At 70.5% G+C, this 229016-nt stretch carries 201 protein-coding genes, 1 tRNA gene and 3 pseudogenes (1 of these 205 running past the window's edge); 97 read left to right on the top strand and 108 right to left on the bottom strand.

What is annotated here, in order from left to right:
- The 6 genes from ACIBH1_RS25965 to ACIBH1_RS25940 form a co-directional block, all read right to left on the bottom strand.
- Positions 1-325, bottom strand: the beginning of a protein-coding gene (locus ACIBH1_RS25965) for a lysophospholipid acyltransferase family protein (RefSeq protein WP_397316513.1). It extends 578 nt beyond the left edge of the window; only the first 325 of its 903 coding nucleotides appear in the window; its start codon is at positions 323-325; its stop codon lies beyond the left edge, outside the window.
- Entirely contained in the window at positions 322-1278 is a 957-nt protein-coding gene (locus ACIBH1_RS25960; RefSeq protein ID WP_397316512.1) for an NAD-dependent epimerase/dehydratase family protein, read from the bottom strand. Before ACIBH1_RS25960 ends, ACIBH1_RS25965 begins: the two co-directional genes overlap by 4 nt.
- A gap of 20 nt (positions 1279-1298) precedes the next feature.
- The gene (locus ACIBH1_RS25955) at positions 1299-1397 is read right to left on the bottom strand and encodes a 30S ribosomal protein bS22 (protein ID WP_018654693.1); all 99 of its coding nucleotides are present in this window, start codon (positions 1395-1397) and stop codon (positions 1299-1301) included.
- A 206-nt stretch (positions 1398-1603) separates the two neighbouring features.
- Positions 1604-1807: a helix-turn-helix domain-containing protein gene (locus ACIBH1_RS25950; RefSeq protein WP_026214222.1), complete on the bottom strand. Its 204-nt coding sequence runs from the start codon at positions 1805-1807 to the stop codon at positions 1604-1606.
- A 312-nt stretch (positions 1808-2119) separates the two neighbouring features.
- Complete coding sequence (locus ACIBH1_RS25945; protein ID WP_397316511.1) at positions 2120-2902, bottom strand: phosphatase; 783 nt, start codon at positions 2900-2902, stop codon at positions 2120-2122.
- A 14-nt stretch (positions 2903-2916) separates the two neighbouring features.
- On the bottom strand, positions 2917-4080 hold the full coding sequence (locus tag ACIBH1_RS25940) for an acetoin utilization protein AcuC (RefSeq protein ID WP_397316510.1): 1164 nt from the start codon (positions 4078-4080) through the stop codon (positions 2917-2919).
- Between the two features lie 75 nt (positions 4081-4155).
- On the opposite strand from ACIBH1_RS25940, the gene ACIBH1_RS25935 reads away from it, so the two are divergent.
- From ACIBH1_RS25935 to ACIBH1_RS25920, 4 genes are all read left to right on the top strand, one after another.
- Entirely contained in the window at positions 4156-5271 is a 1116-nt protein-coding gene (locus tag ACIBH1_RS25935; protein ID WP_397316509.1) for a sensor histidine kinase, read from the top strand.
- On the top strand, positions 5268-5918 hold the full coding sequence (locus tag ACIBH1_RS25930; RefSeq protein ID WP_397316508.1) for a response regulator: 651 nt from the start codon (positions 5268-5270) through the stop codon (positions 5916-5918). Before ACIBH1_RS25935 ends, ACIBH1_RS25930 begins: the two co-directional genes overlap by 4 nt.
- An 80-nt stretch (positions 5919-5998) precedes the next feature.
- Positions 5999-6889 carry an ABC transporter ATP-binding protein gene (locus ACIBH1_RS25925; RefSeq protein WP_397316507.1) on the top strand — a complete coding sequence of 297 codons (891 nt, stop codon included), beginning with the start codon at positions 5999-6001 and terminating at the stop codon, positions 6887-6889.
- Complete coding sequence (locus ACIBH1_RS25920) at positions 6886-7635, top strand: ABC transporter permease (protein WP_397316506.1); 750 nt, start codon at positions 6886-6888, stop codon at positions 7633-7635. The genes ACIBH1_RS25925 and ACIBH1_RS25920 overlap by 4 nt, the downstream gene beginning before the upstream one ends.
- Here the strand turns inward: ACIBH1_RS25920 and ACIBH1_RS25915 are convergent, their stop codons facing one another.
- The 5 genes from ACIBH1_RS25915 to proC form a co-directional block, all read right to left on the bottom strand.
- Positions 7636-8820 carry an ABC transporter permease gene (locus ACIBH1_RS25915; protein WP_397316505.1) on the bottom strand — a complete coding sequence of 395 codons (1185 nt, stop codon included), beginning with the start codon at positions 8818-8820 and terminating at the stop codon, positions 7636-7638.
- Positions 8817-9482 (bottom strand): ABC transporter ATP-binding protein, encoded by a 666-nt coding sequence (locus ACIBH1_RS25910; protein WP_397316504.1) that lies wholly within the window; start codon positions 9480-9482, stop codon positions 8817-8819. Before ACIBH1_RS25910 ends, ACIBH1_RS25915 begins: the two co-directional genes overlap by 4 nt.
- On the bottom strand, positions 9479-10828 hold the full coding sequence (locus ACIBH1_RS25905) for an efflux RND transporter periplasmic adaptor subunit (RefSeq protein WP_397316503.1): 1350 nt from the start codon (positions 10826-10828) through the stop codon (positions 9479-9481). The genes ACIBH1_RS25910 and ACIBH1_RS25905 overlap by 4 nt, the downstream gene beginning before the upstream one ends.
- A gap of 21 nt (positions 10829-10849) precedes the next feature.
- Positions 10850-12028 (bottom strand): MFS transporter, encoded by a 1179-nt coding sequence (locus ACIBH1_RS25900; protein WP_397316502.1) that lies wholly within the window; start codon positions 12026-12028, stop codon positions 10850-10852.
- An 80-nt stretch (positions 12029-12108) separates the two neighbouring features.
- The gene (gene proC / locus ACIBH1_RS25895; protein WP_397316501.1) at positions 12109-12903 is read right to left on the bottom strand and encodes a pyrroline-5-carboxylate reductase; all 795 of its coding nucleotides are present in this window, start codon (positions 12901-12903) and stop codon (positions 12109-12111) included.
- A gap of 81 nt (positions 12904-12984) precedes the next feature.
- Here proC and ACIBH1_RS25890 point away from each other — a divergent pair, with 81 nt between their 5' ends.
- Positions 12985-14919: a WD40 repeat domain-containing protein gene (locus tag ACIBH1_RS25890; protein WP_397316500.1), complete on the top strand. Its 1935-nt coding sequence runs from the start codon at positions 12985-12987 to the stop codon at positions 14917-14919.
- On the opposite strand, the gene ACIBH1_RS25885 is transcribed toward ACIBH1_RS25890, so the two are convergent.
- Complete coding sequence (locus ACIBH1_RS25885; RefSeq protein WP_397316499.1) at positions 14908-15789, bottom strand: proline dehydrogenase family protein; 882 nt, start codon at positions 15787-15789, stop codon at positions 14908-14910. The genes ACIBH1_RS25890 and ACIBH1_RS25885 overlap by 12 nt on opposite strands.
- 94 nt (positions 15790-15883) lie before the next feature.
- On the opposite strand from ACIBH1_RS25885, the gene ACIBH1_RS25880 reads away from it, so the two are divergent.
- Positions 15884-16333 (top strand): hypothetical protein, encoded by a 450-nt coding sequence (locus ACIBH1_RS25880; RefSeq protein ID WP_397316498.1) that lies wholly within the window; start codon positions 15884-15886, stop codon positions 16331-16333.
- Positions 16334-16607: 274 nt separating this feature from the next.
- On the opposite strand, the gene ACIBH1_RS25875 is transcribed toward ACIBH1_RS25880, so the two are convergent.
- From ACIBH1_RS25875 to ACIBH1_RS25850, 6 genes are read right to left on the bottom strand one after another with little or no spacing between them, the layout of a single operon-like run.
- Positions 16608-17072, bottom strand: coding sequence for a hypothetical protein (locus ACIBH1_RS25875; protein WP_397316497.1), 465 nt, complete (start codon positions 17070-17072; stop codon positions 16608-16610).
- On the bottom strand, positions 17069-17743 hold the full coding sequence (locus ACIBH1_RS25870; protein WP_397316496.1) for a winged helix-turn-helix transcriptional regulator: 675 nt from the start codon (positions 17741-17743) through the stop codon (positions 17069-17071). The genes ACIBH1_RS25875 and ACIBH1_RS25870 overlap by 4 nt, the downstream gene beginning before the upstream one ends.
- Before the next feature lie 28 nt (positions 17744-17771).
- Positions 17772-18428, bottom strand: a complete 657-nt coding sequence (locus ACIBH1_RS25865) for an alpha/beta fold hydrolase (protein ID WP_397316495.1) — start codon at positions 18426-18428, stop codon at positions 17772-17774.
- Entirely contained in the window at positions 18425-19369 is a 945-nt protein-coding gene (locus ACIBH1_RS25860) for an LLM class flavin-dependent oxidoreductase (RefSeq protein ID WP_397316494.1), read from the bottom strand. Before ACIBH1_RS25860 ends, ACIBH1_RS25865 begins: the two co-directional genes overlap by 4 nt.
- Positions 19370-19421: 52 nt before the next feature.
- Positions 19422-20315 (bottom strand): pyridoxamine 5'-phosphate oxidase family protein, encoded by an 894-nt coding sequence (locus ACIBH1_RS25855; RefSeq protein ID WP_397316493.1) that lies wholly within the window; start codon positions 20313-20315, stop codon positions 19422-19424.
- 10 nt (positions 20316-20325) lie between these two features.
- Complete coding sequence (locus tag ACIBH1_RS25850; protein WP_397316492.1) at positions 20326-20781, bottom strand: VOC family protein; 456 nt, start codon at positions 20779-20781, stop codon at positions 20326-20328.
- 101 nt (positions 20782-20882) lie between these two features.
- Between ACIBH1_RS25850 and ACIBH1_RS25845 the strand changes: the two genes are divergently transcribed.
- The 6 genes and pseudogenes from ACIBH1_RS25845 to clpB all read left to right on the top strand — a co-directional run bounded on the left by ACIBH1_RS25845 (position 20883) and on the right by clpB (position 28231).
- Complete coding sequence (locus ACIBH1_RS25845) at positions 20883-21482, top strand: CGNR zinc finger domain-containing protein (protein ID WP_397316491.1); 600 nt, start codon at positions 20883-20885, stop codon at positions 21480-21482.
- Between the two features lie 177 nt (positions 21483-21659).
- Entirely contained in the window at positions 21660-23525 is a 1866-nt protein-coding gene (gene dnaK, locus ACIBH1_RS25840) for a molecular chaperone DnaK (protein WP_397316490.1), read from the top strand.
- A 34-nt stretch (positions 23526-23559) separates the two neighbouring features.
- On the top strand, positions 23560-24105 hold the full coding sequence (gene grpE / locus ACIBH1_RS25835; protein WP_397316489.1) for a nucleotide exchange factor GrpE: 546 nt from the start codon (positions 23560-23562) through the stop codon (positions 24103-24105).
- A gap of 4 nt (positions 24106-24109) precedes the next feature.
- Entirely contained in the window at positions 24110-25291 is a 1182-nt protein-coding gene (dnaJ, locus tag ACIBH1_RS25830; RefSeq protein WP_397316487.1) for a molecular chaperone DnaJ, read from the top strand.
- A gap of 38 nt (positions 25292-25329) precedes the next feature.
- Positions 25330-25653, top strand: a pseudogene (locus ACIBH1_RS25825) (heat shock protein transcriptional repressor HspR); the annotation flags it as partial.
- Between the two features lie 31 nt (positions 25654-25684).
- Positions 25685-28231: an ATP-dependent chaperone ClpB gene (gene clpB, locus ACIBH1_RS25820; protein WP_397316486.1), complete on the top strand. Its 2547-nt coding sequence runs from the start codon at positions 25685-25687 to the stop codon at positions 28229-28231.
- Between the two features lie 497 nt (positions 28232-28728).
- Here the strand turns inward: clpB and ACIBH1_RS25815 are convergent, their stop codons facing one another.
- Entirely contained in the window at positions 28729-29229 is a 501-nt protein-coding gene (locus tag ACIBH1_RS25815) for a VOC family protein (protein WP_397316485.1), read from the bottom strand.
- Between the two features lie 46 nt (positions 29230-29275).
- On the bottom strand, positions 29276-29635 hold the full coding sequence (locus tag ACIBH1_RS25810; protein ID WP_397316484.1) for a VOC family protein: 360 nt from the start codon (positions 29633-29635) through the stop codon (positions 29276-29278).
- A gap of 109 nt (positions 29636-29744) precedes the next feature.
- Here ACIBH1_RS25810 and ACIBH1_RS25805 point away from each other — a divergent pair, with 109 nt between their 5' ends.
- Positions 29745-30689 (top strand): acyltransferase domain-containing protein, encoded by a 945-nt coding sequence (locus ACIBH1_RS25805; RefSeq protein ID WP_397316483.1) that lies wholly within the window; start codon positions 29745-29747, stop codon positions 30687-30689.
- A gap of 31 nt (positions 30690-30720) precedes the next feature.
- On the opposite strand, the gene ACIBH1_RS25800 is transcribed toward ACIBH1_RS25805, so the two are convergent.
- On the bottom strand, positions 30721-31665 hold the full coding sequence (locus tag ACIBH1_RS25800) for a LysR family transcriptional regulator (RefSeq protein WP_397316482.1): 945 nt from the start codon (positions 31663-31665) through the stop codon (positions 30721-30723).
- A 226-nt stretch (positions 31666-31891) separates the two neighbouring features.
- On the opposite strand from ACIBH1_RS25800, the gene ACIBH1_RS25795 reads away from it, so the two are divergent.
- A complete protein-coding gene (locus ACIBH1_RS25795; protein WP_397316480.1) occupies positions 31892-32485 on the top strand; it encodes a hypothetical protein in 594 nt (197 codons plus the stop codon).
- Positions 32486-32536: 51 nt separating this feature from the next.
- Here the strand turns inward: ACIBH1_RS25795 and ACIBH1_RS25790 are convergent, their stop codons facing one another.
- A complete protein-coding gene (locus tag ACIBH1_RS25790; protein ID WP_312894381.1) occupies positions 32537-33067 on the bottom strand; it encodes a hypothetical protein in 531 nt (176 codons plus the stop codon).
- A 163-nt stretch (positions 33068-33230) separates the two neighbouring features.
- Between ACIBH1_RS25790 and ACIBH1_RS25785 the strand changes: the two genes are divergently transcribed.
- Positions 33231-33563 carry a hypothetical protein gene (locus ACIBH1_RS25785; RefSeq protein WP_397316479.1) on the top strand — a complete coding sequence of 111 codons (333 nt, stop codon included), beginning with the start codon at positions 33231-33233 and terminating at the stop codon, positions 33561-33563.
- Here ACIBH1_RS25785 and ACIBH1_RS25780 read toward each other — a convergent pair.
- The 5 genes from ACIBH1_RS25780 to ACIBH1_RS25760 all read right to left on the bottom strand — a co-directional run bounded on the left by ACIBH1_RS25780 (position 33517) and on the right by ACIBH1_RS25760 (position 38205).
- Positions 33517-34173 carry a TetR family transcriptional regulator gene (locus tag ACIBH1_RS25780; RefSeq protein WP_397316478.1) on the bottom strand — a complete coding sequence of 219 codons (657 nt, stop codon included), beginning with the start codon at positions 34171-34173 and terminating at the stop codon, positions 33517-33519. The two genes, ACIBH1_RS25785 and ACIBH1_RS25780, sit on opposite strands and share 47 nt — an antisense overlap.
- A 32-nt stretch (positions 34174-34205) precedes the next feature.
- Positions 34206-35888 carry an SDR family oxidoreductase gene (locus ACIBH1_RS25775; RefSeq protein ID WP_397316477.1) on the bottom strand — a complete coding sequence of 561 codons (1683 nt, stop codon included), beginning with the start codon at positions 35886-35888 and terminating at the stop codon, positions 34206-34208.
- A 9-nt stretch (positions 35889-35897) separates the two neighbouring features.
- Positions 35898-36977 carry a CapA family protein gene (locus tag ACIBH1_RS25770; RefSeq protein WP_397316476.1) on the bottom strand — a complete coding sequence of 360 codons (1080 nt, stop codon included), beginning with the start codon at positions 36975-36977 and terminating at the stop codon, positions 35898-35900.
- Positions 36978-37137: 160 nt separating this feature from the next.
- Positions 37138-37335 (bottom strand): DUF397 domain-containing protein, encoded by a 198-nt coding sequence (locus ACIBH1_RS25765; RefSeq protein ID WP_397316475.1) that lies wholly within the window; start codon positions 37333-37335, stop codon positions 37138-37140.
- A 63-nt stretch (positions 37336-37398) separates the two neighbouring features.
- Positions 37399-38205 (bottom strand): helix-turn-helix domain-containing protein, encoded by an 807-nt coding sequence (locus tag ACIBH1_RS25760; RefSeq protein WP_397316474.1) that lies wholly within the window; start codon positions 38203-38205, stop codon positions 37399-37401.
- A gap of 416 nt (positions 38206-38621) precedes the next feature.
- On the opposite strand from ACIBH1_RS25760, the gene ACIBH1_RS25755 reads away from it, so the two are divergent.
- The 8 genes from ACIBH1_RS25755 to ACIBH1_RS25720 all read left to right on the top strand — a co-directional run bounded on the left by ACIBH1_RS25755 (position 38622) and on the right by ACIBH1_RS25720 (position 46438).
- Positions 38622-38846 (top strand): hypothetical protein, encoded by a 225-nt coding sequence (locus ACIBH1_RS25755; RefSeq protein WP_397316473.1) that lies wholly within the window; start codon positions 38622-38624, stop codon positions 38844-38846.
- The gene (locus tag ACIBH1_RS25750) at positions 38846-39451 is read left to right on the top strand and encodes a hypothetical protein (RefSeq protein WP_397316472.1); all 606 of its coding nucleotides are present in this window, start codon (positions 38846-38848) and stop codon (positions 39449-39451) included. The genes ACIBH1_RS25755 and ACIBH1_RS25750 overlap by 1 nt, the downstream gene beginning before the upstream one ends.
- Before the next feature lie 99 nt (positions 39452-39550).
- A complete protein-coding gene (locus tag ACIBH1_RS25745) occupies positions 39551-41611 on the top strand; it encodes a molybdopterin-dependent oxidoreductase (protein WP_397316471.1) in 2061 nt (686 codons plus the stop codon).
- Position 41612: 1 nt separating this feature from the next.
- On the top strand, positions 41613-42224 hold the full coding sequence (locus tag ACIBH1_RS25740; protein ID WP_397316470.1) for an HD family hydrolase: 612 nt from the start codon (positions 41613-41615) through the stop codon (positions 42222-42224).
- Between the two features lie 82 nt (positions 42225-42306).
- Complete coding sequence (locus ACIBH1_RS25735; RefSeq protein ID WP_397316469.1) at positions 42307-43161, top strand: Rieske 2Fe-2S domain-containing protein; 855 nt, start codon at positions 42307-42309, stop codon at positions 43159-43161.
- 18 nt (positions 43162-43179) lie between these two features.
- Entirely contained in the window at positions 43180-43992 is an 813-nt protein-coding gene (locus tag ACIBH1_RS25730; RefSeq protein WP_397316468.1) for an NAD(P)H-binding protein, read from the top strand.
- Positions 43993-44040: 48 nt separating this feature from the next.
- Positions 44041-45486 carry an argininosuccinate synthase gene (argG, locus tag ACIBH1_RS25725; RefSeq protein WP_397316467.1) on the top strand — a complete coding sequence of 482 codons (1446 nt, stop codon included), beginning with the start codon at positions 44041-44043 and terminating at the stop codon, positions 45484-45486.
- A gap of 70 nt (positions 45487-45556) precedes the next feature.
- A complete protein-coding gene (locus ACIBH1_RS25720) occupies positions 45557-46438 on the top strand; it encodes a DMT family transporter (protein WP_397316466.1) in 882 nt (293 codons plus the stop codon).
- 178 nt (positions 46439-46616) lie between these two features.
- On the opposite strand, the gene ACIBH1_RS25715 is transcribed toward ACIBH1_RS25720, so the two are convergent.
- The 3 genes from ACIBH1_RS25715 to ACIBH1_RS25705 form a co-directional block, all read right to left on the bottom strand.
- A complete protein-coding gene (locus tag ACIBH1_RS25715; RefSeq protein ID WP_397316464.1) occupies positions 46617-47366 on the bottom strand; it encodes a sulfite exporter TauE/SafE family protein in 750 nt (249 codons plus the stop codon).
- 32 nt (positions 47367-47398) lie between these two features.
- The gene (locus ACIBH1_RS25710) at positions 47399-48301 is read right to left on the bottom strand and encodes an SPFH domain-containing protein (RefSeq protein ID WP_397316463.1); all 903 of its coding nucleotides are present in this window, start codon (positions 48299-48301) and stop codon (positions 47399-47401) included.
- Positions 48302-48387: 86 nt separating this feature from the next.
- The gene (locus ACIBH1_RS25705) at positions 48388-49176 is read right to left on the bottom strand and encodes an ABC transporter ATP-binding protein (RefSeq protein ID WP_397316462.1); all 789 of its coding nucleotides are present in this window, start codon (positions 49174-49176) and stop codon (positions 48388-48390) included.
- A 202-nt stretch (positions 49177-49378) separates the two neighbouring features.
- Here ACIBH1_RS25705 and ACIBH1_RS25700 point away from each other — a divergent pair, with 202 nt between their 5' ends.
- Positions 49379-49954 carry a hypothetical protein gene (locus tag ACIBH1_RS25700; RefSeq protein ID WP_397316461.1) on the top strand — a complete coding sequence of 192 codons (576 nt, stop codon included), beginning with the start codon at positions 49379-49381 and terminating at the stop codon, positions 49952-49954.
- Here ACIBH1_RS25700 and ACIBH1_RS25695 read toward each other — a convergent pair.
- Complete coding sequence (locus ACIBH1_RS25695) at positions 49951-52434, bottom strand: protein kinase (protein ID WP_397316460.1); 2484 nt, start codon at positions 52432-52434, stop codon at positions 49951-49953. The genes ACIBH1_RS25700 and ACIBH1_RS25695 overlap by 4 nt on opposite strands.
- Positions 52435-52566: 132 nt before the next feature.
- Here ACIBH1_RS25695 and ACIBH1_RS25690 point away from each other — a divergent pair, with 132 nt between their 5' ends.
- Positions 52567-53196: a hypothetical protein gene (locus ACIBH1_RS25690; RefSeq protein WP_397316459.1), complete on the top strand. Its 630-nt coding sequence runs from the start codon at positions 52567-52569 to the stop codon at positions 53194-53196.
- A gap of 68 nt (positions 53197-53264) precedes the next feature.
- Complete coding sequence (locus ACIBH1_RS25685; RefSeq protein ID WP_397316458.1) at positions 53265-53939, top strand: hypothetical protein; 675 nt, start codon at positions 53265-53267, stop codon at positions 53937-53939.
- Positions 53940-53943: 4 nt separating this feature from the next.
- Here ACIBH1_RS25685 and ACIBH1_RS25680 read toward each other — a convergent pair whose 3' ends face one another.
- From ACIBH1_RS25680 to ACIBH1_RS25660, 5 genes and pseudogenes are all read right to left on the bottom strand, one after another.
- Positions 53944-54546, bottom strand: a complete 603-nt coding sequence (locus tag ACIBH1_RS25680; RefSeq protein WP_397316457.1) for a response regulator — start codon at positions 54544-54546, stop codon at positions 53944-53946.
- Complete coding sequence (locus ACIBH1_RS25675; RefSeq protein WP_397316456.1) at positions 54543-55652, bottom strand: GAF domain-containing protein; 1110 nt, start codon at positions 55650-55652, stop codon at positions 54543-54545. The genes ACIBH1_RS25680 and ACIBH1_RS25675 overlap by 4 nt, the downstream gene beginning before the upstream one ends.
- Positions 55636-56286, bottom strand: coding sequence for an LLM class flavin-dependent oxidoreductase (locus ACIBH1_RS25670; protein ID WP_397316455.1), 651 nt, complete (start codon positions 56284-56286; stop codon positions 55636-55638). Before ACIBH1_RS25670 ends, ACIBH1_RS25675 begins: the two co-directional genes overlap by 17 nt.
- Positions 56287-56362: 76 nt before the next feature.
- A pseudogene (locus ACIBH1_RS25665) lies at positions 56363-56716 on the bottom strand (LLM class flavin-dependent oxidoreductase); the annotation flags it as partial.
- Positions 56717-56725: 9 nt separating this feature from the next.
- Positions 56726-57370: an ATP-binding cassette domain-containing protein gene (locus ACIBH1_RS25660; RefSeq protein ID WP_397316454.1), complete on the bottom strand. Its 645-nt coding sequence runs from the start codon at positions 57368-57370 to the stop codon at positions 56726-56728.
- Positions 57371-57511: 141 nt separating this feature from the next.
- On the opposite strand from ACIBH1_RS25660, the gene ACIBH1_RS25655 reads away from it, so the two are divergent.
- The 3 genes from ACIBH1_RS25655 (at position 57512) to ACIBH1_RS25645 (ending at position 59801) form a co-directional block, all read left to right on the top strand.
- The gene (locus tag ACIBH1_RS25655) at positions 57512-58162 is read left to right on the top strand and encodes an SDR family NAD(P)-dependent oxidoreductase (protein ID WP_397316453.1); all 651 of its coding nucleotides are present in this window, start codon (positions 57512-57514) and stop codon (positions 58160-58162) included.
- Positions 58159-59166 carry an S-adenosylmethionine:tRNA ribosyltransferase-isomerase gene (locus ACIBH1_RS25650; RefSeq protein ID WP_397316452.1) on the top strand — a complete coding sequence of 336 codons (1008 nt, stop codon included), beginning with the start codon at positions 58159-58161 and terminating at the stop codon, positions 59164-59166. Before ACIBH1_RS25655 ends, ACIBH1_RS25650 begins: the two co-directional genes overlap by 4 nt.
- Positions 59167-59264: 98 nt before the next feature.
- Complete coding sequence (locus tag ACIBH1_RS25645) at positions 59265-59801, top strand: hypothetical protein (RefSeq protein ID WP_397316451.1); 537 nt, start codon at positions 59265-59267, stop codon at positions 59799-59801.
- Here the strand turns inward: ACIBH1_RS25645 and ACIBH1_RS25640 are convergent.
- Both ACIBH1_RS25640 and ACIBH1_RS25635 read right to left on the bottom strand, forming a co-directional pair.
- Positions 59798-60637 (bottom strand): lysophospholipid acyltransferase family protein, encoded by an 840-nt coding sequence (locus tag ACIBH1_RS25640; RefSeq protein WP_397316450.1) that lies wholly within the window; start codon positions 60635-60637, stop codon positions 59798-59800. The genes ACIBH1_RS25645 and ACIBH1_RS25640 overlap by 4 nt on opposite strands.
- Entirely contained in the window at positions 60634-61311 is a 678-nt protein-coding gene (locus tag ACIBH1_RS25635; RefSeq protein WP_397316449.1) for a GNAT family N-acetyltransferase, read from the bottom strand. Before ACIBH1_RS25635 ends, ACIBH1_RS25640 begins: the two co-directional genes overlap by 4 nt.
- A 104-nt stretch (positions 61312-61415) precedes the next feature.
- On the opposite strand from ACIBH1_RS25635, the gene serB reads away from it, so the two are divergent.
- Positions 61416-62624, top strand: a complete 1209-nt coding sequence (serB, locus tag ACIBH1_RS25630) for a phosphoserine phosphatase SerB (RefSeq protein ID WP_397316448.1) — start codon at positions 61416-61418, stop codon at positions 62622-62624.
- Here the strand turns inward: serB and ACIBH1_RS25625 are convergent.
- The 5 genes from ACIBH1_RS25625 to ACIBH1_RS25605 all read right to left on the bottom strand — a co-directional run bounded on the left by ACIBH1_RS25625 (position 62564) and on the right by ACIBH1_RS25605 (position 69316).
- Positions 62564-64657: an FUSC family protein gene (locus ACIBH1_RS25625; RefSeq protein WP_397316447.1), complete on the bottom strand. Its 2094-nt coding sequence runs from the start codon at positions 64655-64657 to the stop codon at positions 62564-62566. The genes serB and ACIBH1_RS25625 overlap by 61 nt on opposite strands.
- Positions 64658-64672: 15 nt before the next feature.
- The gene (locus ACIBH1_RS25620; RefSeq protein WP_397316446.1) at positions 64673-65134 is read right to left on the bottom strand and encodes a SixA phosphatase family protein; all 462 of its coding nucleotides are present in this window, start codon (positions 65132-65134) and stop codon (positions 64673-64675) included.
- Between the two features lie 364 nt (positions 65135-65498).
- Entirely contained in the window at positions 65499-67808 is a 2310-nt protein-coding gene (locus ACIBH1_RS25615) for a sodium-translocating pyrophosphatase (RefSeq protein WP_397316445.1), read from the bottom strand.
- Positions 67809-68534: 726 nt separating this feature from the next.
- Complete coding sequence (locus tag ACIBH1_RS25610; protein ID WP_397316444.1) at positions 68535-68963, bottom strand: ATP-binding protein; 429 nt, start codon at positions 68961-68963, stop codon at positions 68535-68537.
- A gap of 2 nt (positions 68964-68965) precedes the next feature.
- Positions 68966-69316, bottom strand: coding sequence for an STAS domain-containing protein (locus ACIBH1_RS25605; protein ID WP_181610166.1), 351 nt, complete (start codon positions 69314-69316; stop codon positions 68966-68968).
- Between the two features lie 139 nt (positions 69317-69455).
- Here ACIBH1_RS25605 and ACIBH1_RS25600 point away from each other — a divergent pair, with 139 nt between their 5' ends.
- Positions 69456-72092, top strand: a complete 2637-nt coding sequence (locus ACIBH1_RS25600; RefSeq protein WP_397316443.1) for a DEAD/DEAH box helicase — start codon at positions 69456-69458, stop codon at positions 72090-72092.
- 317 nt (positions 72093-72409) lie between these two features.
- Here ACIBH1_RS25600 and ACIBH1_RS25595 read toward each other — a convergent pair whose 3' ends face one another.
- The 5 genes from ACIBH1_RS25595 to ACIBH1_RS25575 all read right to left on the bottom strand — a co-directional run bounded on the left by ACIBH1_RS25595 (position 72410) and on the right by ACIBH1_RS25575 (position 76914).
- Entirely contained in the window at positions 72410-74230 is a 1821-nt protein-coding gene (locus ACIBH1_RS25595) for a hypothetical protein (protein ID WP_397316442.1), read from the bottom strand.
- Between the two features lie 738 nt (positions 74231-74968).
- A complete protein-coding gene (locus ACIBH1_RS25590; protein WP_397316441.1) occupies positions 74969-75340 on the bottom strand; it encodes an Rv3654c family TadE-like protein in 372 nt (123 codons plus the stop codon).
- A 136-nt stretch (positions 75341-75476) separates the two neighbouring features.
- Entirely contained in the window at positions 75477-75797 is a 321-nt protein-coding gene (locus tag ACIBH1_RS25585) for a TadE family type IV pilus minor pilin (RefSeq protein WP_397316440.1), read from the bottom strand.
- A gap of 82 nt (positions 75798-75879) precedes the next feature.
- The gene (locus ACIBH1_RS25580; RefSeq protein WP_397316439.1) at positions 75880-76140 is read right to left on the bottom strand and encodes a DUF4244 domain-containing protein; all 261 of its coding nucleotides are present in this window, start codon (positions 76138-76140) and stop codon (positions 75880-75882) included.
- Positions 76141-76308: 168 nt separating this feature from the next.
- Complete coding sequence (locus ACIBH1_RS25575) at positions 76309-76914, bottom strand: TetR/AcrR family transcriptional regulator (RefSeq protein WP_397316438.1); 606 nt, start codon at positions 76912-76914, stop codon at positions 76309-76311.
- Between the two features lie 78 nt (positions 76915-76992).
- Between ACIBH1_RS25575 and ACIBH1_RS25570 the strand changes: the two genes are divergently transcribed.
- Positions 76993-77400: a VOC family protein gene (locus tag ACIBH1_RS25570; protein ID WP_397316437.1), complete on the top strand. Its 408-nt coding sequence runs from the start codon at positions 76993-76995 to the stop codon at positions 77398-77400.
- A gap of 151 nt (positions 77401-77551) precedes the next feature.
- Here the strand turns inward: ACIBH1_RS25570 and ACIBH1_RS25565 are convergent, their stop codons facing one another.
- The 5 genes from ACIBH1_RS25565 to ACIBH1_RS25545 form a co-directional block, all read right to left on the bottom strand.
- Entirely contained in the window at positions 77552-78289 is a 738-nt protein-coding gene (locus tag ACIBH1_RS25565) for a type II secretion system F family protein (RefSeq protein WP_397316777.1), read from the bottom strand.
- 5 nt (positions 78290-78294) lie between these two features.
- On the bottom strand, positions 78295-78978 hold the full coding sequence (locus tag ACIBH1_RS25560; RefSeq protein ID WP_397316436.1) for a type II secretion system F family protein: 684 nt from the start codon (positions 78976-78978) through the stop codon (positions 78295-78297).
- Positions 78979-79416: 438 nt separating this feature from the next.
- Positions 79417-80574 (bottom strand): TadA family conjugal transfer-associated ATPase, encoded by a 1158-nt coding sequence (locus tag ACIBH1_RS25555; protein WP_397316435.1) that lies wholly within the window; start codon positions 80572-80574, stop codon positions 79417-79419.
- Between the two features lie 3 nt (positions 80575-80577).
- The gene (gene ssd / locus ACIBH1_RS25550) at positions 80578-81624 is read right to left on the bottom strand and encodes a septum site-determining protein Ssd (RefSeq protein WP_397316434.1); all 1047 of its coding nucleotides are present in this window, start codon (positions 81622-81624) and stop codon (positions 80578-80580) included.
- A gap of 682 nt (positions 81625-82306) precedes the next feature.
- Positions 82307-83032 (bottom strand): oxidoreductase, encoded by a 726-nt coding sequence (locus tag ACIBH1_RS25545; RefSeq protein ID WP_397316433.1) that lies wholly within the window; start codon positions 83030-83032, stop codon positions 82307-82309.
- 230 nt (positions 83033-83262) lie between these two features.
- Here ACIBH1_RS25545 and acs point away from each other — a divergent pair, with 230 nt between their 5' ends.
- The 5 genes from acs to ACIBH1_RS25520 all read left to right on the top strand — a co-directional run bounded on the left by acs (position 83263) and on the right by ACIBH1_RS25520 (position 88759).
- A complete protein-coding gene (acs, locus tag ACIBH1_RS25540) occupies positions 83263-85233 on the top strand; it encodes an acetate--CoA ligase (protein WP_397316432.1) in 1971 nt (656 codons plus the stop codon).
- A 156-nt stretch (positions 85234-85389) separates the two neighbouring features.
- Positions 85390-86574, top strand: a complete 1185-nt coding sequence (nhaA, locus tag ACIBH1_RS25535; protein ID WP_397316431.1) for a Na+/H+ antiporter NhaA — start codon at positions 85390-85392, stop codon at positions 86572-86574.
- A 31-nt stretch (positions 86575-86605) separates the two neighbouring features.
- A complete protein-coding gene (locus tag ACIBH1_RS25530) occupies positions 86606-87424 on the top strand; it encodes a phage holin family protein (RefSeq protein WP_397316430.1) in 819 nt (272 codons plus the stop codon).
- Positions 87417-88322, top strand: a complete 906-nt coding sequence (locus ACIBH1_RS25525) for an alpha/beta fold hydrolase (protein WP_397316429.1) — start codon at positions 87417-87419, stop codon at positions 88320-88322. The genes ACIBH1_RS25530 and ACIBH1_RS25525 overlap by 8 nt, the downstream gene beginning before the upstream one ends.
- Complete coding sequence (locus ACIBH1_RS25520) at positions 88319-88759, top strand: DUF309 domain-containing protein (RefSeq protein WP_397316428.1); 441 nt, start codon at positions 88319-88321, stop codon at positions 88757-88759. Before ACIBH1_RS25525 ends, ACIBH1_RS25520 begins: the two co-directional genes overlap by 4 nt.
- Before the next feature lie 7 nt (positions 88760-88766).
- Here ACIBH1_RS25520 and ACIBH1_RS25515 read toward each other — a convergent pair whose 3' ends face one another.
- Positions 88767-89960, bottom strand: a complete 1194-nt coding sequence (locus ACIBH1_RS25515; protein ID WP_397316427.1) for a MarP family serine protease — start codon at positions 89958-89960, stop codon at positions 88767-88769.
- A gap of 81 nt (positions 89961-90041) precedes the next feature.
- On the opposite strand from ACIBH1_RS25515, the gene ACIBH1_RS25510 reads away from it, so the two are divergent.
- Together ACIBH1_RS25510 and ACIBH1_RS25505 are read left to right on the top strand one after the other, a co-directional pair.
- A complete protein-coding gene (locus ACIBH1_RS25510; protein ID WP_397316426.1) occupies positions 90042-90263 on the top strand; it encodes a hypothetical protein in 222 nt (73 codons plus the stop codon).
- Positions 90264-90295: 32 nt separating this feature from the next.
- Positions 90296-91465 carry a WS/DGAT domain-containing protein gene (locus tag ACIBH1_RS25505; protein ID WP_397316425.1) on the top strand — a complete coding sequence of 390 codons (1170 nt, stop codon included), beginning with the start codon at positions 90296-90298 and terminating at the stop codon, positions 91463-91465.
- A gap of 5 nt (positions 91466-91470) precedes the next feature.
- Here ACIBH1_RS25505 and ACIBH1_RS25500 read toward each other — a convergent pair whose 3' ends face one another.
- From ACIBH1_RS25500 to nth, 3 genes are read right to left on the bottom strand one after another with little or no spacing between them, the layout of a single operon-like run.
- Positions 91471-92229, bottom strand: coding sequence for a PIG-L deacetylase family protein (locus ACIBH1_RS25500; RefSeq protein WP_397316424.1), 759 nt, complete (start codon positions 92227-92229; stop codon positions 91471-91473).
- 18 nt (positions 92230-92247) lie between these two features.
- Positions 92248-92880, bottom strand: a complete 633-nt coding sequence (locus ACIBH1_RS25495) for an NUDIX hydrolase (RefSeq protein WP_397316423.1) — start codon at positions 92878-92880, stop codon at positions 92248-92250.
- Between the two features lie 41 nt (positions 92881-92921).
- A complete protein-coding gene (gene nth / locus ACIBH1_RS25490) occupies positions 92922-93629 on the bottom strand; it encodes an endonuclease III (RefSeq protein WP_397316422.1) in 708 nt (235 codons plus the stop codon).
- A 235-nt stretch (positions 93630-93864) separates the two neighbouring features.
- On the opposite strand from nth, the gene ACIBH1_RS25485 reads away from it, so the two are divergent.
- A complete protein-coding gene (locus tag ACIBH1_RS25485) occupies positions 93865-96129 on the top strand; it encodes a LuxR C-terminal-related transcriptional regulator (RefSeq protein ID WP_397316421.1) in 2265 nt (754 codons plus the stop codon).
- Between the two features lie 46 nt (positions 96130-96175).
- Positions 96176-96856, top strand: a complete 681-nt coding sequence (locus ACIBH1_RS25480) for a Crp/Fnr family transcriptional regulator (RefSeq protein ID WP_181610190.1) — start codon at positions 96176-96178, stop codon at positions 96854-96856.
- Here the strand turns inward: ACIBH1_RS25480 and ACIBH1_RS25475 are convergent.
- Together ACIBH1_RS25475 and ACIBH1_RS25470 are read right to left on the bottom strand one after the other, a co-directional pair.
- Positions 96838-97626 carry an MBL fold metallo-hydrolase gene (locus tag ACIBH1_RS25475; RefSeq protein ID WP_397316420.1) on the bottom strand — a complete coding sequence of 263 codons (789 nt, stop codon included), beginning with the start codon at positions 97624-97626 and terminating at the stop codon, positions 96838-96840. The genes ACIBH1_RS25480 and ACIBH1_RS25475 overlap by 19 nt on opposite strands.
- Entirely contained in the window at positions 97623-98414 is a 792-nt protein-coding gene (locus ACIBH1_RS25470) for an NUDIX hydrolase (protein WP_397316419.1), read from the bottom strand. Before ACIBH1_RS25470 ends, ACIBH1_RS25475 begins: the two co-directional genes overlap by 4 nt.
- Positions 98415-98846: 432 nt before the next feature.
- Between ACIBH1_RS25470 and ACIBH1_RS25465 the strand changes: the two genes are divergently transcribed.
- Positions 98847-99116 (top strand): hypothetical protein, encoded by a 270-nt coding sequence (locus ACIBH1_RS25465; RefSeq protein ID WP_397316418.1) that lies wholly within the window; start codon positions 98847-98849, stop codon positions 99114-99116.
- Between the two features lie 209 nt (positions 99117-99325).
- On the opposite strand, the gene ACIBH1_RS25460 is transcribed toward ACIBH1_RS25465, so the two are convergent.
- The gene (locus ACIBH1_RS25460) at positions 99326-99916 is read right to left on the bottom strand and encodes a C40 family peptidase (protein WP_397316417.1); all 591 of its coding nucleotides are present in this window, start codon (positions 99914-99916) and stop codon (positions 99326-99328) included.
- A gap of 178 nt (positions 99917-100094) precedes the next feature.
- Between ACIBH1_RS25460 and ACIBH1_RS25455 the strand changes: the two genes are divergently transcribed.
- Complete coding sequence (locus ACIBH1_RS25455; RefSeq protein WP_397316415.1) at positions 100095-101078, top strand: hypothetical protein; 984 nt, start codon at positions 100095-100097, stop codon at positions 101076-101078.
- A 252-nt stretch (positions 101079-101330) separates the two neighbouring features.
- Here the strand turns inward: ACIBH1_RS25455 and ACIBH1_RS25450 are convergent, their stop codons facing one another.
- From ACIBH1_RS25450 to ACIBH1_RS25440, 3 genes are all read right to left on the bottom strand, one after another.
- Complete coding sequence (locus ACIBH1_RS25450; protein ID WP_397316414.1) at positions 101331-102494, bottom strand: GEVED domain-containing protein; 1164 nt, start codon at positions 102492-102494, stop codon at positions 101331-101333.
- Positions 102495-102861: 367 nt separating this feature from the next.
- Positions 102862-103782: a hypothetical protein gene (locus ACIBH1_RS25445; RefSeq protein WP_397316413.1), complete on the bottom strand. Its 921-nt coding sequence runs from the start codon at positions 103780-103782 to the stop codon at positions 102862-102864.
- Between the two features lie 512 nt (positions 103783-104294).
- Entirely contained in the window at positions 104295-105149 is an 855-nt protein-coding gene (locus tag ACIBH1_RS25440; protein ID WP_397316412.1) for a hypothetical protein, read from the bottom strand.
- 888 nt (positions 105150-106037) lie between these two features.
- Here ACIBH1_RS25440 and ACIBH1_RS25435 point away from each other — a divergent pair.
- The 8 genes from ACIBH1_RS25435 to ACIBH1_RS25400 are packed head-to-tail and all read left to right on the top strand — an operon-like array spanning position 106038 to position 114972.
- Entirely contained in the window at positions 106038-107339 is a 1302-nt protein-coding gene (locus ACIBH1_RS25435) for a sugar transferase (RefSeq protein ID WP_397316411.1), read from the top strand.
- A gap of 32 nt (positions 107340-107371) precedes the next feature.
- The gene (locus ACIBH1_RS25430) at positions 107372-108670 is read left to right on the top strand and encodes an O-antigen ligase family protein (protein WP_397316410.1); all 1299 of its coding nucleotides are present in this window, start codon (positions 107372-107374) and stop codon (positions 108668-108670) included.
- On the top strand, positions 108667-110205 hold the full coding sequence (locus ACIBH1_RS25425; RefSeq protein ID WP_397316409.1) for a lipid II flippase MurJ: 1539 nt from the start codon (positions 108667-108669) through the stop codon (positions 110203-110205). Before ACIBH1_RS25430 ends, ACIBH1_RS25425 begins: the two co-directional genes overlap by 4 nt.
- Before the next feature lie 2 nt (positions 110206-110207).
- Positions 110208-110915, top strand: coding sequence for a polysaccharide deacetylase family protein (locus tag ACIBH1_RS25420; RefSeq protein WP_397316407.1), 708 nt, complete (start codon positions 110208-110210; stop codon positions 110913-110915).
- Positions 110912-112033 carry a glycosyltransferase gene (locus ACIBH1_RS25415; protein WP_397316406.1) on the top strand — a complete coding sequence of 374 codons (1122 nt, stop codon included), beginning with the start codon at positions 110912-110914 and terminating at the stop codon, positions 112031-112033. The genes ACIBH1_RS25420 and ACIBH1_RS25415 overlap by 4 nt, the downstream gene beginning before the upstream one ends.
- Entirely contained in the window at positions 112030-112674 is a 645-nt protein-coding gene (locus tag ACIBH1_RS25410; RefSeq protein ID WP_397316405.1) for a hypothetical protein, read from the top strand. The genes ACIBH1_RS25415 and ACIBH1_RS25410 overlap by 4 nt, the downstream gene beginning before the upstream one ends.
- Positions 112671-113849, top strand: coding sequence for a GNAT family N-acetyltransferase (locus tag ACIBH1_RS25405; RefSeq protein WP_397316404.1), 1179 nt, complete (start codon positions 112671-112673; stop codon positions 113847-113849). Before ACIBH1_RS25410 ends, ACIBH1_RS25405 begins: the two co-directional genes overlap by 4 nt.
- Positions 113850-113883: 34 nt before the next feature.
- Positions 113884-114972, top strand: coding sequence for a glycosyltransferase (locus tag ACIBH1_RS25400; RefSeq protein ID WP_397316403.1), 1089 nt, complete (start codon positions 113884-113886; stop codon positions 114970-114972).
- A 16-nt stretch (positions 114973-114988) separates the two neighbouring features.
- On the opposite strand, the gene ACIBH1_RS25395 is transcribed toward ACIBH1_RS25400, so the two are convergent.
- Positions 114989-116482 carry a glycosyl hydrolase gene (locus ACIBH1_RS25395; RefSeq protein WP_397316402.1) on the bottom strand — a complete coding sequence of 498 codons (1494 nt, stop codon included), beginning with the start codon at positions 116480-116482 and terminating at the stop codon, positions 114989-114991.
- Between the two features lie 410 nt (positions 116483-116892).
- Here ACIBH1_RS25395 and ACIBH1_RS25390 point away from each other — a divergent pair, with 410 nt between their 5' ends.
- Positions 116893-118110 carry an ATP-grasp domain-containing protein gene (locus ACIBH1_RS25390; protein WP_397316401.1) on the top strand — a complete coding sequence of 406 codons (1218 nt, stop codon included), beginning with the start codon at positions 116893-116895 and terminating at the stop codon, positions 118108-118110.
- 12 nt (positions 118111-118122) lie between these two features.
- Positions 118123-119379: an NAD(P)-binding domain-containing protein gene (locus ACIBH1_RS25385; RefSeq protein ID WP_397316400.1), complete on the top strand. Its 1257-nt coding sequence runs from the start codon at positions 118123-118125 to the stop codon at positions 119377-119379.
- A 58-nt stretch (positions 119380-119437) separates the two neighbouring features.
- Here ACIBH1_RS25385 and ACIBH1_RS25380 read toward each other — a convergent pair whose 3' ends face one another.
- Both ACIBH1_RS25380 and ACIBH1_RS25375 read right to left on the bottom strand, forming a co-directional pair.
- The gene (locus ACIBH1_RS25380) at positions 119438-119899 is read right to left on the bottom strand and encodes a RidA family protein (protein ID WP_397316399.1); all 462 of its coding nucleotides are present in this window, start codon (positions 119897-119899) and stop codon (positions 119438-119440) included.
- Positions 119896-120051 carry a hypothetical protein gene (locus tag ACIBH1_RS25375; protein WP_397316398.1) on the bottom strand — a complete coding sequence of 52 codons (156 nt, stop codon included), beginning with the start codon at positions 120049-120051 and terminating at the stop codon, positions 119896-119898. The genes ACIBH1_RS25380 and ACIBH1_RS25375 overlap by 4 nt, the downstream gene beginning before the upstream one ends.
- 74 nt (positions 120052-120125) lie before the next feature.
- On the opposite strand from ACIBH1_RS25375, the gene ACIBH1_RS25370 reads away from it, so the two are divergent.
- Both ACIBH1_RS25370 and ACIBH1_RS25365 read left to right on the top strand, forming a co-directional pair.
- Positions 120126-121130, top strand: a complete 1005-nt coding sequence (locus ACIBH1_RS25370) for an ArsA-related P-loop ATPase (RefSeq protein WP_397316776.1) — start codon at positions 120126-120128, stop codon at positions 121128-121130.
- A complete protein-coding gene (locus ACIBH1_RS25365) occupies positions 121130-122260 on the top strand; it encodes an ArsA family ATPase (protein WP_397316775.1) in 1131 nt (376 codons plus the stop codon). The genes ACIBH1_RS25370 and ACIBH1_RS25365 overlap by 1 nt, the downstream gene beginning before the upstream one ends.
- Before the next feature lie 69 nt (positions 122261-122329).
- Here ACIBH1_RS25365 and ACIBH1_RS25360 read toward each other — a convergent pair whose 3' ends face one another.
- A complete protein-coding gene (locus ACIBH1_RS25360) occupies positions 122330-122626 on the bottom strand; it encodes a WhiB family transcriptional regulator (protein ID WP_181610211.1) in 297 nt (98 codons plus the stop codon).
- Positions 122627-122910: 284 nt separating this feature from the next.
- On the opposite strand from ACIBH1_RS25360, the gene ACIBH1_RS25355 reads away from it, so the two are divergent.
- Positions 122911-125091, top strand: a complete 2181-nt coding sequence (locus ACIBH1_RS25355) for a transglycosylase domain-containing protein (protein WP_397316397.1) — start codon at positions 122911-122913, stop codon at positions 125089-125091.
- Between the two features lie 350 nt (positions 125092-125441).
- Here ACIBH1_RS25355 and ACIBH1_RS25350 read toward each other — a convergent pair whose 3' ends face one another.
- Positions 125442-125900 carry a GatB/YqeY domain-containing protein gene (locus ACIBH1_RS25350; protein ID WP_181610213.1) on the bottom strand — a complete coding sequence of 153 codons (459 nt, stop codon included), beginning with the start codon at positions 125898-125900 and terminating at the stop codon, positions 125442-125444.
- Between the two features lie 41 nt (positions 125901-125941).
- On the opposite strand from ACIBH1_RS25350, the gene ACIBH1_RS25345 reads away from it, so the two are divergent.
- The 16 genes from ACIBH1_RS25345 to ACIBH1_RS25270 all read left to right on the top strand — a co-directional run bounded on the left by ACIBH1_RS25345 (position 125942) and on the right by ACIBH1_RS25270 (position 144245).
- Complete coding sequence (locus tag ACIBH1_RS25345) at positions 125942-126835, top strand: metallophosphoesterase (RefSeq protein ID WP_397316396.1); 894 nt, start codon at positions 125942-125944, stop codon at positions 126833-126835.
- A gap of 62 nt (positions 126836-126897) precedes the next feature.
- Positions 126898-126971 (top strand) — tRNA-Pro (locus ACIBH1_RS25340).
- A gap of 124 nt (positions 126972-127095) precedes the next feature.
- The gene (locus ACIBH1_RS25335; protein ID WP_397316395.1) at positions 127096-127749 is read left to right on the top strand and encodes an HAD family hydrolase; all 654 of its coding nucleotides are present in this window, start codon (positions 127096-127098) and stop codon (positions 127747-127749) included.
- 83 nt (positions 127750-127832) lie between these two features.
- Positions 127833-128177, top strand: coding sequence for a DUF5713 family protein (locus ACIBH1_RS25330; protein WP_397316394.1), 345 nt, complete (start codon positions 127833-127835; stop codon positions 128175-128177).
- A gap of 34 nt (positions 128178-128211) precedes the next feature.
- Positions 128212-131265 carry a DUF3427 domain-containing protein gene (locus tag ACIBH1_RS25325; RefSeq protein ID WP_397316393.1) on the top strand — a complete coding sequence of 1018 codons (3054 nt, stop codon included), beginning with the start codon at positions 128212-128214 and terminating at the stop codon, positions 131263-131265.
- 70 nt (positions 131266-131335) lie between these two features.
- A complete protein-coding gene (locus ACIBH1_RS25320; protein ID WP_397316392.1) occupies positions 131336-133831 on the top strand; it encodes a DUF262 domain-containing protein in 2496 nt (831 codons plus the stop codon).
- A 53-nt stretch (positions 133832-133884) separates the two neighbouring features.
- On the top strand, positions 133885-134868 hold the full coding sequence (locus tag ACIBH1_RS25315) for a LacI family DNA-binding transcriptional regulator (RefSeq protein WP_397316391.1): 984 nt from the start codon (positions 133885-133887) through the stop codon (positions 134866-134868).
- Entirely contained in the window at positions 134865-136121 is a 1257-nt protein-coding gene (locus ACIBH1_RS25310; protein ID WP_397316389.1) for a sugar ABC transporter substrate-binding protein, read from the top strand. The genes ACIBH1_RS25315 and ACIBH1_RS25310 overlap by 4 nt, the downstream gene beginning before the upstream one ends.
- Positions 136118-136984 (top strand): carbohydrate ABC transporter permease, encoded by an 867-nt coding sequence (locus ACIBH1_RS25305; RefSeq protein ID WP_397316388.1) that lies wholly within the window; start codon positions 136118-136120, stop codon positions 136982-136984. Before ACIBH1_RS25310 ends, ACIBH1_RS25305 begins: the two co-directional genes overlap by 4 nt.
- On the top strand, positions 136981-137796 hold the full coding sequence (locus tag ACIBH1_RS25300; protein WP_397316387.1) for a carbohydrate ABC transporter permease: 816 nt from the start codon (positions 136981-136983) through the stop codon (positions 137794-137796). Before ACIBH1_RS25305 ends, ACIBH1_RS25300 begins: the two co-directional genes overlap by 4 nt.
- 6 nt (positions 137797-137802) lie before the next feature.
- The gene (locus ACIBH1_RS25295) at positions 137803-139272 is read left to right on the top strand and encodes a glucoamylase family protein (RefSeq protein ID WP_397316386.1); all 1470 of its coding nucleotides are present in this window, start codon (positions 137803-137805) and stop codon (positions 139270-139272) included.
- A 9-nt stretch (positions 139273-139281) separates the two neighbouring features.
- Positions 139282-140154, top strand: coding sequence for a LysR family transcriptional regulator (locus tag ACIBH1_RS25290; RefSeq protein WP_397316385.1), 873 nt, complete (start codon positions 139282-139284; stop codon positions 140152-140154).
- Between the two features lie 46 nt (positions 140155-140200).
- Positions 140201-141208 carry an agmatinase gene (gene speB / locus ACIBH1_RS25285; RefSeq protein WP_397316384.1) on the top strand — a complete coding sequence of 336 codons (1008 nt, stop codon included), beginning with the start codon at positions 140201-140203 and terminating at the stop codon, positions 141206-141208.
- A 102-nt stretch (positions 141209-141310) separates the two neighbouring features.
- A complete protein-coding gene (locus ACIBH1_RS25280) occupies positions 141311-142288 on the top strand; it encodes a hypothetical protein (protein WP_397316383.1) in 978 nt (325 codons plus the stop codon).
- Complete coding sequence (locus ACIBH1_RS25275) at positions 142285-143391, top strand: ABC transporter ATP-binding protein (RefSeq protein WP_397316382.1); 1107 nt, start codon at positions 142285-142287, stop codon at positions 143389-143391. Before ACIBH1_RS25280 ends, ACIBH1_RS25275 begins: the two co-directional genes overlap by 4 nt.
- The gene (locus tag ACIBH1_RS25270) at positions 143388-144245 is read left to right on the top strand and encodes an ABC transporter permease subunit (RefSeq protein ID WP_397316381.1); all 858 of its coding nucleotides are present in this window, start codon (positions 143388-143390) and stop codon (positions 144243-144245) included. Before ACIBH1_RS25275 ends, ACIBH1_RS25270 begins: the two co-directional genes overlap by 4 nt.
- 57 nt (positions 144246-144302) lie before the next feature.
- Here ACIBH1_RS25270 and ACIBH1_RS25265 read toward each other — a convergent pair whose 3' ends face one another.
- Positions 144303-146477: a hypothetical protein gene (locus ACIBH1_RS25265; RefSeq protein WP_397316380.1), complete on the bottom strand. Its 2175-nt coding sequence runs from the start codon at positions 146475-146477 to the stop codon at positions 144303-144305.
- 213 nt (positions 146478-146690) lie between these two features.
- Between ACIBH1_RS25265 and ACIBH1_RS25260 the strand changes: the two genes are divergently transcribed.
- Entirely contained in the window at positions 146691-147257 is a 567-nt protein-coding gene (locus ACIBH1_RS25260; protein WP_397316379.1) for a cadmium resistance transporter, read from the top strand.
- A 133-nt stretch (positions 147258-147390) separates the two neighbouring features.
- The gene (locus ACIBH1_RS25255; protein WP_397316378.1) at positions 147391-148656 is read left to right on the top strand and encodes an MFS transporter; all 1266 of its coding nucleotides are present in this window, start codon (positions 147391-147393) and stop codon (positions 148654-148656) included.
- Here ACIBH1_RS25255 and ACIBH1_RS25250 read toward each other — a convergent pair.
- Positions 148640-149446, bottom strand: coding sequence for a PaaX family transcriptional regulator C-terminal domain-containing protein (locus ACIBH1_RS25250; protein ID WP_397316377.1), 807 nt, complete (start codon positions 149444-149446; stop codon positions 148640-148642). The genes ACIBH1_RS25255 and ACIBH1_RS25250 overlap by 17 nt on opposite strands.
- A 101-nt stretch (positions 149447-149547) precedes the next feature.
- Between ACIBH1_RS25250 and ACIBH1_RS25245 the strand changes: the two genes are divergently transcribed.
- Genes ACIBH1_RS25245 through ACIBH1_RS25230 form a run of 4 tightly spaced genes read left to right on the top strand, consistent with a single transcriptional unit; the run spans position 149548 to position 153030 of the window.
- Positions 149548-150855, top strand: a complete 1308-nt coding sequence (locus ACIBH1_RS25245; RefSeq protein WP_397316376.1) for a long-chain fatty acid--CoA ligase — start codon at positions 149548-149550, stop codon at positions 150853-150855.
- Positions 150852-151712: an SDR family oxidoreductase gene (locus tag ACIBH1_RS25240; RefSeq protein ID WP_397316375.1), complete on the top strand. Its 861-nt coding sequence runs from the start codon at positions 150852-150854 to the stop codon at positions 151710-151712. The genes ACIBH1_RS25245 and ACIBH1_RS25240 overlap by 4 nt, the downstream gene beginning before the upstream one ends.
- Positions 151712-152578, top strand: a complete 867-nt coding sequence (locus tag ACIBH1_RS25235; RefSeq protein ID WP_397316374.1) for an amidohydrolase family protein — start codon at positions 151712-151714, stop codon at positions 152576-152578. Before ACIBH1_RS25240 ends, ACIBH1_RS25235 begins: the two co-directional genes overlap by 1 nt.
- Positions 152575-153030, top strand: a complete 456-nt coding sequence (locus ACIBH1_RS25230) for a MaoC family dehydratase (RefSeq protein WP_397316373.1) — start codon at positions 152575-152577, stop codon at positions 153028-153030. Before ACIBH1_RS25235 ends, ACIBH1_RS25230 begins: the two co-directional genes overlap by 4 nt.
- Here ACIBH1_RS25230 and ACIBH1_RS25225 read toward each other — a convergent pair.
- The 7 genes from ACIBH1_RS25225 to ACIBH1_RS25195 all read right to left on the bottom strand — a co-directional run bounded on the left by ACIBH1_RS25225 (position 153021) and on the right by ACIBH1_RS25195 (position 159900).
- Positions 153021-155162, bottom strand: a complete 2142-nt coding sequence (locus tag ACIBH1_RS25225) for a peptidase domain-containing ABC transporter (protein ID WP_397316372.1) — start codon at positions 155160-155162, stop codon at positions 153021-153023. The two genes, ACIBH1_RS25230 and ACIBH1_RS25225, sit on opposite strands and share 10 nt — an antisense overlap.
- Before the next feature lie 12 nt (positions 155163-155174).
- On the bottom strand, positions 155175-155570 hold the full coding sequence (locus tag ACIBH1_RS25220) for a hypothetical protein (RefSeq protein WP_397316371.1): 396 nt from the start codon (positions 155568-155570) through the stop codon (positions 155175-155177).
- A complete protein-coding gene (locus ACIBH1_RS25215) occupies positions 155567-156493 on the bottom strand; it encodes a TIGR04500 family putative peptide maturation system protein (protein ID WP_397316370.1) in 927 nt (308 codons plus the stop codon). Before ACIBH1_RS25215 ends, ACIBH1_RS25220 begins: the two co-directional genes overlap by 4 nt.
- Positions 156490-157413, bottom strand: coding sequence for a hypothetical protein (locus ACIBH1_RS25210; RefSeq protein WP_397316369.1), 924 nt, complete (start codon positions 157411-157413; stop codon positions 156490-156492). Before ACIBH1_RS25210 ends, ACIBH1_RS25215 begins: the two co-directional genes overlap by 4 nt.
- A gap of 203 nt (positions 157414-157616) precedes the next feature.
- On the bottom strand, positions 157617-157772 hold the full coding sequence (locus ACIBH1_RS25205; protein WP_397316368.1) for a hypothetical protein: 156 nt from the start codon (positions 157770-157772) through the stop codon (positions 157617-157619).
- Positions 157773-157853: 81 nt separating this feature from the next.
- Positions 157854-158669: an alpha/beta fold hydrolase gene (locus ACIBH1_RS25200; protein WP_397316367.1), complete on the bottom strand. Its 816-nt coding sequence runs from the start codon at positions 158667-158669 to the stop codon at positions 157854-157856.
- Complete coding sequence (locus ACIBH1_RS25195) at positions 158611-159900, bottom strand: cation:proton antiporter (RefSeq protein WP_397316366.1); 1290 nt, start codon at positions 159898-159900, stop codon at positions 158611-158613. Before ACIBH1_RS25195 ends, ACIBH1_RS25200 begins: the two co-directional genes overlap by 59 nt.
- A 158-nt stretch (positions 159901-160058) precedes the next feature.
- On the opposite strand from ACIBH1_RS25195, the gene ACIBH1_RS25190 reads away from it, so the two are divergent.
- The 6 genes from ACIBH1_RS25190 to ACIBH1_RS25165 are packed head-to-tail and all read left to right on the top strand — an operon-like array spanning position 160059 to position 164056.
- The gene (locus ACIBH1_RS25190) at positions 160059-160799 is read left to right on the top strand and encodes a hypothetical protein (protein ID WP_397316365.1); all 741 of its coding nucleotides are present in this window, start codon (positions 160059-160061) and stop codon (positions 160797-160799) included.
- A gap of 29 nt (positions 160800-160828) precedes the next feature.
- Positions 160829-161821, top strand: a complete 993-nt coding sequence (locus ACIBH1_RS25185) for a class I SAM-dependent methyltransferase (protein ID WP_397316363.1) — start codon at positions 160829-160831, stop codon at positions 161819-161821.
- A gap of 1 nt (position 161822) precedes the next feature.
- Positions 161823-162029: an MbtH family protein gene (locus ACIBH1_RS25180; RefSeq protein WP_397316362.1), complete on the top strand. Its 207-nt coding sequence runs from the start codon at positions 161823-161825 to the stop codon at positions 162027-162029.
- Positions 162026-163042, top strand: a complete 1017-nt coding sequence (gene gntD, locus ACIBH1_RS25175) for a guanitoxin biosynthesis L-enduracididine beta-hydroxylase GntD (RefSeq protein ID WP_397316361.1) — start codon at positions 162026-162028, stop codon at positions 163040-163042. Before ACIBH1_RS25180 ends, gntD begins: the two co-directional genes overlap by 4 nt.
- A gap of 11 nt (positions 163043-163053) precedes the next feature.
- Positions 163054-163860, top strand: a complete 807-nt coding sequence (locus ACIBH1_RS25170) for an SDR family NAD(P)-dependent oxidoreductase (RefSeq protein WP_397316360.1) — start codon at positions 163054-163056, stop codon at positions 163858-163860.
- 28 nt (positions 163861-163888) lie between these two features.
- The gene (locus tag ACIBH1_RS25165; RefSeq protein ID WP_397316359.1) at positions 163889-164056 is read left to right on the top strand and encodes a hypothetical protein; all 168 of its coding nucleotides are present in this window, start codon (positions 163889-163891) and stop codon (positions 164054-164056) included.
- A 4-nt stretch (positions 164057-164060) separates the two neighbouring features.
- Here ACIBH1_RS25165 and ACIBH1_RS25160 read toward each other — a convergent pair whose 3' ends face one another.
- Positions 164061-167078: an AfsR/SARP family transcriptional regulator gene (locus ACIBH1_RS25160; RefSeq protein WP_397316358.1), complete on the bottom strand. Its 3018-nt coding sequence runs from the start codon at positions 167076-167078 to the stop codon at positions 164061-164063.
- A 213-nt stretch (positions 167079-167291) separates the two neighbouring features.
- Here ACIBH1_RS25160 and ACIBH1_RS25155 point away from each other — a divergent pair, with 213 nt between their 5' ends.
- Positions 167292-167924 (top strand): hypothetical protein, encoded by a 633-nt coding sequence (locus ACIBH1_RS25155; RefSeq protein WP_397316357.1) that lies wholly within the window; start codon positions 167292-167294, stop codon positions 167922-167924.
- Here the strand turns inward: ACIBH1_RS25155 and ACIBH1_RS25150 are convergent.
- From ACIBH1_RS25150 to ACIBH1_RS25130, 5 genes are all read right to left on the bottom strand, one after another.
- Positions 167905-168987: an alkaline phosphatase family protein gene (locus tag ACIBH1_RS25150; RefSeq protein WP_397316356.1), complete on the bottom strand. Its 1083-nt coding sequence runs from the start codon at positions 168985-168987 to the stop codon at positions 167905-167907. The genes ACIBH1_RS25155 and ACIBH1_RS25150 overlap by 20 nt on opposite strands.
- A 216-nt stretch (positions 168988-169203) precedes the next feature.
- On the bottom strand, positions 169204-170415 hold the full coding sequence (locus tag ACIBH1_RS25145) for an MFS transporter (protein WP_397316355.1): 1212 nt from the start codon (positions 170413-170415) through the stop codon (positions 169204-169206).
- Positions 170415-172301: a DUF4910 domain-containing protein gene (locus ACIBH1_RS25140; RefSeq protein ID WP_397316354.1), complete on the bottom strand. Its 1887-nt coding sequence runs from the start codon at positions 172299-172301 to the stop codon at positions 170415-170417. The genes ACIBH1_RS25145 and ACIBH1_RS25140 overlap by 1 nt, the downstream gene beginning before the upstream one ends.
- Positions 172298-174007, bottom strand: a complete 1710-nt coding sequence (locus ACIBH1_RS25135) for an aminotransferase class I/II-fold pyridoxal phosphate-dependent enzyme (RefSeq protein ID WP_397316353.1) — start codon at positions 174005-174007, stop codon at positions 172298-172300. The genes ACIBH1_RS25140 and ACIBH1_RS25135 overlap by 4 nt, the downstream gene beginning before the upstream one ends.
- Positions 174004-175209 (bottom strand): hypothetical protein, encoded by a 1206-nt coding sequence (locus ACIBH1_RS25130; protein WP_397316352.1) that lies wholly within the window; start codon positions 175207-175209, stop codon positions 174004-174006. Before ACIBH1_RS25130 ends, ACIBH1_RS25135 begins: the two co-directional genes overlap by 4 nt.
- Before the next feature lie 206 nt (positions 175210-175415).
- Between ACIBH1_RS25130 and ACIBH1_RS25125 the strand changes: the two genes are divergently transcribed.
- Positions 175416-176264 (top strand): GNAT family N-acetyltransferase, encoded by an 849-nt coding sequence (locus tag ACIBH1_RS25125; RefSeq protein WP_397316351.1) that lies wholly within the window; start codon positions 175416-175418, stop codon positions 176262-176264.
- The gene (locus ACIBH1_RS25120) at positions 176264-177295 is read left to right on the top strand and encodes a GNAT family N-acetyltransferase (RefSeq protein ID WP_397316350.1); all 1032 of its coding nucleotides are present in this window, start codon (positions 176264-176266) and stop codon (positions 177293-177295) included. The genes ACIBH1_RS25125 and ACIBH1_RS25120 overlap by 1 nt, the downstream gene beginning before the upstream one ends.
- Here ACIBH1_RS25120 and ACIBH1_RS25115 read toward each other — a convergent pair.
- The 13 genes from ACIBH1_RS25115 to ACIBH1_RS25055 form a co-directional block, all read right to left on the bottom strand.
- On the bottom strand, positions 177287-178129 hold the full coding sequence (locus ACIBH1_RS25115; protein WP_397316349.1) for a nucleoside-diphosphate kinase: 843 nt from the start codon (positions 178127-178129) through the stop codon (positions 177287-177289). The genes ACIBH1_RS25120 and ACIBH1_RS25115 overlap by 9 nt on opposite strands.
- A gap of 210 nt (positions 178130-178339) precedes the next feature.
- Positions 178340-179509: a M16 family metallopeptidase gene (locus ACIBH1_RS25110; RefSeq protein ID WP_397316348.1), complete on the bottom strand. Its 1170-nt coding sequence runs from the start codon at positions 179507-179509 to the stop codon at positions 178340-178342.
- The gene (locus ACIBH1_RS25105; protein WP_397316347.1) at positions 179506-180603 is read right to left on the bottom strand and encodes a hypothetical protein; all 1098 of its coding nucleotides are present in this window, start codon (positions 180601-180603) and stop codon (positions 179506-179508) included. Before ACIBH1_RS25105 ends, ACIBH1_RS25110 begins: the two co-directional genes overlap by 4 nt.
- The gene (locus ACIBH1_RS25100) at positions 180600-181331 is read right to left on the bottom strand and encodes a class I SAM-dependent DNA methyltransferase (RefSeq protein ID WP_397316346.1); all 732 of its coding nucleotides are present in this window, start codon (positions 181329-181331) and stop codon (positions 180600-180602) included. The genes ACIBH1_RS25105 and ACIBH1_RS25100 overlap by 4 nt, the downstream gene beginning before the upstream one ends.
- 73 nt (positions 181332-181404) lie before the next feature.
- Positions 181405-183282 (bottom strand): RiPP maturation radical SAM C-methyltransferase, encoded by a 1878-nt coding sequence (locus tag ACIBH1_RS25095; protein ID WP_397316345.1) that lies wholly within the window; start codon positions 183280-183282, stop codon positions 181405-181407.
- Complete coding sequence (locus tag ACIBH1_RS25090) at positions 183275-183781, bottom strand: flavin reductase family protein (protein WP_397316344.1); 507 nt, start codon at positions 183779-183781, stop codon at positions 183275-183277. The genes ACIBH1_RS25095 and ACIBH1_RS25090 overlap by 8 nt, the downstream gene beginning before the upstream one ends.
- Entirely contained in the window at positions 183778-185313 is a 1536-nt protein-coding gene (locus ACIBH1_RS25085; RefSeq protein WP_397316343.1) for a tryptophan halogenase family protein, read from the bottom strand. The genes ACIBH1_RS25090 and ACIBH1_RS25085 overlap by 4 nt, the downstream gene beginning before the upstream one ends.
- Complete coding sequence (locus ACIBH1_RS25080; RefSeq protein ID WP_181610263.1) at positions 185313-185486, bottom strand: MbtH family NRPS accessory protein; 174 nt, start codon at positions 185484-185486, stop codon at positions 185313-185315. The genes ACIBH1_RS25085 and ACIBH1_RS25080 overlap by 1 nt, the downstream gene beginning before the upstream one ends.
- Positions 185487-185490: 4 nt before the next feature.
- Entirely contained in the window at positions 185491-195405 is a 9915-nt protein-coding gene (locus tag ACIBH1_RS25075) for an amino acid adenylation domain-containing protein (protein WP_397316342.1), read from the bottom strand.
- Positions 195402-201809, bottom strand: a complete 6408-nt coding sequence (locus ACIBH1_RS25070; protein ID WP_397316341.1) for an amino acid adenylation domain-containing protein — start codon at positions 201807-201809, stop codon at positions 195402-195404. The genes ACIBH1_RS25075 and ACIBH1_RS25070 overlap by 4 nt, the downstream gene beginning before the upstream one ends.
- On the bottom strand, positions 201799-205737 hold the full coding sequence (locus ACIBH1_RS25065; protein ID WP_397316340.1) for an amino acid adenylation domain-containing protein: 3939 nt from the start codon (positions 205735-205737) through the stop codon (positions 201799-201801). The genes ACIBH1_RS25070 and ACIBH1_RS25065 overlap by 11 nt, the downstream gene beginning before the upstream one ends.
- A 5-nt stretch (positions 205738-205742) precedes the next feature.
- Positions 205743-207512, bottom strand: a complete 1770-nt coding sequence (locus ACIBH1_RS25060; RefSeq protein ID WP_397316339.1) for a carbamoyltransferase — start codon at positions 207510-207512, stop codon at positions 205743-205745.
- The gene (locus ACIBH1_RS25055) at positions 207509-209389 is read right to left on the bottom strand and encodes an amino acid adenylation domain-containing protein (protein ID WP_397316338.1); all 1881 of its coding nucleotides are present in this window, start codon (positions 209387-209389) and stop codon (positions 207509-207511) included. The genes ACIBH1_RS25060 and ACIBH1_RS25055 overlap by 4 nt, the downstream gene beginning before the upstream one ends.
- 280 nt (positions 209390-209669) lie before the next feature.
- Between ACIBH1_RS25055 and ACIBH1_RS25050 the strand changes: the two genes are divergently transcribed.
- The gene (locus tag ACIBH1_RS25050) at positions 209670-210848 is read left to right on the top strand and encodes an MFS transporter (RefSeq protein ID WP_397316337.1); all 1179 of its coding nucleotides are present in this window, start codon (positions 209670-209672) and stop codon (positions 210846-210848) included.
- On the opposite strand, the gene ACIBH1_RS25045 is transcribed toward ACIBH1_RS25050, so the two are convergent.
- The 4 genes from ACIBH1_RS25045 to ACIBH1_RS25030 all read right to left on the bottom strand — a co-directional run bounded on the left by ACIBH1_RS25045 (position 210817) and on the right by ACIBH1_RS25030 (position 214458).
- Positions 210817-211449, bottom strand: a complete 633-nt coding sequence (locus ACIBH1_RS25045; protein ID WP_397316336.1) for a nucleotidyltransferase domain-containing protein — start codon at positions 211447-211449, stop codon at positions 210817-210819. The two genes, ACIBH1_RS25050 and ACIBH1_RS25045, sit on opposite strands and share 32 nt — an antisense overlap.
- An 87-nt stretch (positions 211450-211536) precedes the next feature.
- Positions 211537-212709: a cytochrome P450 gene (locus ACIBH1_RS25040; protein ID WP_397316335.1), complete on the bottom strand. Its 1173-nt coding sequence runs from the start codon at positions 212707-212709 to the stop codon at positions 211537-211539.
- A 459-nt stretch (positions 212710-213168) separates the two neighbouring features.
- A complete protein-coding gene (locus ACIBH1_RS25035) occupies positions 213169-213468 on the bottom strand; it encodes a chorismate mutase (protein WP_312894399.1) in 300 nt (99 codons plus the stop codon).
- 30 nt (positions 213469-213498) lie between these two features.
- Positions 213499-214458 carry a cation diffusion facilitator family transporter gene (locus tag ACIBH1_RS25030; protein ID WP_397316334.1) on the bottom strand — a complete coding sequence of 320 codons (960 nt, stop codon included), beginning with the start codon at positions 214456-214458 and terminating at the stop codon, positions 213499-213501.
- A 64-nt stretch (positions 214459-214522) separates the two neighbouring features.
- On the opposite strand from ACIBH1_RS25030, the gene ACIBH1_RS25025 reads away from it, so the two are divergent.
- Positions 214523-215359: a sulfotransferase family protein gene (locus ACIBH1_RS25025; RefSeq protein ID WP_397316333.1), complete on the top strand. Its 837-nt coding sequence runs from the start codon at positions 214523-214525 to the stop codon at positions 215357-215359.
- Positions 215356-216507 (top strand): glycosyltransferase family 4 protein, encoded by a 1152-nt coding sequence (locus ACIBH1_RS25020; protein ID WP_397316331.1) that lies wholly within the window; start codon positions 215356-215358, stop codon positions 216505-216507. Before ACIBH1_RS25025 ends, ACIBH1_RS25020 begins: the two co-directional genes overlap by 4 nt.
- Here ACIBH1_RS25020 and ACIBH1_RS25015 read toward each other — a convergent pair.
- From ACIBH1_RS25015 to ACIBH1_RS25005, 3 genes are read right to left on the bottom strand one after another with little or no spacing between them, the layout of a single operon-like run.
- Positions 216479-217267 (bottom strand): ABC transporter permease, encoded by a 789-nt coding sequence (locus tag ACIBH1_RS25015; protein ID WP_397316329.1) that lies wholly within the window; start codon positions 217265-217267, stop codon positions 216479-216481. The two genes, ACIBH1_RS25020 and ACIBH1_RS25015, sit on opposite strands and share 29 nt — an antisense overlap.
- Positions 217260-218015, bottom strand: a complete 756-nt coding sequence (locus ACIBH1_RS25010) for an ABC transporter permease (RefSeq protein WP_397316328.1) — start codon at positions 218013-218015, stop codon at positions 217260-217262. Before ACIBH1_RS25010 ends, ACIBH1_RS25015 begins: the two co-directional genes overlap by 8 nt.
- Positions 218012-218905 carry an ATP-binding cassette domain-containing protein gene (locus ACIBH1_RS25005; RefSeq protein WP_397316327.1) on the bottom strand — a complete coding sequence of 298 codons (894 nt, stop codon included), beginning with the start codon at positions 218903-218905 and terminating at the stop codon, positions 218012-218014. Before ACIBH1_RS25005 ends, ACIBH1_RS25010 begins: the two co-directional genes overlap by 4 nt.
- Before the next feature lie 63 nt (positions 218906-218968).
- Between ACIBH1_RS25005 and ACIBH1_RS25000 the strand changes: the two genes are divergently transcribed.
- From ACIBH1_RS25000 to ACIBH1_RS24980, 5 genes are all read left to right on the top strand, one after another.
- On the top strand, positions 218969-219841 hold the full coding sequence (locus tag ACIBH1_RS25000) for a diacylglycerol/lipid kinase family protein (RefSeq protein WP_397316326.1): 873 nt from the start codon (positions 218969-218971) through the stop codon (positions 219839-219841).
- Between the two features lie 4 nt (positions 219842-219845).
- Positions 219846-221408, top strand: coding sequence for a lysine--tRNA ligase (gene lysS / locus ACIBH1_RS24995; RefSeq protein WP_397316325.1), 1563 nt, complete (start codon positions 219846-219848; stop codon positions 221406-221408).
- Positions 221405-221929 carry an AAA family ATPase gene (locus ACIBH1_RS24990; protein WP_397316324.1) on the top strand — a complete coding sequence of 175 codons (525 nt, stop codon included), beginning with the start codon at positions 221405-221407 and terminating at the stop codon, positions 221927-221929. The genes lysS and ACIBH1_RS24990 overlap by 4 nt, the downstream gene beginning before the upstream one ends.
- 146 nt (positions 221930-222075) lie before the next feature.
- Positions 222076-222801 carry a glycosyltransferase family 2 protein gene (locus ACIBH1_RS24985; protein ID WP_397316323.1) on the top strand — a complete coding sequence of 242 codons (726 nt, stop codon included), beginning with the start codon at positions 222076-222078 and terminating at the stop codon, positions 222799-222801.
- A gap of 10 nt (positions 222802-222811) precedes the next feature.
- The gene (locus tag ACIBH1_RS24980) at positions 222812-223774 is read left to right on the top strand and encodes a ketopantoate reductase family protein (RefSeq protein WP_397316322.1); all 963 of its coding nucleotides are present in this window, start codon (positions 222812-222814) and stop codon (positions 223772-223774) included.
- On the opposite strand, the gene ACIBH1_RS24975 is transcribed toward ACIBH1_RS24980, so the two are convergent.
- The gene (locus tag ACIBH1_RS24975; RefSeq protein ID WP_397316321.1) at positions 223749-224270 is read right to left on the bottom strand and encodes a DUF6886 family protein; all 522 of its coding nucleotides are present in this window, start codon (positions 224268-224270) and stop codon (positions 223749-223751) included. The genes ACIBH1_RS24980 and ACIBH1_RS24975 overlap by 26 nt on opposite strands.
- A gap of 130 nt (positions 224271-224400) precedes the next feature.
- Here ACIBH1_RS24975 and ACIBH1_RS24970 point away from each other — a divergent pair, with 130 nt between their 5' ends.
- Positions 224401-224754 carry a hypothetical protein gene (locus tag ACIBH1_RS24970; RefSeq protein WP_397316320.1) on the top strand — a complete coding sequence of 118 codons (354 nt, stop codon included), beginning with the start codon at positions 224401-224403 and terminating at the stop codon, positions 224752-224754.
- 43 nt (positions 224755-224797) lie between these two features.
- On the opposite strand, the gene ACIBH1_RS24965 is transcribed toward ACIBH1_RS24970, so the two are convergent.
- The 3 genes from ACIBH1_RS24965 to ACIBH1_RS24955 are packed head-to-tail and all read right to left on the bottom strand — an operon-like array spanning position 224798 to position 226925.
- Positions 224798-225169, bottom strand: a complete 372-nt coding sequence (locus tag ACIBH1_RS24965; RefSeq protein ID WP_397316319.1) for a hypothetical protein — start codon at positions 225167-225169, stop codon at positions 224798-224800.
- On the bottom strand, positions 225166-226272 hold the full coding sequence (locus ACIBH1_RS24960; protein WP_397316317.1) for a sensor histidine kinase: 1107 nt from the start codon (positions 226270-226272) through the stop codon (positions 225166-225168). Before ACIBH1_RS24960 ends, ACIBH1_RS24965 begins: the two co-directional genes overlap by 4 nt.
- On the bottom strand, positions 226269-226925 hold the full coding sequence (locus ACIBH1_RS24955) for a response regulator transcription factor (RefSeq protein ID WP_397316316.1): 657 nt from the start codon (positions 226923-226925) through the stop codon (positions 226269-226271). The genes ACIBH1_RS24960 and ACIBH1_RS24955 overlap by 4 nt, the downstream gene beginning before the upstream one ends.
- An 87-nt stretch (positions 226926-227012) precedes the next feature.
- On the opposite strand from ACIBH1_RS24955, the gene ACIBH1_RS24950 reads away from it, so the two are divergent.
- On the top strand, positions 227013-228362 hold the full coding sequence (locus ACIBH1_RS24950; protein ID WP_397316315.1) for a S41 family peptidase: 1350 nt from the start codon (positions 227013-227015) through the stop codon (positions 228360-228362).
- A 129-nt stretch (positions 228363-228491) separates the two neighbouring features.
- On the opposite strand, the pseudogene ACIBH1_RS24945 reads toward ACIBH1_RS24950, so the two are convergent.
- Positions 228492-229016, bottom strand: a pseudogene (locus ACIBH1_RS24945) (integrase core domain-containing protein); the annotation flags it as partial.

Genomic DNA, 229016 nt, shown 5'->3' with positions numbered 1-229016 from the left:
CGTGCAGGGCGACCTGCATCATCAGCGCGTCGATCGGCAGGGTGCCCGAGTGGTTGGCCACCACGAGCGCGCCGCTGTCGGCGGGGATGCGGTCGAGTCCGACGGTCTCGACCCTGAACCAGTGTTTGTACAGCGGGCGCACCAGCTCCATGAGCACGCCGTCGGTCAGTTCGGCGTCGTAGCCGAACTCGTCGATTTCGTACTCGCCGGTCAACCGCCGCCTGATGAAGGACAGCAGCCGGGCGAGCCTTTCCTCCTGGCCGGAGGGCGGCTCGTAGGAGGGCGCCTCGCTGATCGGGATCACCCGCGCTTCTTCGGCCGTCACCGCAGATACCTCAGGAAGTCGTCGAAGGCCGCCGCGGTGGTGTATTTCAGCGGCCAGCCGAGCTCGGCGGCCAGCCGGGAGCTGTCGACCGCGCGGCCATGGCTCATCAGGCGCAGCTGCTCGGGAGAGAAGTCGACCAGCCCCGCCTTCCTGGCGGCCTCGCCGAGCATGCTGAAGGCCGGGGAAGGCAGCGGGAGCGGGACCCTGCCCGCGCGCCGGACGCACTGGGACAGCACAAGCACGCCCGCCCCGGCCACGTTGAACGTGCCGGGGTGATCTTCCGTGGCCATGCGCCGCAGCACCTCGACCGCGTCGTCCTCGTGGACGAACTGCAGCCGCGGGTCGAAGCCGAACACCGTCGGAAGCACGGGCTGGGAGAAGTAGCGCGTCAGCGGCGAGTCGACGCCCGGGCCCATGAAGTTGGCGAAACGCAGCATGGAGACCGTCACGTCGGGCCTGCGGCGGGCGAAGCCGCGCACGTAGCCCTCGACCTCCACGGCGTCCTTCGCGTATCCGTGCGAGGGACCGTCGTGCGGCTCGAACTCCTCGGTGAAGACCGCGGGGTCTCTCGGAGACGAGCCGTAGACGGCCGTGGTGGAGCGCACCACGACCCGGCACACGGTGGCCGAACGCTGGCAGGCGCCGAGCAACTGCATGGTGCCGATGACGTTGTGCTCTTTCATGACGGCCCGGCCGGCCCCCTTCGTGGGGGCGCTCACCAGACTCATGTGCACGACCGTGTCGATGTCGGCAGCCGAAATCACCTGGGCGATGTCGGGACTGCGCAGATCGACACGGACGAACTCGGTCTTGCCGAGGGACAAGCCGCCGTCACGCGGCGGCTCGGTGTCGACCCCGATGACTCGGGTGATGCCGGGATCGGCCGCGAGCACGCTCGCCACCCGCGCGCCGATGTGGCGCGAGACCCCGGTGACGAGCACGGTGTGGGTCATCGGCGCCTCACAGCTGCGTCCTACTTCTTGTTGCGCCGCTGGATGCGCGTCTTCTTGAGCAGCTTGCGGTGCTTCTTCTTGGCCATCCGCTTGCGGCGCTTCTTGATGACAGAGCCCATGGGACCCCCAGGGTTATGGTGATCTACAAGTGAAACCGGTGCGCGAGCGCACACCGGGTCACAGACTACCGGCGATCCGTGGTAGATCGCCCCCTGGGGTCCAGGGTCCCTCCGGTTGTCTTTCCCAACCGGAGGGATCCCCGCCCAGCTACGTATTCACGCCCAGTCTCGGATGGACGCTACCCGAAGGGCTGAGAAGGTCGTCCTCAACCCGCCTCGATGTAGGCCTCCCGTAGATAATCGTGGACCGCCTGCTCGGGCACTCTGAAGGAACGGCCGACCCTGATGGCCGGCAACTCGCCCGAGTGCACCAGTCGGTACACGGTCATCTTGGACACCCTCATGACAGTGGCCACTTCTGCCACGGTCAGGAACTTCACCTCGCTGAGAGGTCTTTCGCCTGCACCCATCGGACGCCTCTTCCGCACGTGTTTCCGGGTTATCCCCACTGGTGCCATTGCTCACGCACGTGTACTGCCGTCAGCGTAAGTCGGGACTCCGAGTGCGCAAACCCCCTAGTTTCCCAGTTATCGGAGCCTCCTGTCAGCGAAACCAGCAAAGTCGCTGGCCAGCAGCCAGTTCGTGCCCCTCGCCTGAAGGTTGGAACTGTCCAACTTCGTACACATAAGAGTCGCCCCACCCCTCCCAAAAGTTGGCAAAGGGACGACGAGCCTCCCGAAATGCAGGCGCGAAAAGACGGTATAGGCAGGACCGAATTCGACTCAACGGACCCTTGAGGCTCGTGTGACGAGCCTGTTCACCAACGGCTCGTAATAACGGGGCAGCACGTTGTCATCGAGCGGCACGACCACATCGATCTTCCCCTCGGCCTCGCCGACGAACAGGGCCGGGTCGTTGCTGTCGGCGAATCCCACGGTAGGCACGCCGGCCTCGCCCGCGGCACCCGCCCAGCCGTGGTCGGCGATGACCAGATCCGGACGCTCGTCGCCCAGGGAGGCGAGCATCGCCTGCATCGGCGCGGCGTCGTGGGTGTGCACGAATCCGCCGCGGTCGTCGAGCATGGCGACGTCGCCCAGATAGCGTATGACCCTTTTACGGCCGAAGGCCTGTCCCCAATAGCTCCATCCTTCGGCGGGCGTCAGCAGCCGCGCCCCGCGCTCGCGCAGGAAGCGCGCCAGCTCCAGGTGGATGGCGAGCAGGCCGGTCGGGTGGCCGGTGGCCAGCATGACCGTGGGAGCGGGCCGCTCGAGGACGGCGGCGATGCGGTCGGCCATCGCGTCGAGCGCGTCGATGGTGAGCTCGGGGTCGATCGTGTCCTGGCCGTAGCGGTGCTTGGGGTCGGCGCTGACGCCCGCGGACTTGGCCATCAGGGCCAGGACGTCGCGGAAGGACCACGGCTGCTCGACCGTCAGGCCGAAGGTGTAGTGCGAGTCACGATGGGCCAGGGAGGCGTAGTGGTCGAGGTTGTTCTCGCGAGGGGTCGCGACGTCGCCCGCGATGCGGGTCCTCACCAGGTGCTCGCGGAGTTCGTCGCGGCTGGACAACGTGAGCTCTCCCTTCAGGGCAGCGGGTCGAGCCCGTGGTACGGGAAGACCGCGTTGCGCGTGGCCATGATCGCCCGGTCGATGGGGTCTGCCGGGTCATAACCAGAAGAAATATCCAGAAATTCCGGCTGTCTGCCGTCGGTCATCGTCAGCGGCGGCACCTCGCGGGTGCGCTCGCGGACCAGCTCCCGCCACGCCTCGCCGGTCGGGGTCGCGGGGTCGATCGGGTGGCCTGCGGCCTCGGCGATCAGGTGTGTCCACACCCTGGGGACGACCTGCACCAGCTCGTAGCCGCCGCCCCCGGTGGCGATCCAGCGCCCTCCCGCGGTCTCGTGGGCGAGCTTGTGCAGCTCGGCATAGGCGGCACGCTGCCCGTCGATGCTGAGCATCAGGTTCGCCAGCGGGTCGAGCGCGTGGCTGTCGCAGCCGTGCTGGGTCACCAGGAACTCCGGCCGGAAGTCGCGCAGCAGGGCGGGCACCACGGCGTGGAAGGCCCGCAACCAGCCGGAGTCGCCGCACCCGGCGGGGAGGGCCACGTTGACCGCCGTGCCCTCCGCTCCCGTCTCGCCCGGCCATCCGGTGCCGGGGAACAGCGTGCGCGGCGACTCGTGCAGGCTGATCGTCAGCACCCGCGGGTCGTCGTAGAACAGCGCCTGCACGCCGTCGCCGTGGTGCACGTCGACGTCGACGTAAGCGATCTTGGACACGCCCTGCGACAGCAGCCAGGCGATGGCCACGGCAGGGTCGTTGTAGACGCAGAAGCCGCTGGCCGTACCGGCCATCGCGTGGTGGAGGCCGCCCGCGACGTTGACCGCGTGCAGGGAGGCGCCCTCGAAGACCGACCGCGCGGCGGCCAGGGTCGCGCCGGCGATCAGCGCCGAGGCCTCGTGCACGCCCGCGAAGGCCGGGTTGTCGCTCGTGCCCAGGCCCACCGACAGGTCGCCCCTGCCGTCGACCGAGACCCGCTTGACCGCCTCGATGTAGTCGCGCTTGTGGACGAGCGCCAGCTCGTCGTCGGTGGCCGGGCCGCAACCGGTGAGCTCCACCTTGTCCAGCACGCCCAGCTCGCGCGCAAGGGCCATGGTCAGCTCTACCCTGACAGGGGCCAGAGGATGCCCAGGGCCGAAGTCGTATGACGTCAGGTCGTCATCCCAGATCACCCGCGCCGGTCCGGACATGGGTCTCCCTCCCTCGCGACTTGGGGCCGACGTTACCGCAGCATAGATTCCAGATATCCACTTAGGGTCGAGGCCATGCGGGTGAACAGGTCCAAGATCTTCGACATCACACTGGTGGCCGTTCTCGCCGTGCCCGCGGTCCTCGGAGCGGCCCTCACGACCGTCTACGCCTCCCGGCCCGAGGTCCTGACCAGCGCAGTCTTCTTCGTGGGCGCGGTGCTCCCGCTCCTCGTCCGGCGCACCCGCCCGGTGCTGGTCGCCATCCTGACCAGCACCATCGAGTTGATCCCCACGGCGTTCAGGATGTCGGGCTCGATGCCGTTCGTCGCCGGCATCGCCCTCTACAGCCTGGGCCGTTACACCCCCGGGCGCGTCGCCTGGCGGGTGGGAGCCGGGCTGGCGGTGGTCTACGCCGGCGTCGCGGTCAGCTTCAACCTGCCGTCGGCCACCACCTGGCTGAGCCTGATCCCGCCGATCATCGGCGGCCTGGCGGGACCGATGTTGTGCGTGGGCGCCGGGCAGTACATCCGCATCCGCGGCGAGCTCAAGGAACGCGACGCCAAGGCACGCGCCGACGCCGCCGTGCAGAACGAGCGCCGCAGGATCGCGCGCGAGTTGCACGACGTCGTCGCTCACCACCTGACCGTCATCAACGCCCTGGTGGGCGGGGCGCGCTCGGTCATGCCGCGCGACCAGGACGCCGCCCGCGAGGCGCTGACCGCGGCCGAGCAGACCTCGCGCGAGGCGCTGACCGAGATGCGCCACCTGCTCGACGTGCTGCGCGCCGACTCGGGCGACGGTCCTGACGCCGCGACCGGGGTGGGCACCGGCGGGCTGCCCGCCCTGGTGGAGCAGGTCATGAAGGCGGGGCTGCCGGTGACCTTCTCGGTGGACGGCGACGCCGTACCCCTGCCCACGCACGTCGACCACGCGGTCTACCGGATCGTGCAGGAGGCCCTCACCAACACCCGCAAGCACGCCGCGGGCGCGCGGGCCACCGTACGGCTGGCCTACCTCGACGACGGCGTCGAGGTGGAGGTGCTCGACGACGGCATGAGCACCGTGGGCGGCAACGGGGCGGGGTTCGGCCTGGGCGGCATGGCGGAGCGGGTGGCGTTGTGCGGTGGGCGACTGGAAACCGGGCCGCGGCCTTCCAAAGGTTTCCGCGTGTTTGCGAAGCTACCCCTGTGATCTCTGTAGTGCTCGTCGACGACCATGCGCTGGTCAGGACCGGTTACCGCCTCATGCTCGACGCCGAGCCCGACATCAGCGTCGTCGGCGAGGCGGGCGACGGCCTGGAGGCGCTGGAGGTCATCCGCGCGCTGGGACCCGACGTCGTGATCATGGATCTGCACATGCCCAGGCTCGACGGCGTGGCGGCGACCGAGCAGATCACCGCCTCGCTGCCCGACACCAGGGTGCTGGCGCTGAGCACCTTCGACCTCGACGAGAACGTCGTGGCCGCCCTCCGCGCCGGAGCCGACGGCTTCCTGCCCAAGGACATCTCCCCCGAGGAGCTCGCCGAGGCCGTGCGCGTCGTGCACCGCGGCGAGGCGGCCGTCGCGCCGCGCCTGCTCACGCGCCTGATCGGCACGTTCGTACGAGGTCCGGTACGGCCACGCGGCGGCGCGGTCACCGGCCTGACCGCGCGCGAGCAGGAGATCCTCACCCTCATCGGCCGCGGCCTGTCGAACACCGAGATCGCCGGCCGCCTGGAGGTCTCCCCCAGCACGGTCAAGAACCACGTGACGAGCCTGTTCGCCAAGCTGGAGGTGCGCGACAGGGCGCAGGCGGTGATCGTGGCCTACGAGGCAGGGCTGGTCAGTCCCGGGGAGTAGGACCCCCGTCCTAGAACCCCGCGCGCGGAACGGTTCTCGCGCAGGAGGCCGATCCGCCCGCTCGTTGACAGCCTTGAGGCATGACAGCGATACGGGCGGAACATCTGACCAAACGCTACGGCCAGACGACGGCCGTGGCGGATCTCTCCTTCGAGGTGAACCCCGGCCAGGTGACCGGCTTCCTCGGACCCAACGGCGCGGGCAAGTCGACCACGATGCGGATGATCCTCGGACTGGACCGGCCCAGCGCGGGCCAGGTGACCGTGGGCGGCGTGCCGTACCAGGATCTCAGGCATCCGCTGCGCAAGATCGGCGCGCTCCTCGACGCCAAGGCGGTGCACGGGGGCAGGAGCGCGCGCAACCACCTGCTGGCGATCGCCCAGAGCAACGCCATCCCGCGCGGACGCGTCGAGGAGGTCCTGGCGGTCGTCGGACTCTCCGAGGTCGCCAGGCGCCGTATCGGCGGCTTCTCGCTGGGCATGTCGCAGCGCCTGGGCATCGCCGCCGCGCTGCTGGGCGACCCGGAGATCCTGCTGTTCGACGAGCCGGTCAACGGGCTGGACCCCGACGGCATCCTGTGGATCCGCACCTTCATGCGCAAGCAGGCCGCCGAGGGGCGCGCGGTGTTCGTCTCCAGCCACCTGATGAGCGAGATGGCGCAGACCGCCGACCACCTCATCGTCATCGGCAAGGGCCGGATGATCGCCGACACGAGCGTGGAGGAGTTCATCGGGCGCAGCTCGCAGGGCTACGTGCGGGTGCGCTCGCCTCGGCTGGCCGAGCTCTCGGCGCTCCTGCCCGCCGCGGAACTGCAGGCCGACCACCTGCGGGTGACCGGGGTCCCGTCGCTGGAGATCGGCCGGCTGGCGGCGCGGCACGCGCTGGAGCTGGAGGAGCTGACCTTCGTCCAGCCGACGCTCGAGGCCGCCTACATGGAGCTCACCAAGGACAGTCTGGAGTTCTCGTCATGATCGACGTTCTCGCCTCCGAGTGGACCAAGATGCGCTCGGTCCGCTCCACGATGTGGACCTACGCCGCCGGATTCCTGCTCATGCTGGGGTTCGCGCTGCTGATCAGCATCTCGGCGGTCAACACCAAGGAACCCATCGACATGTCGGGCTTCGACATCGCGGTGGCGGGCACGCCGTTCGTCTCGATCGCCATGGCCACGCTGGGCGTCCTGGTGATCTCCAGCGAGTATCGCACCGGCATGATCCGCACCACCCTTCAGGCGGTGCCGCAGCGGCTCACGCTGCTGAGCGCCAAGATCCTCGTCTTCACGGTGATCACGGCTCTCTTCAGCGCCGCCACGACCGCGGTCACCTTCTTCGCCGTGCAGTCGATCCTTTCTGGCAAGGGCCTCGACTCGTCACTGGGCGACCCCGAGGTGCTGCGCGCCCTGATCGGGACGGTGCTGTTCCTCACCGCGAGCGGCCTGCTCGGCCTGGCGCTGGGCGCGCTCATCAGGCACACGCCCGGCGCGATCCTCTCGGCCGTCGCCCTCCTCCTGATCGTGCCGCAGCTCTCGCAGCTGCTGCCGGGCGCCTGGGGCGCGGCGGTGAGCAAGCACTTCACCACCAACGCGGGCAGCAAGGTCATGGCGCTGCAGACCGGGGCGGAGAGCCTGACCCCGTGGCAGGGCTTCGCGGTCTACGCCGCCTGGGTCGCGGTGATCATGGTGGCGGCGGCCGTGCTGCTGCGCAGGCGTGACGCCTGATCACTCCGCCCGCAGGGCGATCACCGGGTCCAGCCTCCCCGCGCGGCGGGCGGGCGCGACCCCGAAGAAGACCCCGACGGCGACCGACACCCCGAACGCCAGCGCGATCGACCACCAGGTGATCGCGGCGGGCACAGGGGTGAGCGCCTGGATGAGCAACGATCCCCCGACGCCGAGGGCGATGCCGATCATCCCGCCGATGGTCGTGAGCAGCACCGCCTCGATGAGGAACTGCAGCAGGATGTCACGCTGGCGCGCCCCGAGAGCCTTGCGCAGGCCGATCTCGCGGGTGCGCTCGCGCACGCTCACCAGCATGATGTTGGAGACCCCGACGCCGCCCACCAGCAGCGAGATGCCCGCGATGGCGGCCAGCACGCCGGTGAGCATGCCCAGGATGCTGCCGATGGTGCCCAGCAGCTGGGTCTGCGTGACGGCGGAGAACTGGTCGCCCGGATGGCGTTCCTGCAGCGCCGCGAGCACCCGGCCCTGGAGCGGCTCGATCTCGTCGGGACCGGAAGCCCCCACGGCCATGCCGTTGATGCGTGAGATGCCCAGCAGGCGCTGGGCGGTCGTCACCGGCATGTGCACCTCGGCGTCGCGCGCCACCCCGAAGGTCGCGCCCACGGTGGCGTAGACGCCGACCACGCGGAAGCGGGCGCCGGAGATGGAGACCTGGCGGCCGATCGGGTCGATGTCGCCGAAGAGCTTGTCGGCCACCTCCGCGCCGAGCACGGTCACCCGGCGCCTGGTGTCGACGTCGGTCTCGCTCAGGTACCTGCCGCGCTCCAGGGGGCGCTCGAAGATGTTGGGCAGGTTCTCGTCGGTGCCGACGATGGTGGCGAACTGCTCGGTCCTGCCCACCCGCACGGTCTCGCCGGACTGCAGGGAGACGGTGACCTTGCCGGGATCGCCGACGACCCGCCTGACGTAGGCGACGTCCTGGAGGTTCAGGCGGCTCTGGGTGGGCGCGGCCCCCGTGGTCAGCCTGCCGGGGACCACCAGGATGATGTTGCTGCCCAGGCCCGCGATCTCGCTCTCGACCGCGTTCTTGGCGCCGGTGCCGATCGACACGAGGATCACCACCGACAGCACGCCGATGATCACGCCGAGCATCGTCAGCAGGGAGCGCATGCGGTTGACCCGCAGCGCCTCCAGGGCCATGGAGAAGGCCTCGTAGCGCCTCATGTCGCGGTGTCCAGCTCGATCAGGCCGTCGCGGACGTGGATCTGCCGTACGGCGTGCGCGGCGACCTCCGGCTCGTGGGTGACCACGATCCTGGTGCAGTCGAGCCCGTCCAGGATGCGCATCACCTCGGCTCCGTTGCGGGTGTCGAGATTGCCGGTCGGCTCGTCGGCCAGGAGGACGGCGGGCTCGCCGACCAGGGCGCGGGCGATCGCGACCCGCTGCTGCTCGCCTCCGGACATCTGGGAGGGTCGATGGTCGAGCCGGTGGGCCAGGCCGACGGCCTCCAGCGCGGATTTCGCCCGTTTGATCCGCTCATTTCGCGAGATACCGCGATAGACGAGGGGCAGAGCCACGTTCTCCAGCGCCGACGTGCGCGCGAGCAGATGGAAGGACTGGAAGACGAAACCGATCGTCCGGTTGCGCAGCTCGGCCATCTGGGTGTCGTTCAGCCCCGCCACCTCCACACCGTCGATCTTCAACGATCCCGACGTGGGCCTGTCCAGACAGCCGAGCAGGTGCATCAGCGTCGACTTGCCCGAGCCCGACGGGCCGACGATCGCGGCGAACTCGCCCGGCCCGATGGTCAGGTTCACGCCGCGCAGCGCCTCCACCGAGACGCCTTCGAGCTGGTAGGAGCGCGTGAGATCGACGGCCTCGATCATGACAGCCGCTGGCCCTGCCGTACGGCGTCGGCGCCCTTGACCACGATGCGCTCCCCGGCCCGCAGGCCGCTGAGCACCTCGACGACGGCCTCGCCCTGGGCGCCGAGCTTGACCACGCGGCGCTCTGCCGTACCGTCGCGCACGACCCACACCACGCTCTCGCGCCCGCTGGTCACGATCGCCGAGGCCGGGGCGGACAGGGCGTCGGCCACCTCGCGCACGGTCAGCCGCGCCACCGCGCTCATGCCGGGCTTGGGGGTGGGGGCCTTGCTGCCGTCGTCGAACGTGCCCGCGCCGAGCGTGAGCTTGACCGGGTAGCTCACGCCGCCCGTGCTGGCCTCCATGGGCGTGACGCCGACGCCGGTGACCTTGGCGGCGTATCCGGCGCCGGGCACCGCGTCGAGCTCGACCGTGGCCCTGGTGCCCTCCTTGACCAGCAGCACGTCCGTCTCGTCGATGTCGGCGGAGAGCGTGAGCTCGGAGACGTCGGTCACGGTGACGACCGCGTCGCCCGCCGAGACCGGCACGCCCGTCGCCACCGGCGTGGACGGCCCGTTGCCCGACGAAGGCAACTGCACGGCGCCGGGCACCTGGCTGAGCAGGCCGCCCAGGTCGGGGGTCGAGCCGCCGCCACCCGAGGTCGTGCCCAAGGTGACGACGCCGTCGAAGGGCGCCTTGATCGACAGGCCCTTGACGGTGTCGGAGGCTACGCGCACGGCCGCCTTCGACTGGGCCATGGAGGCGGTGCGCAGCGACGCCATCGAGGAGGTCAGACCCGACAGGCCACCCGTGACCTGGGAGAGCACGCCGTTGATGGACCTGTTGAGATCCGCGGTGATCTTGGCGAGCGCCCGGCTCTGCGCGCGGTGCTGCGCCTGCGCCAGGTCGATCGCGCTGAGCAACTGCCGGCGCGCCTGCGCGTCGTCGAGCTTCTTGGCCGCCGCTCGCGCCTTGGCGAAGTGTCCTGCCACCTGGCGGTCGAACGCCCCGGTGTCGAAGCCCGCCAGCCTGATGCCCGGGGCGCCGATCCTCGGCGCCGGCGGGGCCTTGGCCGCCTTGCGCGCCTGCTTGAGCTGCTCCTCGGCCTGCGGCGAGCTGATCTTGACGAGCAGCTGGCCCTTCTCCACGGAGTCGCCGTCGCGCACGTACAGCTTGGCGACCGTGCCCTGGGCCGGCGATCGTAAGGTGGCCGTGGCGCGGGCCCCGATCGTCGCCGGGGCCTCCACCACCTCGACCACGGGGGCGCGTTTCACTTCCGCGACCTGCACCTCCGGCGCCTCCTCCGCGGAGCAGGCCGTCAGGAGCAGCAGGATCGCGAGCGGGGGGATACCGCGACGGATCGTCACCGATCCATCGTAGGAGCCGGGTCAGGCGGTCACTCGGGCGAGTCGCCGGATCTGGGGTACGGCCAGCAGGGCGACACAACCCGCCAGCGCCACCACGGTGGAGACCGACAGCACACTCGCCGCGCCGAACAGCCCCGCCACCGGACCCGCCAGCGCCTGGCCGATCGGGATGGAGATCGTCGAGCCGCCGATCTCGTAGGCGCTGACCCGGTTGAGCGCCTCCTGCGGCACCTGGGTCTGCACGCTGGTGGCCCACATGACCGACCAGAACGCCCAGCCCGCGCCGCCCAGCACGAACCCCGCCATGATCACCCACAGGTCGGCCTCGAGCGACATCGTCAGCGGCTGGGCGGCGAACAGGAACATCGCCACCGCTCCCGCCGCCAGCGGCCTGGCCGGGCGCAGGCGCATGGCGACCAGGCCGCCGAGGATCGTTCCAGCGCCTCCCGCCGACATCACCAGGCCGTAGGCCGCCTGGCCGTACATCCCGGTGACCAGCGTGGAGCCCAGCGGGATCAGCGGGCCGAACAGGGTGATTCCGAAGATCACCCAGATCAGGATGACGCTCCACATCCAGGTCCTCGAACGGAACTCCCGCCAGCCCTCGCGCAGCCGTACCATCATCGGCTCCTGGGCCGTGGCCGCCACCCGCGCCCTCATGAGCAGCAGGCACGCGGCGCTGGCGGCGAAGCCCACGGCGTCGGCGGCGTACAGCATGCCCACGCCGATGAAGCCCACCAGCAGACCGGCCAGGCCGGGACCGGCCAGCTGCATGATCGCCTCGGAGACGCGCAGGGTGGCGTTGGCGCGCTGCACGTCGGTGGTGATGCGCGGGATCGTTCCCGCCACGCCCGGCGTGTACATCGCGGCGGCGGCGCCGGTGATCGCGGTGAGCACCAGGATCTGCCACAACACCGGGCGCCCGGTCAGGAACAGCACCGCCGTGAGCGCCTGGACCACGGCGCGGGTCACGTCGGCGGCGACCATCATGCGGCGCGGGGTGAAACGGTCGGTGATGACCCCGCCGAACAGGATCAGCCCGGCCATCGGGAGCATCCAGGAGGCCAGGGCCAGGCCCACGCCGGTGGCCCCGTAGCCGGCCTCGTGCATGCCCAGCGCGATCGCCACCGGCATCATCGACGAGCCGAGCATGGAGATCGTGCGCGCGGCGAAGAACAGGCCGAAATCCCGGGTCCACATGGACCGGAATAGTAAACCTTCCTAAGAATTAAACCGCGAGGGGGGTGTCGGCCCCGGCGAGGTCACTCCTGCGGGCCGTGTCAGCCTCCGGCGAGCTCGCGACCGCGGTCCCTGGCCGCCTCGATGGCCGCCAGGAACGCCGCGCGCACGCTGTGGCGCTCCAGCTCCGCGATCGCCGCGATCGTCGTGCCGCCGGGCGAGGTGACCGCCTCACGCAGGATCACCGGGTGCTCGCCCGAATCACGCAGCATGACCGCCGCGCCGACGATCGACTGGGTCACCATGTCGAGCGCGGCCGCCCGCGGCATGCCCAGCAGGATGCCCGCGTCGACCATCGCCTCGACCAGGTAGAAGAAGTACGCCGGGCCGCTGCCCGACAGCGCCGTGGCGGCGTCCTGCTGCGACTCGGGGATGCGCAGCACCTTGCCGACCGGCTTGAGCAGCGCCTCGGTCAGCTGGAGGTGCTCCTCGCCCGCGTGGGCGCCCGCGGAGATCACGCTCATCGCCTCGTCGAACTTGATCGGCGTGTTCGACATGACCCTCACCACCGGCACGTCGGCGTCCAGCCGCTGCTCCACGAAGGAGGTGGTGATGCCGGCCGCCGAGGAGATGACCAGCCGCCCGGCCGGGACGAACGGGCCGATCTCGGCCAGCAGTGCCGCCATGTCCTGGGGCTTGACGGCGAGGATGAGGGTGTCGGCGCTCTTGGCCGCCTCGGTGTTGGAGACGACCTGCACGCCGTACGTCTCCTTGAGCGCCTGCGCCCGCTCGGGGCGGCGGACGGTGGCCATCACATCGCCGGGCTTGAAGCCCGCGCGCAGGAGCCCGGACAGCAGGGCCTCGCCCATCTTGCCGGTGCCGAGAATCGCGATCATGCCTGTGTACCTCACCTGACGGAGCTGGTCTGACAGCTTACCGGGCCACTATCGTCCCGAAGAGTGAGGAGATGGCCCGCCTTGGCGCTGATATGGCTGCTGGTCTCGGCCTGCACCTCGACCCAGGCGGACGCGCCCACGCCGTCGAGCTCGTGGACCTCCGCGAAGCCCTGCCCCAGCCCGTCGGCGGCGACCGCGCTGAAGGCCGAGGGGCCGCGGCTCCTCGACAGCGGCGGCCACGGCGACGTGCTCACCGTCTCCTTCGGCAGCCTCGGCGGCGAGCCCATCGCGATCTCGGCGGGCGCCGAGGGCAAGGTGCGCTTCTGGTCGCTGCCCGGCTTCCAGCCGGTCCTCGAACCCGTGGCGGGCACGAGCGCCCTCTGGCTCGGGCGCGACGTGCTGGTCTCCGGCGACAAGCGGGCCTCCGTCTGGAACCCCGGGACGCGCCGCGTCGTCACCCGTCTGCCCGCCCCCAAGGGCGTCACCCTGCACGACGGCCTGCTGTACGTCAGCGACGGCGAGCGGGTGCGCGTCTGGGACACCCGCGCCCGCACCTGGCGGCGCTCCCTGCCGATCAGGCGGGCCGAGGAGATGGCGGCGGGCACGCTGCGCGGCCAGGACATCCTCGTCACCCACGCCGGGCTGGAGGAGCCCTTCCGCCTCTACGACCGGCACACCGGCCGTCCCGTCGGCAAACCCTTCTACAGCGGCGACGAGTTCGCCGACCCCGACGACCTCGTCGTCATCGGCGACACCCTGCACTACCGCACCTACGAGGGCCTGCACGTGGCCGACCTGACGGCGGCCAAGCCGCGTCCCTCCCTCCTCGTGCCCGCCGGCGAGACCCGCTTCCGCGCCGCGCTCGCCACCTCCGACCTGCTGATCGGCGGCCGCCGGGTGCCGGAAGAACAGGGCGGCGACGGGTCGCTGGCCAGCCCCATCGAGCTGTTCTCGCCGACCGGCAAGCCACTGGGCTCGCTGCAGGGACACGACGCCGGGATCACCTCGCTCGCCCTCGGCACCGTCGACGGCACGCGGGTCCTGCTCAGCGGCAGCGAGGACAACACCGTCCGGCTGTGGGACCCCGCCACCCGCCGCCGGCTCGGCAGCGGCCCCGCCGGGGCGATCGACGGCGTCGACCACCTCGCCCTGGCCGACGACCGGCTCGCCGTCGCCGCCGAGGAGAACGGCGCGCTCCAGGTCTGGGACCTGGCCGAAGGCAAGCCCGTCGGCGCGCGGATGACCGGGCCCGGCAGCCTCACCTCGCTGGCCGTCGCCGGTTCCGTCGCGGTGACCGGCCACTACGACCCGCCCTCCGTCCACCTGTGGGACCTGAACACGCGCAAGCCCCTGGCCGCCCTGCCCGGCGGCGCCGTCGGGCCGCTCCTCGTGACCGGCGGGCGGCTCGTCGGCCTCGCCGACCGCCGGATCCACACCTGGGACCTGACCGCCCGCCGCCCGCTCGGCACCTTCGCCCCGCCGCCCGGCACCACCAGGCTCGGCCTCTTCCACGGCGAACCCGTCGCCGTCACCCTGAAGGACAACACCATCAGCGTGCGCGACGTCACCACCCACGAGCAGGTCTCGACCTTCGCCGTGCCGCCCCTGGTCGGCGAGCGCTCCGACTCGCCGCTCGCCCTCGGTCACGCCGGCATGTACGGCTGCGCGCCCGCGATCGTCGTCACCCGCCTGGAGAGCACCGCGATCCGCGTCCTCGACCCGATGACCGGCCGCGACCTCGCCCCACCCCTGACCGTGCCCAGGCCCGACGAATCCCTGTGGACAGCCGTGCTCGACGGCACGGGCGAGGTCGCCGGGCACCTCGTCGCGCAGGTGACGCTGCAGCTCGACGACATCGTCCAGCACTCGCAACTGTGGGACCTGTCGGCGGGCAGGCCGATCGGCCCATCGCAGCCGACGACCCGCCGCATCACCGCCTTCGCCACCACGCCCACCGGAACCGTGCTCGTCAGCGGGCCCGACGAGAAACTGCAGGCGTGGCGGCTAACGCCCTGACACGAGCGCGCGAGCCACGAAGCGCAGGTTCGCCGGGCGCTCGGCCAGGCGGCGCATCAGATAGGCGTACCAGTCGTCGCCGTACGGGACGTAGACCCTGACCTTCGCCCCGAGCCCCGCCAGGCGAGCCTGCTCGTCGGTGCGCACGCCGTACAACATCTGGTACTCGAACCCGTCGGCGTCACGACCGTGCACGATGGCGAGGGTCGAAGCGATCTCGATCATCCGCGGATCATGCGACGCGACCATCGGATACGCCGAGCCGGACATCAGGATGCGCAGGCACTTCACGAAAGAACGGTCGACGTCCTTGCCCGAATACGCTCCCGGGGCGTCGTAGGCGCCCTTGCACAGCCGCACCCTGGCGCCGTTGAGCGCCGCGCAACGCTCGGCCGCGTCCCTGAGATACGCCTGTACGGCGACGCCCACCAGCGGATGCTCCTTGCGCAACGTCGCGTGCACCGACATCAGCGCGTCGATCGTGTCGTGCTCCTCCGCGTCGAGCGTCACCGTCACGCCCCTGGCGGCGGCCGCCTCGCAGATCGTCGCCGCGTTGTCGAGCGCCAACTGCTCCGACAGACGCAGACCCAGCGCCGTCAGCTTCACCGACACGTCGGCGCCCGGAGCCAGCCTGCCGATCACATCGACGTAGGCCGTCACCTCGCCGTCGGCCTTGACCCGGTCGTCCACGTCCTCGCCCAGATGGTCGACCGTCACGAGCAAACCGCGCCGGGCCAGCTCGGACGTCGCCGCGAACACGTCGTCGGCCACGAAGCGCCTGGCCACGCTCGTGGTCAGCGCAGAGTTCGACAACAACGCCTCGGCCCGCCGGCTGCGAGACACGGCGATCAGAGTCTGACGCAGGAGCACAGGCTCACCATAACCACAGGTTCTGGGAGTTGAACCGGGCGACATCCGAATCCGTCGAAGGAGTATGCGCAGAGCAATCGCTTTGGCCGGATTTATGATTCTGCCCCTGAGTTGCGGCACGGCGACGCCCCCCTCGACCGCCGCGCCCGCTCCCCATACCCCCGTCAGCACCACGCTGGCACCGCCGGTCACCTCGACCAGCGCCACCGCTGGCAGCAGCCAGACACCCACCGGATCCCCCGAACCCGTCAAACCCGTCGGAGACACGGTCAACACCCGCAAGGTGACCTTCACCTCGGCCAAACCCGTCTCCGGAGGCAAGCGGGTGCGGCTCGTATGGTGGTCAGGCGTCGAACCGTGCACCGTGCTCGACCGGGTGACGGTGAAGGAAACCCGGACTCGGGTGACCATCACGCTGTACGAGGGGGCTGCCAGGAAGGCGCAGGATGTCAGCTGCATCATGGTCGCCGTGGAGAAGACGTACACGGTGAAGCTCAAGAAGGCGCTGGGGAAACGCAAGATCGTCGACGGCGCCAAAGGCTGAGCCTCAGCCCCTCCCTGCCGCCGAGCTCGGTCCCTCCCTGGAGGCGGGCGCTTCGCGCCGGGCGCGGTCGGGGCTGTGACACCGGGGCTCCGCCCCAGACCCCGCACGGGGGGCCTACCGGCCCCCCGGCACCCCCCGCCCACCCGTGACGCGCTTCCGGGGTCACCCACCTGGATCCCACCCGGATCAGCGGTCCTCGCGCTCCGCGCTCGGGCGCCCTGACTCGGCCCGGGCTGCGCCCGGGCAACCCATGGTCGAGCGGGTTCAGCTGGTGTCAGCCGTCCATGCGGCCATGCTCACCCAGCCGGCCGTGGGCTGCCGTGCGAACGCGTCGCGTCCTTCCCTCGCTGGCGAGCAGGTGCAACGCGACAGGTGAAGTCAGGACCCACACAGCCATGCGCTGGCACCAGTCGGAGGCGGCCAGGAGATCCTCATGCCTCCGTGGGTCATCGATGGCGACCGCTCTGAGCAGGGCCCAGTCCTCCAGCCGGTGGGCGAGGAACTCCCGCTCTCCGATCGCCGTGGTCATGGTGTGGAGCCAGCCATCGAACTCCGGGTCCACGAGAAGTCCCGCGGCCCGGCGGTCCAGGTGCCTGACGACCGCTGACTGCGCCATCGCCGTATCCGGGTCGTGCAGGACCGAGCGCACGAGCTCGGCTTCGTCCGCCTGCCTCACATCCTCCAGCTGCTCCAGGTAGCGGGCGAACCGTTCATGTTCGTCTCCGGGCGGCCCGGTCACAGTGCAGTCCGAAGCCGCCGTGTCGGGAGCCGGAACAGCCCGTGCAGCCGCCGCAGGGCCTCCCCGTCGCCCGTGGCGGACACGGCGCCGGAGCCGATCGCCTCCTCCAGCGTCGTCCGGCTGGCCGCGAGGTCGCGGAAGGCGTCGCGGCCGGCGGTGATGACCGCGTCGGGGTGCTGCGCCGGCCCGTGCACGGTCTCGATCGTGCCGTCGTCGACCCGTGCGTGGAAGACCTCCTCCTCCACCCGGAACTCGTACAGCGCCCGCAGCCCCGCGGCGGCGTCGGCGTCGAAGCACGCCTTCAGGCCGAGCACCGCCCAGCCCGGGTGGAAGCTCTCCTGCTCGCGGGGCTCGTCCATGGCCCAGGTGAGCCCCCATCGGGCCAGGGCCATCACCACCGGTTCGAGGTCCGCGCCCGCCTGGGTGAGGGCGTAGGCGGGGGTGCGGGCGGGCGGCGGGAGGGTGATCTTGTGGGCCAGTCCTTCGCGCTCGAGGTGCTTCATCCGGGCCGCCAGCAGTCCGGTGCCCAGGCCGCGCAGGCTGTGCTGCAGGTCGCTGAAACGTTTGGGCCCGGTCAGCAGTTCGCGGACGAGCAGCAGCGTCCACCGTTCGCCCACGAGGTCGAGGGTGCGCGCGGTCGCGCAGTACTGGTTGTAGTTCCGCTGTTCCACTTCCTCATTCTAGTTCTGGCGCTTCTTGTTATTGAAGCGAGTCGAACAGCAGTCGGGCCAGTGGCCGCGGGTGGGTGAGCATCACGTTGTGCGGGCCGTCCACAGGGACGGTCCGGTAGCCGAGCTCTTCGGCGAAACGTTCGAAGGGGTAGGTCTGCGGCCTGCAGGAGATGGCGGTGCCGGGGATCCGGTCGACCGCGCCGCTCAGCCGGGTCGGTTCGGTGAAGGTGCGCAGGGGGTGGGGTCGCAGGCGCGCGGCGAGCCAGCGGGTGTCGTCGGGGTCGGTGACGCCGAAGCTCGCCGGGGGCGGGGCGGGGATGTGGAGGCCGTCGGTGGCGGCGCGCACTGTGGTGACGAAGGCCTCGGGCGCCAGGTCGAACAGGCTCGTGCCGTCGCCGCCCGCCCAGCCGTCGATGAGGACGACCTGCTTGACCAGGTCGGGTCGCTGGTCGGCGGCCTGGCGGACGACCAGGCCCGCGTAGCTGTGCCCGACCAGGATCACGTCGTCACCGGCGGCGGCCAGGCTGACGAGAACCTCGTCGACGTGCGTGTCCAGGCCGACGTCGCCGTCGAGGGTGAGGGCCGGGGTCAGGGTGCGCACCCCGGCCTGGTGCAGGAGCGGGGTGAGGCGCTCCCAGGCCCAGGGGCCGTGCCAGGCGCCGTGGACGAGAACGAAGGTGGTCATGGCGTTCCTTTCCGGTGAAGCAGGGGCAGGACGTGCTGGGCGAGGGTCTCCAGGGCCGAGTCGTGGTCGTCGGCGGCCAGGCGGATCACCACGTGACGGGCGCCCGCCTCGGTGTAGGCGCCGAGCCAGTCGGCTGCCGCGCGTGCCGTACCGGCGAACATGGCCTGGACGGTTTCGACGGCCTCCAGCGGCGCGTTGTAGTAGCGCTCGACGCTCGCGCGCAGGCGGCGGCGCGCCCGCTCGGGGTCGGCGTCCAGGCACAACGTCGCGTACAGGGCGGCGGTGACCGGCCGGTCCGTGTCCTGCCGGATGGCCGCCCATTCCCGCGCGTAGGCCTGCGTCCTGGGCGGGTACGGCAGCCAGCCGTCGGCCAGGTGCGCCACGCGTCTCAGCGCGGTTTCGCCGCCTCCGGCCAGCCAGATCGGCGGGCCCGCCGGACGGGTGGGCGTGGGCGCGATCGTCGCGCCGTGGAAGTCGAAGTGCCGGCCGGTGAAGGACACTTCCTGGCCGCTCCACAGCTGACGCATCGCCACGATCGACTCTTCGAGGCGGCTGACGCGGCTCGCGAACGGGACGCCGATCGCGACGAACTGGGCTTCTGTGCCCCGGTTGGGAAATCCGCCGCCCATGCCGACGATCAGGCGCCCCTCGGCGAGCCCGTCCAGGGTGGCGAGCTGGTGCGCCAGCAGGATCGGGTGACGGAGCGCGGGCAGGAGTACGGCCGTGCCGAGCGTGACGCGGCTGGTGGCGGCGGCCACGGCCGACAGCAGGAGCAGGGGGTCGGCGCGGGGCCGCGTGAGGGGGCTGTCGCCCGCCCACACGGAGTCGAATCCCAGCGCTTCGGCACGTCGTGCCTGGTCGACCAGCCGCGTCAGGTCGTGTTCACCGCTTACCGCTTGATCACGCGTCGGCAGCAGGTAGCCGATCTCCAAGGAGGCCATGGTCCTGGATCATAGCCTCGAACTACCTGTTTTTGAAGTTAGCAGTTTTGTTTCAAGAAGTGATGGGCGGGTTGAAGCGCGAATACTCCCCGAACGTCCAGCGCTGGCCCAGCCCGCCGACGGTCTCGACCACGCCGCCGATCTCGAAGTCGATCACCCGCTGAGCTCCGGGAAAGGTCGCGGCCCTGCCCGCATCCCCATCGACCCGAGCGCGCCCGGTCAGTTGCACCACGTCTCCTGTCTCCCAGTCCAGGAACGCCAGCGCGCACCGGGGTTCGAGCTCGAGGTTGCCCAGGGTCATGAACATCGTGTTGCCCACGTAATCGGGCCAGGCCAGGCGCCCTTCGTCGAGGACTCTGACGAATCCGGGGTTCCCGCCGCGATGTGACGCGTCGACGCCGAGCCCTTCGGCGTAGGTGCCGACGAAGAACGTGTCCGCGGCGGCGATCCAGTGCTGCTGGGCGACGGTCAGCGCCGTGGTGACGGGAGCGACTTTCCGCTCTAGCGGCGGCGAATCACGAAAAGTCCGGACCTGGAGGTGCTTGGGGCAGTTGGAGTACACCTGCTCGGTGCGCACCACCAGCCCGCCACCCTCGCGCCGCGCCCGCCCGTTGACCCGCATCCGCCTCCGGGTCGGCGGGTCGATCACGAGCATGCCGACCTCGCGCTCCGCGTCGAAGAGCCCGGCCAGGGGGTCACCGGCGCCGGGAAGGCGATCGACCACGACCGTGCGGGCGTCCGGCGCGGCCAGGAAGCCGGGCGGGCCGGTGACCGGGCCGATCCAGGGCGTGCCCGCGTCGTCGACTGCGGCGATCACCGTCAGGCGACGGCCCGCGAGGAACTCGGCCGCCACGGGAGGGACGTCCGCGCCGACGGCCACCGACCCCCTGCTGCCGTCGGCCAGGCCGGTACGGCGCTGCACGGCGTATTCACCTGGGTGAAGCACGACGCGCCTCCTAGAAGAAGCCGCAGGTCGGAGCGCCCTGGGTGGGAGCGGGGGCGGTGTCGGCGCCGGACAGCGTGTAGATCTCCAACCGGATGCCGTCCGGGTCGAAGAAGAACACGCCACCCGACGACGCGCCCTCACGGTGAGGCACGATCCCGTCGTGCAGCGGCTCCACGCCGAGCCCGCGCAGCGTCGCCTCGGCCCGGCGGACCGCCTCGATGTCGGACACCTTGAACGCCAGGTGGTGCAGTCCGGCCCGGTCGGTGGCGAAGGCGTCGTCGCTCTGCTGCCACAACGTCACCACCAGCTCGCCGTCCCGCCCGAGGAAGGCGAACCTGCGCTCGCCCTCCGTCTGCTCACCGAAGACCTCGAAGTCGAAGACCTGCCGATAGAAGGCGACGGACCTGGCCAGGTCCGTCACGTTGAGGCCGACGTGGCCGGTCTGCAGGGCTGGGATGCCGCTCATACGAACCTCCGGACTGGAATTTCTAACGTTTGATCGCGTTATTAAACATTAGAATGAACGCCACATTCTTACGGTGTCAAGAGCGGGATAGCATTAGGACGATGGACGTTGCACACCTGACCGGGGGCGGTTCCCCCGTTCTCGGCGAGGCCCTGCCGATCGAGTTCGGCAACACCGTCTACGCCAAGCGCGGCCGTCCCAACGACGGACTGCAGACGGTCGAGCACCTGGCGGCATGGCTGCGCGACATGCGCCCCCGCCTCACGATCACCCTCACGGACGCCGACCTCCAGAGCATCGGCGACGACGACCTGCGCCAGGCCAGAGAGCTGCGCGACACGATCAGGACCCTGGCCGCCGCCTCGGTCGAGGGCTCCGCGTTCGACGCGGACGCCGTCGCGGCCCTCAACCGCCACGCCGCGCGCACCCCGCGATGGCGGGAACTGCGGGCGACCCCCGAGCCGCACCTGGTGACGGCCGCGGCGGGGCGCCCGGTCGAAGCGGCGCTCGCCTTGCTGGCGGAAGAGGCCGCGACCCTGTTCGCCGGCTCCGCGGGGCTGGAGGTGTGCGCGTGCCACGGTCCCGGATGCGTGCTGTTCTTCGTGCGTGACAGCCCCCGGCGGGAGTGGTGCTCGGCCGGCTGCGGCAACAGAGCACGTGTGGCGCGCCACTACGCCAGGACCAAGGCGCAGAGCACCTGAGAAGCCTTCGGGGAACCCTGACACGACCCCGAGCGTCGCCCCCGAAGAGCCCCTGATCCTGGGAATGCGCACCCGCGCAGATGGGTTGAGTCGAATAGGCTCAAGACGTTTGACAAAGACCTGAAGCATTCATAGGTTGAGTCCAGCCAACTCAACTTTGACTACAAGGACGAACTCATGGCACGTGCGGTAGGTATCGACCTGGGGACGACCAACTCCGTCGTCTCGATTCTCGAGGGCGGCGAGCCCACTGTCATCGCCAACGCGCAGGGCTCGCGGACGACTCCGTCCGTCGTCGCCTTCGCGAAGAACGGCGAGGTCCTCGTCGGTGAAGTGGCCAAGCGCCAGGCCGTCACCAACGTCGACCGGACGATCCGCTCGGTCAAGCGTGAGATGGGCACCAACTGGTCCCAGGAGATCGACGGCAAGAAGTTCTCCCCCCAGCAGATCAGCGCCTTCGTGCTGCAGAAGCTCAAGCAGGACGCCGAGGCGTACCTGGGCGAGAAGATCGCCGACGCGGTGATCACCGTCCCGGCCTACTTCAACGACGCCCAGCGCCAGGCCACCAAGGAAGCCGGCACGATCGCGGGCCTCAACGTGCTCCGCATCATCAACGAGCCGACCGCCGCGGCCCTGGCCTACGGCCTCGACAAGGACACCGACCAGACGATCCTGGTCTTCGACCTCGGCGGCGGCACCTTCGACGTGTCCCTGCTCGACGTCGGCTCCGAGGACGGCCACGGCTTCGTCGAGGTCAAGGCCACCTCCGGTGACAACCACCTGGGCGGCGACGACTGGGACCAGCGCGTCGTCGACGAGCTGGTCAAGCGCTTCCAGAACGCTCACGGCGTCGACCTGTCCAAGGACAAGATGGCCCTGCAGCGCCTGCGTGAGGCCTCGGAGAAGGCCAAGATCGAGCTGTCCTCGCAGAGCGAGACCTCCATCAACCTTCCCTACATCACCGCCAGCTCCGAGGGCCCGCTCCACCTCGACGAGAAGCTCACCCGCAGCGAGTTCCAGCGCCTGACCGCCGACCTGCTCGAGCGGACCAAGGGCCCGTTCAACCAGGTCATCAAGGACGCCGGCATCAAGGTCTCCGACATCGCCCACGTGGTGCTCGTCGGCGGCTCGACCCGTATGCCCGCCGTCTCCGAGCTGGTCAAGGAGCTCACCGGCGGCAAGGAGCCCAACAAGGGCGTCAACCCCGACGAGGTCGTCGCCATCGGCGCCGCTCTCCAGGCGGGCGTGCTCAAGGGCGAGGTCAAGGATGTCCTGCTGCTCGACGTGACCCCGCTGTCGCTGGGCATCGAGACCAAGGGCGGCATCTTCACCAAGATCATCGAGCGCAACACCACGATCCCGACCAAGCGCTCCGAGGTCTTCACCACGGCCGAGGACAACCAGCCGTCGGTGCAGATCCAGGTCTACCAGGGCGAGCGCGAGATCGCGGCCTACAACAAGAAGCTGGCCACCTTCGAGCTGACCGGCATCGCCCCGGCGCCGCGCGGCATCCCGCAGATCGAGGTCACCTTCGACATCGACGCCAACGGCATCGTCAACGTCTCCGCCAAGGACCTCGGCACCGGCAAGGAGCAGACGATGACCATCACCGGCGGCTCCGCGCTGCCGAAGGACGACATCGAGCGCATGATGCGCGAGGCCGAGTCCTACGCCGACGAGGACCGCAAGCGCCGCGAGGAGGCCGAGACCCGCAACAACGCCGACGGTCTCGTCTACCAGACGGAGAAGTTCGTCCGCGAGAACGACGACAAGATCCCGGACGACATCAAGCAGCAGGTCAACGACGAGCTCGCCGCGGTGAAGAAGGCCCTCGAGGGCACCGACATCGACGCGATCCGCAACTCCGCGGAGAAGCTCGCCACGGTCAGCCAGCAGATGGGCTCGGCGATCTACGCCCAGTCGCAGGGCTCCGCCGCCGGCCAGGAGGCCCCTCCGCAGGACGGCGCCCAGCAGACCAAGGCAGACGACGACGTGGTCGAGGCCGAGATCGTCGACGACGAGCAGCCGAAGAAGGACGCGTGAAGTGAGTAGTGGAAACGGAGCTGAGGAAGCACCCGTGATCCGCGACAACCGCAAGATCGACCCGGAGACGGGCGAGGCACGTCAGAAGGACACGGAGCAGGAGATCGTCGAAGACGACGCCGCCAAGGCTGGAAACCAGATCCTCAGCGGCGCCGAGGCCGACCTTCTCCTGGAGCGCACCGCTGACCTGCAGCGCCTCCAGGCGGAGTACACCAACTACCGCCGCCGGGTGGAGCGTGACCGTGTCGCGGTGAAGGAGCAGGCCGTCGCGGGCGTGCTCACCGAACTGCTTCCCGTGCTCGACGACATCGGCAGGGCCCGCGACCACGGCGAGCTCACCGGCGGTTTCGCGAAGGTGGCCGAATCCCTGGAATCGGCCGCCACCAAGCTGGGGCTCGCCTCGTTCGGCCAGAAGGGCGACGCGTTCGACCCGACCATCCACGAGGCGCTGATGCACAGCTACTCGTCGGAGGTCACCGAGCCGACCTGCATCGAGGTGCTCCAGCCGGGCTACCGGATGGGTGAGCGGATCTTGCGCCCGGCGCGTGTCGCCGTGGCAGAGCCAGAAACCGAGGAATGAGGTTATGAGCACCAAGGACTACCTGGAGAAGGACTACTACAAGGTCCTTGGTGTGCCCAAGTCCGCCTCGGCCGACGAGATCAAGAAGGCCTACCGGAAGCTGGCCAGGGAGAACCACCCCGACGCCAACCAGGGCAGCCCGGAGAAAGAGGCCAAGTTCAAGGAGATCTCCGAGGCCTACGACGTGCTCTCCGATGCCAAGCGGCGCAAGGAGTACGACGAGGCGCGCACGTTGTTCGGGTCGGGCGTGGGTGGCGCCCGGCCGGGCGGCGGCGGAGGATTCCCCTTCGACTTCGGCGACCTGTTCGGCGGCTCCAACCAGCAGGGCAGCACATCCGACCGGATAGGCGACCTGTTCGGCGGCATCTTCAACCGCGGCGGCGGCGGTGGCGCCGGCCGTACGACCGGCAGCGCCACCAGGGCGCGGCGCGGGCAGGACATCGAGTCGGAGGTGACCCTCTCCTTCACCGAGGCGGTCCAGGGCACCACCGTGTCGCTCCGGCTCACCAGCTCGCAGGGATGCGCCGCCTGCTCGGGCACCGGCGCCAAGGCCGGCACCACCCCGCGGGTCTGCCCGACCTGTGAGGGCACCGGAGCGGCCAGCCGCAACCTGGGCAACTTCGCCTTCTCCGAGCCGTGCCGCGACTGCAAGGGCCGCGGGCTCCTGGTCGACGACCCCTGCCCCGTGTGCGAGGGCAGCGGCCGGGCCAAGAGCACCCGCACCATCCAGGCGCGGATCCCGGCCGGCGTCGACGACGGCAAGCGGGTCAAGCTGAAGGCCAAGGGCGCGCCCGGCGAGAACGGCGGGCCCGCCGGAGACCTCTACATCCTCACCCACGTCAAGCCCCACCCCGTGTTCGGGAGGAACGCCGACAACCTCACGATCACCGTGCCCGTCACCTTCACCGAGGCGGCCCTGGGCGCGGAGATCAAGGTGCCGACGCTCAAGGGCATGCCGGTGACCGTGCGAATCGCGCCTGGCACGCGCAACGGCCAGGTGCAGCGCGTCCGCGGACGCGGCGTGGCACGCAAGGACGGCACCAAGGGCGACCTGCTGGTCACCTTCGAGGTCGTCGTGCCCAAGCACCTCGACGACAAGGCTCGCGAGCTCCTGACCGAGTTCCGCGAAGCCACCGCGGGCGACGACCCGCGAGCGGAACTGATCGAGAAGGCCAGAAGCGAGTAGCAGCAGGCATCCGCCTGCCGTACCGAAGGAACCGAGCCATGGACGCCAGATACTTCGATCTCTCCGACGACACACCCGTCTATGTGATCTCGGTGGCGGCCCAGCTCTCCGGTCTGCACCCGCAGACCCTGCGGCAGTACGACCGCCTGGGGCTGGTCAGCCCCGGGCGGACCGCGGGACGCGGGCGGCTGTACTCCACCCGCGACATCCTCCAGCTGCGCGAGGTGCAACGGCTCTCCCAGGAGGAGGGCATCAATCTGGCCGGGATCAAGCGAATCCTGGAGCTGGAGAACGAAGGGCTGCACCTTCGCGAGGAGGTGCACCGGCTACGCGCCGAGATCCAGATGATCAAGGCGCTCATCAGATACGAGCTGCCACCGGGGGCGTGAACATATGGACTACAAGCTGACCCAGAAGAGCCAGGAGGCCTTGTCGGTCGCCATGCGCAGAGCGGCGGCCGAGGGCAACCCCGAGATCGCCCCCGCGCACCTGCTCGCCGCGCTGCTGGGTCAGACAGGCGGTACGGCAGTGCCGCTGCTCGACGCCGTCGGCGCCGACTGGAAGGCCCTGAAGGTCAAGACCGAGCAGCTGCTCGCCGGGCTGCCCAAGGCGCAGGGCTCCACCGTGAGCGCGCCCAGCTCCTCCCGCCAGCTGCTGACCGTCATCAACACCGCGGCCCACCAGGCCAAGCGACTCGAAGACGACTACGTCTCGACCGAACACCTCCTGGTCGGCCTCGCCACCGACGGCGGCCAGGTCGCCGACCTGCTCAAGCAGTCCGGCGCCACCCGAGACGCCCTGCTCGACGCCTTCGAGAAGGTGCGCGGCAACGCCCGCGTCACCAGCGAGACGCCGGAAGACACCTACAAGGCGCTCGAGAAGTACGCCGTCGACCTGACCGAACGGGCGCGCTCCGGCAAGCTCGACCCGGTGATCGGCCGCGACTCCGAGATCCGCCGCGTCGTGCAGGTGCTGTCCCGCCGTACGAAGAACAACCCCGTGCTCATCGGCGAGCCAGGCGTGGGCAAGACCGCCGTCGTCGAAGGCCTCGCCCAGCGCATCGTCGCCGGCGACGTGCCGGAATCCCTGCGCAACAAGCGGCTCATGTCGCTCGACCTGGGCGCCATGGTCGCCGGCGCCAAGTATCGCGGCGAGTTCGAGGAGCGGCTCAAGGCCGTGCTCTCCGAGATCAAGGAGAGCGACGGCCAGGTCGTCACCTTCATCGACGAGCTCCACACCGTCGTCGGCGCCGGCGCCGCCGAAGGCGCCATGGACGCCGGCAACATGCTCAAGCCCATGCTCGCCCGGGGCGAGCTGCGCATGATCGGCGCCACCACCCTCGACGAATACCGCGAGCGCATCGAGAAGGACCCCGCCCTGGAGCGCCGCTTCCAGCAGGTCTACGTCGGCGAGCCGACCGTCGAGGACACCATCGCCATCCTGCGCGGGCTCAAGGGCCGCTACGAGGCCCACCACCAGGTCCAGATCGCCGACAGCGCCCTCGTGGCCGCCGCGGCCCTGTCCGACCGCTACATCACCAACCGCTTCCTGCCCGACAAGGCCATCGACCTCGTCGACGAGGCCGCCTCACGGCTGCGCATGGAGATCGACTCCCGCCCCGTCGAGATCGACCAGCTCCAGCGCGACGTCGACCGCATGAAGATGGAAGAGCTCGCGCTCGCCAAGGAGACCGACGAGGCCTCCCTCGGCCGCCTCGAACGCCTGCGCGCCGAGCTCGCCGACCGCCAGGAAGAGCTCAACGCCCTCGTCGGCCGCTGGGAACACGAGAAGGCCGGACTCAACCGCGTCGGCGACCTCAAGAAGCAGCTCGACGAGGTACGCAGCAACGCCGAACGCTTCCAGCGCGACGGCAACTACGGCGAAGCCTCCCGCCTGCTCTACGACGAGGTCCCCCGCCTGGAACGCGAACTCGAGGCCGCCTCCCAGGAGACGCCCGAACAGCAGATGGTCAAGGAAGAGGTCGGCGCCGACGACATCGCCGAAGTCATCTCCTCCTGGACCGGCATCCCGGCCGGACGGCTGCTCGAAGCCGAGACGGCCAAACTCCTGCGCATGGAAGACGAGCTCGGCCGCAGGCTGATCGGCCAGCGCGACGCCGTGCGCGCCGTCTCCGATGCCGTACGGCGTTCGCGCGCCGGCATCGCCGACCCCGACCGCCCCACCGGCAGCTTCCTCTTCCTCGGCCCCACCGGCGTGGGCAAGACCGAACTGGCCAAGGCGCTGGCGGAGTTCCTCTTCGACGACGAGCGGGCCATGACCCGCATCGACATGAGCGAATACTCCGAAAAGCACAGCGTCGCCCGGCTCGTCGGAGCCCCTCCCGGCTACGTCGGCTATGAGGAGGGCGGCCAGCTCACCGAAGCCGTCCGCCGCCGGCCCTACACCGTCGTCCTGCTCGACGAAGTCGAGAAGGCGCACCCCGAGGTCTTCGACATCCTGCTGCAGGTGCTCGACGACGGCCGCCTCACCGACGGCCAGGGCCGCACCGTCGACTTCCGCAACACCATCCTGATCCTCACCTCCAACCTCGGCTCGGCGCTCCTGCCCGACCGCGACGCGGTCATGGGACTCGTACGGAAAACGTTCAAGCCCGAATTCCTCAACCGGCTCGACGACGTCATCCTCTTCGACGCCCTCGGCACCGAAGAGCTCAGCCGCATCGTCGACCTCCAGGTCGACCGGCTCGCCCACCGCCTGTCCGACCGCAGGCTCACGCTCGACGTGACACCGGCGGCCAGGGAGTGGCTGGTGCTGACCGGCTTCGACCCCCTGTACGGCGCGCGCCCCCTACGGCGGCTGGTGCAGTCGGCCATCGGGGACAAGCTGGCCAAGTCGATCCTGGCGGGAGAGGTCGTCGACGGGGACAAGGTCGTGGTCGACCTCGGGGACGACGAGCTGATGGTGCAGCGCACCTCCTGACGGCTCGGCCCCTCCCCCGGGCGCGGTCCCTCCCAGGGCTGCGGGCGCTTCGCGCCGGGCGTGGTCGGGGCTGTGACACCGGGGCTCCGCCCCAGACCCCGCACGGGGGGCCTACCGGCCCCCCGGCACCCCCCGCCCACCCGTGACGCGCTTCCGGGGTCACCCGCTTGGATCCCACCCGGATCTAAGGGCCTCGCGCTCCGCGCTCGGGCGCCCTGACTCGGCCCGGACTGCGCCCGGGCAACCCATGGTGGGGCGATGTCCAGGCGGGTGACTCACACCAAAAGCACGGCCGCTTATATGGGGTCACCGGGTTCTGGCAAGGGCGTGGTCAACTGGTGCGCGGGCTCCACGACCAGGCTCGGCCGTGGTGTCCCGGGGCGAAATCCACGGGTGGTCCCTCCGCCGGTCGTCGTTCACCCCAGCCTGCCGACGCTACTGGCGCGCCGCCGTCCCGGCTGGAACGGGCGCAAGCGGGCTGACACAAACCCCACGGGTCATCCGCCAGCAGCAGGCTCGGCCAACGTCTCCATCGTCTCGAGCAGCGTCGTGTACACGACGCCGGGTTCGGCAGGCTCCTCCCAGCTCACCTCTCCCCCGGCCTCCGGAAAGAACAGCCACCACACGTTGTGCCAAGGGTCAAGGAACCGAGCGATCCCATATCCCCCATAGAAAGGCGACACCGGTGTAACCACGGTCGCCCCCCGCTCCACCGCCCTCCGCAAGGTCTCCTCGGGGTCGGCCACGTACACCTGCGTCAACGCCGGTGTGAACGGCCAGCCCGCCTTACGGTCGGCCACCATGAGCAACGAATTGCCGATCACCACCTCTGCGTGAATGAGCGTTCCGTCCCCGGCGTAGAAGTCGGGGCTATGAGCCTCCTTCCGCTCGGTCCCGTCGAAGACGGCGACGAGGAAGTCGATGAACGACGCGGCCCCGTCGACGACGACGAATCCGTTGACGGTGTTCTCACCCTGGGGTTCGGGAGTCTTCTCCATGCCGCGACGTTAGGGACGATTGCGGCCAGGTTCCTGCCGCAATCGGCTACCGATCGGTGACGAGCAGCGTGTTCCCGTCGGGGTCCTTGGCGGTGAAGAACCGGCAGACCTCGTACGAGCCCTCCACGTCGCCCGGTTCGCTGCCGTGGCGCTCCAGCTCCGCCCTGGCCTCGTCGAGGTCGGCCACGGCGAGGTTGCAGGTCGCCCAGGCCAGCCCGGGTGCGGCCGCGATGCCGCTGGCGGGGCCCATCAAGGTCAGGGAGGGCGAGCCGCCCTCGCACCGGAGCACCGCGCTCCATTCGTCGACGGAGGCGACCTGGAAGCCGAGAACCGTGCTGTACCAACGAGCGGAGGCCCCCGGATCAGCGACGGGGATGAACGCGTTGGTGATCTTTACGGAGTTCACGCCACGCAGAGTAACGAAGGCCGCCGACAAGTCCACCGTGCCAGAGGCACGACGCCACACGCTTCGCGATCATCATCGCCCGCTCCCCACAGATCGGTAAAATCCCCCCGTGACCCCAGGCGACATCGCTGCCCGGCTCGGGCTGCCCGTCGAGGACGTCGAGCGCGTGGACCGGCTCGCCGGTGACGGCCCGGCGGCTCCGCTACCAGCCAAGGCCGACGTGCCCGCGATCCTCGACCGTCTGGCCGTCCCGCCGGACGACGCGGCCGAGATCATGGCCGCCTGGCCAGACCACGGCTCGCCCCTGTGGACGCCGGAGCTGCGCTGGCTGCTGGACCGTTCGACGGCGCTGGTGCGCGCCGATCTCGGGGGCTACGGCTGGTTGCCGCCCGGTCCTGAGCTGCCGCGCGAGCGCGGTCCCGCCTGGCGGCACCTCTACGTGTACGGCTTCCTGGCCATGGTCGGCGTCGTCATGGACTACCACCGTGACCACGGCATCCCCGAGGCCGTTTCGTGGGCGACGCTCGCCGACCTGGGCCGCAACCTGGCGGTCGACCGGCGGATGAACGGCGAGGGCTGGCCGGTCATGCAGGCCTGGCTGACGTTGCACGCCCGCGGCGGCGTCTACGAGCTGGGGCGCCTCCAGCACCAGCGCGACGACACCGCGATCGGCCTGCACATCCCCGACTCGGGGCCGTTGACGCCTGAAGCCGTAGACGCGTCGCTCGACGAGGCACGCGTGTTCTTCCCGCGCCACTTCCCCGACGAGCGCTACTCGGCCTTCTCGTGCGGCTCGTGGCTGCTCGACCCGCAGCTGCAGGAGTACCTGCCGCAGGACTCCAACATCGTGCGCTTCCAGCAGAGGTTCGAGCTGGAGCCGTACGAGGAGCCGGAGGGGCTGGACGGCGACGTCGAGGTGCTGCGGTTCGCCTTCCGCACGCTGAGCACGCCGCTCGACCAGCTGCCCCGCCGTACCGTGCTCCAGCGCGCGGTCGTCGACCACCTGAAGGCGGGGGGTCACTGGTACTGGCGCCGCGGCCGGTTCGCGATCTGATGAGGAGGTCGCGCGACCGCCCACAGGCCCCCTACCCGGCCTGATGCAGGGCCGTACTCATGGAGAGCGTCGCCTCCAGCGCCCGCATGCGGGCCGCCGCAAGCTCCACCACCGCGCGGGTGGCGGGTGACAGCTCCCCCACCGGCCGGTGCACGATGACGAACTCCTCGACCATCGCGGGCTCCAGCGGAGCCCAGTACAGCCGTCCCGGGACCCGCCCGGCCAGCCGGTGCAGCACCCCGCGCAGGCTCACCGTGTCGGCCAGTCCCGTCGCCGCCACCTGCAACGCCATCTCCGCGTTGTCGACCTCGACCCGCGGGCTCAGCACCTGCCCGGCGTCGGCCAGGCGGCGCGCCAGCAGCTGCCGGGTGGAGTCCTCCTTGCGCCAGCTCACGTCGGGCAGCACCAGCGAGGCGGCGGCCAGCAGCTCGGCGGTGACGGGCCGCCGCACCCGGTCGGGGTCCGCGCTGACGTAGATGAGCTGGTCGTGCATGGTCATGTTGACGACGAGGCCGTCGTATCCGGGAGGCCGGGCGATCAGCGCCGCCTCCAGCTCGCCCCGCCGCAGCCGTTCCAGGGCCGCCGCCGAGTTCTGCCCGAACAGCTCCAGCCGTACGCCCGGATAGCGTTCGAGCACGTCGGACACCAGCTCGACGCCCAGGTAGTAGTGGGCGATGTTGAACATGCCGAACCGCACGGTCCCGGTGAGCACGTCGCGCACCGAGCGGACGGCGCGCACGCCCTCCTCGACGGAGGCCAGCGCCGCCACGGCGTGCTGCCGCAGCGCCGTCGCGGCCTCGGTCGCCACCACCCCGCGTCCGGCCCGCTGGAACAGCGGCGTGCCGAGGTGTTGCTCCAGCAGTCGCACCTGGTCGGCGATCGACGGCTGGGCGTAGCCGAGCGCGGCCGCGGCGGCGGTGAAGGAGCCGTGTTCGAGCGTCGCCAGGAAGCAGCGCAACTGATGGAGGGAAACCACGGGAACTCCTGTGCTGTGCCGGGGATCGTCAAGCCAAGGGGACGGAGCGGGCCCCGACCGCTGGGTCCGGCCCGTGACACGGTAAGGACTACGCCAAGCCGCGCGGCGCCCTCCGAACCCCCCACTAGCTTCTCGTTCGTCAGATCGCCGAACACGATCAGGGGGACGTGCAGTGAAACTTCGTAGCATCCTTGCAGTTGCCGCGTTGACGGCGGGAGTGACCTGGATGGCCGCCGGGACCGCCATGGCGGCCGAGAGCGACTGCAAGAAGAACGGCGGCCTGCTCAGGTCGACCAGCTCCATGGTCTCGGTCTGCGACGACGTCGCCGGCCTGAGCGCCGCGAGTGGGTACGGCTGGCGCATGAGCGTGCCGAAGGACAACGCCGTGCTGGGTACGGCGGAGCAGCTGGCCATGCGGGCGGGCCTGCCCGGCCTGTCGAGGGCGTCGGCGGTGCTGAGCCTGTCGGACGCGGCCGGAGTCGCGGCGGGCGCCGGGGTGCCCGCGGTGCCGGCGAGGGTGCCGGCAGGTCTGCAGAGCGTGTCGCGGATGGCCGAGCTTCCCGACCTGCCCGGCCTGCCTGCCGAGCCGGTCGGCGCGCTGCCGCGGGCGCTCGACGGGAAGCCGGCGCTGCCCGCCCTGCCGGACACCTCGGCGGCCACCTCGATCGAGCCTCCGGCGGAGCTGATCAAGCCGGTCACCGGGGTCAAGAAGCAGGTCGAGGAGACCGTGTCCAAGGCCGTGCCGCGGGTGCCGGTGGCCGAGCCGAAGGGCGTCGAGAGCCTGACCGGCCTGATCGACGGCCTGGACCTGGCCAAGTAGCCGGCACCAGCCGGCAAAGAGAAGGGGGACCCCGACCGGGGTCCCCCTTCTTCATGAGATCAGGGCGTCGAGCTCGTCCTCCGGCAACCCCAGATCGAGCCGGATCCGGTAGCGCGTGCGCAGCATGGCCACGTGCTCCGGATCGTCGTCGTCGCAGGCCAGCACCGCCTGGGTGGCCCACTCGTGTCCGGTGGTCAGGTCGCCGTAGGCGGCGAGGGTCTCGGCGATGCTGTGCGCGGTCACAGCGTTCACCTCGCCCTCCGCCTGGAGCGTCGCGATCACTTCGCGCGCCTCGCCTGGCCGTTCGAGCTCGAACAGCGTGTCGGCGATGCCGGCTCTGGGGTCGATGCCTGCTTCTCCGCCGTCGTCGACGGCCCGCTGGTAGCAGTCGAGAGCTCGCGCCGGCTGTCCGGCCGCCCGCCACTCCTCCGCGGCCAGGACGAGTATCGCCGCCCTGGAGACGTCGCCGGAGTTGTAGGTCAGCGCGAGATCGTCGAGTCTCCTGGCCAGAGAGCCGTGGTCGTCGGCCAGCAGTGCCTGCTCGAGCAGGCGATCAAGGTGCTCACGGGTCACATGCGCCACACCGCCGAGACTACCGAGCGACCCGCGATCCTGACTGGCCATTGGCGATGTACGGCTCTGCCTAGGTTTGGCAACGTTTTGTGCAACGCTGTTCACCCTCCGCGTGTCTTCGCAGGCCACCGGGCATAAAGCCCTCGCATGACCGCGACCGGAGGGAGCAGTGATGGGCAAGCAGCTGACCTTCTCCCTGGCTTGTGCGGCGGTGCTGGCCGCTGCCGTGGTGCCCGGTACGGCCGGCTACTTGTCGGCACGACTGGAATCCGTGGCAGCAGCCGAGCATCAACTGCGCTCGCTGGAGTTGCGCCTGCAGCGTGGTCAGGCCTCGATGACGAGGACGATTTCCTGGCCGCAGCCGTGCGAGATGGCCTCGCCGCTGCCCACGGTGCCGCCCGCTGCGGCGTTCGTGCCCGCCCCGGAGTTCAAGCCGAAGAAGCGGGCACACCAACCGATCATCCCCGAAAGGGGCTCAGCTGCCGGGGCAGAAACCCGCGAATGAGCTGTTTGGCCGCGCCGATGATCTCGGGGTCACCCTCGGGATCGCGGCGGAAGGCCAGTTTCAGTACCGCGTCGCCGGCCTCGACCGACACCAGGACCGCCACGTCGAGTTCGTGGCTGTCGGCCAGGCCGTACTCCTTGAGCAACAGGCCGCGCAGCCGTCCGGCGATCACGGTGTTGTTGTCGGAGTCGCTGTCGAGCAGGTTCAGGTCGACCACGTCGCCGAAGTGCAGGCTCTTGAAGCCGGGCACGGTACGGTGCATGTCGACGTAGACGTCGATGATCGCGTCCACCGCGTCCCACCAGCCGCGGAATTCCTCTTCCAGGAAGCGGGCGCCGACGCGGAAGACGAACTGCTCAACGTTGCGCCTGGTCACCTCCTGGGTGATGGCGCGCTTGTCGGGGAAGAACTGGTAGACCGACCCGATGGCGACGCCCGCGCGCTCGGCGATGCGCGTGGTCGACAGCGCCTCGTAACCGATCTCGTCCAGGAGCGTGGCGCAGGCGTCGAGCATGCGCTCGACCCTGCGGGCGCTACGGCGCTGAGTCGGCTGGCGACGCAGCGGAGTCGGGTCGTCACAGTCGTCATGACCGTTCTGGGGGATGGACACGAGACACATCATCCCCCGATCTGGTCACCAATTCACGGATTTCTCAGTACACGCGCGAGTACGCGCATCGCTCCCGGCGAGATCCGCGACAGCGCATAGCCGATCTTGCCCTCGGCGTTGACGGGCACGACCGCCTCGTTGCGGTGGACCGCGCGCAGGATGTGGGCGGCGACCCGCTCGGGCGGATATGAGCGGCGCTCCAGCGCCTGTACGGCAGGCGTCCGGTCCAGGGCGCCCACGAAGACGGCGTTCCTGGCGATGTTGGTGGAGACGAATCCCGGGCAGATCGCGCTCACCCCGATGCCGTGACCTGCCAGCTCGGCCCGCAGCACGTCGCTGAGCGACTTCACCGCCGCCTTGGAGACCGAGTAGGCGGGCAGCAGCCGCGAGGGCGCGAAGGCGGCCAGCGAGGCGATGTTGACGATGTGCCCGCCCTCGCCGCGCTCGACCATCTGCTGAGCGAACAGGCGGCAGCCGTGGACGACGCCCCACAGGTTGACGTCGATGATGCGGCGCCAGTCGTCCAGGGAGTGCTCCAGGATCGGCCCGGCGACCGCGACGCCCGCGTTGTTGACGACGACGTCGGGCACGCCGTGGTGCTCGCGGACCCAGGCGGCGAAGGCCTCCATCCGGCCCGCGTCGGACACGTCGAGCTCGTACGGCACCGCGGCGACCGGGTAGGCCCGCTCGATGCCCTCGGCCGTCTCGGCGGCGGCCTTGCGGTCGAGGTCGGCGCAGATCACGTCGGCGCCGTGCGCGGCGAAGGCCCGCGCCGTGGCACGCCCGATGCCACTGCCCGCCCCCGTGATCACGACGAGCGTGTCCTTGTACGGCTTGCGCGCGTCGTCGCGCCGCGCCCGCCTGAGCTCGCGGGCAGGCCGCTCCCCCTCGATCGACAGCACGAACTCGCCGATCATGCGCGCGATCACGTCGGGGTGGCTGCGCTGCACCCAGTGCCCGGCGGCCACCTTTCGATGCCAGAACTCCGGCGCCCACCGCTCCAGCGAGGCCAGCAGCCCGGCCGAGACGTAGATGTCGCCGGTCGCCTCGATGAGCTGCACGGGTACGTGCACGCCCGGGTCCTCCGGCCTGCTCAGGCGGCCGAACATGTTCGCGCGGTAGAGCTGCAGCCCGTTGCGCGCGTCGGAGGGCAGAGTCCGCGCGGGAGTGCCCGAGCCCAGGCTCATCGAGCCGTCGAGGAGCCTGCGCGAGAGCACCTTCCAGACGAGCTCGGGCACGACCGGCATCCTGAAGGCGCCGATGTACCAGGAGCGGGCCAGCTGCCCGAGGGCCGCGCGGCGCGTGCCGTACCTCATGAAGTGGGCCGCCTGGTCGAGGCCGGGTCCGCCGATCGTGGTGAACGACGCGACGCGCTCGGCGACGGCGGGGCGGCCGAGCGCCTCCCAGCCCTGGATCGAGCCCCAGTCGTGGCCGACGAGGTGGACCAGGGGCTCGCCGATCGCGTCGAGGACGGCGGTGAGGTCGGCGGCGAGGTGGTCGAAGGTGTAGTGGCGCCGGTCGGCCGGCGCGGTGGACTCGCCCGCGCCGCGCACGTCGTAGCGGACCACGTGGAAGCGGTCGCGCAGGCGCTCCGCCACATCGTCCCAGACCCGGCGCGTGTCGGGGTAGCCGTGGATCAGCAGGATCGTGGGGCGAGCGGGGTCGCCCTCCTCTTGCAGCGCGAGCCGTACGTCACCAGAGGTTATTGGACCCATGGTCCACCATTAAGGTTTGGCGGACAGCCCGGCGCAAGAGCGGAGCGACTTCCAGTCGGCGACCGCCTGCCTGGCGGCGGCGCCCCTGAGCGGCACCGGCAGGCCGGGCGCCTGGATCGTGGCGGGGGTCCAGACGTCCTTCACGACCTTGCGCCCGTCGATCGTCAGCGTCAGCACGCCGGTCTTGCCGGTGACCGGGCCCCAGTTGTAGAAGACGAAGTTGCCCAGGCCGTAGTTGACGTAGGCCTTGCCCAGGTAGCCGCTGCCGAGCAGCTGGTGGGCGTGCCCTCCGACGATCACGTCGGCGCCCGCCCTGGCCAGCTTGGGCGCCAGCGACGACTGCGCGGGGTTCGGGCAGGCCTGCAGCTCGGTGCCCCAGTGCAGGAACACGATCACCGTGTCGGAGTTCCTGCGCGCCTCGCGCACCGCCTGGACCAGGCGCGCCTCATTCTTGGCGCTGGCCAGCCCCGCCTTGTCGGGGCCCGCCGTCCACGACTGGATGAACTCCGCGTCGAGCACCTGGGTGGCACCGATGACGGCCACCTTGTGACCGTTGACGGTGGCGCGGTACGGCTTGTAGGCCTCGTCCTCGTCCTTGCCGACGCCGATGACGGGGAACTTGCTCCTCTTGATCGCGGACAGCGTGTCGCGCAGGCCGCTCTCCATGTAGTCCATGCCGTGGTTGTTGGCCAGCGAGGCCACGTCGACCCCGGCCGCCTTCAGCGCGGTGAGCGCGCTGGCGGGGGCACGGAAGGTGTACTGCTTGCCCGGAGCAGGGGTGCCGCCCGTCGTGATCGCGGTCTCCAGGTTGACGACCGCCAGGTCGGCCCTCGACAGGACCCGGGAGATGGGCCCGAGCGCGGTCTTCGGGTTGTTCAGCCGCCCGCGCAGAGCACCCTCGAAGTGGATGTCGCCGCCGAAGGCGATGGTGAACGGCTTGCGCTCGCTCGCGGCCTTCTGCTCGAGCGGGCCGATGGTGGGAGTGCCGCCGGTGAGGGTGGTCTCCGGCTCGGATTTGGCCGCGGAGCAAGCGGCAAGCGTGAGGGCGACGGCCAGCGTCGTCGTCGCGAACGCGCGGGGGCTTCTCATCGAGGGGGCACTTCCGGGTCGGGGGCCTTAGGACAGCATTGAGCATGCCAGAGTGGGCCACCTATGTCGTTACATGCACCTCATGGCGAAAGTTTGGCAACCTTTTTACCCGTCAAGCGATCTTGTCGGCCCACACGCGAACGGTGTGGGCCGATCTACCTCACACCAGGTCGAACTCCCCGTCGCGCACCCCGGCGACGAAGCTCTCCCACTCCTCCGGCGTGAAAACCAGGACCGGACCGTCCTGCTGCTTGCTGTCGCGCAGCGCAACGTTGCCGTCCGCCAGCTCGGCGAATTCCACACAAGCCGAGTTACCACTGCAACGCTGGCTCTTGCGCCAGTCGGTCTTGAGAGTCACGATCGTTCCCTATCTGGAAAAGGCGTGGCACAGCCCCATTGCCGTGACCATCGCCTCGGGCGTTCAGCGCCACATTTCGAGCCTGAGCTTGATCAGGTTCCGGCTGGCTTCCTCCGACAGGGCGGTCGTCCTGAGGTTCTCGAAGGCGAGCTCGTACACGGCGATCAGCTCTTGATCTTCGACGAAGCGAGCGCCCATGAGCGACTCCAAGTAGACCGCATCGTCAAGATCGGTGAATTTCAGATGGACGAAAGCGCCGGTGTTGACGGGGTGCTTGCCGTCCAGCGGAAGGACCTGCAGGTTCACGTGCGGGAGTTGTGACTGCTCCAGCAGATGTTCGAGCTGATCACGCATCACCTTGTCGGAGCCGAACCGGCGGGTCAGCACGGACTCGTCGAGCACCATCAGCAGCTGCGGTGGTTCAGGTGATCCGAGCAGCTGCTGCTGCCGGTCCATCCTGGCTTCCACCCGGCTCCTGACGCCGCCCTGGGTCAGGCGTGCGATCCCGCGCGTGGCCACGATGGTCTCGCGCGCGTAGTCCTCGGTCTGCAACAGGCCCGGCATCACCTGGGGTTCCCAGCCTCGATGCTCGACGGCCTCCGCTTCGAGCCCCAGGAAGGTGATGAACTCCTGGGGCAGGTTGTCTTCGTAGCCCTCCCACCAGCCTCGCTTGTCGGCGTCGTGGAGCAGGGCGAGCAACTCGTCGAGTTTGTCGTCGTCGAGTTCGAACAGCTCGGCCAGCGCCTCGATGTCGTCGGGGCTCGGCATGGTCTTGGAGGATTCGATCCGGCTCACCTTGCTGGCAGACCAGCGCAGTGCCTTGGCAACCTGCTGGCCGGTCAGCTCCCGCCGCTCGCGGAGCGTGCGCAACTCCTGTCCCAGCAGAAGCCGGCGGACAGTGGGGCTGGGTGGTTTGCGTGGCACCCGGGTAGCCCTTCATGAAGGTGGACCGTGCTCCACATCTTAGCGTGCAAGTTGCACGGCAACAGGAGGAGCAACAAACGAAGAAATGTAAATCTTCTATTGCTCGGCCTATTGCAGCGACAGACCTCCGGAGAGAACATCCAGTCAGAGGCCGCAGAGGCCAGCACATCCGGCAACGGCGCCGTTCCCGATATCCGCGAGATCCTCCGGGAGGCCCATCTGCCGAACACCCGCTCGCAAAAGAGCCGAGCCGCAGATTGATCCCCTGGCGCCGAGACGGGCTGCCACCCACGGCGACCAGGCCATCAATCCACGGCCCGACAAGAAGTCCACCTTAAGTAATGCCGCGAAAGGGGTCTTCTATGTACTCACAAGGTACCAAGGGGCTCAGTCGAATCAAGACCCGAATCCGGGAACTCATCGCATGGGCGGATCGCGAAATTTGTCTGGAAGAGGATGAATTCGCCCACCGGCGTGGCTGGACCGTCACCAAGACCGGTTTCGGTGCCCGCGCCTACCGTGACCCACGCTTCGACCAGCTGAAGGCTCGTCGGAGCGGAGCTCTGGTCGCCGAGGAGGTGTCCTGATGTCCAGGAACCCCCGCAACCAGATCTACCCTGCCTCCGTGGAGGCTCGCACCCACCGCAGCCGCGGTCTGGTGGTGCTGTGGCGCTGGCGCACGGAACTGCTGGCGCTGGCCCTGCTCGTCATGCTGGTCAGGGCTGGCCAGTGGCTGCCGTTCGCCGCGCTCGGCAGCGTGATCTCGATGCCGGTGGCCACCAGGTTCGGCCGTAGCTGGGTGTTCGGCCACTTCTGGTGCGTCTTCTCGCGCCACCGCATCCAGCGCACGTGCATGGAGACGACCAAGCACACCACGCGGGGGCGCATCCCGCTCATCCTGTGGATCACCCCCACGGCCTCGGGCGAGAAGGCGCTCATCATGACCAGGGCTGGCATCTCCGCCGAGGAGTTCCAGGCCTACGGGCCCGAGCTCGCGGCGGCCTGCTGGGCCAGGCAGGTGCAGGTGCACCGGCACCGGCAGTACGCCAACCTGCTGGTCCTGGAGATCGTGCGCCGCGACGAGCGGCCCGGGGCCGTCGCACCGGGCATCGAGCGCATGTACGGCACTGCCTGGATGCCGATGGCATCCGAGGAGCCTCTCGATCTCGACCGGCTGCTCATTCCCGCGTAGGGGAGACCGGAGCCCCGGGATCGCGGGGGCCCGGGGCTTCCTTCCGCGTGCCGTACGAGATTAGATGAGTTCATCCGACGAACTCAGCCAGGAGCAGTCATGACCACCGTGCACCGGACCTGCCCGCTCTGCGAAGCCGTCTGCGGCCTGACGCTGACACTCGACGACGGTGGACATGTCACGAGCGTCCGCGGCGACAAGGACGACCCGTTCAGCAAGGGTTTCATCTGCCCGAAGGGCGCCTCGCTCGGCAAGCTCGACGAGGACCCCGAGCGCCTGACCAAGCCTGTCGTGCGCGAGGGCGACACCTTCCGCGAGGCGAGCTGGGAGGAGGCCTTCGAGCTCGTGCGGCAGGCCTGGTCGCGGGTGGCCGACCGCCAGTCCAGCGCGATCTACCTGGGCAACCCGAGCGCGCACAGCATGGCGGGCGCGCTCTACGCGACGCCGCTGATCAAGTCGCTCGGCACCCGCAACATCTACTCGGCCAGCACCGCCGACCAGATGCCCAAGCACGTCGCCTGCGGGCTCATGTACGGCGACCCGCTGTCCATCCCGGTGCCCGACCTCGACCGCACCGACTACCTGCTGATGCTCGGCGCCAACCCGATGGAGTCGAACGGCTCGCTGTGCACCGCCCCCGACTTCCCCGGCCGCCTCAAGGCGCTGCGCAGACGCGGCGGCAAGGTCGTCGTGGTCGACCCGCGCCGCACGCGGACCGCCGACAAGGCCGACGAGCACGTGTTCGTGCGCCCAGGCACCGACGCGTACCTGCTGTTCGGCCTGGTGCACACGCTGTTCGCCGAGGAACTGCTCGACATCGGCCTGGAGGTCAACGGACTCGACCAGGTCGAGGCACAGGCCAAGCACTTCCCGCCCGACGTGGTCGCCCGGCGTACCGGCGTGCCCGCCGAGACGGTCGTCAGGCTCGCGCGCGAGCTGGCCGCGGCCGAGCGCGCGGTCGTCTACGCCCGCATCGGCACCTGCACCCAGGAGTACGGCACGCTCGCGCAGTGGCTGGTCGACGTGCTGAACGTGCTCACCGGCAACCTCGACAGGCCCGGCGGCGCCATGTTCCCGATGGGCGCCACCGAGTTCCGCCCGCGGCGCAAGCCGTACCGGACGGGCCGCTGGTCCAGCCGGGTGCGTCAGCTGCCCGAGGCCAACGGCGAGCTGCCGGTCGCGACCCTGGCCGACGAGATCGAGACGCCGGGCGAGGGCCAGGTCAGGTTCCTGATCACGGTCGGCGGCAACCCGGTGATGTCGGCGCCCAACGGCGCCCGGCTCGACAAGGCCTTCGAGCAGCTCGACTTCATGGTCAGCGTCGATCCGTGGCTGAACGACACGACCAGGCACGCCAACGTCATCCTCCCGCCGCCGCGGCTGCTGCAGTCGGGCCACTTCGACTTCGCGCTGCAGGGCTTCGCCGTGCGCAACTACACGCGCTACTCGCGGCCGGTGCTGCCGCTCGGCGAGCGGCCGTCGGAGTCGGAGATCCTGGCCAGGCTCACGCAGATCATCACGGGGCTGGACGGCGACCTCGACGAGTTCATCATCGGCCAGACCCCCGGCGCCGCCGAGCTGGAGCTGGAGGGCGAGTCGGGCGCCGAGCGGCGGCTCGACATGATGCTCAAGCTCGGCCCGTACGAGGGCCTGTCGTTGCGCACGCTGCTCGACAACCCGCACGGCATCGATCTGGGGCCGCTGCAGCCGCGCCTGCCGGGCCTGCTCAAGACCGGGTCAGGACGGGTGGAGCTGGCGCCGCCACAGCTGATCGCCGACGTCGAGCGGCTGCTGGCCGGGCTCGACTCCCCCATGCCCGACCTGGTGCTGATCGGACGGCGCCACCTGCGCTCCAACAACAGCTGGATGCACCTGACGGGCGGGAGCAACACCTACGACCTGCACATCCATCCGTCGGACGCGACACGGCTGGGACTCGACGGCAGTGCGGTCGTCAGATCGGCCGCCGGCGAGCTCACCGTGACCGTGCGGACCACCGACGCGATCATGCCGGGGGTGGTCAGCCTGCCGCACGGCTGGCGGGAGATGAACGTCAACGTGCTCACCGACGAAACGGCGATCGACGTGCCTTCCGGGAACGCCGTCTTCAACGGGGTCCCGGTCACCGTTTCCGTACCTGAGGTGATCAACGCCCATTAGGGTGTCGCGCGTGACTATCGTGCCGGAACAGGACCGCCTGAACGCCCAGATCGCCTTCGCCATCGAGATCGACAAGTTGAAGCGGGTCATCCGCCGCAACAACCTGATGGACGACTCCCGCCGAGAGAACGACGCTGAGCATTCGTGGTACGTGGCCCTGCTGGCGATGGTGCTGGGCGAGCACGCCCCGCCCGGCACCGACATCCAGCGTGTGGTCGCCATGCTGCTCGTGCACGACCTGGTGGAGATCGACGCGGGCGACACCTTCATCTACGACCCGGTCGCCGTGGCCGCGCAGGAGGCGGCGGAGAAGGCGGCGGCCGACCGCATCTTCGCCATGCTGCCGGCGCCGCAGGGCGAGGAGCTGCGGGCGTTGTGGGAGGAGTTCGAGGCGCGGTCGACGCCCGAGGCGGTGTTCGCCAAGGCGCTCGACAGGTTCGCTCCGATCCTCGCCAATCACCACAACGAGGGCGGCACGTGGCGGTTGCACGCGGTGACAGCGAGCCAGGTGGTGCAGAAAGTGGAGATCATCGAAGAGGGTTCTCCCTCGTTGGGGGCCTATGCCCGGGAGTTGGTCGAGCTGTCTGTCACGCGAGGGCATCTTGCGCCATAACCCTGGGTAGGGGGAGGTCGTGGAGGAGACAGTTAAGGCACGAAGACGGCATTTGCGGCGTTTTGTCGGGCCGGTCGACCTCGTGGACCGACTCGAGAAGACGAAGGCTCTCGACGGGCCCATCGCCACCCTGGCGAAAGCCGTACGCACCAAACTCGGACCCGGCAGGCTGCGCGACCTGCTGCACGGCGTACCCACCGGCCACCCCTTGCATCCATCGCTGGCGACCGCCAGCCTGGGCTGCCTGGCCTCGGCGACCGTGCTCGACTTCACCGACGTCGATCCGCGCGCCTCGCGCGTTCTGCTGGCCACCGGCGTGGCCACCGCGTTCCCGACGGCCGCGGCCGGGCTGACCGACTGGTCGACGCTCCATCGTGAGCAGCAGCGGGTGGGCTTCGTCCACATGGCCGCCAACCTGACCGCGCTCGGCCTGTTCACCGCCTCCCTGTTCGTCCGGCGGCGCGGAGGCGACGGCCGCCTGCTCTCGCTGGCCGGCCTCGGCACCGCGACGCTCGCCGGCTATCTCGGCGGCCACCTGGCCTACCGCCAGGCCGCCGGGGCCAACCACGCCGAGCAGGTCGCCCACCTGGTGCCGCTGGGATGGCACGACCTGTGCCCGCTGCGCGACCTGCCCGACGGCCGCCCGGTCGCCAGGCGCCTGGGCTACATCCAGCTCTTCGTGCTGCGCCACGGCGACAGCGTCTCCGTGCTCGCCGACCGCTGCTCGCACCTGGCCGGGCCGCTGCACCAGGGCAGGCTCGTGGTCGAGGACGGCGAGTCCTGCGTGACCTGCCCCTGGCACGGCAGCACGTTCAGGCTGGCCGACGGCAGCGTCAAGCACGGACCCGCCACGGCGCCGCAGCCGTGCTTCCAGACCAGGGTGCGCTCCGACGGCGTGATCCAGGTGCGTCCGGGGGTTGACCTCAACAAAGCTTGAGGTCTTAGCGTCGACGACATGATTCTCGTCACCGGAGCAACCGGAAACGTCGGCCGTCATGCTGTCGAACTGCTCGCCGCGGCGGGGGTGCCCGTGCGGGCGCTCACGCGAAGGCCCGCGGAGTTCCCCGCGGGCGTCGAGGTCGTCCACGGCGACCTGACCGACCCCGCGTCCTTGGACGACGCCCTGCGGGGCGTCGACTCCGTCCTGCTGATCTGGCCCGGCTTCGCCGCCTCGACCGCCGCCGAGGTGATCTCGGCCGTCAAACGCCACGCCAGGCGCGTGGTCTACCTGTCGGCGAACCTGCCTCCCGATTCGACCATGTTCCACGCGGACGTCGAGCGGCTCGTGCGCGACTCGGGGCTGGCCTGGACGTTCCTGCGCCCGGGCGGCTTCGCCACCAACACCCTGTCGTGGATCGACGACGTGCGGAACTCGGGCGTCGTGCGCTGGGTGTACGGCGACGCGTCGCGCTCGCTGATCCACGAGGCCGACATCGCCGCTGTCGCCGCCCACGTGCTCACCTCCGCCGGCCACGACGGCCAGGCCTACGTGCTCAGCGGACCCGAGGCCGTCAGCCAGGCCGAGCAGGTGCGCCTGATCGGCGAGGCCCTCGGCGTCCCCGCCCGCTGGGAGGAGGTCGAGCCCGACGTCGTCATCGGGGAACTGGCCTCGCACTGGGGAGACCCCGAGCTGGTACGGCAGGCGGTCGTCGCGTGGGGCAGCTTCGTCCACGAACCCGAGCAGGTCACCGACACCGTGGAACGCCTGACGGGCAGGCCCGCCCGGTCCTACGCGGAGTGGGCGAGAGACCGCGTGACCAAGGTGTGACGCAACGCACGATTGCATGACCATGCGTTCCAGTGCATACTCTTACTCATGTCCAAGGTCCTCACCTCCCTGCCGATCGGCGAGCGCGTCGGCATCGCCTTCTCCGGCGGCCTCGACACGTCCGTAGCCGTCGCCTGGATGCGCGCCAAGGGCGCTGTCCCGTGCACGTACACCGCCGACCTCGGCCAGTACGACGAGCCCGACATCGCCTCGGTGCCCGGCCGGGCGCACAGCTACGGCGCCGAGCTCGCGCGCCTGGTCGACTGCCGTGCGGCGCTGGTGGAGGAGGGCCTGGCCGCGCTGGCGTGCGGCGCGTTCCACATCCGCTCGGGCGGGCGGGCCTACTTCAACACCACCCCGCTCGGCCGGGCGGTGACGGGCACCCTGCTGGTGCGCGCCATGCTCCAGGACAACGTGCAGATCTGGGGCGACGGCTCGACCTTCAAGGGCAACGACATCGAGCGGTTCTACCGCTACGGCCTGCTCGCCAACCCCTCGCTGCGGATCTACAAGCCGTGGCTCGACGCCCAGTTCGTCAGCGAGCTCGGCGGGCGCAAGGAGATGTCGGAGTGGCTGGTCTCCCACGACCTGCCCTACCGCGACAGCGTGGAGAAGGCCTACTCCACCGACGCCAACATCTGGGGCGCCACCCACGAGGCCAAGACGCTGGAGCACCTGGACACCTCCATCGAGATCGTCGACCCGATCATGGGCGTGCGGTTCTGGGACCCGTCGGTCGAGATCGGCGCCGAGGACGTGACGATCGGCTTCGAGCAGGGCCGGCCGGTGACGATCAACGGCAAGGAGTTCGCCTCCGCCGTCGACCTCGTCATGGAGGCCAACGCCATCGGCGGGCGCCACGGACTGGGCATGTCCGACCAGATCGAGAACCGGATCATCGAGGCCAAGAGCCGGGGCATCTACGAGGCGCCCGGCATGGCGCTGCTGCACCACGCCTACGAGCGGCTGGTCAACGCCATCCACAACGAGGACACCCTGGCGACCTACCACGCCGAGGGGCGGCGGCTGGGCCGGCTCATGTACGAAGGCCGCTGGCTCGACCCGCAGTCGCTCATGCTGCGCGAGTCGCTGCAGCGGTGGGTCGGCATGGCCATCACCGGCGAGGTGACGCTGCGGCTGCGGCGCGGCGAGGACTTCTCCATCCTCGACACCACCGGCCCCCACCTCAGCTACCACCCCGACAAGCTGTCGATGGAGCGCACCGAGGACTCCGCGTTCGGCCCGGTGGACCGGATCGGCCAGCTCACCATGCGCAACCTCGACATCGCCGACTCGCGCTCCAAGCTGGAGCACTACGCCGGCCTCGGCATGGTGGGCAGCACCCACCCGGCCCTGCTCGGCGTCACCCAGGCCACGCCCACCGAGCTCATCGGCGAGCTGGAGGAGGGCGGCGCCGAGGCGATCGCCTCGCGCGGCACCGTCCCCGACGACGAGCTGCTCGACCGCGCCGCCATGGAGTTCGGCACCGACTAAGGAATCTCCTGTGGCTGCCCCAGGAAGGCGGCGCTACCTCGGGTGGCGCCGCCTTCCTTAGCGTCGTCGCATGCGAACCCCCTTCGGCGCTGCGCTCTGCCTGATCTCGGCCGTCGGCTTCGGCCTGGCCCCGATCTTCGCCAAGGAGGCCTACGCCGCCGGAGTGAGCCTCCAGACCTTGCTGGTCGTGCGGTTCGGCCTGGCGGCGTTGCTGTTCTGGCTGCTGGCGGCCTGGCGTAGGCCGGGGCTGCCCTCCTGGCGCGTGCTGCTGGTCTGCCTGGCGCTGGGCGCCGTGGGCTACGCGGGCCAGGCAGCCCTGTACTTCGGCGCCCTGACGCTCACCAGCGCCTCGCTGGTCTCCCTGCTGCTGTACGCCTACCCGGCCATCGTCACCGGGATCGCGGTCGCCCTGCGCAGGCAGGGGCTCGACCGGGGCAGGGTCGCCGCGCTCACCTCGTCGGCGCTCGGGCTGCTGCTCCTGCTCGGCACCGGCGACGCGGGCAATCTGGCGGGCGTGATGCTGGCGCTCGGCGCCGCGGTGACCTACGCGCTGTATCTGACGGTCGCCGACGGGCTGCCGCGCGAGCTGGACCTGTTCCTGCTGTCGGCCGTGGTGTGCACGGGCGCCGCGGGCAGCGTCACGGCGTTCGCCGGCGCCCCTTCGGTGCCCGGGGGCGCCTGGCCGTGGCTGGTGCTGCTGGCGGTGTTCTCGACGGTGGTGCCCATCGTGACGATGTTCGCGGGCGTGCGGTCGGTGGGCGCCTCGACCGCGGCCATCCTGTCGTGTGTGGAGCCGGCCGTCACCGTGGGGTCGACCGCGCTGATCTACGGCGAGAGCCTGACGGCGGTGCAACTCCTGGGAGGCGCCGCCGTCGTGGCCGCGATCTTCATGATGGGTCGGCTTCCCCGTCGGCTGGATGCTCCACGAGAGCGAGAATTCGGCTCGACATGAATCTGGCGGTGCGGACCGGGCTGCCGGTCCTGGTGACCTCGCTGACCTCGATGAGCCCGCGCCGGGTGGCCACCTCGACCCGGCGTCCTGCTCTGGTGGCGATGACCTCGTAGGTGCGCGGGGCCCCGTCGCCCGCGTCGATGACGATTTCTACACGGTCGCCCTTCATGTCTGATATTTACCCGTACACCAGTTTGATAATCGCCGCCAGACCCACACAAACGATGATCCCGCGCAGCACCGGAGCCGGGATCCGGCGCCCGATCTTGGCGCCCACGAAGCCGCCGATCATGGAGCCGACCGCGATGGCTCCCACCGCCCACCAGTCGATCTCGGCGATGATCAGGAACAGGACCGCGGCGGTGAAGTTGACCACCAGCGACAGCACGTTCTTGGCCGCGTTGACCCGCTGCAGGCCCTCGTCGAGCATCAGGCCCAGGATGCCGATGAGCAGCACCCCCTGGGCGGCGCCGAAATACCCGCCGTAGATGCCGGCGCCGAGGACGCAGAGCCACAACCACGGGCCGCCGTGCGGGTGGGCGTGGGGCGCGGCCATCCGCTTGCTCAGCCAGGGCTGGATGACGACCAGGACGCAGGCCAGGCCGATGAGGATGGGGACGACGACCTGGAACACCCCCGGGTCGAGGTTGATCAGCAGCAGGCCGCCGAGCGCCGATCCGAGCATCGAGGCCGCGCCGAGCCGTACCAGCCGCGAGCGCTGGCCGGCCAGCTCCTTGCGGTAGCCGTACGCGCCGGTGAAGGAGCCGGGCACCAGGCCGATGTTGTTCGAGACGTTCGCGACCACGGGCGGAACGCCGAAGGCGACCAGCGTGGGGAAGGTGATGAGGGAACCGGACCCGACGACCGCGTTGATCGCGCCGGCTCCGACGCCGGCGGCACAAATGGCCAGGGCCTCCAGGGGTGTCATATGGTGAGCATAGGGGCGTCCACATAGTGGACTCAGGAGGGGTCGTCCTCCTTGAGGAATCCGAGCCCCGCCAGGTCGGGAGGAACGACCCAGACCTTGTTGGAACCACTCTTGGCGATCTCGGGAAGCACCTGGATGTACTGGTAGGCCAGCACGCGGTGGTCGACGTTGCTCTCCTGGATGGCCCTGGCGACCAGGCCGATGGCGTCGGCGTGGCCCTTGGCGCGCATGCCCTCGGCGCGGGCCTCGGCCTCGGCGCGCAGGACGATGGCCTGCGCCTCGCCCTGGGCGCGCAGGATCGCGGCCTCCTTCTCGCCCTCGGCGGCCGCGATCTCGGCCTTGCTCCGGTCGGCCGCCGCCTTGGCCGCCGCCTCGTTGTCGAGCTGGGTCTGCCGCTGCCTGGCGCGCGACTCCTGGATCGCGGCGGGCGGGTCGATCGACTTCAGCTGCACCCGCTTGATCTGCACGCCCCAGGTCTCGGTCGACTCGGCCAGCTCCAGGCGCAGCTGGTTGGCGATCTCCTCGCGGGCGTCGAGCAGCTCGTCGACGTCCTTGCCGCTTGCAACGTTCCTGAGCGCGGAGGCGGTCACCTGCTCCATCGCGCTGAAGTAGTTGGCGATCTCGTAGGTCGCGGCCTTGGGGTTGACGACCTGGTAGGAGACGACCACGTCGACGGAGACGATCTGGTTGTCGGACGACAGCACCGTCTGCGGCGGGAACGGCTGCACCTGCTCGCGCATGTCGAGCGTGTCGCGCATCTTGTCGATGAAGGGCACCACCAGGCTCGTGCCGGGGGTGAGGGTGCGGTGGTAGCTGCCCATCCGCTCCACGATGGCCGCGCTGCCCTGCGGGATGACCCGGATGGAGCGCACCACGATGAACCCCAGCACGCCGAACGCGACGACCAGGACAGCCAGCAACTCCACGTTGATCATGGCGACGCTCCGGGGGAGATGGAGTCCGACCTCGGAAATGATATTTCCCTGAAGCCCCCTATGCCCGCTAACCGCGCAAATACGATCTAGTAGGCCCGCGCGTACCAGCGACCCTCCGGGCTGCGGTCGAGCGTCAGCGGCACCCCGAACGTCTGCGACAGGTTGTCGGCGGTCATCACGTGGTCGAGCGGCCCCTGAGCGACCACGGAGCCGTGACGCAGCAGCAGGCCGTGCGTGAAGCCGGCGGGCACCTCCTCGACGTGGTGGGTGACCAGCACGAGCGTGGGCGAGCGGCGATCCTGGGCCAGGTGCGACAGGCGCCGCACGAGGTCTTCGCGACCGCCCAGGTCGAGGCCCGCCGCGGGCTCGTCGAGCAGCAGCAGCTCGGGGTCGGGCATCAGCGCGCGGGCGATCTGGACCCGCTTGCGCTCACCCTCCGACAACGTGCCGAAACGCCGCCTGATCAGATGCGCGGCGCCCATCATGTCGATCAACTCGACCGCACGGGTCACGTCGTTGGAGTCGTACTCCTCGGAATACCGCCCGATGATCGCATAGGAGGCGGTCAGCACCAGGTCGATGACCTTCTCATCCTGCGGGATGCGCTCGGCCAGGGCCGAGCTGGCCAGCCCGATGCGAGGCCGTAGATCGAACACGTCCGTCTGGCCGATCACTTCGCCCAAAACCTCGACCTGACCCTCACTTGGATACAGCAGCGTGGCCGCGACCTGCAGCAACGTGGTCTTGCCAGCGCCGTTGGGCCCGATCACCACCCATCGCTCGTCCTCGTGGACCGTCCAGTCGATGCCGCGCAGCAGGGCCGCCCCATCTCGCCGCACGGCGACGTCCTGGAGCCGCAGCACCTGACCACCCATCCCCGGATCCTCTCTTCGCCCGTAGGTCTGGGACAAACCTATCGCCGCATATCGTGGATCCGTGCACGCTAAAACGCCCGTATCCGCTGCGCTCGTCGCGTGGGGGAACGCCTGGCTTGCCGGACACGTGGGCCTCGACGAGGCGGTGGACCAGGTCGAGAGGGCCTCGGGACCCGCGGTGACAGGCCAGGAAGCCTCGTCCTTGCGTGGTCGTCTCGCCTCGCTGCGCATCGACGGGCTGAGCGAGTTCCGCCTGGCCCTGCCCGCGCCCGGCGATCCCCTGGGCCTGTCGGGGCCGCCCGCCTTCAACGCCGCGGCGCTCGACGCCGGCCAGGCCGTGATCGCGGTGCTGCCGGGCGGGAACCTCGGGCTGGTGCCGGAGCCCGACCTGCGCGGCTCCTCCTACGCCGGGACCCGCTTCACCATCCACGAGGCGGGCCCCGTGCGCGCCGACCTGCCGAGCCTGGCCGAGGCCGAGCAGCAGCTGGCGGCCGTGATGCGCACCGCCACGCAGGCCTTCGACGGCGTCGACGGCCCGGTGAGCGCCCGCCCCGAACGCCAGGCCGCCGCCGAGCTGGCGCCCGGCTACCCCGCCCGCGCCCACCGCGTGCACGCGCTGGCCGCCCGCCTGGCGGCGGTGCTGGAGGTGGCCTCGCAGCGCGGGCTGTCGGCCACCCAGTTCGCCGCCCGCGACCTGGCCCTGCGCGAGCTGGACCAGGCCGTACGGCGGGCGCTGGTGGCCGCCCATCACGCCATCCTGGAGCCCAACTACGGCTAGGAGCCGGTCGAGGCGTTCACCTTCCAGAACCTGACCTGCTTGTCCTTGCCCGCCGAGACGACGGTCGGCGTGCCGTCGACGTTGACGATCGCCACCGCGTAGACCGGCGACTTGCTGCCGCTGATCGGAGGGCCGATCTTGGTGCGCTTGGCCGGGTCCCAGAGCCGGATGGTGCCGTCCGTGCCGCCCGACAGCAGCACCGTGGTTCCCTCGACGACCCCGAAGGACAGCGAGTAGACGATCTTCTTGTGGCCGGTGAGCGGCTTGCCGATGGCCTTGCCCGACTTGGCGTCCCACAGGCGGATCGAGCCGTCCTCGCCGCCGGAGGCGACCACGGCCTTGCCGTCGACCTGGCCGACCGCCACGGAGTAGACGGCCTTCTTGTGGCCCTTGAGGTACTTGCTCGCGGCCTTGCGCTTGGCCAGGTCCCACACGCGCAGCGTCTTGTCCTCGCTGGCGGTGACGACCACCGTGCGGCCGCCGACGTTGCCGATGCTCAGCCAGTTGATGCCGTCGCGGTGGGCGCGCACGCTGTTGCCGATCTGCTTACGCTTCTTCAGGTCCCAGAAGCGCAGGTAGCCGTTGGCGTCGCCGGTGACGCCGATCCACTTGCCGCCCGCCTTGCCGACCGCGGCGGCGAAGACCGAGTCGCCATGGGTGCCGAGCACCGTGCTCTTGCGCTTGTCGAGGCTCCAGAGCCGGACGTTGCCGTCGAAGCCGCCGGTGATCGCGCTGGGCCGGCCGTCCATCGTGAAGCAGGCGACCGCGTAGACCTCGCCGCGGTGTCCCTTGAGGCGGGTGACCAGGGAGCGCTTGTCCATGTTCCACAGGCGCAGCGTGCCGTCCTGGCCGCCGGACAGCAGCAGCGGCTTGCCGTCGATGGTGATGCCGGAGAACGACTGCACGGGCTTGCTGTGGCCCTTGAGCGCCTTGCCGTCCTGCTTGCCAAGGGCGAGGGTGACCAGCGGCTGCTGCTGCAGCTGCACGGGCGGGGTGGTTGGCGTGGGCGACGGGGTGGGCGTCGGGGACGGGGTGGGGGAGGCCGAGGGAGCGGCGGTGGGCGTGGAGGAGATCTGGCTCGTGGAGCCCGCGGTGGTGGTGCCGTTGGTGCGGTTGAACCAGCTCGGCGCCAGCAGGACCGCGGCGGCGACCAGTAACGCCACCGCCAGCGCGCCGCCGACCAGGGCGGCCCGCTTGCGGCGGCCCGCCGCGTTCTTGTCCTCCTGACCGGTCTCGCGGAAGAAGGCGTCGTTGTCGTTCCTGCCGCGCTGGTTGAAGGGGTACGGCGGAGCCTGGCCGCCGGGCGGCGTCGGGTAGCCGTGGCCGGGCGTGGGATAGGCGCCCTGAGGCTGCTGCGGGTAGCTCCTCTGCGGACCCTGCGGGCCGCTGTTCTGGGGGGCCGCCGGATGGCCGCCCGAGGGCGGCTGGAAGCCTGGCCCTGCCGGTGGCCGGTGGCCGGGGGGCGCGGCGGCGGGAGCCGGGTGCAGGCCCGACGGGTTGGCCCATCCCGCGGCGGGCTGCTGGGGCGCGCCGTACTGCCCGCCGAAGGAGCCGGGCGGGCGGGCGCCGGGGTTGGAGATCTCGGCGAGCCCCTCCTCGGCCGCGACCTGGGAGCCGGTGGTCAGCGCCAGGTCGGAGTCGCCGACCGGCGGCGCGACGTGGTTCTCGGCGCCCTGGTTCTCCAGCAGGGCGAAGAGCGCCTCGGCCGCGGTGGGCCGCTCCTCTGCGCGCTTGCTGAGGCAGGACTGGACGAGCGGGCGCAGGTTGTCGGGCATCGCCGACAGGTCGGCCTCTTCGTTCATCACCCGGTAGATCACCGCGGGCAGGCTGTCCTGCCCGAACGCGGGCCGCCCGGTCGCGGCGAAGGCCATGGTCAGCGCCCAGCTGAACATGTCGCTGGGCGGGCCGACGCGCTCGCCGGAGATCTGCTCGGGCGACATGTACGCGGGCGTGCCGACCACGCCGCTCGTCATGGTGATCGCCGAGTCGAGCGCGCGGGCGATGCCGAAGTCGATGACGCGCGGGCCGTCGGGTCCGAGCAGCACGTTGCTGGGCTTGAGGTCGCGGTGGACGATCCCGGCGCGGTGGATGGCGGCGAGCGCGGTGACGGTGCCGACCGCCAGGCGGTACAGCGCGCCGCCCTTGCGCGGCCCGTCGGTCTGGACGATGCGCTGCAGCGAGACGCCCTCGACCAGCTCGCTCACGATGTAGGGGGTGTCGCCCTCCATGTTGGCGTCCAGCACCTGGGCGGTGCAGAACTGGGCGACGCGGCGGGCGGCGGCGACCTCGCGCATGAAGCGCTCGCCGTCCATGCCCGGCCGGTCCAGCTTGGTGTTGAGCAGCTTGATCGCGACCAGCTCGCCGGTGTGGCTCTGGCCCTTGAAGACGATCCCCTGCGCCCCCTTGCCCAGCCTTCCCAGCAGCCGATAGGGGCCCAGCGTGGTGGGGTCCCCCGGTTGCAAGGGGTGCGTTTCAGGCACCTCGAATCCTCCCCGTCATGCGTCTCCCCCGACGCCTGGCGTGACCACAATAGATCAACGCTCTTTGCGAAATATTTGCCTTAGGTAATAATCACCCACAAAAGCGGGGTTTTCCAGCTACAGCAGGGGGAGATGATCATCGTGCGCACCACGATGGGCGTGCTGCTCGCCGCAGCTCTGGTCGCCAGTGTCACCGTGACCGCACCGGCCAACGCCGAGACCACCGTCGTCCAGAACGACCCGTACTCTCACTTCAAGGTCAAGGTCAGCTACACCAAGGCCGTGAAGCGAGGCGGAAAGATCACTTACCGCATCCGCGCCACCAACACGGGGCCGCACTACGCCGACTACTTCTGGATCGGCGGCAAGCTGCCCGGCGGCATCAAGGACCGCCTTTCCTGGTGGGGCCCGAAGGGCACCGAATGCGAGTGGGACGACTACGGCTTCTGGTGCTGGACGCCCGACATTCTCGAGGTCGGCGACACCGAGTGGCTCGACGTCCAGGTCACGCTGAAGAGCAACAAGAAGGACAGCTACAAGGCCCAGCTCGGCATCCTCTCCTACGACGTGCCCACCGGCGCCGACGACCTGGAGGAGAGCGAGCTCAAGCGCATCGGCATCAAGGGCTGGTACTGGCTGAAGACCGCGAAGACGAAGATCGTCTGGCCGCGCCCGTCGAAGCCGTGGACCCCGCCGAAGGACACCTGGACCCCGCCGCCCGCCGCTCCCAGCAAGGGTCAGAACGACAAGAAGGGCACCTGAGTTTGCCCATATCCCAGCAATCCCTGAAGAATCAGGGCTTTCCGGGATACCCACGGGGAGACGATCACATGCGCAAGTCCATCGCGACATTAATCGGCGCTGCCCTGGTGGCAGCGCCGCTCACCGTCACAGCGCCCGCTCAGGCCCAGGTCGCGGCCCCTGCCGCGGCCCCGGTGACGGCAGCCGTCGCGCGCCCGCCGTACTCCAAGTTCAAGATCTCCTTGACGTACGACAAGAAGACCACGCGCGGCGGGAAGATCACCTACCTGCTCAAGGCCAAGAACCTCGGGCCCCACTACGCCAACTACTACTGGATCGGCGGCAGGGTGCCCAAGGGCGTCGTGAAGAGGCTCCGGTGGTGGACCGGGCCCAAGACGGCCAGCACCCGCTGCGACTGGAAGGGCGAGTGGTTCTGGTGCTGGGGTCCCTGGGCGCTGCCGGTCGGTGAGACCGACGTCCTGCAGTTCCAGCTGACCCTGGACAAGAAGACCAGAGGCCCGGCCGTGGCCAGGCTGGGCGTGCGCTCGTGGGACCTGCCCACCGGCGCGCACAACCTGCCGGAGGACGAGCTCAAGCGGCTCGGCATGACCGCCGACGACCACTACGACCTGGTGAGCGCCAAGACGACCATCATCTGGCCCTCGCCCGGCCGCCCGACCCCGCGCTGGGTGCCGCCGGTGACCAAGAACTGGAAGCCGCCGACACCGACCAAGACGGAAGAGAACAAGAAGAAGGGCACCTGACCCTTCAGCCCAGGCCGTGACGCACGGCGTACAGGGCCGCCTGGGTGCGGTCCTGTACGCCGAGCTTCATCAGCACGTTCGACACGTGCGTCTTGACGGTCTTCTCCGCCACCCGCAGCGCCCCGGCGATCTCCCGGTTGGAGCGGCCCGCCGCGATCAGCTTGAGCACCTCGAGCTCGCGATCGGTCAGCGGCACCGCCGCCGGCGCGCCGATCATCGCCTCCGCGGCCTCCGGCGCCATCAGCACCTGCCCGCCGTGGACCGCCCGCACCGCCTGCACCAGCGCCGGCGGGTCGATGTCCTTGTAGAGGAATCCCGCCGCCCCCGCCCGCATCGCCGGGCCGACGTCGGCACGGTCGCTGACCGAGGTCAGGACCACGACCCTTACGGCGGAGCCCGACAGCCTGCCCAGCGCCCCGAGCCCGTCGAGTCGCGGCATCTTCAGATCGAGCAGCAGCACATCGGGCGCCAGGCTCTCGACCAGCTCGACCGCCCGCAGGCCGTCCTCCGCCTCGCCCACCACGGTGATGTCGTCCTGGAGATCGAGGAACGTGCGCAGCCCCTGCCGCACGATCGGGTGATCGTCCGCGATGAGCACCTTGATCACGCCTGGACCTCCATCACGATGGTCGTCCCCCGCTGGGACGACACGCTAAGCGTGCCACCCACCGACTCGGCCCTGTCACGCATGGAGGCCAGCCCCAGGCCTCGCGAGTCGCCCTGCTCGAAGCCGTTGCCGTCGTCGGCGATCGTCAACGCCAGCACCCCGTCGGCGTGGCCGAGCCGTACGGCCACGCGGGTGGCTCCGGAGTGGCGCAGCGCGTTGTGCAGCGCCTCCTGGGCCACGCGCAGCACCGCGACCTCCACCGCCGGGTCGAGCTCGGGCAGCTCGGCGTCGTCGAACGAGACCTCCATGGGGTGCAGCCGGTCGAGCAGCTGGACGTGCTTGCGCAGCGTGGTGGCCAGCCCGTGCCGGTCGAGCTCGGCCGGGCGCAGCTCGACGATCACCGCGCGCAGCTCGGATAGCGCCTCGCCCGCCAGCTTCTGGACCCGCTCCAGCTCGACCGCCGCCCTGCCGGGGTCGGCCTCCAGCAGCGTGGCGGCCGCCTGGGCGGTCAGGCGCAGCGAGAACAGCTTCTGGGTGACGGCGTCGTGCAGCTCGCGCGCCATGCGGTTGCGCTCCTCGAGCATGGCCAGCTCGCGCCCGCGTTCGTAGAGGCGGGCGTTGGTCAGCGCGATCGCGGCGTGCGCGGCGAACAGGGTGAGCAACTCCTCGTCGGCCTGGTCGAACCCGCCGGGGCTGCGCTTGTTGGCCAGGAAGATGATGCCGAGCACCTGCTCGCCGTCCTTGATGGGCACCCCGATGAAGTCGCGCATCACCGGGTGCGCCTTGGGCCACCACTCGAAGCGGGGGTCCTTGGTCAGGTCGTCGAGCCGGACGGGCGCGCCCTCGCGCAACATCGCGCCGAGCATGCCGTGCTGGCGCGGGAGCGGGCCGATCGCGTCCCACTGCTTGTCGGTGAGGCCCTCCGCGACGAACTCCCCGAAGGAGCCGTCGTCGTCGGGCACGCCCAGCGCGGCGTAGCGGGCGTCGAGCAGCCGCTGGGCCGAGCGCACGATGACCTGCAGCACCTCGCGCACCGACAGGTGGCGGGTGACGGCCAGCACGGCCGAGCTGACCGCCTGCAGGATGGCCTCACGATCGGTTGACACCCTCCAACCCTACGAGCCGGGGAAGGACGAAATCGCCGACCCTCAGCGCCTCCTCCAGGTGGGGCCAGCCGGACAGGATGAACTCCTCGGCACCGGCCGCGGCGTACTGGCGGATCAGCTCGGCGACCTCCGCGTAGGAGCCCACGAGCGCGGTGCCCGCCCCTTCGCGGACCAGGCCCACGCCGGCCCACAGCCCCGGATGGATCTCCAGGTCGCGGGCCTGGCCGCCGCCGTGCAGGTCGACCATGCGCCGCTGGCCGACGGAGTCGAAGCGGGCGAAGCGTTCCTGGGCCTTGGCGATGCGGGCCGGGTCCATGCCGCTCAGCAGCCGGTCGGCCTCCGCCCAGGCCTCCTCGGAGGTGTCGCGGGCGATGACGTGCAGCCGGACCCCGAACCGGAGCGGGCGCTCGGCAGCCAGGTCGCGCAGCCGCTTGACGCGCTCAGCGATGGCCGACGGCGGCTCGCCCCACATGAGCGCCACGTCCACGCGCCTGGCCGCGACCTGCTCGGCGGCGGGAGAGGCCCCGCCGAAGTAGATCTCGGGGGCGATGGGCTCGGCCAGGCCACCGCCTTCGAGCGTGTAGTAGTCGCCCCGGTAGTCGAACGGCTCGCCCTTGAACGCGCGCCTGAGCACGTCGAGGAAACTCGTCGGTGCGGGCGTAGCGGGCGTCGTGGTCGAGGAAGTCGCCGTAGGAGCGCTGTTCCACGGGGTCGCCGCCGGTGACGACGTTGAGCAGCAACCGGTTTCCCGATATTTCCTGAAAGGCCTGGGCCTGCTGGGCCAGCAGGCTCGGCAGCGTGAACCCGGGGCGGAAGGCGACCAGGAACTTCAGCCTGGACGTGTGCTGGGCCAGGGCGCTGCAGACGATCCAGGGGTCGGGGCAGCCCGCGCCCACCGGGGTCAGCGCGGCCTCGAACCCGGCCTGCTCGGCCGCCCTGGCGACCTGGGCCAGGTAGCCCACGGTGGCAGGGCGGCCCGCGGGACGGAAGTTGTCGGTCGTCGTGATGGCGGTGCGGACCTCGTGGCCGTCTCCGGTGGTGGGCAGGAACCAGTGGAAGCGCATGGGTGACTCCTAGGCCGCCGCCTGCCGTACCGCCGTCGAGACGGTCTCGCGCAGGTCGGGCTGGTGGGGAAGGTCGAGGACGATGCGGCCCGGCCGCTTGGACATGACGAGGACGCGGGTGCCGAGAAACACAGCCTCATCCACGGAGTGCGTCACGAAAAGCACCGTCTTGCCGGTCTGCTGCCAGATGCGCCGCAGCTCCTCCTGGAGCCGCTCGCGGGTGAGCGCGTCGAGGGCGGCGAAGGGCTCGTCCATCAGCAGGATCCCGGGGTCGGACGCCAGCGCGCGGGCGATCGCCGCGCGCTGCTGCATGCCGCCCGACAGCTCGTACGGCCGCAGCCTGGCCGCGTCGGCCAGGGGCGGCAGGGTCCTGACGAAGGTGACCAGGGGGCCGAAGACCGCGCGGAAGGCGGGGACCAGGCCGAGGGCCAGGCCCACGACGATGCCCGCCACCATGCCGAGCAGGATGCGGCCCAGGCTCACCAGCAGGTGGTCGGCGAGGGAGCGGCCGCTGTAGCCGGTGACGGAGGTCTTGAGGAACTGGTCCCAGACCGCCGCGGGGGTGGGGACGAAGACCGGCGGCCAGATCTGCGCCGCCGCCACCGCCCACCAGATGCCGACGAGCGCCAGGACTCCGCCCAGTCGCAGTGACACGGCCCTCATTAATCCGCCTTAACCGACTTATATAGTAGGAAAAGAAGGGTATAATGGTGGCCAGACGCGGGCAACCCCCGTCCCAGGTCCTAGGACCAGCGCCCGATGTGCGCGAGCGCCGCCGTTCCTACGTTGGGGAGCATGACGAACACAGCTCTCATCACCGGCTCTTCCCGCGGTCTCGGCCTCGCGCTCGCGCGGTCGCTGGCGGGCGCGGGCTGGAGCCTCGTCCTGACCGCGCGCGACTCCCTGCCGCTGAGGGCCGCGGCCGACGAACTCGGCGCCCTGGCGCTGCCCGGCGACGTCGCCGACCCCGCGCACCGGCGCCGGCTCGCCGACGCCGTACCCGAGCTCGACCTCCTGGTGAACAACGCCAGCGCCCTGGGCGGCATCCGGCCGCTCGACGCCTTCCCCCTGGACGGCTTCCGCGGGCTGCTGGAGACCAACGTGACCGCTCCCCTGGCCCTCATTCAGGAGACGCTGCCCGTGCTGCGCGCCCGGCACGGCGCGATCGTGAACGTCACCTCCGACGCCGCCACCGGCTCCTACGCCGGATGGGGCGGATACGGCAGCACCAAGGCCGCGCTGGAGCAGCTGTCGAACGTGCTGGCCGCCGAGGAGCCCGACGTGGCGGTGTGGTGGGTCGACCCCGGCGAGATGAACACCGCCATGCTGGCCGAGGCCGTCGGGGCGGAGGAGGCCGCGGGGGCCGCCGACCCGGCCAAGGTCGCCGCGACCCTGCACGACCTGCTGCGCAGCCGCCCCGCCAGCGGCCGGGTGAGCCTCCAGTGAGCGCGCTCACCAAGGACCCCTTCGCGGGCATGGCCTTCGAGTCCGTGCCCGAGGCGCACGAGCCGCCGGAGGCGCGCGGGCTGGCCCGCGACGGGGTCCGGCTGCTGCTCTCCCGCGGCGCCGAGGTCTCCCACCACCGCTTCCCCGAACTGCCCCGGCTGCTGGAGCCGGGAGACCTGGTCGTGGTGAACAACTCGGCCACCCTGCCCGCGGCCGTCCGCCTCGACCGGCTGGCCGTGCACTTCTCCACCGCCCGCGAGGACGGCACCTGGCTCGTCGAGCTGCGCCGCCTCGGCCCCAAGGGCACCCAGCCGTACGGCGGGGGCGAACAGGGCGAGTGGCTCCCCCTGCCAGGAGGCGCCACGCTGCGGCTGCTCGACCGCGAGACCCCGCGCCTGTGGAAGTCCGTGCTCGACCGCGATGTCGAGAGCTACCTGCGGAGGTACGGCAAGCCCATCCGCTACTCCTACGTGCCGCAGGAGTGGCCCATCGAGGACTACCAGACGGTCTTCGCGACCGTGCCCGGCAGCGCCGAGATGCCCAGCGCCGGCCGGCCCTTCAGTACCCGGCTGGTGACCGAGCTGGTCTCGCGCGGCGTCACCGTGGCTCCCATCACTCTGCACACCGGCGTCGCCTCACCGGAGAAGGGCGAGCCGCCCTACGCCGAACGCTTCGCCGTACCGGCCTCGACGGCGCGGCTGGTCGAGCACACGCGGGCGGCCGGAGGCCGGGTGATAGCGGTGGGCACGACCGTCGTGCGCGCACTGGAGACCACAGCGTTGTCCGGGCGGCTGTCGGGGTGGACCACTCATCTCGTCACGCCAGAAACCGGGGTGCGATGGGTCGACGGGCTGCTCACGGGATTGCACGAACCGGTGTCCAGCCACGTGCGGCTGCTGACCGCCGTGGCGGGGGCGGAAGCGCTGTTCGCGGCCTACGAAGAAGCCCTGCGAGAGGGGTATCTGTGGCACGAGTTCGGCGATGTGCACCTGATCCTCAAGTAACGGCTTTACTTGCCTTTGACCTCCGTGATAGGAAAAGCCGGTATTTACGGGGGTGTCATTCGCGACGTCCTCCTCCGCTTTCCTCATGGAGACGTTGTATGTCCAAGAAGTCGTGGCTGATCGGCCTTTCTGCCGCCGTGGCCGCATCCGCGCTGTTCGTTTCCACCCCTGCCTCCGCCGCGACCACGGCCGACGACCCGTACTCCGTCATGGACGTGACGGTGAAGGGCCCCAAGACGGTCAAGGCCGGCAAGACCTACAAGTACACGATCGACGCCTACAACGAGGGCCCGCACGTGGCCGACTACTACTACCTCGGCGGCACCCTGCCCAAGGGCACCGATCTGAAGAAGCTGCGCTACAGCGGCCCGAAGGGCACCCAGTGCGCCATGGCCGACTCCAGGAACATCCTCTGCTGGGGCCCGTGGGTGCTGGAGAAGGGTGACGCCGACTGGCTGACCCTTCACATCCAGCTGAAGAAGGGCACCAAGGGCACCGCCACCGCCAAGCTCGGCGCCATCGTCTACGACATCCCCACCGGCATGACCGACCTGCCCAAGGACGAGATCGACCGCCTGGGCGGCTTCAACTCCTGGTTCTACGGCAAGACGGTCAAGTCCAAGATCGTCCGCTAGCCCACGGTCAGACCGGAGGGGTGCAGCACCCTTCCGGTCTGCCGGACCGCCTGGCCCGTGACGCACACGACGGCGGCCTCCGCCGCGCGGGCCAGATGCCGGCGGTCCACCGCCGTCAGCGGCGGCAACACCGTCACCTGGATGGTGAGCCGGCGCACCGACACCATCCTGAACATCGAGGCCAGCAGGCTGTCCTGGCCGATGTAGGCGGCCGCCGTCGAGCCCTGCTGGTTGTCTTCGCGGTAGGCCAGCGCCACCGGCCTCACCGGGACCCCGGCGTCGAGCGCCGCCTGGAAGACCGCGGGACGGAAGGTCCCGCCACCCCGACCGCACCAGGTCGTGCCCTCGGGGAAGGCCGCGATGCTCCGGCCCTCACGCAGCGCCGCGCTCACCCTGGCCACCGCCTGCGGCAGGGCGTGCAGCGAATCCCTGACGATGAACAGCGCGCCCGAGCGCCGCACCAGCCCGCCGATGAGCGGCCACGACGCGACCTCCTGCTTGGCCAGGGGCGTGCCACCCAGCGCCGCCGCCATGACCAGCGGATCCAGCCACGAGATGTGGTTGGCCACGATGAGCGCCGAACCGGCGCCGCCCACCTCCCTCGGCCGGCCCGCTCCGCCGTACACGGCGAAGCCCCGCCGTACCTCGATCCTGATGCCCATGGCCCGCACCAGCGCGCGCGACCAGGCCGGCGAGGTGCCCCTGACCACCAGCGCCGCCGCCACCACGCACACCGCGGCCAGCAACCGCACCACCCTGCGCACCCACGACGCCTGCCGCGACGGCTTCTGGATGCAGGCCTGCGGCGTGCACGGCGAGGTGGGGAACCAGCTCATCGCTCCCCCAGGAAGTGACGCAGGTAGCGGTCGTTCACCCGGGACATGGGCAGCAGCACCAGGAAATCGGCCGTATTGAAAGCCGGGTCCAGCGCCGGCGGCCCGCACACCCACGCGCCCAGGCGCAGATAGCCGCGCAGCAGCGGCGGCAGCCGGAAGTCGCTGCGGCGCTCCTGGCCCAGGTCCGACCAGGGCAGCAGCGGCTTGACCCGATACTCCTCCGGGCCCAGCGGCACCCGGTCGGCCACGTCGCCGGCGTCCTCGACCGGCACCGAGCAGCAGCCCACCAGCCAGCTGTGCCCGCCGTCGACCATGTAGCGGGCGATGCCCGCCCACATCAGGCCGATGACGGTCCCCGTGCGATGGCCGGGGTGCACGCACGACCGGCCGGTCTCGACCATGCTGCGCCTGATCGCCTTCAGCGGGCTCAGGTCGAACTCGGTCTCGGAGTAGAGCAGGTCGCTACGGCCGGGCGGCAGCAGGCGGTAGGTGCCCACCACCTCGCCCTCCGAGCGGACCAGCAGATGATCGCAGTAGGCGTCGAACCGGTCGACGTCGTGCCCGCTCACCGGGGAGTCGAGCCGGGCGCCGAACTCGTCGGCGAAGACCTGATAGCGGAGACGTTGCGCGGCCCTGAGGTCCGCGGCCGATTGCGCGAGCCCGACGGTGTACATGGGTCCAATGAACGCAGGCGATGGTTGCCGCCACCCGAAACCCACCCGTCCACATGGTGAACCTCCTGCACGACCATGATGGCGCGCCCAGTAGCGTGGCTGGTGTGGACCAGCGAACCCTCCTGATCACTCTCACCGGCCCCGACCGGCCGGGGGTCACCTCGCGCCTCTTCTCCGTCCTGTCCGGTTTCCCGGTGACCGTCGCCGACATCGAACAGGTCGTCATCCGCGGGCGGCTGACCCTGGGCGTGCTCGTCGCCTACGCCGGCGGGCCTTCGACGGGCACCGGCACCACCATCGGCGGCCTGTGGACCGCGGTGGAGCACGTGGCCGAGGACCTGGGCATGGAGGTGGAGCTGTCCACCGGCTCGTCGGTCAAGGAACGCCGCCGCCGCGGCCGCCTGTCGGTCAGCGTGCTCGGCCAGCCGCTGCAGCCGGCCGCCATCGCCGGCATCGCCGGGCGCATCGCCGCCGCCGGCGCCAACATCGACCGCATCGAGCGCCTGGCCCAGTGGCCGGTGACCTCCATCGAGCTGTCCGTCTCCGGGGCCGACCCCGAGACGCTGCGCGCCGAGCTCGCCCTCGAAGCCGCCGCTCAGGAAGTCGACGTCGCCGTCCAGCGCATCAGCCTCTCGCGCCGCGCCAAACGCCTCATCTGCATGGACGTCGACTCCACGCTCATCCAGGGCGAGGTCATCGAGCTCCTGGCCGCCCACGCCGGATGCCTCGACGAGGTGGCCCGCGTCACCGAGGAGGCCATGCGCGGCGAACTCGACTTCGCCGAATCCCTGCGCCGCCGCGTCGCCCTGCTCGAAGGGCTGTCGGCCGAGGTCTTCGAGAAGGTGCGCCGCGAGGTCGTGCTCACCCCCGGCGCCCGCACCCTCGTGCGCACGCTCAAGCGCCTCGACTACCGCTTCGCCATCGTCAGCGGCGGCTTCACCCAGATCACCGACGCCCTCGTCGACGACCTCGGCATCGACTACTCCGCCGCCAACACCCTGGAGGTCGCCGACGGCGTGCTCACCGGCCGCGTGACCGGCGAGATCGTCGACCGGCCCGGCAAGGCCCGGGCGCTGGAGCGGTTCGCCCTCGAGGCGGGCATCCCGATGAGCCAGACCGTGGCCATCGGCGACGGCGCCAACGACCTCGACATGATCGCCGCCGCCGGGCTCGGGATCGCGTTCAACGCCAAGCCCGTCGTGCGCCAGGCCGCCGACACCACCGTCAACACCCCCTACCTCGACTCGATCCTCTACCTCCTCGGCATCCCGCGCGACGAGATCGAGGCGGCCGACGCCGAAGACGCCAGCTGAACCACGTCCTCGCACAACGCGCGCAGCGCGGGCCGCGCCGTCAGCTCCCGGCCCGCCGCGTCGAGCTGCTCCAGGCGCGGCGGCTCCTTCCCGTCCTGTACGGCACGCGCCAAGGCCTCCAGCTGGTCGGCGACGGTGTCGAGCACCGCGACCACGTCGCCGTCTGCACCGTCCTGGCCGCTCAGCACCGCTGACAGGAGCATCGAGTCGTCCCTGATCCTCCTCGTGATCGCGACGGCCTCGACCAGCTCCTTCGGCGCCTCGCGCATCGGCGGCTCCTTGGCCAGGCGGGCGAGCGACTCGTCCAGCGCCTCGGCGGCGTCACCCGCCAGCACGATGCGCTCGGGCACCGCCCTGAGATCGCCCTCCGCCAGGGTCCGCACCAGGCGGGCATGCTGCACCAGCAGGTCGACGAAGTAGCCCCTCAGCTTGCCCCCCTCCCCCCTGGGCCACAGCAGCCTAGCCGCCAGCAGCGCCAGCGCCCCGCCCGCCGCGGTCAGCGCCAGCCGCGCCGCCGCCGCGGGCCAGTCGAGCGTGGTCGCGAAGTCCGACAACATCAGGGCCAGCGGGGTGGCAAGGATCGACCAGTAGCCGAAGCTCACCTCCCTCAGGGCGAAACCCGCGGTGCCGAAGACCAGGACGATCACGACGATGGTGAACCTGCCGGGGACGACGGCCAGGATCAGGGCGGCCACCGTGGCGCCGACGACCGTGCCGGCCACCCGGAGGACGACCCGCTCGACGGTGTCGCCGTAGGTGGAGCGCATGGCCATGACGACCATGAAGACGAACCAGCGGCCGTGGTGGGCGTGGAAGCCGATCATCAGGGCCATGGCCAGGGCCGTCGTCAGGCCGACACGGACGGCGTGGCCAGGCTCCCTCAGCTCCGGCCAGGCCAGGCGGGGGCGGCGCTCTGGGGCGTGGACACCCTGGGAGGCCAGCAGGCCGGCGGTCCGGACGGCGGCGACCATCCGGTCCAGGCACCGGCGCACGGCGGCCAGGCGGGCGACCTCGGCGGGGGTCGCCGCGTCGGCGGCGCTTGCCTGGGCGTTAGCGGGCTCGGGCTGCTCGGCGTTCGCGGCGGCCTGGTCGGCGTTCTCAGCGGGTTCGGCTGGCTCGTCGACCTTCGCGGTGGCGTGCTCGGGCGGCTCTTCGGCTTTGGTGGTGGCGTGTTTGACCTTCTCCGCGTAGGCGGCCACCGCCGACAGCGCCACCGGCACTCCCACCGCGCTCCCCGCGGCCGCCTCCCTGAGCGCTCCGGCCAGCGCGCCGACCGCCGCGCGCGGGTCCGGCACCTCCCCCATGCCCACCACCAGCACCCGCAGCGCGACCGTCTCGTGGAAGACGCGCCGCAACACCCCCACGTAGGCGTCCGGCGTCCGATCATGGTCGTCCGAGCTGTGGAACGAGGCCGAAGCGGTGGCCGCCGCCCCGATCGCCCTCGACACCCGCTGCCGCCGCTCGTGCCACTCCTCCTCGTCGAGCTCCAGCCCGTCCAGCAGGTTCGCGGCAGCCGTACAGGCCTGGCTCAACGCCGACGTGAGCGGGTCGAGCCGGTTGAACGGCCACGCCGCCAGCGCCAGCACCGCGTACAGCAGCCCGCCACCGGCCATCAGCAGCGGCGGTGTCCACCCGATCGGCAGCGCGTCGTAGTAGCCCACCACCAGCGCCAGCGTCGGCGTCACCCCGAACGTGTCCCACTGCCCGCCCGCCGCCGCCACCAGCCCCACGGCGACGATCGCCGCCGCCGGATACGGCGACAACAACGCCCCCAGCCAGAACGCCGCCGAGATGAGCGCCACCGTGGCCAGCACCCTGCGCGCCCGCTCGCCGTACGGCTTGCCGTACAGGTCGCCGAACGCCGTGAGGTAGGCCCCGAGCGCGGCGATCGACCCGAAATGCGGATTTCCGCCGGCCAGCCCGGCGACCAGCGGCAACGCCATGGCGACCGCGCACAGCACGCCGTAGCCCCACGGGGGCCTGGCGGGCAGGACGAAGCCGCGTCGCAACGTTCTGGCGGCCGTCGCCCGCATAGGCTGTGTCCCCGGTCAGTTCTCCTTGGGATCCCAGCGCGCGACCAGGCGTCCCTCCCCTGGCCAGAGGTCTACCCACGGACACTCGATCTCGATCACCGCGTAGGCGCCGGGGCGCATGTGGTGGTCGCCGCCGGCGAGCTCCTCGATGGCGGGATTGTGCCCGCACAGCACCACGGTCCGCACCGCGTCGTCGGTCCTGCGCAGGACCTCCAGCAGGTCTTCCGGGTAGGCCTCGTAGATCTCGCGCTCGAAGCTCGTCTCCGTGTCGGGGAAGGCCAGCTCCGCCGTACGCCTGGTGCGGGTCGACGGCGAGCAGAGCACCAGGTCGGGGGCGATGCCGGCGTCGCGGATCGCGTCGCCCGCCCGCTTGGCGTCGCGCTCGCCCCGGTCGGTCAGGGGGCGCTCGCGGTCGGCCAGGCCGAGGACCTGGGCGGCCTTGGCGTGGCGCAGCAGGATGAGGGTGCGGGTCGTCATCGTCGCTCAGCCCCTGCTCGTGGCCCACACGGCCAGCACGGTGATCACGGCCAGGATCACCAGCATCGCCAGGAGGATGATGGCCAGGGTCTTCCCGCCGTTCGGCCGTTGCTCTTCCATGCGTTCAGTCTCCCACGCGTACGGCCCGCACTCCCTCGACCCCTGGCCGCTGCCTCCCCTGGTCCACGCCCTCTCTTCCCCTGGTCCCTGCCCGCTGCCTCCTCTGGCCTGTGCCCGCGCCTCCCCTGGCCCTGCCCTCTGCCTCCCCTGGCCTGTGCCCGCTGCTTCCCTGGCCCCCGCCCTCCCGCCGGAACGCGAAAGGCCCCCCGGAGCACCGGAGGGCCTTACCGCGAACCCATGTCACCTACGAGGCGACGGGCTCCTTCTCACGGTCGTTCGTCGGCGCGATCGACACGTGGCGGCGCTTGGAGGCGATGATCGCCGCCACCACCACGACCACCGCGACCGCGGTGATCCCGATCCGCATCACGGCGTTGTCCGCGTTCAGCACCACGGCCGGCGCGATCAGCAGCGCGACCAGGTTCATGACCTTGATCAGCGGGTTGATGGCCGGACCTGCGGTGTCCTTGAACGGGTCGCCGACGGTGTCGCCGATGACGGTGGCCGCGTGGGCATCGGAGCCCTTGCCGCCGTGGTGCCCGTCCTCGACCAGCTTCTTGGCGTTGTCCCACGCGCCACCGGAGTTGGCCAGGAAGACCGCCATGAGGGTGCCGCATGCGATGGCGCCGGCCAGGAAGGCGCCGAGCGGCGCGTATCCGAGCGCGAAGCCGACCGCGATCGGCGTCATGACGGCCAGCAGACCGGGGGTGGCCAGCTCGCGGAGCGAGTCACGGGTGCAGATGTCGACGACGCGCCCGTACTCCGGAGTCTCGGTGCCCGCCATGATCCCCGGCTTGCTACGGAACTGCTCGCGGACCTCGAAGACCACGCGCATCGCCGCACGGCCCACGGCCATGATCGCCAGGCCGGAGAACAGGAAGACGACCGAGGCGCCGATGATCAGACCGACGAGGACGTTCGGCTGGTCGATGCCGAGGCTGAAGGTCGCGAAGTCGCCCAGCACGGCCTTGACCCCGGCGCTCGCCTCCGCCAGCGCGCCCTCGACCGCTGTTCGGAAGGCTCCGAACAGCGCAGTCGCGGCGAGCACGGCGGTCGCGATCGCGATGCCCTTGGTGATCGCCTTGGTGGTGTTGCCGACGGCGTCGAGGCTGGTGAGCACCTGCGCGCCCTCGCCCTCGACGTCGCCGGACATCTCGGCGATGCCCTGGGCGTTGTCGGAGACCGGGCCGAAGGTGTCCATCGACACGATGACGCCGACGGTGGTCAGCAGGCCGGTGCCGGCCAGCGCGACCGCGAACAGCGCGAGCGTCACGTTCCCGAAGCCGAGCAGGAACGCGCCGTAGACCGCGCCGCCGATGATCAGCGCCGTGTAGACCGCGGACTCCAGACCGACGCTGATGCCGGAGAGGATGACGGTCGCCGGGCCGGTGAGCGAGCTCTCGCCGATCTCCTTGACGGGGCGGCGGTTGGTCTCGGTGAAGTAGCCGGTGAGCAGCTGGATCGCGCTGGCCAGGACCAGACCGACCAGCACCGCGCCGATCGCGACCAGGCGCGGGTCGGCGTCGGACTGCACCTGGGCGCCGCTCAGCTGGGAGAAGCTGCTGGGCAGGTACCAGAAGGCGGCCGCGGCCACGAGCACCGCGGAGATCGCGGCGGAGATGAAGAAGCTGCGGTTGATCGCGGCCATGCCGTTGCGGTCGCGGTCGCGCATGCCGGTGATGAAGATGCCGATGATCGCGGTGAGCACACCGATCATCGGGACGATCAGCGGGAAGATCAGACCCTCTTCACCGAAGGCCACCTTGCCCAGGATCAGGGAGGCGACCAGCATGACCGCGTACGACTCGAAGAGGTCGGCCGCCATGCCGGCGCAGTCGCCGACGTTGTCGCCCACGTTGTCGGCGATGGTCGCCGGGTTGCGGGGGTCGTCCTCGGGGATGCCCTGCTCGACCTTGCCGACCAGGTCCGCGCCGACGTCCGCGGCCTTGGTGAAGATGCCGCCGCCGACTCGCATGAACATGGCCAGCAGCGCGGCGCCGAAGCCGAAGCCCTCGAGCACGCCGGGGGCGTCGCCCTTGTAGAGGAGCACGACCACGGCGGCGCCGAGCAGGCCCAGGCCGACGGTGAACATGCCCGCCACACCACCGGTGCGGAAGGCGATGCGCATGGCCTTCTTCTCACCGCTCGTCCGGGCGGCGGCAGCCACGCGCACGTTTCCGCGTACGGCCAGCCACATGCCCATGAAGCCAGTCAGGGCGGAGAAACCCGCGCCGACCACGAAGAAGATCGAACGGCCGATCTTGACATCCATCGAGCCCGGCAGCAGGAACAGCACGATCGGGATCAGGATGACGAAGACGGCGAGCGTCTTGAACTGCCTGGACAGGTACGCCGCCGCGCCCTCCTGGACAGCCCTGGCGATGTTCTGCATGCGCTCGGTGCCCTGGTCGGCCTTGAGCACCTCGCGCACCAAACCGCCGGCGACGGCTAGTGCGATCAGCGCCACAGCGGCGACCACGACCACTATTGTGAGGTTGTTACCGCTCAGACTGAGCGTGGATTCTGGCGCGGCGGCCAGATAGAGCCTAGACATCGTTCTCCTCGGCAAGACGGGTACGTCCTGCCCGGATGGCGACGTCGCAATCGGCGGGATCTTTTGGAGCGGCGGCCATCCGGGTTATGGGCAGCCGCTTCCGGTTGAGTCCGAAGCTACGTCGGATCACCTTGGCCGGTGCCGGGAGTCTACGCAGGGCTTCAACAGATATGAAGGCTCTTTGGTCGGCCAATTGGCTGCGCGTCCAGTAATCCCCAGGGAGTGGGCCGATTTGCGGTTATTGCGCTTACGTTACGGTCGCAACTGACGGGCTAAACGGCCTAGCCGAAATCTGGAATGGGAACGCTCCAAGCCACGGGACCTGTGAAGGGGGCGTCATGTGATCGAGTCAACGGTGGCTGCACACCCCGTCCCCGAAGCGCCCCCGCTCCCGTGAAACCGTTCGACTGTCCGGTCGTAACGGCGCCCGGCCACGCACACCGGCCGGCCGTGCCCCTGGACAGAGCCCGGCCCCGGACGGCGACTGGGCCTGACCTCGCGGCAGCCGTACAACTCAAACAGTGGCCATACAACTCACGCAGTCGTCGCACAACTCATGCGGGAGTCGCACAACATTTGCGGAGTCGCGCGACTCTTGCAGGGCCGTACTTGCGGTGGCCGCGCTCACCTGGAGAAACGCCCGTAGAGCGCCGCGTGCGCGGGAAACCCCGCGCAAGAAAGCGCCCTACAAACACCCACTCACTACACAAACAACCGTGAAAAGCCTCAGCCCGCGCGCCCGTTGGCGGACGCCGGCCAGCTCATCCGAATCCTCATCCCCTTGGGGCTGGGGAAGACCTCCACGTCGTCGGCCAGGCCCGCGATGACCGCGATGCCGAAACCGCTCACGTAGGAATCGGACAGCATGCCCAGATCGAGTGGTCGATCATGAACATGCTCATCACTGGGCGCTTGGTCACTCACGGTGACCTCGAAGCGCCCCGAATCGTCACTCAGCTCGATGCGGATCGGCTCTCCCGGGCAGTGGGCGCGGTGCGCCTCGACCGCCCGGGAGCATGCTTCACCGACTGCGAGCCTGACCTCGTCCAGCAACGACTCCTCGACGCCTGTACGACGGGCGATCGCCGTCGCCACGAGCCGGGCGGTCCGCACGTGCGCGGGGAGAGCGCTGAACGTCAGCTCGACGGTAGCCATGACTACTTGTCTCGGCCGTGAGCTTCCTTGGCCTCGTCGACCGAAGCGTAGATCCCGAAGACCTTGGTGAGTCCGGTGATCCGGAAGATCTTCAGGATGCGCTCCTGAGTGCAGACCAGCTCCAGCGAGCCGTCGTGCGCTCGAACCCTCTTCAGCCCGCCGACCAGGACACCCAGGCCGGTCGAGTCGAGGAAGTCGACCTTCTCCATGTTGACGAGCAGGTGGAAGTTGCCCTTGTTGACCAGATCGATCAGCAACTCACGCAACCTGGGCGCCGTGTAGACGTCGATCTCACCCTCGACCTCCACGATGGTGAGCCGGTCTTCGTTGTGGTGATCCAACTTCAGATCCACAGATCCTCCAGCGCCTCGCCTGCGAAGTACTCTTTCAGGTCTGACAGCCTTGAGCTGCCCGACCCCGACGCGCGGCATTCAACCACGGGTCTTGCTTACGTCTATACGAAATCACGATTCCCGGCGACTTTGCCCATGGATGCCAGACTGGAAACCAGTGACTTCCTCGACTTCCTCCCCACGCCGAGCCGGTCCACTCCTCCAGCACCTGCTCGGAGTTCCTGCACGTCATGAGCGCGTCACTCATGTGGAGCATGTTCCAGCACGTCAGGCGGGTCAAGTCAGATGGCCGAATTGGGCGCCCGAGCTGCTGGTTACGCGCTTGGCGAACCAGGGGATCCCGGGTCTCTGGCCACATCAGTACGAAGCCGCCGATCTGGCACATCGCGGCCAAAACGTGATCATTGCCACAGGCACCGCGTCGGGCAAGTCGCTCGCGTACCTCACTCCGGCCGCCTCCTCGATCTTCGACGGCGGCACTGTGCTGTATCTCACCCCGACCAAGGCACTCGCCGCCGACCAGCTCCGATCGCTGCGCGAACTCAAGATCACCCAGCTTCGCGCCGCGACCTTCGACGGCGACACCCCCTTCGAGGAACGCACCTGGGTCCGCCAGCACGCCAACTACGTCCTGACAAACCCCGACATGCTCCACCGCAGCATGCTCCCCCGCCACTCGTCCTGGTCGTCCTACTTCCGCCGCCTCCGCATGGTCATCGTCGACGAGTGCCACGGCTACCGCGGCGTCTTCGGCTCCCACGTGGCCCAGATCCTCAGGCGCCTGCGCCGCGTCGCCGCCAGGTACGGCTCGCACCCCGTCTTCTTCCTCGCCTCGGCCACCGCCAGCGACCCGGCGCTGTCAGGGATGCGGCTGACGGGGCTGGAGATGGCCGAGGTGGCCACGGACGCGTCTCCGCGTGGGGCGACCACCTTCGCGCTCTGGGAGCCGCCCCTGACCGATCTGCGGGGCGAGGGCGGCGCCCCCGTCCGCCGCACCGCCACGGCCGAGGCCGCGGACCTGCTCGCCGATCTCGTCCTGTCCGACGTCCGCACCCTCGCGTTCGTCCGCTCCCGCCGCGGCGCCGAAAGCGTCGCCCTGTCGGCCAGGGCCAAGCTGGCCGACGTCGCGGTGTCGTTGTCGAGTACGGCACAGCGTCACGCGATGCCGTTCCCGACCTCGATGGACGACGATCCGTACTCCCTGCCGGACGACGTCTCCTCAGCGAGCTCGGCCGCTACTACCGAACCGTCCGCTGCTACCGAGCCGTCCGCTGGACCATCGCCGTCCGAGGAGCCATCCACCATGGCCCAGCCCTTGCCCTCCCCATCAACCCCCGCCAGGCCCTCCCCCTCGGCCCCCACCGAGGCCCACACCCCCACGGTGCCCGCCCCCCGCTCCCCCAGCACCGAGGACTGGAGCACGCTCCCCGACAAGGTCGCCGCCTACCGCGCCGGCTACCTGCCCGAGGACCGCCGCCTCCTCGAAAAGGCGCTCCGCTCCGGCACCCTCATGGGCCTGGCCTCCACCAACGCCCTCGAACTCGGCGTGGACGTCTCCGGCCTCGACGCCGTCCTGATCACCGGCTGGCCCGGCACCCGTGCCTCCCTCTGGCAACAGGCGGGCCGCGCCGGCCGAGACGGCCAGGACGCGCTGGCCGTACTGATCGCCCGCGACGACCCCCTCGACACCTACCTCGTCCACCACCCCGAGGCCCTGTTCGGGCGCCCCGTCGAGGCGATCGTCCTCGACCCCGACAACCCGTACGTCCTGGCCCCGCACCTGTGCGCCGCCGCCGCCGAGATCCCCCTCACCGACGCCGACCTGGAGATCTTCGGCGACACCACGGAAGCGGTGCTCTCCGACCTGGTCACCGACGGCCTGCTGCGCCGCCGCCCCGCGGGCTGGTACTGGACCCGCCGCGAGCGCGCCACCGACCTGGCCGACATCCGCGGCTCGGGCGCCTCGCCCGTCCAGGTGGTCGAGTCCGCAACGGGCCGTCTCCTCGGCACCGTCGACGAGCCCTCCTCCCACACGACCGTCCACACCGGCGCGGTCTACATCCACCAGGGAGAGACGTTCCTCGTCGAAGAGCTCGACCTGGAGGCCGGCGTCGCCCTGGTGTGCGCAGCCCAGCCCGACTACTCCACCTTCGCCCGCGACATCACCGAGATCAGCATCCTGTCCACCATCCGCTCCCACGCCCTCGGCGCCGCCGACCTGAACTTCGGCGAGGTGGAGGTGACGCGTCAGGTGGTGTCGTACCTCAAGCGCCGCATGCACACCGGCGAAATGCTCGGCGACGAGCCCCTCGACCTGCCCCCGCGCACCCTCCGCACCCGCGCCGTCTGGTGGACGCTCCCCGCCGACATCGTCGCCCCCCTCGCCGAAGCGGGCTTCGACCTCGGCGGCTCCGCCCACGCCGCCGAGCACGCCGCCATCGGCCTGCTCCCCCTGTTCGCCACCTGCGACCGCTGGGACATCGGCGGCGTCTCGACCGAACTCCACGCGGACACCGGCATGCTCACCGTCTTCGTCTACGACGGCCACGAGGGCGGCGCCGGCTTCGCCGAACGCGGCTACTCCCGCGCGTCGGAGTGGCTGACGGCCACGCGAGAGGCCATCGGATCGTGCGAGTGCGAGCGGGGGTGCCCTTCGTGCATCCAGTCGCCCAAGTGCGGCAACGGCAACGAGCCGTTGGACAAGGCGGGGGCGTTGCGCTTGCTCGACACACTGCTCAGCGCCGAGACCCCCACGACGCCGGATCCGGAGCCTTGATTCCGAGTCGGGTCGCACGCCCTAACCCGGACACCGAAGCCCAGGCCCGGCACCCGCTCTCAGAACCCGCGCCTTCATCCTGGGTGCCCGAACCCACGCTCTGAACCTCGACGTCCCGAGTCTCACCCCACCCCGACACCCGATTCCGCACCCTCGTCCTGCCGCTGAGCTCCTGCTTGGCCTGCACGAACGCTGGCCAAGCGCGCCCCGAACCTGAGCGCTCGCGAAGCCGAAAATGCCGACCGGCCCCGTCGTACGGCAGGCGGCCGGGCACTCAACCGAGTGCCCGGCCGCTCGCCCCCACCGGCGGAGGAAGCTCAGCTCTCCTCGTCCCGGCGCCGCCGCCGTTCCGCGAGCTCGTCCTCGTCGGCCGCCCAGAAGTCCCCCGCCCCGGGCTGCGGCCGCTCCCAGAAGCCGCTGTCCTCCATGGAACGGGGGCTGGGCGGCAGGTAGTCGTCCCAGCGTTCCTCGATCTTGATGGCGGGACGCGCCGCACTCCGCTCGCTATCAGGCACGGCGGTCACCGCCGAGCTGGGCAGAGCAAGCCGTACGGGCTCGTGCCGAGGCCCTGCGTCAGCCCTGACGGGGCTGCCTTCGCGCTCGGCCGAAACTCGTACGGCGTCCGCCCGGGCCTCAGGGGCAGCCGCCTGCCGCACAGCGCCTTGACCCGGACCAGAGACGTCAGCGTCGTGCTGGTGCACTGCTCCCGCGAAGGCGCCGTCACGCTGGCCTGACCGAACCGCTTCGGCCTCTCGCTGCCCTGCCTTCAGGTCGTCGGCACTCAGGTACAGCGGCAACGAGACCGGTGAGGCCTCATGGCGCGACTGGTCGGGCACCGCTGGGTGCTCCGGCTGCTTGGCCGTACGGACCTTGGCCACGGCGAGGACCACGGCCGAGCGGCGAGGGGCGGTGGAGGTCGGAGGCAGGCTGTCGTCGGCCAGATGGCTGTGAGCGAAGACAGGGCCGGTCGCTCGCGGCGTGGCGCCGGAGGTCCAGGCCCCGGCAGCGGAGCCCTTCGCCGGTCCTGGACCCGCAGGTGTGGCCATGGCGGCGGCCGCGAGGGCTCGGCGGCGAGCCCAGGCACCACCGTGGGCGGCGAGGAGAAGCAGGATCAAGCCACCCGCCACATACAGGCCGTACTGGCCGATCGTGCCAATCGGCGATTCCGACGACTGGGCCTTGACGCCCGTCTCGACGGTCGGCGTTCCCTTGCCGTCGGTGCTCCCGTCGGATTCCGGTGTCAGCGTGCCCGCGTCGCCCGCCGCCTTCTGCCCGCTCGCCTCCGGTGAAGGCAGGGGGAAGTTGCCCTGTTCGTCAGTTTCGGGAATCTCGGGGAGCTTCTGCTTGACCTTGGGTGTCTGCGCGTTGGTGGTGGTCGCGGGCTTGCTCTTGTCCTTGGCGGGCAGCGTGGGGAACGCCTCGACGCCCTGCTTGTTCTTGTCCTTCGGCGCCGTGGTCGGCTGGGTGGTCTTCTTGGGCTGCGCGGCGGGCGGGGCGGGGATCATGACGATGGCCGGGGCCGAGAACCCCGACGCGATGCTCCCGCCTTCGCCGTCGCTGCGCTGCGCCTTCACGGTGAACCCGACCGGCTGCCCCGCGGCCTTGGGTGGTACGGCGAGCACCGCCTTGCACGACGAACTCGAGCAAGCCTGGCCCACGGGCAACTTTCCGACGACACCGGACTGGGTCGTGGCCACCTCGTAGCTCTGCAGGTCAGGCTCGTCACCCTTGGACCAGGTGACGACGATCTGGTCCTTGCTCTGGAGCCTGGCATCGACTCCTGACGGCGTGGCCGGCGGGATCGCCTGCCTCAGCGTGGCACTCGTTTCGTCCCACCGCGCACCCACGAGCTTGCCCCGCTGGACGAGCCTGAGGGTGTAGCTGCCGTTCTGCCGCTCGGACGGATTCCAGGTGTAACTCACCCGCTGGTCGCCCCTGGCCACCTCGGAGCCGTCGACATAGAGGATCGCGTCGAAAAGCGGGTCCACGGTGCCCGAGATGGTCACCGAGGAGTTGCTCGTCACCTTCGCCGGCGCATTGAGCACCGCCTTGGCCTGGGCCGGCGCCGCCGAGCCGAAGACCAGGGAGGTGGTCACGATCGACGTGACCGCCGATGCGGCTACCAGTCTGCGAACCACCGTCACGACGCTTCCCTCCAACGAAAGCCTCGCGCCGTCACTCCGCCCGCCTTCACGAGCGCTCGTACGGCATCCGGAAGTGCTAGGACATACCCACCTCAAGGTGCCGAGCAGCCTAGCCACTGGATCACGACATGTCCTAGATCTCAGCCCAGACGGCATGGACCCGGAGGTAAGCGCGACCTTATGTGAGCTGCGCCACTTTTGGACACCGCGTCTAAGAAGTCGTGATTCTTTTGCGACATTGCCACTTACGACCCATTCGTCTCAGGGGTGGGGAGGACTCGAGGAGCTGACGTGGGAGGCGCGCGCGCTTGCGCAGACGCCGAGCGCAGACGCTGAGCGCGGCCGCGGAGCGGCCGCGAGCAGCTGGGACTGTGAGCGCGGTTGCCAGGGCGCCGAGCGCCGGGTTGGCGGGCTGCCGCCGTGTCGAGGCGTCGCGACGCCAACAGTGCTGGCCCCGGGGTGGTGGGTGCCGAGTTGACGGGATGCCGGGCTGCCCGGCATGGCGAGGTGCGCGTGCCGAGGGCCGAGGCGCCCCGGCGCCGCCGTGCTGCGGTGCCGCCGTGCCGCCGTGCCGCCGTGCCGCCGTGCCGCCGTGCCGCCGTGCCGCCGTGCCGCCGTGCCGCCGTGCCGCCGTGCCGCGGTGCCGCGGTGCCGCGGTGCCGGAGTACTGCGGTGCCGGAGTCGAAGCGCCGGGGCCGACGCGACTGAGCCGACGTGCATCGGAGGCCGAAGTTAAGGGCGGAGTGGGCCGATGCGGGTGGGGCCGGCTCGGGCGTGGGCGGTGATGGTGCGTTCGCCGATGGCCGGGAGGGTGATGCGCACGGTGGTGTCGACGTCGACCATTTCTGCCGCGAGGGTGCAAGTGGCGAGCTTGGCCTGGTTGGCTTCGGCGATGCGTTTGGCGGCGCGGCAGGCTTCGTCGGGGTTGGCGATGGCGAGTTTGGCGGCGGCCAGGGCGCTCAGGTCGGCGCTCGTTTGGGCGCGGTGACGGGCTACACGGGCTGTGCCGATGGTGGTGATGGCTGTGGCGGCGATCATCAGGAGGGCCATGAGGGCGACGCTCCACAGGGTGGCTGATCCGCGGTCGGCGGTGGTTGGGCTCATCTACGGCGGTCCTCTGATCGGTCTCATTGGCTCATGGTTATCGCTGACTTCTGGCAGCCGCCCCGGCGTAGTCCGCAATGACTCATGGGGCTTCCGGAACTCTCGTGGTCTGACCTCGGGGGCTATGCGCCTCCACCTATGGCTCGGTGGCGGCGGTGGCGGTGGCGTTGACCGTCGCTGGGGGTAGTGGGAGGCCCCAGGCCGGCCGTACGTGGACGGTGATGCGGACGTGGGTCAGATCGGTGGCGCGGTCTACGGCGATCAGGGCGTTGGGGTGGGTGGCTGCGCGGGCGCGGTGTTCGACGTCGGCGAGAGGCTCGCCGCGGGCTGCCGCTCTGGCGGCGGCGCGGGCGGCGTCGACGCATTCGAGTTGGGCGCCCACGACCTGGATGAGCCAGAGGGCGGCCGCGAGAACCGCGACGAGTGCCGGGAGCACCGCCGCGGTCTCTGCGGTCACCGAACCGCGGCTCGCTCCTGAGCAGCCTGGCCGGTGGGTGGGGGGCAGGAGAGGTCACCGCCTTCTGGGAGTGGGCGGGGTGTCAGCCGTTGGTGTTCAAGGCCTGGTCTACGAGGCTGGACAACATCTCCTGGACTTCTGGGCTGCTCACGACCTTGTAGAGCAGGGCCGCGAAGGCGCAGGCGGCGATGGTGCCCACGGCGTATTCGGCTGTGGACATGCCGCGGTCGAGGCGGTCGGCTCTGAGGCGGGCCAGCAGGGCGCGTCGTCGGGTGGCGAGGCGCTGGAGCGGCGGCTTGGGCGAGCTTGCCGCGGTGATCACAACGTTGGGCTCGTCGGGCATCGTGCCTCCTCATCCTGGTGCCGGAGGTGGGCTCCGGCGGGTGAGGTTCAGGGTGCTCGAAGGGGTGGGGGTGGGGCGGGGCCGAACGGGGCTCTGTGGATAACGCGGGCTCTTTGGGGGTGGAGGGGGGCCACGCGGGCGGTGCTGGGCCCGCCCACGAGGACGGCGTTAAGGCCCGCTGGGGGAAGCGTCTGGGGTGGTGCGGAGGGCTTGGAGCATCGTGGTCAAAGCCTTCTTGGTGGCCGCCAAGGCTGTGGGGTCGGGGGTGCTTGCCAGCCAGAGGGCGGCCTCGTTCATGGCGCCGGACAGGAGGCGGGCCAGGGGCTCCACCGGCTGGGGGGCGATCACGCCCACGTCAATGAGGTGGGTGAGGGCCTCGGTGAGGTGACGGGCGGAGGCTGCTTCGTCGAGGGTGCGCCATTCGTTCCAGCCCAGGACGGATGGAGCGTCGATCAGCATGATCTGCTGGACGTCGGGGTCGGCGCTCGCCGCCAGGAAGGCGTGGCAACCGGCGATCAGCTGGTCCCATGGGTCGGGCTCGGCGTCTGCCGATTGGGCGACGCGTATGGCGACTTCCTGCTGGATCTGCGTCAGCACGGCGCGGAACAGGTCTTCCTTGCTCTGGAAGTGGTGGTAGAAGGCGCCCTTGGTGACGCCTACGGCGCTCACGATCTGGGCCAGGCCTACCGAGCCGTAGCCGGCCGACGCGAACTGTTTTCTGGCCTCCTGCAACAGCGTTCGGCGGGTTTGGTCGCGCTGTTCTGCCCTGCTCATCGTCCTCCGCTCGCTTTGACATACCAATGGTATGTCAGCTAGCTTTCACATACCAACGGTATGTGAAGGAGGGGTGTCATGGTCACGAGCTTCTATCCGGTCATCTGCACGTCGAAGATCGATGAGTCGCGTGAGTTCTACACGGAGGTGATGGGATTCGAGACGACCTTCGAGGCGGATTGGTACGTCAGCTTGCGGTTGCCTGGGGCTGTGCCGTACGAGCTGGCGCTCTTGGACTTTCAGCATCCGACCTTGCCCGCCGCCTACCGTGCTCCTGTGCAGGGGTTGCTTCTCAACTTCGAGGTTGAGGATGTGGACGCGGAGTACGAGCGGCTGGTGGTGCGCGGCGGGCTGAAGGCTGAGCTTGAGCTGCGGAGTGAGGACTTCGGGCAGCGTCACTTCATCGTGGCCGATCCGAACGGGGTGCTGATCGATGTGATCACGCCGATCCCGCCATCGGGAGAGTACGCCGAGCAGTACACGTAGGTCACGGCGGTACGGCGGATGTCTTCGTGTGCGGTCTGGCTGTCGAAGGCGTCCGTCTGCTGCAGGATCGCGACGCTGCTCTGTCAGGCTCTGCGCTGCCATCAACGCCTCAGGCTCTCGCCGGTGCGGCGTGTGGCGGAGAAGCAACCAGCTAGGGCAGGACGATCCCCTGGGCCAGGCCGGCGATCACGGGGATGATGCCGAGCAGGACGAATGCCGGGAGGAAGCACAGGCCCAGGGGTGCGACGGCGGTGACGCCGACTCGGCGGGCGCGGGCCACTGCGGCGGCGCGGGACGTCGAGCGGGCTTCGTCGGCGACTCTGGTCAGGACGTCGGCCACGGGGGCGCCGCTGTGGGTGGCGCGGATCATGGCTCTTGCCAATTGGCGGGTGGACGGGTCGCTGCCGAAGTGGGTCCAGGTGGGCTCGGGGTCGGCGCCCAGGCGCAGTTGGGTGCTTACCCAGTTCAGCCGTTCGCCGAGGGGGCCGCCGATGGTGGTGGCGGCGGTGGAGGTGGCTGCGCTGACTGGCTGGCCTGCGCGGAGGCAGGCGACCATCAGGTCGGCGGCGAAGGGCAGGTCTGTGGTGATTCTGCGTCGGGTTTGTTCGGTTTCTGGTGGGTCGCGTCTGCGGAGGATCGCTGCCACGGCGAGTGCGGTGACGAGTCCTACGGGGGCTGCGGGCCAGCCGCCGGTGGCCAGGGCGGCGAGGGCGCCAGCGGCGAGTGCCGTCGGCCAGGACTTGCGGGTTTGGTTCGGGAGTTTTGGCGGGGAGTCGGCTGCGGGTGGCTTTGCGGGGCGTAGGGCGGCGAGGCGGTCGGCCGGGGTATGCGGGGAGAGCCAGAACCAGGCTGCGAGGGCGGCGCTCATGGTGGCGATCAGGAGGGACATCTCCGTCACGACTCCGCTCGTACGGCCATGCGGTGGGTCCACCACAGGCCGGCGGCGTCGAGGGCTAGACCGGCGGTCAGGCACGACAGGCCCGGGAGGCCGCCGAAGAGGAAGCCGAGAGGGTTCATGTCCAGGGCGGCGGCCATGAGGAGGCCGAGAGCTGGGAGGACGGCGAGCATTCTGGCTGTGGCTCTTGGGCCTGCGAGTTGGGCGGCTACGTCCTGGCGGTGGGCTTGGTCGGCGCGCAGGGATTGGGCTACGCGGTCGACGAGGGGTGAGAGGCCGGCGCCGACCGTGGTCGAGACCGTCCAGCAGGCTGCCAGGTGGTGGAAGCCGAAGGTGGACAGGGCTTTGGGGATGTCGCCGCCGTCTCTGGCGGCCGCCGCAAGGAGGCGGGCGGGCTCGGGGGTGGGGAAGTCGACGGTGGCCGCGGCTCTGGTGAGGGCTTCGGCGGGGGTGAGGCCTGCTGAGAGTTCGGCGGACAGGCCTTGGCAGAGGTCGATGGAGGCTGCGCGCCAGGCCGCTTGACGGCGGGCGGGGCGGGGGCGGGTGAGGCGGTGGAGCAGGGGGCGCCAGTTCGGGGGGTGGGTGGGGGCGAGGAGGTGGGACAGGCGGGTGGTGGGGGTGTTCGGGCCGGTCAGTAGCCATACGGCGATGGCGGTGGTCAGGGTGGCGAGGATGGTGGTCATGGATGCCTCGGCTGCTCTTGGTGATGGTGATTGGGGGTTATGGCTGGGGCGCCCAGAGCCGGCGGGTGAGGGTGCCGGGGGTGGGTGCCAGGACCGGTCGGCGCGCGAGGGGCGGGGCACGGGGCGCGAGGGACGGGCGTAGGGAGGCGAGGCGGGGTGGGGCGCGAGGCGCGAGGCAGGGGCGCGCGCAAGGCGCGAGGCAGAGGTGGGTGCAGGACCGGTCGGCGAGCGAGGGGGCGGGGGCAAGGCCGAGGGGCGAGGGGCGAGGCGAGGCGCGAGGCGCGAGGCGAGGCGCGAGGCGCGAGGCGAGGCGCGAGGCGAGGGCGAGTGCAAGGCGGGATGAGGGCGCGAGTCGGGGGTGGGGGCGTGGGGGGCGGTGCCATGGGGCGATGCGGAAGCGGTGCCATGAGGCGGAGCCATGGGGCGGCGGGGAGGTGGTCATGGTGATGGAGCCCGGCTCATCAGCGTCTCGAAGCCCGGCCCCACGCAAACGCCCCCACCCACGTCAAACGTCAACGCCGCCACAGCCGACACGAACCCCGACGCCGACCGCCTGAGCAGGCAGATCTCCGACACCCGGCGCCGGCCGTCCGCCCGGCTGCGCGACAGGTGGATCACCACGTCGAGCGCCGCCGCCAGCTGGCTGTGCACGGCCTCCCGGCTCATCCCGCCGGCGCACGCGAGCGCTTCGAGGCGGGCCGGGACGTCGGCGGCCGCGTTGGCGTGGAGGGTGCCGCACCCGCCCTCGTGGCCGGTGTTGAGCGCGGCCAGCAGGTCGATCACCTCGGCGCCGCGCACCTCCCCCACGACGAGGCGGTCGGGGCGCATGCGCAGTGCCTGCCGTACGAGGTCTCGGAGGGTGACTCCGCCGGCGCCTTCCAGGTTGGCGGGGCGGGTTTCGAGGCGGACCACGTGGGGGTGCAGGGGGCGGAGTTCGGCGGAGTCTTCGACGAGCAGGAGGCGTTCGCCGGGGTCTGCGAGGGAGAGCAGGGCGCTGAGCAGTGTGGTCTTGCCGGTGCCCGTGCCGCCCGTGACGAGGAAGGCCAGGCGGGAGTGCACGATCGCCGACAGCACGGGGACGGCGTCGGGGGCGATGGTGCCGGCCGCCACCAGGTCGGGGAGGGTGAAGGTGCGCCTGGGCGGCAGGCGGAGGGAGACGCAGGTGCCCTCGGAGGCCACGGGCGGGAGGATCGCGTGGAGGCGGACGCCGCCGGGCAGGCGGGCGTCGACGTAGGGCGAGGCGTCGTCGAGGCGGCGGCCGGCCGAGGCGGCCAGGCGCTGGGCGAGGCGGCGGACGGCGGGGTCGTCGGGGAAGGTCACCGTGGTGCGGCGCAGCCCCCGCCCGTCGTCGATCCACACGTCTCTCGGGCCGTTGACCAGGACGTCTGTGATCTCTGGCATGGCCAGGAGCGGCTCGAGGGGTCCGGCGCCGATGAGGTCGGCGCACAGGGCGCGGGCGACGTGGAGGATCTCGGCGTCGCCGTACACGGCCTTCTCCGCGCGCAGGGCCAGCGCCACCTGGGCGGCCGTCGGCTCGACGCCGGATCTGGCCAGGCGGACCCTGACCGCTTCCATCAGGTCGGGTGTGACGGTCATGGGTCAGGCCGGGAGCAGGTCTTGGAGGAGGGTGGAGCACAGGCGGCCGAGGGGCGTGCGGGGGCCGAGGGCGGGCATCTCGCCGCGGTTGAGCGAGGCGTCGAGGCGGGGGTGGTCGGGGATCTGGGCGACGTGGGGCGCGCCGTCGAGGGAGGCGGAGATCGTGTCGGGGGCGATCGCTCCCGGGCGGCTGACCAGGCGGATGTCGGCGGTGTGGTGGCGGATGGATTCCTGCACCTGGGCGGCCGAGAGCACTCCCCTGACGTCGGCGCAGACCACCAGGAGGGTGCCCGCGGCCCGGGTCAGGGCCTCGACGGCGGCCTGGTCGATGTGGCGCGGGAGGTCGGCGATCACCAGGTCGAAGCCGCGCAGGCCGGATTCGAGGACGGAGCGCATGGCCTCCGCGGGGATCGGACGGGGGTCGCCCCGGTGGAAGGAGAGCACGGCCAGGTCGCCGAAGGCGGGAAGGGCGTCTCTGAGGGCGGTGGAGCTGACCCTGCCCTCTCGTGCCACCAGGTCGGGCCAGCGTGCTCCCTGGGCCTCCTCCTGGCCCAGGAGGGCGTCGATGCCGCCGCCCAGGGGGTCGGCGTCGAGGAGGAGGGTGCGGAGGTGGGCGCCCGAGGCGTGGAGGGCGAGGCCTGCGGACAGGACGCTGGCTCCGGCGCCGCCCCGGCCGCCGATGACGCAGACGAGGGTGCCGGATCTCGGCTCGGGTTCGGAGATGTCGGCGAACTCCTCGACGAGGCGGCGTTCGGAGGCGGGCAGGTCGATGACGGTGCGGGCGCCCACGGCCACGCATCTGCGCCAGGTGTCGGGGTCGTCGGCTGCGTGGGTGACCAGCAGGACTCGGTCTCTCGGGGGCGGGGCGGTGGCGGCGAGGGCGTCGGCCAGGTCGGCGCCGACCACGACCATCGGGGCGAGGTTCCAGTGGGGGCGGGCGTGGGCGGGGGCGTGGGCCACGTCGAGCTGGGCGCCGGCGGCTGCGGCTATGCGGACCAGGTCGTCGAGGAGCGCGCGGTCTTCCGTGATGACCAGGGGGCGGCGGTTCATGCGGGCAACGATCGGGGGTCAGACCCTCCACCCGGGCCGCCGAACGGGGTTCTGTGGACGGGGAACCCGAAAGGTCGCCAGAAAAGGGGCGACCCCCGCCGGGGGGGAGAGCGGGGGTCGCCTGACCGGTCCGGCTCCGGGGGGGTAGAGCCGGTCCCGTTTCAGAAGAAAGCTTTCATCACTTGACCAGAGCATGGCAAGAGACTTGCAAAGCAAACCCGTGCACAGTCGCTCCAGTTTCGGGAGATACCACCGTATGCTGCCCGATCCGAACGAGTTTCGTCGAGGAGCAATCTCGCATTTTCGCTAAGTTTTTTCGGGGCCGCCAGCACCCCATCACAGCCAGTGATCAAGGCTGGCGGCCAACCATGGGTAAAGGTCTTGGTCCCAGGGGTTCCCATCAGGCCGAATCCGACGTAGAAAGGTGACACGGACCTCTTGTCCGGTACGTCAACCAGGTACCCACGCGCGACCAGCCGCGGGAGGCGCGTCGAGTTGGGCTTGACCCGCTCCGACGAATTAGAGGTGCACGCTTGGTAGCCTGGCGCGACGTACGGCAGACGGCGTCTCGGTTGCGAGGCGCCGTCAGCTATGTCCTCAGCAGCAGACAGCCGCGCCCAAGCCGACGGCCGTGCCTAATCAGACAGCCGCGTCCAAATCGGACAGCCGTGTCCGTAATCGGTCACCCTCGCTGCATGGCCTCGCAGATGGCCGTGGTCTCCCTGACCCCCACCACGACGGCCTCGGCGCAGTGCTGGACCCAGGCGGCCACCCCCGACGGCGTGCCCGTCACGTAGCTCTCCAGCGCCGTCCCGTAGTCCGCGCCGAGGTGCCCGAGCTCGGCCGGCACCAGCGCCTTGGGGTCGAGGCCGAACTCCACCAGCGTCAGCCGTTCCGCAGCTCGCGCCACCACGCCGTCGGCGGTGCCGAAGGGCTCGAGCACGGCCAGTTCGGCGTGCACGATCGCCGCCAGGACCAGCGCGGGCGCCTTGGAGCCCGAGGTCACGAGCGACATCAGCGCGTCGAGCCGCGGGGACCCGGCGGCGGGCCGTCCGAGCGTGTCGTCGTCGGCGAGGCCGCGGGCGGCCAGGGTGTGGAGCCGGGCAAGCACCTGGCGGGGGGACGCCCGCCACGTCGAGCCGAGACGTCCGAGCTCTGCCGAGGCGCGCAGCGCTCCCTGGACGACCGGGTCGGTGACCGTGCCCGATCGCAGGTCGTCGAGGGTGACGTCGACGCCCGACAGCGCGGCCGAGGCCCTGGCCCCGCGCAGCGCCGACTCCGCCGACACCTCCGGGCTGCGCCGGCGCAGCACCCGGTGACGATAGAGCCGGTCGACGGCCTGGCGGGCCTGCTCGATGGATTCCTGCACGCCGGGGAGTTCGGCGATGACAACCAGCGGATCGCTCACAACGCCCGACCTTACCGGCGAGTAGCCAAACCTCCCACATAAAGGGGGCCCAATTGGCTCGTTCCATATTTAGAAGATGTCAATGTGACAACGGTTTAATTGCAGCAGTCAGCGGCACCTGACAAGCGGGCGGCTCCGACAGATCGGTACATACCTGTCTAGACCTCTTGCCTTCACACCCGCTGAGCTGGTGAAGTTGGATCCGACCTATGCCGCAGAAGGAGTGCAAAGTGGCCGATAACGCCCCAGAGAGTCAGGAGACGCTGTCCAATCTCCTGCAGGAGACCCGCCGGTTCGCACCACCGGCCGAGCTCGCCGCCGCCGCGAACATCACCGCGGACGCCTACGAGCAGGCCGCAGCCGACCGACTGGGCTTCTGGGAGCAGGCGGCCGACAGGTTGACCTGGTCCCGGAAGTGGGACACCACGCTCGAGTGGAACCCCCCGTTCGCGAAGTGGTTCGTGGGCGGTCAGCTGAACGTCGCCTACAACTGCGTCGACCGCCACGTCGAGGCGGGCAACGGCGACAAGGTCGCCTACTACTGGGAAGGCGAGCCCGAGGGCGACAGCAGGACCATCACCTACGCCGACCTCCAGCGCGAGGTCAACCGGGCCGCCAACGCCCTCCAGGAGCTCGGCGTCCGCAAGGGCGACCGCGTGGCCATCTACATGCCGATGATCCCCGAGCTGCCGATCTCGCTGCTGGCCTGCGCCCGCATCGGCGCGATCCACAGCGTGGTCTTCGGCGGGTTCAGCGCCAGCGCGCTGCAGTCGCGCATCGAGGACGCCGACGCCAAGCTGGTGATCACGGCCGACGGCGGTTACCGCCGCGGCAACCCGTCGGCGCTCAAGCCGACCGTCGACGAGGCCGTCGCCAACACGCCGAACGTCGAGAAGGTCCTGGTCGTGCGCCGGACCAACCAGGAGATCGCCGTCAACGACCGCGACGTCTTCTGGGAGGACGTGGTCGCCAAGCAGAGCGACCAGCACGAGGCGCAGCCGCACGACGCCGAGGACCCGCTGTACATCCTGTACACGAGCGGCACGACCGGTAAGCCCAAGGGCATCCTGCACACGACCGGCGGGTACCTGACCCAGACCGCCTGGACGCACCACGCGGTCTTCGACCTCAAGCCCGAGACCGACATCTACTGGTGCACCGCCGACATCGGCTGGGTGACCGGGCACAGCTACATCGTGTACGGCCCGCTCGCCAACGGCGCCACCAGCGTCATCTACGAGGGCACCCCCGACACGCCGCACCGCGGCCGGTTCTGGGAGATCGTCCAGAAGTACAAGGTCACGATCCTCTACACCGCGCCCACCGCGATCCGGACGTTCATGAAGTGGGGCGACGACATCCCCGCGAAGTTCGACATGTCGTCGCTCAGGCTCCTCGGCTCGGTCGGCGAGCCGATCAACCCCGAGGCCTACGTCTGGTACCGCGAGCACATCGGCGCGAGCAAGACGCCGGTCGTGGACACGTGGTGGCAGACCGAGACCGGCGCGATCATGATCAGCCCGCTGCCCGGCATCTCGCACGGCAAGCCGGGCGCCGCCATGCGCCCGCTGCCGGGCATCGACGCCGACGTGGTCGACGACCAGGGCAACAGCGTGCCCAACGGCGGCGGCGGCTTCCTGGTCGTCAGGGAGCCGTGGCCGTCGATGCTCCGCACGATCTGGGGCGACGACCAGCGCTACATCGACACCTACTGGTCACGCTTCGAGAACATGTACTTCCCCGGCGACGGCGCCAAGAAGGACGACGACGGCGACCTGTGGCTGCTCGGCCGCGTCGACGACGTCATGCTCGTCTCCGGCCACAACATCTCGACCACCGAGGTGGAGTCGGCCCTGGTCAGCCACCCGAAGGTCGCCGAGGCGGCGGTCGTGGGCGCGACCGACCCGGTCACCGGCCAGGCCATCGTGTCGTTCGTGATCCTGCGCGGCAACGTGGAGGAGAGCGACGACATCGGCGCCGAGCTGCGTAACCACGTCGCCAAGACGCTGGGCCCGATCGCCAAGCCGCGCCAGATCCTGGTCGTGCCCGAGCTGCCCAAGACCCGCTCCGGCAAGATCATGCGTCGTCTCCTGCGCGACGTGGCGGAGAACCGCAGCATCGGCGACGTCACCACGCTGGCCGACAGCACGGTGATGAACCTGATCTCGGAGAAGCTGCCGAGCGCCAAGTCGGAGGACTGAGCCAGGCCACGACGCCCCCGCCGCGCCGTACGGCAGGCGGGGGCGTTACCTGACAGGGCGCCAGAAAGCACGACATGTAAGCTGATCACCAGGTGAGCCGGGAAGTCTGGTCGGCATTCGGGGGACCGACCCGCGATACCCGTCACCAAGGGGGACATGCTCGTGCGCCGCGCCGCGGAAATGTGGCCCATCCGCCCAACCGTCCGATACGCCCGCACGCTGGCCGAAGCGCTGCGCACGGAGACCATCGGCGGCATCATCATGCTCGTCGCCACCGTCGCCGCCCTGATCTGGGCCAACGTGGCGAACGACAGCTACACCGCACTCCAGCACACCTCGCTGGGCCCGCTGGAGCTCTACCACTGGGCGCAGAGCGGCCTGCTGGCCATCTTCTTCTTCGTCGCCGGCCTGGAGGTCAAGGAGGAGTTCGTCCACGGCGAGCTCTCCAACGTCAGGAAGGCGGCCCTGCCCATCATCGCCGCCGTCGCCGGCATGATCGTCCCCGCGGTCGTCTTCCTCGCCGTCAGCTGGGGCGCGCCAGGAGCGGCAGACGGCTGGGCCATCCCGACCGCCACCGACATCGCCTTCGCCCTGGCCGTGCTGGCCGTCACCGCCAGCGCGATGCCGGCGGCGCTGCGCGCCTTCCTGCTGACCTGCGCGGTCGTCGACGACCTCGGCGCGATCAGCATCATCGCGATCTTCTACACCGAGAACGTCGACCTGATCATGCTGGCGCTGGGCGCGCTGACGATCGCCGTCTACGCCGTCCTGCAGCGCAGGAAGGTCAAGGCGCTGTGGCTCTACCTTCCGCTGGCCGTCATGGCATGGTTGTTCGTCGAGCTCAGCGGCGTGCACGCGACCGTCGCCGGCGTCGCGCTCGGCCTGCTCACCAACCTCGACCACGCCGAGAAGGCCGACCAATACGTCCGCCCGCTGTCGGCCGGCTTCGCCGTACCCGTCTTCGCGTTCCTGTCGGCCGGCGTCGTGCTCGACGACTTCGGCGGGATCTTCACCGATCGTGTGGTGCTCGGCGTGATTGCGGGGCTCGTGATCGGGAAGTTCCTCGGCGTGTTCGGCGGGGCCTGGCTCGCCGTACGGCTCGGCCTTGCCAGGCTGTCGGAGGAGCTGCAATGGCGTGACATGGCCGCGGTGTCGTGCCTGGCCGGCATCGGTTTCACGGTTTCGCTGCTGATCGGGGAGCTGGCCTACGGCGACGATCCGACCCGGTTCAGGGCGGTGACGACGGGGGTCCTCACCGCCAGCCTCATCGCGTCGGTTCTCGCCGCGGTGCTGTTGCATGTCAGGGTGCGCAAGCGCCTGCGGACACAGGATGATGTTTGACACGGCCGGCGTGTCCAGATAGGAGACCCTCATGTCACAAGCTCCCGAAGTCGAGGAGACCCTCGGCTCTCTGGTCGCCAAGGCCACCGACCAGATCTCCACGCTGGTGCGCGCCGAGATCGAGCTGGCCAAGTCCGAGCTGCGCTTCGACGCCAAGCGGGTGGGCACGGGCGTGGGGTTGCTGGCCGGTGCGGCCTTCATCGCGCACCTGTGCCTGATCCTCGCCTCCTTCACCCTCGGCTACCTGCTGTCCGAGGGCATGTGGACGTGGCTGGCGGTCGTCCTGACGGTGCTGGCCTACCTGGCCACCGGCGCGTTCCTGGGCTACCTCGCCCTCCTGGGCGCGCGCACCCTCGGCAACGGACCGTCGCAGCCGGTCGGAGGCGCGCTCGCGGGCGTGCTCTTCCTGGAGGTCACCGGCGCCGTCCTGTTCTTCGGCCTTCCGCACGTGCAGCGGTGGATCGAGTCGTTCGCGATGCCCGCCTGGCTGACCACCCTGCTGCCCATCGTGATCGCGGTGGCCGTGGCGGCGGTCCTGGGCTACCTCGCCTCCCTGCTGGCCCGCCGCTTCGGCAGGGGCCTGGCTCCGGGGGCGGCCATCGTGCTGTTCGGCCTGGCCTACCTGGCCCTGGCCGTGCTCTTCGGCTACCTCGCCTACCTGTTCGTCCCGCATCTGGCGGCCGGCCTGCCGAGCTCGGCGGCGTTCCTCATCGTGACGCTCTTCTACCTGCTGGTCGCGGGGGTGGCCGTCCTCATCGGCACCCGCCGGTTCAAGGGGCTGACCGGGATGAAGCGCACCCGCGACTCCCTGAAGGGCCTGAAGGACGTGGCGGAGCCCGCCGATGGCTGACGAGTCGGTCGTCCAGCTCGACGGCCCCTGGACGCACCGGTCCATCCACGCGGCCGGCGCCCGCTTCCACGCGGTGGAGGCGGGCGAGGGGCCGCTGGTCCTGCTGCTCCACGGGTTCCCGCAGTTCTGGTGGACCTGGCGCAACCAGCTGAAGAGCCTGCCCGAGCGCGGCTACCGCGCCGTCGCCGTCGACCTGCGCGGCTACGGCGGCAGCGACAAGCCGCCGCGCGGCTACGACCTGCCCACGCTGGCCAGTGACGCGACAGGCCTGATCCGCGCGCTCGGCGAGACCAGCGCGATCGTGGTCGGTCACGACTGGGGCGGGCTGCTCGCCTGGACGATGGCGGCGTTGTCGCCCAAGTCGGTGCAGCGCCTGGTCGTCGTCGGCGCGCCGCATCCCCTGCGGCTGCGCAGCTCGCTGCTGACCGACCCGTTCGGCCAGCTGCGCGCCAGCGCCTACTCCCTGGGCTTCCAGCTGCCTTTCCTGCCGGAGAGGCGGCTGCCCAAGCGGGTCAGGCAGATCCTCACCGACTGGGCGGGTCCCGGCTTCCCCGACGACGAGACCGCGAAGGTCTACGAGGAGGCCTTCCGCATCAACGCGGTGCCGCACTCCGCGCTGGAGTACCACCGCTGGTTCGCCCGCTCGCAGCTCCGGCCCGACGGCCTGCGCTACGCGCGCGCGATGCACACCGAGATCGAGGCGCCCACGCTGCAGCTGCACGGCGCGCTCGACAGCTGCACGCTCCCCCGCACCGCCCAGGGTTCGAGCCGTTACGTGGCCGCGCCGTACCGCTGGAAGCTCATCGAGGGCGCCGGGCACTTCCCGCACGAGGAGCAGCCGGAGGCGTTCGACACCGAGCTGGCCGGCTGGCTGGCCGATCCGGAGCCCGACCGGTGAGAGACAGAGACCCGCTGGGCCGCCCGCGCAACGCCCGGCCCAGAGACGAGTACGGCAGGCCGCTGCCGTACGGCTCGGAAGGTGTGGAACGCGTGCCCGACGACTACGCGCCCACCACGGAGCAGGCCCTGGCCGACGCCAGGGAGATGCTCGCGGCGCAGCGCCCCTTCCACGCGCACGAGATCTTCGAGGGCCGCTGGAAGTGCGCCCCCGACGACGAGCGCGAGTTGTGGCAGGGCCTGGCCCAGATCTGCGTCGGTCTCACCCACCTGCAGCGCGGCAACGGCCGCGGCGCGGTGACGCTCTTCAGCCGGGGAGCGGCCAAGGTGCAGGCGTACGGCGGGCCGTACCACCAGGTCGGCCGCATCGCCTCGGGCCTGGCCGACGACAGCGACGCCGGCCGGGCGATCGGCGACATCCTGCGGGCCCTGCCCTGAGACCGGTCTAGTCGCAGGACTGGGTGCTGGCCGGTGTCGTGTCGCTCTGCCCCAGCCTCACGTCCTGGGACACCTCGCCGGCGGTGAGCGCGTAGCCGGTGTCCTTGCGGTCGGTGGCGGCGGCGAAAATGACGCCGAAGACCTGGCCCTGGTCGGTCAGGAGCGGCCCGCCCGAGTTGCCCGGCAGGACCTTGCCGCGGATGGCGTAGACCTCGCGGGTGACGTTCTCGCTGCGGTAGATGTCGGGCCCGGTGGCCTTCTGGGTGCCGCGGATGCGGGCCGCCTCGGGGGTGAAGCCCTTGCCCTTGGGATAGCCGGCGATGATCGCGTTGTCGCCCGACTGGGCGGAGCCGTCGAACGACAGCGCCCGCAGGCTCAGCCCCGGCACGTAGAGGACGGCGATGTCGCGGCTGGGGTTGTAGCGCACGACCACGGCTTCCTTGGTGTCGAAGCGGTAGTCGGTGACCCGCAGGTCGGCGGTGACGCCGGCGACGACGTGGGCGTTGGTCATGACGTGGTCGCGGGCGAAGACGAAGCCGGTGCCCTCGATGCGCTTGCCGCAGCTCTCGGCGGTGCCCTGGACCTTGACGATGCTGTTGCGCGCGCGCTCCAGGCGGGCATTGCCCTTGAGCACGCCGGCGTCGGGCTCGGCGACCTCGATGAGGTTGCTGCCGCCTATGGCGTCGAAGACCGGCGGGAACTCCGAGCGGTCGATGAACTCCTTGAACGGCTTCTGCCAGTCCTTGGCCGCTTCCGGCACCGCCTCGTCGACCGTGCTGAGCAGCAGGGAGTTGCGGATCTGGTCGACGATCGGGGTGAAGGAGCTGGAGACCAGCAGGCTGCCAACGAGCCAGGCGAACACCAGCACGGACAGGCCGCTGGCCAGCGTGCCGCCGAGGGCGTCGACGACCTTGGCGGGCTCCCAGGTGACGTGGCTGCGTACGACGGCGCCGATGGTGGAGGAGGCGAACTGCCCGATGGTGGCGGTCAGGAAGACGATGACGATGGCCAGCAGCGCCTGCTCGATGTCGCCGTCGACGACGGCCTTGGCGATGGGCGGCGCGATGAAGACGCCGAGCACGACCCCGCCGGCGAAGCCGACAAAGCTCATCGCCCCGATGATGAAGCCCTGACGGTAGCCCGAGATGCCGAAGGCGATCACGAGGCCGATCAAAATGAGGTCAAGCAGATCGCCGCGCACGCTTCAAAGGTATCCAGCGCGGAAGTCAATTGTGCACCTCTTCTGTGAGGAGCGATTGACCTGCGGGAATACCGTCGGACTGTGGAAGCTTTCATGCTGGCCCGCCGGATGTGCGCCGGGGAGACGCTCAGCGAGCGGCTGCGCGGGGTGGAGATGATGCGTACGGTGCCCGAGCGGCGCCGGGCACTGCTGGTGCTGCGGTACCTGCGTGCGAGCGAGACGGACGAGACGTTGCTGTGGGCGATCGACGACGTACTCACCGATATCGGAAAAGCCGAGCATTCCGCCGATACTCGCGTTTAGTATTTGGTCCGCTACCTTGCGTGGAGGCGGACATGAACCGTGTCGATCGTCATTTCCTCACCCAGGACCGGCTCCAGGGCGCCGCGACGTTCGGATTCCTGGTGCGCTTCCAGGGAGCCGCGCCGTCGTGCGAGGAGCTCCAGGACCTGGTGGCCGTACGGCTGGCGCCGCTGGCCCGGCTGCGATGCCGCTTCGACGGCCGCCGATGGGTGGTGCGCGAGCGACTCGACCCCACCGAGCACGTCGGCATCCACGCCACCACCTCCGAGTCCGACACCGCCGCGACCCTGCTCGGCGAGCGCCTCGATCCTCCGTGGCGGCTCGACCTGCTCACCGGCTACGCCGACGGTGAGTTCGCCCTGCTGTTCCGCTCGCACCACGCGCTGCTCGACGGCGTGGCCGCCTCTCTCGTCCTGCGACACCTGCTCGGCGAGGGCGAACCGCATCCCGACTGGTCGCGGGAGCCCGCCACGGTCAGCCAGCCCGCGAACCGCACCCATCTCACCGGCCTGCTGACGGCGCTGGCCGAACGCCCGGGGCGCGGGCTGCCCTTCAACGGCCCGCACGGCCCCGGCAGGCACCTGGCCGTGGTCAGGGTGCCCAGGCGGCTCCTCGACACCGCCAGGACCCGTCCTGAGACGCTCAACGACGTCTACCTGGCCGCCGTCGCCGGCGCCGTCCGCCGCATGGGCCGCACGCAGGGCCCCCATTTCGTCATGGTCCCGGTCAATCTGCGTACGGCGGGCACCGCGCACGTGCTCGGCAACCAGCTCGCCATGATCAGGGTGCGCCTGCCGCTCAACGTGTCGTTGCCGAAGGGCCGCCTGGCCACCGTGCACGCCCGCACCGCCAGGGCCAAGCGGCTGTCGCAGGCGCGGGGGCTGGCCCTGCTCACCCAGGCGACGGCCGCGATGGGCGTGGCGGGCCAGGTCGCGCTCATGCGCACCATCTGGATGCCGCTGATGAGCAACATCGTCTGCTCGAACGTCCCCATCCCCACGGAGCCGCTCGCGCTGGCCGGCCGCCCGGTGACCGACATCGTGGGGGCGACGATCCTGCAGCCGCCTCATGGCATCTGCATGATGCTGCACGGCTACGGCGACACGGTGACGATCAGTGTCGTCTCCGACGCGCAGCGGGCCCAGTTCGCCGACAAGTTCGCCAACGAGCTGCAGCAGGAGCTGCACGACCTGGCCCTGTAGCCCCGTCAGTCGTCGGTGTCGTCGGGGAACTCCGGCGGCGCCTGCAGGTCGTGCGCGCGGAACAGGACCGCGTGCTCGACGCCCATGGCCTTGCCGCTCATCGCGGCGAACTTCGGGATGAACTCCGCCGGAACGGGGTGGCCGGGGAGCGCGGCCAGGTAGGCGGCGTGGGCCTCGAGCGAGGCGACGCCCCGGCTCAGCGGCTCGCCCGTGACCTCCACGCCGTGGGTCGCGGAGGCGGCGAAGGCGGGGACGATGTACCAGCGCGCCGAGTGCGGTTCGAGGCCTTCGTCGTCGATCTGCTCGGGGAAGACCCACCGGTTGCCCGCGTCGCGCACGGCGTCGAGCGTCGCGAGCCCGGTCGCCCGGTGGTCGGCCTGGTCGAAGCCGTAGGGCGTCTCGATGTCGTAACCGGTGCCGAGGACGACGTCGGGCTTGAACCGGCGGATCTCCCGGCAGATGTCACGGCGCAGGTCGAGCCCGTAGACGAGCACGCCGTCCGGGTGTTCGAGGACGGTCAGGTGCTTGACGCCGACGGCGGCGCAGGCGGCCTGCTGCTCGGCCACGCGCAGGAGCGCGGTCTCCTCGGGTGGGTTCGGCATGCCGGCCTCGCCGCGCGTGAGCAGGAGGTAGCCGACCTCGATGCCGCGTGCGGTCCAGCGGGCGACGGCCGAGGACGTGCCGTATTCCATGTCGTCAGGGTGTGCGACGACGCACAGCACACGCTGGAAGGACTCTTCGGGCAGGGCAGGCAGAGTCGTCATGCCGGACATTCTCCCGCACTAGCGGGCGGCGAGATTGACCACGTCCGGCGGAAGGTCCTCCACGCGGTGGTGGTCCCAGGGACGCTCGAAGTCGCACCAGCGCAGCATGTTGTCGAGGATGCCCGCCGTGAAGCCCCACACCAGCAGCCCGCGCACCTGGAAGGCGGGGCCCGAGTAGCCGCTCGGGTGGCGCAGCTTGAGCCGGTTGGCCGGGTCGGCCAGCTCGGCGATCGGCACCCGCTCGACCGCCTCGACCTCGTCGGGCGACGCGGGGTGCACGGCGCAGGGGGTGCGCCACCAGCCCACGACGGGGGTCACGCGGTTGTCGCTGCGCCAGACGTACAGCTCGGGCAGGGTGCCGACGATCTCGACGCCCTCGGGGACCAGACCGGTCTCCTCCTGGGCCTCGCGCAGGGCCGCTCCGACGGCTCCGTCGTCGTCGGGGTCGAGGCCGCCGCCGGGGAAGGCCGGCTGGCCCGCGTGGCGCCGCCCGCGCGAGCTGCGCTGGATGAGCAGGACGTCGGGGCCCTCGCCGAACAGCATCAGGACCGCCGCCGGGCGGCCGCTGCCGTCATCCGGCGGTCGCATGCCCGCGGGCACGGGGGATCGTGCTGCCTTCGCCACGAGGGTGTGCAGCCAGTCGGGGGCCATGCGATCTCCAACGCTCGCCCGGCGGGAAATGCTTCCCCGGGTCAGGAAAACGGTCCGGGTCGCACCAGTTTGGAGGCTTCCTTCTCCGCCGTCGGGCCCGTGCCGTACGACGGGCAGAGGGCGGCCAGCGGGCACACGCCGCAGGCCGGGCGGCGGGCGTGGCACATGCGCCTGCCGTGCCAGATGACCCGGTGGGAGAACATCGTCCACTCCTTGCGCGGGAGCAGCTCGGCGACGATGTGCTCGATCTTGACCGGGTCGGTCTCGTCGGTCCAGCCGAAGCGGCGCACCAGCCGCTGGAAGTGGGTGTCGACGGTCAGCCCGGGAACGCCGAAGGCGTTGCCGAGCACGACGTTGGCGGTCTTGCGTCCGACGCCGGGAAGCGTGACCAGGTCCTTCAGCCGGTGCGGCACGACGCCCTTGTAGCGGTCGCACACCGCCTGGGCCATGCCGATGATGCTGTTGGTCTTGGCGCGGAAGAAGCCCGTGGACTTGATGATCTCTTCCATCTCGGCACGGTCGGCCGCGGCGTAGTCCTCGACCGTGGGGTACTTGGCGAACAGCGTCGGCGTCACCATGTTGACGCGCTTGTCGGTGCACTGGGCCGACAGGATGGTGGCGACCAGCAGCTCGAGCGGGTTGGTGAAGTCGAGCTCGCAGTGGGCGTCGGGGTAGGTCTCCGTCAGGATGCGATTGATCTTGCGGGCGCGACGAACCAGCGCGAGTGCGGGACGCTCATCCATGGCCATGCGGCCAGGGTAGATGCTCGGCGCGCGTGCGGCCGCGCCACCCTCGATGTCCCCTCCGACACGGTGACGCGGCCGGACCTCCAGGGTGGCCCCCGCCCTGCCGTACCGGCATCGGGACACATACGTATTCGAGGCCACGGGGCCTTCTAGGTATGTGATTGGGCCGTCACCGTCCGCCATGCCGGACTAGGGTGAATTGCTGACTCAGCGTCATATGTCGAACACAGGAGGCGCCATGTCCCCCGCCGCCCACGTCGTCGACCTCCCCGCCGCCGTCACCAGCTTCGTCGGACGTCAGCTGGAGGTCTCAGGACTGATGGATGCGCTCGACTCCCATCGCCTGGTGACCGTGGTGGGTCCCGGAGGGGTGGGCAAGACACGCCTGACCCTGCAGGCGGTCGCGGCGATCTCCCATCGTTACGACGGCGGGGTCCGCATGATCGAGCTGTCCGGCCTGCGCGATCCCGACCTGCTGCCCGGCGCCCTGGCGGCCCGGCTGGGCCTGCCCGACCAGCGCGCCCCGATGGACGCGATCATCGACTTCCTGCGCGACACCCGCGCTCTGATCATCCTGGACACCTGCGAGCACCTCATCGGCGCCTGCGGCGCGCTGGCCGACGAGGTGCTGAGCCGTACGGGATGGGCGTGCGTGCTGGCCACCAGCCGCCAGCCGCTCAACACGCCCGGCGAGCACATCTTCGTCCTCGAACCGCTGCCGATCGCGGCGGGCGGCGGCGACGCCCTGGAGCTCTTCGAGCAGCGGGCCTCGGCGGCCGTGCCCGGCTTCACCGTCGAGGCGGCCAACCGGCAGCAGGTCGTCGACATCTGCAGCTGCCTCGACGGCATCCCCCTGGCCATCGAGCTGGCAGCCGTACGCCTGCGCACCGTGCCGCTCGACCGGCTCGCCGCCAACCTGGGCAAACGCCTGAAGGTGCTCACCGGCAGCCGCCACTCGCGCGTCGAGCGCCACCGCACGCTCCGCATGGCCATCGAGTGGAGCCACGAGCTGTGCACCGAGCAGGAACGGCTGCTGTGGCGGCGGCTGTCGGTCTTCGCGGGCGGCTTCGACCTCGATTCGGCCGAGGAGGTGTGCAGGAGCGAGGAGCTCACCGGCGACGACGTGCTGGAGTCGCTGGCCGGGCTGGTCGAGCGGTGCATCGTGCGGCGGGTGGGCGACGACCGCTACCGGATGCTCGACACGATCCGCGAGTTCGGCGCCGAGCAGCTGGAGGCCGCCGGCGACCTGGTCAGGATGCGCGACCTGCACCTGGCGCGCTTCACCGCCCTGGCGGTGGAGTACGGCGAGCACACCTTCGCCGCCGACCAGCTCCCGCGCACCAGGCGGCTGCGCGTCGACCACGAGAACCTCCAGGTCGCCCTGGAGCACGCGGTCACCAAACCGGACCGGGCGCGGGCCACGGCGCTCAGCGGCGGCCTGTGGTGCTACTGGCACCTGGTCGGCCGGCCCGCCGAGGGCTGCACCTGGCAGACCCGCGTGCTCGACCTGCTGCCGCCCGAGCCGTCCAAGGAACGGTCGTGGACACTCAACATCCGCGCCCACCTGTCGATGTTCTGCGGCCACTCGCGCGAGGGCGTGCGTGACGCCCGCGAGGCCGCCGAGATCGGCCGCGTGCTGGGCGATCCGTGGCTGGAGGGCAGGGGCCAGCTGTACATCCTGATGGGCTCCGACTTCCTCGGCGACTTCGAGACCGCGATCAGGGCGTCGGAGATCACCACGCGGCTGCTGGAGGCCCACGACAACTACGCAGGGCTGGGCCTGTTCTACGGCGTGCGCGGCAACCTCATGCTCCACATCGGCAAGCTCGACGAGGCCATCGCCGACTGCCGCCGCACGCGCGAGCAGCTCGACCCGGCCGAGCGGTGGATGAACAGCTACGCCTACCTCATCAGCGGCATGGCGCAGTTCCTGCAGGGCCGCATGGAGGAGGCCACGGAGTCGGCGCGCCTGGCCATGCGCATGAAACACGACCTGGAGGACCCCGTGGGCACCGCCTACGGGCTGGAGGTGCTGGCCTGGATCAGCGCGGCCCAGGACCGGTTCGAGCGCGCCTCGTGGCTGCTGGGGGCCGCCGACATGTTGTGGCGGCGGGCCAGCGAACGGCTCAGCGGCCAGGTGGTGCTGGAGAGCCTGCACCAGCGGGCGATGAAGGCCATCCAGGCGGGTATGGACGAGGGGCGGCACCAGGAGGCCTGGCGCGCGGGCGCGGCGCATCCGCTGGAGCTGACGATCGCCTCGGCCGAGCACGACAGCGACCGGCTGCTCCGCAAGGTGTCGGCCCCGGCGATCTCCGCGCTGACCCAGCGGGAGTACGAGGTGGCCGTGCTGGCCGCGCAGGGGCTCTCCAACCGGGAGATCTCCGAGAAGCTCGTCATCTCCAAACGCACCGTGGACGCCCACATGGACCATATCCTCACCAAGCTGGATGTGTCGCGACGCGCCTATATTCGTGACGTGCTGGAGCTGGCACGCCCCGATTAGCCACCCGGTGCGTGCCGTGCGTCACAATGAGAACAGAGGAGGCAGAGTGAACACCGAAGACGTGCTGGGCAAGGCCCCCCTGTTCGCAGCGCTCGATCGCGAGAGCGCCGCGGCGCTGCGCACGAGCATCACCGAGGTCCAGCTGTCCAAGGGACAGACGCTCTTCAACGAGGGCGAGACCGGCGACCGGTTGTACGTCGTGCTCGACGGCAAGATCAAGTTGTCGCGCACCTCGTCGGACGGGCGCGAGAACCTCCTCAGCGTGCTCGGGCCGAGCGAGATGTTCGGCGAGCTGTCGTTGTTCGACCCCCGCCCGCGTACGGCGACCGCCACGGCGCTCACCGACGTGCGGCTGGCCGGGCTCGGCCACGACGACCTGCGGCCCTGGCTGACCGGCCGCCCCGAGGTCGCGCTCCACCTGCTGCGCGCCCTGGCCCAGCGGCTGCGCCGCACCAACGACGTCCTGGCCGACCTCGTCTTCACCGACGTGCCTGGCCGCGTCGCCAAGCAGCTGCTCGACCTGGCCGAGCGTTTCGGCACCAAGACCGACGACGGCGTGCGGGTGCACCACGACCTCACCCAGGAGGAGCTCGCCCAGCTCGTCGGCGCCTCACGCGAGACGGTCAACAAGGCCCTGGCCGACTTCGCCCAGCGCGGATGGCTGCGCATCGAGGCCAAGGCGGTCACCATCCTCGACCTCGACCGGCTCTACAACCGCTCCAGGTAGTCCAGCTGCGCGCGGACCGAGACCTCTGCCACCGGCCAGAGGGCCCGGTCCACGTCCGCGTAGACGATCGCCACGACCTCGCTCGCCGTCCTGGCGCCCGCGGCCTGCGCCTTCCTGATCTGGTCGAGGCGCTCGCGCCGGTGGGCGATGTAGCCGTCCAGGGCCTTCAGGGGGTCGGGCAGCACCGGGCCGTGCCCCGGCAGCAGGGCCAGCGCCTCCAGCTCCTCCGCCGCCGCCCTCAGCCTGTCGAGGCTGCGCAGATAGTCGCCCAGGCCGCCGTCCTGCGCGATGACCGTCGTGCCGCGCCCCAGCACCGTGTCGCCGGTCAGCATCGCCCGGTCCTGCGCAAGCCAGAAGCACAGCGAGTCGAACGAGTGGCCGGGCGTGCCGTACACATGCAGCTCCACGCCCGCGACGGTGACGACGTCGCCGTCCTGCAGGCCCTCCTCGCCCAGGCGGTGCGCGGGGTCGAGCGCCCTCACCGGGGCCCCCACCAGCTCGGCGAACCTGCGTGCGCCGCCACTGTGGTCGACGTGCCCGTGGGTCAGGAGAATCTGGGTGACATTCCGGTCGCCGAGGTGATCACGCACTCTCAGCAGGTGCGCCTCGTCGTCAGGGCCGGGATCGACCACGACGCACTGCTCGCCGCCGATGACCCAGGTGTTGGTGCCGTCGAGCGTCATCATTCCGGGATTGGGCGCCAGGAGGTTCTCGGCATGCTCGGTGCGGGAACCGTCCGGCGTGTCGATGGGGATGTACAGGCCGCTCATAGGATCAGCTTGACCTCTCCGTCGACCTCGATCACCCGCGGCTGGATCGGCGTGATCTCCCGCTCCGCCGCGAAGACCTCCGTGGCCTGCGCGTATTCCGTCAGCTCCTGGAGGGTCACGTACGTCGGCGGCATGAGGAAGATCTTGCCGTCGTCGGCCAGCCGGAGCGCCTCCTGGGGGCGCTGCCACACGACCTTGTCCGCCTCGCCGCCCACGTCGCGGGTCCGCTGGCCGTACGGCAGAGCGGCCACGAAGAAGCGGGTGTCGAAGCGCCTGGTCTCCACGTCGGGCGTGATCCAATGGGCCCACGCCTTCAGCAGGTCGGTGCGCAGCACCAGGCCGCGCTTGGCCAGGAAGTCGGCGAAGGCCAGGCTGCGGTCGATCAGGGCCAGCCGGTCGGCCTCCCAGTCGTCGCCCGTCGTGTCGGCGACCACCTCGTCCTCGCTCAGGCCCGCGAGCAGGACGCCGGACTCCTCGAAGGTCTCGCGTACGGCGGCGCAGACCAGCCCACGCGCCGTCGCCTCGTCCGACCGGAGGATGCTCGCCCACTCCGCGACGCTCGGACCCGCCCAGGCGATCGCGTGGTCGGTGTCGCGCGGGTCGACCGAGCCGCCGGGGAAGACGTAGGCGCCGGCCGCGAAGGCCATCGTGGCCTTGCGTCTGAGCAGGTAGACATGCATGTTGTCGCGCAGGAGGACGACGGTGGCGGCGTCCTTGGCGGGGACGGGTTCGAGCGTGCCGGCGGCGATGGCCCTGGCGCGGTCGAGGAGTTCGGCGGGAAGTGTCACGGTGGCCCCCAGTAGAACATTACTCGGTCATAGTACGAGCAGCGGTTTCGTGCGGGAAGGGCGGGACGGGGATCCGGTGGGGCGCGCGAAACTTCGCCTCCAGAGATTCAAGATCATCAGGAGAATTCCCGGTGGCTGGGTTATTCCAATTCACGAATCCGGGGGCTCGGGCAGTCCGGGCAAGGAATGTTCAGACTTACTTCATGCGGCGCATAAGAGATCAGGGAACATGCAGCGCGATCGGAAAGTCGCCGCACCCGGGCATGGGCGACAGGGGCAGTACCAAAGAATCAATGGCTGGCCTTGACCTTATTGCGCCGTGACATGGTGGAAACAATCGTCGTGGCGCGGCAAGGTAGTCATCCATGGCGCAGCTGCCGTAGTCATTAGGCGGCGCCACCAAATTCCGTTCGCATACTGGAGGAAGTAAACATGCTTCGTCGCATTGTCATCGGTGCGCTCGCCGCAGGAGCTTTCCTGGCCGCCTCGTCCACCGCCGCCTCTGCGGCCACGTGGGAAGGCGGCAACGACGACAACGTCGGCAACGCCAACAGCCCGGCGTCGATCGTCGTGCCGGTGCTCAACCACGCGCTCAACAACAACGAGGTTGACGTCCTGACGATCGCGCACCTGGAGCGCATCAACCTCAACCTGCTGACCAACAACACCAGCCTCACCGACGTCGAGGGCAACGACGGCTGAGTCCAGGCACCCTGACTAGCTCCCATTCCTGCCGGTGCGCCATTAACGGTTAACACCGGCGGGGGGCATCTTTCCGCGGGACGGTACCAACCTTCCCGATGCGGTACGAAGATGGACGAAGACGGGCACTCTTCGTCGCTCAGTCTAAAATTGCCCCCTGATCTCGCCCCCGCTCCGGGGAGCAGGATCAGGGGGCAATTTGCTGCCCGCTATCGGTCGTCACCACGAAGGTCCTCAACGGGGCGGACGGCGCCGACGAAACTCCTCCGATCGATCTTCTCGATGCGGACCGACGCCCCCGTGAACGGCGCCACGACCATCTGTTCGATGTTGATCGCCACGCCGACGTGGTCAGGCCCCCGGCGCTTGGCGTTCGTCTCGAAGAACGCGAGGTCACCAGGGCGCATCGCGCGCCGCGCGACTCGCGTCCCGGAACGCCACTGAGCGTAGGTGTCGGGACCGATGGAAATGCCGGCCTGGGCCCAGGCGTACTCGGTCAGGCCCGCGCAGTCGAACCCCTTGACGTTGCTGCCGCGCTTGATTCCGGTGGTCGCACCCCTCGGCCCTCCCCCGCCCCATACATAGGGTTCTCCGATGGCACTCAGCGCAGCCCTCGCGGCGACCCGGCCGCTGTCGTGGGCCATTCTCACGGTGCAGCCATAGCGCGTCAGATCGGCTTCGGTATCACTGCCGGCGATCGAACAGGCACGGTGGTCGTAGATGCGCTCATGGTCTGCTGGAGCGGGGCTCAATGACGCCGCCAAAAGCGCCGCCATCCCAATTGCCAGCACGTTGTCCACACCCTTCCTAGGCTAGAAAGTACCGTGGCGGTATGCCCGGATAGGTGCCGATATATTGTCACTTTTCAACCACGTGATGGCAAGCACGGACCGAGGTTTGCGAGATGGGAGGAAGGGCATTGATCCGATGCCACTCAGGCCGGAAGTCGGCCAATCTTCAAAAGAAAGGCAGGCAGCATTGCGCAATCTCACCATCGTCGCAACGCTGCTTACTTCCGTCATCTCATGCGTGGCGCTGGCCGATGAAGGCCGAGCACATTCAACGACCCGTGATCTCACCATTGACCTGACCGCCACGGGCGCGAGCGAATACAACATCGACCACGCCGGCCGAGGCTTGCGACTACCGGCCATGCAGCCCGAGCGCACCGCGACGACCAGCCAGACCGAAGGCTTCTACGTCACCCGAATAATCCGCGCGGACATGCGGGTCGCCCAGGTCAGGCCCTACCTGCACGCCCAGACGTCCACCGACTCCAGCGTGATGCTCGAGCTACGCGGCCAGCTCACCGGCGGAAAATGGACGGAATGGCGAGAAGCGTCAGCGGATGGTGAGGCGGTCGTCCTGCCTGCCGCCGCGGAGGGCGTGCAGGCCAGAATCACCCTGCTCCGTGACGAGGGCGCCCCCGGCCCCGAGGTGAAGAGCCTGCGCCTCGTCCTCATCGCCGATCAGAGCGCGATCGAGAGACGGCGCGATCGCAAGCCCGTTTCCAGTCGCGTGTTCGCCACCAGAATCGGACTGGTCGGCGGCACGACCGCGAACGGGCACATCATCCAGTCGTCAGACCGTTTCGTCGCCCTGCCTTCGCGGCGCGCGCTCAATATCGCGATCGACGAAAAAGCCTACGAAGTGCGGGTCTGCCACAAGAAGAAGTGCACGGTGGCGCCGGTGTGGGACGTCGGCCCGTGGAACATCCGCGACGACTACTGGAATGTGCGGTCCGTGCGCCAGATGTGGAAAGACCTCCCGCGCGGCCGGCCCCAGGCCGAAAGCGCCTACCTCCACAGATACAACCAAGGTCTCGACGACCGATCGAGAAAGGTCCTCAACCCAGCCGGCATCGACCTCGCTGACGAGATCTTCTGGAAGGATCTCGGCATGACCACCAACGGCTGGGTCAAGGTTACATACTTGTGGACTGGTGCGGACTCACAAGCATGAAGAGGGCCCGGCTCTTTCTGCATCCAGACTTGAGGAAGGCATTTCAAGTCCGATGCACCGCCGGGCCCAGGATGGAAGGGAAAGCCCATCCGCGTGGCGGGCGACCACACAGAGAACTGTAGCCCATCCTTTCGGCCGGATGGCCGACATGGTGATTCCTGGAGATTGTCTAGACCGCTGCTCGACAAGGAGATAGGCAATCGTCCCGTGAGCGATTAGCTGGCTTTATATAGGGCCGCTCCGTGGTCGGCGCTATCGGCGAAGGGTGACGCGGTAGTCCTCCACCTCGCCCGTGGCGGCCCAGCCCGAGGGCGAGGTCAGGGTCTCCGGGCTCGCGGCGGTGCGCAGCCGCACCCACGTCGGCCCGTGCTTCACCTCGCGCGGTGCGGTCCACGTCAGCACGGGCCTGGACGAGCCGGCCGGCGCCGAGACCGATGCCCTCTCCGAGGGCTGGAAGACACCGTCGCGGTTGAAGTCGATCCACCCGGCCAGGACGGCTGCCGAGGCGCTTCTCATCGGCACCGACAGCCGGATGCGCTCGCCCTGCTGCGCCCTGAGCGTGCCATCAGGGAGAACGCCTGTCGCGGCGTCGTCGACGTCGGTGGCGACTCGCCTCGGCGTGAAGCTGATGGTGTCGGGGAGGTCCGCCGTGACGTCAGGTCCGATCGACAGGGCCGAGATCGAGTGGGTCGCCGCTCCGTACGACGCCGGTGCGTCCGACGCGTCCTCTTCGAAGGTGATGCGGAAGACGCCCCAGACGAAAGGATCGCCGGCGGGCAGTCCGCGGCGGACGTTGCGGGCGAGAAGGTCCAGCGTGAATGACGAGATCATGCCGTTGACCTGGGCAGTTCCGCACATGTAGACGACGCCGCAGGTCGTCTCCTGCTCGGGGCCGACGGCCGTGGGGGCGATGACCTGGGGGCTGACCTCGAAGCCGGGGAAGCCCGCCACCTTGGTGAAAGTGGGGCTGCCGGCGTTGCTCTGCGCCAGGCGCAGTCCTGGCCAGTAGTCTTCGCGGTTCCCTGCCTTGTCGGCGCTGGCGCCTCCCGTCCCTGCGACGTGAAGGCGCGGGTTGCGCACCGGCTTGGAGAAGGTGAACGTCAGGCTCGCGACGTCGGTCCAGCCGTTGGGCCGCACCCGGAAGCCTTCGTACAGGTCGCTGATTCCCGCGGCTGCTTTTGCGTTGACCGGAATCAGATACTCGTCGGCGGGTGCTTTCGCGTTGGCCGGCAGAACATCGGCCTGCGAGATCCGGGTGCCCGTGGCCATTTTCTTGGTGACCGTCATCGTGATGCCCGAGGGCGCGACCGCGCGGGCTCGCTCCGGTGAATTGACCATGGCCCACGGAGGAGTGGTGGAGTCCCCTGCGGCGGATGCGATGGAGGCTGGTGTTGCGGCCACAAGAACTGTTGACATCAGGATGACCATGGATCGCGAGAATCCATTCCACTGGTAATGCAATCTGGTTACCCTTTCAGGCGTGCGCGGTGCTCATGTCGGCTTCGCTTGGAATGCTGCCCGGTGTCCATCCGCCAAGCAACCGAATGGGCGGTGCAGCGACATAAAGTTCTGGCAAGCGGTGATCGCCGATGATTTGTTTCGGCGTTGACGTTCGCGGGGTCCGCAGGCTAGACATTTCAATAGCGCGGATCGGCTCAATGCGAAATACGCGAGAGCGCGGAGCTGCCCCTTCTGAGAAGGCTGCCAAATCTAGCGTCCGCCTTCTCCGGCTTCTAGCACCGATGCCGCCGTGGCGTGTTGCCCCGGCGTAATCGCTGAGGCCCTAGCGGCGATACACGGCCACGGAGTCGATGTGAAACGCGAACGGGCTGGACGTCTGGGGCGAAGCGTGAAGCCGCCCATCGTCGACGGACAAGTTGATGATCAAGTGCGCCCGAAAGCGCGGCCCGACGCCGAACCGGTCGGCGAACACCACTCTCATGCGCCCCCGGGTGGACCCGACATACCAGGTCACCTGACGACGTCCGAGGTGAACGGCCACGTTCAGCCATTTCCCCCGGTCGACGACCGCGGGGTCGGTCCAGTACTTCCCGTCACCGCGGAAGTGATTGACGAACTCCAGCGTGTGCGGCCGATCGGAGTGCCATTCGAAGAGGTCGACCTCGTTGCCCCCCTCCCGCCACGTCCAGATCCCCGGCCAGGCCCCGGCGTTCGAGCGGGGCAGCCTGACGCGGGCCATGACGAGGTCGTCCGTGGTCACCTCGAACCCGAGCCCGCCGGAGCTGCAGGAGTCGCCGCTGGTCACGAGCCCGGTCTGCCATCGCCCGTCCCGGGCCGGCGAGGCGGTGATGCGCAGCTTGCCGTCGGAGAAGTCGAGCGCGCGCTTGGACAGGAGGTCCAGCTTGTAGTTGTCAGGGTTGGTCCGGCAGTCAGGGTAGGCGCCGGTCTGCCATCCCCAGGGCTGGGCGGGCCCTACTCGCCCGTGCGTGAACGGTTCGTCGAGGACCAGCCGGCGCCCCAGCCACGGTTGCGGCCCTGATCCGGCGGCCTGGTCCTGCACGGGCGGGAAGCCTGTGGTTCCGAGTGTGCTTTTCGCCGGTCCCAGGGCGTCCTCGCGGAAGCCGGCCAGACCACAGGCGGAGGTGGTGAGCACCAGCAGGACCATCGCCGCGACGTGCGCCAGGTACAGGCGTTCGTGGGTGGCTTGCGAGAGGAGCCAGGAGGTAAGGCTGGCAGGATTCACGCTACTCCCGGTAGTCAGCGGCGCTCCTGCATGGCGGCGACGGGGCACGCGGCAGGGAACTGGGGCGACCGGAGGCGCTGGGCGCTGGATGAGCGCGGAGCGTAGCACAGGGTTCCGGCCTGCCCGGGGTGAACCGCGGGGTGGTCGGCCGAGCCCGGAGTCGATGATCAGGCCCCCGGGGCGACGGCGAATGTTGCCAGGCACAGTCGCCGTCGGCCCCAGGATGGATAAGCCATGACGAAGTGAGACCACCGAGTGAGAGTGAAGCGGGCACCTTCACCACTCTCGGTGGTTCGCACTGTCAAGATCTCTTTCGTTCTGGCCGTGGTTGGGTCTCCGCGGCCGGATGCGGGTCTGCAAGGAACTCTGCCAGTCCCGCGGGAGGTGCTGAAGCCACCTTCGCTTCGCGCTCGACAACAGGCACCGTGTCGTTGCTGCGGCGACGATGGTGGCTTTCAAGGCCGTCTGGCCGGAGACGACGAACGTTCCGGACTCAGCCGAGCCTTGACGTCTCAGGAGCCGCCGAGGTTCGGCAGGCCGCCGGTCGAGCTGGTCGTCTTCTCCAGCGTGTCCCCGAGGACGTTGGGAACACCCTCGGTCTGGGCCAGCGGGGTCGACAGCGGGTTTTCGACGAGCGGGGCGATCTCGTCGATCGGAACGTCTGTCTTCTCCGACCTCTGGGGCTGGATCGCCGGGGCCCCGAGAGCGGGCTCGAGCTCGCCGGCCACCGCGTCCGGCACCGCAGACTTGAGCGCGTCAGTGGGCCCGTTCAGCAGTTCGCCGGCGGGCAGAGCGGCGACCTGACCGGTGGCGGTCCTCGCCATGAAGGAGGCCTGGTCGGTGTGAGCGGCCAGGCGGTCGGTGACCTGCGGGACGGCCGCACCGGTCAGCGGCGCCAGGGCCGGCGAGGTCGTGAGCGCGTCGGCGCGACCCGTCACGGCCCCGAACATGCCGGGCATGGGGTCGGCCTCGTGGCTGAGCCCGACGATCTCGCGGCCGTCGAGCAGGGCCAGGCGCATGGGGGCGCTCGATGCTCCGGTCAGCCCGTCGGCCTTGGTCCAGGGCATCACACCGGCGGTGCGCGCCGCCTCGTCCAGCGGCAGTCCGTTGCGGAAGGCACCCTGGGGCAGGAGCCGGGCGGCGCCGTCGAGGGACTGGGCAGCCCCGTCGGCCGAACTGGTGAGCCCGTCCAGGGGGCTCTTGCTGCCGGTCAGAGAGGTGACCGGGCTGGTGAGCGACATGATCGGGTTCTGGCCGCCCTTGCCGCCGCCGAGCAGGCTGCCGCCTCCGCCGAGCAGACCGCTGACCGGGTCTCCTGCGTCGTTCACGGACAGGGCCTGGGCGGGGCCGGCCAATGCTGCGGCCATTCCAAGGCACGCAACTGCCATGGACGCACCCTTGAGTACGCGATTCATATTTGCCTTTCCGGCGCTGTGATCGATTTCATTCATCACGAAGCGTGACTCGCGAACCGATTACTCCGAATACCGCGACGCTGATCCTGCGGGCACTACGCAATGAGCGCTGCGGTCGAGCTACCCGAGAAGTTCTATCACCGCCTCTCCGCGACAATCGCCGCCCTTGAACGAAGCGAGAACAGGCTTTGACTTCATTGCCTTGTATGCGCACGGCCGAATGCGGGCGCTGATCATGCTTGGCCCAAATCGGACAACGCACCCAGAAACAGTGTCGACGACTAGACACGCCATCTGGGACGCGTATTGCGAGGCCCGCCCTGAAAGGAGGGGTGAGCTGCACCTTCAGCGCGAGAAGGTAGCACTTACCCGGATATATCCCGTCATTCGAAAGGTAAGTGATATTCGACTACGGAACGGGACCCCCGATGGAGATGAATGCGCAGCTCGACCCGAGAATGTTCGGCGCCACTCCCCGACCCACCGAATTTCCCCAAACCCAGCAATGGAGAAATGTTTGCCGACAACTGAATATTTCGCAGACCGTCGATAAGTCACAGTTGCCGTTCGCGCAGATATCATCTCAATGATCTTGGGATGCGAATGACTCCTATTCTTTCCTGTCCTCGCGCCAGCACCTGAGAGAAACCCTCGACTCCCTGGCCTACCGCGACCAGCACTGCTGTAGCGCCGGCATGTGACCGCGATCTTTGGAGACAACAGATGGCCATTGCTGTTGGCACCAGCGACCCAGCCGAAGGTATGCCGGGCCCCTCTTCGACGCCGGGAACCCCCTCGATGCTCCCGGTCCCGCGACCGGCCCGGCGAACACGACAGGTGGTGCGCACACTCGCCCGCAACAGCTGGGTCTTCTGCCGGGAGGGCGCCTGCCTCCTGTCCGCCGCCGCTCTCACCGGGTGGACCACCACCAACTCGCTGGTCGCGATCACGCTTGTCTACTCCCTGGTCATCCTCGTCACCCCGCCCCGATCGAGCACCGCGATGGTGCGGTTCGCGCCCGGCTGGCTGGTGGCGGCGTTGTGCGCGCTGAGCCTCGAGTCCTGGATGTACGCGTCCGTTCCGGCCGGCCCGTCCGCGACCTGGTTCCTGACGGGCGTGGGCTACGTGGTGCTCACGGGTCTGGTGCGCGGGGTGGAAGCCGCCAGGACCTCCCTGCTGCGCAGGAGCCACCCCCGCCGGACGGTCATCGTCGCCGAGGGCGAGCACGGCATGGCCCTGGCGCAGATGCTCCAGCGATGCCCGGAGTACGGGATGGAGCCGGTCGCCGTGGTGGACAGCGGCGAGAGCGATGTCGAGGTGGTCCCGGGATCGCCGCTGCAGAAGTCCGATTGCCTGCAGGCCGTACGGCGCTCCGCCGCGAGCGTCGTCCTGCTGGCGGGGCGGCCGGCTCTCTCCCGGGCGGAGCTGCAAGATCTCAGCCGGGACGGATGCCAGGTCATGTTCGCGCCGGAGCCCGGCGACTTCGTCCAGGACTTCGTTCCGACCGGCCGGGAGGTGGGCAGTTTCCCCCTGCTGGCCCTGTCGCCCTCCGCGCCGAGACGGCCCTGGTGGATGGTCAAGCGGGTGTGCGACGTCACTCTGGCGTCGCTGCTCCTGCTCGTGTGCGCGCCCGTTCTCGGGGCATGCCTGCTGGCCGCCTGGGTCGAGGGCGGCAGGGGCGTGCTGTTCCGTCAGGTGCGCATCGGCATGAACGGCCGTCCCTTCGAGATGCTGAAGATCCGGACCCTCAAGCAGACCAGCGCCCACGATTCGGCGACCAGGTGGACGGCGGGCGAGTCGACCCGCACCGGCCCGATCGGCGGCTTCCTGCGCCGCACCTCGCTCGACGAGCTGCCGCAGCTGTGGAACGTCGTCACCGGGAAGATGTCCCTGGTAGGGCCCCGACCGGAGCGTCCCTTCTTCGTGGCCCAGTTCTCCCGGCAGATTCCTCACTACGAGCGGCGCCACCGCGTGCCCGTCGGGATCACCGGGTGGGCGCAGGTCCACGGCCTTCGGGGTGACACCTCCATCGCCGAGCGGGCGCGCCTGGACAACTACTACATCGACAAGTGGTCGCTCGCCCTGGACCTGAAGATCATCATCAGGACGATCGGCTGCGTGCTCCGGCTGGGCGGGGCGTAGTGCCCCCGATGCAGCCTGGTGTGGTCGACCCCGTGAAGGCACCCCCTGCGTTGCGGCCACGATGGCTGCGGCCGAGCTGGTTCGCCGTCGTGACGGTGGGGCTGGTGTGCCTGCCGCCAGGTCGCTCCCAGCTCGGGGCCTCCTTCACCGTCACCCCCGCGGACATCGCTGCGGGGGTGCTGGTCGCCGTGGCCGGGTGGAGCGCGCTCGTTCACCGGCAGCGTCCGCCCAAGGGCGTCGTCCTGCTGCTTCTGCCCGCGATCGCCGTCGTCGTGGCGACGCTCGCCTCCGCCGACCTGGCCACCTCGTTGCCCGGGCTCGTCCGCTACCTGGAAGTCTTCGTCCTCGTTCCCCTGGCCGTGGCCGTCGTCGTGCGCGACGCCTTCGACCTGCGCCTGGTGGCAGGGGCCGTCCTGTTCGCCGCCCTGATCCAGGCCGCGGTGGGCTGCTGGCAGTCGGCCACCGAGAGCGGCGCCTCCTACGCGGGGCTGTCGATTCGCGCGGTCGGCACCTTCGGCTCGTCCGACATCATGGGCATGTCGACCGTCGTCAGCTACGGATTCGTCATCGCGCTGGCCGTCGCCCTGTCGCAGCAGGGCTGGATCCGCACCGCCGCCGTCGTCGTGGTCGCCTTCCTGTCCGTTGCGCTCCTTCTGTCCCTGAGCCGGGGTGCTTGGCTGGCGTGCCTCATGGCGGCCTGCATCATGCTGATCCTGTCGGGGTGGCGCAAGCTGCTGGGCGTGGTCTGTCTCGCCGGTTTGGTGGTGGGTGCGGGCCTGGCCGGCGGGTGGGGATCGGCGACGCTCAAGGAACGAGTGGAGTCGCTGGCCTCGGTCTCCTCGCAACCCGACCAGTCCGTCAACGACAGGTACGGGCTGTGGGAGGCCGCGACGGGAATCTGGCGAGATCATCCCATCGTGGGCGTGGGCCCGCGCGGGTTCGTCGCCTTCAGGGATACCTACGCCCCCTTGCAGGTCTCGGCCGGCAGTGACATCGCCGATCCGGTCAACGGGTTCCAGCGCCAGGAGCTCCGCTCGCCGCACAACATGTACCTGCTGGTCCTGAGCGAGCAGGGACTGATCGGGCTCCTGGCCTTCGTCCTGTTGTGGGGCGGACTGCTGGTGTACACCCTCAGACGAAGGTCACTCATCGACTCGGCTCCCGAACGCGCCGCGACGCTGGCGGCGATCGGCCTGCTGGCCTGGCAGTCCACCAACTTCCTCTACTCCGACATCGGCGGACCACCCACCGTCGCCATGTCGATCATGCTTGGCCTGCTGGCCTGCTGGGCCCTGGGCACCTGGGCCCGGGGCACGAAGGCGGCGGTATGAAGGTGATCGCCGACGTCAAGGGGTCGCAGTCCCGCGAGAGCAGGGTGGTGGCCCGCGCGACCACCGTGACCACCCTGCTGTTCATCGCCGGGACGGCCTCCGGGTTCGCCCGGGACCTCCTGCTGGCCAACCTCTTCGGCGCCGGGGCGGGCACCGACGCCTTCATGGTCGCCTGGAGCGTTCCGGAGACCGCCGCGCCCCTCCTCATCGAGGGCGCGCTGGCGTTCCTGCTCATCCCCTACTTCAGCCGCGCGGTCGAGGCCGGCCAGTCGCTGAACCACGTCGTCTGGGCCACGCTGCCGAAGGCGGCGATCGCGCTGGTCCTGCTGACCGGCGCCACGGCCGCGGCCGCGCCGCTGATCACCCGCGCCATCGCCCCGGGAATGCAAGAGCACGCCCTGGCCAGCCACGCCATGCAGGTCATCTCCCTGACCGTTCTCGGCTTCGGGCTCGCCGGGCTGTGCAGCGCCGCGCTGCGCACCCAGAAGATCTTCGGCCCGGCGGCGGCGATCTATCTCGTCTACAACGCCGCCATCATCGCCTGCATCGCCGTCGGCCACGACCGCTGGGGCATCATCTGCGCGGCCTACGGGGTCGCCCTCGGCAGCCTGCTCATGGTGCTGATCCAGACTCCGGCGCTCCTCACCCACGTCGGGCCGCCGGTCCGCAGCAGGCACCACACGGCCATCCCCTGGATGTTGTTCGCGCCCATCGCGGCCTTCACCCTCGTACGGCAGGCGCAGGTGTTCGTGGAACGCTTCGTCGGCTCCTCGCTCCCCCCTGGTTCGATCTCCTATCTCAACTACGCCCAGAAGATCGCCCAGGTGCCCATGGTGGCCTCCCTGGTCCTCGCCACGATCTCCTTCCCCCTCCTGGCCCGCAGCCTGGCCGCGGGCGACCACGCGACGGCGGCCAGGCGCGTCATGGCCGACGCCCGCGTGGCGGCCACCCTCGTCCTGCTGGCCACCGCCTTCTTCGTGGCCCACGCGCCCGACGTGGTGGGCCTGCTGCTGGAGCACGGCGCCTTCACCGCCGCCGACACCGAGGCGACGGCCTGGAGCCTGCGCCTGTACTGCCTCGGTCTGATGGGCCAGGCCCTGGTCGGGGTGCTGTGCCGGGTCTACTTCTGCGGGACGCGACCCGCCTGGTATCCGGCGCTCGTCATGTCGGCCGGGCTGATCGTGACGGGACTGGCCGCTCCCCTCCTGGCGGCGCCCCTGGGAGTGGGCGGCATCGCGCTGGCCAACGCGGCCGGGATCTCGCTGACCGCGCTGCTGCTGCTGCGCGGGATGCGGGCGCCCATCCCTGAGTTCTCCCAGGCCGCGCTCATGGGGACGCTGGCGCGGCTCAGCGTGGCGGCGGCGGCCGCCGCCGGTGGGGCGTTCCTGCTCCGTCCTGTCTCCGCGACGTGGCCCCTGGCCGTGGCGGTGCCGTTCGAAGCGGTCGTGACGACCGCGCTGTTCGCGGTCGGCGCGGTCCTGACCGGTCGCCGACGGGATCTCAGCCTTGTGCTGAGACGAGGTGAGGAGTCGTGACCATGAGTCCAACCAGGCAACAGGTCCTCATGTACCACTCGGTCGACGATTACCAAGAGGACCCGTATTCCATCACGGTCAAGCCGTGGCGCTTCAGGGCGCAGATGTCGTGGCTGAAGCGGCACCGGCTCCGTGGCGTCAGCATGAAGGAGCTCCTGCGGGCTCAGCGGGCATCGCGTGCCGACCGGCTCGTCGGCCTGACCTTCGACGACGGATACGCCGACTTCGTCACCCACGCCCTGCCGGTGCTCCTGGAGCACGACTTCACGGCGACCGTGTTCGCCGTCACCTCCCGCCTGGGCGGCGACAACAGCTGGGATCCCCTCGGACCGCGCAAGCCCCTGATGGACGCCCGGCAGCTGCGGGCGATCGCCGATCACGGCATGGAGGTCGGTTCGCACACCCAGACCCATCTGTCGCTTCCTGGCGCGACCGCGGCCGAGATCCGCGCAGAGGTGGAGGACAGCCGCATGCACCTGAGCGCCGTCCTCGGCCGCGAGGTGAGCGGCCTGGCCTACCCCTACGGCCACGCCGACCAGGCCGCGATCGACGCCGTACGCGCCGCCGGCTACAGCTATGCCTGCGGCATCAAGCCCGGCGCGGCCGACCCCTTCTGCCTGCCGCGGACCCACGTCGGCGACCGGGACCGCTATCTGCGGCTCAAGGCGAAGCGGGCGCTGCATCGCTGGACCTGGGGACGCCGGCGATGAAGATCCTGCATGTCATCACCGGCCTGGAGGCCGGCGGCGCGGAACGCCAGCTGCGCGACCTCGTGGCGCACCATCGCTTCACGCCGGAAGTGGCGGTCCTCACCAGGCCGGGGCTGATCAGCCACGTCATCCAGGCGGACGGGGTCAAGGTCCATCACCTCGGCATGAAGAACAACCGGGACCTGCGGGTCCTGGTGCCCCTGTGGCGCCTGGTGCGCAGCGGCGGCTACGACGTGATCCACACCCATCTGTTCCGGGCGGGTCTGTACGGCCGGCTCGCCGCCTGGATGGCCGGGACCTCCGTCGTCGTCGCCAGCGAGCACTCCATCGGGGAACAGCACTTCGAGGGGCGTCCCATCACCGGCGCCATCCGCGCGCTGACCCGCGCCGGGGAGCGGCTGGGCAACGTGACCATCGCCGTCTCGTCGGCCGCCGCCCGCCGGCTGACCGGTTGGGGCATTCCCGCCGAGCGCATCGAGGTGATCGCCAACGGCGTCGACGCGAAGGCCTTCGCCTTCGATGCGGTCGTACGGCAGAGCACACGGGCCCAGCTGACGATCCCCTCCGGCGCCGTCGTCGTGGGCGCGGTCGGCAGGCTGGAGCCGGGCAAACGGTTCGATGTGCTCATCGAGGCCATCGCGACGATTCCCGACACGGTGCTGCTCCTGGTGGGCGACGGGCCGGAGCGCACCACGCTGGTCGAGCACGCCCGCCGCCTGGGCATCCTCCATCGCGTCATCCTGACCGGCGCGAGCGACGAGGTGCCGGCGTTGTTGTCGGCAATGGACATCTTCGCCGCCCCCTCCCAGGAGGAGACCTTCGGCCTGGCGGTCGTCGAGGCGATGGCCTGCGGCCTGCCCGTTCTCTACAGCGCCTGCCCGGCGCTGGAGGAGCTGCCGGCGGACGCGGCACCGGGCGCCCGGCGCCTGCCGTCCGCCGCCGAGCCCTATCGCAGCGCCATCGGCGACCTGATCAACACCGGGATCTCACGGCTGCCGCCTTCACCGGCAGTCGCCCACTACAGCATCGAACTCCATGTGGAGCGTGTCGAGGCGCTGTACACCCGCGTCCGCGACCAGCGGTCGAAAGTCATCTCGCCGGCAGGGAGAAAGCAATGATGGTTTTTGTACGCCGCGCGTCGGCTCTGGGGCGGCGATGGTGGCCGCAGGGCTGTGCCGTGATCCTGGGCCTGTGCGGAGGCTTGTTGTACAACGCGCTGTCGGTGCCCAGCTATTCTGCCCAGGCCCACGTCGTCGTGGTGGCCAACGATCGGTCCCTGCCCGAGCAGACGACGAGCTTCGCGCAGGCTTACACGCGGATCGCCACCCAGCCCACCATCATCCGCGCCGCGCTCCGTCCTGAGCTGCCGGCCAAGACCGTCAGCCAGCTGCAGCGCAGCATGCGGGTGTCGACCTCGCCCGACGCCCCGCTCATCGGGTTGTCGGTGTCCGCTCCCCGGGCGGATCAGGCCGCCGCCCAGGCCAACGCCCTGGCCACGGCCCTGATCAACTACGCGGCCACGCACGTCAAGGACACCGGGGTGCGGATCGCGAGCCTGACTCCCGCCATGCCCCCGGAGGAGAAGGCCGGACTCGACGGATGGCTCGTCGTCGTCGTGGGCGGCGCGCTTGGCCTCCTCCTGGGCGCCCTGTTCTACCTGGTCTCACCGCCCCGCCGTACGGGTGGCATGAAGGGCTCCTCGGGTCGCGGCCAGCAGAACCCCCGGGCCCGCCCGGCCAAGCGGACGGTTCAGGCATGAGCACGGACACCCACCTGTCCCCGCGGCCCGCCGCGCCCGGCCGGCTCGGCCGGCGCGCCCTCCTGATCACCGAGGGCTCCCAGCTGCAGGCGCTCAAGCTGGAGTGGGACGCGCTGTATCTGCGCTGCCCCACGGCGACGCCCTTCCAGTCGCACTCCTGGGTGAGCTCCTGGTGGCGCCACTACGGGGGGCGCGAACAGCTCTTCGTCCTGCTCGTGACCGACGACTCGACCCAGGACCTTCGGGGCGTGCTCGCGCTCACCAGGTCGTACCGGTGGGGATGCCGGGTCCTGCGCCCGGTGGCCGCCCACCTGACGGACTACACGGACATCCTGCTGGATCCCCTCGATCCGGGCGCGTTCGCCCAGGCGGCCGCGGACGCGCTCCTGAGGGTGCGGGGCTGGGACGCCATGGACTTCCCGGAAGTGCGCCCTGGCAGCGCGCTGGAGTCGGTGCTCGCCTGCTGGCCGCGACGCCACTGGACCATGGACGCCTCCGCCTGCCTGTCCATGCCGGCCCGCCCGCTGACGGAGCAGCTGGCCTGCCTGAGCGGCCGCAACGCGAGCAACCTGCGCCGGGCCCTGCGCAAGGTGGACGGGCTGGGGGTGCACGTCACCCATGTCGACGCCGAGCAGGTGCCGGCCGCCATGGGCCAGCTGCTGGAGCTGCACGCCCGGCAGTGGGCCGGGCGGGCCATCAACCAGGAGCACCTGCGCCCGCGTTTCCACCGGCACCTCACGCAGGCCGCCACGGAGCTCGTCGCCTCCGGCAGCGCCGCGCTGACGCAGTTCCGGGTGGGCGAGCGCCTGGTCGCGGCGGACTTCCGCATCATCGGCACGGATTTCGCGGGCGGGTACCTCTACGGCGCCGATCCCTGGCTTCGCACGACCGGCATCGACACCTTCGCCATGATCTTGCACCATGGCCTGCTTCACGCCAGCGAGCAGGGCCTGACCACGTTGAGCCTGCTGCGCGGCGCCGAACCGCACAAGATCAAGTGGGGGGCGGAGCCCATCCAGAACCACCGCATGATCTTCGCTCGGACCGCGCGGGCAGGCGGCTACGTGGCGGCCGTCAAGGCGCGCCTCCATGCCGCGCGGACTCTCAAGCAGCACTTTCCCCGCCTGGCCGGCGTCAGGGCGGCTTCGCCCGCCTCCCCGCCTTCCCCGCACTAAGGACGGTTTCATGGCTGCTGGTCATCCTTCGGTCTTGCACGTCACCCAGCCGGTCGAGGCCGGTGTCGCCGGCTACGTGACGGCGGCCGCGCTCAGCCAGGCTCGGCGCGGGTGGACGGTCGCCGTCGCCTCGCCCACGGCCGGGTCGTTCGCCGAGCACCTGGCCCGCAGCGGTGTCGCCCACCACGCGTGGGAGGCTCACCGGTCACCCGCGACCGGCTGTCTGGGCGAGGTGCGCCGCCTGCGCCAGATCATCAAGGACGTCGATCCCGACGTGGTGCACCTGCACTCGGCCAAGGCCGGCCTCGTCGGCCGGCTGGCTCTGCGAGGACGCCGGCCCACCCTCTTCCAGCCTCACGGCTGGTCCTGGCTCGCGTGCACCGGCGGCATGACAAGAGCGGCCGTCGCGTGGGAGCGGGCGGCCGTCCGGTGGAGCACGGCCGTGGTGTGCGTGGGAGAGGGCGAGGCGGCCCAGGGCGCCGCGCAGGGATTGCGCGACCGGCTCGTCGTGATCCGCAACGGCGTCGACCTCGACCGTTTCACCCCTGCCGGCGAGGAGGCCAGGCTCGCCGCCCGCGACGCGCTCGGCATCCCGCCTCGGGCCCGCCTGGCGTTGTGCGTCGGCCGCCTGGCCCAGCAGAAGGGCCAGGACCTGTTGCTTCGGGCCTGGCCCGCCGTCCGCGACGGCCGGCCCGACACGCTCCTGGCCCTGGTGGGCGACGGTGAGCTCCAGCCGCTCCTGCGGGAGTCGGCGTCGCCTGACGTCCTGTTCGCGGGCGCCGTGGGCGACGCACGCTCGTGGTACGCCGCGTGCGATGTCGTGGTGATGCCCTCTCGCTGGGAGGGCCTGCCGTTGACCGCCCTGGAGGCCATGGCCATGGGCCGGGGTGTGGTCGCCTTCGACGTGCCCGGCCTGGCCGAGATCGTCCGACCGAGCACGGGCGCCCTCGTCCCGGCGGGAGATCACCAGGCGCTCGGCCGGGCGCTGCGGGAACGGCTCGACGATCCGACGATGATGTGGAACGAAGGCCAGGAGGCGGTGATCCGCAGCAAGAGCTTCGACATGGGAGTGACCATGGACCGCCTGGCGGACTTGACCATGAGGGTGGCCGGGCGGGCCTGACCCGCCCGGCCGCCGGCTACTCCACCATCTGCTTTCCGGCCGGGAACGGCTGCGGGGCGAGCCCCGGGACCGGCACCGGCGTGGCCTGCGAGCCGAGGGTGGTGTTCGTGGCGACGACGAAGGACAGCAGGTTCTCCCAGATCGAGACGATCCAGCCGAACACGCTGCTGGGTTCGGTCGCCACGGAGGTGATCGACGGCGGCAGCGCGACGGGGCTGTGGGGCGCCACGATCGACGGTGCCACGATCGACGGCGGAGCCACCGAAGGCACGACCACCGAAGGCACGACCGTTGGTACGGCAGGCGAGGGCACGATCGCCGACGGTTTCTCGCGCTCCGAGGCGAGCGCGGCCGACGATGCGCTCGGCCGCGGCACCCTGGGCGAGGGCACGGAAGGCGTCGCCGGTCGCTTGGACGGCTGGGACACGGCCGCCTCGCCCGTCTCCTTCTCGTCGGGTGACCGTACGGGTGAAGGGGCCGCGAGCGTCGGCGTGCGCGTTTCAGGCTTGGGAGCCTTGGTGGACGGCAGGACCGACGCCTCATCAGAGGGTACGGCGGTGGCCGAAGCAGTCGGGCTGATGGTCGGGCTGATGGTCGGGCTAACTGTGGGGCTGGCCGTCGGGCTGGCCGTCGGGCTGATGGTCGGGCTGGTGGTCGGGCTCATGGTGGGATCCGGCGTCACCGCGGGCGGCACGCTGGGGATCATGCGCTGTACGGCGGCGCGGAAGTCCGCCGACGAGCGCGGGTTGGAGGGGCACTGCCACACCCCGTGGGGGCAGTAGTCGGACAGCGAGTGATAGACGACGTTGTGCCTGTCGATCCAGTCGAGCATCTGGCGCACGTAGTCGGGCCGGTCGCCGAATCGGAACAGCCCCCACTCGGGGAACGACATGGGCTTGCGGTGAGCCGCGGCGAACTGGGCGTGATGCTGCAGGCCGTACGGCTGCGCGATGTAGTCCTGGAAGCTCTTGAACGGCGGCTGGTCGTAGTGGTCGAGGCCGATGATGTCGACGACGTCGTCGCCCGGGTAGCAGTCGGTCCACGGGATGGCGTCGCGGCCCCGGTTGGCGGTGAAGTCGAAGCGGAAACGCTGGCCGGGCACCGAACGCATGACGGTGACGATCCTGCGCCAGTAGGCCTTCCACGCGGTGGGGTCGGGGGCGCACCTGCTGGAGTAGGTGGTTCCGTTCATCTCCCAGCCCAGCACGATGATGGAGTCGCCGGCCTTGTCGGCGACCAGGCGGCGGGCCAGGTGCTTGAAGGTGAGGTCGAAGGCCCCGCCGGCGCCGGCGTTGAGCAGGACGGATACTGCGGCGTCCGACAGGCGCCCTTCGTTGGGCGCCACCATGGGGACGTTGATGGCGAGAATGCGGCCCGGTTTCTCGGCGCGCCAGCGCGTCCAGGGGCGCAGGATGAAATCCGGGCCGAGGAAGGCCGCCCAGGTCTCCCCCGGGATATAGGTGCGGCCGACCGTGACCTCGCGACCCAGCCAGCGCTCGAATCCCGGCAAGCGTGCCGTTCCGCGGGCGTCGGATCCGGTGAATACACCGAGTGCGGGCTCTGGCGTGAGATTGACGGGTTTCATTGGTTCGGCCTGCGCCCAGGAGTGCACGGCGAGGGCCGTCACCAGAACAGAAGCAGCCGCCGTGGCTCCTTTGCTCCAAGGCTTGTGAGGCTTGTCCATTTTCATGCTAATAACTCACCGTTCGCGCACGTCGCAGTATTGCTGAGTGGCTTATTCCCGCAGACGGTTCGCAAGAACATCAAATCTGTGCCGATGTTTCGCAAGCAATGCATAAGATGTCGGAGTTGGGGCGTTTTGCAAGATTTGTCGCATCGCATCGCGCCTTTGGGAAGCAGAGGTGGATAAATAGCGCCCTCATGAAAAAGGCCAGTCGGGACCCATGATAGGAAAGCTTGGTGAACGATTGCCTGCGTCCACAGACGACCAGAACTCCCGCCGTGGTGGTGCGGATGGATAACAATCCATTTCACCACGGCACCCTGGCCGCCATCCGCTCACTGGGCCGGCTGGGCGTCGACGTTCACGCTGTCATAGCAGAACCCTACGGCCCGGCCGCCCGGTCGAATTATCTCTCCTCGTGTCATAGCTGGCTCGATGCCCCGACGCGCGCGGAAAGCTTCCTTTCCACCCTGCTCGCCCTCGCTGATCGCATCGGGAGCCGGCCCGTCCTGCTCCCCATGGACGACATCACCGCGATCTACATGGCCGAGCACGCCAATGTCCTGACCAGCGGCTTTCGCCTTTCAGAACCGGCTGGGACACTTCCCGAGCAGCTCGCCAACAAAAGAACTCTGGCTGCCATCTGCGACGAGTTCGATATTCCCCATCCGGAAACGCGCGTCGTCGAAACGCCGGCCGACTGGCTGCACGTCGAACGCACCTATGACTTTCCCGTGGTGGCCAAGTGGGCCCAGCCGTGGAAGGTCGCCTTCGGCAACGGACTGCGCAGCACCTCCGTCATCGACTCACCGGCCGAGCTCCAGGCGCTGAAGGCCGTGGCCGCGCGCCAGGACAGCGAGCTCCTCCTCCAGGAGTACATCGCGCCCGCCCCCGGAACGGACTGGTTCCTCCACGGCTACTTCGGCGGTGACCCCTCGCGCGACTTCGTGGGCACCGGCAGGAAGGAGAGGTCTCACCCTCCGGCCGCCGGAATCACCACCCTCGGCCGGTGGCTGCCCAATCCGAAGATCGCGCGCATGGGCCGGAAACTGGTCGACGCCCTGCATTTCACGGGAATTCTGGATCTGGATTTCCGCTACAACCCGCACGACGGCGAATATTATCTGCTCGACTTCAATCCGCGCGTCGGGGCCCAGTTCCGCCTGTTCGACGACACGAACCAGGTCGACGTCATCCGGGCGGCCTATTTCGATCTCGCCGGACATCCCTGTCACCCGGGCGCCCCCTCTTATGGCCGCACCTATGTGGTCGAGAACTACGACCTGCTGAGAAATCTGGTGCGCGGGCAGAAACCTCGCGGGCCGAAAACTCCCGGCTGGTTCACCTCGGTGCGCCGGGCGGACGAACTGGCCTGGTACGCCTCCGACGACCACGAACCCTTTTTCGGCATGATCAGACAATCTCTCCTGCATGCCCTGAAACAGCGCCGATAAATGAAGGATCAGATGACGATGAACAATGTCGACGTAGCTGTTGTCGGCGCGGGCCCCTATGGTCTTTCTGTCGCAGCGCACGCGCTCGAAGCCGGCCTCGATGTCCGCGTCTACGGCAGGCCGATGAACGCGTGGGACAAGCACATGCCGGTGGGCATGCTCCTGAAGTCGGAACCGTTCGCCTCCCACCTCGCCGACCCCGCCCGCCGCTTCACGCTGGCGGCCTTCTGCGAGAGATACGGGTTTCCCTACGCCTACGCCCAGCCCACGCCCGTCGAACGATTCGTCGACTACGGGCGCTGGTTCGCCGAGCACAACGTGGGCGACCGGATCTCGCCCACCGACGTCACGAGCGTCGAGCGCGAGGGTGACCTCTTCCTCCTGACCCTGGCCTCGGGCGAGCAGGTGCGCTCCCTGTGCGTCGTCCTTGCCGTGGGCTTCCTGCCCTTCGCCCGCACGCCCGACTCGCTGCGTGGCCTGCCGGGGTCCCTGCTGGCCCACAGCAGCCAGGTGAACGACCTCAGCGAATACGCGGGGCACAAGGTGGCGGTGGTCGGAGCCGGGCAGTCGGCCATCGAGACCGCCTGCCTGCTCAAGGAGGCCGGGGCCCTTCCCCACCTCGTCGCCCGCACCGAGCGCCTGCTGTGGAACGCCACCCCCGTTCCCGATCGCGGCCCGCTGTCGCGTTTCCTCGCCCCCCAGTCGGGCCTCGGCACCGGCTGGCGATCGTGGATGTGGTCGGAGCGGCCCGAACTGGTGCGCCACCTTCCTGAGAAGACCCGCCACCACATCGTCCGCACCACCCTCGGACCCGCGGGCTCGTGGTGGCTGCGAGACCGCTTCGCCGGCGTCGAAACCATCCTCGGCGCCCAGATCATGCAGGCCGAGGCGCAGGACGGGGTGAGCCTGTCCTTGCAGCGGTCATCGGGCGGGGCCTCGCGGCTCCAGGTCGACCACGTCATCGCCGCCACCGGTTACGCCGTCGACATGCGCCGGATGGCGCTGTTGTCACCCTCGCTCCGTGACGCCGTGGATCACCGGCAGCAGCTGCCCGTGCTGGGCAAGCAATTCGAGACGTCCATCCCCGGGCTCTTCATGGTGGGGCTCGCGGCGGCCGCCACCTTCGGTCCCGTCATGCGGTTCGTTCACGGCTCCCGGTTCGCGGCGGCCACGGTCGCTCCCGCTCTTCTCGAGCGCGTGACCGGGGCGCGATTCCAGCGCGTCGTGCCCCTCCAGCGGGCCGTGCGGAACGGCAGCAGCGTTCGCTGAGGGAAGTGCCCGGGCGGGCCGGCGTCTCGTAACGACGGCCCGCCGCTTCGTGCGGCGCTCAGCGCACCTCGGCGATGAGCTCCACCTCGACCGGCGCGTCAAGCGGCAGCGAGGCGACGCCGACCGCGCTGCGCGCGTGCTTGCCCGACTCCCCGAAGACCTCCGCGAGCAGCTCGCTGGCGCCGTTGCCGACCGCGGGCTGCTGGGTGAAGTCCGGCGTGCTGGCGACGAAGACGACCACCTTGACGATCCGCGCGACCTGCGACAGCTCGCCCACGTTGGACTTGAGCGCGGCGATCGCGTTGAGCGCGCAGATGCGGGCCAGCTCGGCGCCCTCCTCCAGGCTGATCTCGGCGCCGACCTTGCCGGTCGCCTTGATCTTGCCCTCGACCATCGGGACCTGGCCCGAGGTGTAGACCAGGTTGCCGGTGCGCACGGCGGGCACGTAGGCCGCCAGCGGCGGCACGACCTCGGGCAGGGTCAGACCGAGATCGGCGACGCGCTCCTCGGGGGTGCTCACGCCTTCTCCCGCTTGAAGTAGGCCACGAGGTTGTCGCCGCTGGGGCCGGGCACGAGCTGGACGAGCTCCCAGCCGTCCGCGCCGAAGTTGTCGAGGATCATCTTCTCCCGGTGCAGCAGGACCGGGGCGACGGAGTACTCCCATTTCTTCATGTCGCTCAGCGTAGTGTGAGACAGGTCAAAGGCTCCTCTGAGGTTTCAGCAAGTGACCGTTCGGTAGCCTTCCAATCGTGGACCGCGATACGGATTGGGATGGCGTCCGACTGCACGTCGTCACTGGGAAGGGCGGCACCGGCAAGACGACCGTCGCCGCCGCGCTGGCCCTCGCCCTGGCCTCCGGCGGCCGCAAGGTGCTGCTCGTGGAGGTCGAGGGCAGGCAGGGCATCGCCCAGATCTTCGACCTGCCGCCGCTGCCGTACGAGGAACGCAGGATCGCGGTGGCTCCGGGCGGCGGCGACGTCTACGCGCTGGCGATCGACCCAGAAGAAGCCATGCTCGAATACATGGAGATGTTCTACGGCATGCGCCGCGCCGGTCGCGCGCTGACCCGGATGGGCATCGTGGACTTCGCGACGACGGTGGCCCCGGGCTTCCGCGACGTGCTGGTCACCGGCAAGACGACCGAGGCGGTCAGGCGCAAGGACCGGCACGGACGCCGTGTCTACGACGCCGTCGTGCTCGACGCGCCGCCCACCGGCCGCATCACGCGCTTCCTGAACGTCACCAAGGAGGTCGCGGGCCTGGCCAAGGTGGGGCCGATCAAGAATCACTCGGATCTGGTTTCGGGCGTGGTGAAAAGCCCCGAAACGGCCGTGCACTTCGTCACATTGCTCGAAGAGATGCCGGTGCAGGAGACGCTCGACGGCATTGCCGAATTGCGCGAGGCAGGACTGCCCGCCGGTGGCGTATTCGTCAACATGGTGCGTGAATCACAGCTTCCGCAGGCCGTTCTTGACACGGCTGTCAAGGGCCGATTCGACGTCGGCGAGCTCGCGCTGGGCCTCAAGGCGGCCGGGCTGGCCGACGGGCCGGCCGACGCCTCCAAGGCCGCGCAGGCACTCCTGGAGGAGATCGTCGAGCACGCCAGGCGCACCGAGCTGGAGCTCAAGGAGCGGGAGGCGCTCGTCGAGACGGGCACCCCGCGCTACGAGCTGAACCTGCTGGCCGACGGGGTGGACCTGGCCGGGCTGTACGAGCTGGCCGAGAGCATGCGCAACCAGGGGGCGGCGTGATTCGCAAGGCACCGGTTCTCGACGTCGACGCCATCCTCGACGACCGGGCGACCAGGATCATCGTGTGCTGCGGCTCGGGCGGCGTGGGCAAGACCACGACCGCCGCCGCCCTGGGGCTGCGCGCGGCCGAGCGCGGGCGGTGCGCCGTCGTGCTCACCGTCGACCCCGCCCGGCGCCTGGCCCAGTCGATGGGGCTCACCGAGCTCGACAACACCCCGCGCAGCGTCGCCTCGTACGACAACGGCGGGCAGCTGTTCGCGATGATGCTCGACATGAAGCGGACCTTCGACGAGATCATCGAGGCGCACGCCGATCCCGAGCGCGCCAGGCAGATCCTGACGAACCCCTTCTACCAGTCGTTGTCGTCGTCGTTCTCCGGCACGCAGGAGTACATGGCGATGGAGAAGCTCGGCCAGCTGCGCAGGTCGGGCGAGTGGGATCTGATCATCGTCGACACGCCTCCGTCGAGGTCGGCGCTGGACTTCCTGGACGCGCCCGAGCGGCTGGGGCGTTTCCTGGACGGGCGATTTATCCGCCTATTGACGGCACCTGCCAAGGCGGGAGGCCGCAGCGCCTTCAAGCTGCTCAACGCCGGCTTCGGCCTCGTCGCCGGGGCGATGACCAAGCTGCTCGGCGCCCAGGTCCTCAAGGACCTGCAGACCTTCGTCTCCGCCCTCGACGCCGTCTTCGGCGGCTTCCGCCAGCGCGCCGAGATGACCTACAAGCTGCTCCAGGCACAGGGAACAGCCTTCATCGTGGTCGCCGCGCCCGAGCGCGACGCCATGCGCGAGGCCGCCTACTTCGTCGAGCGCCTGGCCGAGGAGCGCATGCCGCTGGCCGGACTGGTGGTCAACCGCGTGCACACCTCGCCCGTCTCGGGCCTGTCGGCCGCCCGCAGCACGGCCGCCGCCGAAGACCTGGAAGCCCGCGGCGAGCACGAACTGACCGCGGCGGTGCTGCGCCTCCACGCCGGACGCATGCAGCTCGCCGCGCGCGAAGGGCGCGAGCAGGACCACTTCGTCTCCGCCCACCCCACTGTGCCGGTGGCCCAGGTGCCCGCCATGTCGCAGGACGTGCACGACCTCGACGGGCTCAGGGCGATCGGCGACCTGATGGCCAGAGCGTCCTGAGGCCCTCCGGGCACACCTGTACGGCAGGCGGATCGATGATCCGCCTGCCGTAACAGCGTGCGCAGAGGGTTACCCTGCGATCAGCTCGTTGGTCCGCTCGTACTCTTCCTTGGCGGCCTCGAGGAGCTCCCGCCAGGAGTCCACGTCAGGCCGACGCCGCAGCAGAGCTCGGCGTTCCCGTTCCGTCATACCGCCCCACACCCCGAACTCGATGCGGTTGTCCAGCGCATCGGCGAGGCATTCGGTACGGACCGGGCATCCTCGGCAGATTAGTTTCGCCCTGTTCTGGGCAGCTCCCTGGACGAACAGAGCGTCCGGGTCCGCACCCCGACAGGCGGCTCGGGAGGTCCAATCCGTGATCCACATGTTCGACCCCACTCCCCTTAGGTGGTCAGTCGTCAGTTGGGGCCGACGGGCGCGGGCGCCGAGCCTCCGTATTCAGTTGCCGCAGAGGAGAACGTACGCAACGGAGCGTTCTGGCCGACAGACCCCAGCGGACCAATTTTTCGACGGAGTGTTGACCGGGAATGACTAGTCACCCCCACCAGTCAAGGCGAAATGGGGTTCAGTTACCGATAAGGACACCCTTTCGACGTAACCTAGGGAACGTGCAAGCTCAGGGCAAAGATCGTGCGAACCCCGTCGTCAGCGTGACGCGGCTGCTTCTGGCAGCCGGCACGGCAGGTGTGCTGGCCGCGGCCATAGCCCTACCGCTCGTCGGCGGTGCGGGTCTCACGGTCAAGTCCAGCACCGAGGCGCTCAACCTCGAACCCGAGAACCTCGCCGAGCCGCCACTGAAGATGCTGACGATCCTCAAGGACGTCAACGGCAAGCAGATCGGGCAGTTCTACAAGGAGTACCGAATCCCGGTCGGGCTGGACAAAGTCTCCAAGGAGATGAAGGACGCGATCATCGCGATCGAGGACTACCGCTTCTACGAGCACGGCCCGATCGACATCGAGGGCACCGCCCGAGCGCTCCTCAAGAACGTCACCGGCGGCGGCGTGGTCCAGGGCGGATCCTCGATCACGCAGCAGTACGTGAAGCAGGTGCTCGTCAACTCGGCCGCCACCAAGGCCGAGGCCGAGGCGGCCATCGCGCCCACCCTGTCACGCAAGCTCAACGAGCTGCGCTACGCCATGGCGATCGAGGAGAAGTACACCAAGGACCAGATCCTGGAGAAGTACCTCAACATCTCCTACTTCGGCGCCGGCGCCCACGGCATCGAGGCGGCCGCCTACCGCTTCTTCGGCGTCAAGGCCGCCAAGCTCAGCCTCGTCCAGGCCGCGACCCTGGCGGCCGCCGTACAGAAGCCCGTCTCCACCGACCCGACGCTCGGCAACGACGCCAAGGGCCGCCTGCTCGACCGGCGCAACCTGGTGCTCGACACCATGGTCGTCCGCGGCAAGATCACCCAGCCCCAGGCCGACGAGGCCAAGAAGGCTCCCCTGGGCTACAAGAACACCCGCATCCCCGGCGGATGCGAGGAGAGCAAGTACCCGTACTTCTGCTTCTACGTCAAGAACGAGATCCTCGACAACGACGACTTCGGCAAGACGGAGAAGGAGCGCCTCGACTTCCTCAACGCCGGTGGCATCACCATCCAGAGCACGCTCGACCCCAAGATGCAGAAGGCGTCCGAGAAGGCGATCAGGAACTACGTCTCCAAGAAGGACAAGCCGGTCGCGTCGCAGGCCATGATCGTGCCCGGCACCGGCGAGATCCGCTCCATGGCGGCATCGCGCGAATACGGGCTCAACGCCAAGAAGAACCAGATCGCCTTCAACGTCGTCGCCGACAAGGCGCACGGCGGCGGGCGCGGCTTCCAGCAGGGCTCCACGGCGAAGGTGTACACCCTGGCCGCCGCCCTCGACGCCGGCATGAAGCTCAACGACGGCAACAACACCGGCCGCGTCTACTCCGTCGCGCCCTACCCCAACCGGGCGTTCGAGACCTGCGGCGGCAAGGCCACCGGCGGCGACGCGCCGCACCCCGTCGCCAACTCCAGCGAGGGCGGCGGCGGCTTCAAGACCCTCCAGACCGGCACCTGGGGCTCGGTCAACACCTTCTTCATGAAGCTCGAGGAGCAGGTCGGCCTCTGCCAGACCGTCAAGATGGCCAAGGACCTCGGCATCAAGCGCGCCGACGGCGGCAAGCTCGAAGAGGTCCCCACGTTCACGCTCGGCGTCAACGAGATGGACCCGGTCACCGTGGCCAACTCCTACGCCGTCTTCGCCGCCCGCGGCGTCTACTGCCGCCCCAAGGCCATCTCGTCGGTCACCGACCGCGACGGCAAGGTGATGAAGTACGGCAACAAGTGCAAGGAGGTCCTGGACGAGGAGGTCGCCGACGCGGTCAACTCGATCCTGTCCGGGGTCTTCACCAAGGGCACCATGTCGGGCGTGGGCGGCATCAACCGCGACGCGGCCGGCAAGACGGGCACCACCGACGGGTACACGGCCGCCTGGTTCGCCGGCTACACGCCCGACCTGGCCTCCGCCGTCTCCATCGGCGACCCCCGCGGCGCCTTCAAGCACGACCTCACCGGGGTGACGATCGGCGGGACGTACTACCCGTACGTGTACGGCGCTTCGATCTCCGGGCCCATCTGGAAGCAGTCGATGATGGAGGCGCTGGAGAACGTCGACAAGTCGTCGTTCTTCCCGGTGAACTCGGAGCGATTCGGCGGATGCTCGGACTACTGCGCGCCGAAGAAGCCGAAGAAGGACAGGGACGACGACGATCGGGGCAACGGGCACGGGAACCCGTTCGACGACATCTTCGGCAACCCTGGCGAGCAGGAGGAGTCACCGGAGGAGGGCGACTTCTAGGACGGCTTGGCCGGCCGGCTATGCCTCGTCGTGGCCGGTCGCGTCGGGTGGCCGGTCGTGGCTGACTCCAGCTGGCCATGGCTGGTTTGCCTCGCTGCGCCTCGCTGTGTCTCACTTTCGTCGCAGAGGCCTCCGCGCGTGTCGCGCGGAGGCCTCTTGCGTGCAAGGCGCCCGACTCGTCCACCCGAGCGGATCCGTCGCACGGCCCAGCAGACGCCAGGCGACGCCGTACGGCCTCCCTGCCGGGGAAGTGCCAGGTACGGCCCAGCCCGGCCGCGAACGGCGTCGTAGGGCCCTCTCCAGCGCAAGGCGTCCCCGTACGACCCAGCAGCCCGCGAAGGGGGGTGCGCCTACCCGGCAGCCAACCTGGCCTTCACCGCCTGGGCGACGCGCCCGCCCTCGGCCCGGCCCGCGACCTTCGGGTTGACGACCTTCATCACCTGCCCCATGGCCTGAGGTCCCGAAGCCCCGGTCTCCGCGATGGCCTCGTCGACCAGCCTGCCCAGCTCCTCGTCCGAGAGCTGCGCCGGCAGGTACTCCTCCAGCACCGCCTGCTCGTCCAGCTCGGCCTGGGCCTGCTCGGTCCGCCCGGCGTTCCCGAAGGCCTCCGCCGCTTCCCGCCGCTTCTTCGCCTCGCGGGTCAGAACCTTGATGATCTCGTCGTCCGACAGCTCCCTGGCCTGCTTGCCTGCGACCTCCTCCACGTTGATCGCCGCCAGTGCCATGCGGACGGTCCGCAGGCGAACCTCGTCGCGACTCTTCATCGAGGCCGACAGGTCGGCCTTCAGCTTGTCCTTCAATGCGCTCATGCGCTCCATCTTGCCGTCTCCACTTCGGGCATGATGAAGAGGTGAGGAAAGCAGCCGCGGTACCCCTGTCCCTGCTCGGTCTCGGCGTGGCCACCGTCGCCTACGCATCGGTCGTCGAGCGCAACTCCTTCCGCCTGCGCCGCTTCGACGTCCCCGTGCTGGCCCGGGGTCAACGCCCGGTGCGCATCCTGCACCTCACCGACCTTCACCTCACGCCCCGCCGTACGATGTTGATCAACTGGGTCCGGTCCCTGGGGGCGCTCGAGCCCGACCTGGTGGTCAACACCGGCGACTCGATCGCCCACGAAGACGCCGTCCCCGCCCTGCTCCACGCCCTGGAGCCCCTGCTGGGCCGTCCGGGCCTGTTCGTCTACGGCAGCAACGACCTCTACGCCCCCAAGCCGAAGAACCCCCTCCGCTACCTGTGGCGCACCTCCAGGGGCGACAACCGCCAGCACGTCCCGTCGCTCCCCTGGCGCGAGCTCGGCGCCGGCATGGCGGCCGAGGGCTGGCTCGACATGAACAACACCACGGCCCGCCTGAAGGTCGGCGACCTCGACGTGGCGGTGGCGGGCATCCACGACTCCCACATCGACCTCGACCGCTACGACCGGGTGGCCGGCCCCGCCCCTGCCGATGCGGACCTGCGCCTGGGCGTCATGCACTCTCCCGAGCCCCGCAACATGGACCGCTTCGCGGCCGACGGCTACCAGCTCCTGCTCGCCGGCCACACGCACGGCGGCCAGCTGTGCATCCCGTTCTACGGCGCGCTGGTCACCAACTGCGGCATCGACCGGGCGAGGGTCAAGGGCCTCAGCAGGCACTCATCGGCATGGCTGCACGTCTCGGCCGGCCTGGGGACCTCGCCTTACGCTCCGGCTCGGTTCGCTTGTTTCCCCGAGGCTTCGTTGTTGACCTTGGTGCCTCGCCGCTGACGTGTCACAAGCACCTACGAAGTCCGCTAGACTTTCCCAAGCACGCCGAGATCGGTGTGCACCGGGGTGTAGCGCAGTTTGGCAGCGCGCTTCGTTCGGGACGAAGAGGCCGGAGGTTCAAATCCTCTCACCCCGACTGGGATTTTCCCAGTTCAAGGGCACTTTCGAGAAATCGAAGGTGCCCTTTCTGCTTGCTACCGGCTGATACAGGGCTGCATCTCGACTGAGCAGCCCGGCAGATCACCGTAAAGTGGCCGATCATGGCAGAACTCGCACTCTTCGACCTCGACAACACCCTCGTCGACCGCCTGGACGCCTTCCGCCGATGGGTCTCAGAGTTCACCCAAGCGCATGACCTGCCCCCCGAAGACGCCGCCTGGATGATCGACCTGGACTCCGACGGCTCCACCCCCATGGACGAGTTCTTCACCGCAGTACGAGACAGGTTCCACCTGCCCGACCCCCCGGAGGCCCTCTGGCAGGCCTACCGTGCACGGCTGCCAGAACTGGTCACCTGCCCCCCGCAGGTCCTGGCCGGCCTCCAGCAGTTGCGCGAGGCCGGTTGGCGGCTGGGAATCGTGACCAACGGCATGCCCGACAACCAGCTTGGCAAGATCCGGCACGCGGGCCTGGCGGACCTGGTGGACGGCTGGGCGATCTCCGGCGAGGAGCGCGTCCGCAAGCCCGACGCCCGCCTGTTCCGCATCGCCGCCGAACGGTGCGGCGCGAGCCTGGCCGACGGCGGCTGGATGGTCGGCGATGATCCGGTCATGGACATGGTCGGCGGTCATTTCGCGGGCCTGACGACGGTCTGGATCGACCGGGGCGTGCGCCCGTGGCCGGTGGACGGCCTGCGGCCCGGCCATGTCGTGGCCGATGCGGTCGCAGCGATCAAGGTGCTGCTGGGCGAGTAGGCGTCACGCGTAGGCTGTCCGCGCGGGCCTCCCGGATCTTGATCGGCCGAGCTCATGGGCCCGCCAGCCACCCGAAGGAGATCATGGTGCCCCCCACCAACCCCCAGGTCGTCGACCACCCCTTCCTGAAGCACATGTATCTCGGCGACTTCTACCCCCACCACGTCGTCGACAAGGGCCGGGCCATCCTGCTGCGCCTCTGCGAGCGCATCGAGGCCGAGCCTCCCGCAGACCTGGACGCCCTCTACGTGCTCACCCATGCCGCCACCGACGAGTTCAACGACCTCGAGGCGGAGTTCGCCGAGGCCGGCAGCGAGATCGAGACCGTCGCCCGCGAGGTGATCGCCGAAGACTTCTGGTTCATCGCCACCTCGTACGGCTTCGCGGACGCGGATGTCGAGGAGCTGATCAGTACCCGGGAGTGGTGACCCCGCGACCGCCTGATCGGCTACGGTGCCGGCCATGAGCGATCTTGCGCCCGGCCTCTACGAGCAACTCGTCACCGAGGGTCTGGCCCGCAAGCTCCACGCCCACGACGGTGCCGCCCAACGGCGCCCGCTCGACCAGGTCGAGGCCGCCGACGTCCTGACCGCTCATGTGGCCGCCCTCACCCGGCGGGCGCTGCGCTCGTTCAAGGGGACCGACGCCGAGCGCCTGGCGCGCCAGATCGAGCTCGCCAACCGCCTGGCCGCGCTCCTCGGCGACGCGGCGCACGACGACCTCGTGGCGAGCTCCCGCGAGTTGCTGCTGGCCGTCACGCGCGATCACGCCCCCACCGGCGAGCCGATCTTCCCGCCGCGTCCCGAGACTCCGCTGGCGGCCAGCGCCCTGCTGGTCAACGGCCACGGTCAGCCGAGCGTCGGTCACGAGCTGAAGCGCGAGCTCGCCTCCGCCGACCGGGTCGACCTGCTGTGCGCCTTCGTGCGCTGGTACGGCGTGCTGATCGTCGACGAGGCGCTGGCCGAGTTCGTACGGCGCGGCGGCACGCTCCGGGTGATCACCACCACCTACCGGGGTGCGACGGAACGCCGGGCTCTCGACCGGCTGCGGGAGCTCGGCGCCGACATCAAGATCTCCTACGAGACGAAGACGACCCGGTTGCACGCCAAGGCCTGGCTGTTCCGCCGCGACACCGGGTTCTCCACCGCGTACGTCGGCTCCTCCAACCTGTCCAAGTCCGCCCTGATCGACGGGCTGGAGTGGAACGTCCGCATGTCGGCGGTCGAGCAGCCCCACCTGCTCGACACCTTCGCCGCGACCTTCGAGGAGTACTGGGCCGACCCCGCCTTCGAGGACTACGACCCCGCCACCGACCGTGACCGGCTCGACGAGGCGCTCGCGATCGAGAACTCAGGACGCGACGAACGGCTCCCGCTGACGATCACCTCGCTCGATGTGCGCCCGTACGGGTACCAGAGCGAGGTCCTCGCCGAGCTGGCGGCCGAACGCCAGATCCACGGCCGCCGCCGCAATCTGGTGGTGATGGCGACCGGCACCGGGAAGACCGTGGTGTCGGCGCTCGACTATCGCGCGCTGCGCGAAGCGGGCGAGGCCGACTCGCTGCTGTTCGTCGCGCACCGGGAGGAGATCCTGGTCCAGAGCCAGCAGACCTTCCGCCAGGTGCTGCGCGACGGCTCCTTCGGCGAGCTCTACGTGGGCGGCAGGCGCCCGGAGCGGTGGCGGCACGTGTTCGCCTCCGTCCAGTCGCTCCAGCGCCTCGATCTCGACCTGCTCGACCCCGCCGCCTTCGACATGGTGATCGTGGACGAGTTCCACCATGCCGAGGCGTCGACGTACACCCGCCTGCTCCGCCACCTGCGGCCGCGGATCCTCCTCGGCCTGACCGCGACCCCGGAACGCACCGACGGCCAGGACGTCAAGCACTGGTTCGGGGGGCGCATCGCCGTCGAGTTGCGCCTGTGGGAGGCCATCGAACGCCAGTTGCTGGCGCCGTTCCAGTATTTCGGCGTGCACGACGGCGTCGACCTGTCGGCGGTGCCGTGGAAGCGCGGCCAGGGCTACGACCTGGCGCATCTCAGCAACGTCTTCACGGGCAACGACGCCCGGGTGCGCCTCGTCCTCGAGACCCTCAGAAGGAAGGTCGGCGACGTCGCGAGCATGCGCGCTCTGGGCTTCTGCGTCAGCGTCGACCACGCCGAATACATGGCCAGGCGCTTCAACGAGGCGGGCGTCCCCGCCGTGGCGATCACCTCGCGCAACGGCGACCGCGTCGCCGCGCTCCGGCAGCTGACCTCCCGCGAGGTCAACATCGTCTTCACCGTCGACCTGTTCAACGAGGGCGTCGACATCCCCAGCGTCGACACGGTGCTGTTCCTGCGCCCCACCGACAGCGCGACCGTCTTCCTCCAGCAGCTCGGCCGAGGCCTGCGCCTCGACAACGGCAAGGCGTGCCTGACCGTGCTCGACTTCATCGGCAACCAGCACCGCCGCTTCCGCTTCGACCGCCGCTACCGCGCCCTCACCGGCGCCAGCCGTACAGGAGTCGCCAGGGAGGTCGGCAACGGCTTTCCCATCCTGCCGCCCGGCTGCCACATCGACCTGGACCGCGAGGTCTCCCGGCTGGTCCTGAGCAACATCCGCCAGTCGCTCAACCTCCGGTGGCCGGACCTGACCGCTGAACTCACCTCCCTGCCTGAGCACACCACCCTGGCCGGATTCCTGGAAGAGACCGGGCTCGACCTCGAAGACCTCTACCGCCGCCGCCCGGGCTGGGCGGCCCTGCGCCGTACGGCAGGCAGAGGCATGGCGGCCGGCCCCCAGGACGAGAAGATCGGCAAGGCGCTCAGCCGCATGCTCCACATCGACGACGCCGACAGGCTGGCCACGCTGCGCCACCTCAGCGGCGGAACGTCCGTGCGCGACCGGCGCCTCCTCGCGATGCTCGACGCTGCGCTCTGGGGCGGCGTCCATCCCGTATCCACCGCCGAGGACCGCCTCGCCTCGCTGCTGGCGCACACGGACCGCGTGAGCGAGATGGCCGAGCTGTCCGACCTGCTCGGCGAACGCCGCCACCGCGTCACCCACCCTCTGCCGAGCGACGTCCCCTTGCACGTCCATGCCACTTACAGCAAGAACGAAGCCCTGGCCGCATTCGGAGTGGACAAACCCGCCCACATGCGGGAAGGCGTGAAGTACGTCGCCGAGGCCCGAGCCGACCTGTTCTTCGTCACCATCGACAAGTCGGAGAACCTGTACTCCCCCACCACGATGTACCACGACCGCGCCATCACCCCCACGCGCTTCCAGTGGGAGTCGCAGTCGACGCTCAGCCGCAGTAACCCCACCGCCCGGCGCTACATGTCGGGCGAATCCACGGTTCACCTGTTCATCAGGGAGAACAAGCGAGACGACGGCCTCGGCGCACCGCCGTACCTCTACGCGGGTCCCATGACCTTCGTGGACTGCGACGGCGACCGGCCGGTGCGCTTCCAGTGGAGGCTGGAGCACCCGCTGCCCCTCGACATCTTCCACTTCGCCAAGGTCACCGCCGGCTGATTTCGCGATCGAGAGGACGGTCGCGCTCTGTCAGCCTATTGTGGCGCTTAGTGCGTCGAAAGGGGCCGGCATGAAGGCGAACGAGACGACGCTGCGCAAGCTCATCCAGGGTGACCAGCAACTTCTCGTCCCGCTGTACCAGCGCCACTACACCTGGGAACGCCGACAGCTGGGCCAGCTCTGGAGCGACATCATCAACCAGGTCGACATAGTCGCCCAAGGCAAGGAAAACGCCCCCAGCCACTTCCTTGGATCCGTGGTCCTGGCCCCTGGACCAGAGCTGGCTCCCAGCCGCTCGCAATGGATCGTGGTCGACGGCCAGCAGCGGCTGACCACGCTCATGCTCGCCCTTTGCGCACTCAGGGATCACATGGTCGCCGAGGACCCGGAAGCGCGAGAACGGATCAACGAGCTTCACCTGATCAACAGATGGCAGCGCGGCGAACTGCGCTACCGGTTGCTGCCCACTCAGGCGGATCGCGCCGCGTTCAAGGCTTGTGTCGACGGCTCACCCGAGAAGAATTCCGACAGCCTGGTCGGCAACGCCTACCAGTTCTTCCGCGGAGTGCTCCGAGAGTTCGACGACCCGGCCGACCCTCACGATCTCGCCCGCGTGGAATCGGTCCTGCTCGACCGGCTCAACCTGGTCCAGATCACCGTGGAGAAGGACGACAACGCCTTCCGCATCTTCGAGTCGATCAACAACACCGGTATGCGGCTCAGCCAGGTCGATCTGATTCGCAACTACGTCTTCATGTGCCTGCCGACCAGAGGCCAGCAGGTCTACGACGAGCACTGGATGCCGATGCAGCGGCTGCTCGATGCCAAGGGCATGGAGCAGCTCATGTACCTGATCCTGGTGCTCCAGGAGGGTGAGGGAACTCAGTACAACGCCATCTACACGGGGCACCAGCAGCTCCTGGCGGAACTGTCTGACGACGAAGGCCAGGTCGAGAGGTACGTCAGGGATCTCCATCGGCGCGCACAACACCTCAAGCTGATCCTCGATCCGCCCGGCGACCTGCCGTTCGGCGAGAGCCTGCACTTCCTGAACGAGTGGCAGGCCAACACCACCTATCCGCTGCTCATGCGGCTCCTGGAGTTTCGCGAGGACGACTACATCGGCGATGACAAGGTCGCCGAAACCCTGACGTACGTCGAGAGCTTCATCGTGCGCCGTCTCATCGCCGGAGTGACGACCGGCAACCTCACCCGCATCTTCCAGCGGCTTGCCGTACAGCTCGACCCTGAGAACGACCCGCCGCAGGCTGTCAGGACGGCGCTGTCGCCCGCGAGGCTCTACTGGCCGTCGGACGAACAACTGCGCGACGCCGTGCGCAACCGTCCCTTCTACTGGCAGGGCCGGACAGCCCAGCAGAAGCTGGTGCTCCGGCGCCTGGAGAAATCGCTCGGCGGCAAGGAGCGCGTGGACCTCGCCGACAAGCGCATCACCATCGAGCACGTGCTGCCGCAGAGCCTGACCACGGACTGGCTGGAGCAGCTGGCCGGGGACGAGGGCCAGCATCGGCAGTTCGTTCACACCCTGGGCAATCTCACGCTCACCGGCTACAACTCCGAGCTGGGCAACAGTTCGTTCGCCGCCAAGCGCCGCCAGCTCGGACAGAGCGGCCTGCTGATGAACCAGGAGATCGCCGCCTGCGAGAAGTGGGGCAAGGCCGAGATCCTGGCGCGGGCCGACCGGCTCGCCGATCAGGCGATCACCATTTGGCCCGGGCCCGACGAGTCAGGCCGGGAGCCGGCGCCCTCCCGCGACTGGACGTTGCTGCACAAGGCGCTCGCCGCGCTCCCTCCCGCGACGTGGACGTCCTACTCGGACGTGGCCGAGTTGATCGGTTCCCATCCCGTCCCGGTCGGTGTCCACCTGGCCACGTCGCAGGCGCTCAACGCCCATCGGGTGCTCACCAAGCAGGGCAGGGTTTCCGAGGGTTTCCGCTGGCCCGACCCCGACGACGATCGGGACATCCACGATGTCCTGCGCTCGGAAGGGGTCGCCTTGGACCCTAACGGCAGCGCCTCCCTCGACCAGCATGTCAGCGCCAGAGAGCTCGCCCAGCTGCTCGGCCTGCCGGGCGCCGTCGACCTGACCGAGGGCGAGAGCGGCGGGGAGTACGACGAGGTCGGCGGCGAGCACGCGCAACGGTTCGTACGGCAGCTCAACGAGCACAGCGGCCCCCAAGCGGCTGGTGCCGTCCAGCGGATCCTCGACCATTGGCGGGAGCGAGGAGGCGAGGTGCAGTACGGCAGGTCGGCGGGCGCCTCATGCGCACCCTTCGTCAAGGTGCACGGCAAGCCGCTTCATCCCGTGCGCTTCTACTCCTCGACCGTCGAGTTCCCTTTCGGGCTGCTGAAGGGCAGGCCTCCCTTCGACGATCTCGCCTTGCGTGAAGAGCTGCGTGAGCTGCTGAACAGCGCGCCGGGTGTGGACATCCCCGTCGCCAAGCTGGAGCTTTATCCTTCGATCAAGAACACGCAGCTGATCAATGTCGCGGTCTTCGACGTGATCGTCGCTGTCCTCGACTGGTTCGCCGCTCGCGTTCCTGACTGACCGCTCCCGAGTCGAGGGTGTAAGCGCTTCCACCCCGGGCAGCCAGAAGCGCCGTGACCATCTATGAGGTCGCCAAGCGGGCCGGCGTGTCCATCGCGACCGTCTCCAGGACCCTGCGCGGAACCGGCCCCGTGGCCGCGAAGACGCGTGAAAAGGTCCTGAAAGCCGTCGAGGAGCTCAACTTCACCCCCAGTCGCCTGGGCGTGAGCCTGGCCGAGGGCAGGCATGCGGCGAACGGCATCGTCTTTCCCACCCTGGGCGGCCCGTACTACGCCGAGGTGCTGCTCGGTTATGAGGAGGTCGCCTCGGAGCTGGGCAGGTCGGTGCTGATCCTTTCGGCCAAGGGCGGGACCCACGTGCGCGAGGCCGTGAAGGAGCTGGCCGGGCGGGTCGACGGGCTGGTGGTGTTCGGCAGGACGGTGCCCGGCGATCTGGTGGCCGAGCTGGCGGGCATGCCGCTGGTGTTCATCTCGTGCGGCCCGATGGCGGGCGCCGACACGTTGCGCTGCGAGAACCTCGAGTCCGCCCGCCTGCTGGCCGGGCATCTGCGCGGTCACGGTTACCGCCGGTTCGCCTTCCTGGGTGCGCCGCACACGCCAGGTGACGACATCTCCGAGCGGTGGGAGGGCGTCGAGGGTGTGCTGGGCGGGGCCGTCAGGCCGGTGCCGACGGCGGAGTACACCGTGGAGGGCGGCTACGAGGCGGCCAGGAAGCTGCTCGGGAAGAAGGCCAGGCCGCGGGCGCTGATCTGCTCGGGCGACGAGGTGGCGCTGGGCGCGCTGCTGGCCGCCGAGGAGTACGGCATGGCCGTACCGCAGGACCTGGCCGTCACCGGCTGGGACGACATCATGGCCGCCCGCCACGCGCGGCCGGCGCTGACCACGGTCCGCCAGCCCATGCGCGAGCTGGGCGCCCAGGCCGCCCGGGTGCTGGACGAGCTGATCACCTGTCCGCGCCCAGAACGTCACCGCACCTTAGCCACTCAGCTCGTCATCCGGGCGAGCTGCGGCACTCACCCCCAGGAGGACCCGCAATGAAGACTCGTACCATGGCCGGGCTGCTGGCGCTGGCCCTGGCCGCCACGGCGTGCGGCCGCAGCACGGACAAGGCTCCCGAGCAGGCCGCCGACGTCAAGACCGACAAGGTCACCGGTGAGATCACGGTCTGGGCGATCGGCGAGGAGGGCAAGGCGCTGGGCGCCTTCACCAAGGAGTTCGAGGCGGCCAACCAGGGGGTCAAGGTCAACGTCACCGCCATCGGCTGGGACGTGGCCCACGACAAGATCACCTCGGCGATCGCGGGCAACGCCACCCCTGACGTGAGCATGATCGGCTCGACGTGGGCGGGCGAGCTGGCCAAGACCGGCGCCCTGGACCCGACGCCCGGCAACCTCTTCGACAAGAACGCGTTCTTCCCCGGAGCGTGGCAGACGGTCGACGTCAACGGCACCGCGTACGGCGTGCCGTGGTACGTCGAGACCCGCGTCCTGTACTACCGCAAGGACCAGGCCGAGAAGGCCGGGGTGAAGCCGCCGCAGACCTGGGAGGAGTTCCGCACGTTCGTCCAGGCGCTGAAGGACAAGGGCGGGGCGAGCAAGGGCTTCAACCAGTCGTACACGCAGGGCGCGGCGTGGCAGGAGGTGCTGCCGCTGATCTGGCAGTCGGGCGGCGAGGTCGTCAAGGACGGCAAGTACACCTTCGACACCCCGGAGGCGGTGGCCGCGCTCAAGCAGTACCAGTCGCTGTTCACCGACAAGCTCGCCCCGACCGACACCCCCGACGGCGCCTTCCCGCAGACCTTCATCAAGGGTGAGGTGGGCGGCTTCTTCTCGGGTCCGTGGATGATCGGCGTGCTCAACAACGACGGCGGCGCCGACTTCAAGGACAAGTTCGACGTCGCGCCCTACCCGGCCGGGCCGCAGGGCCGTACGAGCTTCGTCGGCGGATCCGACTGGGTGGTCTTCAAGCAGGCCAAGAACCGTGACGCGTCGTGGAAGTTCGTCCAGTGGCTGACCGACCCCAAGGTCCAGGCCAAGTGGTACACGACCGTCAAGGCGCTGCCCGCCGTGCAGGCCGGGTGGGACCAGCCGGAGCTGCAGGGCGACGAGCAGCTGAAGGTCTTCGGCGAGCAGCTCAAGGACGCCAAGACCCCGCCGCCCTTCCCGACCTGGGAGCAGCTGGCCAAGGTCCTGGAGGCCGAGCTGGAGAAGCTGGCCAAGGGCAAGTCGACGCCCGAGCAGACCGCCAAGGCCATCCAGGAGCAGGCCGACACGATCGGCACCGGGCTGTGAGACGCACCCTGGGGTGGGTGTTCGTCCTGCCCTTCGTCGTGATGTTCGCGGTGTTCTATCTCGGCCCGCTGCTGGTCGGCATCGGGATGAGCTTCACCGACATGCGCAGCACCGACGTCGCCGACCCGCTGGCGGTCAACGTGGTCGGCGTCGACAACTATCTGCGGCTGATGAACGACGCCACCATGCGCAAGGCGGCGATCAACACGGTCGTGTTCGTGCTGACCTGCCTGCCGCTGACGATCGGGCTGGCGCTGGGCGCGGCGGTGCTGCTCAACTCCGGCATCGCCCGCCTGCCCGCCGCCTTCTTCCGGCTCGGCTACTACCTGCCCAACATCACCAGCATCATCGGCATCGCGGTGGCCTGGAAGTTCCTGCTGGAGCCGGAGGCGGGCCTGGTCAACCGGCTGCTGGAGCTGGTCGGCCTGCAGGGCGCCAACTGGCTGCAGGACGAGAGTACGGCCCTGCCGTCGATCATCGTCATGACCGCCTGGCGCAGCTTCGGCTTCGACATGGTGGTCCTGCTGGCCGGGCTGCAGGCCATCCCGAGGGAGCTGTACGAAGCCGCCTCGGTCGACGGGGCCGGGCGCTGGCAGCGTTTCCGCAACGTCACCCTTCCCGGGCTCAAGCCGGTGCTGCTGTTCTGCACCGTCTACAGCTCGATCGGCTTCATGCAGTTCATGGAGGAGGTGCTGGTCATGACCAGGGGCGGGCCGCTCAACTCCACGATCTCGGCGTCGCTGGCGATCTTCAACCAGTTCGGCGCGGGCAACTACGGCTACGCGGGCGCCGCCTCGACCGTGTTGTTCACGGTGATCGTCGCGCTTGCCGTACTGCAGCTCAGGTTGGGGAGGCAGCGATGACCCGCCGCCAGAAGGCGATCACCTACCTCGGGCTGAGCCTGGGGCTGCTGCTGGTGATCGGGCCGTTCGTGTGGACGGCTCTCAGCTCGCTCAAGCCGGAGTCGGAGATCCGGCGCGATCCACCCACGTTCTGGCCGGAGACGTTCACGCTCGACAACTTCGTGGAGCTGTTCGAGCGGGTCAACATCGGCCAGTCGTTCGTCAACAGCCTGATCGTCGCGCTCGTCCTGGTCGCCAGCAACGTGCTGCTGTGCTCGATGGTCGGCTACGCCTTCGCCAAGCTGCCCTTCCGCGGCAGGAACCTGGCCTTCAGCCTCGTGATGATCCAGATGGCCATCCCGGCGATCGTGCTGATGACGCCGCAGTTCGTGCTGATCGCCAAGCTCGGGCTGGTCAACACCTTCGCGGGGATCATCCTGCCGACGCTGGTCGGGCCGCTGGGCGTGTTCATGATGCGCCAGTTCATGCAGGAGCTGCCCGACGAGCTGATCCACGCCGCCCGGGTCGACGGCGCCGGAGAGTTCAGGATCTTCTTCCGGATCATCCTGCCGCTGTGCGGGCCGCCTTTGGCCACGCTCGGCCTGATCACCTTCCTCGGCGCCTGGAACAACTTCCTGTGGCCCGCGGTCGTGGCCCAGAGCGAGGACATGTACACCCTGCCCGTGGCGCTGAACATCCTCAACGGCCACGAGGGCACGCACTACAACCTGCTGGTCGCCGGATCGGTCGTGGTCATCGCGCCGATCCTGTTCATCTTCATCTTCCTGCAGCGCTACTTCGTGCAGGGCATCGCCACCACCGGAATCAAGTAGGACATCATGCTCAACACCGTCTTAGCACTGTCCTTGACCCTCACCCCTCCCATTCCCGTCACGCTGTACGGCTACGCGGCCGACACGTGGCGCTCCCTCGACGCGATGGTCGAGCCCGCCACCGGCCTGCCGGTCGACAAGGTCACCGGCGACCTGAAGACCCGCGCCAAGGTCACCTCGCCCACCAACGTCGGCATGTACCTGTGGGGCGTCTTCACCGCCCGCGACCTGCGCCTGATCTCCAACCGCGACGCGATACAGCGCACGAGCAGGGTGCTCGACGCGCTCGCCAGGCTGGAGGTCCACCAGCCCAGCGGCCAGTTCTTCAACTGGTACGACCCCGCCACCCTGGAGCTGATCCGCACCTGGCCGGAGAACGGCAACCCGGTCAACCCCTTCGCCTCCAGCGTCGACAACGGCTGGCTGGCCGCGGCCCTGATGATGGTGCCGCAGGCTGTGCCCTCCCAGGGCGGCAAGGCGCGCACCATCCTGCAGCGCATGGACTTCGCCTCCTACTACGACCCGGCCGCCCGCCCCGACGCGGGCACCGGCCTGCTGCGCGGCGGCTTCTGGCGCGAGAGGCCCGTCGAGTGCTCGGTCGAGACGACGTACAAGGGCACGACGATCTACAGCACCTGCCACCACTACGGCGCGCCCGCCGAGACGCGCATCGGCACCTACATCGGCATCGCGCTCGGCCAGCTCCCCAAGGAGCACTACTTCGGCATCTACCGCACCTTCCCCGACGCCGGCTGCGACTGGGCCTGGCAGGAGCAGAAGCCGGTCGGCAGCTGGAAGGAGTACCTGGGCGTCAAGGTCTGGCAGGGCACGTACGGCTACCGCGGCATGCGCTACGTGCCCAACTGGGGCGGCTCGATGTTCGAGGAGCTGATGAACGACCTGATCGTGCCGGAGAACGTGTGGGCGCCCAGGAGCTGGGGCCGCAACCACCCCGTCTTCGTCAAGGCGCAGATCGAGCACGGCCTGAACGAGGCGCGGTACGGCTACTGGGGCTTCTCCCCGTCGAACGACCCGCACGGCGGCTACCGCGAGTACGGCGTCGACCAGCTCGGCATGGACGGGCCCGGCTACACCTCCGACAGCGAGCGCACCAGCGTCGACCCGGGCTACGAGGGCTGCCGCCCCGCCCAGCCGGAGCCGGCGGGCTACGGCGACGGCGTGGTCACCCCGCACGCGTCCTTCCTGGCCCTGCGCTATGCCCCGCGTCAGGCCGTGGACAACCTCGCCAAGCTCAGGCGCGACTTCGACGCGTACGGCCCAGGCGGCTTCTACGACGCGGTCGCCGTGCGTTCCGGCGTGGTCTCGAAGTACTACCTGGCCCTCGACCAGGGCATGGTGATGGCCGCGCTCGGCAACGAGCTGGCCCGCGACAACCTGCGGCGCTACTTCGCCACGCCTGAGGTCGCCGCCAGGCTCAAGCCGGTCCTCTCGCTGGAGGAGTGGGACGTCCGGTAGAAAGCGACCGTGATCGATCTGCGCCAGTTCCACGTTCTCCGGGCCGTGGCCGTCACCGGATCCCTGGCCGGCGCGGCCCGGCTCCTGCACCACGGCCAGCCGACGATCAGCTACCACCTGGACGCCCTGGAGTCGCACCTCGGGGCGAAGCTCGTCGAGCGGGGCCCGACCGGCGCCGTGCTGACCGACATCGGCGCGATGGTGCTGGAGCACGCCGCCGGCGTCCTGGACCGGATCGCGGCCGTGGAGTCCGACGTCGAGGCGCGCCTGGCCCACGGTCTGGCGACGGTGCGGGTCGGCGCCTTCACCACGGCGGCGACGAAGCTGCTCCCCCGCGCCCTCCGTCACGTGACGGCGGGTGGCGGGGTGGGCGTCGAGCTGACCGAGGCGGAGCCCCTGGAGCTGCTCACCAGGGTCAGGTCGGGTGCGCTGCACTGCGCGATCATCTACGACGTCGCGGGCGCCCGCCCTCGTGACCTGCGCGTGGAGACCCTCTTCGACGACCCGTTCCGCCTGCTGCTGCCCGCGGACCGCCCGCTCGACGGGCCCGTCGACCTGGGCCTGCTGGCCGACGCGGGCTGGATCATCTCCACGGGCAGCTACGACCCCAGCGACCAGATCCTGGTCGCCGCCTGCCAGTCGCTGGGCTTTCGCCCTCGCATCATGCTGCGCTCCGACAACTACAGCGTGATCCACGCCTTCGTCGCCGCGGGCGGGGTCGCGCTGGTTCCCGAGCTCGCCCTGGAGGAGGGTCACGCTGTCGTGGTCCGCGACACCGTCCAGGACGTCGGTGCGCGCAGCATCATGGCCGTCACCCGTCCGGGGCGGCAGCCGCCGCTGGTGGAGCGGCTGCTCCACAGCCTGTGTGGAGGGGATCTCTAGAAACGGGGCATTCCAGGGGGTGTGCGCAGGCTGTGAGGATGCGCTCATGACTGCCATGTACGGCCCCGATCTCACCTTTCTCGGTGTCCCGGCCTGCGACCTGAGGGACCCGGCCTCGTGGAGCGACGCGGAGGTGGTCATCCTCGGCGCTCCCTACGACGGCGGCACCTCCTACCGGGCGGGCGCCCGCTTCGGCCCCGGAGCGATACGCCAGGCCTGCTACCTCCCGCACGACGGCCGCCGCCCCTCTCTCGCCCTCGGCGTCGACGGCCTGCGCGACCTGCGCGTGAAGGACGCCGGCGACGTCGAGATGTTCAGCGGCGACGCCCACGCCTCCCATGCGGCGCTGGAGCACGCCGTGCACACGATCGCGGCCGCCGGGAAGATCCCGTTCGTGCTCGGCGGCGACCATTCGATCGCCCTGCCCAACGTGACCGGCGTGGCGCGCGCGGCCGGCTGGGGCCGGGTGTCAATCATGCACTTCGACGCCCACGCCGACACCGGGGAGAGCTCCTTCGGCTCCCTCATCGGCCACGGCCAGCCCATGCGCCGGCTCATCGAGTCGGGCGCCGCCAGGGGCGACCGGTTCCTCCAGATCGGGCTGCGCGGCTACTGGCCGGGGCCGGAGACGCTCCGGTGGATGGCCGGGCAGCGGATGCGCTCCTACGAGATGACCGAGGTCGTCGAGCGCGGGCTGGACACCTGCCTGGCCGAGGCCTCGGCCATCGCGGTCGACGACTGCGACGGGGTGTACCTGTCGGTGGACATCGACGTCGTCGACCCCGGCATGGCGCCCGGCACCGGCACGCCGGAGCCCGGCGGTCTGACCTCGCGCGAGCTGCTGGACGCCGTGCGGCGCCTCGCCTACGAGCTGCCGATCGTCGGCGTCGAGGTGGTGGAGGTCGCACCCGCCCACGACCACGCCGACGTGACGGCGATGCTCGGCAGCCGGGTGGTGCTGGAGGCCCTGTCGGGCCTGGCCAGACAGCGGGCGGAGCGGCGCGACGGCAGGGAGCCGTGGGACCCGGGCCGTCCGCTCCTGCCGACGGCCTAGCCAACCTGCACGAGATCCTCACAACTGCTGCGCAGCGTTCGCAAACCGGTTTGCTTTGATGGCGCCGTGAGAGAGCCCAGACCTCCAAGGAGCTGAACCGTCATGCGTCATCCGGCTGAAGGCGTGCTGCGCCGACTGCTCGACGAGCCGGCCGGAGTGGCCGACTCCGACCGCCACCACGTTCTGGAATGCCCGCAATGTCTCGGCGGGCTGGCGACCGCGCAGGAGGCGGGTGCGCCGGTACGGCGGGCCGGGCGGCTGCGGGCGGCCCTGCGCAGTCCCGCCGTCGCGGTGCTGGCCGTCGCCGTGGTGCTGGGCGGCGGCGGTACGGCGGCCGCCAACGACTGGCTGCCGATCTTCCAGACGGAGCAGGTCGCCCCGGTGAGCTTCGACGCCGCCGACCTCGTCTCGCTGCCCGACCTGGGCGCCTACGGCGAGGTCACCGTGGAGGGCGACGGCGACGTGCACCGCGTCTCCGACGCGGCCACCGCGGCCCGGCAGACCAGGCTCACCGTGCCGAAGGTCGCCGACCTGCCGCGCGGCGTCTCCGGCGAGCCGGTCATCCAGGTCGGAGGCGAGGCCAAGGCCACCTTCACCTTCTCGAAGGAGCGAGCGGAGCGGGCCGCCGCCGAGGCGGGCACGACGCTGCCCGCGCTGCCGCAGGGACTGGACGGCAGCCAGGTACGGCTCGTCGCCGGGCCAGGGGTGGCGCAGATCTGGGCGTCGTCGGCGGGGGCGCCCGCCCTCGTCGTCGGCCGTGCCGTCGCGCCCACCGCGTTCTCGTCGGGCGTCGCGTTCGAGACCGTCCGCGACTACCTGCTGTCGGTCTCCGGGTTGCCCGAGGACGTCGCCGCCCAGCTGCGCACGTTCACCGGCGACGGCACCACCATGCCGCTGCCCGTGCCCGCCGAGCGCGTCACCACCTCGACGGCCGACGTCGGCGGGACCACGGCCACGGTGCTGACCTCACGGGACGGGACCATGGCGGGCGTCGTGTGGGTCAAGGACGGGGTGGCGACCGTGGTCGCCGGCACCCTGGACGCGGAGGAAGTGCTGGCCATCGCCAGGGGCCTGCGGTGACCGTGCCGGCCGGCCGTACCGCCGGTCCTGTCACCGACCGGGACGCCGCACCCTCCCCCCAGACCGCGGCCCGGCTGGTCGCCGGGCTGCCGCCGTCGCCCGCCGTGTGGTGCTCGGGCCTGCGCAAGAGGTACGGCAAGCGCCAGGCCGTGGCCGAGGTGTCGCTCGAAGTGAAGCGGGGCGAGGTCGTCGGCCTGCTGGGGCCGAACGGCGCCGGCAAGACCACGGTGATCAAGATGCTGCTCGGCCTGGTCCGCCCCGACGCGGGCGAGGTCATGCTTCTCGGCGCGCCCGCGACCGATCCGGCGGCGCGTGCCCAGGTCGGCTACCTGCCCGAGCTCTTCCGCTACCAGCCCTGGCTGAGCGCGGCCGAGGTGCTCGCGCTCCACGTGCGGCTGTCAGGGATCGCCGTGTCCGCGCCCGAGCAGCACAGCTGCCTCGACCTCGTCGGCCTGGCCGACCGGGCGGGCGACCGGGTGGGCGGCTTCTCCAAGGGCATGCAGCAGCGCCTCGGGCTGGCGGTCGCGCTGGTGGCGCGGCCCCGGTTCGTCATCCTCGACGAGCCGACCAGCGCGCTGGACCCGCTCGGCCGGGTCGACGTGCGCGACATCGTGCTGGGGCTGCGCTCGCGCGGCGTCGCCGTCCTGCTGAACTCGCACCTGATCGGCGAGGTGGAGCGGGTCTGCGACCGGGTGGTCATCCTCGACAAGGGGCGGGTCGCCGCCTCGGGGACGCTCGGCGAGCTGCTCGGGCAGCGGGAGGTGCGCCTGCGGCTGACCGGGCTGTCGCCGGACGCGAGGGCGCGGCTGGCCGAGGCGGGCGAGGTCGTGGAGGACGACGGCTGGCAGACGGTGGCGCTGGCGGGCGGTGACGACGAGGACGTCGTGCCGGACCTGGTCCGCGACCTGGTCCGGCTGGGCACGCGGGTGCACGCGGTCGAGCCGGGGCGGATCAGCCTCGAGGAGCGCCTGCTCGGCATCCTCCGCGCTGGAAGCGCCGAAACAGGAACCCACGAAACAGGAACCCACGGAACAGGAAGCTACGAGGCAGGAGGCGGCCGGGACGGCGACGAGGCACGCGCGGACGACGGAGGCGCACGATGACGACGGTGCGGACGGTCACCACCATGGCCGCGCTCACCCTGCGCGAGGCCTCCCGCCGGCGGGTGCTGCTGGCCCTCGCGGCGCTCACGCTCATGCTGCTCCTGCTGAGCGCCTGGGGTTTCTCCCGCCTCGCGGCCGAGTCCAGCCTCGGCACGCTCACCACGGGCGAGTCCCGGTTGGCCGCCTCCCAGCTGCTCAACCTCGTGATGTTCGGCTTCAGCCTGATCGCCGCCCTGGGCACCGCCTTCCTGGCCGGTCCCACGCTGTCGGGCGAGACGGAGTCGGGCATCGCCCTGGCGGTGCTCGCGCGCCCGGTGCGCCGGGCGGCGGTGCTGCTCGGCAAGTGGCTGGGCCTCGTGGTGTTCGGCAGCGGCTTCGTCGTGCTCGCCGGGCTGGCGCAGTGCCTCATCGTCCACTGGACGGTGGGCTACTGGCCGCCGCAGCCGATCGCGGCCCTCGCGCTGCTCGCGGCGCAAACGGTCGTGCTCCTGACGCTCGGCCTGCTGCTGTCGACGGTCGTGTCGCCGATGGCCTCGGGCGTCGTCGCGGTCGGCCTGTTCGGCGCCACCTGGGTGGCCGGCGTGGTCGGCGGCATCGGCCAGGCGCTCGGCAACGAGGGCGTGGCGAGCGTGGGCACGGTGTCGCGCATGATCCTGCCGACCGACGGCCTGTGGCGCGGGGCGATGCACGCCTTCCAGGACCCGGCCGTGCTGTCGAAGTTCGGCGAGGAGTTCAAGGGCTTCCCGTTCCTGAGCGAGGCGCCGCTGACGCCCGCCTACCTCGGGTGGGCGGGGGTATGGGTGGCGATGATCTGGGGGCTGGCGGCGGTGTCGTTCCAGCGCCGGGATCTGTAGGGACGCCCGCCGGCCGAGGGGTTGACGCCCCTCGGCCGGTCCCCTCCTGGCGCGTGGCTAGAGCTGGTGAGCCGCGATGTAGAGGCGCTGGTGCTCGGCCCAGCGCGTGTCCCTGATCGCGGGGGAGACGTCGGCCGGGGGTCCGCCGAACTCCAGCACGTCGGCCTCCTCGCGCAGGCGTTCCACGCTGTCCTCCACGGCCGCCTTGATCCGGAAGTCGGCGGACCAGCGGTCGTCGCCCTTGAGAGTGAGCTCGTCCTCCAGTTCCACCGCCACCGCGCGGAGCGTCCTGGCGAGCTCCGCAGGCAGGTCCCCGCGCTCGTCGGCCAGCAGTTCCAGCGTCTTGTTGAGCGCGTCGAGGTCGAAGGTCTTGTTCACCGTGGCCTCCAGGCCCTCGCCGTGACCGGCTCGGTTGCCGGCGTCGACCGTGGCGAAGGGCAGCATGTTGCGGAAGGTCAGGTACGAGCTCGCGCACTCGCCCGGCGTCGCGTCCGTCAGCGCGTCAAAAGCGGCCTGGAACATCGTCTTGAGCTGCCCGCCCTGCAGCTGCGCCAGCGGGAGGTAGCGATCCAGCTTGATGATCTCGCCGTCCAGGTCCTGCTCGACGAGCTCCTCGATCTTGTCGAGGCCGTCGTCGTCCGAGGCCACGCGCATGGCCTTCTTGACGGCGGTGCTCTGGATCACCCACGCGGAGGTGTGGCAGCCCATGCCCGCGACTCCCGCGGGAGCCGGCGGACGGCCGTTGACCTCGATGCCGGTGCCCGCGGTGAAGGTCACGACCAGCGGGTCGCCTGTGTCGTCGCTCACCCACTCCTTGATGACGTCGACGTCGGGCAGCGCCGCAAGCGTGTCCTTCTCCAGCTCCTTCTTCAACGCCTCGAACAGCTTGGCACCTGGGGCCCCGGCGAGCGCCGCCTTCTGCTTCGGGTAGAGCTTGAGGAGCTCCTCGCGCAGCCGGGAGATCGCCGCCTCGGCGGGCGACGGGTTCAGGAAGCCCGAGAACCGCACGCTCTGGGGGTAGGCGAGAGAGCACAGCCGCTGGTGCTCGTGCAGCAGGTGCGACATGATCTTGGCGAACCGCTCTGAGGCGTCGGCGGCCTTGCTCGTCTCGCCCTGCGTCTCGGCCTTGGCCAGCGCCAGATACTCGGCGATCTCCTTCCGGTAGCCCTTGGCCCGACCCGGATCTCCGAGGATGTGGTCCAGCCGGTCGGCGACGCTCTTGATCGTGTTGGCGGCCATCCACAGGTACTGCTGGGATTTGCTGGTGTACAGCCGGCGCGCCAGCAGCTCGGCATCGGCCTTGATCTCCGCCGGCTTCAGCACGAACGACTTGCGCTGCTTGAGGTGCTTGGTCAGCTGGATGGCGAGCTTCTCGACCTCCTTGGTGTCGACCCTGGGCTGGTTGGCGGCCTCCTTGCTCAACGCGTAGACCACCGCCGTCTCGCGCAGCGCCGCGTCGAACGAGAACAGCCGCCACAGGGCCTCTTTGACCTGCTCAGGATCGGGCGGCTTGACCGGCTCCGGCTCCGGCCGCGGGATGATCTCGGTGTCCCCTCTGGTCAGCACCGGCTTGGCTGCCACCCTGCTCGGGTCGGTGACGACCTCCATCTCCGCCGGCTTGGCGAAGTGGCGCTCGCACTCCAGGACGGTCCTGCGGTAGCGGCCCTCCCCCGACCCGGTGGAACGGTCCTTCAAATTGCGCACGGTCGAGAACGGCAGGTAGTTCACGTAAGCCAGGTGATAGGCGATCGCCCGGCTCAGCCTCTCGGCGATCTCGGCGTGCCGGCCGAGGTTCACGCTCTCGTCGACCTTGTCCAGCCACTGCCCGGCGCGGTAGGCGGAGTCCTCAAGGCGCACCGCCCGCGCGTCGCCGTCGACGAGCCATCGCAGCCGCTTGGTGTCGTCGGAGTCGACGTCCGCCATCCAGCGCACGGCATCCTGATGGGCCGCCTTGAGCCAGGCGTAGGCTTCGGCCGGCGTCTTGCCGTACATCTCGGCCTTGATCACGTCCAGGTGCACCGCCCAGGCGATCGTGTGATCGCCCATCCTGCTGCCGAACGGCGAGGGGGTCCGGGGCGACGGGCTGATCTGCACCCGCCACACGCGCGTGTGGTCGTCGGCGAGCAGCACCGACGGGCGCAGGTGCACGGCGGTCATCCCCTCGTGCGGGGTGGGTTCCAGCCTCTGTCCCGGCGGTTTCGGCTCCGCCTGCGACTTCTTCATGCGCTTCATCGCGCCCCTCCCTGGTTGCCGGACCTCACTTCTCCCCCATGGGCCCACATCCGCGCAAGATTTCCGGCAGAACCACTCATTACCGGCAATGGATCGATCCAATTTCTGCCGACCCTCAAAGCGGCATGGCAGGCTGGCAGGCATGGACGAGCAGCCCCTGGCCGGTGGAAGGGTGACGCGCCATCTCGCCCTCCTCGATCGTGCGCCGGCGCCGTGATCGGGACCGTCCTCACCGCCGCCGGCCTGTTCGCCGGCACCAACCTCGACGACAGCGTGGTCCTGACGGTCCTGTTCCTGTCGTCGCGGGCGAACGGCCGGCCCGCCCGGCGGCACATCTGGGCGGGCCAGTATCTGGGCATCGCCACTCTGGTCGCGGTGTCGGCGCTGGCCGCGCTCGGGTTGTCGATCGTCCCCGACCGGTGGGTGGGCCTGCTCGGCCTGCTTCCGCTGGCGCTGGGCGTGCGCGGGCTGCTCAGGCGGGGTGACGGAGACGAGCAGCCGGTGGCCGCGTCGGGGCTGCTCTCGGTCGCCGGGATCACGATCGCCAACGGCGCCGACAACCTGGCGGTCTACACGCCGTACTTCCGCACGGTGGGGGTGGCCGACAGCCTGGTCACGGTGGCGGTCTTCGCCATGCTGGTCGCGCTGTGGTGCGTGGCGGGGTCGTGGCTGGGCTCGCATCCGAAGGTCATCGCGGCGATGGAGCGCCACGGGCACTGGATCGTCCCGGTCGTCTTCATCGTGCTCGGACTGGTCATCCTGAGCGACCTCCTCATCTGAGAAGCAGATTCGGCATATTCGCCATTGCCGTGGTCATTGTGCCGAACTAGAACCTGGGGCACACTCACAACAACACTCGGCATGCTGTTGACGGCAGTTAACGCAACAGCCAAGACCCCAGAGGCAGCCCCCCATGCCATCAACCCAGCTGAAAAGGGCCGTGATCTCCAGCTATCTCGGCAGCGTCATCGAGTTCTACGACTTCCTGCTCTACGCGACCGCCTCCGCCCTGGTCTTCAACAAGGTCTTCTTCTCCAGCCTCGACCCCACGGCCGGGACGATCGCCAGCTTCGGCACCTTCGCCTCGGGCTATCTGGCCCGCCCGATCGGCGGCATCATCTTCGGGCACTTCGGTGACCGCCTGGGCAGAAAGCGCATGCTGATCATCACCATGATCATGATGGGCGTGGCCAGCGCGCTGATCGGGGTCCTGCCCACCTATGCGCAGATCGGGGTCTGGGCGCCGGTCCTACTGGTCACGCTGCGCGTGCTCCAGGGCATCGCGCTCGGCGGCGAGTGGGGCGGCGCGGTGCTGATGTCGGCCGAGCACGCCACCTCACGCCGGGGCCTGTGGGCGGGCTTCACCAACGCCGGAGGTCCCAGCGGGCAGCTGCTGTCGACCGTGGCGATGTCGAGCACCGCCGCCATCGTGGGGGCCGAGGCGTTCCTGTCCTGGGGCTGGCGCATTCCCTTCCTCCTCAGCGTGGTGCTGCTGGGCGTCGGCCTGTTCGTGCGCGCCAAGGTCACCGAGACGCCCGTCTTCGCGCAGGCCCGTCCCGAGGCGGGCGAGGCGGCGCCTATCGTCGAGGTCTTCCGCAGGCACCCGGCCAACCTCGCGCGGGCGATCGGGGTGGGATTCGCCGCCTTCGTGGCCCAGGCGACGCTCACCACCTTCGTCATCGCCTATGCCGTCCAAGCCGGGTTCGAGCGGCCGACGGTGCTCAACGCGCTGACCATCTCGTCGGCGGGCGCGGTGATCGGCGTGCTGGCCTTCGCCTCCCTGTCCGACCGGATCGGGAGACGGCCGGTGGTCGCCGCCGGCGCGATCATGATGGCGGTGGTCGCGTTCCTGCTCTTCCCGCTGATCAACAGCGGATCGTTCGTGCTGCTGACCCTGGCGGTGGTGCTCGGCCAGTCGATCGCGCACCCGGCGATGTTCGGCCCGCTCGCCGCCCTCTACAGCGAGCTGTTCGGCACCCGCACCCGCTACACCGGCGCCTCGCTGGGCTACCAGATCTCCGCGACCGGTGCGGGCCTCGCTCCCGTGTTGTTCGCGTCGTTGTCGAGCACCTTCACCATCTCGCTCATCGTCGCCGCCTGCTGCCTGCTGACCGTGGTGACGATCTACGCCACCCGCGAGACCAGCAGGGAGGAGCTCGGCGTCATGGCAGATCGATGAACTCCAGGCTGCCCGCGGCGACGCGGGCAGCCGGTTCGCGGAAGGCCGCCGCCAGGTCGTGGAAGACCTCCTCGGCCTGCGGCGAGGGCCAATCGTCCGGCAGGTGCTCCAGCGGCAGGCGGGGATCGTCGCGCACCAGCTGCAGCCACTCGGCCTGCAGGAGCAGCTCCCTCACCAGGTCGTCGGGGAGCTCGGGCAGGGGCCTACGCCGGTCCCACACGCGCAGGAACCGCCGGTAGCCGGCGGCCAGGCCGTCGAGGTCGAAGGCCTCGCCCACGAACTGGGCGGCCTCGGTCGGCTTGACCGTCTCGGCGACGAACGCCCTGATGTGGGCGTTGAGCCGCAGGTCGGCCAGGAGCGCGGGCACGTCGACGACCGCGGGAGCGATCCACAGGCCGTTCTGCAGCGGGCCGAATCCGCCCCACATCAGGCGCGAGCGCAGGTCGTGGCGCTGCTGTGTCCACGACTCGGGCAGCGAGAAGCCGATCAGGGTCCAGCGCCCGTCCCAGTCGCGGTTGACGGGGCTGGTGCGCCACATGCGCGTCGCGCCCTCCTCCAGGACCGATTCCGAGCGGGCCGTGAGACCGAAATAGGCCTGGCGGCCCCTGCGGTGACGCTCCAGCAGGCCGCGCTGCGTCATCCGGGTGAGCGTGGAGCGGGTGGCCTCCTCCGAGACACCCAGCCCTGCCAGCACGCCGATCACGCTTCCCGAGGAGACGGCCACGTGCCTGCCGAGCAGATGGATGCCCAGGAAGGCGAGCAGGAGGGTTTGAGGCCGGAGTTCTGTCACGACCTCATTGTAGGGCACTCTTGCTTCTGCCGTAATGAGTGTGCCTAGTATTGGCCGTGCGAAACCAAGGCTTGGGCTCCTGGCCTGCCCGGCGGGCCCGCATGTCACCGGCGAAGGTCGCGCTCACCCACGACGGCGGCCACACCACGTACGGCGAGCTCGCCGACCGCGTCACCCGGCTGGCGGCCGAGCTGCGCAGGCGCGGCGTGGGGAGGGGCGACCGGGTCGCCTACCTCGGGCCCAACCATCCCGCGGCCGTCGAGACGCTCTTCGCCGCCGGGCTGCTCGGCGCGGTCTACCTGCCGCTCAACATCCGGCTGAGCGGTCCGGAGCTCGACTACATCATCGGCGACGCCCGGCCGTCGGTGATCCTGGAGCCGTCCGACGAGGACTTGCCCGCGGCCGAGCCCATCGACGAGCCGGTCACGCTCGACGACCTGTGCCTGATCATGTACACCTCGGGCACGACCGGACGGCCCAAGGGCGCGATGCTCACGCACGCCAACCTGACCTGGAACGTCTACAACCACCTCATCGACATCGACCTGCGCTCCGACGACGTGACCTTGGTGACCGCGCCTCTCTTCCACATCGCGGCGCTCGCCCAGTCGTACCTTCCCACGATGATCAAGGGCGGCCGCGCCGTCGTCATGCCGGCCTTCGACGCCGACCGCGTGCTGGAACTCATCGAGAGCGAGCGGGTGACCTCCATGTTCGGCGTGCCCGCGATGTTCACCTTCATCGCCCAGTCGCCGCGCTGGCCCACCACCGACCTGTCGAGCCTGCGCCTGCTGGAGTGCGGCGGCGCCCCGGTGCCCGAGCCGCTCATCCACGCCTACCAGGAGCGCGGCCTGACGTTCCTGCAGGGCTACGGCATGACCGAGGCCGCTCCCGGCGTGCTCTACCTGCCGCCGGAGGAGTCGGTGCGCAAGGCGGGCACGGCGGGCGTGCCGGCGTTCTTCACCGACGTCCGGCTCGACGGCGGCGAGATCCTCGTCCAGGGCCCGAACGTGTTCGCCGGCTACTGGGGCCTCGACGAACCCGCGACCGAGGACGGCTGGTTCCGCTCGGGCGACGCGGCGGTCCAGGACGACGACGGTTTCTACCGGGTCGTCGACCGCATCAAGGACATGATCATCTCCGGCGGCGAGAACATCTACCCCGCCGAGGTCGAGAGCGCCCTGCTCACCCATCCCGAAATCGTCGACTGCGCGGTCGTCGGGGTGCCCGACGACCGGTGGGGCGAGGTCGGCAAGGCCTTCGTCGTGTGCGCCGACCCCGAGGCCGTCGACGTGCTCGCCCACCTCGACGGGCGGCTGGCCCGCTACAAGATCCCCAAATACGTGGAGTTCGTGGCGGCGCTGCCGCGCACGGCCTCCGGCAAGATCCTCAGGAGGGAGCTCAAGTGAAGCTCGACGGCAAGGTGGCCGTGGTCACCGGCGGCGGCCGCGGACTCGGGCTCGCCTACGCCCGCGCCCTGACCGCGGCGGGGGCGCGGGTGGTGGTCAACGATGTCGACGCGGAGGCCGCCGAGCGGGCGGCCAGGGAGCTCGGCACCGTCGCCGAGGTGGGCGCGGTCGGCACCGCCGAGGTCGCCCAGGCACTCGTCGACCGGGCGGTGGCGGAGTACGGGCGGCTCGACGTCATGGTGACCAACGCCGGGATCCTGCGCGACCGGGTGGTGTGGAAGATGTCCGACGAGGAGTTCGACGCCGTGATCGAGGTGCACCTGCGCGGCACCTTCACCTGCGTGCGCTCCGCCGTACGGCATCTGCGCGAGCAGGGCGCCGGCGGGCGGATCATCCTGGCGGGCTCGCCCGCCGGCCAGCGCGGCAACTTCGGCCAGACCAACTACGCCGCCGCCAAGGCGGGCATCGCCGCGATGGCCCGCACCTGGGCCATGGAGCTGGCGCGCGACGAGATCACGGTCAACGCGGTCGTGCCCAACGCCGCCACCGAGATGACCAGGACCATTCCGGCCTTCGCGCCCTACATCGAGTCAGGCGAGTTCCCCGACAGCCTGCGCAAGGGCATCGGGTTCGGCACCCCGGAGGACTGCGCGGGGCTGGTGGTCTACCTGGCCTCCGACGCGGCCGCCGGGGTGAGCGGCCAGTGCGTCGGCATCGGCGGCGACAGGCTCACGCTCTGGTCGCATCCCACGGAGGTCAGCGCCGCCTTCGCCGACGGCGGCTGGAGTGCCGAGGCCATCGCGGCGGCCTGGCCGTCGTCGGTCGGCGCCAGGCTCGAGACGTACGGCATCGCGTGATGGAGGTGTCGAAGCTCGTCGCCATCGACGTGCACACCCACGCGGAGGTCTCCGCCACGCGGCAGGAGTCGCTGTCCGAGGAGCTGAAATCCGGCGCGTCCGGATATTTCGGAGCAGGGCAGGAAAGGCCGACAATTGCCGAGATGGCGGCCTACTATCGCGAGCGCACCATGGCGGCGGTCGTCTTCACCGTGGACGCCGAGACCGCCACCGGACACCCGCCCGTCCCCAACGACGAGGTGGCCCAGACCTGCGCCGACCACGCCGACGTGCTCATCCCCTTCGCCAGCGTCGACCCGTGGAAGGGCAAGGTCGCCGTCGCCGAGGCCCGCCGGCTCATCGCGGAGTACGGCGTGCGCGGCTTCAAGTTCCACCCCAACCTGCAGGGCCTGTTCCCCAACGACCCGGTGGCCTACCCCCTGTACGAGGTGCTGGCGGAGGCCGGGGCCATCGCCCTGTTCCACACCGGTCAGACCGGCATCGGGGCGCGGGTGCGCGGCGGGGGCGGGGTGCGGCTGAAGTACTCCAACCCCATGTGCGTCGACGACGTGGCCGTCGACTTCCCCGACCTGCCGATCATCCTGGCCCACCCCTCGTTCCCTTGGCAGGACGAGGCGCTGGCGGTGGCCACCCACAAGCCGCTGGTGCACATCGACCTGTCAGGGTGGTCGCCGAAGTACTTCCCGCCCCAGCTCGTGCAGTACGCCAACAGCCTGCTGCAGGACAAGGTGCTGTTCGGCTCCGACTACCCGCTCATCTCGCCGGACCGCTGGCTGGCCGACTTCGCCGCGCTGCCCATCAAGGACGCGGTCCGGCCCAAGATCCTCAAAGAGAACGCCGCCCGACTGTTGGGATTGATGACATGACCCTCGTTGTAGACGGACTCGCCGAGTTCAAGACCCTGCCGGGCACCGCGCTCGGCCCCAGCGACTGGATGGAGATCACCCAGGAGCAGGTCAACGCCTTCGCCGACGCCACCCATGACCACCAGTGGATCCACGTCGACGTGGAGAAGGCCAAGGCCGGGCCGTTCGGCGGGCCGATCGCGCACGGCTACCTGACCGTGTCGCTGCTCATCCCGCTCTTCGGGCAGCTCATCGCGGTCAAGGGCGTGTCGATGGGCGTGAACTACGGCCTCAACAAGCTCAGGTTCCCCGCCCCCGTGCCCGTCGGCTCCCGCATCCGGCTCGCGGGGACGGTCGCCGCCGTCGAGGAGGTCACCGGCGGGGTGCAGGCGAGTTTCGACTTCACCGTGGAGGTCGAGGGCGGCGCCAAGCCCGCCTGCGTCGCCCAGGCGATCTACCGCTACTACGCCTGAAAGGCGTGCTGCTGGCCCGCCACCAGCTCGGCGTAGAAGCCGCCGCGGGCCAGCAGCGAGTCGTGGGTGCCGTGCTCCGCGACGCCGCCCTCGTGCATCACGAAGATCTGGTCGGCGTCGCGCACCGTGCTCAGCCGGTGCGCGATGACGATCCTGGTCTGCGTGTGCCATGACAGGTGCTCCTCGATACGGGCCTCCGTGACCGTGTCGAGGTGGCTGGTGGCCTCGTCGAGCACCAGCACCCTGGGCCGGTTGACCAGCGCGCGGGCCAGGGCGATGCGCTGGCGCTGCCCGCCCGACAACCCGCCGCCCTCGGCCAGCACGGTGTCGTAGCCGAGCGGCATGGCCTCGATGTCGTCGCGCACGCAGGCGAGCCCGGCCGCCTCGACCATCTCGTCCCAGGTGGCCTCCGGCCTCGACAGGCAGATGTTCTCCCTGATGGTGCCGGTGAACAGGTGCGGCTCCTGGGTGACGACGCCGAAGTGCCGGCGCAGTGCCTGCCGGTCGAGCTTGCGCAGAGGGATCCCGTCGAAGCAGATGTCGCCCTCGGTCGGGTCGTACAGGCCCAGCAGGATCCTGGCCAGCGTGCTCTTGCCCGATCCCGAACGGCCCACCAGGGCGACCTTCTCGCCCGGCCGTACCTTGAGCGAGACGTCCCGCAGCGTCCACGGGCTCTGGCTGTCGTAACGGTAGGAGACGCCGCGCAGCTCGATGTGCCCGCGCGGCACCAGGCCCGTCACCGGACCGCGCTTCTCCGGCTCCGACTCCATGATGTCGGCCAGCCGCTCGATGTAGGCGGCCGCCTCCTGCAGGGTCTGCAGGCTGCCGAGCAGCGAGCCGATCGGCACCAGCGCGGCCGACGCGAGCGCGCACAACGTCAGCGTCTGGCCCAGCGTGGCCTGGCCCGACAGCACCTGCCAGGCGCCCACCCACAGCAGCGCCATCGGCGCCAGGAAACGCATGCTGTCGAGCGCGGTGTCCTGCATGTTCTGCATCACGCTCACCCGCGAGTCGGCGTTGAGCTGCGCGGTGAACAGGTTGCGCCAGCGCCGCGCCGCCGCGTGCTCGGCGCCCGACGCCTTGAGCGTCTCCATGCCCTGGATCGCCTCGATCAGCTGGCCCTGCGCCGCGACGCTGGCGGCCAGCTCCCGCTGGGTGAGGTCGGCGTGCGCCCGCCTGGTGGCCAGCAGGAGTACGGCCTGCAGCGCGGTCAGCACGAGCAGGCAGATCCCGATGGCCGGAGCCTTGACCAGGACGATGGTGACGTAGCCGATCGCCAGCGGCCCGTCGAGCACCGCGGCGGTGACCTGCCCGGTGAGCAGCGAGCGCAGGGCGCTCACCCCGGCGCTGCGCTGCGTCAGATCGCTGGCGCCGCGATGCACGAAATACCGGTACGGCAAACCGACCAGGTGCCCGACGACCCGGGTGGTCAGCTGCGCGTCGGCCCGGATGCGCAGGTTCAGCAGCACCGACGAGCGCAGATAGCCCAGCACCACGTGGGTGAGCCCGACCACGGCCAGCCCCGCGCCCAGGACGGCCAGCAGCCGGTCGGCGCCGGTGGGCAGCACCGTGTCCACCAGCGCCTGGGAGAAGCTCTGCACGAGCAGCCCCGCGCCCTGCAGCAGCAGCGACAACATCAGGATCTGGGCGAGCAGCCACCGCTGGCCGATGATCGCCGTGCGCGCGAAGTCCGACAACCAGGAGCGTTTGGGGCGCGCCACCCGCTGGAAGTCGTCGTCGGGGGCGAAGACCAGCAGCACGCCGGTGAAGGCCTCGTCGAACTCCTCGTGGCTGACTATGCGCCGGCCCTTGGCCGGGTCGACGATCCGCACGCCCGCCTTCGTCCAGGCCTCGACGACGACGAAGTGCTTGAACTCCCAGTGCGCGACGGCGGGCAGCGGCATCGACGGCACCTTGTCGGGCTCGACGCTGAACGCCTTGGCCTGCAGGCCGTACAGCCTGGCGGCGCGCAGCAGGGCCAGCGCGGTCAGCCCGTCGCGGCCGACGCCGGCGCGCTCGCCCACCTCGCGGACGGTGGCGTGGTGGCCGTGGTGGCTGAGCACCATGGCCAGGCAGGCGGCGCCGCACTCGGCCAGGCCGCTCTGCAGCCGCACGGGAACGCGGCCTCTCATCGGGGTCTCCCTCTAGGACGTCTCGACCAGCTGGGCAAGCGTGCTGCGCCGGCCCGCCTCGACGAGGAGCGTGCCGCGTGTCCCGTTCTCCGGCAGGCCGTCGCAGCGCGGCCGGCCCTCGTCGAGCACGCACGGGATCCGCCGGTCGCCGACGTGCAGCGTCGCGGCGCGCGCACCGGGCGGGAGGTCGGCCTCCACCCGGCCCGCCCGCACGACGGCGGGCACGCTGACGTGGTACGGGACGGGAAGCAGGGCGAGCACCAGCAGCAGGATCACCAGCAGCGCCGCAGTGATCCAGAACGCGGCCAGTTCCCACGCGGGGGTGAGCCAGACCGGCTCGTGCCGCTCCTTCGGGGCCTCCTGCCTGCGGCGCAACGCCGAGACACGGAAAAGGCTGCCCTGGCTCACAACCAGTGCCACCTGACGTCAGCGGCGGCGCGGCGGCCGGCCAGCCAGCCGGCGTAGGCCGCACGGCCCGCGGCGGCCAGCGTGTGCTCGTCGGCGCGGGCGGGCAGGCGTTCGTGGACGACGCCGGTGACGAAGCCGTCCTCATGTCGCGCCGCTTCGACGCGGTCGGCGGAGCGCAGCGGTTGCGGCAGTGCGCCGGCCGGCACCTCCACCGGCTCCGGCAGCGGCGCGCCCTGCGGCCAGGGCGACGGCGACCACACCCAGCTCGCCCGCACGGTCCCGAACTCCTCCGGGTGCGCGGCCAGGTAGCCCGCCGCCAGCTCGCTCTCCTTGCGCCGGCGCAGGCGCCGCTGCCTGGCCAGCACCTCCAGGTGGTCGGCGAAGGCCGCCTGGTCCATGCCCATCGCGGCCAGCCAGTGCAGCGTCGCCTCCCGGTCGTGCAACCCCCTGGCACGGCGGAAGGCGTCGGCCGTCGCCTGCAGTTCCTCCTCCGACAGCGGTTCCGTGTCGGAGGAGGCGTCGTTGCGGGTCAGGCACAACTCGACGATCTCGGCGTGCGGGTCGAGGCCTGGCCTGGTCAGCGAGCGCAGCATCAGCAGCGCGTCCGGCAGCGACAGGTCCGCGCCGTCCACGGTGACCAGCTGGCCGGCGGCCCAGTGCGTGGAATGGTCCTCCAGCCAGGGCAGCCCGTCGTCGGGCTGCACGGACACCGCGATCGTCCCCCGTCCCGGCCAGTCGAGCAGCAGGTCGTAGTCGACGAGCGGGCTGCCCGGCCGCTCGGCCACGACCAGCTCCGCGCCGTAGCCGGGATGACGCTCCGCCCACGCGACCGCCGCCTCGCGGGCCGCCCCCGCGGCCTGCCTGCGGCGGGTGAGCGTCCCGAGCAGCTCGACCGCGTCCCCCAGCACCTCGCCCAGGTTCACGCGGCGTCCTTCCGTACGGCCGCGGCCAGCCAGTCGGCCACCGCGTCGCTGATCGGCACCCCGGCGAGCCGCTCGTGCCCCTCCCACTGACCGTTGGGGTTGAGCTCCAGGAACACGTACTCCCCCTCCGGCGTGCGGATCAGATCGATGGCCCCGTAGGCGAGCCCGAGCTCGCGGGTCAGCTCCCGGCACCGGTCGGCCACGTCGGCGGGCAGCTCGTGCGGCGAGTTGCGCACGCGGGAACTGTCGGCCAGCCGCCAGTCCACCCGCGTGGTCCTGGCCGCCTGCGAGTCGATCTCGACGGGGAAGACCCGCTCTCCGACGACCGTCACGCGGATCTCGACCGACTTCTCGACGTACGGCTGGAGCGTGACCGGCTCGTGCCGCAGCCGATGCCTCGACGCCAGGTGCCTGCGCGACACGAGCGTCGTGTAGAACAGGTGCTCCTCGCCGTCGACATTGATCGCCCGCTTGCTCGGCGGCTTGGCGATGAGCTTGCCACCCGCTCTCGCGTAGGCCAGGCCCAGCTCGTGCGGGTCGCTGGTCACGGTCGTCTCCGGGACCCGCAGCCCCAGCCGGGCGGCGAGCGCCAGCTGGGCGAGCTTGTTGTCGGCCCGCACCTCCTGCGACGGGCTGCACGGGAACCAGGTCGCCGGGAGCAGCTCCCACACGTCGGTGAGGAACGAGGCCCAGATCTGTCCGGCGGGCCTGCCCGGCCGCCGCACCCACACGGCCGACACCTCGGCCAGGTCGGTCCTGCCGAGCCGTACCCCGATCTGCGAACCGCGGACGGTCGCCGTCATGCGGTGGCCGCTGTCGCCCGGATCCCACATCAGGGAGTCCACGCCGAGCCGCGCGAGCTTGGGCAGCACCAGGTCGACGGTGGTGTCGCCGCGCCTGCTGAGTATGAGCAGCATCATGTTCCCCCAGCTAGAGCGGCGGGGGGGGCGCCCGCGCCCCCCCCCGCGGGGGGGGCCGGGGGGCCCCCCCGCGGGGGGCGGCGACATTTATACACCCCCGCGGGGGGGGGAGTCCGGGCGGCCCCCGCGCCCCACACCCCCCACCCCACCCCCCCCCCCCCCCCCGCGGGGGCGCGGCCCCCCCCCCCCCCCCCGGCCGGCGGCTACCACTTCTGGCAACGCCCGGTGCTGTCCGAGCAGATGTAGCCCTCGCGCGGGATCGTGATCGCCGGGCGGCCGCCGGACACCAGACCGAGCTCGTTCTCGTTCAGCTCGGCCTCGGTGTTCTCCGGGGTCAGATCCTCGATGCGGACGGTCATTTCTTCGTTCCCCTCCTTGAAGGCCGGGCGGTTTCCCGGCTGAGGAGAGCTTCGGTCCACGAGGTTGGGGATCACTTGCGCCTAGCTTGGACGGCTTTCGCCGGTGGGCGAGAGGAAGTCCACGATCAGGGAGTTCACCTCGTCTGGCTGCTCCAGATATCCGTAGTGACCGCATTTGGCGACCTGCGCGTAGCCGGCGCCGGCGATCGCCGTGGCGACCTCCTGACCGAGGTGCGGCGGGGTGACGAGGTCGTCCTCGAAGGCGACGACCAGGCAGCGTCCTTCGATCGTGCGATAGTCGTCGAGCCGGTTGTCGATGATCTCCAGCCTGCTCTGGGCGCACATGACGGCCTTGGAGGTCGGGAACAGCTCGAACAGGTCGAGCCAGTGCCTGGCGTTGCTCTCGTCGTTGAGCGTGTGCGGCGACAGGCTGAGCACGGCACGCAGCGCCGCGCCGTAGGCGACGGGCAGTTCGACGGGGCCGAAGTTCAGCTCGGCCTCGGCCTCGGCGAGCCTGGCGCGGAAGTGGTCGGGACGCCCGCGCGTGGCCATCAGCACGGCCGCCTCCACGAGTTCCGGCCGCCGCAGCATCAGTTCCTGCACGACGTGGGCGCCCATCGAGACGCCGACGAAGCGGCTGCGCCCGCCGCAGAGGGTCTCGGCCAGCCCGGCGAGGTCGCCGACCAGGTCGTCGATCTCGGGTGGCGGCCCGGGGGACGGTGACAGGCCGCGGTTGTCGAAGGTGATGACGCGGAAGCCCGCGGCCAGCAGCGCCGGCACCTGGTGCAGGTGCCAGATGTGGCCGGGGCCGCCGGTGCCCATCACCAGGATGACGGGATCACCTGTGCCCTGGTCGGTGTAGGTCAGGCTGGTCCCGTTCACTCTCGCCACGGCCATGCCGTACTCCGTTCGGCTCGTCGAAGGTCTGTCGCGCGAAGGCCGCCCGCAGCAGCGGAGGCGCCATCAGGGAGGTGGCCACCGCGATCAGGACGATGATCGAGTAGGTGGCGGGCGTGAGGATGCCCAGCCTGAGCCCCACGGTGGCGACGATGATCTCGATGAGGCCCCGCGAGTTGAGGCCCGCCCCGATGGCGAAGGACTCCCAGCGTGGTATCCCGCTGGTGCGGGCGCCGATGTAGCCGCCCGCCAGCTTGCCGCCGACGGCCAGGACCAGCAGTCCCGCCGCGGTGAGCGCGACCACGGGGTCGCCCAGCGCCGCGAGGTCCAGGTGCAGCCCGGCGAAGGCGAGGAAGACCGGGGCGAGAACCGCGATGACGGCCGTGCGCAGCGTCTCCAGGTGCCGCATGCCCTCGCCCCTGGCGGCCCCGGCGACCAGCCCGCCGGCGAAGGCGCCGACGGCCGGTTCGAGTCCCGCGAGGTGGGCGACGAGGGCTCCGGCGATGATCAGGATGGCGGAGGTGGTCATGGTGGGGGCCTGCTCGGCCGTGCTCAGCACCCGCCCGGCCAGCGGGCGCAGCAGCAGCGCCACCAGGAACATGACCGCGAGCCACATCACCGTCAGGCCGAGCGCGCCCGCGTCGACGCCGCTGGTGGCGGCGGCCCCGACGACCGCGAGCAGGATCCAGGCGACGGCGTCCTGGCAGGCGCCCGAGGCCAGGGTGAGCTGGCCGACCCGGTGTCCGATGAGCCCGAGGTCGTTGAGCGTGCGGGAGATCACCGGGATCGCGGTGACGCAGAGCGCCACGCCGAGGTAGGCGGCGAAGGTGAGCCTGTCGCCTTCGGGGCCCATCAGCGCGGCGGGCACCACGTAGCCGGCGGCCGCGCCGAGCGCGAGCGGCAGGAGCATCGCCCACGCGCTGATCCTGACCAGGGTGCCCGCCTGCGCGCGCAGCCTGCCCAGGTCGAGCTCGGCGGCGGCGAGCCCGACGACCAGGAGGACCCCGAGCTGGGCGACGGCGTCGATGAGCGCCCCCGAGCCCGGCTTCGGCAGCCACGACGCCCAGCCGGGCGCCAGTTGCCCGAGCACGGACGGCCCGAGCAGGATCCCCGCCGTCAGCTCGCCGACGATCGCGGGCTGGCCGAACCGCACGGCCAGCCGCCCCAGCAGGACGGCCAGGGCCAGGATCACGACGAGCTGCAACAGGAACAGCGGGACCCCAGTGAGCATGGCGACAGCGTAGGAAGCCCTCGTACGGCCCCGGCCAGGCTGACGGACGAATGGCGAGAAATCGCCACAACACCGTCAAGCGCTTCTCCGCCCCTCACCGGCAGACCTACCGTCCGAGACAGCGAGATCCCCCTCAGGAGAAGCGAAGGATCCCCGCAGTGAATGCCCGAATTGTGCAGGAGCTGAATCAGCACGTACGACACTCCGCCTTATCCGGCGAGGTGGCGGCCGCTCGGCGCGGATTCGCTGAGCGCGGGTTCGCGAAGGCATCGTTCCTGGTGCCCGCGAGCGTCAAGCAGGCCGTTGCCGACGACGTGCTCTCCCTCATCGAGGAATCCGGGGTCCGGCGCGACCTCAGATTCAAGGAAACCGGCGACACACCTCGCCGGATGCGCAACGTGACGCGATCGGAGATCGCCACGCGCAGTGCCGTCATCCCCACCGTCTACGAGTCGGAAGCCCTCATCGGGCTGCTCGGCGAGATCGTCGACGAGCCCGTCCTGGTGTGCCCCTACGAGCCGGAGCAGTACGTGATCACCCGCCTGGAACACACGGGTGACACCCACGGCTGGCATTGGGACGACTACAGTTTCGCGCTCGTGTGGGTGGTGCAGTGCCCGCCACCCGAGCACGGCGGTTTCGTCCAGTGTGTCGCCGGCACCACCTGGGACAAGAGCAATCCCGCCATCCACAGGGCCCTGCTCGACAACCCGACCTGGTCGTTCGAGGTGGGCTCAGGCGACCTCTACGTGATGCGCACCAACACCACGCTGCACCGCGTCTACCCGATCACCGCCGGCGTGCGGACGATCATCAACATGGGGTACGCGTCCAAGTCGGACCTGGAGTCGTCCCTCTCCCACGAGACCATGGACGCGCTGTGGGCGGAGCAGGTGTGAGCACGATGCCGACCGAAATGGAGAACCCGATGCACACGGCTTTCACCCGCGGCCCGGTCGCCGACATCTTCTCGTCCTACCTCGTCGCCGTGTCGCTGTCCGCCGCCAGCGAGCTCGGCGTCCTCGACGCGCTCAGGCAGCAGGGAAGCTACTCGATCGAGAAGGCCGGCGCCGACGGGCTCGACACCCGGCTGGTCCGTCAGCTCCTGGTGACACTCTCCTGGGCGGAGATCGTCGAGGTGGCCGAGGACAAGGCGGTCATCGGCCCGCGCTTCGACCAGGCCTGGGACGCGCGCGGCTACTTCTACTGGATGGTGCGCGGCTGCGGGGAGCTGTTCTCCGTGCTGCCGGGCGTGGCCAGGACCAAGGCCCGCGTCGGCGACTACTACACCAGGGACATGCGCGCGGTCGCCGTCGGCTCCAAGCTGATCGGCGAGACCGAGGTCGAGCCGCACTTCGTCGAGCTGCTCGGCGAGCTCGACTACAAGGTCATCACCGATCTCGGCTGCGGCTCGGGCCAGCGGCTGATCGGCGCGGTCTCCCGCCGCCCCGGCGTGCGCGGCGTGGGCGTCGACATCGCGCCCGCGGCCGTCGACCTGGCCAGGAATTCGGTGGAGCAGGCCGGGCTGTCGGACCGGATCACCATGGTCTCCGGAGACGTGCGCAACCTGGAGCCGCTGCCGGAGTTCGCCGACGTCGACCTCATCACCTGCGTCTTCCTCGGCCACGACTTCTGGCCCAAGGCCACCTGCGTGGAGGGCCTGCGCAAGCTGCGCACCGCCTTCCCCAACGCGCGCAGGCTGCTGCTGTGCGACGTGGTCCGCAGCGAGGAGCCGCCGGGGACCGACACGACGATCTTCACCCTGGGATTCGAGCTCGTCCACGCGGCGATGGGCGTCTACCTGCCCACCAGGTCCGAGTGGTACGAGGCCTTCCGCGAGTCCGGCTGGGTGCTGAACGGGGAGCGCGACTTCGCCGCGCCGCCCCTCGGCATCCTGTTCGACCTGAGCCCGGAGAGCTGACATGAGCAACCCGTTCGACGACGAGAACGGCTCCTTCCTGGTGCTGGTGAACACCGAGGAGCAGCACTCCCTGTGGCCGTCGGCCTTCCCGGTCCCCAGCGGCTGGGACACCGTCTTCGGCCCGGCCCCGCGCGCCGAGAGCCTGGAGTACGTCGACGACAACTGGACCGACATCCGTCCCGCCAGCGTCAGGAGCACGCCGGCATGAGCGCGGAGACGGTCGAATACCTCCTCGACGGCAAGGAGGTGGATGCGATCACGGCCGTGGCCGAGCGAGTCAGGGTCCTCGGGGAGGATCCCGCCGACCCCGGCTTCTTCGACCGCTGCTGGCACATCCGCGAGGAACTGCCGGTCGGGCTGCGCCGCTTCCTGGAGGACTTCCGCCGCACGGAACCGGCGGGCATGTGCCTCGTGCACGGCTTCCCCGTCGACGACGAGGCGGTCGGCCCGACACCCGGGCACTGGTCGGCGCCCGGCCAGTCGGCCGCCGCGAGCGACGCGGAGATCTACCTCGCCCTGTGCGGGATGGTGCTGGGCGAGCCGTTCGCCTGGTCCACCCTGCAGGCGGGGCGGATGGTCCAGAATATCGTGCCGATCCCCGGCGACGAGATGCACCAGAGCGGCCACGGCAGCCAGTCGTTGCTCGAGTTCCACACCGAGGACGGCTTCCATCCGCTGCGCTGCGACTACCTGCTGCTGTTCGGGCTGCGCAACCACGACGCCGTGCCGACGACCGTCGCCTCGGTGCGCGATCTCGAACTCTCGCAGGACCAGGCGCGATTGCTCTCGCGTCCGCGCTTCCACATCCTGCCCGACGACGAGCACCTGCGGCAGCTGGAGGCGAGCCAGCCCGGCCATCCCGCGCTGGCCCTGATGCGCGAGATGCGCGAGAGCCCCGAGGCCGTCTCGGTCCTCATCGGCGAGCCGGGCCGCCCGTACCTGCGGCTGGACCGGCCCTTCATGACCTGCGTGGACGGCGACCAGGCGGCCGAGAACGCGCTCGACGCGCTCGTGGCCGAGCTGGAGGCCAAGCAGCAGGACGTCGTCGTGGGGCAGGGCAGCCTGCTGATCGTCGACAACTACCTGGCCGTCCACGGGCGCAAGCCCTTCACCCCGCGCTACGACGGCACCGACAGGTGGCTGAAGAAGCTGACGGTCAGCAGGAACCTGCGCAGGTCCATCGGCAACCGGGCGACCGCCAGCCCACGGGTGATCTTCTAAGGGGCCATGCCATGCGTACTGTGGTCATCACCGGCGCGTCCAGCGGGATCGGGTTCGCCACCGCCGAGCACTTCGCGCGCTCCGGTGACGCCGTCTTCAACCTCGACGTGCAGCCGCCGATCGCGCAGCCGGCCCCGGGCGTCACCTGGATCGAGGCGGACGTGACCGACTGGGCGGCGATGGAGACGGCCGTGTCGGGGGTGTGGACGGAACACCGCCGGCTCGACGTGGTGATCGCCAACGCCGGCATCAGCGTCAGGCACGGCGTGCTCGACCTCGACGAGGCGACCGCCCGCCGGATCGTGGACGTGAACCTGCTGGGCGTGCTGGGCCTGTGGCGCTGCGCGGCCGGCTACATGGTCCGGCAGGGGCACGGCGTGCTGCTGGCGACCGCTTCCGTCAACGCCTCCCGCGGATTCCCGTACTACGCCGACTACAACGCTACAAAGGCGGGCATCCTGGCGCTGTGCCGCACTTTCGCGATGGAGCTCAGCCCGCACATCAGGGTGGCGTGCGTCAGCCCTGGAGCGGTGTTGACGCCCATGCAGGAGGCGGAGTACACACCGGAGATGCTCGAGGACGTCAACCGGTCCATCCCTCTCGGCAGGCACGCCCAGCCCTCGGAAATCGGGGCGGCCTTCCACTTCCTGGCCTCACCTTCCGCCGCGTTCCTCACCGGGCAGGAAGTGGTCGTGGACGGCGGCGAGACCGCCGGTGCCACCACGACCGCCTTCGGCACCGGCGGCACCACAGATGTACCAGGGCCATCCGCCTGGTCGCTCCCCGCGACCTTCCCGGCAGGCGATCTCACGTACTGAACCACCGAACTCTGTGAAAGGACCTCCGATGAAGCGTCGCATCGCCCTCGCCACCGTGGTGGCCGCATTCTTCACCGCCCTGATCGCAGCGCCCGCCCAGGCCGACGGCGGCGGCGGCTGGCCGGAAGGCGGCGGCCCGGACAGCGGGATCGGCAACTTCCACTGGACCGGGAAGGTCTACGTCCGCCTCCGCTGACCGCTCAGCTCTCCTCCTTGAGCAGGGCGGCCGCGCGGGCCCACAACTCGTGCGCTCCCTGGTCGTTGTTGAGCATGGCCTCCGTGGCCGCCAGGGCCTCCAGGGCCCGGACGTGCCAGATTCTGGCCCCGAGTTCCTCGAAGATCCTCGCGGCCAGGGTCAGGCTCTCCCCCGCGGACGCGGCGTTCCCGGTACCGAAATACAGGTTGCCCAGGGCCAGCGAGGTGACCCCCACGACGAACTGCTCACCGACCCGCAGAGCGATCTCCCGGGAGGTGAGCAGCGCCTTCTCCGCCTCGTCGGTACGGCCCTGCTGGGCGTAGGTCTCGCCCAGCACCCGGAGCACGTACGACTCGCCCACGACGTCACGCAGCTGGCGCACCGTCTCCAGCGCCTTCTCCAGCGTCTGGCGCGCGGCGTCGATGCGCTGGGTGCGCAGCAGCACCTCGCCGAACCGGTACAGCGCCTGGGCCAGGCCGCGCTGGTAACCGATCTCCTCGAAGGTGCTGACCGCCGCCCTGAGCAGGTGGTCGGCCTCGCCGTACGAGCCCTTCTCCAGCAGCACCTGGGCGGTGCTGGCCAGGACGTGGGCCTGCGCGGCACGGTCGCCGGCCGCGCGCAACATCTCCTCCGCCCGCTCGTAGCGTTCCAGGGCCAGCTCGAACCGGCCGGCGATGCGGTCGAGCAGCGCGAGGTTGCGCAGGGCCAGCGCGCTGCCGTGCTCCTCGCCCTGCTCCTCGAACATGCGGCGGGCCTGCTGCAGCAGACGCTCCGCGTCGTCGTAGCGCTGCCTGAACAGCTCAAGGCTGCCCAGGCCGTAGATCATGGCGGCCTCGCCGCGGGCGTCGCCGTCGCGGCGGGCGGCGGCCAGGGCGAGCTCGTGCGTGGAGCGCCAGTCGTCGAAGTAGCTGCGGGTCTCGAAGAACGTCGCCGACGTCATCGCCAGGTCCCAGCAGAGCGCGCGGCCTCCGGCCCCGTGCGCCTGGCCGATGACCGCCAGCAGGTGCGGGCGCTCGGCCTCGAACCATTCGATCGGGTCGGGCATCAGCCGGTCGATCACGGTGCTGGGCAGCCGGTAACGCTCCGCCGTACCGTGCAGGACCGCGTAGTCGCCGCCGAGCAGCCGGGCGTGGGCGGCCTCGACCAGCCCGAGCCAGCAGCCGAGTGCCCTTCGCAGGGCGGCGCTGCGTTCCTGTTCGCTCTCCTCGGCCATGACGCGCTCGCGGGCGTACAGGCGCATCAGGTCGTGGAAGCGGTAGCGGGCCTGGCCGCCCGATCTGGGCTGGCTCAGCTCCAGCAACTGCGCGTCGACGAGCTGCTCGATCAGGTCCTGGGCCCGGTCGGGGTCCACCTCCAGCAGCGCGACGCCCAGCCACGGGCCGAACTCCGCGACGTCGAGCAACGCCAGCCGCCTGAACATGATGGCCACCTGCGGCGCCAGGTCGCGGTAGCTGAGGATGAACTTGGTGCGCAGGTCCACCTCGCCCTGGCTGAGCTCGTCGAGCCTGCGGCTCTCGTCGGTGAGCCTGGCGACGAGGTCGGCGCTGGTCCACGACGGCCGTACGGCCAGCCGCGCGGCGGCGACGCGCAGCGCCAGCACGAGCCCGCCGCACAACTCGCTGAGCCGCCTGGCCCCCTCGGGATCGGCGTGCACCCGCTGCTCGCCCGCGATGCACGCGAGCACGTGCACGCCCTGGTCCGGCGGCAGCACGTCCAGCCGGAGCGGGGTGGCGCCCTCCAGCGTGATGAGCCCGGCGAGCTGGCCGCGGCTGGTCACCAGGACGGCGCAGCCGGGCGCGCCGGGCAGCAGGGGCCTGACCTGGCTGGAGTCGCGGGCGTTGTCGAGGACGAGCAGGAGCTTGCGCCCGGCCAGGACGCTGCGGAACAGTGCCGCGCGTTCCTCCAGCGTGGCCAGGGGATGCTGGCGGGTGACGTTCAGCGCCCGCAGCAGGGTGTCGAGCACGTCGAAGGGCGAGACCGGCGGGCCCGTCTCGGAGAAGCCGTTGAGGTCGACGAAGATCTGGCCGTCGGGGAAACGGGAGGCGACCCGATGCGACCAGTGCACCGCCAGGCCGCTCTTGCCGACTCCGCCCATCCCGGTGATGACGGCGACGAACGGCTGGCCCGCCCCCGTCTTGGTGTCCAGGAGCTCGTCGAGTCTGGCGATCTCCTCGTCGCGGGCGACGAAGCCGGTCACGTCAGGGGGCAGCTGGGCCGGCACGGCCGGAGACGACTCGGGGGCGGCACGTTCCACCGCGAGGCGGCCCTGCCGCTGCCCGGTCTCGCCGCGCAGGATCGCCTCGTGCAGTTCGGCCAGCTCGGCGCCGGGTTCGAGGCCCAGCCTCTCGATGCTGAGCCGGTAGCCCTCCTGGTAGACCGCGAGCGCCTCGGCGCGGCGCCCCGCCCTGCTCTGGGCCAGCATGAGCAGGCCCCGCAGCCGTTCGCGCAGCGGGTAGGCCGCGACGAGCGCGACCAGCTCGCCGACGATCTGGAGGTCGCGCGACAGTTCCAGCTCGACCTCGAAGTACTCCTCCAGGATGGCCAGGCGCCACTCGCCGAGCCGCTCGGACTCCGCGCGCACCAGCTCGCCCTCGACCCCGGTCAGCGGGTCGCCGCGCCACACGGTCAGCGCGCTGGAGAGCTGATCCGAGGCCTTCTCCAGGTCGCCGGCCATCCTGGCCGTGCGGGCCTGGCGCAGCGCGACCTCGACCTCCTTGATGTCGAACCTGTCGTCCTCGGCCAGCCGCAGCAGGTAGCCGGAGGAGGCGGTGACGATGGGGTCGTGGGCCACTCCCGCCGCGGCGAACTCGCGGCGCAGGCCCGACACGCAGATGGCCACCTGGTTCCTGGCCGTCACCGGGGGGTTCTCGCCCCAGATCGCGGCGCTGAGCCTGTCGGTCGAGACGACTCTGCCCACGTTGAGCAGCAGGGTCGCCAGGACGGTCCGCCGGCGTGACCCGCCCAGCGAGATATGCACGTTTCCCGTGACCGCTGTCAGCGGACCAAGGACACGAAACTCCATGCACCCACCCACTGGCTCGTCTCAGCCGGGCCCTAGGAAGATCGTACGATATCCACCTATAGGGGATATAACAAGAAATGACAAGGAACATCCACTTCAACTGTCTATGATGTTCCGTTCAATGCGGCGATAACTCGATGAAATCGCATACAAATACCCAGCCAGTAGCGTTCGGAGTACTGATACTTCGACTGGCAACCCGGGTTGGTATCGATGTCTCTGAGCACCAGCAGACCCCTACCCTTCAACCCCGCACTGCAGCTGGAGCTGCCCCTCCTCGAGCTGGAGCTGGCCGAGCAGACCCAGAGCGAGCTGCTCGTGCTCTCCGCGGAACCGGAGCGGATGCACCCCGCCCTGCCGCGCCTGTTCGCCCGGATGGCGCGACGCCGAGTCGCCGTCCACATCCTGCACGGACCCGGCCAGCCGGGCCGCACGTCCCCTCTGGCGCAGGCCTGGCAGGCCGGCGCGACCGTCAGGACCGTGGTGGGACTCCCCTACCAGATCCTCGTGCGCGACCGCGTGGTCACCTACGTGGCGCATCCCGGGCTGACCTCGTCGGAGCGGCTGGAGAGGATCGCCAATCCGTTGGTCGCGACCTCGGTGGCCGGGGTCTTCGACACCATCTGCCGCATCCTCAACGACAAGGGCAACGGCACGCTCGACGACGACGGCCAGGACGAGGTCCTGCGCGCGCTCGACGACGGGCTCACCGACGACCGGGCGGCCGCCCGGCTGCACCTCAGCAAGCGGACGTTCGCCAGGCGCGTGGCAGGCGTGATGGAGCGCCTCAACGCCAACAGCCGCTTCCAGGCGGGGGCGGAGGCCGTCAGACGAGGCTGGATCTGACCCAGCGGGCGAACGGCACCAGCATCTCCTCGGGGCTGAGCGCTCCGTGCTCGTGGCGGAGACGAGGATCGGGCAGGGGAAAGGCCGGCGACGTGGCGATCGCCACCACCGCGCCCAGCCGCTCACGCACCCGAGGGGACAGCTCCACCACGTCGAGTTCGTCCGCCCGTAGCACCCTGGCGTGGCCGTCCATGGCCTCGGCCAGACGGTCCGCGACCTCCCGCTCCTTGCCCGGGCGTGGGTAGAGCCACCGCACGCGGCCCGCGCCGCCACCCGGCAGCTCGCACAGGCCGGCCACGTCCACCTCGGCCCAGCGCCGCGCCAGGGCCGGGTCGGACGCGACGGGGACCAGGCCGTGGTCAGCGTAGGCGAGCACGCTCCAGCCGCGTGCGGCCCAGGCGGACGCGTGCTGCTCCAGTACGGCGAGCGCGCTCATGGCCGCCTCGTCGTACCCGTGACCGTGCAGATGGTCGTCGAGGTTGACGTAGACCCACAGCAACAGCGGCTCGTTCCGCGGCACCGAGATCGCCGCCTCGACATCCGCCACGACGCCCGGCACCAGCTCGTGCGGATCGCGGGTCAGGGCGTGCCGCGCCGGTTGTCGAGCGGCGCCCCTCGTCAAGGTCTCCACCCAGGGCCCGCGCAGCAGGTCGAGCTCGCGGCCCACGACCACGGATTCGGCGCCTTCCGCGCGCTCGAAGAGCGTGACCAGGGGCGGGACCGGCTCGCGCCGGGCGGGTTCGCCCGCCAGGACGTCGCCCGTGATCACGTTGATGAGCGGGCCTCCCGCACGCTCGCGGTAGGCGGCGCCCACGACCAGGTGCTCACTCACCGGCGCGCCCGTGACCGAGGTCAGCCAGGCGGTGGCCGACGTGCTGGGGAAGGTGGAGGTCAGGCACGTGAGCTCGGCGGAGCGCCAGACCTGTCCCGCGGCCCCCCAGGAGAGCCCGTCGACGGCCAGGACGATCACGCCGCGACCGCCCCGGCCCAGTTCGGAGAGAACCAGGCCGGGGACGGCACGCAGATCGAGCCCGGGGCTGGGGGTAGTCCCGGTCTCAGTCATGTCAGTAGTTCGGCACGCAGTCAGTGCACGTGGTGCGGAACTTCATGACCTGGACCTCCTGACGCGCGGCGAGCATTTTCGCCACGAATTCAGGTGTTGTCATGATGGGAGTTTCGACGGCGGTCTGGACGCTTTCCTGAAACACGGGCGCCTCCTGAATTTCGATCGGCTTTCGCCTATTTCCTGATTTCAGAGTAAAAATGGCGAATGCAGCGGTCAATCAACGGGCGTCAACGTGGCATCAATCCGCCAGTCTCGCCTCACCAGCACCGACGCGGCCACCACGGCGAAAATCACGGCCGCCACGGCATAGATCACCCGGAAATCCAAGATCGCCACCACGAGCGTCCCGGCGCCCATTGAGAGCACGAAGGGAAGGTCGATGATGGCGTCCATTGCGGTGAGCGCGCGGCCCTGCATCCCGGCCTCCGTCCTGCGCTGTACGAGCGTCGTCGTGGCGACCATGAAAATCGGAATGGAAAGCCCCACCAGAACACCGCCGGCGCACATCGTCACCTCTGTCGCGGGGATCACCAGGGCCAGACCCGCCGCGCTGAGGACGAACCCCACGGCCGCCGCGCGATGCTCGCCGTACCTCCTGATGAGCGGGGCCACGGCGAAGCCTCCGGCGACGGAGCCGGCGCCCTGGAAGGCGGCGATGACCCCGACGAAGGCCGCGGGGCGGCCGAGTCCCTGCTCCACGGCGGCGAACATGGCCGCGTTGACCAGCCCGGCCGCGGACAACGCGGCGGCCACCGCGAGCACGCCGGCCCGCAACTCCCTGTCGCCCATGAGGTGGCGCACCCCCGCGAGCAGGTCGGCGCGGAACGTGCCGGGCTCCCGCCTGGCCGGGGTGGCCAGATCGGGCACCCTCCTGAGCATGAGCAGCACCAGCACAGAGATCAGGAACGTCAACGTGTCGAGGACCGCCACCGCCGCCAGGCCGAGCGCCACGTAGAGCGCGGCGCCGATCAGCGGGCCGAGCACCCTCAGGCCCTGGCCGAGCGAGCTGAGCAGCCCGTTCGCGTCGCCGAGCAGCCGCTCGGGCACCATCGAGTGGATCAGGCCGCCCCTGGCCGCGGCGAAGATCGCATTGGCGAAGCCGTACCCGAGCGTCACGGCGAACACGATCCACAGGTCGCCCGGATCGCGCACCAGCAGAAGGCAGAGCACCAGCGCCCCGGCCAGCAGGTCGTTGACGATCAGGACCTTGCGTCGCGGGAACCTGTCGACGAGCAGCCCGGTCAGCGGCGCGAAGAACGACGGCACCGAGAGCAGGATGAACACCACGCCGGCCATCGTGTCCGAGCCGGTCAGCTCCTTGACGAAGATGCCCAGCACCACCAGGAGCGCGCGATCGCCGATCATGTTCACCGTCTGGCCCACGAACAGCAGCAGGAACCTGCGGTCGCGCAGCAGCTCGCGCATCAGCCCTCCTTCGCCCAGCCGGCCTCGACGAGGACGGCCAGGAATTCGTCGGCGAAGTCTTGCGGGACGGGCAGCCCTGAGGCGTGCTCGGCATAGGCGGCCACGGCCGCGCGGTCCCTGCGGCCGTCGACGCCGTGGGCCAGCGCGAGGATGAGCGCGTAGGAGCGGGCTCTGGCCAGGGACGCCTGGCGCTCCAGCCACGCCCGCCCGTCCGCACTCGCCGCCTCGGCCAGCCCCCGCAGGTTGAACGGCCCTTCCCAGGTACGGCAGAGCACGGGGGTGACGGCGGCCTCGGCGCGTTCCACGAGCTTGTCACCCTCCGCGGCCTCGTCGCCTTCCGCGGGCTTACGCGGGACGAGCGCCACGTGGTCGGCCAGGCCGGTCAGCCACGCGCGGGCCGTGCCGTCGCCCGGGCCGAAGAGCGCCTCGAACCCGTCCAGGGCGCCGAGGGCGACGGCCGTGCGGTGCCGGAGCAGTGCCGGCGCCCCTCCCCGGCACTCCAGGAGCCGGGCGGCGGCCCAATCCACCGCGATGCCCTCCAGTTCGTCGCGCTCCCCCGCCATCCCCGCGAGCACCGCCGCGCACGCCCCCGCCACCGTGGCGGTACGGCGCAGCTCGGCCGGGTCGAGCTTGTCCAGCGTGTCGGCGGCGCTGTGGTTGAACCGGTCCGGCCAGTGCCCGAGCGTCACCGTCGGGCACCCGACGGACGCGTCGACGAGCAGGCTGTGGTCGGAGGCGCCGACGAACGGCGTCGCCCGCCAGGCCCACGTGTCGCAGGCCACCGCCCCCGAGTAGGAGCGGGCGGCCTGCGGCAGCGCCGCCACGACGTGCTCGGCGAGCGCGTTGACGAACCCGGGCAGGTGGTCGGGGCTGCGCTCGACGATGAGCGGGCCGCCGCACCTTCGCTGGTCCTGTCCCGCCATGTCCACGTTGACCGCGGCGGCGGGTGGGCGGCCGGCGACGTCGTGCAGGTAGGCGGCCATGCCGGTGAACTCCGGGCCCCAGACGAACCTGACGCCGCGCCGTCCCCGGCGTCCCGCGAGCGCACGGGCCACGCCGAGCAGCGCGGCGGCGCCGGAGGCGTTGTCGTTGACGCTCGGCCTCGGGTGGCACAGGTGCGCCGAGAGCAGCACCTCGTCGGCTTCGGCTCCTGGCAGCAGTCCCGTCACGACGGGCATGGCGGCCCGCGCGTGCGTCTCGACCTCGACCCTCACCGTGCCCCGCCGCAGCAGCTCGGCGGCCTGCTCGGGTGTCACGCTGAACGCGACCAGGCCGCTCCCCGGGGGCAGCTCGACCCTGCCCGGGCCGGGCAGCCGCCCGGTGACCAGACCGAACGCCCCTGCCCTCGCCGCCTGCTCGACGGCGACGGGCACCGGCAGGTCCGAGTCGTGGACGGCCAGCACCGGCAGATCAGCACCCTGCACGGCCGAGGCCGACGAGCCCGCGCCCCTCACGGCCGGGGCCGGCGAGCCCGCGCCCCTCACGGCCGGGGCCGGCGAGCCGGCGCCCTGGATGGCCGGGGGGCGCGCGATCACGTCTGTCAGGGGTGCCACACGGGCGAGGACGCCGCCGGGTGGGGTCGGCGCCGAGCCGGAGGCGAGGGCGAACGGTTGCTCCGGATAGCGGACCACGTCGTCGATGGCGGCCCGCACCGGCGTCCACGAGTGCGGAGCGCGAAAGCTCCACCAGTGCCGCCCCCCGTCGGCGGGGAAGCGATGGAGCCGTACGTCGTCGAGCCCCGCCCGCTCCGCCCGTTCCGCGACGTACTCGGCCGCCTCCTGGATCCCGTCGGAAGCCTGGAAGCGGTCGAGGGCCGCCAGTTCGGCGACGTCCTCGACCGCTTGCCGTACGTCGAAAGCCGCGTGGATCTCCGAGACCACGTTCATGGCACCGCCCGGCGGAGCGCGGCCCGGCGAGCCGGGGAGAGCGGCACGCTGACGCGGGTCAGGCCGTGCAGGCGGCGCCCCGCCAGCCACGGCGGCAGCTCGTCCTCGGTGACGACCCACGGCAGCGCGGGATGCCCCTGCTCGACCCGGCAGCCCAGCCCGGTCAGCACTTCGACCAGCTCGGGCTTGGCCGCCGCGACGGCCTGTCTGAGCTGGGCCAGCACGTCGCCCTGGTCCAGGAGCCGCAGCGCCACTTCGAGCGACAGCGCCGACATCCCCAGCGGGGGCACCGCCTGCCGTACGGTGTCGGCGACGTCGGGCGAGCAGATGGCGAAGCCCGCGCGCAGGCCGCCGCAGCAGTAGCCCTTCGACAGGCTGCGCAGCACGACCAGGCCGGGCATCCGGGTGGTCAGCGGCACGACGCTGGCCTCCGGGCCCAGGTAGCCGGCGCACGCCTCGTCGACGACGAGCATGCCGCCCGCCGAGCTGGCCGCCCGCGCCAGTTCCGCCACCTGGGCGACGGGCAGCACATCGCCGCGCACGCTCGGCCGTTCGAGCAGGATCGTCGTCGGCCGCTCGCTCGCCACGTCCTGGTCCGGCGCGTACACGCGCAGCTCGGCGCCGCGCTGCGCCGACCAGGCGGGCAGGTCGGGGTGGGCGTGCGCGGTGTGCAGGAGCCTGCCGGGACCCGCGAGGGCGTGGAGCAGGCCTGTCGTGCCCGCGCCCGTCACCACCTGGCTGGGCAGGAGTGACACGCCGAAGTGGCGGGAGAGCACGGGGGTGGCGCGGGCCGAGCCGTACGGATCGTCCAGGGTGTAGGCGCGGGACGGCTCCCTGGGGTCGCCGACGTCGGCCCAGGCGCTGTCGATCGCGTCGCGGACGAAGTCGATCTCGTCCGGGGCCCACCGCAGGTCCACCTCCGCGCTGCTGCCGCGGTGCCCCAGGACGGCGGGGCGCGGGCGCGGGGCGGCGACGGCGAGGAGCTGGACGTAGCGGGTCTCCGGCCGCACGGGGGCGCCCACCCTGAAGTCGGCGTCCGCGCGCAGCACGTCGAAGCCCGCCGCCCTGACCAGCGCCACGACCTCGCTCGGCAGGTAGAGCCTGACGTCGTCGCGCAGGACCGCGACGCGGCCGTCGGCGTGCGTGACGCGCAGCTCGCCGCGGCTGCGGCCGTCGAGCGGGTCGTAGCTGCGCCGGAAGTCGAAGGTGTCGCCCTCGGCCTCGAACCGGTCCTCGGCCCGGTACTGACGCAGGATGGCGGCGACGTTCGAGTGGTCGAGCACGAGCAGCCCGCCCGGCACCAGCCGCTCGCGCACCCGGCGCAGCAGGGCGAGTTGCTCGTCGTCGCGTCCCCAGCCGAACGCCTGCACGCAGATCGCCGCGTCGGCCTCCGGGAGCTCGACCCGCTCCAGCAGGTCGCCCTCGACCAGGCCGACCCGCACGCCTTCACGGTCGGCCGCCGACCTGGCCTCCTCCAGCGCCCAGGCGCAGATGTCGACCCCGGTGACCCGGTAGCCGTGGCGGGCCAGGCCCACCGCGTGCCTGCCGATGCCGCAGCCGAGATCGAGCACCCTGCGGCCGGGCGCGTGCTCGGCGAGCGCCTGCAGCAGGTAGGCGGTCTCGGCCTGCGTGCGCTCGCCGGTGTATTCGTGCCGGGCGAAACTCCAGTATTCGGAGGTGAAGTAGTCGGCGTACCAGCGGATCACGTGAACTCCGCTCGCGCGAAGAAGTCGCACACGTCGCAGATGTCGACGGGGTTGCGCACGCCCTCCTGCGCGACGTAGACGCCCTCGCAGACCCGGCACTTCTCCTCGACCAGCGGGAACATGTAGCGCTGCATCGTGGAGAACGACTCGAACAGGTAGTAGTCGATGCCGGGCCACAGGCCGTACAGGTGGTCGGCCATGGCGTAGGCCATCGAGCGCTCCTGCGGACCGGTGGTGAAGCGGCCTGGCGTGCCCTGCCGGTTCAGCTCGGGGGCGACGAGCTCCAGGTAGATCGTCAGTTCCTTCTTGGGGATGCGGTAGAGCGGGAAGATGTAGCGCATCCCGCCGATCTGCCTGACCGGGATGCCGCCCATCCTGAACCCGCTGGTGATCCAGGTGACCATGCTGGCCACCAGGTCGTCGGCGTTGAAGCCGAACGCGACGGTCCCGGCGCCGATGCTTTCGGCGTGGTCCTCCAGCATGCGGCGCAGCACCTGGTGGCCCACGACCATGTTGAGGTGGCTGCGGTCGCCGCCCACCACTTCGTTCATGGCCGACACGAACGGCCGGCGGAGCTTGAAGACCCGCTCGATGTCGGAGGCGTCGACGATGGCCTGGTCGATGCCGAGCGCCTCGGCCGAGGCGCGGGCGGCGGCGAAGGTGGCCGGTTCCTCCCAGTCGGGCAGGCCGGTGATCGTCACCGAGGTCATCGTGAAGGCGGGCAGCCGGTGCTTGGTGCGTTCGAGCAGCTTGAGGAAGGCGACGCTGTCGCGTCCTCCGGACAGGCCGATGACGACGTTGTCGCCCTCCTGGAGCACGCCGTGGCTGAGCACGCCCTGGACGAAGGTCTCCTCGACGAAGCGGACGAAGCTGTTCTCGTCGAACTGCTCCACGCGCCGCTCCAGGCGGCCCTGGGTGTCGAAGAGGATCGACTTGGTGTAGATCGGGTTGGGCGTGCCGTACACCGTCGTGGCGGGCCTGCGGGTGACGTCGAGGTCGTAGTGGCGCACCTGGCGCAACTCGATGACGTCGTGCTCGCCGACGATCGTCGTCTCCTCGGGGACGATCTTCCCGTTGAGGGTGGTGATGACCGCGTTGACGGGGATGCCGTGGGCGGTCAGGACCTCCATGAGCGGCCGACCGGCGGCGGCCTCCAGCGTTTCGGAACCACCGACCTTGTTGTGGAAGACAACTCTGGCCACGACTTCCTCCCGGCTCATTCTTGTGCTTAATATCCTTTTACCGGCGACGAAAGGCGAACATGAGCCCGAGCCTGGACATTGGCATCATCACGTCAATCGACATCCTTGACCAGAACGAATGGGATGCGATTGTCTCCGCCTGCGGAGCGCCGGTTTTCTATCGGCATCGATATCTGCGGTCCTATGCGCGTTCGCCGTTGACGGCGGTGAAACTCTTCCGCTATTTCGTGGTGCGCGAAAACGGGCGTCCTGTCGCCGTGTTGCCGCTCTCGCTGATCGACGGGCTGGACCCTCTCGGCCAGCTGGGCGCCCGCTATCCGGTGACCGGGGCGGAGCGGGGGCTGCTGAGCCATGTCTGGCACTGCTACGACGCGTGGCTGCCCGGCGAGCGGCATCTGGCAGCGGTGGTCGAGGCGATGCGCGGGCTGGCCGCGGAGCTGGAGGCCGAGTGGTACGGCTTCGTCAACGTCGCCCATGACTCGCCGCTGCGCGAGGGCCTGATCGGCCTGGGTTTCCCCGCCGAGCACATCGAGGACCGGTTCCGCCTGGACCTGCGCGGGCTGCCCGATCCGTTCGCGCACGCGACCCCGAGGGCGCGGATCAACCTGCGGAGGGGGCGGCGCAGGGCGGCCGAGGCGGGCGTGTGGCAGCGTGTCGGGGTCGCGGCCGAGTCCGATCTCATGGAGATCGGCCGGTTGTGCGCCAGGACCGCGGCCAGGCACGGCACCGGCGGCTTCTACCCGCCCGAGCTGTTCGCCGAGTTCGTCGCGGGGCTCGGCGACCTGGCGCTGGCCATCGAGATCCGCCAGGAGGAGCGGCTGATCGCCGCCGGGGTCGTGCTGCGCGACGGCCGCCGGTTCCATGCCTGGGCCTGCGGCGTCGACTACGACGTCAAGGGCGGCTTCAGCCCTTACGCGCTGCTGCACGCCGCGACCGCCGAGCAGGCCGTCCACGAGGGGTGCGAGGTCCTGGAGGGCGGGCGGGGCAATGCGACCTTCAAGCTCAGACACGGGCTGAGCCGTCTGGCCCTCGACGCCTGCCTGCTGAGGGTCTGATGCGGGTGACCGCCGGGTTCCTCCCGGTCGAGGGGCCGCTGTTCAGCACGGGACGCTGGCTGGCCGCGATGGACGGGCGGGTGCCCGGCCTGCCGTACACCTTCGAGCGGGGCGGGGCTGTCCTGCACGGGACCGTGGTCGAGCGGGGGCATCCGGGCGAGGTGTTCGACCTGCGGCACATCCTGACGGACGACACCAGGCAACTGCCGCTGGCCGGGGCCACCAGGGCGGCGCGGTCGGCGGGTCCGGCCTGGCCCGGCTGCACGCCGCACCTGATCGTCATGCTGCCCGGCTACGAGTGCCACGCGCTCGGTCCGGCGGGCGGCGACGCCGGAGCCGTGGCCGACCTGGTCGCCGAGATCGTCGCCTGGGCGCAGGCCAGAGGGCTGCGGGCGGTGGCGTTCCTGTACACGCGCGGCCGGGCGCTGGAGCGGGCGCTGGAGGAGGGCGGCTTCACCGGGATCCCGATGTCGTATTCGTGCGAGCTCGTACCGGGAACACCCCTGCCCGCCCACCGGGCGAGCGAGGCCCGGCGGGAGATGCGGCGGCTGGCCGAGGCGGGCGTCCGGTTCGGCATGAGCGACATCTCACGACCGGTCCCGGGGATGGTCGACCTGAAGTGGGCCCATTCCCGGAAGTACGGCGGCGGCGCGGACCGCGAGGCCTGCGCCCGCCGCCTGGAGGCGCTCTGCGCGGGCGGCGCCCTGCTGTTCAGCGCTGAGCTGGACGACCGGCTCCTGGGCTACGGCCTGTTCGTCCCCCACCGGGGCACCTGGTACGCCGTCAGCACGGCCATGGCCTACGACGCGGCGCCGGCCAAGCACACCTACTTCGCCACCGTCTTCTACGAGCCCGCCCGGCATGCCGCGCAGGCCGGCGTCACCCGCCTGCACTACGGTCACGGCTCGTGGCGGGCCAAGCTGGCCAGGGGCTGCAGGGCCGTGGAGATGCCGGTCTGGGTGCTGGCGCTGGATCCCGAGCTCAAGCCGATGATCGAGTGGAGCGCCAGGACGACCACGCTGTCAGCGTAGGGGAGGGAAGAGCATCGAGGTCTGGAGCACGGCGTGCTCCCACGGATCCACGCTCACCCCGTAGACCGCCAGCCTGGCAGCGGCCCTGCGCAGGTCGAACCGCTCGCCTCCTGGCAGGAACTCGCAGGCCAGGAACGACGCCAGCGGATGCCCGCCGGGGAGCAGCGCCGCGAGCTCGGCGCCCGCGCCCTCCCTCGACGAAGCGGCCAGCTCGGGGGCCAGCTTGCGCGCCTCCGCGTCGAGGTCGTGCCAGAGCGCGGCCACGACCCTGGATCGCAGGCCGCGGCGCACGTCGTCGAACTGCCTGGTCTCGCGTGGCAGGCCCGCTTCGAGGAGCGCCACCAGGTCGCGGAGCGGTCCCTGGTCGCCGTCGAGCGGCGTGCCGTGGCCCTCGCCCATGAAGATGCCGGCCTCGTGCCGGGAGTCGTCCGGGCTGTCGGAGCTGTGGACCAGGTCGAGCAGGACGTTGATGCCGCGCAGGTCGCGCCGGATCGTGCCGGGCTCGGCCTGCGCCGGGTCGCTCGCGCCCTTCAGCTCGCGCAGCCGCCGGTGCGGCTCGGGAGCGCCTGACCTGTCCTCTACCAGCAGGGCGAGGCTCGGTCCCAGGTCGAACACGACATCGACCTGCCGGTAGAAGTAGGCCTTCCATACGGAAGTGATCTTGGTTTCCTGGAAGGCGTCCTGCCCGGGCGGCCGGTGCCACAGCACCGCATAGCGTGTCGGCTCGAACCCGTGCTCCTTCAGCCGGTCCAGGACCGGAGTGACCAGATGCCGCAACAATGCGTCGGGCGGAAACAGGAACAGGATCGTCCTGTCCCACACGATCTCGGCCATCCGTCACTCCCTGATTTCTAGCCCTTGCGGGACTTCGTCACCCGTGGCCGCCTGAGCCAAATGATGCGGTTCCTGTCCATGGTTTTCTCCCTCAGTTCTTCTTGGGCTTGGGACGGCGGGTCACACGACGATTGCGGTCCATGACGGTTCCTTTCTGTCGCGAATAATTCATCCTCACCGCATTCGCCGGCCATTCGCCGGGCGCCGCTTTTATTGGCAACAAATCGCCACCGCGAGCGGGCCCTTCAGCGAGGGAACCTCCGCCACCGATTCGATCGCCGCCAGCTCCGCCGCGAGCGTCCAGCCGGGGTCACCCGGCACCAGGGCGTGCTTGCCGTACAGCAGGACCTCCTCCAGCGACTGCTCCGCCTCCAGGCGCATCAGCGCGGCCGCGCGTCTGGCGGCCCGGCGCACCTGCGCCGTCGTCCAGCGCGGGTCGGCCAGGAGCTCCGTCGCGCGGGCCACGACCTCGTCCGCGTGCTCGGGCGCGGTCGCCAGGAAGACCCGCCAGGCGCCGGTATCGCGGTAGGGGGCGGCCACGGCCCACAGTTCGTAGCAGAGTCCCAGCACGTTGCGCAGTTCCTCGGTGAGCAGCGCGGAGCTAGCTCCTGCCAGCAGTTCCATCAGGACCGGCCACGCGGGCGAGCCGCCGCACTCGCCGCCGATCACCACGCCCGCGGTGTCGGAGTTGAGCCGCAGGGTCTCGCGGCCTCCGCGCCACTCCGGGGGCGCCTGCGGCGCGGGCCGCCAGGGAGGCAGTGACGCGAGCGGGCCCTTGTCCAAGGTGCGCGCCAGGTCGTCGGGGTCGGCGCCGCCGCAGACCACGACCCCGGCGGAGCCGAGGAAACGCCGGTGGTGGGCACGCAGCGCGTCCAGCTCCAGGGCGTCGACCTCGTCGAGCGTGCCGCCGACGGGCCTGCCCAGCGGGTGGCCGGGGTAGGCGAGCCCGAAGAAGACGTCGTGGACGACGTCCAGGGGGTCGCTGCCGGCCAGCCGCAGCTCCTCGCGGACGACCTTGCGCTCGGCCTCCAGCACGCCGGCGCTCAGGTCGGGTTCCGCCAGAGCCCTGGCCAGCACCTCCAGGGCCTTGCCCGCCTCCTCGGTCGGCACCCGCGCGTAGAGGGCCAGGTGCTCGCGCCCGGTGATGGCGTTGGCCTCGCCGCCGAGCTCCTCCAGCAGGTCGACGACCCGCTCGCCGCCGGCCAGCGGGGCCTGCATGAGGACGTGCTCCAGCAGGTGCGTGCCGCCCGCCGTACCTGGTCCCTCGTGGCGGGAACCGGCGCGCAGCCACACGCTGACCGTGGTCACGGCCGCGCCCGGCCGGTGCACGAGCCAGGCGGGGGCTCCGCCCGGCGAGGGCACGTGGATCGGGCGGCTCACAGCGCGCCCACCGGCTCGGCTCCCGCCAGCAGGTCCTCGTCGACCTCGGTGCCGTGCACCAGGATGAACCGGCCCACGGGGGTGTGCGCCCACAGGGCCCTGCCCTGCTCGCGCAACGTCAGCTCGTCCGTGCGCTCGCCGCCCTCGACCGGCAGCGCGAACAGGATCATGCCGGCGTCGAGCGCGGCCTTCGGGGTCAGCCGCCCCAGGATCGAGGCGCCCGGCCTGCGTAGTTGCAGCGTCCTGGCCGCCAGGCGGATGGGCCGCCGCATCGCGCCCAGCACCCTGGCGCGCCGCCGCGACCTGCTCTCGCGCAGTTGCGCCCGCCGCTCGCCGGGCAGCTCCGGCACGTCGAACGGGCTGCGCTCCAGGAGGCCGGACAGCTCGGCGTATTCGGGCCACAGCTCCGCCTCGCCGACCGCGTGCGCGCACCGCGCGAGCGTGTCCCGGTCAGCCCCGGCGAGCAGCACCGCGGCGTCGACCAGGTCCCTGGCCCGGTAGCGCTGCTCGAACCGCTCGTAGATCAGCGCCAGCAGGTTCTTGACCACCGGATCCTCTGGCGCGCCCGTCCTGTGCGGCGCCCCGATGCCGTCGCCGATGTAGGCCACCGTGCTCAGCTCGATCCCGTACGGCAGGCCGTACGGGTCATCGGGCAGCCGGCGCAGGCTCACGATCACCTCGGTCCGCCCGCCGAACCTGACGAACGTGGCGGTGTGCATCGACCAGCCCTCGTCGAGCAGCCGGCCGGTCATCGTCCACAGCCGGTCGCGGTCGGGCACCCAGAGGTCGAGGTCGTTCATGTATCTCAGGAGCCCGCCCGGATACCGGTCGGCGACCTCCAGGCCCTTCAGCGACACGGGCCTGTCGGCCAGGCGCTCCCACTGGCCGCGGTAGAAGGCCATCCGTCCGCGCTGCTGCTCCAGCTCGTGGGCCAGGGTGGGGCTGAGCCGCCGGCCCTCGCTCTCCCAGGCGCTCAGCAGGGTGGCCACCAGCGAGGGCTGCTCGCGCCTGGCGACGTAGAGCACCTCGCCCGGCGTCTCCATCTCTTCGCCGGTGACCAGTTCCAGGGTGGCGACGAGCTGCTCGGCGTTCATGCGGGCCTGCGCAGGCACCACACGGCGGTCGACGATTCGGGCGTGAGCGGCTCTCCGGCGAACCCGGCGTGGGCGTCCTCCACCTCCCAGCCCGCCTCCCCCGCCCACTTCTCGATCTCGGCCATGGTCAGGAAGCACATGCGGATCGGCGGGAAGTAGCGCCTGTCGACCGTGCGGTGGTCGTCGAGCGTTTCGAGCAGACCTATCATCTCGACCTCCAGGCCTTGCTTGTCGAGCATCCGGGTGATCTCCCACACGGCGCGCCGCTCGTCCCAGACCCGCAGTCGGGGCACGCCGTCGCGGGCCTTCTGGCGTTCGGGGCGCGGCTGCACGACCTCGAAGGCGAGCCGTCCGCCCGGCAGGGAGTTGTGGAAGGCGCAGACCAGCGCGTCGCGCACGGCCTCGCGCGTGAGGTGGTTGAGCGTGTTCTGGCCGCAGTACTGCAGCGCCGCCCGCTCGGGCAGCGCGTAGCCCGCGAGGTCGGCCCGGATCAGCTCGATCCCCTGGCCCAGCCGCTCGCGGGCCTCGTCCAGCATCGCCGCCGAGACATCGACCCCGAAGCGGGGGCCGAGCTCGGCGGCCAGGCGGCCCACCCCGACCCCGAGGTCGGCGACGGGCCCCTCCGCCATGGCGGCCAGCCTGCGGTAGTAGGCGACCTCCCGCGGATCGGCTCCGCCCATCGCCGTCCAGGTGACGTAGAGCTCCGCCCAGTGATCGAAGTCCTGCATGGCCCGATCATCGCCGTCCCGCTCGTCCGGCCGGCCTTCACGGGCGTCATTGGCACAAACACGCCGCACAGGCCTATCCGGTCGTCAGCACCGGCAGCCTGCGGCGGGAGCTGACCAGCGAGCGCCGCGGCCTGGGCAGCGGGTCGACCCCGGTCTCCGCGAGGACCAGGCTCATGGCCCGCTCGCCCTCGACGAAGATCAGGCCGCGCTCGCGCAGCTCGTCGAGATGCGCGGCCTCTTCGGGCGCGAGCCGGTCGACGCGGGTGGGGCGTTCGAGGATGAGCAGCGTGCGCGCCACCGCCTCGTCCAGCTCGTACCTCTTCAGCGTCCCGGAGCGGGAGTCGAGCACGACCTTGTCCTCCAGGCGCAGGATCGGCGGCTCGTCGCCCTCCCAGCCGCCCAGCCAGGCACTCACGGCCTTCGTGAGCGGCCTGATCCACCTGGCCACGCCGATCATGTACGGGGCGACGGCCCGGTCGTTGAAGTAGTAGGCCAGATGGTTCAGCGACTCCTCGGGGAAGGGGTAGGTGAGCCGGTAGTGGTCGACGGGACGCAGGTCGAGCCCGAACTCGTCGGCCTGGTTGAAGTAGGGGCTGTAGCGGTCGAACCTGACGGGGAAGACGCCCTCGGGCGGGGGCAGGTGGGCCAGCAGCGGCAGGTCGTCGACGTACTTGGCGAACGTCGACTCCGGCTCGCCGGGGAAGCCGATGAGCAGGTTCCACGCCGGGGCGATGCCGTACCTGACGCAGTTCTTGAGCAGCTGGATGTTCTGGAAGGACGAGGAGCCCTTCTTCATGAGCTTCAGCGTGCCCGTCGAGAGCGCCTCGATGCCCGGCTGGATCCGGTCGACACCCGCCCTGGCCATCTCGCTCATGTCCTGCTGGTCCAGGCCGACCTTGACCTCGTAGAAGATCGACGCGCCGGGCGGCGGCTGCAGCTTGGGCAGGACCTCGGTGAGGTACTCCAGCGGCATGATGTTGTCGGTGCAGGAGTAGACCTTGCACCAGGGCGCGTACTCGAAGAGCCGCTCGAACTGGGACACGGCCCGTTCGGGCGACATCGCCCGGTAGGCCATGCCCTGGCCGTTGAGCCCGCAGAAGGTGCAGTGCGAGCGCTCGCCCCACCAGCAGCCGCGCGAGGTCTCGAAGAACAGGATCGGCTCGACCTTGTCGTCGACGGTCGCGGTCAGCTCGTCGAAGGACGAGGCGAACGAGGCGTAGTCGGGCTCCACGCAGTCGTCGATGTCGGTGTCGGCGCCGATGGCCCGGCGGTAGCGCTCCTCGTGGCAGTTGCGCCGTGACACCACGCCGAGGATGCGGTCGGGCGTCTCGTCGTCACCGTCGATCACCGCGCGCAGGAAGCGGGGAAAGCTGCGCAGCGCGGGGCCGGAGAAGACGTAGTCGAGCTGGGTGGCGTGCTCCACGAGCGAGGCGCCCATCGGGGCCTCGCAGTTGGCGCCGCCCATGACCGTGACGGTCGAGGGTGAACGCTCCTTGACGGCGGCCGCCATGGCCAGGCTCGGCACGGTCTGCATGAACATCGAGCTGAACCCGACCACGTCGGCCTCGCCCAGCCGGTACTTGTCCGCCAGGCTCGCGCAGAACTCGCCGAGGCGGTCGCGGGCCCGCATCAGCCGCGCCCGCAGGGGCGCGTGCGCGGGCCCGGCGAAGTAGCGGCCGAAGTACTCCTCGCTGTTGTCGGGCGCTTCGGGGAAGGCGACCTGGCGGAACAGCCAGTCGCCGATGCCGGCGACGTGGTGCTCCATGCCCTCCGCGATGGCGTCGTACAGCTCGGTCCCGAAATAGCGCACCACGTCGTGGTTGAGGTAGCAGACGCGGACGCTGACCTCGTCCTCGAAGTCGCGCTGCACCAGCGAGGAGAGCTGGCTCAGCGCGAACGAGGGCCGTCTGCGGTCCGCGAACGGCATGTTGACCAGGGCGATGTCAAGCACGAAGGGTCCTTTCCCCGTCGCGGGCCCACGTGGCGTACTCACGGAAGCCGTACATGAGCGGTGATTCCGGGTCGCTGGCGATGTCGGCGACCCGGCCGAGCACGAGCGCGTGGTCGCCGACCGTCCACACCTCCTGGACCGTGCACTCCGCCCAGCCGTGCAGGTCGTCCTCCAGCCGGGGCAGCCGCAGCCGCCCCGCGGGCGACCACCTGATGGCGGAGAAGCGGTCCGCGGTGAGGGAGGAGAACAGTTCTGCCGCCGCCCGCGCTCTGGCGTGCAGCAGGTTGACGCCGAAACCTCCGGACCCGACGGTGGCCGCCAGGGTGCGGCTGTGCACGTTGATGCTGACCAGCAACGTCGGCGGGGCGAACGTGACGCTGATCAGCGACGAGCAGGTGAGCCCGCAGGGTTCGCCGTCCGGGCTCATCGCCGTCACGACCGCCACGCCCGTCGGGTACGAGCTCATGAACGTGCGGCAGACGTCGACGAGCGTTCTCACCGCAGGCTCGTCAGGTATTCGTGGGCGGTGGGCAAGACCGACACCATGCGCTCCGCCTCCGCGCGCAGGCCGGCGAACTGGGCCGTGGCTCCGGCCGGGTCCAGGTGGGCGAGCGCGGGTCGCGCTCCCTGCGGGGCGTGTCCCAGCCCGAGCAGCATCGTGATCCACGAGTAGAGCTCGAATCCGTGGTAGTAGGGGTAGATCGTGCTCTCGTCGGGGAGCCTGGTCGCCGCGATCTCCAGGAACTCCGCCATGAACGGCGGGATCTCGCGGGCCTTGGTCTCCTTCCAGTAGGGCGTGTCGGCGCGGGCCGTGGCGCGGTAGTGCAGCACCAGGAACTCGCGTACGCCGTCGATGACCCTGGCCACCTTGTCGTTGTAGCCGTCGATCAGGCGCGGCTCCCACCGCTCGTCGGGGAAGTGCTTCACGAGCTGCTCGATGGCGTGCTGGATGAAGAAGATCCCGGTCGACTCCAGCGGCTCGACGAAGCCGCTGGACAGGCCCACCGCGACGCAGTTGCCGACCCAGGAGCGCTCGTTGCGGCCGATGCGCATCCTGATGTGGTTGGCCTCCAGGTCGTCGCGTCCGGGGGCGGCGAAGGCCCGCAGGGCGCGCTCGGCCTCCTCCGGCGAGCAGAACTCGTCGGAGTAGACGTAGCCGGTGCCGTTGCGGCCGTAGAGCGGGATGGTCCAGATCCAGCCCGCGTCCATGGCCGTCGCCGTCGTGTAGGGGTTGATCAGCTCCTGCTCCTCGCGCGGCACGCGCAGGGCGACGGCGCGGTTGTTGGGCAGCACGTCGGTGAAGGAGCGGAAGTTCTCGCCGAGCGTCTGGTTGATCAGCAGGCCGCGGAAGCCGGTGCAGTCGACGAAGAGCTGCCCGGTGACGTCGCCGTGCTCCTTGGTGGTGACGTGGCTGATCCAGCCGCGCTCGTCCTGGCCGACGGCGGTCACGTCGTCGAGCACGTGGCGCACGCCCTGCTTCACGCCGATGCCGGTCAGGTAGGTGGCGAGCTGGGCAGCGTCGAAGTGGTAGGCGTAGGGGAACTGGGCACGCTGCTCCTCCAGGGTGGAGCGGCCGAGCGAGCCGTCCAGGCCGCCGGCGAACAGGCTGCCGTCGAGCAGCCTCGGCGAGCGCCGGTTCTCGCACAACCACGGGGTGACGTAGCAGGCCCGGTCGAACGGCTCGTCGGCGCCGTTGAGCCGCAGGTGCCAGTCGGCCAGGGTGAAGCCGTCGCTCACCCGCAGCCGCTCGAACGGGTGGTAGAAGTGGGTGCCGTCGCCGCGCCAGTTCTCGAAGCGGATGGCCAGCTTGTAGGAGGCCGCGCACTGCGGCATCCACTCGCTCTCTTCGAGGCCCAGGTAGTCGAAGAAGTGGCGGACGGTGCTGAAGGTCGCCTCCCCCACCCCGATGGTCGGGATGCGGGGCGACTCGACCAGGGTGATGCCGACCCGGTCACCGAAGGCGGCCTTGAGGTAGGTGGCGGTCATCCAGCCGGCCGTACCCCCACCCACGATCACGACGTCGTTGATCATCAGTGCTGTCCTCTCAGGCTGAGCGGCCGCATGTCTGTCCAGACGGCCGAGATGTGCGTCAGGCACTCCTCGCGGCTGCCGCGGACACCCTCGTCCGTCCAGCCGTCGGGGTTGTCGCGGCCCTCGGGCCACACGGAGTACTGCCCCTCGTGGTTGACGACGACCTTGAACATCGCTTCATGCCTCCAGGCGGTCTCGGGCCACGATCGGCCAGATCAGGGCCATCGCCTCGGCCCTGGCCATGGCGTCGTGGTCGCAGTCGATCTCGTGTACGGCCAGCCCGGCCACGTGCGGCGCCCAGATCCCGGCGGCCGACAGCCCGGCCTCCCAGGTCCTCGTGGCGACGAACAGCAGGGCGTCGCCCTCGTAGCGGCCCGGCCGGTGGGCGTCGAGCAGCTTGGAGTTGTGCAGCACGGTCTCCGTCATCGTCGCGACGAGCTCCTCGTCGAGGTCGGCCGCGTAGCCGACGGAGTCCATGAGCAGGGTGCGCGCCTCGGCGGCGTCCTCGATGCCGGGCCGCTCCGCGCCGGAGAAGGCGGGGTAGCTGTCGAGCAGGGCCAGCAGCCCGACCTGGCCGGGCAGCCGCTCGGCCATGGCGTGCGCCACCAGGCCGCCGAACGACCAGCCGAGCAGGTGGTAGGGCCCTTCGGGCTGCACTCGCCGGATGATCTCCAGGTAGCGCTCGGCCATCTCGTGCACCGAGCTCGGCTGGTCGGGTCCCGTGGACTGCAGGCCGTACACCGGGCGGTCGGGCTCGACGTACGGCAGCAGGCTGCTGTAGCACCAGCTGACGCCGCCGACGGGATGGACGCAGAAAAGCGGCGGCAGCGAGCCCGCCGGGCGGAGCGGCAGCAGCGCTTCGAACGGGTCGTCGGCGGCGCCGTCGCCTGCCAGGCGGTCCACCAGCTCGGCCACGGTGGGCGCGGCGAACAGGTCGCGGATGCTCAGCGAGGCCCCGAGCGTCGAGCGCACCCTGCTGATCAGCCTCGCGGCCAGGATGGAGTGTCCGCCGGCGGAGAAGAAGTTGTCGTCGACTCCCAGGCCGGGCCGCTCCAGTACCTCGGTGAACAGGCCGAGCATGGTGTGCTCGCGCGGCGTGCGCGGCGGCCGGTGCCCGGCCCGTGGCGGTTCCGGCAGCGCCCGGCGGTCCAGCTTGCCGTTGGCGTTGAGCGGCAGCACCGGCAGCGGCAGGTAGGCGGCGGGCAGCATGTGGGTCGGCAGGTGCGCCAGCGCGTGCCGGTGCAGCTCGGCCGGGTCGACGTGCTCGGGCGTCACGTAGGCCACGAGCTGGTCGTCGCGGACGATGACCGCCGCCTGGGCGACGCCTGGGGCGCGGCCGAGCGTGTTCTCGATCTCGGCCGGTTCGATGCGGTGGCCACGCAGCTTGACCTGGTTGTCGGAGCGGCCGACGAACTCGAGCGCGCCGTCCGCCCGCCGCCTGGCCTGGTCGCCGGTGCGGTAGAGCCGCCGCCCGCCGGGCGCGGCCACGAACCGCTGGGCGGTCAGTCCCGGCCGGTTGAGGTAGCCGCGGCCGACGCCCGGTCCGCCGATGTACAGCTCGCCGCGCACGCCTGGCGGCACCGGCAGCAGGTTGTCGTCGAGCAGCAGCACCTCGGTGTTGACCAGCGGGTGGCCGATCAGCGGGATCTCGCCGTCGCGCACCCGGTAGCCGGTGCTGTCGTTGGTGCACTCGGTCTGGCCGTAGTAGTTGTAGCTGTCGGTCGTGGGCGCGTCGAGCATCGCCTGCCACAACCCGGCCGAGACCGCCTCGCCGCCGACCATCAGCGCCTTGGGATGGTGACGTCCCGGGGCGAACAGCCCGGCGGTGACGAGCTGCTCCATGAAGACCGGGGTCAGGTCGACGAAGCCGATGCCGTGGGCGTCGATGTAGTCGACCAGGTCCTCGGGCGTGCGGCGGGTGACGTCGTCGATGACGTGCAGCTCGTGCCCGTCCATCAGCCACAACATCGAGTCCCACGAGGTGTCGAAGGTCAGCGGCACCACGAAGCCGACGCGCAGGCGCTCGCCGCGCGCGGCCAGGAACAGCCCGTTCCTGTGCGCGTTGAGCAGGTGCGCCAGGCCGCCGTGTTCCAGGACCACGCCCTTGGGCCGCCCGGACGAGCCCGAGGTGTAGATCACGTAGGCCGCGTGCTCGGGACGCGGCGGCGTGCCGGGGTCGTGGTCGGGGGCGCCGGGCACGTCCTCGACGAACACGACCTTCTCGTACGGCACGGCGCTCTCGCGGGTGGTCAGCACCAGCAGCGGCCGGGCGTCGTCCAGCGTGTAGGCGATGCGCTCGGCAGGATGCTCGAGGTCGAGCGGCAGGTAGGCGGCCCCCGCCTTGTGCACGCCCAGCACCGCCGCGATCATTTCGGCGGAGCGGGGCAGAGCCAGGGCGACGAGCGTCTCGGGCCCGGCTCCCTGGGCGCGCAGGTGGTGGGCGATGCGGTTGGCGCGCCGGTTGAGCTCGGCATAGGTCCAGCGGACCGGGCCCGACACGACCGCGATCTCGTCGGGGATCCTGGCCACCTGCTGCTCGAAGCAGGTCGGCAGCGTCGTGGTCAGCGGCTCGGCCCGGGGTCCGCGCGAGCGGGTCAGCTCGAGGTCGAGCTCGTCGAAGGTGAGCACCTGCAGCGCCCCGATGCGCGTCGCCGGCTCCTCGACGGCCGCCTCCAGCAGGCGCAGCAGCCGGTCGGCCATGGACTCGGCCGTCGAGCGGTCGAACAGGTCCACGGCGTATTCGAGGTAGGCGTCCATGCCCTCGGGGCGGCCGCACTCGTCGTAGCGCTCGATGACGTCGAGGGTCAGGTCGTAGTCGGCCGTGCCGTGCGCCACCGGCTCGTGGGCGGTCTCGACGCCGGGGAAGGTCAGGTCGGCCGCCGCGTTGTTCTGGAAGACCAGCAGCACCTGGAAGAGCGGGAAGCGGGCCAGGGTGCGGGTCGGGTTGACCGCTTCGACGACGCGCTCGAACGGGGTCTCCTGGTGCTCGTAGGCGGCCAGGTTCGCGTGCCGTACCCGGGCGAGCAGTTCGGCGAAGGTCGGGTCGCCCGAGGTGTCGGTGCGCAGCACGAGCGTGTTGATGAAGCATCCGACGAGGTCGTCGAGGCTCTCGTCGGTGCGGCCCGCGACGGCGGTCCCGATCGGGATGTCGCCGCCGGCGCCGAGCCTGGTCAGCAGGGCGGCCAGCGCCGCCTGGGTGACCATGAAGAGGCTGACGCCGTTCGCGCGTGCCACCTCGGCCATGCGCTCGTGCACGGCGGCCGGGATGGTGAAGGGCACCGTGTCGCCGTGGTAGCTCGCGATCGCCGGGCGCGGCCGGTCGGCCGGCAGTTCGAGCTGGTCGGGCAGGTCGGCCAGGGTGGTGCGCCAGAAGTCCAGGTGGTCGTCGCCGGAGTCCTGCCAGAGCGCGAAGTCGGCGTACCTCACGGGCAGGGGCCGCCAGGCGGGTTCCCTGTTCTCCAGCCGCGCCCGGTAGGCCTCGGCCAGGTCGCGCGAGAGCGGCGCCATCGACCAGCCGTCGCAGGCGATGTGGTGCACGACCACCAGCAGCACGTGCTCGTCGGGCGCCAGCCGGAACAGCCTGGCGCGCAGCGGTGTCTGGCTGGTCAGGTCGAAGCCCTGCGAGGCGATGCCGGTCAGCAGCTCGGGCAGCTCGTCCTCGGTGACCGGCTCGGGGTCGAGCCCGATCGGCGCGGGGGCGAGGATGCGCTGGTAGGGGCCGCCCGCGTCCTCGGGGAAGATCGTGCGCAGCGGCTCGTGCCTGGCCACCACGTCGGTGAGTGCGGCGGCCAGCGCGGTGGCGTCGAGCGGCCCGCGCAGCCGCAGGCCCGTCAGCGTGTTCTGGGCGTGGTCGCCCGCGTCCTCCAGCCGGTTCAGGAACCACAGCCGGCGCTGGGTGAACGACAGCGGCAGCCGTTCCGCGCCGGCCGTCTGGCGCAGGGCGGGCCTGGCGTCGTCGCGCAGCATGTCCGCCAGCCCGGCCACGGTCGGGTGGTCGAACAGGTCGCGGATGGTCAGCGTGGCGCTGAGTGCGCCGCGGATCCGGCTGATCAGCCTGGTGGCCAGGATGGAGTGCCCGCCGTTGGCGAAGAAGTCGTCGTCGATCCCCAGATGGGTGGCGTTGAGGGTGTCGTTGAACAGGCGCAGCAGCGTCTCTTCGCGCGGGGTGCGGGCGGGGCGGTGCTTCGTGGCGGGTGGTTGCGGCAGGGCGGCCTTGTCGAGCTTGCCGTTGGGGGTCAGTGGCAGCGCGGCCAGCGGCAGGATCGCCGCGGGCAGCAGGTGGGTGGGCAGCTGGGTGCGCGCGTGCGCGAGCACGGCCGCGGGGTTGGCGGACGCGGGCACGATGTAGGCGATCAGCCGGTCGTCGCGGAGGATCACCGCCGCGGCGGTGACGCCGGGCGCGCTGCCCAGCGTGTGCTCGATCTCGGCCGGTTCGATGCGGTGGCCGCGCAGCTTGATCTGGTCGTCGGCGCGGCCCAGGAACTCCAGCTCGCCGCCGGGCAGCCGCCTGGCCAGGTCGCCGGTCCGGTAGAGGCGGGTGCCGTCGTGCCAGGCGACGAAGCGCGCCGCGGTCAGCCCTGGCCTGCCGAGGTAGCCGCGGCCCACGCCGGGCCCGCCGACGTACAGCTCTCCCCGGCTGCCCGGCGGCACCGGCTGGAGGCCGGCGTCCAGCAGGTGGGCCTGGATGCGGGGCAGCGGGCGGCCGACGAGTATGGTGCTCGGCTCGCAACGCCATGCGCTGACGTCGACCGTCACCTCCGTCGGGCCGTAGGCGTTGATCATCGTGCGGCCGGTGGACCACCACTCCATGAGCCCTGCTGGGCACCCCTCGCCCCCGACGACGAGCATCCGCAGGTCGGGGTACGGCTCGCGCGGCACGGTGGCCAGGATCGCGGGCGGCATGTGGGCCAGGCTCACCCGCTGCTCCCGCAGGAAGCCGCCGAGCTCCTCCCCGGTGAGGACGGAGGGGGCGATCACCAGGCAGCCGCCCCGCGTGAACGCGGTCGCCAGCTCGGAGACCATCACGTCGAAGCCGGGCGAGACGAGCTGCAGCACCCGGTGCGCGGCGCCGCCCCCGGAGTCCAGGCGCTCGCCCAGGTTGGCCGCGAGGTTGGCCAGGCCCCGGTGCTCCAGCACGACGCCCTTGGGGGTGCCGGTGGAGCCGGAGGTGTAGCAGACGTAGGCTGCCGTCGCTGGCGTGAGCGGCGTGCCCGGGTCGTGATCGGGACCGCCGTCGAGCTCCTCCAGCATCAGGCTGTCGCCGTACGGCACGCCCGCCGAGCGGCACGTGAGCAGGAGCCTGGGCCCGGCGTCCCGCAGCATGGAGGCGATGCGCTCCCGCGGATGGGTCAGGTCGAGCGGCAGGTAGGCGGCGCCCGCCTTGAGCACGGCCAGGATGGCGGCGATCAGCTCGGCCGAGCGCGGCAGGGCGAGGGCGATCACGGTCTCGGGTCCGGCGCCGTTCGCGATGAGGTGGTGGGCGATCCGGTTGGCCTCGCGGTCGAGCTCGGCGTAGGTCCAGGTGGCCGCGCCGCAGGCGACCGCGGGGGCGTCGGGCGTGCGTTCGGCGTGGCCCGCGAAGACCCGCGGCAGCAGCTCGGGCTCGCTGTCGCGCGAGGGCCCTTCGGCCAGGGCCCGCTCCACGGCGCTGAGCAGCGGCAGCCGCGCGACCCGCTCGCCGGGATCGGCGATGGCGGCGCGCAGCAGCCGGGCGAGCCTGGCGGCCATCGCCTCCGCCGTCGGGCGGTCGAACAGCTCGCACGCGTAGTGGAGCGCGCCGTGCAGCCCGGTGTCCGTCTCGTGCACGGCGAAGGTCAGGTCGAACTGGGCGGTGGGCACCTGGACGTCCAGCCGTTCCACGTCCAGTCCTGGCAGCGTCCAGAGGTCGCGCCGCTCGTCCTTGGAGTAGGTGACCAGCACGTTGAACAGGGGGTTGCGGCCGGGCACGCGCACCGGGTTGAGCCGCTCGACGATCCGGTCGAAGGGCGTGTCCTGGTGCTCGAAGGCCTCCAGGACACTCTCCTTGGTCCGCCGCAGCAGCTCGGCGAAGTCCGGGTGGCCGGACAGGTCGCCGCGCAGCACGAGCGTGTTGACGAAGAAGCCGATCAGCGGCTCGGTCGCGGGGTGGTCGCGGCCGGTCGTCGGGGTGCCGACCGCCACGTCGTGCTGGCCCGTCACCCGCGACAGCAGCGCCTGCACGGCCGCGAGCAGCACCATGTACACGGTGACGCCGTGCTCGCGGGCGAGCCTCTCGATGCCGTCGGCGGGCAGGTCCATGAGGACGTGGTCGCCACGTTCCGCCGGCGTGTGCGGGCGCGGCCTGTCGGCGGGCAGGTCGAGAGGTTCGAGGTCGGCCAGCCTCGCCGTCCAGTGCTCCAGCCCGCCGTCGTCGGTCGCGGAGCGCTGGTGGACGGCGTGGTCGGCGTACTGGATCTCCAGCGGAGGCAGGTCATGGCCCTGGTAGCGCGCGGCCAGCTCGTCCCAGAGCACCGGCAGCGACCAGCCGTCGCACGCGATGTGGTGGAAGACCAGCAGCAGCACGTGCTCGTCGGCGGACTCGCGGTGCAGCCCGGCCCGCACGACGGGGCCGCGTTCCAGGTCGAACGGCTCCCCTGGGGCGGCGTCGTCCAGCTCGACCGGGGCCGGAGGGTCGACGACCTGGTGCGGCCTGCCGTCGAGCTCGACGTAGCGGGTGCGCAGGATCTCGTGCCTGGCCACGATGCCGTTGAGCGCGCGGGCGAGGGCGTCGCGGTCGAGCGGACCGCGCAGCCGTACGGACACCGGCATGTTGTAGGCGGTGCTGCCCGGCGCGAGCTTCCACAGGAACCAGAGCCGTTCCTGCGCGAACGAGAGCGGCAGCGGGGCTTCGCGCGAGGCCCGCTCGATCGCGGCGTCCGCCTGCGCGGCGTCGGCGATGCGGGCGGCCAGCGTCGCCACGGTCGGCGCCTCGAACACCGCGGTGACCGGGAGGTCGGCGCCGAGTTCCTGACGAAGGGCGAAGCGGAGCCGGGTGGCGAGCATGGAGTGCCCGCCGAGGTCGAAGAAGTCGTCGTGGGCGCCGATCTCGGCGTCGCCGAGGTCGAGCACGTTCCGCCAGATCCCGGCCACGGCCCGCTCCAGCTCGGTGCGCGGCGCCTCGTAGGCGGTGCGGCTGCCGGGAGCGCCGGGATCGGGCAGCCGCGAGCGGTCGACCTTGCCGCTGAGCGTGCGCGGCAGCGCGTCCACCAGGACCACGGCCGTCAGCCACATCGAGCGCGGCAGGCGCTCGTTGCAGAAGTCACGCAGCTCGGCGGGGTCGGCGTCGCCGCCGGGCACGGCATAGCCGACCAGGCGGTGGTCGCGCCCGTCCGGCCAGGCCAGCACGTGGCAGTCGGCCACGGCGGGATGGGTGCGCAGGACGGCGCGTACCTCGCCTGGCTCCACCCGGTGCCCGCGGATCTTCACCTGGTCGTCGTCCCTGCCCAGGAACTCGATGCTCCCGTCGGGCAGCCTGCGCCCCCTGTCGCCGGTCCGGTAGAGCCGCGAGCCGGGGGCGACGGCGAACGGGTCGGGCACGAAGCTCCAGGCGGTCGCGGCCGGCTGGCCGGCATAGCCGCGCGCCACCCCGAGCCCGCCGACGTACAGCTCGCCCACGACGCCGATCGGCACCTGCCTGCCACGCTCGTCGAGCACGTGAACGGTGGTGTTGGCGGCGGCGGTGCCGACCGGCACGATCCCCGAGACCGTGCGGGCTCCCCTGCGCGCCTCCTGGATGGTGCTGTCGATGGTGGTCTCGGTCGCGCCCCACGCGTTCAGCACCCGGACCCGGGGGCCGAACGTCTCCATGAGCGCGTCGCAGTCGGCCACCGGCAGCGCGTCGCCGCCGGAGATCAGCAGCCGCAGGTCCGGCAGATCCAGGCCGGTGGCGGCGACGTGTCCCGCCAGGTTGTGCAGGACGGCGGGGATGCTGTCGAACGCCTCGATGCGCTCCGCTGCCAGCGCCCCCGCCAGTTCGGCCGGATCGAGTGCCATCGCGCGCGGCGCGATCACCAGGCTCCCGCCGAAGGCGAGGCTCCTGACCACGTCGCCCCAGAACACGTCGAACGACGGGCTCGCGACCGTCAGCCAGCGCTTGGCCGTGATCTTGCGCGCGGCCCAGTCCGCCCTGAGGTTGGCCAGGCCCCGCCTGGTGACCATGACGCCCTTGGGCAGTCCCGTCGAGCCCGACGTGTGGATGACGTAGGCCAGCGCGTCAGGGGACGACGGGCGCTCGGGCCGGTGCGCGGGCCGCCCGGCGGCGTCGGCGAGGTCGGCGACGCGCCAGGGCCCCGCGGGTAGAGCCGTGTCGAAACCGGGGCCCGTGAGCACCACCGCGGGTCCGGCTCCCGCGAACATGGCGGCCAGCCGGTCCTCCGGCTGGTCGGGGTCGACGGGGAAGAAGGCGGCGCCGGCCTTGAGCGCGGCGAGCGGGGCGATCACCGCGTCGGCGCCCCGGTCCACGCACACCGCGACCACGTCGTCGACGCCGGCACCGAGCTCCATGAGCAGGTGGGCGAGCTGGTTGGCGCGCTCCTCCACCTGGCCGTAGGTCAGCCGCTCCTCCCCGCACACGACGGCCAGGTCATCGGGTACGGCATCGGCGAAGGACTCGAAGTGCGCCTCCACCCCCGTCTTCGGGTCGAGGGCGAGCCTGGTGGAGTTCCACCTGGCGAGCTGGCGGCGCTCGGCCTCGGTGGCCAGCTCGTACTCCGAGATGTGCAGATCGGGATCGTCGGCGGCCTGCCCCAGCAGCGCGACGAGCTGGTCGGCCAGCCGCTCGACGGTGGCCAGGTCGAACAGGGCGGCGTCGTACTCCAGCGTGCCCGCGTAGGAGTCGTCGAGGCTGAAGGTCAGGTCGAACAGGGCGCCGCCGCCGTCGCACGGATACGGCTCGACGTCCAGCCCGCCGAACGCGGGCCGCGCGCCCGACGCGTCGCTGTCGCCGGTGACCATGACGTCGAACAGCGGGTTGCGCCCCGGCTCGCGCACGGGGTTGAGCCGCTCGACGACGCGCTCGAACGGGGTGTCCTGGTGCGCGAAGGCGTCCAGGACACTCGCCTTGGTCCTGGCGAGCAGCTCGCGGAAGGTGGGATCGCCGGCCGTGCTGGTCCTGACGACCAGGGTGTTGACGAAGAAGCCGATGAGGGGCGCGATGTCGGGCCGGTCGCGTCCGGCCGTCGGCGCCCCGACGGCGATGTCCTGCTGCCCGGTCACCCGCGACAGCAGGGCCTGCACGGCGGCGAGCAGCACCATGAACGGGGTCACGCCGTTCCGCCTGGCCAGTTCGCGCAGCCGCCCGACGCTGCGGCCCGGCACCTGGACCGGCACCAGCTGCCCCTGGTGCGCGGGCTCCGGCGGGCGCGTCCGGTCCAGCGGCAGGTTCAGCTCCTCCAGGCCGTCCAGGTGCCCGGCCCAGTAGCCGAGGCCGTCGTCGCCCGGCTCGGAGCGCAGGCGGTGGGCGTGGTCGGCGTACTGCATCTCCAGGGCGGGCAGCTCCTGGCCCCGGTAGAGCGCGTCCAGCTCCCGCCACAGGATGGGCAGCGACCAGCCGTCGCACGCGATGTGGTGGATGACCAGCAGCAGCACGTGGTCGTCAGGTGCCAGGCGGAACACCCTGGCGCGCAGCACGGGGCCGCGCTCCAGGTCGAACGGCGTGGTGCACTCCTGGTCGACGAGCCTGTCCAGCTCGCGCTCGGTCGCCGGGACGATCGGCAGGCCGACCGGCGCGGCGTCGCCGACGACCTGGGCGGGCACGCCGCCCTCGACGACGTAGCGGGTGCGCAGGATCTCGTGCCTGGCCACCAGGCCGTCGATCGCACGGCCCAGCGCCTCGGCGTCGAGCGGGCCGCGCAGCCGTACGGCGGCGGGGGCGTTGTAGGCCGGGCTGTCCGGCGCCGTCGACCACAGGAACCACAGCCGCTCCTGCGCGAAGGAGAGGGCCAGCGGCCCGCCGGTGCGCGGCGCCCGCGGCCGGCGCTCGCGCGCCAGCCGCTCCAGGAGGAGTTTGCGCTGCTCGGGCGGCAGCTGCGCGATCCTCGCTGCGAAGGTCTCCGACATGCGTGCGGGTCCTCTCATGACTCGGAGGGCAGGAGCCGCGCCAGCTCGTCGTCCGGCAGGTCCATGACCAGCCGCTCGAGCTCGGCGGCCAGGCGGACGGCCAGCGCGCGGATGCGGGGTTCGGCCAGGATCTGCTTGATGCCGAGGTCCACCCCGAACGTGGTGCGGATGCGGAAGGCGATCTGGACGGCGTGGAGCGAGTTGCCGCCGAGCTCGAAGAAGTCGTCCTCCACGCCCGGCCGCTCGACCTCCAGCACCTCGCGCCAGATGTCCGCGATGGCCTCCTCGACGGGATCGCGGGGCGCCACGTACGAGGTGCGGGCGGTGGACCGGCCCGCGTCGGGCAGCGGCAGCGCGGCCCTGTCGATCTTGCCGTTGGGGTTCAGCGGTAACCGGTCCATGACCATGACCGTGGCCGGGACCATGTGCTCGGGCAGGTGCTCGGCCAGGTAGGAGAGCAGTTCCTCCGCCCTGACGGCCGCGTTGGGCTGGGCGTAGGCCAGCAGCTTGCCGCCCGGCGCCGTCACCACGCAGGTGGCGACCGACGGGTGAGCGGCCAGGACGGCCTCCACCTCGCCCAGCTCCACCCGGAAACCCCTGACCTTGACCTGGTGGTCGCGGCGGCCGAGGAATTCGAGCGTGCCGTCGGGCCGCCAGCAGGCCAGGTCGCCCGTGCGGTAGAGCCTGGCGCCCGGCTCGCCGGAGAACGGGTCGGCCACGAAGCGGTCGGCGGTCAGGCCCGGCCTGCGCCAGTAGCCGACGGCCACGCCGGGGCCGCCGAGCCACAACTCGCCCGGCACGCCGACCGGGGCGGGGCGGAGCGTCGAGTCCACGACCCAGGCCTGGGTGTTGGCGATCGGCGGGCCGATCTGGCCGTTGCTCGCGGGCAGGTCCTTCAGCGGGCGGCAGGTCGAGATGCTGGTCACCTCGGTCGGGCCGTAGATGTTGTTCAGCCCGTCGTGTCCGGTCTGGCGCACGCTGGCCAGGTTGATGCGCTCGCCGCCGATGTAGACCTGGTCCACGGTGGCGAACACGTCGGGCTGGGCGCCGACCGCCGAGTTGAACAGCGCGGTTACCAGGGCGAGCGTGGTGACACCCTCGGTCTTGATGAGCTCGGCCAGTCGCGCGGGCGACAGGACGGTCTCGTTGGGGACGATCACCAGGCGTCCGCCGTTCAGCAGCGCGCCCCAGAGCTCGAACAGCAGCGGGTCGAAGGAGGCGTTCGAGAGCTGGGCGACCACGCTCTCGTGGCTGAGCCGCACGTAGTCGGTGTCGCGGACCAGGCGCACGATGCCCCTGTGGGCCACGGCGACGCCCTTGGGCCTGCCGGTGGAGCCCGAGGTGTAGACCACCGTCGCGACGCGGTCACCCCCGCCGTACGTGCCCGCCGCCGTGCCTGCCCCGATCTCCTCCAGGGGGCTGCCCTGGCCCTCGTCGAGCGGCAGCTTCGCCAGCAGGTGGCGGTGGCCGAGCACCACGCCCGCCCGGGTGTCGGCCAGCATGAACGACAACCGGTCGGCCGGGTAGCTCGGGTCGAGCGGGACGTAGGTGCCTCCCGCGCGCAGGATGCCGACGATCGCGGCGACCAGGTCCGCCGAGCGCTCGGCGCACAGGCCCACCAGGTCGCCGCGCCCTACCCCCGACTCGTGCAGGTGCCCCGCGATCGCGCCCGCGCGTTCCCAGAGCTGGGCGTAGCTGAGCCGTACGGAACCGTCGACCACGGCCACGCTGTCCGGCCGCAGCCGGACATGCTCGGCCACCAGGTCTTCGAGCGGCCGGTCGAGCGGGGCCTGACGCAGGGTGTCGTTCCAGCCCTCCACCTGCGCCCGCTCGGCCGGTGAGGACGGCGGCGCGGCGGCGACCGGCGTGTGCGGGCCGGCGACGACCTGGTGCAGGGCGGTCAGGTAGTGGTCGCGGATGCGGCGCACCTGCTCGGGCGCGAACTCGCCCGAGTGGAAGTCGAGGCCCATCAGCAGCCCGGTGCCCGAGCGCGGGTTGCGCAGGAAGCCGCAGACGAACGGGTAGTTCGTCGGCTCGACCCTGACCGTGGTGAAAGCGTCGAGCTTGGCGTCGACGAAGGCGACCTCGCCGCTGTCGAGCACGTCCTTGAGCACGTGGAAGTGGTTGTAGACGAAGTGCGTCTCGTACAGCGGTCCGCCGCCGACGAGCTGCTGGATCTGCGACATCGGGAAGCGCCGGTGGGGCAGCAGGCCGTTCTCCTCCTCGAAGACGGCCCTGATCAGCTCGGCCCAGGTGCCGCCGACGCGGGCCCTGATCGGCAGCGAGTTGAGGAACAGGCCGCGCGACTCGGTGCCGTCGGCCTCCTCCAGGCGCCCGTTGAACGCCATGCCGGTGACGACGTCGTCGGTCCCCGTCAGGTAGGCCAGCACCCGCAGGTGTACGGCGAGCAGCACGCTCTTCAGCGGCACCCCGAGCTGCTCGGCGACCCGCTCCAGCCCCTGGCAGAGCTCCATCGGGATCTTGGTCTCGCGCCAGGCGTAGAACTCGCTGCTGCCCTCGGGCAGGGTCCAGTCCTCGACCGCGTAGGGCGAGGCGGTCGGCTCCGCGGAGCTGTCCGCCGGCCAGCGCGGCAACGACAGCCGTTCGAGCCCGGCCAGGTGCTCGCTCCACCAGGCGCGCTCGTCACTCGACTCGACCGCCTGCCGCTCCGCCTCGACGAAGTCGCGGTAGGTGGAGGCGGGAGGCGGCTCGGCGACGGAGGCGGGGTCCTTCAGCAGGGCGACGTACCGCTCCAGGATCTCGGCGATCGTCGAGTGCAGGCTCCAGCCGTCGAGGATCGCGTGGTGCTCGACCAGCGTCCACTGGAAGGTCTCGTCGCTGCACCGGTGCACGAAGAAGCGCCACAGCGGCGGCGTGGCCAGGTCGAAGGGCCGCTCGCGTTCGCTGTCGACCCGCTCGCCGATGATGCGCCCCTGCTCCTCCTGGCTCAGCCCGCGCAGGTCCTCGACCACGATCGGCAGCTCGGCCGTGCGGTGGACGAGCTGCAGCATGTCGCTGTAGGCGCTGAGGTGGAAGGAGGTGCGCAGGATGTCGTGGCGCTGCACGGCCTGCGCGGTCGCGGTGCGGAAGAGCTGCTCGTCCCAGGGCGCGCGCAGGTGGAAGCTGTCGACGTTCTGGTAGAGCATGCGCTCGTCGGACTCCATGTGGAAGACCATGCCGACCTGCAGCGCTGCCATCGGGTAGGCGTCGACCACGTCTTCGGGGAGCCTGGCCCTGTCCTGCTCGGAGATCAGCGCGAACGGCTCCCTTTCGCGTTCCACCGGGGAGGCGGGCGAGATCTCGGCGGCGAGCTGGGCGATCGTCGGCTGCTGGAAGAGCCGCTGCAGCTCGAAGTCGAGCCCACGGTCGCGGGCCAGCGCCAGCACCTGGACACTGCGGATGGAGTCGCCGCCCAGGTGGAAGAAGTTGTCGGTGACGCCGACCCGCTCCAGTTCGAGCACGTCGGCCCAGACCTCGGCCAGCACCCGCTCGGTGTCGGTGCTGGGCGCCACGTGGGCCCGGCCCAGCGCGGGCCGCTCCTCCGCCGGGTCGGGCAGCGCCGACCTGTCGATCTTGCCGTTGCCGCTCAGCGGCAGCTCGTCGAGGATGATGATGATCGACGGGATGAGGTGCGCGGGCAGCCGGGGCTCCAGGAACTCGTGCACGTCCTCGACGGTCAGCTCGCCGCGCGCCTCGACGTAGGCGACCAGGCGCCGCTCGGCAGAGCCGTGCGCCACCACGACGCACCTGCCGACCCGCGGATGGTCGCAGACGGCCGCCTCGACCTCGCCGGGCTCGATGCGGAAGCCGCGGATCTTGAGCTGGTGGTCGGCGCGGCCGTGGAACTCCAGCGTGCCGTCCGGCCGCCAGCTCGCCAGGTCGCCGCTGCGATACATGCGCGCGCCGGGACGGCCGGAGAAGGGGTCGGGCAGGAACCGCTGGGCCGTCAGGTCGGGCCGCTTCCAGTAGCCGCGCGCGACGCCGTCGCCGCTGACGTGGATCTCCCCGATCACCCCGGCCGCGACCGGCTGCCCGTCACGATCCAGGACGTGGATGCCCAGGTCGGCCAAGGGGATCCCGATCGGGCTCGTGCGCTCCGCCAGCAGCTCCCTGGTGAGCGGGGCGTAGGTGCTGTGCACCGTCGTCTCGGTGATGCCGTACATGTTCACCAGCCGGGGGAAGTCCTCCGGGTGACGCTCCCACCAGCGCAGCACCGAGTCGCGGTCGAGCGCGTCACCGGCGAAGACGACCAGCCGCAGCGCCAGCTCGGCCGCCACGCGCTCGTCCACGCCGACGAACTGGCGGAACACGGCGGGCGTGGCGTTGAGCACGGTCACCTGCTCGCGGGCCACGAGGTCGTAGTACGCCTCGGGCTCGCGGCTCTCCCAGTGGCTGACGATGACCAGCCGCCCGCCGGTGGTCAGGCAGTTCCACACCTCCCACACGGAGACGTCGAACGAGCTGGAATGCAGGAGCGTCCACACGTCGCCCGGGCCGAAGCCGTAGTCGGGCTGGGTGCCCGCGAACAGCCTGACCACGTTGTGGTGGGTGACCATGACGGCCTTCGGCGCGCCCGTCGAGCCCGAGGTGTAGATGAGGTAGGCCAGGTCGCCGGGTCGTGGAGCCTGGCCGCTGTAGGGCGTGCGGTCGTTGGCCACGTCGGCCAGGACCCTGCGGTAGCCGCCGTCCGGCAGCTCCACGCCGCGCTGGGTGACGACGGTCTCCAGCTCGGCGTCGGCCAGCATGTACTCCAGCCGCGCCGCCGGGTAGGCCGGGTCGAGCGGCACGTAGGCCGCCCCGGTGCGCAGGATGGCGAGCATCCCGACCACCAGCTCGGCGCTGCGCCAGCACGCCAGGCCGACCAGGTCGCCGGGTCCCGAGCCGAGCCGCGCGGCCAGGGCGCCCGACCACTCCCACAACTCGGCGTAGGTGAGCCGCTGCAACCCATCGGTGATCGCGACGGCGTCGGGTCGCAGCCGCACCTGCTCCTCGACCAGCTCCGGCAGGGTCCGCTCGGCCCCGATCAGCCGCGCGGGGCCCGACCAGCCCTCGATGAGGCGCTGCTCGTCCTCTGGCAGCGAGCCGATCAGCGAGACGGGCAGCTCGGGGGCCGCCAGCAGGCCGTCGAGCAGCGTCCGCCACTGGTCGGCCAGCCGCCGCGCGGACGCGGCGTCGAACAACGCGGTCGCGTACTCCAGCTCGACGCGCAGCTCCCCCTCGCTGTCGACCACGGTGACCGTCAGGTCGAACTTGGCGGTGCCGGTGTCGGCGGGCAACTGCTCGGCCTGCGCCGCGCCGATCCGCCAGCGGGACCGCTCCTGCCTGTGCAGGCCGAACTGGACCTGGACCAGCGGCGCGTAGGACAGCTCACGATCCGGCCGCAGCTCGTCGACCAGGGCCGCGAACGGCACCTGCTGGTGCGCCTGCGACTGCGCCGACGACTCGCGCACCCGGTCCAGCAGCTCCAGGAACGTCGGGTCCCCGCTCAGGTCGGCCCTGACGATCAACGTGTTGACGAAGAAGCCGACGAGCGCCTCCACCTCCTGGACGGGCCTGCCCGCCACGGGGGTGCCGAGCACCAGGTCGGTGCGCCCGCTCCAGCGGCCGAGCAGCAGGGCGAAGGCGGAGAAGAGCACCTCGAACACCGTCGCGCCGGCGTCCCTGGCCACTTCCCTGACTCGTTCCGGGGCGGCGAGGCTGAAGTGCTCGGTGGCTCCGCCGTACTCCTGGACGGGCGGCCTGCGCCGGTCGGTGGGCAGCTCGAGCAGCGGCGGTAAGTCCTTCATGTGCTCGCGCCACCAGGTCAGGCCCTCGTCCAGCGGCCTGGCCCGCTCCCAGGCCGCGTAGTCGGCGTACTCCACGGAGGGCTCCGCGTGCTCGCCCCCGGCCAGCTCGTCGAGAAGCAGCCCGAGCGACCAGCCGTCGACGGCGATGTGGTGGAAGCAGAGCCACAGCAGGTGGTGCTCGGCGGTGTGGCTGATCAGCCCGGCTCTCAGCAGCGGCGCCTGCGCCAGGTCGAACGGCTGCCTGGCGCGCTCGTCCGCGGTCTTCCTGGCCGCCGCCCAGTCGGCGGCGTGCTCGTGACTCCACGGCACCCGCGCCTGCTCGTGCACCCGCGTGCGCGGGCGGCCGTCGGCCCCGGCGACGAAGGCGGTCCGCAACACCTGGTGCCGGTCGGCCAGTCCCTGTACGGCACGGCGCAACTCTTCGGCGTCGGCGGGACCGGTCAGTTCGAGCAGCACGGGCACGTTGTAGAGGGCCGTGCCAGGAAGCCACTGGTCCAGGAACCACAGCCGCTCCTGCCCGGACGACAGCGGATCGTCACCCGGTTGCCTGCGCGGCACGCCGTCACTCTTGTCGTCCAGGCCTGCTTCGGCGAGCAACTTCTCGATCAGCAGCTCTTGTGCGCGGTCACTGTGCATCTGCGTTCTCTCCCACACGGGCGTGCTGTACCTGCAGGACGATGGAGGCGATCCGGTCCAGCCGATCGGGGTCCGGCTCGCGTATCGCGGCGGCCAGCCGCCGGATGGTCTTGTGCCGGAACAGGTCGCGGACCGACATCGGCGTGCGCAGGGCGCGCTCGGTCCGCGTGGTGACCTTGACGGCGTGCAGCGAGTGGCCGCCGAGCTCGAAGAAGTCGTCGGTGGCGCCGGGCCGGTCCAGGCCGAGCACCTCGGCCCAGATCCCGGCGAGCAGTTCCTCCACCGGGCCCTGCGGCGGGATCGTCTCCGTTTCCGCGCGCTGTTCACCCGGCGCGGGAAGCAGGGCGACGTCGATCTTGCCGTTGGGGTTGAGCGGCAGCCGGTCGACCAGGATCACGTGGGCCGGGACCAGATGGTCTGGCAGCTCGCGCGCCAGCGCCTCCCGTACCTCGGCGGCGCTCAGCGCGCCGTCCACCTGGGCGTAGGCGATCAGGTCGGCGGGCGCGTCCTGCGGGGTGCGCGCGACGACGGCGCAGGCCCGCACCCCGGGCAGCGCCGACAGCGCGAGCTCGACCTCGCCCGGCTCGACGCGGAAGCCCCGGATCTTCAACTGCCTGTCGATCCGGCCGAGGAACTCCAGCGTTCCGGCCGCCGTCCAGCGCACCAGGTCGCCCGTGCGGTAGAGCCTGCCGCCCGGCCGTCCGGAGAACGGGTCGGGGACGAAGGCCCCGGCGGTGGTGCCCGGCCTGCGCCAGTAGCCCCAGGCCACGCCCGGCCCTCCGAGCCACAACTCGCCCGCCACCCCCACCGGGGCGAGGTCGCCGGTCTCCAGGTCCACCACCCGGGCGGTGGTGCCAGAGATCGGCCGCCCGATGGGCCCTCGCGTCGTCGGCGCGACGGTCAGCGGCTCGAACGTGGAGAAGGTGGTCACCTCGGTCGGGCCGTAGATGTTGTGCAGCGCCCGCGGTCCCAGCCCGCCGCGCAGCACCTGGCCCACCCTGGCCACGTCGAGCGCCTCGCCGCCGAAGTAGAGGTGGTCGACGGTGGCGAAGGCGCCGGGCTCCTCTCCGGTCGTGGTGTTGAACAGGGCGGTGGTCAGGAACATCGTGGTGACGTGCTCGGCCCTGAGCAGCTCGGCCAGGGCGGGCGGCGACAGCGCCGTCTGCGGCGGGACGACGACCACCCGTCCGCCGTTGGCGAGCGCTCCCCAGATCTCGAAGGTGATCGCGTCGAACGAGGCGTTGGAGAGCTGGGCGAGCACGGTCGTGGTGTCCAGCGGCACGTAGTCGGCGCCGCGCACCAGGCGGACGATGCCACGGTGCGGGACCACCACGCCCTTGGGGCGGCCCGTGGAGCCGGAGGTGTAGATGACGTAGGCGGCGTCCTCCGGCCCGATCCGCACCTCGGGTGCGGGTGCGGCGCCGTGCTCGTCGCCGATCTCGACGGTCTCGCGCCCGTCACGCGGGAGCGCCGCCAGCAGGTCGCCGTGGCCGACGAGGGTGGTCACGCCGGTGTCCTCCAGCATGAAGGCCAGGCGCGCGGCCGGGTAGGAGGGGTCGAGCGGCACGTAGGCCGCGCCGGCGCGCAGGATGGCGAGCATGGCGACGACCAGGTCGGCGCCACGGTGGCAGGCCAGTCCGACCAGCTCGCCCGGGCGGGGCCCGAGCCGCGCGGCGAGCGCTCCCGACCTGGACCACAGGTCGGCGTAGGTGAGCTTCAGCTGACCGTCCGAGACGGCCACCGCGTCGCCGCGATCGGCCACCTGGCGGGCGACCAGCTCCGGGATCGCGACATCCGGATCCGTGCCGGCCGTACCCGCCCAGGTCATGAGCTGGTCGCGCTGTCCGTCGGGGAGCGCCCCGACACGCGAGACCGGCTCGCCCGGCGTTTCCAGCAGCCCGCGCAGCAGATGGAGCCACTGCGCGGCCAGCCGGTCGGCAGTCGCCGCGTCCAGCAGGTCGGTGGCGTACTCCACCTCCAGCGCCATCTCCCCCGGCGCCTCGTGCAGGGTGAGCGTGAGGTCGAACTTGGCCGTCTCGGTGTCGGTCTGCCGCAGCCGCGCCGCCAGGCCCTCGGCCAGCTCCCACTCGTGGTGGGCGGGCAGGTAGTGGGCGAAGGCGACCTGCACGACCGGGGCATGGCTGAGCACCCGCTCCGGCTGCAGAGCCTCCACCAGCAGGGCGAACGGCAGCGCCTGGTGGCCGAGCGCGGCCGTCGCGCTGTGCCGTACCCTCTCGACGAGCTCGTGGAAGCTGGGGTCGCCTCCCGCGTCGGCGCGCACGACCAGGGTGTTGACGAAGAAGCCGACGAGCGGCTCCAGCTCGGGCAGCGGCCTGGTGACCACCGGGGTGGCGATCGGCAGGTCGCTCCTGCCGCTCCAGCGGCGCAGCAGCAGCGCGAACACCGACAACGCCACGTCGAACACGGTCGCCGACCGCGACCTCGCGAAGTCCGTCAGGGCGGCGGCCAGGTCGGCCGGGAGCACCTGGCGTCGCGTCCCGCCACGGAAACTCTGGACGGCGGGGCGGGGCCGGTCGCCCGGGAGCTCCAGCAGCGGCGGCAGCCCCGCCAGGTGGGAGCGCCACCAGCGCAGGTGGTCGGCGACGGGACGGGCCCGCTGCCAGGCGGCGTAGTCGGCGTACTCCGGCCCGTCGAGCTCGGGCAGCGCCAGCCCCCGGTAGGCGGCGCCCAGGTCGTCGAGCAGGTGACGCAACGACCATCCGTCGACCGCCAGGTGGTGGACGCACACCCACAGCAGGTGGCGGTCCTCGCCCGCGGTGACGAGCCCGCCCCTGATCAGCGGCGGCACGGTCAGGTCGAACGGCTCCGCGACGTGGGCGCGCACCAGCCGCCAGGCGTCGGGCAGGCCGCCGGCCCGTTCGTGCCGCCAGGGCACCTCGGCGTCGCGGGTCAGCGGCCTCGGCTGGCCGTCCACCGTCTCGAACGCGGTGCGCAGCGCGGGATGGCGGTCGGCCACCCGCTGCAGCGCACCGCCCAGCCTGCCGGGATCCACCGTCCCGGTCAGCTCGACCACCAGCGGCACGTTGTAGAGAGCCGTCCCCGGCCGCCACTGCTCCAGGAACCACAGGCGCTCCTGCTCCAGCGAGACCACGGCGGGCCCCTCGGCCCGCGCGATGGGCGAGGCCGTGGCCGTTCCGGCACGTTCGACGACCTTGGCGCAGCCGGCCAGCGTGGGGGCGGTGAACAGCTCGTCGAAGTGCACCTCGACGTCGAAGGCGGCCCGGATCCTGGCCAGGGTCATGGCGGCGAGGATGGAGTGACCGCCGATGGCGAAGAAGTCGTCGTCGAGGCCGACCCTGGGCACGTCGAGCACCTCGCACCAGATGGCCGCCAGCCTGTGCTCCGTGGGGGTGCGCGGTGCCACGTAGGCGATCTCGTCCAGGTCGTGCGGGCTCACCACCGGATCGGCGGCGACCATGAGGTCGGCCAGCAGCGAGTCGGGCTCCTCCGCGAGGAGCACGAGGATCGTCTCCAGACGGTCCAGGTGCCAGCGCATGGCCTGCTCGGTGTAGCGGTCCGCGTCGTAGTCGCACTCCAGGAGCCAGCCGTCGGCCGCCCGGTTCAGGACGAACAGGCAGTCGCAGTCACGCAGGCTCAGCGCCGCGTCGTCCGCCTCCGCCTTGCCGATCCCCGCGGCGACCAGCACGCGGGCCTCGCCGCTCGCCTCCGTGTGATCCATCAGGTCGCCCAGCCGGGTCCCGGCGTCCAGCCCCGAGCGCAGCACCACGGGTCCGGGAGCGGCCGCCACCAGGGCCTCGTCCGAATCCGGAACGGCGATCAGCGCCATCGTCGCCGCCGTGAGCCAGGCCAGCGGCTCCGGCGCCACGGCCTCCACCGTGACGGAGAGCCGCCCCCGGGCGTAACCAGGCCGTACGGCAGGCGCGACGTCGGCGGGAAGCGTGGTCACGCACCTCACGACACGCCCCCGGGCACCACCACGTGATCACCGATGACCAGCCGGTCCAGCCCGCCCCGGAGGAAGGTGTCGACGGCCTCGCGCGGCGTGCGCACGATCGGCTGGCCGCGAAGGTTGAACGAGGTGTTCAGCAGAACCGGCACCCCGGTCAGCCCGCCGAACCTCTCCAGCAGCGCGTGCAGGAGCGGGTTGGCGTCGGCCCCGATCGTCTGGACGCGGGCGGTGCCGTCGATGTGGGTGACCGCGCCCAGCCGGTCGCGGTGTTCCTGCCGGGTGCGGGTGGTGAAGAGCATGTGCGCGTACTGCCGCTCGCGACCGCCCCTGATCTCGAAGAACGTCGACGCCGCCGCCTCGGTCACCACCGGGGCGAAGGGCCGGAAGTCCTCCCGCTTCTTGATCAGGTTGTTGATGTGGTCGCGCATCCGCGCCTCGCGCGGGTCGGCCAGGATGCTGCGGTGGCCCAGCGCGCGCGGGCCGAACTCCATGCCGCCCTGGAACCACGCCACGACCTCGCCTCGCTCCAGCGCCTGCGCGGTCTCCGCGAGCAGTTCCTCCTCGTCCGTCACCCGCCGAGAGCTCACGTCCGTCCTGGTCGCGAGGTGCTCGGCGATGTCCTCGGAGGAGAACGAGGAGCCCCAGTAGGGCATCCGCATCGGCTGGATGGGCGTCTCCGGCTTCCGCGTCGCGTGCAGGTAGAGCGCGGACCCCACCGCCGTGCCGTCGTCGCCCGCGCCCGGCGGCACGAAGACCCGGTCGAACACCCGGCTGCGCAGGATGAGTCCGTTGGCCGAGCAGTTGAGCGCGACGCCGCCCGCGTAGCAGAGGTCGCGCAGCCCGGTCTGGCGGCGGTAGTGCCGCAGGACGTGGAGCAGGCACCGCTCCAGCGCCACCTGCGCGGCCGCCGCGATGTCCATGTGCCGCTGCTCCAGCGGGCCGCCCGGCTCCCTGGCCGGCCCGAACAGCTCCTCCAGGACGGCGAGCACGCCCCTGTGCGTCTCGCGCTGCAGCAGGTCGCCGTCGCGGGCCAGCAGCGGGACGGCGAACTCGGGACCCTGGCGCACGTGCACGAGCTTGCGCAGCTCACGCTCGTAGCGGGTGCGGTCGCCGTACGACGCCAGGCCCATCATCTTGTACTCGTCCATGGCCATCTCGAACCCCAGGTAGAGGGTGAAGACGCCGTAGAGGGTGCCGAGCGAGTGCATGGCGGGGACCGTGTGCAGCGCTTCGAGCTTGCCGCCGATCCCGGTGTAGACGGTCAGGCTCTCGGTCTCGCCCCGGCCGTCGGCGACGAGCACGAGGCAGTCGTCGAAACCGCTCGCGTAGTAGGCGCTCGCCGCGTGGGCCAGGTGGTGCGACACCGGCGTGAACCGCGAACGCACCTCCGCGCCGGGGAAGTGCTCCGCGAACCAGTCAAGCTGCCGCTCCGGGTCGTAGACCTCGGTGAAGCGCCTGTCCAGGTAGTCGTCGCCCGACTCCAGCCCGGAACGCTCATGCGCGAAGCCGTGCCCGATCAGGTCCAGGTCGTCCAGGCCGATCCCGCCCTGGTCCAGGCAGAACCTGATGGCGTTGACCGGGAAGGCGCCGGTGGTCTTCTCGCCGGTGAAGCGCTCCTCCGCCGCGGCGGCCACGACCCGGCCGTCCACCACCAGGGCGGCCGCCGAGTCACGGCCCTGGCTGATGCGGTACTCCCGGTCCGACAACCCGGGAAGTTCCCGCCGCTTGAACTCCTCGGAGTTGTGCAGGCCGCTGATACCCAGGATTCTCATCGCGCCTCCACGAGAGTCTCTGCGTGCGCCCGAAGCGCAGTTCTGTCGATCTTCTGGCTGCCGGTCACGGGAAGGCTCGGCAGGATCGCGACGTGCTGGGGCATCAGCGCGCGCGGCAGCCACTGCTCCAGGTGCTCGCGCAGCGCGGTCCCGCGCAGGCCCTCCGCCTGCGCGTACAGGACCAGCCGTTTGTCGTTGGCTCCGTGCTCCACCACGACCGCCGCCGCCCTGACGACCCGCGGGTGGCGTTCGGCCACCGCCTCGATCTCCTCCAGCTCGATGCGCTGGCCACGCAGCTTCACCTGGTGGTCGACGCGGCCGTGGTAGGCGATGGCGCCGTCCTCGCGCCACGCGCACAGATCGCCCGTGCGGTAGACGCGCCCCAGCTCCGGGTGCTCCTGGAAGACGGCGGCCGTCCTGTCGGGGTCGCCGACGTAGCCGAGCGCCAGTTGCGGGCCGCTCAGCACCAGCTCGCCGATCTGGCCGACGGGGGCGTTCCTGTCCCACTGGTCCAGTACGGCGGCGCGGACGCCCGGCAGCGGCCGCCCGATCGGCACCGGGTCGGCCGGAGGGTCGGAGACGTGGTGGGTGACGGTGTAGATCGTGGTCTCGGTGGGGCCGTAGCCGTTCCACACGCGGGCGCCGGTGCGGTGCAGCTCGGCGACCAGGGCGGCGTTGAGCGCCTCGCCGCCGGCGATGACGTCGACGCCCGCCAGGCTGCCCCGCCCCAGGTGCGGCACGGTCATACGCCAGGTGGTGGGCGTGGCCTGGACCAGATCGAGCCGCCTGCCGGTCAGCCAGGCCGCCAGCCGTTCCGGGTCGCGTTGCAGGTCCTCATGGAGCAGCAGGAGGCGGCCGCCGGTGGCCAGGGGGAGGAAGATCTCCATCGTGGACATGTCGAAGGTCAGCGTGGCCATGTGGGTGACGTGGGGGCGGTCGGCGTCGATCATGTGGGCGATCGCGCCGACGCAGTGGCGCAGGGCGTGGTGCGGGATGGCCACGGCCTTGGGGGTGCCGGTGGAGCCGGAGGTCGAGAGCGCGTAGGCGACGCCGTCCAGGCGCACGGGGAAATCGGGCACCGCGACTGCGGGTCCCGGCTTTACGCTCTCCGGAGTCGTCTCCTCCGAGCTTTCGGGTCGCGGCTCCGGGCTCTCCGGAATCGTCTCCTCCGAGCTCTCCGGAGTCGTCTCCAAGGTGAGCGCGACGCATCCCGGCACCTCGATGCCGGGCGGCAGCACCGCGTGCCGTGCCCCCGCCGCCTCCAGCTGGTGGGCCAGCCGCAGCGGCGGATGCTTCGGATCGAGCGGCAGGAACCCCGCGCCCAGCGACCACGTCGCCAGCAGCGCCGCGATGGTCTCCACCCGCCGCGGCAACCCGATGCCGACCAGGTCGCCCGCTCCGACCCCGGCCCGCGCGAACCCGGCGGCGATGGCCGCCGTGAGCTCCCCGAGCCGCCGATACGTGACGCTCCGGCCGTCCTCCTCGACAGCCACCGCATCGGGCCTGATGACCATGTGCTCCCTGATCATCGAAGCGACCGAGCGCTCGGTGTCCCAGGTCCGTTCCCGGTGCGCGCCCGCGACGATGCGCTCGTCCTCGTCACTCCACAACCACACCCGACCGGCCGGCTGCCCCGGATCAGCGGCCAGCGCGGCGGCCAGTTGCCCCCGCACCAGCGCCCCGGCCACGACCGAGCGGGCGCGCGCATCGGCCACGAGCATCCGCCCGCCCGCCGACACCGACACCTCGCCGCCCCCGGCCACCTCCACGGCCCGCCTGACGACCGACTCGAACGGCGCCCGCCACGGCAGCCTGACCTCGTGGCCGCAGATCTCGCCGGCCAGCTCATCGCTGCCCGCCTGCCGCGCGAGCACCACCAGAGCAGCGGCCGCGATAACCGCACCGGAAGGGACCTCGAGTTTATCCGCGAGTCGTTCTGCGGCCTCGAATATCTGATTTACCATGTGGACCACGCCAATTCAGAGAATGGGAATTCCACGAAACCCCGTGTGCTGAGCAGGAAACTAGCCTGGCGTCGCGGCAGCCACGACCAGGCAGGCGGCAAGGTGGCAAGTTCGCGCCAGGTTCGGCCGGCGCGCCGCCGGCCGGTGTTACAGTGACGCCGGATAAGCAGCCGCGACGGGAAGAGAGCCGGTAATGGCGCAACTAATCCAGCGCCCGCAGATGCGTTACTACATTCTCGGGGACGCGCTTTCCAATTTCGGCGACTACGCGCTTTTCCTGGCCATGGCCATCTGGGTGAAGACCCTCACGGGCAGCACGTCGGCGGCCGGTCTCGTGATGTTCGCCTTCGCCGGGGGCAGCCTGCTGTTACCCCTGTCGGGCCTGCTGGTGGACCGTTTCCGCCGCCGCCCGCTCCTGGCCGCCTCCTACCTGCTCTCGGCGGCCGTCGTCCTCCTGCTCCTGCTGGTCAAGGACCGCGACGACGTCTGGCTCGTCTACGTGATCATGTTCTTGTACGGCGCGCTCGGCAGTGTCACGGGACCCGCCCAGAACGCCTTCCTGCCCACCGTCGTCCCCGATGAGGAGCGGCTCGGTGACGCCAACGGCGCCGTGCAGGCGATGCGGGGGCTCCTCAGGGTGTTCGCCCCGATCATCGGCGCCGGGCTGTTCGCCTGGCAGGGCGCCCAGGTCGTGGTGCTGATCGACGCGGCGGTGTTCGCCGTGGCGGCCGTGGCCGTACTGGCCATCAGGGTCCACGAGCCCGCCCCCACCAGGATCGCCCAGCCGCTGCTCGCCGAGACCACCGGCGGCCTGCGCTTCCTGCGTGACGCCCCCAACCTGCGCAGGCTCGTGCTCGCCTGCGCGCTCACGATGCTCGTCATCGGCTTCTTCGAGTCCATCGCCATCGCCGTGGTCACCGACGGCCTCGGGCGCGACGCCACCTTCCTCGCCGTCCTGGCGGGCACCCAGGCCGTCGGCACCATCGCGGGCGGCACCCTGGCCGGCGCCGTCATCCGCCGCGTCACCGAACGCGGCCTGGTGGTCGTCGCCCTCGTCATGGTCGGGGCCAGCAGCCTCCTGCTGACCGTGCCGACGGTGCCCGCCGTCATCGCGGGCATGCTGGTGCTGGGCGTGGCCGCGCCGTGGATCGTCATCGGCGCCACCACCTCACTGCAGCGCCGTACCCCCGAGGACCTGCGCGGGCGCGTCTTCGCCGCCTTCGAGTTCGGCGTGACGGTGCCCCAGGTCGCCTCGATCGCCGCCGGCGCGAGCCTCATCGCGACGCTGGACTATCGCCTGATGCTGGTCGCCGTGTGCGCGGTGGTGCTCGCCTCGGCCCTCATTCTCGGCACCGAGCGGCAGCGGCCATAGCCTCCCGCCAGGGATGGTCGGCCTGCCCGAGCAGTTCCAGAGCGTGGGCGAGCCACGCGCGCTGCTCGCCCGTGAGGTGCGGGAGCGCCTGCGCGAAGTCCAGCTCGTCCTTGGGCCGCAGACCCCTGGACTTGTACAGCAACTGCACCTCTGGAGACAGCCGTCGCACGCCCGGCTCCTCTTCCAGCGTCAACCCGTCAAGGGGGCGCCGGATGCGGGGATCACGGCGGAACACCCACTCCTCGCCCTCGGCCTCGTCGAGCATCAACTGAAACCGCCAAGGCCCCTGAGGGTCTTCACGCACCCAGATGTCGTGCACGTGCTGCGGGAGCGTCTCCCCCTCTGGCCAGGGCCGCAACGATCCCGGCGGGTCGGCGGCATGCACGTCCCAGCCGGCGAGCAGGGCCCTGGCGGCCAGGTGGTCGCGGCGGAGGAGGGCGATGTCCACGTCGCCGTGCTCACGGTACGGCCGGCCGACGGCGAGCTCGACCGCATAGCCGCCCGCGATCCACCAGGGGGCGGGGAGGTTTCGGAAAAGCGCCACAACGTCGTCCAGCGGAGCGGCCTCCCAGGGTCCCCAAGGGGTTTCGATGCGCGGCATGACGATCAATCCATTTCTCTCGAGGACTGGACGATCTTCGCAGCTGTCAGCACCTGCCCCATGCCACCCAGCCCGCGAATCAGGCCGTCACCACGTCACCGGCAATGTCACAGGCCCCACATCCATCGAATCCGTCGTCCACTCCACCTCCGCCGGCTCGCACGCCAGCCGCAACCCCGGCACCCCACGCGCCAGCGCCCCCAGGGCCGCGGCCAGCTCGACGCGGGCCAGCGCCGCCCCCAGGCAGTAGTGCGGCCCGTGCCCGAAAGCCAGCGTCGGGCTCGCCGCCTGCCCCGGCCTGAACTCGTCGGGCGCCTCGACATGCCCCGGATCCCGCTGGGCCGCCTCCAACCGGACGAGAACCATGTCCCCCTTCGCGATCGCGACCCCGCCAAGCTCGACATCCACCTGCGCATAACGCGGGAACGGCTCCCCGGTCAGACCCGACTGCAACCGCAACGTCTCCTCCAGTACGGCAGCAGCCTCGCCCGAATCCGTGGCCATGGCGTGCAGCCGACCCTCGCCCACCAGCCGGATCGTCGCCACCGCGATCGCGTTGCACGCTGTCAGATAGCCGCCCGCCACGATCGTGCTCACCATGGCGACCAGTTCGGCGTCACTGAGCCGGCCGTCGTCGCCGGTGTCACGGACAGCGATCAGGGCGGTGAGCAGATCGTCCCCCGGATTCACCCGCTTGGCCGCCACCAGCTCGACGGCGTACTCCGCCAGGTCCTGCCAGGCGCGCCGGGCCGCCACCCCACCGTCGGCGTAGTCGATGGAGCCCGTCATCCGTACGAGCTCCTGGAAGTGGTCGTGCCGCCCCAGCTCGACGCCGAGGAGCTCGCCGATGACGGAGGTCGACAGCGGAGCCGCGAACCCCGACACCAGATCGGCGGGCCCCCCGGACGCCACCAGCGCACCGACCTGGGCCTCGGCCAGTTCCTCGATGCGCGGGCGCAGCGCCGCGATGCTGCGCGGCGTGAACGCCGCCGACACCAGGCGCCGCAGGCGCAGGTGCGGCTCACCGTCCTGGAACAGCGTGTCGTGCCCCGGCGGCCCCGCGTCCGGCGGCGCGATGCCGAAACGCCGATCGGCCAGAACCGTGGTGGCGGCGTCGTAGGAGGTGACCAGCCAGGCGGCGGCACCCTCGGGGGTGCGCACCGGCGCGATGGGGGTGACGGCACGCAGATCGGCGTAGGCGGCGGGCGGCGCCATGGGGTCCGGGCGGGTGAGGGGGAGGATGGTGGCGTTATCGGTCATGGGTTCAGTTGACACGTTGACGTTGCGTCAAGGTCAAATGGGTCGACTGAGCCGCCCGAGCAGAGCCGCCCGAGCTCCGCCACCAACCACGCCGCCCCAAGCCCACACCCCACCGCGCCTCAGCCCTGTCATGACGCTTCGGATGCGGGTCGGCTGTCTGAACGGGGAGGTGCATTGGGTCATGCTGTGGCGAGTTGTGGCACCAAGGGGCACGCGCCGGGCGCGAACGAGGCGCGCATACGCCTCCCCCACCATGGGGTACGCGGGCGAAGCCCGCGCCAAGGCAAGACGCCCGAGCGAAGCGAGGCCCTCCAGGGGTCGCGCCCTCGGCGCGACTGGAAGCCACAGCCTGAGCCGCCCGGCGCGAAGCGCCCGCTGGCGAAGCCCTTTCGCGGGGGCGACGGGCAATGGAGGGCTACGAGAAGGAAGAGGCTGAGCGCCGAAGGCCGAGTGCCGAGATCAGCGCATGGCTGCCGACTCGTGGTGCCTGATCACTTCCTCGATGATGAACGCCAAGAACTTCTTGGCGAACTCCGGATCGAGCTTCGCCTCCACCGCCTTGGCCTGCAGCCGCTCGATCTGTTCCGCCTCCCGCCCCAGGTCGGCCGGCGGCAGGCCGTACTGCGCCTTGAGCTCCCCCACCTGCCGCGTGCATTTGAAGCGTTCCGCCAGCAGGTGCACCAGTGCCGCGTCGATGTTGTCGATGCTGTCGCGAAGCTCGCGCAGGCGATGCCTGGCCGACTCGTCGTTCTCCAACACCACGCCGCTCCTCCGCCCTCAGACTTCCCGTCATGGTAGTCGAGCGTGGTGGTCGACACCTTCTGGCCCGTCGGGGTCGGGGTGGACGGTGGCGGCTCGCAGGCGGGGCAGTTCGTGGGTGAGCCGGTGTTCGGCGTCGACGGCGATGGCGTGGGCGTCGACGAGGGTGAGGGTGTGGGGGACGAGGATGTCGACTTCGGCGTGCAGCGTGTGCCCGATCCAGCGCAGCCGTACGGATCCGACCTGCCGTACTCCGGGGGTGGCCGCGAGGACGGTGCGGGCTTGGTCGACGAGCGATGGGTCGACGGCGTCCATGAGTCGGTGGTAGATCTCGCGGGCGGCGTCGCGCAGGACGAAGAGGATGGCGGCGGTGATGGCGAGTCCGACGATGGGGTCGGCGATGGGGAAGCCGAGGAAGGCTCCGAGTGCCGACACCAGGACGGCCAGGGAGGTGAAGCCGTCGGTGCGGGCGTGGAGGCCGTCGGCGACGAGGGCGGCGGAGCCGATCTCCTTGCCGACCTTGATGCGGTAGCGGGCGACCCATTCGTTGCCGAGAAATCCGACGAGGCCCGCGGCGGCGACCCAAGCGAGGGCAGAGAGCTCTTGCGGGTTAATAAGGCGATAAATCGCCTGATATCCGGCGAAGAAAGCTGTGAGTGCGATCAGAATGACTATGACGATCCCCGCCAAGTCCTCCGCTCTGCCGTACCCGTAGGTGTAACGGCTCGTGGCCGCGCGGCGGCCCAGCCAGAACGCCACCGCCAGCGGCACGGAGGTGAGCGCGTCGGCGAAGTTGTGCAGCGTGTCGCCGAGCAGGGCGACGGATCCGGAGAATGCCACGATCACCGCCTGGATGACGGCGGTGACCGTCAGGATCGCGAACGACAGGCCGATGACGCGCAGGCCGCGGTTGCTCGACTCCAATGCCGAGTCGGTCTTGTCGCTGCTGTCGTGGCTGTGCGGGGTTAGCGAGTGCCATGGACCGGGCATCCCTTAGACCTGCCCCAGGCGGCTCCCAGGGAACTACAAGGAAAGCTCGGTACTCTCCCTCTGCATGAAATGGCAGCGAACGGTAAATAGCGCCCTTTCCCGATATACCGGATTCCAGCTAAATCGAGTAGGAAAACCGGAGTCCGAGCCGGAAGTCGATATTCGTCGTCCTGCCGATCCGAAGACCGACCGGTTGCTCGACAAGCCGATCTTCATCATGTGTCCGGTCCGCTCGGGTTCGACCCTGCTGCGCGCGATGGCCAACGCGCACTCGCAGCTTCACGCCCCCCACGAGCTCCACGTGCGCCGTCTGGAGGTCGGCTTCGGCACCAAGCTCAGCGAGCGGGCGATGGAGGAACTCGGCCACAACCGCGCCGACCTTGAACACCTGCTCTGGGACCGGGTGCTCCACCGCGAGCTGGTCCGCAGCGGCAAACGCCACATCGTCGACAAGACCCCCTCCAACGCCTTCGTGCACGAGCGCATCGCCACCTGCTGGCCCGACGCCCGCTTCGTCTTCCTGCTGCGCCACCCCGCCTCGATCGCCGCGTCGTGGAAGGAGGCCAGCCCCGACAAGCGCGGCCCGGAGGAGGCCGTCACCGACGCGCTGAGGTACATGAAGGCCGTCGAGCGGGCGCGCAAGGCGCTGCCCGGACTGACCGTGCGCTACGAGGACCTGACCGCGAGCCCCGAGGCGGAGACCCGCCGGCTGTGCGAGTTCCTGTCGCTGCCCTGGGAGCCGAGCATGCTGGAGTACGGCACGCAGGACGTGATCCGCAAGGGCCTGGGCGACTGGAAGGACAAGATCCGCTCCGGCAAGGTCCAGCCCGCCAGGGAGATCCCGCAGGACGTTCCCGAGGTGCTCAAGCCCATCTGCAAGCGCTGGGGATATCCGGCATGAAGATCCGTTACCTGATCCTGCACGCCTACGGGCTCGGCGGCACCATCCGCACGGTCACCAACCAGGCCAACGCGCTGGCCGCGCGCGGGCACGACGTGGAGATCGTCAGCGTGGTCCGGCGGCGCGACAAGGGCCGCTTCTGGGTCGACCCGAGAGTAAGGCGCAGCACCCTGGTGGACCAGCGCGACGGCGTCGAGGCCGACTCGGTGCCGCGGCGGGTCTGGCGCAAGATGCGCGGCCAGGTCGTCCCCCGCGGCGAGTTCGCCGCCGACTACTTCACCGAGAAGGTCGAGAAGGCGGTCATCGACTACGTCGCCGAGCTCGACGAGGGCATCCTGGTCACCACCCGGCCCGCCCTCAACCTGATCTCCGCCCGCCGCGGCTCGCGCGAGGTCATCCGCGTCGCCCAGGAGCACATGAGCCTGACCGCCTACCGCGAGCCGGTGCGCCGCGACATCGCGCGCTACTACGGCCGCTTCGACGCCGTCCAGGTGCTGACCAGGGCCAACCAGGAGGAGTACCGGCAGCTGCTGCCCGGCACCGAGGTGGTGCGCATCCCCAACGCCGTGCACGCGATGCACAGCGGGCCGTCGCAGCAGGAGAACCCGGTCGTCGTGGCCGTCGGCAGGCTGGTCCACCAGAAGGGCTTCGACCTGCTCATCCCCGCCTTCGAGCAGGTCGCCAGGAAGCACCCCGACTGGCAGCTGAAGATCTTCGGCAGCGGTCCCAAGAAGGCCGACCTCAGCGCCCTCATCGAGAACCCCCAGGCGATCAAGCTGATGGGAGCCACCAACAAGCTCGACGAGGAGCTCTCGAAGGCGTCGATCTACGTGCTCAGCTCCCGCTTCGAGGGGCTGCCGATGGCGATGATCGAGGCGATGACCCACGCGCTTCCCGTGGTCTCCTACGACTGCCCGACGGGCCCCGCCGACGTGCTCACCGACGGGAGCGACGGCTTCCTCGTCGAGCCCGGCGACGTCGACCGCCTGGCGGACGCGCTCGACCGGCTGATCTCCGACCGCGACCTGCGGGTCAGGATGGGTACGGCAGCGGCGGCGACGGCCAAGGAGTATTCGGCCGACGCGGTGATCCCGCTGTGGGAGGAGCTGTTCGCCGAGCTCAGCTCCCGACACTCTGGTAGTGCTTGAGCTGCCCCCGCCACACCTGGTAGCCCAGCGCCAGCAGGATCACGCCGAGCACCGGCCCCGCCAGCGCCCACGTGGCGTCCAGCTTGCCGAGCACGACGCTCACCGGGACGTAGGCCACGAAGGCGACGGGCAGCACGTAGGTGAGCAGCCACTCGACGACGGAGCCGAAGATCTTCAGCGGGTAGGAGCCGAACGTGCTGAAGGCCTCGTCGACGAAGGACCGCAGCGCGTAGGTGTCGAGCAACCGGAGCGACAACGAGCACAGGGCCAGGAAGAAGGCCCCCTCGATGAGCGCTCCGGAGACGATCGCGACGACGCACACGATCACCGGCCACGGGCCCCACTGGATGCCGGTGCTCTGTCCGGCCACGACCAGCAGCGTCACGCCGACCAGCAGGTCGCCGACCTGGGCCAGGCCCAGGCGGTTGCCCAGCACCTGGACCAGCGGGTTGAGCGGGCGCAGCAGGTAGCGGTCGAACTCCCCCTCGCGCACCAGGAACTCGATGTTGTGCAGCGCCATCAGCGGGATCATCGCCACGCCGTGGGCGGTCAGGCGCAAGCCGTACAGGAAGGCGATCTCGGCCAGGCCCCAGCCGGCGAGCGACGGGAAGGTGTGCATCACCACCCAGATGAACGCGAAGCCGGTGCCCTGCCAGACCGCGCCGGTGAGGATGCCGATGACGCTGTTCATGCGGTACTGCAGCGCGCTTCGCAGGGCGGCCCGCTGCAGGAGCCAGAAGAGCCTCAGTGCCCTAACCACCCTGGATCACCACCCTGCGGTGGGCGCGCGACCAGATCAGCTGGAGCAGGAGCGCCAGGCCGGCCACCCAGGCGAGCTCGGCCAGGATGGTCGGGACCAGGTCGGTGATGTGCCCGATGTAGACGCCCGCGGGCACGTAGCCCATGTACTTGAACGGCAGCGCGTCGGCCAGCGCGCCGAGGAAGCCGGGGAAGAAGGCCAGCGGCACCATCGTGCCCGCGAAGAACTGGCTGACCAGGCGGAACAGGACGGCGACCCATACGGTCTCCAGGGTCCAGAAGCCGATCAGGCTGATGAGGAGGGCGAGCTCGACGGTGATGGCGTAGCCCATCACGAGGGTCACGACGTATCCGGGGAAGTGCGCGGGCGCGGTGATCGATCCCACGAGCAGCACCACCGGCACGACGGGCAGCAACAGGAGCAGCCCGCCCAGCGTGTTGCCGACCTGGAAGGAGGTCATCTGCCGCATGAAGCCGACCGGCCTGGCCAGGTCGAAGAAGACGGTCCCGGTGCGGATGCGGTGGGAGATGATCCGCGACACCTGCGTGTTCATCGCGAACACCTGCAGGTTGGCCAGCGTGAGGTAGGCCAGAAGCTGCGGCAGCGTGATGCCCGCCGCCTCGCTCCGCGCGCCGTACACGGCGGTCCAGATCATGCGCAGCAGGAACACCTGGGCGACCAGCGTCACCATCATGAAGACGATGTTGCTGCGGTAGGCCAGGGCCAGACGGAGACCGATGCGCGTCATCGGGCGTAGATCCCTTTGATGACGCTCTCCAGGTCGGGCTCCACGATCGACAGGTCGCGGATCGTGTGCTCGGCGGCGATCGCGGCCACCATGCCCGGCAGGTCGTCGTGGATGTCGTGGACCTGGGTGCCGGACTCGAGCTCGACCACCAGCCGGCGCGGCTGGTCGACCAGGGCTTCGATGGCGCCGTCGAAGAGCACCTTGCCGTTGTCGATGAGGATGATGCGCTTGCACAGGGCCTCGACGTCGGCAAGGTCGTGCGTGGTGAGCAGGACTGTCGTACGGCTGGAGCGGTTGGTCTCGACGATGAACTCGCGCACCGCCTCCTTGGCCAGGACGTCGAGCCCGACGGTCGGCTCGTCGAGGTAGAGCAGCGGCGGTTCGTACAGCACCGCGGCGGCCAGGTCGCCGCGCATCCGCTGGCCGAGGCTGAGCTGGCGCACGGGGGTGTCGAGGAAGCCGTCGAGCCCGAGGATCTCGCGCACCTTGCCCAGGGCCTTGTCGAAGTGCTGCACGTCGTAGAGCGCCCCGACGAGGCGCAGGGACTCGATGAGCGGCAGGTCCCACCAGAGCTGGCTGCGCTGGCCGAACACCACGCCCACGTTGCGCGCGTTGGCCGTGCGCTCGCGCCAGGGCACCAGCCCGTTGACCTCGACGCTGCCGCTGGTCGGCGTGAGGATGCCGGTCAGCATCTTGATCGTGGTGGACTTGCCGGCGCCGTTGGGGCCGAGGTAGCCGACGATCTCGCCCTCGTCGATCTCGAAGGAGACGTCGTCGACCGCGAGCTTTTCTTCGTACTGCCTGGTGAACAGCGTGCGGACGGTTCCGAACGGGCCCGAGAAGGTCCGTGGCCGGCGGAAGACCTTCGATAAGCCCTCGACGCGGATCATGTGAAGGATACTTTCTTCGAAATAGATCGACTGCAACTTCTTTAACGGGGTAGCCACCACACCGTGAAAGTCGCGGTGATTGCCCACAAGAAGAAGACATTCGGCGGGGGACTGGACGAGCTGCGGGTCAGGATCACCGATCGCCAGGTGGACGATCTGCTCTGGTACGAGGTGCCCAAGAGCCGCAAGGCGCCCAAGAAGGCGAAGCAGGCCCTGAAGGAGGGGGCCGAGCTGATCTTCGTCTGGGGTGGCGACGGCACGGTCCAGCGGTGCGTCGACGCCCTGGCCGGCAGCAAGGCTGTCGTCGCGATCGTGCCCGCCGGCACGGCCAACCTGCTGGCGCAGAACCTGGAGATCCCCCGCGACATCGAGGAGGCGGTGCGGATCGGGTTCGAGGGCAAGCGCCGCAAGATCGACCTGGGCCGCATCAACGGCGAGCACTTCGCGGTCATGGCGGGCGTGGGCTTCGACGCCGAGATGATCGCCGACGCCGACCGCGGGCTGAAGGAACGGCTCGGCAAGCTCGCCTACATCTGGACCGGACTGCGGCACGCGGGCGGCTCCACGACGCCCACCCAGGTCAAGATCGACGGCACGGACTGGTTCGACGGCGAGGCGAGCTGCGTGCTGCTCGGCAACGTCGGCACGATCACCGGCGGCATCGAGGCCTTCGACGACGCCAAGCCCGACGACGGCTGGCTGGAGGTGGGCGTGGCCACCGCGCGCAGCAAGCTGGAGTGGGGGCGGCTGCTCGGCCAGATGGCGACGGGCCGCTCGGACGAATCCCCTTTTGTCCGCATCACCAGGGCCCGAAAAGTCACCGTCAAACTCGGCACGCCCCGCACCTACGAGCTGGACGGAGGGGCGAGGGCGATAGCAGCGAAGCTGAAAGCCGATATTCGGGCGCAGGCCATCACGCTTTGTACGCCATACTGACGCGATGGATTGGGTTTCGAAGTTCGCTGACGAGGTCACGGCCGAGGCGGAACGCCGCGCTCCCGGCAAACCGATCGTCTGCGCCTCCGGACTCAGCCCCTCCGGCCCCATCCACCTCGGCAACCTGCGCGAGGTCATGACGCCGCACCTGGTCGCCGACGAGATCCGGCGGCGCGGGCACGAGTGCGTGCACCTGCTCTCCTGGGACGACTACGACCGCTTCCGCAAGGTCCCCGCGGGCATCGACCCCTCGTGGGAGCAGCACATCGGCAAGCCGTACACCTCCGTGCCCGCCCCGCCCGGCAGCGAGCACCCGAACTGGGCCGAGCACTTCAAGGCGCCGCTCGTCGACGCGCTCGACGAGCTCGGCATCGAGGTGCGGGCGATCAGCCAGACCGACATGTACACCAGCGGCGCCTACCGCGAGCAGATCCTGCGCGCGATGGCCCGGCGCCACGAGATCGACGAGGTGCTGGCGCAGTATCGCACCGCCGAGGTCGCCGAGTACTACCCCTACCGGCCCTACTGCACCGAGTGCGAGCGCGACCTGACCAAGGTCACCGCCTACGACGAGCAGAGCACGGAGCTGGCCTACACCTGCGCGTGCGGCTTCGGGGAGACCGTACGGCTGGCGACCTTCGACCACGGCAAGCTCGTGTGGAAGGCCGACTGGCCGATGCGCTGGGCCTACGAGGGCGTGGTCTTCGAGCCGTCGGGCGCCGACCACCACTCGCCCGGCTCCGCCTGGGTCGTGGGCGGCCAGATCGTCGGCCCCGTCTTCGGTGCCGAACGGCCCATCGGCCCCATGTACGCCTTCGTCGGCATCACCGGCATGTCCAAGATGAGCAGCTCCAAGGGCGGGGTGCCGATCCCCTCCGAGGCGCTGGAGATCATGGAGGCGCCGCTGCTGCGCTGGCTCTACGCGCGCCGCCGGCCCAACCAGTCGTTCAACGTCGCCTTCGACCAGGAGATCCACCGGATCTACGACGAGTGGGACGCCCTCGGCCGCAAGATCGCCGAAGGGCGCGGCCTGCCCGCCGACGAGGCGGCGCACAGCAGGGCCGTCCACACGCTGCCGCTCACCCAGAAGGCTCTGCCGTACCGGATGCTGGCCTCGATCGCCGACATCACCACCGGCGACCAGGAGCAGCTCCTGCGCATCCTGCGCGACATGGGCGTCTCCACGCTCGACGAGGCGCGGCCCAGGCTCGACAAGGCGCAGCGCTGGGTGGCCACCCAGCTGCCCGCCGACGATCGCACCCGCGTGCTCCCCCAGCCCTCCGACGAGCCGCTGAGCGACGAGCAGCGCGAGTCGCTGCGCCTGCTCGTCGAGGGCCTCGACGAGCACTGGTCGCTCGACGGGCTGACCACGCTGGTGTACGGCGTGCCGAAGCTGCAGGCGGGCCTGCCGCTCGACTCCCCGGCCACGCCCGAGCTGAAGACGGCCCAGCGGGAGTTCTTCGCCCTGGTCTACCGGCTGCTCGTCGGCAAGGAGACCGGGCCGCGGCTGCCGACGCTGCTGCTGGCGGTCGGCGTGGAGCGGGTGCGCAAACTGCTGTCCCGATGACGGTGGTGATCACCGGGATCATGGCCTCGGGCAAGTCCACGGTGGCGCAGGCGCTGGCCGAACGGCTGCCGCGCGCGGCCCACGTTCGCGGCGACGTCTTCCGTCGCATGATCGTCAGCGGCGGCGAGGGCATGAGCCCGTCGCCGTCGCCCGAGGCGCTGCGCCAGCTCCGGCTGCGCTACCGGCTGGCCGCCTCGACCGCCGACACCTACGCGGAGGCCGGGTTCATCCCAGTCGTGCAGGACGTGATCATCGGCGAGGAGCTGGCCACCCTTCTCGGATATTTCCGGATCCGGCCGGTGCGGCTCTTCGTGCTCGACCCCCATCCACACGCTGTGGAGGAACGCGAGCGCCGGCGCGCCAAGACGGGCTACCACGGCTTCACCGTCGCCCAGCTGCACGAGGTTCTCCACGACCAGACCCCGCGCCTGGGCCTCTGGCTCGACACCACGCGCCAGAGCGTCGCCGAGACGGTCGACGAGATCCTCGCTCGGTGGAACGAAGCAATCGTAGATCCGTAGAAACACCCATCACCTGTCAAGGGCAAAGGGCACATGTCCGGAACCGGTCTCGATCAGGGGTTGACCAGAAGGGCGAAAGGAGATCTTTGTCGCCCCTGCAAGGCAGAGTCAAGTCACATGCAGGCTTGCAGGCGCACCCTTGGTCCATGAGCACCAGACCCGCGCACACCGTCAGCGTCGTGGTTCCCGCGATGAACGAGGCGGCCAACCTCCCGCACGTCTTCGCCACCCTGCCGAGCTGGGTGGACGAGGTCATCCTCGTCGACGGCAATTCCGTCGACGACACCGTGGCCGTCGCCAGGCGGCTGCGCCCCGACCTCCGCGTGGTCACCCAGACCCGCCGCGGCAAGGGCAACGCCCTCATCGAGGGCTTCGCCGCCGCGCAGGGCGACATCATCGTGATGATCGACGCGGACGGCTCCACCGACGGCAGAGAGATCGCCGCATTCGTGGCGGCCCTGGAGGCCGGTGCGGACTTCGCCAAGGGCTCGCGTTACATCCCCGGCGGCGGCTCCGACGACATCAGCCCGATCCGCTCGCTGGGCAACCGCGTGCTGACCGGCCTGACCAACATCCTGTACGGCACGCACTACACCGACCTGTGCTACGGCTACAACGCGTTCTGGGCCAGGCACCTGGCCGTCATGGAGCTCGACTGCGACGGATTCGAGATCGAGACCCTGATGAACGTGCGCGCCGCCCAGGCCGGCCTGCTCATCGACGAGGTGCCCAGCCACGAGCGGCTGCGCCTGCACGGCGAGAGCAACCTGCACGCCGTCCGCGACGGCTGGAGAGTGCTGAAGACCATCTTCCGCGAGCGCTCCCGCCAGCCCCTCACGGCCACCGAGGCCGCCATCGCGCTGGCCAAGTAATGTCGGCTGGGTGCGTTACATCATCATCGGGGCAGGAGCCGTCGGCGGCACCATCGGCGGGCGGCTCTTCCAGGCAGGTCATGACGTAGTCCTCGTGGCGCGCGGCGCCCACCTCGAGGCGCTCCGCACCACCGGCCTGCGCCTGCTCACACCCGATTCAGACGACCTTCTCCCCGTCCCCGCGTCCGGCGGCCCCGTGCCCCCGCGCGCCGGCGACGTGCTCATCGTCGCCACCAAATCGCAGGACACCCTCTCCGCCCTCGAAGCCTGGCCACGTGACCTGCCCGTGGTCTGCGCCCAGAACGGCGTGGCCAACGAGGACAAGGTGCTGCGGCGCTTCTCCCAGGTGTACGGCATGTGCGTCTGGCTGCCCGCCACCCACCTCGACCCCGGCGTCGTCGCCGCGTACGGCACGCCGCACTCCGGGCTGCTTCCCGTGGGCCGCTATCCACAGGGTGTGGACGACCTGGCGCAGCAGATCGCCGCTGACCTGACCAAGAGCGGATTCGTCGCGCCAGCCGTACCCGACGTCATGCGATACAAGTACGGCAAGCTCCTCAGCAACCTCGGCAACGCCGTCGAGGCCCTCGTCGGCCACGCCGACGGCATGGCCGACCTCGCCAAGCGGGCCACCGCCGAAGGCGAGGCCGTGCTCGCCGCCGCGGGCATCGCCCACCCCACCCGCCAGGAAGAGCAGGACCTGCGCGGCAACCAGGTGGACCTGCGGCCCATCGAAGGCCTGACACGCGGCGGCGGCTCCTCCTGGCAGAGCCTGGCCAGGGGCGCCGGATCGATCGAGGCCGACTACCTCAACGGCGAGATCGTCCTGCTCGCCCGCCGCATCGGCGTCGGCGCGCCCGTCAACGAGGTGCTCCAGCGCGAGGCCAACCGGTTCGCCCGCGGCAAGCACGCACCCGGCTCCATGCCCGTCGACGACCTACGCCGCCTCATCGACGAGCGTTCCGCAACCTGATCCCGCTGAACTCCAGCGAACTGGAGATCACTTCCTCCCAGAAGGGCCACAGGCTGCTCATCACCCGCAGCTGGATGCCCTCGCGCTCGTGCAGCCCGAGCAGGTCGGTCACCCGCTCGGGCGGCGCCAGCGGCCGCACCGGCACCGTCGCCACCACCGCGTTGTCGAAACGCGCCTCGAACGGCTCCGCGGGCAGGCGATAGGCGTACAGCTCCACCTCCTGCATCGCCTTCAGCCAGCCGAACTCGATCGCGTGCACCCGCGTGCCGCAGCCCGCGCCGATGATGCGATCACGGTCGTCGGCGGTCGTCGCCGGGCCCGTCCACGCCATCGCGCGCGGGCACTGGCGCGGGAACCAGTAGTCAGGACACCGCTCAGGGCCGACGGCCCACACGAAGGCGTCCTTCTCGTTCGAGGTAGGCGCCACATGCGGCGCGAATTCGGTGATGGTCGGGTCTTCCGAGAAATGCAGCACCTGTCCAGGCGCTGGTTTCATGGACGCTCCAAAGGGAAGTTGGGGAATCGCTCTGACGAGGAGGAGTGAATTCGCCATGGTAGTTCTGGGAGTCCTTCTGGTCCTAGCAGCCGCTGGGACCATCGCCTTTGTCGCCGTCAATTCCAGCTCGATGTCCGAGGTCACCTACAGCGCGTTCGGGTACTCCGTCTCCGCGAACCATCTGGAGATGTTCGTGGCCGGAGCCGTCGTCGCCGCCCTGCTGCTGCTCGGCATCGCGATGATCAACTCCGGGTGGAAGCGGGCCTCCGTCCGCCGCCGCCGCCTCCGCGAGGTCCGCCACGAGGCCGACGACCGCGTCGCCAAGCTGGAGGAGGAGAAGCGAGCCCTGCAGCGCAAGCTGGAGGAGGAGCACACCTCGCGGCCCGACGTGCAGCCGGTCCAGCCCGCCGCCGACCACGCCGACCACACCCCCGCCCACGCCGCCACCGACCGCCTGGTGCACCGGGACACCACCCGCGCATGATCCCCCGGGGGGCCTTCCGGCCCCCCGCACCCGGTCGGCCGGCTCACCGGCCGCCGATGAAGTATCTGGCCGGGATGAACACCTCGTGCCCGGTGGCGAAGCCCACCCGCACCCCGGCGCTCGTCCACTCCGTCATCCGCACCGAGCCGAACGACGCGTCGACGTCCACGCGATGGCCGTAGGAGAAGCCCGGATCCCGCCCCACCACGATCTGGTGCGACTCCCCGAGGAGGGCGCTCTCGCGCACCAAGGCCAGCGCGTGCTCGGAACCGTCGGCGTAGTCCACGGCGGGTGGCTGGTCGCTCCGGTACACCACCTCGGACCGCGGCCATCGCGCCGCGACCGACAGCGCGACTCCCACCACGATGCCGAGCACGACATACCCGAGGCCCTTCAGCCGTCGGCCCGCGCTCATGATGCTCGCTCCCCGGCCGGAAACCGGACCTCCAACGTCAGCCCACCCCCCGCCGCGTTGGCCTCCGCCCTCACCTCCGCGTCGTGGGCCGCCGCGATCGAGGCCACGATCGACAACCCCAGCCCCGCCCCGCCCAGTGACCGCGTGCGGCTGTGCAGGCGGCGGAACGGCTCGAACAGCTCACCCACCCGTTCCCCCGGCACCACCTGCCCGGTGTTGCTCACCACCAGCCGGCGCTCGCCGTACAGGCTCACCGTGACCGATCCGCCCGGCCGGTTGTAGCGGATCGCGTTGTCGAGGAGGTTGGCCACCAGCCGGGTCAGCAGGACGGGGTCGCCGGTGACCGTGCATGGTTCCGGGTCGAGCCGTACGTCGAGATCGCCCGCGACGAGCTCGGCCACCACCTGGCGGACGAGCTCGTCGAGGGCGATCTCCTCCAGGTCGACGAGCCCGCGGTCGCTCTGGGCCAGGAGCAGCAGCCCGTCGATGAGCCGCTCGCTCCGCTTGGTCGTCTCCAGCAGCTCGTGCCGGATGCGGGCGAGCTCTTCCGGGCCGGGATCGGCCAGGCCGATCTCGATCGCGGCCCGCTGGATGGCGAGCGGGGTGCGCAGTTCGTGCGAGGCGTTGGCGGCGAAGCGGCTCTGCGTGTCGACCGAGCGTTCCAGCCGTTCGAGCATCGCGTCGAAGGTGTCGGCGAGTTCGCGCAGCTCGTCGTGCGGGCCGCGCAGCGCGATCCGCTCGTGCAGGTTCGACAGCGACAGCCGCCGCGCGGTCGCGGTGATGTGGTGGATGGGGCGGAGCACCCGGCCCGCCATCCACCAGCCGCTGCCCAGCGCGACGGCGGTGAGCACCACCATGACGAGCAGCGTGAAGTCCCACTGGTAGGCCAGGACGAGGTCGGGTAACGCACCGATGGCCCGCTCGATCTCGGCCTCGACGGCGCGGATGGGCGGCCCCGGCAGAGTGGAGGGCGTGCGCATGAGCATGTCGACCCGCCGCTCCAGTACGGCTCGCAGCAGCACGTTCACAGTGACCAGCAGGGCGGCCGAGGTGATCAGGAACAGGCCGGCGTAGAGGGCGGTCAGCCGGAACCTGAGGCTCACACCCGGTACCCCGCGCCCGACACGGTCTGGATGACCTGCGGTTCGCCGAGCTTGGTGCGCAGCTTCCTGATCGTCACGCGGACCACCGTGGTGAACGGGTCAGTCTGGTCGTCCCAGGCCTGCTCCAGCAGTTCCTCCGCGCTCACCACCCGGCCGCGGGCGCGCATGAGCACTTCGAGGACGGCGAACTCCTTGCGTGACAGGTTCAGGTAGCGCCCATCGCGGAAGGCCTGCCTGCGCGGCGTGTCGAGGACGATGCCGTGCTGACCGGTGAGCACCGGCGGCAGGGCGGTCCTGCCGCGCCGGCCGAGCGCCTGGACCCTGGCCACGAGCTCGGCGTAGGCGAAGGGCTTGGGCAGGTAGTCGTCGGCGCCGAGGGCGAGCCCGGCCACCCGCTCGGGCACCGAGGCGGCTGCGGTGAGCATGAGGATGCGCGTGCCGCCCGCCGCGGCCGCCAGCCGGCGGCAGATCTCGTCGCCGTGCACCTCGGGCAGGTCGCGGTCGAGGACCAGCACGTCGTAGTCGCCCTCGCGCACCGCACGCAGCGCCTCGGCGCCGTCGTAGGCCACCTCTACCGTCATGGACGCCCTGCGCAGGCCCTCGGCCACCAGATCGGCCAGGAAGCGCTCGTCCTCCGCCACCAGAACGCGCATGATCCATTGATAGCGCGAGGGGCGTAACAGTGCGGTTAACGTTTGCGGTCACCGCCGCCAGATGCCCGGATCGGCACGCTGTGCGGCATGAGAACACTGATTCTGGCGCTGGCCCTCACCGCCGCCCCGCTCGGCCCTCTCGCGGCGAGCACCACCACCGCATCGAGTGCCGACGCCTGCGTCCCGCTGACCAAGGAGCCGGACCAGGGGTTGAAGCCGACCACGATCGAGACGATCGGCCAGGCCTTCGACTGCGTCTTCGAGCACTACTACGCCGCTCCCGTCCTGGACCACCGGCCCATGCTGCTGCGTGCCTTCGGCAAGCTCACCGCCGAGTTACAGCGCCGCGACCTCGACGCCTCCGACGCGGTGATGCCCGCGCTCACCGGCGACAGGGCCGAGGACTGGGCGGCCTTCGCCGGGACCTACCGGAGCCTGGCCGCGCGGGTGCCCGCCGACGCGCAGCAGGCGCTCGCCGCGGCGACCATGCGCGGGATGATGAGCGCGCTGAACGACAACCACGCCGGCTGGGACCGGCCCGAGGGCGACGGCGCCGCGTACGGCGTCGGCATCCTGGGCGTGTCGGCGCGGCCCGACGACTCCGCGGCGCGCGGCCCGCTGCACATCACCAAGCTGCAGCCCGGCAGCCCGCTGGCCAAGCGGGGCGTACGGCCCGGCGACATCATCGTCTCGGTCAACGGTCACGCCCCGTTCGTCAACGGCTTCCTCGTGCCGTCGGCGCTCGACCCGATCATGGGCAAGGAGCCCGTGGAGCTGACGCTGCGCCGCCCCGGCAGCGGGCGCACGTGGAGGGTGAAGATCACCCCCGTCCCCTTCGAGCCCGAGCGGCCCACGGTGAGCGCCAAGCGGCTGGAGGGGGACGTCGCCTACGTCAAGGTGCCGGGCTTCTACGGCGGCGTCGCCGACGAGGTGCGCAAGGCGATCGAGGGGCTGAGCGTGAAGCGCGGGATCGTCCTGGACCTGCGCGGCAACGGCGGCGGCTCGCCGAGGGAGGTGACCCGCCTGCTGGGGGCCTTCGCGCACGGCAAGATCACCAGCTACTTCTGCGACGTGCGCGACAAGTGCACGCCCAACCGCACCGACGACAGCGTGCCGCTGCTCGGGCTGCCGCTGACGGTCCTGATCGACCGGGAGTGCGCCTCGGCCTGCGACGACTTCTCGGCGGCCGTGAAGGGGCTCGGACTGGGCACGCTGGTGGGCACGCGCACGGCGGGCCTGGTGTCCGGTCCCGGCGCGCCGTACCTGCTGTCGGACGGCAGCGTGCTGTCGTTGCCGAAGCTGCACCACCGGGGGCCGGGCAAGGAGATCGTCGACACGATCGGCGTCCCGGCCGACCACCAGGTGCCCACGACCGCCGAGGATCTGGCGGCGGGGCGCGACCCGGCGCTGGCCAAGGCGCTGGAGCTGCTGCCCTGACGGGGACCCGGTGGCCGGCCTCGCGGACCTGCCCGCGGACCTGCCCGTGGACCTAGCCGTGGACCTGACCGCGGACCTGTCCGCGGACCGCCTAGCTGTAATGACCTGAGAGGTTAGGAACGCGGCTGGCAGGTGGCTGGCAGGTGGCTGGCCACCGAGTGCGGTGTGACCGCGGTGGTGATTGTAGGCGTGTAGCCACTGTGGGAGTGTCCGGCGGCGTTCGTTCTCGCTGGTGTAGAGCCTGCTGTAGGCCCATTCCTCCAGCAGGGTGCGGTTGTGGCGTTCGACTTTGCCGTTGGTCTGGGGCCGGTAGGGGCGGGTGCGTTTGTGGGTGATGCCGGCTGCGCTCAGGGTGTCGCGCCACAGGTGGGAGCGGTAGCAGGAGCCGTTGTCGGTCAGCACGCGGCGCACGGTGATTCCGGCGGCGGTGAAGTAGGCGTGGGCGCGCTGCCAGAACGCGACGGCGCTTTCCCGGGTCTCGTCAGGCAGGATTTCGGTGTAGGCCAGGCGGGAGTGGTCGTCGACGGCGTTGTGCAGGTAGCTGTAGCCGAGGTTGGGCCGGCCGTGGCGGGTGCGTGGCCGGGTGGGGTCGCGGTGGGCGGAGCTGTTGCGGCTGCCGGTGGCGCGGCCGTGGGCTTTGTGGCCGCCGCCGTC

The sequence above is a fragment of the Nonomuraea sp. NPDC050663 genome (assembly GCF_044456985.1).
In the GTDB taxonomy this organism is placed as follows: domain Bacteria; phylum Actinomycetota; class Actinomycetes; order Streptosporangiales; family Streptosporangiaceae; genus Nonomuraea.
The sequence above is the reverse complement of the archived record's forward strand: the minus strand, read 5'-3'. Positions and strand labels throughout refer to the sequence as shown.

Excerpts from the sequence above, each read along its gene's own strand:
- ACIBH1_RS25960 (WP_397316512.1), bottom strand. The coding sequence starts at position 1,278 with ATGACCCACACCGTGCTCGTCACCGGGGTCTCGCGCCACATCGGCGCG.
- ACIBH1_RS25955 (WP_018654693.1), bottom strand. The coding sequence starts at position 1,397 with ATGGGCTCTGTCATCAAGAAGCGCCGCAAGCGGATGGCCAAGAAGAAG.
- ACIBH1_RS25950 (WP_026214222.1), bottom strand. The coding sequence starts at position 1,807 with ATGGGTGCAGGCGAAAGACCTCTCAGCGAGGTGAAGTTCCTGACCGTG.
- ACIBH1_RS25940 (WP_397316510.1), bottom strand. The coding sequence starts at position 4,080 with ATGTCCGGACCGGCGCGGGTGATCTGGGATGACGACCTGACGTCATAC.
- ACIBH1_RS25935 (WP_397316509.1), top strand. The coding sequence starts at position 4,156 with ATGCGGGTGAACAGGTCCAAGATCTTCGACATCACACTGGTGGCCGTT.
- ACIBH1_RS25925 (WP_397316507.1), top strand. The coding sequence starts at position 5,999 with ATGACAGCGATACGGGCGGAACATCTGACCAAACGCTACGGCCAGACG.
- ACIBH1_RS25920 (WP_397316506.1), top strand. The coding sequence starts at position 6,886 with ATGATCGACGTTCTCGCCTCCGAGTGGACCAAGATGCGCTCGGTCCGC.
- ACIBH1_RS25915 (WP_397316505.1), bottom strand. The coding sequence starts at position 8,820 with ATGAGGCGCTACGAGGCCTTCTCCATGGCCCTGGAGGCGCTGCGGGTC.
- ACIBH1_RS25910 (WP_397316504.1), bottom strand. The coding sequence starts at position 9,482 with ATGATCGAGGCCGTCGATCTCACGCGCTCCTACCAGCTCGAAGGCGTC.
- ACIBH1_RS25900 (WP_397316502.1), bottom strand. The coding sequence starts at position 12,028 with ATGTGGACCCGGGATTTCGGCCTGTTCTTCGCCGCGCGCACGATCTCC.
- proC (WP_397316501.1), bottom strand. The coding sequence starts at position 12,903 with ATGATCGCGATTCTCGGCACCGGCAAGATGGGCGAGGCCCTGCTGTCC.
- ACIBH1_RS25880 (WP_397316498.1), top strand. The coding sequence starts at position 15,884 with ATGATTCTGCCCCTGAGTTGCGGCACGGCGACGCCCCCCTCGACCGCC.
- ACIBH1_RS25865 (WP_397316495.1), bottom strand. The coding sequence starts at position 18,428 with ATGACCACCTTCGTTCTCGTCCACGGCGCCTGGCACGGCCCCTGGGCC.
- ACIBH1_RS25860 (WP_397316494.1), bottom strand. The coding sequence starts at position 19,369 with ATGGCCTCCTTGGAGATCGGCTACCTGCTGCCGACGCGTGATCAAGCG.
- ACIBH1_RS25850 (WP_397316492.1), bottom strand. The coding sequence starts at position 20,781 with ATGAGCGGCATCCCAGCCCTGCAGACCGGCCACGTCGGCCTCAACGTG.
- ACIBH1_RS25845 (WP_397316491.1), top strand. The coding sequence starts at position 20,883 with ATGGACGTTGCACACCTGACCGGGGGCGGTTCCCCCGTTCTCGGCGAG.
- dnaK (WP_397316490.1), top strand. The coding sequence starts at position 21,660 with ATGGCACGTGCGGTAGGTATCGACCTGGGGACGACCAACTCCGTCGTC.
- dnaJ (WP_397316487.1), top strand. The coding sequence starts at position 24,110 with ATGAGCACCAAGGACTACCTGGAGAAGGACTACTACAAGGTCCTTGGT.
- clpB (WP_397316486.1), top strand. The coding sequence starts at position 25,685 with ATGGACTACAAGCTGACCCAGAAGAGCCAGGAGGCCTTGTCGGTCGCC.
- ACIBH1_RS25815 (WP_397316485.1), bottom strand. The coding sequence starts at position 29,229 with ATGGAGAAGACTCCCGAACCCCAGGGTGAGAACACCGTCAACGGATTC.
- ACIBH1_RS25795 (WP_397316480.1), top strand. The coding sequence starts at position 31,892 with ATGGCCGCCGGGACCGCCATGGCGGCCGAGAGCGACTGCAAGAAGAAC.
- ACIBH1_RS25785 (WP_397316479.1), top strand. The coding sequence starts at position 33,231 with ATGGGCAAGCAGCTGACCTTCTCCCTGGCTTGTGCGGCGGTGCTGGCC.
- ACIBH1_RS25775 (WP_397316477.1), bottom strand. The coding sequence starts at position 35,888 with ATGGGTCCAATAACCTCTGGTGACGTACGGCTCGCGCTGCAAGAGGAG.
- ACIBH1_RS25770 (WP_397316476.1), bottom strand. The coding sequence starts at position 36,977 with ATGAGAAGCCCCCGCGCGTTCGCGACGACGACGCTGGCCGTCGCCCTC.
- ACIBH1_RS25755 (WP_397316473.1), top strand. The coding sequence starts at position 38,622 with ATGTACTCACAAGGTACCAAGGGGCTCAGTCGAATCAAGACCCGAATC.
- ACIBH1_RS25750 (WP_397316472.1), top strand. The coding sequence starts at position 38,846 with ATGTCCAGGAACCCCCGCAACCAGATCTACCCTGCCTCCGTGGAGGCT.
- ACIBH1_RS25745 (WP_397316471.1), top strand. The coding sequence starts at position 39,551 with ATGACCACCGTGCACCGGACCTGCCCGCTCTGCGAAGCCGTCTGCGGC.
- ACIBH1_RS25730 (WP_397316468.1), top strand. The coding sequence starts at position 43,180 with ATGATTCTCGTCACCGGAGCAACCGGAAACGTCGGCCGTCATGCTGTC.
- argG (WP_397316467.1), top strand. The coding sequence starts at position 44,041 with ATGTCCAAGGTCCTCACCTCCCTGCCGATCGGCGAGCGCGTCGGCATC.
- ACIBH1_RS25720 (WP_397316466.1), top strand. The coding sequence starts at position 45,557 with ATGCGAACCCCCTTCGGCGCTGCGCTCTGCCTGATCTCGGCCGTCGGC.
- ACIBH1_RS25715 (WP_397316464.1), bottom strand. The coding sequence starts at position 47,366 with ATGACACCCCTGGAGGCCCTGGCCATTTGTGCCGCCGGCGTCGGAGCC.
- ACIBH1_RS25710 (WP_397316463.1), bottom strand. The coding sequence starts at position 48,301 with ATGATCAACGTGGAGTTGCTGGCTGTCCTGGTCGTCGCGTTCGGCGTG.
- ACIBH1_RS25705 (WP_397316462.1), bottom strand. The coding sequence starts at position 49,176 with ATGGGTGGTCAGGTGCTGCGGCTCCAGGACGTCGCCGTGCGGCGAGAT.
- ACIBH1_RS25690 (WP_397316459.1), top strand. The coding sequence starts at position 52,567 with ATGATCATCGTGCGCACCACGATGGGCGTGCTGCTCGCCGCAGCTCTG.
- ACIBH1_RS25685 (WP_397316458.1), top strand. The coding sequence starts at position 53,265 with ATGCGCAAGTCCATCGCGACATTAATCGGCGCTGCCCTGGTGGCAGCG.
- ACIBH1_RS25655 (WP_397316453.1), top strand. The coding sequence starts at position 57,512 with ATGACGAACACAGCTCTCATCACCGGCTCTTCCCGCGGTCTCGGCCTC.
- ACIBH1_RS25645 (WP_397316451.1), top strand. The coding sequence starts at position 59,265 with ATGTCCAAGAAGTCGTGGCTGATCGGCCTTTCTGCCGCCGTGGCCGCA.
- ACIBH1_RS25640 (WP_397316450.1), bottom strand. The coding sequence starts at position 60,637 with ATGAGCTGGTTCCCCACCTCGCCGTGCACGCCGCAGGCCTGCATCCAG.
- ACIBH1_RS25635 (WP_397316449.1), bottom strand. The coding sequence starts at position 61,311 with ATGTACACCGTCGGGCTCGCGCAATCGGCCGCGGACCTCAGGGCCGCG.
- ACIBH1_RS25625 (WP_397316447.1), bottom strand. The coding sequence starts at position 64,657 with ATGCGGGCGACGGCCGCCAGAACGTTGCGACGCGGCTTCGTCCTGCCC.
- ACIBH1_RS25620 (WP_397316446.1), bottom strand. The coding sequence starts at position 65,134 with ATGACGACCCGCACCCTCATCCTGCTGCGCCACGCCAAGGCCGCCCAG.
- ACIBH1_RS25615 (WP_397316445.1), bottom strand. The coding sequence starts at position 67,808 with ATGTCTAGGCTCTATCTGGCCGCCGCGCCAGAATCCACGCTCAGTCTG.
- ACIBH1_RS25610 (WP_397316444.1), bottom strand. The coding sequence starts at position 68,963 with ATGGCTACCGTCGAGCTGACGTTCAGCGCTCTCCCCGCGCACGTGCGG.
- ACIBH1_RS25600 (WP_397316443.1), top strand. The coding sequence starts at position 69,456 with ATGCCAGACTGGAAACCAGTGACTTCCTCGACTTCCTCCCCACGCCGA.
- ACIBH1_RS25590 (WP_397316441.1), bottom strand. The coding sequence starts at position 75,340 with ATGAGCCCAACCACCGCCGACCGCGGATCAGCCACCCTGTGGAGCGTC.
- ACIBH1_RS25580 (WP_397316439.1), bottom strand. The coding sequence starts at position 76,140 with ATGCCCGACGAGCCCAACGTTGTGATCACCGCGGCAAGCTCGCCCAAG.
- ACIBH1_RS25575 (WP_397316438.1), bottom strand. The coding sequence starts at position 76,914 with ATGAGCAGGGCAGAACAGCGCGACCAAACCCGCCGAACGCTGTTGCAG.
- ACIBH1_RS25570 (WP_397316437.1), top strand. The coding sequence starts at position 76,993 with ATGGTCACGAGCTTCTATCCGGTCATCTGCACGTCGAAGATCGATGAG.
- ACIBH1_RS25565 (WP_397316777.1), bottom strand. The coding sequence starts at position 78,289 with ATGTCCCTCCTGATCGCCACCATGAGCGCCGCCCTCGCAGCCTGGTTC.
- ACIBH1_RS25560 (WP_397316436.1), bottom strand. The coding sequence starts at position 78,978 with ATGACCACCATCCTCGCCACCCTGACCACCGCCATCGCCGTATGGCTA.
- ACIBH1_RS25555 (WP_397316435.1), bottom strand. The coding sequence starts at position 80,574 with ATGACCGTCACACCCGACCTGATGGAAGCGGTCAGGGTCCGCCTGGCC.
- ssd (WP_397316434.1), bottom strand. The coding sequence starts at position 81,624 with ATGAACCGCCGCCCCCTGGTCATCACGGAAGACCGCGCGCTCCTCGAC.
- nhaA (WP_397316431.1), top strand. The coding sequence starts at position 85,390 with ATGCTCGTGCGCCGCGCCGCGGAAATGTGGCCCATCCGCCCAACCGTC.
- ACIBH1_RS25530 (WP_397316430.1), top strand. The coding sequence starts at position 86,606 with ATGTCACAAGCTCCCGAAGTCGAGGAGACCCTCGGCTCTCTGGTCGCC.
- ACIBH1_RS25525 (WP_397316429.1), top strand. The coding sequence starts at position 87,417 with ATGGCTGACGAGTCGGTCGTCCAGCTCGACGGCCCCTGGACGCACCGG.
- ACIBH1_RS25505 (WP_397316425.1), top strand. The coding sequence starts at position 90,296 with ATGAACCGTGTCGATCGTCATTTCCTCACCCAGGACCGGCTCCAGGGC.
- ACIBH1_RS25500 (WP_397316424.1), bottom strand. The coding sequence starts at position 92,229 with ATGACGACTCTGCCTGCCCTGCCCGAAGAGTCCTTCCAGCGTGTGCTG.
- ACIBH1_RS25495 (WP_397316423.1), bottom strand. The coding sequence starts at position 92,880 with ATGGCCCCCGACTGGCTGCACACCCTCGTGGCGAAGGCAGCACGATCC.
- nth (WP_397316422.1), bottom strand. The coding sequence starts at position 93,629 with ATGGCCATGGATGAGCGTCCCGCACTCGCGCTGGTTCGTCGCGCCCGC.
- ACIBH1_RS25485 (WP_397316421.1), top strand. The coding sequence starts at position 93,865 with ATGTCCCCCGCCGCCCACGTCGTCGACCTCCCCGCCGCCGTCACCAGC.
- ACIBH1_RS25475 (WP_397316420.1), bottom strand. The coding sequence starts at position 97,626 with ATGAGCGGCCTGTACATCCCCATCGACACGCCGGACGGTTCCCGCACC.
- ACIBH1_RS25465 (WP_397316418.1), top strand. The coding sequence starts at position 98,847 with ATGCTTCGTCGCATTGTCATCGGTGCGCTCGCCGCAGGAGCTTTCCTG.
- ACIBH1_RS25450 (WP_397316414.1), bottom strand. The coding sequence starts at position 102,494 with ATGTCAACAGTTCTTGTGGCCGCAACACCAGCCTCCATCGCATCCGCC.
- ACIBH1_RS25440 (WP_397316412.1), bottom strand. The coding sequence starts at position 105,149 with ATGGCCGCAGCATTGGCCGGCCCCGCCCAGGCCCTGTCCGTGAACGAC.
- ACIBH1_RS25425 (WP_397316409.1), top strand. The coding sequence starts at position 108,667 with ATGAAGGTGATCGCCGACGTCAAGGGGTCGCAGTCCCGCGAGAGCAGG.
- ACIBH1_RS25420 (WP_397316407.1), top strand. The coding sequence starts at position 110,208 with ATGAGTCCAACCAGGCAACAGGTCCTCATGTACCACTCGGTCGACGAT.
- ACIBH1_RS25415 (WP_397316406.1), top strand. The coding sequence starts at position 110,912 with ATGAAGATCCTGCATGTCATCACCGGCCTGGAGGCCGGCGGCGCGGAA.
- ACIBH1_RS25410 (WP_397316405.1), top strand. The coding sequence starts at position 112,030 with ATGATGGTTTTTGTACGCCGCGCGTCGGCTCTGGGGCGGCGATGGTGG.
- ACIBH1_RS25405 (WP_397316404.1), top strand. The coding sequence starts at position 112,671 with ATGAGCACGGACACCCACCTGTCCCCGCGGCCCGCCGCGCCCGGCCGG.
- ACIBH1_RS25385 (WP_397316400.1), top strand. The coding sequence starts at position 118,123 with ATGACGATGAACAATGTCGACGTAGCTGTTGTCGGCGCGGGCCCCTAT.
- ACIBH1_RS25375 (WP_397316398.1), bottom strand. The coding sequence starts at position 120,051 with ATGAAGAAATGGGAGTACTCCGTCGCCCCGGTCCTGCTGCACCGGGAG.
- ACIBH1_RS25360 (WP_181610211.1), bottom strand. The coding sequence starts at position 122,626 with ATGTGGATCACGGATTGGACCTCCCGAGCCGCCTGTCGGGGTGCGGAC.
- ACIBH1_RS25350 (WP_181610213.1), bottom strand. The coding sequence starts at position 125,900 with ATGAGCGCATTGAAGGACAAGCTGAAGGCCGACCTGTCGGCCTCGATG.
- ACIBH1_RS25335 (WP_397316395.1), top strand. The coding sequence starts at position 127,096 with ATGGCAGAACTCGCACTCTTCGACCTCGACAACACCCTCGTCGACCGC.
- ACIBH1_RS25330 (WP_397316394.1), top strand. The coding sequence starts at position 127,833 with ATGGTGCCCCCCACCAACCCCCAGGTCGTCGACCACCCCTTCCTGAAG.
- ACIBH1_RS25325 (WP_397316393.1), top strand. The coding sequence starts at position 128,212 with ATGAGCGATCTTGCGCCCGGCCTCTACGAGCAACTCGTCACCGAGGGT.
- ACIBH1_RS25320 (WP_397316392.1), top strand. The coding sequence starts at position 131,336 with ATGAAGGCGAACGAGACGACGCTGCGCAAGCTCATCCAGGGTGACCAG.
- ACIBH1_RS25310 (WP_397316389.1), top strand. The coding sequence starts at position 134,865 with ATGAAGACTCGTACCATGGCCGGGCTGCTGGCGCTGGCCCTGGCCGCC.
- ACIBH1_RS25300 (WP_397316387.1), top strand. The coding sequence starts at position 136,981 with ATGACCCGCCGCCAGAAGGCGATCACCTACCTCGGGCTGAGCCTGGGG.
- ACIBH1_RS25295 (WP_397316386.1), top strand. The coding sequence starts at position 137,803 with ATGCTCAACACCGTCTTAGCACTGTCCTTGACCCTCACCCCTCCCATT.
- speB (WP_397316384.1), top strand. The coding sequence starts at position 140,201 with ATGACTGCCATGTACGGCCCCGATCTCACCTTTCTCGGTGTCCCGGCC.
- ACIBH1_RS25280 (WP_397316383.1), top strand. The coding sequence starts at position 141,311 with ATGCGTCATCCGGCTGAAGGCGTGCTGCGCCGACTGCTCGACGAGCCG.
- ACIBH1_RS25270 (WP_397316381.1), top strand. The coding sequence starts at position 143,388 with ATGACGACGGTGCGGACGGTCACCACCATGGCCGCGCTCACCCTGCGC.
- ACIBH1_RS25265 (WP_397316380.1), bottom strand. The coding sequence starts at position 146,477 with ATGAAGCGCATGAAGAAGTCGCAGGCGGAGCCGAAACCGCCGGGACAG.
- ACIBH1_RS25255 (WP_397316378.1), top strand. The coding sequence starts at position 147,391 with ATGCCATCAACCCAGCTGAAAAGGGCCGTGATCTCCAGCTATCTCGGC.
- ACIBH1_RS25245 (WP_397316376.1), top strand. The coding sequence starts at position 149,548 with ATGTCACCGGCGAAGGTCGCGCTCACCCACGACGGCGGCCACACCACG.
- ACIBH1_RS25235 (WP_397316374.1), top strand. The coding sequence starts at position 151,712 with ATGGAGGTGTCGAAGCTCGTCGCCATCGACGTGCACACCCACGCGGAG.
- ACIBH1_RS25230 (WP_397316373.1), top strand. The coding sequence starts at position 152,575 with ATGACCCTCGTTGTAGACGGACTCGCCGAGTTCAAGACCCTGCCGGGC.
- ACIBH1_RS25225 (WP_397316372.1), bottom strand. The coding sequence starts at position 155,162 with ATGAGAGGCCGCGTTCCCGTGCGGCTGCAGAGCGGCCTGGCCGAGTGC.
- ACIBH1_RS25210 (WP_397316369.1), bottom strand. The coding sequence starts at position 157,413 with ATGATGCTGCTCATACTCAGCAGGCGCGGCGACACCACCGTCGACCTG.
- ACIBH1_RS25205 (WP_397316368.1), bottom strand. The coding sequence starts at position 157,772 with ATGACCGTCCGCATCGAGGATCTGACCCCGGAGAACACCGAGGCCGAG.
- ACIBH1_RS25200 (WP_397316367.1), bottom strand. The coding sequence starts at position 158,669 with ATGGCCGTGGCGAGAGTGAACGGGACCAGCCTGACCTACACCGACCAG.
- ACIBH1_RS25195 (WP_397316366.1), bottom strand. The coding sequence starts at position 159,900 with ATGCTCACTGGGGTCCCGCTGTTCCTGTTGCAGCTCGTCGTGATCCTG.
- ACIBH1_RS25185 (WP_397316363.1), top strand. The coding sequence starts at position 160,829 with ATGCACACGGCTTTCACCCGCGGCCCGGTCGCCGACATCTTCTCGTCC.
- ACIBH1_RS25180 (WP_397316362.1), top strand. The coding sequence starts at position 161,823 with ATGAGCAACCCGTTCGACGACGAGAACGGCTCCTTCCTGGTGCTGGTG.
- gntD (WP_397316361.1), top strand. The coding sequence starts at position 162,026 with ATGAGCGCGGAGACGGTCGAATACCTCCTCGACGGCAAGGAGGTGGAT.
- ACIBH1_RS25170 (WP_397316360.1), top strand. The coding sequence starts at position 163,054 with ATGCGTACTGTGGTCATCACCGGCGCGTCCAGCGGGATCGGGTTCGCC.
- ACIBH1_RS25165 (WP_397316359.1), top strand. The coding sequence starts at position 163,889 with ATGAAGCGTCGCATCGCCCTCGCCACCGTGGTGGCCGCATTCTTCACC.
- ACIBH1_RS25160 (WP_397316358.1), bottom strand. The coding sequence starts at position 167,078 with ATGGAGTTTCGTGTCCTTGGTCCGCTGACAGCGGTCACGGGAAACGTG.
- ACIBH1_RS25155 (WP_397316357.1), top strand. The coding sequence starts at position 167,292 with ATGTCTCTGAGCACCAGCAGACCCCTACCCTTCAACCCCGCACTGCAG.
- ACIBH1_RS25150 (WP_397316356.1), bottom strand. The coding sequence starts at position 168,987 with ATGACTGAGACCGGGACTACCCCCAGCCCCGGGCTCGATCTGCGTGCC.
- ACIBH1_RS25145 (WP_397316355.1), bottom strand. The coding sequence starts at position 170,415 with ATGCGCGAGCTGCTGCGCGACCGCAGGTTCCTGCTGCTGTTCGTGGGC.
- ACIBH1_RS25140 (WP_397316354.1), bottom strand. The coding sequence starts at position 172,301 with ATGAACGTGGTCTCGGAGATCCACGCGGCTTTCGACGTACGGCAAGCG.
- ACIBH1_RS25120 (WP_397316350.1), top strand. The coding sequence starts at position 176,264 with ATGCGGGTGACCGCCGGGTTCCTCCCGGTCGAGGGGCCGCTGTTCAGC.
- ACIBH1_RS25115 (WP_397316349.1), bottom strand. The coding sequence starts at position 178,129 with ATGGCCGAGATCGTGTGGGACAGGACGATCCTGTTCCTGTTTCCGCCC.
- ACIBH1_RS25105 (WP_397316347.1), bottom strand. The coding sequence starts at position 180,603 with ATGAACGCCGAGCAGCTCGTCGCCACCCTGGAACTGGTCACCGGCGAA.
- ACIBH1_RS25100 (WP_397316346.1), bottom strand. The coding sequence starts at position 181,331 with ATGCAGGACTTCGATCACTGGGCGGAGCTCTACGTCACCTGGACGGCG.
- ACIBH1_RS25085 (WP_397316343.1), bottom strand. The coding sequence starts at position 185,313 with ATGATCAACGACGTCGTGATCGTGGGTGGGGGTACGGCCGGCTGGATG.
- ACIBH1_RS25080 (WP_181610263.1), bottom strand. The coding sequence starts at position 185,486 with ATGTTCAAGGTCGTCGTCAACCACGAGGGGCAGTACTCCGTGTGGCCC.
- ACIBH1_RS25075 (WP_397316342.1), bottom strand. The coding sequence starts at position 195,405 with ATGAGAGGACCCGCACGCATGTCGGAGACCTTCGCAGCGAGGATCGCG.
- ACIBH1_RS25070 (WP_397316341.1), bottom strand. The coding sequence starts at position 201,809 with ATGCACAGTGACCGCGCACAAGAGCTGCTGATCGAGAAGTTGCTCGCC.
- ACIBH1_RS25060 (WP_397316339.1), bottom strand. The coding sequence starts at position 207,512 with ATGAGAATCCTGGGTATCAGCGGCCTGCACAACTCCGAGGAGTTCAAG.
- ACIBH1_RS25050 (WP_397316337.1), top strand. The coding sequence starts at position 209,670 with ATGGCGCAACTAATCCAGCGCCCGCAGATGCGTTACTACATTCTCGGG.
- ACIBH1_RS25045 (WP_397316336.1), bottom strand. The coding sequence starts at position 211,449 with ATGCCGCGCATCGAAACCCCTTGGGGACCCTGGGAGGCCGCTCCGCTG.
- ACIBH1_RS25040 (WP_397316335.1), bottom strand. The coding sequence starts at position 212,709 with ATGACCGATAACGCCACCATCCTCCCCCTCACCCGCCCGGACCCCATG.
- ACIBH1_RS25030 (WP_397316334.1), bottom strand. The coding sequence starts at position 214,458 with ATGCCCGGTCCATGGCACTCGCTAACCCCGCACAGCCACGACAGCAGC.
- ACIBH1_RS25025 (WP_397316333.1), top strand. The coding sequence starts at position 214,523 with ATGAAATGGCAGCGAACGGTAAATAGCGCCCTTTCCCGATATACCGGA.
- ACIBH1_RS25020 (WP_397316331.1), top strand. The coding sequence starts at position 215,356 with ATGAAGATCCGTTACCTGATCCTGCACGCCTACGGGCTCGGCGGCACC.
- ACIBH1_RS25010 (WP_397316328.1), bottom strand. The coding sequence starts at position 218,015 with ATGACGCGCATCGGTCTCCGTCTGGCCCTGGCCTACCGCAGCAACATC.
- ACIBH1_RS25005 (WP_397316327.1), bottom strand. The coding sequence starts at position 218,905 with ATGATCCGCGTCGAGGGCTTATCGAAGGTCTTCCGCCGGCCACGGACC.
- lysS (WP_397316325.1), top strand. The coding sequence starts at position 219,846 with ATGGATTGGGTTTCGAAGTTCGCTGACGAGGTCACGGCCGAGGCGGAA.
- ACIBH1_RS24990 (WP_397316324.1), top strand. The coding sequence starts at position 221,405 with ATGACGGTGGTGATCACCGGGATCATGGCCTCGGGCAAGTCCACGGTG.
- ACIBH1_RS24985 (WP_397316323.1), top strand. The coding sequence starts at position 222,076 with ATGAGCACCAGACCCGCGCACACCGTCAGCGTCGTGGTTCCCGCGATG.
- ACIBH1_RS24975 (WP_397316321.1), bottom strand. The coding sequence starts at position 224,270 with ATGAAACCAGCGCCTGGACAGGTGCTGCATTTCTCGGAAGACCCGACC.
- ACIBH1_RS24970 (WP_397316320.1), top strand. The coding sequence starts at position 224,401 with ATGTCCGAGGTCACCTACAGCGCGTTCGGGTACTCCGTCTCCGCGAAC.
- ACIBH1_RS24965 (WP_397316319.1), bottom strand. The coding sequence starts at position 225,169 with ATGAGCGCGGGCCGACGGCTGAAGGGCCTCGGGTATGTCGTGCTCGGC.
- ACIBH1_RS24955 (WP_397316316.1), bottom strand. The coding sequence starts at position 226,925 with ATGCGCGTTCTGGTGGCGGAGGACGAGCGCTTCCTGGCCGATCTGGTG.
- ACIBH1_RS24950 (WP_397316315.1), top strand. The coding sequence starts at position 227,013 with ATGAGAACACTGATTCTGGCGCTGGCCCTCACCGCCGCCCCGCTCGGC.